Origin of the sequence: Roseibium sp. (assembly GCF_965276855.1) — a bacterium.
Taxonomy (GTDB): domain Bacteria; phylum Pseudomonadota; class Alphaproteobacteria; order Rhizobiales; family Stappiaceae; genus Roseibium.
This window is the reverse complement of sequence record NZ_OZ255700.1, coordinates 916541-1139470: the sequence shown is the minus strand read 5'-3', so window position 1 is coordinate 1139470 and position 222930 is coordinate 916541. Positions and strand designations below refer to the sequence as shown.

At 57.9% G+C, this 222930-nt stretch carries 226 protein-coding genes, 2 tRNA genes and 4 pseudogenes (2 of these 232 only partly in view); 109 read left to right on the top strand and 123 right to left on the bottom strand.

Going from position 1 to position 222930, the window contains the following annotated elements:
• Window positions 1-704: the 5' portion of a di-heme oxidoredictase family protein gene (locus ACQY4Z_RS05260; RefSeq protein WP_428527316.1), read on the bottom strand. Its footprint begins 925 nt before the window's first position; 704 of the gene's 1629 nt are visible here — the first part of the coding sequence; the start codon lies at window positions 702-704; its stop codon lies off the left edge, out of view.
• 237 nt (window positions 705-941) lie between these two features.
• Entirely contained in the window at window positions 942-2090 is a 1149-nt protein-coding gene (locus tag ACQY4Z_RS05255) for an aromatic ring-hydroxylating oxygenase subunit alpha (protein ID WP_428527314.1), read from the bottom strand.
• Between the two features lie 98 nt (window positions 2091-2188).
• Between ACQY4Z_RS05255 and ACQY4Z_RS05250 the strand changes: the two genes are divergently transcribed.
• The gene (locus tag ACQY4Z_RS05250) at window positions 2189-2773 is read left to right on the top strand and encodes a TetR/AcrR family transcriptional regulator (RefSeq protein WP_428527312.1); all 585 of its coding nucleotides are present in this window, start codon (window positions 2189-2191) and stop codon (window positions 2771-2773) included.
• A gap of 37 nt (window positions 2774-2810) precedes the next feature.
• On the opposite strand, the gene ACQY4Z_RS05245 is transcribed toward ACQY4Z_RS05250, so the two are convergent.
• From ACQY4Z_RS05245 to ACQY4Z_RS05230, 4 genes are all read right to left on the bottom strand, one after another.
• Complete coding sequence (locus tag ACQY4Z_RS05245) at window positions 2811-3956, bottom strand: ABC transporter permease (protein WP_428527310.1); 1146 nt, start codon at window positions 3954-3956, stop codon at window positions 2811-2813.
• On the bottom strand, window positions 3953-4879 hold the full coding sequence (locus tag ACQY4Z_RS05240) for an ABC transporter ATP-binding protein (RefSeq protein WP_428527308.1): 927 nt from the start codon (window positions 4877-4879) through the stop codon (window positions 3953-3955). Before ACQY4Z_RS05240 ends, ACQY4Z_RS05245 begins: the two co-directional genes overlap by 4 nt.
• Window positions 4880-4887: 8 nt before the next feature.
• Entirely contained in the window at window positions 4888-5844 is a 957-nt protein-coding gene (locus ACQY4Z_RS05235) for an HlyD family secretion protein (RefSeq protein WP_428527306.1), read from the bottom strand.
• A 146-nt stretch (window positions 5845-5990) separates the two neighbouring features.
• Window positions 5991-6695 carry a ParA family protein gene (locus ACQY4Z_RS05230; RefSeq protein WP_133952930.1) on the bottom strand — a complete coding sequence of 235 codons (705 nt, stop codon included), beginning with the start codon at window positions 6693-6695 and terminating at the stop codon, window positions 5991-5993.
• A gap of 381 nt (window positions 6696-7076) precedes the next feature.
• Here ACQY4Z_RS05230 and ACQY4Z_RS05225 point away from each other — a divergent pair, with 381 nt between their 5' ends.
• Window positions 7077-7985 carry an alpha/beta hydrolase gene (locus ACQY4Z_RS05225; protein WP_428527304.1) on the top strand — a complete coding sequence of 303 codons (909 nt, stop codon included), beginning with the start codon at window positions 7077-7079 and terminating at the stop codon, window positions 7983-7985.
• A gap of 17 nt (window positions 7986-8002) precedes the next feature.
• Here the strand turns inward: ACQY4Z_RS05225 and ACQY4Z_RS05220 are convergent, their stop codons facing one another.
• Together ACQY4Z_RS05220 and ACQY4Z_RS05215 are read right to left on the bottom strand one after the other, a co-directional pair.
• Window positions 8003-10756, bottom strand: a complete 2754-nt coding sequence (locus tag ACQY4Z_RS05220) for an EAL domain-containing protein (protein ID WP_428527302.1) — start codon at window positions 10754-10756, stop codon at window positions 8003-8005.
• Between the two features lie 121 nt (window positions 10757-10877).
• A complete protein-coding gene (locus ACQY4Z_RS05215) occupies window positions 10878-11792 on the bottom strand; it encodes a LysR family transcriptional regulator (protein WP_428527300.1) in 915 nt (304 codons plus the stop codon).
• 85 nt (window positions 11793-11877) lie between these two features.
• On the opposite strand from ACQY4Z_RS05215, the gene ACQY4Z_RS05210 reads away from it, so the two are divergent.
• The 3 genes from ACQY4Z_RS05210 to ACQY4Z_RS05200 all read left to right on the top strand — a co-directional run bounded on the left by ACQY4Z_RS05210 (window position 11878) and on the right by ACQY4Z_RS05200 (window position 13484).
• Window positions 11878-12024, top strand: coding sequence for a hypothetical protein (locus ACQY4Z_RS05210; protein WP_428527298.1), 147 nt, complete (start codon window positions 11878-11880; stop codon window positions 12022-12024).
• Window positions 12021-12746, top strand: a complete 726-nt coding sequence (locus tag ACQY4Z_RS05205; RefSeq protein ID WP_428527296.1) for a methyltransferase domain-containing protein — start codon at window positions 12021-12023, stop codon at window positions 12744-12746. The genes ACQY4Z_RS05210 and ACQY4Z_RS05205 overlap by 4 nt, the downstream gene beginning before the upstream one ends.
• A 66-nt stretch (window positions 12747-12812) precedes the next feature.
• A complete protein-coding gene (locus ACQY4Z_RS05200) occupies window positions 12813-13484 on the top strand; it encodes a class I SAM-dependent methyltransferase (RefSeq protein ID WP_428527294.1) in 672 nt (223 codons plus the stop codon).
• 39 nt (window positions 13485-13523) lie between these two features.
• On the opposite strand, the gene ACQY4Z_RS05195 is transcribed toward ACQY4Z_RS05200, so the two are convergent.
• The gene (locus ACQY4Z_RS05195) at window positions 13524-14294 is read right to left on the bottom strand and encodes an alpha/beta hydrolase family protein (RefSeq protein ID WP_428527292.1); all 771 of its coding nucleotides are present in this window, start codon (window positions 14292-14294) and stop codon (window positions 13524-13526) included.
• 82 nt (window positions 14295-14376) lie between these two features.
• On the bottom strand, window positions 14377-15270 hold the full coding sequence (locus ACQY4Z_RS05190) for a hydrogen peroxide-inducible genes activator (protein WP_428527290.1): 894 nt from the start codon (window positions 15268-15270) through the stop codon (window positions 14377-14379).
• Window positions 15271-15462: 192 nt separating this feature from the next.
• Here ACQY4Z_RS05190 and katG point away from each other — a divergent pair, with 192 nt between their 5' ends.
• The 3 genes from katG (at window position 15463) to ACQY4Z_RS05175 (ending at window position 21245) form a co-directional block, all read left to right on the top strand.
• Window positions 15463-17634: a catalase/peroxidase HPI gene (katG, locus tag ACQY4Z_RS05185; protein ID WP_428527288.1), complete on the top strand. Its 2172-nt coding sequence runs from the start codon at window positions 15463-15465 to the stop codon at window positions 17632-17634.
• A 239-nt stretch (window positions 17635-17873) separates the two neighbouring features.
• Entirely contained in the window at window positions 17874-18638 is a 765-nt protein-coding gene (gene fabI / locus ACQY4Z_RS05180; RefSeq protein WP_428527286.1) for an enoyl-ACP reductase FabI, read from the top strand.
• Window positions 18639-18647: 9 nt separating this feature from the next.
• On the top strand, window positions 18648-21245 hold the full coding sequence (locus ACQY4Z_RS05175) for a DUF3141 domain-containing protein (protein WP_428527284.1): 2598 nt from the start codon (window positions 18648-18650) through the stop codon (window positions 21243-21245).
• A gap of 65 nt (window positions 21246-21310) precedes the next feature.
• Here ACQY4Z_RS05175 and ACQY4Z_RS05170 read toward each other — a convergent pair whose 3' ends face one another.
• Together ACQY4Z_RS05170 and ACQY4Z_RS05165 are read right to left on the bottom strand one after the other, a co-directional pair.
• Complete coding sequence (locus tag ACQY4Z_RS05170) at window positions 21311-21889, bottom strand: N-acetyltransferase family protein (RefSeq protein WP_428527282.1); 579 nt, start codon at window positions 21887-21889, stop codon at window positions 21311-21313.
• A complete protein-coding gene (locus ACQY4Z_RS05165; protein WP_428527280.1) occupies window positions 21886-22437 on the bottom strand; it encodes a helix-turn-helix domain-containing protein in 552 nt (183 codons plus the stop codon). Before ACQY4Z_RS05165 ends, ACQY4Z_RS05170 begins: the two co-directional genes overlap by 4 nt.
• A gap of 567 nt (window positions 22438-23004) precedes the next feature.
• On the opposite strand from ACQY4Z_RS05165, the gene ACQY4Z_RS05160 reads away from it, so the two are divergent.
• A complete protein-coding gene (locus tag ACQY4Z_RS05160; protein WP_428527278.1) occupies window positions 23005-23193 on the top strand; it encodes a Flp family type IVb pilin in 189 nt (62 codons plus the stop codon).
• 500 nt (window positions 23194-23693) lie between these two features.
• Here ACQY4Z_RS05160 and ACQY4Z_RS05155 read toward each other — a convergent pair whose 3' ends face one another.
• From ACQY4Z_RS05155 to ACQY4Z_RS05145, 3 genes are all read right to left on the bottom strand, one after another.
• Window positions 23694-24269, bottom strand: coding sequence for a rhodanese-like domain-containing protein (locus tag ACQY4Z_RS05155; RefSeq protein WP_428527276.1), 576 nt, complete (start codon window positions 24267-24269; stop codon window positions 23694-23696).
• Between the two features lie 345 nt (window positions 24270-24614).
• A complete protein-coding gene (gene fabF / locus ACQY4Z_RS05150; RefSeq protein ID WP_428527274.1) occupies window positions 24615-25877 on the bottom strand; it encodes a beta-ketoacyl-ACP synthase II in 1263 nt (420 codons plus the stop codon).
• 89 nt (window positions 25878-25966) lie between these two features.
• A complete protein-coding gene (locus ACQY4Z_RS05145; protein WP_008196952.1) occupies window positions 25967-26386 on the bottom strand; it encodes a MarR family winged helix-turn-helix transcriptional regulator in 420 nt (139 codons plus the stop codon).
• Between the two features lie 137 nt (window positions 26387-26523).
• Here ACQY4Z_RS05145 and ACQY4Z_RS05140 point away from each other — a divergent pair, with 137 nt between their 5' ends.
• Together ACQY4Z_RS05140 and ACQY4Z_RS05135 are read left to right on the top strand one after the other, a co-directional pair.
• A complete protein-coding gene (locus ACQY4Z_RS05140; RefSeq protein ID WP_306146428.1) occupies window positions 26524-27087 on the top strand; it encodes an HdeD family acid-resistance protein in 564 nt (187 codons plus the stop codon).
• A gap of 264 nt (window positions 27088-27351) precedes the next feature.
• A complete protein-coding gene (locus ACQY4Z_RS05135; protein WP_428527271.1) occupies window positions 27352-28461 on the top strand; it encodes a TauD/TfdA family dioxygenase in 1110 nt (369 codons plus the stop codon).
• Window positions 28462-28543: 82 nt separating this feature from the next.
• Here the strand turns inward: ACQY4Z_RS05135 and ACQY4Z_RS05130 are convergent, their stop codons facing one another.
• The 4 genes from ACQY4Z_RS05130 to ACQY4Z_RS05115 are packed head-to-tail and all read right to left on the bottom strand — an operon-like array spanning window position 28544 to window position 32268.
• Window positions 28544-29242: a pseudouridine synthase gene (locus tag ACQY4Z_RS05130; protein ID WP_428527269.1), complete on the bottom strand. Its 699-nt coding sequence runs from the start codon at window positions 29240-29242 to the stop codon at window positions 28544-28546.
• A 1-nt stretch (window position 29243) separates the two neighbouring features.
• Entirely contained in the window at window positions 29244-30287 is a 1044-nt protein-coding gene (locus ACQY4Z_RS05125; RefSeq protein WP_428527267.1) for a class I SAM-dependent methyltransferase, read from the bottom strand.
• Between the two features lie 56 nt (window positions 30288-30343).
• Window positions 30344-30922: a GDYXXLXY domain-containing protein gene (locus tag ACQY4Z_RS05120; protein ID WP_428527265.1), complete on the bottom strand. Its 579-nt coding sequence runs from the start codon at window positions 30920-30922 to the stop codon at window positions 30344-30346.
• On the bottom strand, window positions 30919-32268 hold the full coding sequence (locus tag ACQY4Z_RS05115) for a DUF2157 domain-containing protein (protein WP_428527263.1): 1350 nt from the start codon (window positions 32266-32268) through the stop codon (window positions 30919-30921). Before ACQY4Z_RS05115 ends, ACQY4Z_RS05120 begins: the two co-directional genes overlap by 4 nt.
• Before the next feature lie 355 nt (window positions 32269-32623).
• On the opposite strand from ACQY4Z_RS05115, the gene ACQY4Z_RS05110 reads away from it, so the two are divergent.
• The 3 genes from ACQY4Z_RS05110 (at window position 32624) to ACQY4Z_RS05100 (ending at window position 35260) form a co-directional block, all read left to right on the top strand.
• A complete protein-coding gene (locus ACQY4Z_RS05110) occupies window positions 32624-33634 on the top strand; it encodes an ABC transporter substrate-binding protein (protein WP_166672866.1) in 1011 nt (336 codons plus the stop codon).
• Between the two features lie 73 nt (window positions 33635-33707).
• Window positions 33708-34499, top strand: a complete 792-nt coding sequence (locus ACQY4Z_RS05105; RefSeq protein WP_209177254.1) for an ABC transporter ATP-binding protein — start codon at window positions 33708-33710, stop codon at window positions 34497-34499.
• Window positions 34496-35260 carry an ABC transporter permease gene (locus tag ACQY4Z_RS05100; protein ID WP_428527260.1) on the top strand — a complete coding sequence of 255 codons (765 nt, stop codon included), beginning with the start codon at window positions 34496-34498 and terminating at the stop codon, window positions 35258-35260. The genes ACQY4Z_RS05105 and ACQY4Z_RS05100 overlap by 4 nt, the downstream gene beginning before the upstream one ends.
• 393 nt (window positions 35261-35653) lie before the next feature.
• On the opposite strand, the gene ACQY4Z_RS05095 is transcribed toward ACQY4Z_RS05100, so the two are convergent.
• On the bottom strand, window positions 35654-37495 hold the full coding sequence (locus ACQY4Z_RS05095) for an ABC-F family ATP-binding cassette domain-containing protein (protein WP_428527258.1): 1842 nt from the start codon (window positions 37493-37495) through the stop codon (window positions 35654-35656).
• Between the two features lie 247 nt (window positions 37496-37742).
• On the opposite strand from ACQY4Z_RS05095, the gene ACQY4Z_RS05090 reads away from it, so the two are divergent.
• The 6 genes from ACQY4Z_RS05090 to ACQY4Z_RS05065 all read left to right on the top strand — a co-directional run bounded on the left by ACQY4Z_RS05090 (window position 37743) and on the right by ACQY4Z_RS05065 (window position 45072).
• The gene (locus ACQY4Z_RS05090; protein ID WP_428527256.1) at window positions 37743-38225 is read left to right on the top strand and encodes a BA14K family protein; all 483 of its coding nucleotides are present in this window, start codon (window positions 37743-37745) and stop codon (window positions 38223-38225) included.
• A 284-nt stretch (window positions 38226-38509) separates the two neighbouring features.
• Window positions 38510-39283 carry a substrate-binding periplasmic protein gene (locus ACQY4Z_RS05085; protein ID WP_428527254.1) on the top strand — a complete coding sequence of 258 codons (774 nt, stop codon included), beginning with the start codon at window positions 38510-38512 and terminating at the stop codon, window positions 39281-39283.
• A 386-nt stretch (window positions 39284-39669) separates the two neighbouring features.
• Window positions 39670-41256 (top strand): peptide ABC transporter substrate-binding protein, encoded by a 1587-nt coding sequence (locus ACQY4Z_RS05080; protein WP_428527252.1) that lies wholly within the window; start codon window positions 39670-39672, stop codon window positions 41254-41256.
• Between the two features lie 119 nt (window positions 41257-41375).
• Window positions 41376-42299: an oligopeptide ABC transporter permease OppB gene (gene oppB / locus ACQY4Z_RS05075; RefSeq protein ID WP_040451699.1), complete on the top strand. Its 924-nt coding sequence runs from the start codon at window positions 41376-41378 to the stop codon at window positions 42297-42299.
• A gap of 11 nt (window positions 42300-42310) precedes the next feature.
• Window positions 42311-43438, top strand: a complete 1128-nt coding sequence (locus tag ACQY4Z_RS05070) for an ABC transporter permease subunit (RefSeq protein WP_428527250.1) — start codon at window positions 42311-42313, stop codon at window positions 43436-43438.
• A gap of 11 nt (window positions 43439-43449) precedes the next feature.
• Entirely contained in the window at window positions 43450-45072 is a 1623-nt protein-coding gene (locus ACQY4Z_RS05065; protein WP_428527248.1) for an ABC transporter ATP-binding protein, read from the top strand.
• 65 nt (window positions 45073-45137) lie between these two features.
• Here ACQY4Z_RS05065 and ACQY4Z_RS05060 read toward each other — a convergent pair whose 3' ends face one another.
• On the bottom strand, window positions 45138-45914 hold the full coding sequence (locus ACQY4Z_RS05060; RefSeq protein WP_428527246.1) for a GntR family transcriptional regulator: 777 nt from the start codon (window positions 45912-45914) through the stop codon (window positions 45138-45140).
• Between the two features lie 303 nt (window positions 45915-46217).
• Window positions 46218-47270, bottom strand: a complete 1053-nt coding sequence (locus ACQY4Z_RS05055; protein WP_428527244.1) for a dipeptidase — start codon at window positions 47268-47270, stop codon at window positions 46218-46220.
• Between the two features lie 173 nt (window positions 47271-47443).
• Between ACQY4Z_RS05055 and ACQY4Z_RS05050 the strand changes: the two genes are divergently transcribed.
• The gene (locus ACQY4Z_RS05050) at window positions 47444-48184 is read left to right on the top strand and encodes a L,D-transpeptidase (protein ID WP_133952901.1); all 741 of its coding nucleotides are present in this window, start codon (window positions 47444-47446) and stop codon (window positions 48182-48184) included.
• Between the two features lie 29 nt (window positions 48185-48213).
• Here ACQY4Z_RS05050 and trhA read toward each other — a convergent pair whose 3' ends face one another.
• Both trhA and ACQY4Z_RS05040 read right to left on the bottom strand, forming a co-directional pair.
• On the bottom strand, window positions 48214-48882 hold the full coding sequence (gene trhA, locus ACQY4Z_RS05045; RefSeq protein WP_428527241.1) for a PAQR family membrane homeostasis protein TrhA: 669 nt from the start codon (window positions 48880-48882) through the stop codon (window positions 48214-48216).
• A gap of 93 nt (window positions 48883-48975) precedes the next feature.
• Window positions 48976-50337 carry a DHA2 family efflux MFS transporter permease subunit gene (locus tag ACQY4Z_RS05040; RefSeq protein ID WP_428527239.1) on the bottom strand — a complete coding sequence of 454 codons (1362 nt, stop codon included), beginning with the start codon at window positions 50335-50337 and terminating at the stop codon, window positions 48976-48978.
• Between the two features lie 214 nt (window positions 50338-50551).
• Here ACQY4Z_RS05040 and ACQY4Z_RS05035 point away from each other — a divergent pair, with 214 nt between their 5' ends.
• Window positions 50552-51154 (top strand): nitroreductase family protein, encoded by a 603-nt coding sequence (locus ACQY4Z_RS05035; protein ID WP_428527237.1) that lies wholly within the window; start codon window positions 50552-50554, stop codon window positions 51152-51154.
• Here the strand turns inward: ACQY4Z_RS05035 and ACQY4Z_RS05030 are convergent.
• The 3 genes from ACQY4Z_RS05030 to ACQY4Z_RS05020 form a co-directional block, all read right to left on the bottom strand.
• A complete protein-coding gene (locus ACQY4Z_RS05030) occupies window positions 51151-51810 on the bottom strand; it encodes a cupin domain-containing protein (protein ID WP_428527235.1) in 660 nt (219 codons plus the stop codon). The genes ACQY4Z_RS05035 and ACQY4Z_RS05030 overlap by 4 nt on opposite strands.
• Window positions 51811-51877: 67 nt before the next feature.
• Window positions 51878-52672: a substrate-binding periplasmic protein gene (locus tag ACQY4Z_RS05025; protein WP_428527233.1), complete on the bottom strand. Its 795-nt coding sequence runs from the start codon at window positions 52670-52672 to the stop codon at window positions 51878-51880.
• 147 nt (window positions 52673-52819) lie between these two features.
• Window positions 52820-53668: a substrate-binding periplasmic protein gene (locus ACQY4Z_RS05020; RefSeq protein ID WP_428527231.1), complete on the bottom strand. Its 849-nt coding sequence runs from the start codon at window positions 53666-53668 to the stop codon at window positions 52820-52822.
• Window positions 53669-54102: 434 nt separating this feature from the next.
• Between ACQY4Z_RS05020 and ACQY4Z_RS05015 the strand changes: the two genes are divergently transcribed.
• Window positions 54103-55575 (top strand): helicase HerA domain-containing protein, encoded by a 1473-nt coding sequence (locus tag ACQY4Z_RS05015; protein ID WP_428527229.1) that lies wholly within the window; start codon window positions 54103-54105, stop codon window positions 55573-55575.
• A gap of 98 nt (window positions 55576-55673) precedes the next feature.
• Complete coding sequence (locus ACQY4Z_RS05010) at window positions 55674-56144, top strand: DM13 domain-containing protein (RefSeq protein WP_428527227.1); 471 nt, start codon at window positions 55674-55676, stop codon at window positions 56142-56144.
• Between the two features lie 53 nt (window positions 56145-56197).
• Here the strand turns inward: ACQY4Z_RS05010 and ACQY4Z_RS05005 are convergent, their stop codons facing one another.
• The 3 genes from ACQY4Z_RS05005 to ACQY4Z_RS04995 all read right to left on the bottom strand — a co-directional run bounded on the left by ACQY4Z_RS05005 (window position 56198) and on the right by ACQY4Z_RS04995 (window position 58474).
• On the bottom strand, window positions 56198-56392 hold the full coding sequence (locus ACQY4Z_RS05005) for a hypothetical protein (protein WP_133952892.1): 195 nt from the start codon (window positions 56390-56392) through the stop codon (window positions 56198-56200).
• Between the two features lie 200 nt (window positions 56393-56592).
• A complete protein-coding gene (locus ACQY4Z_RS05000) occupies window positions 56593-57744 on the bottom strand; it encodes an adenylate/guanylate cyclase domain-containing protein (RefSeq protein WP_428527225.1) in 1152 nt (383 codons plus the stop codon).
• A 388-nt stretch (window positions 57745-58132) separates the two neighbouring features.
• Window positions 58133-58474, bottom strand: coding sequence for a hypothetical protein (locus tag ACQY4Z_RS04995; RefSeq protein WP_428527223.1), 342 nt, complete (start codon window positions 58472-58474; stop codon window positions 58133-58135).
• Between the two features lie 254 nt (window positions 58475-58728).
• Between ACQY4Z_RS04995 and hmgA the strand changes: the two genes are divergently transcribed.
• From hmgA to ACQY4Z_RS04965, 6 genes are all read left to right on the top strand, one after another.
• A complete protein-coding gene (hmgA, locus tag ACQY4Z_RS04990; RefSeq protein ID WP_428529716.1) occupies window positions 58729-60105 on the top strand; it encodes a homogentisate 1,2-dioxygenase in 1377 nt (458 codons plus the stop codon).
• Between the two features lie 136 nt (window positions 60106-60241).
• Window positions 60242-61093 (top strand): MBL fold metallo-hydrolase, encoded by an 852-nt coding sequence (locus tag ACQY4Z_RS04985; RefSeq protein ID WP_428529714.1) that lies wholly within the window; start codon window positions 60242-60244, stop codon window positions 61091-61093.
• 18 nt (window positions 61094-61111) lie between these two features.
• The gene (locus ACQY4Z_RS04980) at window positions 61112-62122 is read left to right on the top strand and encodes a fumarylacetoacetate hydrolase family protein (protein ID WP_428527221.1); all 1011 of its coding nucleotides are present in this window, start codon (window positions 61112-61114) and stop codon (window positions 62120-62122) included.
• Between the two features lie 69 nt (window positions 62123-62191).
• A complete protein-coding gene (locus ACQY4Z_RS04975) occupies window positions 62192-63151 on the top strand; it encodes an MBL fold metallo-hydrolase (RefSeq protein WP_428527219.1) in 960 nt (319 codons plus the stop codon).
• Between the two features lie 175 nt (window positions 63152-63326).
• Window positions 63327-64943, top strand: a complete 1617-nt coding sequence (locus ACQY4Z_RS04970; RefSeq protein ID WP_428527217.1) for an FAD-dependent oxidoreductase — start codon at window positions 63327-63329, stop codon at window positions 64941-64943.
• On the top strand, window positions 64943-65146 hold the full coding sequence (locus tag ACQY4Z_RS04965; protein WP_428527215.1) for a DUF2783 domain-containing protein: 204 nt from the start codon (window positions 64943-64945) through the stop codon (window positions 65144-65146). The genes ACQY4Z_RS04970 and ACQY4Z_RS04965 overlap by 1 nt, the downstream gene beginning before the upstream one ends.
• A gap of 130 nt (window positions 65147-65276) precedes the next feature.
• Here ACQY4Z_RS04965 and ACQY4Z_RS04960 read toward each other — a convergent pair whose 3' ends face one another.
• Window positions 65277-66716: a helix-turn-helix domain-containing protein gene (locus ACQY4Z_RS04960; protein WP_428527213.1), complete on the bottom strand. Its 1440-nt coding sequence runs from the start codon at window positions 66714-66716 to the stop codon at window positions 65277-65279.
• A gap of 123 nt (window positions 66717-66839) precedes the next feature.
• Here ACQY4Z_RS04960 and ACQY4Z_RS04955 point away from each other — a divergent pair, with 123 nt between their 5' ends.
• Complete coding sequence (locus tag ACQY4Z_RS04955; RefSeq protein ID WP_133952884.1) at window positions 66840-67163, top strand: helix-turn-helix domain-containing protein; 324 nt, start codon at window positions 66840-66842, stop codon at window positions 67161-67163.
• A gap of 152 nt (window positions 67164-67315) precedes the next feature.
• Here ACQY4Z_RS04955 and ACQY4Z_RS04950 read toward each other — a convergent pair whose 3' ends face one another.
• From ACQY4Z_RS04950 to ACQY4Z_RS04930, 5 genes are all read right to left on the bottom strand, one after another.
• Window positions 67316-68512 carry an OmpP1/FadL family transporter gene (locus ACQY4Z_RS04950; protein WP_428527210.1) on the bottom strand — a complete coding sequence of 399 codons (1197 nt, stop codon included), beginning with the start codon at window positions 68510-68512 and terminating at the stop codon, window positions 67316-67318.
• 108 nt (window positions 68513-68620) lie between these two features.
• Window positions 68621-69421 (bottom strand): SDR family NAD(P)-dependent oxidoreductase, encoded by an 801-nt coding sequence (locus ACQY4Z_RS04945; RefSeq protein WP_428527208.1) that lies wholly within the window; start codon window positions 69419-69421, stop codon window positions 68621-68623.
• A complete protein-coding gene (locus tag ACQY4Z_RS04940; RefSeq protein WP_428527206.1) occupies window positions 69418-70347 on the bottom strand; it encodes an SDR family oxidoreductase in 930 nt (309 codons plus the stop codon). Before ACQY4Z_RS04940 ends, ACQY4Z_RS04945 begins: the two co-directional genes overlap by 4 nt.
• The gene (locus ACQY4Z_RS04935) at window positions 70344-71246 is read right to left on the bottom strand and encodes a bile acid:sodium symporter family protein (RefSeq protein WP_428527203.1); all 903 of its coding nucleotides are present in this window, start codon (window positions 71244-71246) and stop codon (window positions 70344-70346) included. The genes ACQY4Z_RS04940 and ACQY4Z_RS04935 overlap by 4 nt, the downstream gene beginning before the upstream one ends.
• Entirely contained in the window at window positions 71243-72589 is a 1347-nt protein-coding gene (locus ACQY4Z_RS04930; RefSeq protein ID WP_428527201.1) for a flavin-containing monooxygenase, read from the bottom strand. The genes ACQY4Z_RS04935 and ACQY4Z_RS04930 overlap by 4 nt, the downstream gene beginning before the upstream one ends.
• A 75-nt stretch (window positions 72590-72664) precedes the next feature.
• On the opposite strand from ACQY4Z_RS04930, the gene ACQY4Z_RS04925 reads away from it, so the two are divergent.
• Both ACQY4Z_RS04925 and ACQY4Z_RS04920 read left to right on the top strand, forming a co-directional pair.
• Window positions 72665-73333: a TetR/AcrR family transcriptional regulator gene (locus tag ACQY4Z_RS04925; protein ID WP_428527199.1), complete on the top strand. Its 669-nt coding sequence runs from the start codon at window positions 72665-72667 to the stop codon at window positions 73331-73333.
• Between the two features lie 160 nt (window positions 73334-73493).
• Window positions 73494-74567: a CNNM domain-containing protein gene (locus ACQY4Z_RS04920; RefSeq protein ID WP_428527197.1), complete on the top strand. Its 1074-nt coding sequence runs from the start codon at window positions 73494-73496 to the stop codon at window positions 74565-74567.
• Window positions 74568-74665: 98 nt separating this feature from the next.
• Here the strand turns inward: ACQY4Z_RS04920 and ACQY4Z_RS04915 are convergent.
• Window positions 74666-74742, bottom strand: a tRNA-Pro gene (locus ACQY4Z_RS04915).
• A gap of 337 nt (window positions 74743-75079) precedes the next feature.
• On the opposite strand from ACQY4Z_RS04915, the gene ACQY4Z_RS04910 reads away from it, so the two are divergent.
• Window positions 75080-75154 (top strand) — tRNA-Gln (locus tag ACQY4Z_RS04910).
• A gap of 540 nt (window positions 75155-75694) precedes the next feature.
• Window positions 75695-78883 carry an Eco57I restriction-modification methylase domain-containing protein gene (locus tag ACQY4Z_RS04905; RefSeq protein ID WP_428527194.1) on the top strand — a complete coding sequence of 1063 codons (3189 nt, stop codon included), beginning with the start codon at window positions 75695-75697 and terminating at the stop codon, window positions 78881-78883.
• Window positions 78884-79092: 209 nt separating this feature from the next.
• Here the strand turns inward: ACQY4Z_RS04905 and ACQY4Z_RS04900 are convergent, their stop codons facing one another.
• Genes ACQY4Z_RS04900 through ACQY4Z_RS04885 form a run of 4 tightly spaced genes read right to left on the bottom strand, consistent with a single transcriptional unit; the run spans window position 79093 to window position 83055 of the window.
• Window positions 79093-80079 carry a phage late control D family protein gene (locus ACQY4Z_RS04900; protein WP_428527192.1) on the bottom strand — a complete coding sequence of 329 codons (987 nt, stop codon included), beginning with the start codon at window positions 80077-80079 and terminating at the stop codon, window positions 79093-79095.
• 9 nt (window positions 80080-80088) lie between these two features.
• Window positions 80089-80313 carry a tail protein X gene (locus ACQY4Z_RS04895; protein WP_428527190.1) on the bottom strand — a complete coding sequence of 75 codons (225 nt, stop codon included), beginning with the start codon at window positions 80311-80313 and terminating at the stop codon, window positions 80089-80091.
• Window position 80314: 1 nt separating this feature from the next.
• Entirely contained in the window at window positions 80315-80773 is a 459-nt protein-coding gene (locus tag ACQY4Z_RS04890; RefSeq protein ID WP_428527188.1) for a phage tail protein, read from the bottom strand.
• A gap of 8 nt (window positions 80774-80781) precedes the next feature.
• On the bottom strand, window positions 80782-83055 hold the full coding sequence (locus tag ACQY4Z_RS04885) for a phage tail tape measure protein (protein ID WP_428527186.1): 2274 nt from the start codon (window positions 83053-83055) through the stop codon (window positions 80782-80784).
• Between ACQY4Z_RS04885 and ACQY4Z_RS04880 the strand changes: the two genes are divergently transcribed.
• Window positions 83036-83200: a hypothetical protein gene (locus ACQY4Z_RS04880; RefSeq protein WP_428527184.1), complete on the top strand. Its 165-nt coding sequence runs from the start codon at window positions 83036-83038 to the stop codon at window positions 83198-83200. The two genes, ACQY4Z_RS04885 and ACQY4Z_RS04880, sit on opposite strands and share 20 nt — an antisense overlap.
• On the opposite strand, the gene ACQY4Z_RS04875 is transcribed toward ACQY4Z_RS04880, so the two are convergent.
• From ACQY4Z_RS04875 to ACQY4Z_RS04650, 46 genes are all read right to left on the bottom strand, one after another.
• Window positions 83197-83589, bottom strand: a complete 393-nt coding sequence (locus ACQY4Z_RS04875) for a hypothetical protein (protein ID WP_428527182.1) — start codon at window positions 83587-83589, stop codon at window positions 83197-83199. The two genes, ACQY4Z_RS04880 and ACQY4Z_RS04875, sit on opposite strands and share 4 nt — an antisense overlap.
• Window positions 83590-83595: 6 nt before the next feature.
• Window positions 83596-84111 carry a hypothetical protein gene (locus ACQY4Z_RS04870; protein ID WP_428527180.1) on the bottom strand — a complete coding sequence of 172 codons (516 nt, stop codon included), beginning with the start codon at window positions 84109-84111 and terminating at the stop codon, window positions 83596-83598.
• 25 nt (window positions 84112-84136) lie between these two features.
• Window positions 84137-85330 carry a hypothetical protein gene (locus ACQY4Z_RS04865; RefSeq protein WP_428527178.1) on the bottom strand — a complete coding sequence of 398 codons (1194 nt, stop codon included), beginning with the start codon at window positions 85328-85330 and terminating at the stop codon, window positions 84137-84139.
• A 97-nt stretch (window positions 85331-85427) separates the two neighbouring features.
• A complete protein-coding gene (locus ACQY4Z_RS04860) occupies window positions 85428-86111 on the bottom strand; it encodes a hypothetical protein (RefSeq protein ID WP_428527176.1) in 684 nt (227 codons plus the stop codon).
• A gap of 71 nt (window positions 86112-86182) precedes the next feature.
• Window positions 86183-86710: a hypothetical protein gene (locus ACQY4Z_RS04855; RefSeq protein WP_428527174.1), complete on the bottom strand. Its 528-nt coding sequence runs from the start codon at window positions 86708-86710 to the stop codon at window positions 86183-86185.
• A gap of 26 nt (window positions 86711-86736) precedes the next feature.
• Window positions 86737-87960, bottom strand: a complete 1224-nt coding sequence (locus tag ACQY4Z_RS04850) for a hypothetical protein (RefSeq protein ID WP_428527172.1) — start codon at window positions 87958-87960, stop codon at window positions 86737-86739.
• A complete protein-coding gene (locus tag ACQY4Z_RS04845) occupies window positions 87960-88181 on the bottom strand; it encodes a hypothetical protein (RefSeq protein WP_428527170.1) in 222 nt (73 codons plus the stop codon). Before ACQY4Z_RS04845 ends, ACQY4Z_RS04850 begins: the two co-directional genes overlap by 1 nt.
• A 2-nt stretch (window positions 88182-88183) precedes the next feature.
• A complete protein-coding gene (locus ACQY4Z_RS04840; protein WP_428527168.1) occupies window positions 88184-91360 on the bottom strand; it encodes a DUF4815 domain-containing protein in 3177 nt (1058 codons plus the stop codon).
• A 9-nt stretch (window positions 91361-91369) separates the two neighbouring features.
• Entirely contained in the window at window positions 91370-92098 is a 729-nt protein-coding gene (locus ACQY4Z_RS04835; RefSeq protein ID WP_428527166.1) for a hypothetical protein, read from the bottom strand.
• Between the two features lie 23 nt (window positions 92099-92121).
• Window positions 92122-93642, bottom strand: a complete 1521-nt coding sequence (locus ACQY4Z_RS04830) for a phage tail protein (protein ID WP_428527164.1) — start codon at window positions 93640-93642, stop codon at window positions 92122-92124.
• Window positions 93639-94496, bottom strand: coding sequence for a baseplate J/gp47 family protein (locus ACQY4Z_RS04825; protein WP_428527162.1), 858 nt, complete (start codon window positions 94494-94496; stop codon window positions 93639-93641). The genes ACQY4Z_RS04830 and ACQY4Z_RS04825 overlap by 4 nt, the downstream gene beginning before the upstream one ends.
• Complete coding sequence (locus ACQY4Z_RS04820; protein WP_428527160.1) at window positions 94489-94872, bottom strand: hypothetical protein; 384 nt, start codon at window positions 94870-94872, stop codon at window positions 94489-94491. Before ACQY4Z_RS04820 ends, ACQY4Z_RS04825 begins: the two co-directional genes overlap by 8 nt.
• A 47-nt stretch (window positions 94873-94919) precedes the next feature.
• The gene (locus tag ACQY4Z_RS04815) at window positions 94920-95147 is read right to left on the bottom strand and encodes a hypothetical protein (RefSeq protein WP_428527158.1); all 228 of its coding nucleotides are present in this window, start codon (window positions 95145-95147) and stop codon (window positions 94920-94922) included.
• A 25-nt stretch (window positions 95148-95172) separates the two neighbouring features.
• Window positions 95173-95769, bottom strand: coding sequence for a hypothetical protein (locus ACQY4Z_RS04810; protein ID WP_428527156.1), 597 nt, complete (start codon window positions 95767-95769; stop codon window positions 95173-95175).
• Complete coding sequence (locus ACQY4Z_RS04805; RefSeq protein ID WP_428527154.1) at window positions 95766-96284, bottom strand: hypothetical protein; 519 nt, start codon at window positions 96282-96284, stop codon at window positions 95766-95768. The genes ACQY4Z_RS04810 and ACQY4Z_RS04805 overlap by 4 nt, the downstream gene beginning before the upstream one ends.
• Window positions 96281-96754, bottom strand: a complete 474-nt coding sequence (locus tag ACQY4Z_RS04800; RefSeq protein WP_428527152.1) for a phage virion morphogenesis protein — start codon at window positions 96752-96754, stop codon at window positions 96281-96283. The genes ACQY4Z_RS04805 and ACQY4Z_RS04800 overlap by 4 nt, the downstream gene beginning before the upstream one ends.
• 2 nt (window positions 96755-96756) lie before the next feature.
• Complete coding sequence (locus ACQY4Z_RS04795; protein ID WP_428527150.1) at window positions 96757-97197, bottom strand: gp436 family protein; 441 nt, start codon at window positions 97195-97197, stop codon at window positions 96757-96759.
• 4 nt (window positions 97198-97201) lie between these two features.
• On the bottom strand, window positions 97202-97522 hold the full coding sequence (locus tag ACQY4Z_RS04790) for a hypothetical protein (protein WP_428527148.1): 321 nt from the start codon (window positions 97520-97522) through the stop codon (window positions 97202-97204).
• A 118-nt stretch (window positions 97523-97640) separates the two neighbouring features.
• The gene (locus ACQY4Z_RS04785) at window positions 97641-98543 is read right to left on the bottom strand and encodes a Mu-like prophage major head subunit gpT family protein (protein WP_428527146.1); all 903 of its coding nucleotides are present in this window, start codon (window positions 98541-98543) and stop codon (window positions 97641-97643) included.
• A 55-nt stretch (window positions 98544-98598) separates the two neighbouring features.
• Entirely contained in the window at window positions 98599-99000 is a 402-nt protein-coding gene (locus tag ACQY4Z_RS04780; protein WP_428527145.1) for a hypothetical protein, read from the bottom strand.
• Between the two features lie 38 nt (window positions 99001-99038).
• On the bottom strand, window positions 99039-100031 hold the full coding sequence (locus ACQY4Z_RS04775) for a phage protease (protein ID WP_428527143.1): 993 nt from the start codon (window positions 100029-100031) through the stop codon (window positions 99039-99041).
• Between the two features lie 601 nt (window positions 100032-100632).
• The gene (locus ACQY4Z_RS04770) at window positions 100633-101205 is read right to left on the bottom strand and encodes a Panacea domain-containing protein (protein WP_428527141.1); all 573 of its coding nucleotides are present in this window, start codon (window positions 101203-101205) and stop codon (window positions 100633-100635) included.
• Window positions 101206-101528: 323 nt separating this feature from the next.
• Window positions 101529-102731, bottom strand: coding sequence for a phage minor head protein (locus ACQY4Z_RS04765; protein ID WP_428527139.1), 1203 nt, complete (start codon window positions 102729-102731; stop codon window positions 101529-101531).
• Window positions 102731-104305 (bottom strand): DUF935 domain-containing protein, encoded by a 1575-nt coding sequence (locus ACQY4Z_RS04760; RefSeq protein WP_428527137.1) that lies wholly within the window; start codon window positions 104303-104305, stop codon window positions 102731-102733. Before ACQY4Z_RS04760 ends, ACQY4Z_RS04765 begins: the two co-directional genes overlap by 1 nt.
• Window positions 104305-105927 (bottom strand): terminase large subunit domain-containing protein, encoded by a 1623-nt coding sequence (locus tag ACQY4Z_RS04755; RefSeq protein WP_428527135.1) that lies wholly within the window; start codon window positions 105925-105927, stop codon window positions 104305-104307. The genes ACQY4Z_RS04760 and ACQY4Z_RS04755 overlap by 1 nt, the downstream gene beginning before the upstream one ends.
• Window positions 105924-106532 carry a DUF3486 family protein gene (locus ACQY4Z_RS04750; protein WP_428527133.1) on the bottom strand — a complete coding sequence of 203 codons (609 nt, stop codon included), beginning with the start codon at window positions 106530-106532 and terminating at the stop codon, window positions 105924-105926. The genes ACQY4Z_RS04755 and ACQY4Z_RS04750 overlap by 4 nt, the downstream gene beginning before the upstream one ends.
• A gap of 2 nt (window positions 106533-106534) precedes the next feature.
• Window positions 106535-106831, bottom strand: coding sequence for a hypothetical protein (locus ACQY4Z_RS04745; protein WP_428527131.1), 297 nt, complete (start codon window positions 106829-106831; stop codon window positions 106535-106537).
• A 1-nt stretch (window position 106832) separates the two neighbouring features.
• Window positions 106833-107156 (bottom strand): DUF2730 family protein, encoded by a 324-nt coding sequence (locus tag ACQY4Z_RS04740; RefSeq protein WP_428527129.1) that lies wholly within the window; start codon window positions 107154-107156, stop codon window positions 106833-106835.
• A gap of 11 nt (window positions 107157-107167) precedes the next feature.
• Complete coding sequence (locus ACQY4Z_RS04735) at window positions 107168-107338, bottom strand: hypothetical protein (protein ID WP_428527128.1); 171 nt, start codon at window positions 107336-107338, stop codon at window positions 107168-107170.
• A 9-nt stretch (window positions 107339-107347) separates the two neighbouring features.
• The gene (locus ACQY4Z_RS04730; RefSeq protein WP_428527126.1) at window positions 107348-107743 is read right to left on the bottom strand and encodes a hypothetical protein; all 396 of its coding nucleotides are present in this window, start codon (window positions 107741-107743) and stop codon (window positions 107348-107350) included.
• Window positions 107740-108951, bottom strand: coding sequence for an N-acetylmuramidase domain-containing protein (locus tag ACQY4Z_RS04725; RefSeq protein ID WP_428527124.1), 1212 nt, complete (start codon window positions 108949-108951; stop codon window positions 107740-107742). The genes ACQY4Z_RS04730 and ACQY4Z_RS04725 overlap by 4 nt, the downstream gene beginning before the upstream one ends.
• A 103-nt stretch (window positions 108952-109054) precedes the next feature.
• Window positions 109055-109825, bottom strand: coding sequence for a hypothetical protein (locus ACQY4Z_RS04720; RefSeq protein ID WP_428527122.1), 771 nt, complete (start codon window positions 109823-109825; stop codon window positions 109055-109057).
• 57 nt (window positions 109826-109882) lie between these two features.
• Window positions 109883-110317: a hypothetical protein gene (locus ACQY4Z_RS04715; protein ID WP_428527120.1), complete on the bottom strand. Its 435-nt coding sequence runs from the start codon at window positions 110315-110317 to the stop codon at window positions 109883-109885.
• The gene (locus tag ACQY4Z_RS04710; RefSeq protein ID WP_428527118.1) at window positions 110314-110931 is read right to left on the bottom strand and encodes a regulatory protein GemA; all 618 of its coding nucleotides are present in this window, start codon (window positions 110929-110931) and stop codon (window positions 110314-110316) included. The genes ACQY4Z_RS04715 and ACQY4Z_RS04710 overlap by 4 nt, the downstream gene beginning before the upstream one ends.
• A gap of 7 nt (window positions 110932-110938) precedes the next feature.
• A complete protein-coding gene (locus tag ACQY4Z_RS04705) occupies window positions 110939-111184 on the bottom strand; it encodes a gas vesicle protein V (protein WP_428527116.1) in 246 nt (81 codons plus the stop codon).
• 1 nt (window position 111185) lies between these two features.
• Window positions 111186-111845 carry a DUF3164 family protein gene (locus tag ACQY4Z_RS04700; RefSeq protein WP_428527114.1) on the bottom strand — a complete coding sequence of 220 codons (660 nt, stop codon included), beginning with the start codon at window positions 111843-111845 and terminating at the stop codon, window positions 111186-111188.
• Between the two features lie 2 nt (window positions 111846-111847).
• A complete protein-coding gene (locus tag ACQY4Z_RS04695) occupies window positions 111848-112315 on the bottom strand; it encodes a hypothetical protein (RefSeq protein ID WP_428527112.1) in 468 nt (155 codons plus the stop codon).
• Window positions 112312-112578 (bottom strand): hypothetical protein, encoded by a 267-nt coding sequence (locus ACQY4Z_RS04690; protein WP_428527110.1) that lies wholly within the window; start codon window positions 112576-112578, stop codon window positions 112312-112314. The genes ACQY4Z_RS04695 and ACQY4Z_RS04690 overlap by 4 nt, the downstream gene beginning before the upstream one ends.
• The gene (locus ACQY4Z_RS04685; protein ID WP_428527108.1) at window positions 112571-112954 is read right to left on the bottom strand and encodes a transcriptional regulator; all 384 of its coding nucleotides are present in this window, start codon (window positions 112952-112954) and stop codon (window positions 112571-112573) included. The genes ACQY4Z_RS04690 and ACQY4Z_RS04685 overlap by 8 nt, the downstream gene beginning before the upstream one ends.
• The gene (locus ACQY4Z_RS04680; protein ID WP_428527106.1) at window positions 112951-113592 is read right to left on the bottom strand and encodes a hypothetical protein; all 642 of its coding nucleotides are present in this window, start codon (window positions 113590-113592) and stop codon (window positions 112951-112953) included. The genes ACQY4Z_RS04685 and ACQY4Z_RS04680 overlap by 4 nt, the downstream gene beginning before the upstream one ends.
• Window positions 113592-114347, bottom strand: a complete 756-nt coding sequence (locus ACQY4Z_RS04675) for an AAA family ATPase (RefSeq protein WP_428527104.1) — start codon at window positions 114345-114347, stop codon at window positions 113592-113594. Before ACQY4Z_RS04675 ends, ACQY4Z_RS04680 begins: the two co-directional genes overlap by 1 nt.
• A 68-nt stretch (window positions 114348-114415) precedes the next feature.
• Window positions 114416-116575, bottom strand: coding sequence for a DDE-type integrase/transposase/recombinase (locus ACQY4Z_RS04670; RefSeq protein ID WP_428527102.1), 2160 nt, complete (start codon window positions 116573-116575; stop codon window positions 114416-114418).
• A complete protein-coding gene (locus ACQY4Z_RS04665; protein WP_428527100.1) occupies window positions 116572-117039 on the bottom strand; it encodes a hypothetical protein in 468 nt (155 codons plus the stop codon). Before ACQY4Z_RS04665 ends, ACQY4Z_RS04670 begins: the two co-directional genes overlap by 4 nt.
• The gene (locus ACQY4Z_RS04660; RefSeq protein ID WP_428527098.1) at window positions 117032-117868 is read right to left on the bottom strand and encodes a ParB/RepB/Spo0J family partition protein; all 837 of its coding nucleotides are present in this window, start codon (window positions 117866-117868) and stop codon (window positions 117032-117034) included. The genes ACQY4Z_RS04665 and ACQY4Z_RS04660 overlap by 8 nt, the downstream gene beginning before the upstream one ends.
• A gap of 132 nt (window positions 117869-118000) precedes the next feature.
• A complete protein-coding gene (locus tag ACQY4Z_RS04655; protein WP_428527096.1) occupies window positions 118001-118339 on the bottom strand; it encodes a hypothetical protein in 339 nt (112 codons plus the stop codon).
• Window positions 118340-118651 (bottom strand): helix-turn-helix domain-containing protein, encoded by a 312-nt coding sequence (locus tag ACQY4Z_RS04650; RefSeq protein WP_428527094.1) that lies wholly within the window; start codon window positions 118649-118651, stop codon window positions 118340-118342.
• A 156-nt stretch (window positions 118652-118807) separates the two neighbouring features.
• Here ACQY4Z_RS04650 and ACQY4Z_RS04645 point away from each other — a divergent pair, with 156 nt between their 5' ends.
• Window positions 118808-119335 carry a helix-turn-helix domain-containing protein gene (locus ACQY4Z_RS04645; protein ID WP_428527092.1) on the top strand — a complete coding sequence of 176 codons (528 nt, stop codon included), beginning with the start codon at window positions 118808-118810 and terminating at the stop codon, window positions 119333-119335.
• 265 nt (window positions 119336-119600) lie between these two features.
• On the top strand, window positions 119601-121214 hold the full coding sequence (locus tag ACQY4Z_RS04640; protein ID WP_428527090.1) for a hypothetical protein: 1614 nt from the start codon (window positions 119601-119603) through the stop codon (window positions 121212-121214).
• Window positions 121215-121707: 493 nt separating this feature from the next.
• Here ACQY4Z_RS04640 and ACQY4Z_RS04635 read toward each other — a convergent pair whose 3' ends face one another.
• The gene (locus ACQY4Z_RS04635) at window positions 121708-121857 is read right to left on the bottom strand and encodes a hypothetical protein (RefSeq protein WP_428527088.1); all 150 of its coding nucleotides are present in this window, start codon (window positions 121855-121857) and stop codon (window positions 121708-121710) included.
• A 297-nt stretch (window positions 121858-122154) separates the two neighbouring features.
• On the opposite strand from ACQY4Z_RS04635, the pseudogene ACQY4Z_RS04630 reads away from it, so the two are divergent.
• The 3 pseudogenes from ACQY4Z_RS04630 to ACQY4Z_RS04620 all read left to right on the top strand — a co-directional run.
• A pseudogene (locus tag ACQY4Z_RS04630) lies at window positions 122155-122358 on the top strand (cyanase); the annotation flags it as partial.
• A gap of 134 nt (window positions 122359-122492) precedes the next feature.
• A pseudogene (locus ACQY4Z_RS04625) lies at window positions 122493-122900 on the top strand (DUF1348 family protein).
• A 56-nt stretch (window positions 122901-122956) separates the two neighbouring features.
• Window positions 122957-123070 (top strand): annotated as a pseudogene (locus tag ACQY4Z_RS04620) (IS481 family transposase); the annotation flags it as partial.
• A 53-nt stretch (window positions 123071-123123) separates the two neighbouring features.
• Here ACQY4Z_RS04620 and ACQY4Z_RS04615 read toward each other — a convergent pair.
• The 4 genes from ACQY4Z_RS04615 to ACQY4Z_RS04600 all read right to left on the bottom strand — a co-directional run bounded on the left by ACQY4Z_RS04615 (window position 123124) and on the right by ACQY4Z_RS04600 (window position 127214).
• Window positions 123124-123903, bottom strand: a complete 780-nt coding sequence (locus ACQY4Z_RS04615; protein WP_428527086.1) for an IclR family transcriptional regulator — start codon at window positions 123901-123903, stop codon at window positions 123124-123126.
• Window positions 123904-123912: 9 nt separating this feature from the next.
• The gene (locus ACQY4Z_RS04610; protein ID WP_428527084.1) at window positions 123913-125271 is read right to left on the bottom strand and encodes a TRAP transporter large permease; all 1359 of its coding nucleotides are present in this window, start codon (window positions 125269-125271) and stop codon (window positions 123913-123915) included.
• Entirely contained in the window at window positions 125271-125939 is a 669-nt protein-coding gene (locus ACQY4Z_RS04605) for a TRAP transporter small permease (RefSeq protein WP_428527082.1), read from the bottom strand. Before ACQY4Z_RS04605 ends, ACQY4Z_RS04610 begins: the two co-directional genes overlap by 1 nt.
• Before the next feature lie 114 nt (window positions 125940-126053).
• A complete protein-coding gene (locus ACQY4Z_RS04600; protein ID WP_428527080.1) occupies window positions 126054-127214 on the bottom strand; it encodes a TRAP transporter substrate-binding protein in 1161 nt (386 codons plus the stop codon).
• Window positions 127215-127392: 178 nt separating this feature from the next.
• Between ACQY4Z_RS04600 and ACQY4Z_RS04595 the strand changes: the two genes are divergently transcribed.
• From ACQY4Z_RS04595 to ACQY4Z_RS04585, 3 genes are all read left to right on the top strand, one after another.
• Window positions 127393-129003: a GMC family oxidoreductase gene (locus ACQY4Z_RS04595; RefSeq protein WP_428527078.1), complete on the top strand. Its 1611-nt coding sequence runs from the start codon at window positions 127393-127395 to the stop codon at window positions 129001-129003.
• 46 nt (window positions 129004-129049) lie between these two features.
• Complete coding sequence (gene xsc / locus ACQY4Z_RS04590; protein ID WP_428527076.1) at window positions 129050-130822, top strand: sulfoacetaldehyde acetyltransferase; 1773 nt, start codon at window positions 129050-129052, stop codon at window positions 130820-130822.
• A 214-nt stretch (window positions 130823-131036) separates the two neighbouring features.
• On the top strand, window positions 131037-131768 hold the full coding sequence (locus tag ACQY4Z_RS04585; RefSeq protein WP_428527074.1) for a sulfite exporter TauE/SafE family protein: 732 nt from the start codon (window positions 131037-131039) through the stop codon (window positions 131766-131768).
• A gap of 190 nt (window positions 131769-131958) precedes the next feature.
• On the opposite strand, the gene ACQY4Z_RS04580 is transcribed toward ACQY4Z_RS04585, so the two are convergent.
• From ACQY4Z_RS04580 to ACQY4Z_RS04555, 6 genes are all read right to left on the bottom strand, one after another.
• Complete coding sequence (locus ACQY4Z_RS04580; protein WP_428527072.1) at window positions 131959-132156, bottom strand: hypothetical protein; 198 nt, start codon at window positions 132154-132156, stop codon at window positions 131959-131961.
• Window positions 132157-132227: 71 nt separating this feature from the next.
• On the bottom strand, window positions 132228-133115 hold the full coding sequence (locus ACQY4Z_RS04575; RefSeq protein WP_428527070.1) for a trypsin-like peptidase domain-containing protein: 888 nt from the start codon (window positions 133113-133115) through the stop codon (window positions 132228-132230).
• Between the two features lie 24 nt (window positions 133116-133139).
• Window positions 133140-133853, bottom strand: coding sequence for a hypothetical protein (locus tag ACQY4Z_RS04570; RefSeq protein WP_428527068.1), 714 nt, complete (start codon window positions 133851-133853; stop codon window positions 133140-133142).
• A 54-nt stretch (window positions 133854-133907) separates the two neighbouring features.
• Window positions 133908-134624, bottom strand: a complete 717-nt coding sequence (locus tag ACQY4Z_RS04565; protein WP_428527066.1) for a protein rhiA — start codon at window positions 134622-134624, stop codon at window positions 133908-133910.
• A 139-nt stretch (window positions 134625-134763) separates the two neighbouring features.
• Window positions 134764-135153, bottom strand: coding sequence for a helix-turn-helix domain-containing protein (locus tag ACQY4Z_RS04560; RefSeq protein WP_428527064.1), 390 nt, complete (start codon window positions 135151-135153; stop codon window positions 134764-134766).
• Between the two features lie 507 nt (window positions 135154-135660).
• Window positions 135661-136206 (bottom strand): LuxR C-terminal-related transcriptional regulator, encoded by a 546-nt coding sequence (locus ACQY4Z_RS04555; RefSeq protein WP_428527062.1) that lies wholly within the window; start codon window positions 136204-136206, stop codon window positions 135661-135663.
• Between the two features lie 83 nt (window positions 136207-136289).
• On the opposite strand from ACQY4Z_RS04555, the gene ACQY4Z_RS04550 reads away from it, so the two are divergent.
• From ACQY4Z_RS04550 to ACQY4Z_RS04535, 4 genes are all read left to right on the top strand, one after another.
• Window positions 136290-137825 carry an AMP-binding protein gene (locus ACQY4Z_RS04550; RefSeq protein ID WP_428527060.1) on the top strand — a complete coding sequence of 512 codons (1536 nt, stop codon included), beginning with the start codon at window positions 136290-136292 and terminating at the stop codon, window positions 137823-137825.
• Window positions 137818-138621: an SDR family NAD(P)-dependent oxidoreductase gene (locus ACQY4Z_RS04545; protein WP_428527058.1), complete on the top strand. Its 804-nt coding sequence runs from the start codon at window positions 137818-137820 to the stop codon at window positions 138619-138621. Before ACQY4Z_RS04550 ends, ACQY4Z_RS04545 begins: the two co-directional genes overlap by 8 nt.
• A 182-nt stretch (window positions 138622-138803) precedes the next feature.
• The gene (locus ACQY4Z_RS04540; protein ID WP_428527056.1) at window positions 138804-139280 is read left to right on the top strand and encodes a GNAT family N-acetyltransferase; all 477 of its coding nucleotides are present in this window, start codon (window positions 138804-138806) and stop codon (window positions 139278-139280) included.
• Between the two features lie 132 nt (window positions 139281-139412).
• On the top strand, window positions 139413-140768 hold the full coding sequence (locus ACQY4Z_RS04535) for a PP2C family protein-serine/threonine phosphatase (protein ID WP_428527054.1): 1356 nt from the start codon (window positions 139413-139415) through the stop codon (window positions 140766-140768).
• Window positions 140769-140807: 39 nt separating this feature from the next.
• Here ACQY4Z_RS04535 and ACQY4Z_RS04530 read toward each other — a convergent pair whose 3' ends face one another.
• Window positions 140808-141341, bottom strand: coding sequence for a PilZ domain-containing protein (locus ACQY4Z_RS04530; RefSeq protein ID WP_428527052.1), 534 nt, complete (start codon window positions 141339-141341; stop codon window positions 140808-140810).
• Between the two features lie 398 nt (window positions 141342-141739).
• Between ACQY4Z_RS04530 and cysD the strand changes: the two genes are divergently transcribed.
• Both cysD and cysN read left to right on the top strand, forming a co-directional pair.
• Window positions 141740-142660: a sulfate adenylyltransferase subunit CysD gene (gene cysD / locus ACQY4Z_RS04525; RefSeq protein WP_428529712.1), complete on the top strand. Its 921-nt coding sequence runs from the start codon at window positions 141740-141742 to the stop codon at window positions 142658-142660.
• The gene (gene cysN / locus ACQY4Z_RS04520) at window positions 142660-144594 is read left to right on the top strand and encodes a sulfate adenylyltransferase subunit CysN (protein WP_428527050.1); all 1935 of its coding nucleotides are present in this window, start codon (window positions 142660-142662) and stop codon (window positions 144592-144594) included. The genes cysD and cysN overlap by 1 nt, the downstream gene beginning before the upstream one ends.
• A 220-nt stretch (window positions 144595-144814) precedes the next feature.
• Here the strand turns inward: cysN and ACQY4Z_RS04515 are convergent, their stop codons facing one another.
• Window positions 144815-145291, bottom strand: coding sequence for a YbaK/EbsC family protein (locus ACQY4Z_RS04515; RefSeq protein WP_428527048.1), 477 nt, complete (start codon window positions 145289-145291; stop codon window positions 144815-144817).
• A gap of 238 nt (window positions 145292-145529) precedes the next feature.
• Here ACQY4Z_RS04515 and ACQY4Z_RS04510 point away from each other — a divergent pair, with 238 nt between their 5' ends.
• Window positions 145530-145718, top strand: a complete 189-nt coding sequence (locus ACQY4Z_RS04510; protein ID WP_428527046.1) for a hypothetical protein — start codon at window positions 145530-145532, stop codon at window positions 145716-145718.
• A 97-nt stretch (window positions 145719-145815) separates the two neighbouring features.
• On the opposite strand, the gene ACQY4Z_RS04505 is transcribed toward ACQY4Z_RS04510, so the two are convergent.
• The gene (locus ACQY4Z_RS04505; RefSeq protein WP_428527044.1) at window positions 145816-146982 is read right to left on the bottom strand and encodes an NAD(P)/FAD-dependent oxidoreductase; all 1167 of its coding nucleotides are present in this window, start codon (window positions 146980-146982) and stop codon (window positions 145816-145818) included.
• A 74-nt stretch (window positions 146983-147056) separates the two neighbouring features.
• Here ACQY4Z_RS04505 and mnmD point away from each other — a divergent pair, with 74 nt between their 5' ends.
• The gene (gene mnmD, locus ACQY4Z_RS04500; RefSeq protein ID WP_428527042.1) at window positions 147057-147821 is read left to right on the top strand and encodes a tRNA (5-methylaminomethyl-2-thiouridine)(34)-methyltransferase MnmD; all 765 of its coding nucleotides are present in this window, start codon (window positions 147057-147059) and stop codon (window positions 147819-147821) included.
• A gap of 7 nt (window positions 147822-147828) precedes the next feature.
• Here mnmD and ACQY4Z_RS04495 read toward each other — a convergent pair whose 3' ends face one another.
• A complete protein-coding gene (locus ACQY4Z_RS04495) occupies window positions 147829-150897 on the bottom strand; it encodes an EAL domain-containing protein (protein WP_428527040.1) in 3069 nt (1022 codons plus the stop codon).
• 368 nt (window positions 150898-151265) lie between these two features.
• Here ACQY4Z_RS04495 and ACQY4Z_RS04490 point away from each other — a divergent pair, with 368 nt between their 5' ends.
• Entirely contained in the window at window positions 151266-151574 is a 309-nt protein-coding gene (locus ACQY4Z_RS04490) for an EthD family reductase (protein WP_040453119.1), read from the top strand.
• Here ACQY4Z_RS04490 and ACQY4Z_RS04485 read toward each other — a convergent pair.
• A complete protein-coding gene (locus tag ACQY4Z_RS04485) occupies window positions 151571-152527 on the bottom strand; it encodes a 2-hydroxyacid dehydrogenase (protein WP_428527038.1) in 957 nt (318 codons plus the stop codon). The two genes, ACQY4Z_RS04490 and ACQY4Z_RS04485, sit on opposite strands and share 4 nt — an antisense overlap.
• A 224-nt stretch (window positions 152528-152751) precedes the next feature.
• On the opposite strand from ACQY4Z_RS04485, the gene ACQY4Z_RS04480 reads away from it, so the two are divergent.
• Together ACQY4Z_RS04480 and ettA are read left to right on the top strand one after the other, a co-directional pair.
• Window positions 152752-153963, top strand: a complete 1212-nt coding sequence (locus tag ACQY4Z_RS04480; protein ID WP_428527036.1) for a sirohydrochlorin chelatase — start codon at window positions 152752-152754, stop codon at window positions 153961-153963.
• A 1138-nt stretch (window positions 153964-155101) separates the two neighbouring features.
• Entirely contained in the window at window positions 155102-156751 is a 1650-nt protein-coding gene (gene ettA / locus ACQY4Z_RS04475; protein WP_428527034.1) for an energy-dependent translational throttle protein EttA, read from the top strand.
• A 72-nt stretch (window positions 156752-156823) separates the two neighbouring features.
• Here the strand turns inward: ettA and ACQY4Z_RS04470 are convergent, their stop codons facing one another.
• The 3 genes from ACQY4Z_RS04470 to ACQY4Z_RS04460 form a co-directional block, all read right to left on the bottom strand.
• Complete coding sequence (locus ACQY4Z_RS04470) at window positions 156824-157576, bottom strand: substrate-binding periplasmic protein (protein WP_428527032.1); 753 nt, start codon at window positions 157574-157576, stop codon at window positions 156824-156826.
• A 224-nt stretch (window positions 157577-157800) separates the two neighbouring features.
• Entirely contained in the window at window positions 157801-158562 is a 762-nt protein-coding gene (locus ACQY4Z_RS04465; protein ID WP_428527030.1) for a substrate-binding periplasmic protein, read from the bottom strand.
• Window positions 158563-158773: 211 nt separating this feature from the next.
• The gene (locus tag ACQY4Z_RS04460) at window positions 158774-159340 is read right to left on the bottom strand and encodes a hypothetical protein (protein ID WP_428527028.1); all 567 of its coding nucleotides are present in this window, start codon (window positions 159338-159340) and stop codon (window positions 158774-158776) included.
• Between the two features lie 130 nt (window positions 159341-159470).
• On the opposite strand from ACQY4Z_RS04460, the gene ACQY4Z_RS04455 reads away from it, so the two are divergent.
• The 3 genes from ACQY4Z_RS04455 (at window position 159471) to ACQY4Z_RS04445 (ending at window position 161391) form a co-directional block, all read left to right on the top strand.
• Entirely contained in the window at window positions 159471-160121 is a 651-nt protein-coding gene (locus ACQY4Z_RS04455) for a DUF6338 family protein (protein WP_428527026.1), read from the top strand.
• Between the two features lie 3 nt (window positions 160122-160124).
• A complete protein-coding gene (locus ACQY4Z_RS04450) occupies window positions 160125-160340 on the top strand; it encodes a hypothetical protein (protein WP_428527024.1) in 216 nt (71 codons plus the stop codon).
• Between the two features lie 223 nt (window positions 160341-160563).
• Window positions 160564-161391: a hypothetical protein gene (locus ACQY4Z_RS04445; RefSeq protein ID WP_428527022.1), complete on the top strand. Its 828-nt coding sequence runs from the start codon at window positions 160564-160566 to the stop codon at window positions 161389-161391.
• 106 nt (window positions 161392-161497) lie between these two features.
• On the opposite strand, the gene ACQY4Z_RS04440 is transcribed toward ACQY4Z_RS04445, so the two are convergent.
• Window positions 161498-161827, bottom strand: a complete 330-nt coding sequence (locus ACQY4Z_RS04440; protein ID WP_428527020.1) for a hypothetical protein — start codon at window positions 161825-161827, stop codon at window positions 161498-161500.
• Between the two features lie 190 nt (window positions 161828-162017).
• Here ACQY4Z_RS04440 and ACQY4Z_RS04435 point away from each other — a divergent pair, with 190 nt between their 5' ends.
• Entirely contained in the window at window positions 162018-163214 is a 1197-nt protein-coding gene (locus ACQY4Z_RS04435; protein WP_428527018.1) for a hypothetical protein, read from the top strand.
• Window positions 163215-163243: 29 nt separating this feature from the next.
• On the opposite strand, the gene ACQY4Z_RS04430 is transcribed toward ACQY4Z_RS04435, so the two are convergent.
• The 3 genes from ACQY4Z_RS04430 to ACQY4Z_RS04420 form a co-directional block, all read right to left on the bottom strand.
• Window positions 163244-163954, bottom strand: a complete 711-nt coding sequence (locus tag ACQY4Z_RS04430) for a type IV pili methyl-accepting chemotaxis transducer N-terminal domain-containing protein (protein WP_428527016.1) — start codon at window positions 163952-163954, stop codon at window positions 163244-163246.
• A gap of 230 nt (window positions 163955-164184) precedes the next feature.
• On the bottom strand, window positions 164185-164979 hold the full coding sequence (locus ACQY4Z_RS04425; RefSeq protein ID WP_428527014.1) for a substrate-binding periplasmic protein: 795 nt from the start codon (window positions 164977-164979) through the stop codon (window positions 164185-164187).
• Between the two features lie 224 nt (window positions 164980-165203).
• Entirely contained in the window at window positions 165204-165893 is a 690-nt protein-coding gene (locus ACQY4Z_RS04420; protein WP_428529710.1) for a substrate-binding periplasmic protein, read from the bottom strand.
• Window positions 165894-166209: 316 nt separating this feature from the next.
• Here ACQY4Z_RS04420 and ACQY4Z_RS04415 point away from each other — a divergent pair, with 316 nt between their 5' ends.
• The 4 genes and pseudogenes from ACQY4Z_RS04415 (at window position 166210) to ACQY4Z_RS04400 (ending at window position 168906) form a co-directional block, all read left to right on the top strand.
• Window positions 166210-166830 (top strand): MOSC domain-containing protein, encoded by a 621-nt coding sequence (locus tag ACQY4Z_RS04415; RefSeq protein WP_428527012.1) that lies wholly within the window; start codon window positions 166210-166212, stop codon window positions 166828-166830.
• A 417-nt stretch (window positions 166831-167247) separates the two neighbouring features.
• Entirely contained in the window at window positions 167248-168033 is a 786-nt protein-coding gene (locus ACQY4Z_RS04410; RefSeq protein WP_428527010.1) for a YwqG family protein, read from the top strand.
• Window positions 168034-168309: 276 nt separating this feature from the next.
• Window positions 168310-168453 (top strand): annotated as a pseudogene (locus ACQY4Z_RS04405) (MOSC domain-containing protein); the annotation flags it as partial.
• Window positions 168454-168531: 78 nt separating this feature from the next.
• A complete protein-coding gene (locus ACQY4Z_RS04400; RefSeq protein ID WP_428529708.1) occupies window positions 168532-168906 on the top strand; it encodes a RidA family protein in 375 nt (124 codons plus the stop codon).
• Window positions 168907-168912: 6 nt separating this feature from the next.
• Here the strand turns inward: ACQY4Z_RS04400 and ACQY4Z_RS04395 are convergent, their stop codons facing one another.
• Window positions 168913-169695 carry a substrate-binding periplasmic protein gene (locus tag ACQY4Z_RS04395; RefSeq protein WP_428527008.1) on the bottom strand — a complete coding sequence of 261 codons (783 nt, stop codon included), beginning with the start codon at window positions 169693-169695 and terminating at the stop codon, window positions 168913-168915.
• A gap of 134 nt (window positions 169696-169829) precedes the next feature.
• Window positions 169830-171080 (bottom strand): alpha/beta hydrolase family protein, encoded by a 1251-nt coding sequence (locus ACQY4Z_RS04390; protein ID WP_428527006.1) that lies wholly within the window; start codon window positions 171078-171080, stop codon window positions 169830-169832.
• A 305-nt stretch (window positions 171081-171385) separates the two neighbouring features.
• On the opposite strand from ACQY4Z_RS04390, the gene ACQY4Z_RS04385 reads away from it, so the two are divergent.
• Complete coding sequence (locus ACQY4Z_RS04385) at window positions 171386-171628, top strand: hypothetical protein (protein WP_209177839.1); 243 nt, start codon at window positions 171386-171388, stop codon at window positions 171626-171628.
• 3 nt (window positions 171629-171631) lie between these two features.
• Here ACQY4Z_RS04385 and ACQY4Z_RS04380 read toward each other — a convergent pair whose 3' ends face one another.
• The gene (locus ACQY4Z_RS04380; protein WP_428527004.1) at window positions 171632-171949 is read right to left on the bottom strand and encodes a DUF2293 domain-containing protein; all 318 of its coding nucleotides are present in this window, start codon (window positions 171947-171949) and stop codon (window positions 171632-171634) included.
• Window positions 171950-172056: 107 nt separating this feature from the next.
• Here ACQY4Z_RS04380 and ACQY4Z_RS04375 point away from each other — a divergent pair, with 107 nt between their 5' ends.
• Window positions 172057-172683 (top strand): helix-turn-helix transcriptional regulator, encoded by a 627-nt coding sequence (locus ACQY4Z_RS04375; protein ID WP_428527002.1) that lies wholly within the window; start codon window positions 172057-172059, stop codon window positions 172681-172683.
• Between the two features lie 13 nt (window positions 172684-172696).
• On the opposite strand, the gene ACQY4Z_RS04370 is transcribed toward ACQY4Z_RS04375, so the two are convergent.
• Entirely contained in the window at window positions 172697-174763 is a 2067-nt protein-coding gene (locus ACQY4Z_RS04370; RefSeq protein ID WP_428527000.1) for a putative bifunctional diguanylate cyclase/phosphodiesterase, read from the bottom strand.
• A 328-nt stretch (window positions 174764-175091) separates the two neighbouring features.
• Between ACQY4Z_RS04370 and cyoA the strand changes: the two genes are divergently transcribed.
• From cyoA to ACQY4Z_RS04335, 7 genes are all read left to right on the top strand, one after another.
• Entirely contained in the window at window positions 175092-176030 is a 939-nt protein-coding gene (gene cyoA, locus ACQY4Z_RS04365; RefSeq protein WP_428526998.1) for a ubiquinol oxidase subunit II, read from the top strand.
• Window positions 176030-178072, top strand: a complete 2043-nt coding sequence (locus ACQY4Z_RS04360) for a cbb3-type cytochrome c oxidase subunit I (protein WP_428526996.1) — start codon at window positions 176030-176032, stop codon at window positions 178070-178072. The genes cyoA and ACQY4Z_RS04360 overlap by 1 nt, the downstream gene beginning before the upstream one ends.
• Window positions 178069-178683, top strand: a complete 615-nt coding sequence (cyoC, locus tag ACQY4Z_RS04355; protein WP_428526994.1) for a cytochrome o ubiquinol oxidase subunit III — start codon at window positions 178069-178071, stop codon at window positions 178681-178683. The genes ACQY4Z_RS04360 and cyoC overlap by 4 nt, the downstream gene beginning before the upstream one ends.
• Before the next feature lie 9 nt (window positions 178684-178692).
• Complete coding sequence (gene cyoD / locus ACQY4Z_RS04350) at window positions 178693-179007, top strand: cytochrome o ubiquinol oxidase subunit IV (RefSeq protein WP_428526992.1); 315 nt, start codon at window positions 178693-178695, stop codon at window positions 179005-179007.
• A gap of 99 nt (window positions 179008-179106) precedes the next feature.
• Window positions 179107-179952 (top strand): helix-turn-helix domain-containing protein, encoded by an 846-nt coding sequence (locus tag ACQY4Z_RS04345; protein WP_428526990.1) that lies wholly within the window; start codon window positions 179107-179109, stop codon window positions 179950-179952.
• A 69-nt stretch (window positions 179953-180021) separates the two neighbouring features.
• The gene (locus ACQY4Z_RS04340; RefSeq protein WP_428526988.1) at window positions 180022-180663 is read left to right on the top strand and encodes a 2-hydroxychromene-2-carboxylate isomerase; all 642 of its coding nucleotides are present in this window, start codon (window positions 180022-180024) and stop codon (window positions 180661-180663) included.
• A 123-nt stretch (window positions 180664-180786) separates the two neighbouring features.
• The gene (locus ACQY4Z_RS04335; protein WP_428526986.1) at window positions 180787-181599 is read left to right on the top strand and encodes a substrate-binding periplasmic protein; all 813 of its coding nucleotides are present in this window, start codon (window positions 180787-180789) and stop codon (window positions 181597-181599) included.
• A 22-nt stretch (window positions 181600-181621) separates the two neighbouring features.
• On the opposite strand, the gene ACQY4Z_RS04330 is transcribed toward ACQY4Z_RS04335, so the two are convergent.
• Both ACQY4Z_RS04330 and ACQY4Z_RS04325 read right to left on the bottom strand, forming a co-directional pair.
• Window positions 181622-182170 (bottom strand): RES family NAD+ phosphorylase, encoded by a 549-nt coding sequence (locus ACQY4Z_RS04330; protein WP_428526984.1) that lies wholly within the window; start codon window positions 182168-182170, stop codon window positions 181622-181624.
• Window positions 182127-183779, bottom strand: a complete 1653-nt coding sequence (locus ACQY4Z_RS04325; RefSeq protein ID WP_428526982.1) for an FMN-binding glutamate synthase family protein — start codon at window positions 183777-183779, stop codon at window positions 182127-182129. The genes ACQY4Z_RS04330 and ACQY4Z_RS04325 overlap by 44 nt, the downstream gene beginning before the upstream one ends.
• A gap of 296 nt (window positions 183780-184075) precedes the next feature.
• On the opposite strand from ACQY4Z_RS04325, the gene ACQY4Z_RS04320 reads away from it, so the two are divergent.
• A complete protein-coding gene (locus ACQY4Z_RS04320) occupies window positions 184076-184840 on the top strand; it encodes a substrate-binding periplasmic protein (protein ID WP_428526980.1) in 765 nt (254 codons plus the stop codon).
• A 30-nt stretch (window positions 184841-184870) separates the two neighbouring features.
• On the opposite strand, the gene ACQY4Z_RS04315 is transcribed toward ACQY4Z_RS04320, so the two are convergent.
• Entirely contained in the window at window positions 184871-186223 is a 1353-nt protein-coding gene (locus ACQY4Z_RS04315) for a glycosyltransferase (protein ID WP_428526978.1), read from the bottom strand.
• 232 nt (window positions 186224-186455) lie between these two features.
• Here ACQY4Z_RS04315 and ACQY4Z_RS04310 point away from each other — a divergent pair, with 232 nt between their 5' ends.
• Both ACQY4Z_RS04310 and ACQY4Z_RS04305 read left to right on the top strand, forming a co-directional pair.
• A complete protein-coding gene (locus tag ACQY4Z_RS04310; RefSeq protein ID WP_428526976.1) occupies window positions 186456-187211 on the top strand; it encodes a substrate-binding periplasmic protein in 756 nt (251 codons plus the stop codon).
• A gap of 51 nt (window positions 187212-187262) precedes the next feature.
• Window positions 187263-187688: a secondary thiamine-phosphate synthase enzyme YjbQ gene (locus ACQY4Z_RS04305; protein WP_428526974.1), complete on the top strand. Its 426-nt coding sequence runs from the start codon at window positions 187263-187265 to the stop codon at window positions 187686-187688.
• Between the two features lie 9 nt (window positions 187689-187697).
• On the opposite strand, the gene ACQY4Z_RS04300 is transcribed toward ACQY4Z_RS04305, so the two are convergent.
• On the bottom strand, window positions 187698-188450 hold the full coding sequence (locus ACQY4Z_RS04300; protein ID WP_428526972.1) for an SDR family NAD(P)-dependent oxidoreductase: 753 nt from the start codon (window positions 188448-188450) through the stop codon (window positions 187698-187700).
• Window positions 188451-189012: 562 nt separating this feature from the next.
• On the opposite strand from ACQY4Z_RS04300, the gene ACQY4Z_RS04295 reads away from it, so the two are divergent.
• Both ACQY4Z_RS04295 and ACQY4Z_RS04290 read left to right on the top strand, forming a co-directional pair.
• A complete protein-coding gene (locus ACQY4Z_RS04295; RefSeq protein ID WP_428526970.1) occupies window positions 189013-189597 on the top strand; it encodes a hypothetical protein in 585 nt (194 codons plus the stop codon).
• A complete protein-coding gene (locus ACQY4Z_RS04290; protein WP_428526968.1) occupies window positions 189566-190870 on the top strand; it encodes a DNA-packaging protein in 1305 nt (434 codons plus the stop codon). Before ACQY4Z_RS04295 ends, ACQY4Z_RS04290 begins: the two co-directional genes overlap by 32 nt.
• A gap of 93 nt (window positions 190871-190963) precedes the next feature.
• Here ACQY4Z_RS04290 and ACQY4Z_RS04285 read toward each other — a convergent pair whose 3' ends face one another.
• Together ACQY4Z_RS04285 and ACQY4Z_RS04280 are read right to left on the bottom strand one after the other, a co-directional pair.
• Window positions 190964-191431: an N-acetyltransferase family protein gene (locus ACQY4Z_RS04285; protein ID WP_428529706.1), complete on the bottom strand. Its 468-nt coding sequence runs from the start codon at window positions 191429-191431 to the stop codon at window positions 190964-190966.
• A 142-nt stretch (window positions 191432-191573) separates the two neighbouring features.
• Window positions 191574-192011 (bottom strand): SRPBCC family protein, encoded by a 438-nt coding sequence (locus ACQY4Z_RS04280; RefSeq protein WP_428526966.1) that lies wholly within the window; start codon window positions 192009-192011, stop codon window positions 191574-191576.
• 148 nt (window positions 192012-192159) lie between these two features.
• Here ACQY4Z_RS04280 and ACQY4Z_RS04275 point away from each other — a divergent pair, with 148 nt between their 5' ends.
• From ACQY4Z_RS04275 to ACQY4Z_RS04220, 12 genes are all read left to right on the top strand, one after another.
• Window positions 192160-193353: a phage portal protein gene (locus ACQY4Z_RS04275; protein ID WP_428526964.1), complete on the top strand. Its 1194-nt coding sequence runs from the start codon at window positions 192160-192162 to the stop codon at window positions 193351-193353.
• 13 nt (window positions 193354-193366) lie between these two features.
• Window positions 193367-193564 (top strand): hypothetical protein, encoded by a 198-nt coding sequence (locus ACQY4Z_RS04270; protein WP_133951010.1) that lies wholly within the window; start codon window positions 193367-193369, stop codon window positions 193562-193564.
• A 163-nt stretch (window positions 193565-193727) separates the two neighbouring features.
• On the top strand, window positions 193728-193937 hold the full coding sequence (locus ACQY4Z_RS04265; protein ID WP_428526962.1) for a hypothetical protein: 210 nt from the start codon (window positions 193728-193730) through the stop codon (window positions 193935-193937).
• Entirely contained in the window at window positions 193934-194425 is a 492-nt protein-coding gene (locus ACQY4Z_RS04260; RefSeq protein ID WP_428526960.1) for an HK97 family phage prohead protease, read from the top strand. Before ACQY4Z_RS04265 ends, ACQY4Z_RS04260 begins: the two co-directional genes overlap by 4 nt.
• On the top strand, window positions 194425-195747 hold the full coding sequence (locus ACQY4Z_RS04255) for a phage major capsid protein (RefSeq protein WP_428526958.1): 1323 nt from the start codon (window positions 194425-194427) through the stop codon (window positions 195745-195747). Before ACQY4Z_RS04260 ends, ACQY4Z_RS04255 begins: the two co-directional genes overlap by 1 nt.
• Before the next feature lie 147 nt (window positions 195748-195894).
• Entirely contained in the window at window positions 195895-196464 is a 570-nt protein-coding gene (locus ACQY4Z_RS04250) for a head-tail connector protein (protein WP_428526956.1), read from the top strand.
• Window positions 196465-196481: 17 nt separating this feature from the next.
• A complete protein-coding gene (locus ACQY4Z_RS04245; RefSeq protein ID WP_428526954.1) occupies window positions 196482-196781 on the top strand; it encodes a head-tail adaptor protein in 300 nt (99 codons plus the stop codon).
• On the top strand, window positions 196778-197194 hold the full coding sequence (locus ACQY4Z_RS04240) for a DUF3168 domain-containing protein (protein ID WP_428526952.1): 417 nt from the start codon (window positions 196778-196780) through the stop codon (window positions 197192-197194). The genes ACQY4Z_RS04245 and ACQY4Z_RS04240 overlap by 4 nt, the downstream gene beginning before the upstream one ends.
• Window positions 197195-197219: 25 nt before the next feature.
• Window positions 197220-197633: a phage major tail protein, TP901-1 family gene (locus ACQY4Z_RS04235; protein WP_428526950.1), complete on the top strand. Its 414-nt coding sequence runs from the start codon at window positions 197220-197222 to the stop codon at window positions 197631-197633.
• 25 nt (window positions 197634-197658) lie between these two features.
• A complete protein-coding gene (locus ACQY4Z_RS04230; protein ID WP_428526948.1) occupies window positions 197659-198006 on the top strand; it encodes a gene transfer agent family protein in 348 nt (115 codons plus the stop codon).
• The gene (locus ACQY4Z_RS04225) at window positions 198006-198230 is read left to right on the top strand and encodes a phage tail assembly chaperone (RefSeq protein WP_428526946.1); all 225 of its coding nucleotides are present in this window, start codon (window positions 198006-198008) and stop codon (window positions 198228-198230) included. The genes ACQY4Z_RS04230 and ACQY4Z_RS04225 overlap by 1 nt, the downstream gene beginning before the upstream one ends.
• The gene (locus ACQY4Z_RS04220; protein ID WP_428526944.1) at window positions 198223-198756 is read left to right on the top strand and encodes a phage tail tape measure protein; all 534 of its coding nucleotides are present in this window, start codon (window positions 198223-198225) and stop codon (window positions 198754-198756) included. Before ACQY4Z_RS04225 ends, ACQY4Z_RS04220 begins: the two co-directional genes overlap by 8 nt.
• Before the next feature lie 22 nt (window positions 198757-198778).
• On the opposite strand, the gene ACQY4Z_RS04215 is transcribed toward ACQY4Z_RS04220, so the two are convergent.
• The gene (locus ACQY4Z_RS04215; RefSeq protein WP_040451743.1) at window positions 198779-199033 is read right to left on the bottom strand and encodes a YdcH family protein; all 255 of its coding nucleotides are present in this window, start codon (window positions 199031-199033) and stop codon (window positions 198779-198781) included.
• A gap of 98 nt (window positions 199034-199131) precedes the next feature.
• On the opposite strand from ACQY4Z_RS04215, the gene ACQY4Z_RS04210 reads away from it, so the two are divergent.
• The 8 genes from ACQY4Z_RS04210 (at window position 199132) to ACQY4Z_RS04175 (ending at window position 207931) form a co-directional block, all read left to right on the top strand.
• Window positions 199132-199767: a phage distal tail protein, Rcc01695 family gene (locus ACQY4Z_RS04210; RefSeq protein WP_428526942.1), complete on the top strand. Its 636-nt coding sequence runs from the start codon at window positions 199132-199134 to the stop codon at window positions 199765-199767.
• 18 nt (window positions 199768-199785) lie between these two features.
• Complete coding sequence (locus ACQY4Z_RS04205; protein ID WP_428526940.1) at window positions 199786-200676, top strand: DUF2163 domain-containing protein; 891 nt, start codon at window positions 199786-199788, stop codon at window positions 200674-200676.
• Complete coding sequence (locus ACQY4Z_RS04200) at window positions 200654-201130, top strand: NlpC/P60 family protein (RefSeq protein ID WP_428526938.1); 477 nt, start codon at window positions 200654-200656, stop codon at window positions 201128-201130. The genes ACQY4Z_RS04205 and ACQY4Z_RS04200 overlap by 23 nt, the downstream gene beginning before the upstream one ends.
• Window positions 201130-205017, top strand: a complete 3888-nt coding sequence (locus tag ACQY4Z_RS04195; protein ID WP_428526936.1) for a baseplate multidomain protein megatron — start codon at window positions 201130-201132, stop codon at window positions 205015-205017. Before ACQY4Z_RS04200 ends, ACQY4Z_RS04195 begins: the two co-directional genes overlap by 1 nt.
• Window positions 205010-205735 carry a DUF2793 domain-containing protein gene (locus ACQY4Z_RS04190; protein ID WP_428526934.1) on the top strand — a complete coding sequence of 242 codons (726 nt, stop codon included), beginning with the start codon at window positions 205010-205012 and terminating at the stop codon, window positions 205733-205735. The genes ACQY4Z_RS04195 and ACQY4Z_RS04190 overlap by 8 nt, the downstream gene beginning before the upstream one ends.
• A 60-nt stretch (window positions 205736-205795) precedes the next feature.
• Window positions 205796-206686, top strand: coding sequence for a glycoside hydrolase family protein (locus ACQY4Z_RS04185; protein WP_428526932.1), 891 nt, complete (start codon window positions 205796-205798; stop codon window positions 206684-206686).
• Window positions 206687-206836: 150 nt separating this feature from the next.
• Window positions 206837-207217 carry a VOC family protein gene (locus tag ACQY4Z_RS04180; RefSeq protein ID WP_428526930.1) on the top strand — a complete coding sequence of 127 codons (381 nt, stop codon included), beginning with the start codon at window positions 206837-206839 and terminating at the stop codon, window positions 207215-207217.
• A gap of 12 nt (window positions 207218-207229) precedes the next feature.
• The gene (locus tag ACQY4Z_RS04175; protein ID WP_133950978.1) at window positions 207230-207931 is read left to right on the top strand and encodes a helix-turn-helix transcriptional regulator; all 702 of its coding nucleotides are present in this window, start codon (window positions 207230-207232) and stop codon (window positions 207929-207931) included.
• A 14-nt stretch (window positions 207932-207945) separates the two neighbouring features.
• On the opposite strand, the gene ACQY4Z_RS04170 is transcribed toward ACQY4Z_RS04175, so the two are convergent.
• Window positions 207946-208971, bottom strand: coding sequence for a LacI family DNA-binding transcriptional regulator (locus ACQY4Z_RS04170; protein ID WP_428526928.1), 1026 nt, complete (start codon window positions 208969-208971; stop codon window positions 207946-207948).
• 85 nt (window positions 208972-209056) lie between these two features.
• Between ACQY4Z_RS04170 and ACQY4Z_RS04165 the strand changes: the two genes are divergently transcribed.
• On the top strand, window positions 209057-210235 hold the full coding sequence (locus ACQY4Z_RS04165) for a phytanoyl-CoA dioxygenase family protein (protein WP_428526926.1): 1179 nt from the start codon (window positions 209057-209059) through the stop codon (window positions 210233-210235).
• Window positions 210236-210255: 20 nt separating this feature from the next.
• On the opposite strand, the gene ACQY4Z_RS04160 is transcribed toward ACQY4Z_RS04165, so the two are convergent.
• Complete coding sequence (locus ACQY4Z_RS04160; RefSeq protein WP_428526924.1) at window positions 210256-211029, bottom strand: DUF1194 domain-containing protein; 774 nt, start codon at window positions 211027-211029, stop codon at window positions 210256-210258.
• A 92-nt stretch (window positions 211030-211121) separates the two neighbouring features.
• Here ACQY4Z_RS04160 and ACQY4Z_RS04155 point away from each other — a divergent pair, with 92 nt between their 5' ends.
• From ACQY4Z_RS04155 to ACQY4Z_RS04105, 11 genes are all read left to right on the top strand, one after another.
• A complete protein-coding gene (locus ACQY4Z_RS04155) occupies window positions 211122-212651 on the top strand; it encodes a glycosyl hydrolase (protein ID WP_428526922.1) in 1530 nt (509 codons plus the stop codon).
• Window positions 212652-213407: an HAD-IIB family hydrolase gene (locus ACQY4Z_RS04150; RefSeq protein WP_428526920.1), complete on the top strand. Its 756-nt coding sequence runs from the start codon at window positions 212652-212654 to the stop codon at window positions 213405-213407.
• A 68-nt stretch (window positions 213408-213475) separates the two neighbouring features.
• Window positions 213476-214801 (top strand): glycosyltransferase, encoded by a 1326-nt coding sequence (locus tag ACQY4Z_RS04145; RefSeq protein ID WP_428526918.1) that lies wholly within the window; start codon window positions 213476-213478, stop codon window positions 214799-214801.
• A gap of 129 nt (window positions 214802-214930) precedes the next feature.
• Window positions 214931-215185, top strand: coding sequence for a PepSY domain-containing protein (locus ACQY4Z_RS04140; RefSeq protein WP_209177356.1), 255 nt, complete (start codon window positions 214931-214933; stop codon window positions 215183-215185).
• 59 nt (window positions 215186-215244) lie between these two features.
• Window positions 215245-215913, top strand: a complete 669-nt coding sequence (locus tag ACQY4Z_RS04135; protein ID WP_133950968.1) for a response regulator — start codon at window positions 215245-215247, stop codon at window positions 215911-215913.
• Window positions 215903-217333, top strand: a complete 1431-nt coding sequence (locus ACQY4Z_RS04130; protein ID WP_428526915.1) for an ATP-binding protein — start codon at window positions 215903-215905, stop codon at window positions 217331-217333. The genes ACQY4Z_RS04135 and ACQY4Z_RS04130 overlap by 11 nt, the downstream gene beginning before the upstream one ends.
• Window positions 217334-217499: 166 nt before the next feature.
• Window positions 217500-217937 carry an RT0821/Lpp0805 family surface protein gene (locus ACQY4Z_RS04125; protein ID WP_428526913.1) on the top strand — a complete coding sequence of 146 codons (438 nt, stop codon included), beginning with the start codon at window positions 217500-217502 and terminating at the stop codon, window positions 217935-217937.
• A gap of 169 nt (window positions 217938-218106) precedes the next feature.
• Window positions 218107-219588 (top strand): hypothetical protein, encoded by a 1482-nt coding sequence (locus tag ACQY4Z_RS04120; protein ID WP_428526911.1) that lies wholly within the window; start codon window positions 218107-218109, stop codon window positions 219586-219588.
• 112 nt (window positions 219589-219700) lie between these two features.
• Entirely contained in the window at window positions 219701-220837 is a 1137-nt protein-coding gene (ccmI, locus tag ACQY4Z_RS04115; protein ID WP_428526909.1) for a c-type cytochrome biogenesis protein CcmI, read from the top strand.
• 63 nt (window positions 220838-220900) lie between these two features.
• Window positions 220901-221350 (top strand): cytochrome c maturation protein CcmE, encoded by a 450-nt coding sequence (ccmE, locus tag ACQY4Z_RS04110; protein ID WP_209177360.1) that lies wholly within the window; start codon window positions 220901-220903, stop codon window positions 221348-221350.
• A 64-nt stretch (window positions 221351-221414) separates the two neighbouring features.
• Window positions 221415-222930, top strand: partial view of a heme lyase CcmF/NrfE family subunit gene (locus ACQY4Z_RS04105; protein WP_306146546.1) — the 5' portion only. It continues 473 nt past the right edge of the window; the window shows 1516 of its 1989 coding nt (coding positions 1-1516); its start codon is at window positions 221415-221417; the stop codon falls past the right edge of the window.

Here is a 222930-nt window from a genome sequence, read left to right as displayed (position 1 = left end):
CCAAACATGCGGACAACGAGGTCTTCGTCCACACCCTCAATGCCGGACCGGTCGTATTCCGCAACACAGATCCCGGTGAGCGGATCTTTCTCAGGCGTTGCAGAGAGTGTGCCGAAGCTGATGGTCTTTGCTGTCAGATCGACCGAGGCATCTTGGCCCAAGGTGCAGACTTCCTTTTGAAGAAGCTCTTCCTGTGCGAGGAGTTCTGCCGTCATTTCTTCTGCAATCCGCTGCACCGCGCCAAGCGCGAAGAGGTGCGGTGTGTTCCGGTGCAGATACTTGGACGGGTCGCCTGTATGCAGCGGATCAACGATCCCGTTCAGCGGGTTTGGACCAGCCCCATTGGCATAAGGTGCTGAATGACAGGAGATACAGGATTGGGCGACCGGGCCAGCTTCGCGCTCCGGCAGATGCGTGGTCCACTCGCCGAAAAGTTCCAGATCAGCCCGCGGCATCCGGGTAAACATCTTGCCGTCCTGGCTGACCTTGGCGCCGACCCCGCGTTCGGCCGTGAATGTCGCCTCGGTCAGTTCATCACCGGCTTCGAACGCCTCTATGAAAGCGGCCTTTGGATCCTTGAGGGCAGACGCGTTCAAGTCTTCCTGATTGACTTTCGGCGGCTCTTCTGCAGACGCAGCAGTAATACACAAAAGACCCGCAAGGCCGAGCGGAGCCGCTCGGCGCAAAGACTTGCGCACAGACATTGATCTTCTCCCTCTGGATCACAATGTCTTGATCTTGGCACAGCTAATTGTGGCGTGTTTGGTGATTTCTGCCACAATTACATTTATTCGAGATTTAGAACATTAAATTTTATTTACGGGAATAATCGGGTTTTTGGTGTGTTATATTTCTTCTTTGGATTTACTTTGAAGTGGTCAACCTTGATTGCCGGAGAGAGTGTCATCGGACAGCAGGGAAGGTAGTGGTGTGCGGCAGGCTCAATTTGCCAGAATCTCCTCAATCACGAGATTGAACCGGTTGAGCGCACCCTCGTAGCGGCCGAAGAGATGGCTTGGATTGCCTTTTGAGGCAAAACCGGACTGGATTTCCTCGCCGAGTTCGAAATCTTCCATGAGAGCCGTGGTTGTGATCAGCTGGTTCTTTGCCCATCGTTCGCGCATCTCTTCCGTGTCCGGGTAGGACTTCGGTGCCAGCGTTACGATCCGCACCCGGGTATGGTCGGCAGCAACCGGCTCATAGTGAAACCACATCACGTGGTCCTGCTGAACCAGCAGCTGGCAATTGGTTACAAGCGTATAGAGCAGGTTGGCATCGCGCCGGATTTCCCAGTCATCTTCCGGTGTTTGTGTGAGGTCTGGCATCGATATCCGCGGCAGGACCGATCGGATGTGCTGACCAAACATACGGTAGGTTGAGAGATTGTCCGTGAAATAGGGTCCGATCGTGTTCTTGTGCGCGACGCGAAAGTGGTAGGCTTCCAGTCCGCCTTCGACCAGCACTTTCCAATTCGCCTTGATATCAAGCGTTTCCACAACGGCGACTTTGTGATCTGCCATGCCCAACCATTTGAAGTCGGTTGCAATTTCCCCAAGCCAGGCATCGATATCCGGCATGTCCCCCGCGTCCGGATTAGCGATGATCCAGATGAACCCATGAGCTTCGGCAACGGGCAGGCGTCTCAGGCCGCGTTCTGCGCGCGGCAGATCCGGAAAGCCCTGGTCCTCGTGCGGCACACCGCGCAAGGCCCCGTCATTGCTCCAGCTCCAGGCGTGATAGGGGCAGGTGAAGATGCGCTTGCAGCCGCTCTCCTCCCGAACGAGTTTTGCGCCGCGGTGCCGGCAGACGTTCAAGAAGGCATTGACCTTGCCGTCACCGTCCCGGACCAGCAAAACCGGCAGATCGAGAAACTCCTTGGTTAAAAAGGCTTGTGGCCCTTCGAGTTCGGAGGAGTGCGCAACAATCATCGGGTGGCGGCGGAACAGGGCAGACCGCTCCCGCTCAAAGCGTTCCGGACTGGCATATCGTGAGATGGGCGAGTGGGCGATGGTTTCATCCAGATAAGCTGATTTTTGTTCCGCCAATCCGATGATTTCCTTGATCAGGCTGATCTCTGTCGTCCGATCCATCGCGCATCTCCGTTAAGTTACTTACCGATTGGTAAGTTAACTTACCACTTGGTAATTTGTCAAGCAGGCGTTATAGGAGAGAGCAAAGGACAAAGCAGATGACAAACGCAGCGCCGGCCGTTGACCGGTATCTGGAAATTGCCGAGCGCCAATTTGCCGAGACAGGTTTTCATGGCGTCAGCCTGGCGGCGCTCGCAAAAGAGGCTGGTGTCAGCAAGCAGGCGTTGCTGCACTTCTTCGGCACGAAGGAAAAGCTCTACGGCGCGGTCCTCAAGAGGCTGTCGGACAAGCTCTGCGCGGAGGTTGCAAAGGCCGAGACTGGGGATCCTGCAGCCGGCCTCGTCGCGTACTTTGAAGGTCTTGCAAAACACTCATTGGAGCGGCAGGCCGAAGCACGTCTTGTTGTCCGGGCACTCCTGGACACCGAGGAAACCGCGCGCTTCTGGCCCATGAAGCCCTATCTCGAAGCCTTGACGGAACTTGCCCGCAAAACCCCGAAGTGGCAGACCGCTCTCTTGGACGAGATCCGGGCTGGACTGTTTCAGCTGATCGGGGCAATCCAGTATCTGACGATCTCCCAAACAGCGCTCACCGGTATGTATGGCGAGGAAGACCGCCAAGCGATCGAAGAGAGGTTTGCTGACAATATCTCAGGTGCAATTCGAGTGTTTGTCGAAGCGTGAGACATCCGGGGCAGCCATTGGACCAAGTCACCTTGGATCAATCCAGGCGTTTCTTGAACCGGACGGCAGCGGCGACCATGCCTAAGACAAAGAAAGCACTCATCCAGATGACGTCGCGGTGAACATCCATCAGCGTTGCGTCCCGGAGCACGAAGCCCCGGATCATGCGCATGAAATGTGTCGCAGGCAGCGCTTCGGCAATGTACTGCGCCGCAACAGGCATGCCTTCGTAAGGGAACATGAAACCGGACAGAAGGATGGACGGTAGAAGTACGAAGACGGTCATCTGCATGGCTTGAAGCTGGGTCTGGGCGATCGTGGAAAACACCAGGCCGAGCGACAAGCTTGCCCCAATGAACAAAAGCGTCCCGACAAACAGGTCGATCATGTTGCCATCCAGCGGCACGTTGAACAGGACGTGCCCCAGACTGAGAATGATGGCCGTTTGCACAAGGCCGATGAAAATGTACGGGATGATCTTCCCGACCATCAATTCAATCGGCCGGATCGGCGTGTTGATCAGCATCTCCATGTTGCCGCGTTCCCGTTCGCGCACAATCGCAGCGGAGGTGAACATGATCATAGTCATCGTGAGGATGGTGCCGACCAGACCCGGAACAATATTGACCGCGGTGCGCTGTTCGGGATTGTAGAAGAGCGTGACTTCAAAGGTCGGCGTCGACCGGTTGGGTGCCTGCCGGTAGATCTCCGAAAGCGGCATGTTTCGAAGGCTCTTGATCGAGCTCGCGATCATCGTATCCGAGCCATCGACAATCCATTGAGCAACCGGGCGGCTGGTTTCCTGATCTGTCGAGGGTGGTGTGCCAAGACCCACAGCTGGAGACCTTGCCAGTCTCTGAGTGAGGTCGTCGGGTAGAATGAAGGCGGCGCGGACGCGGGCAGAGCGGATCGCTTCTTCGGCTTCTTCTGGTGTGGTCAGCCGCTCGGTCACCGTTACGACCCGGGTTGCCTCGACCATTTGAACGAGAATGCGGCTGATGCCGGTCTGGCTCTGGTCGACCACCGCGATCGGGATGTCGCGGACATTGGTGTTGATGGCGTAGCCGAACAGGATCAGCTGAATGAGCGGGATCATGACGACCATGCCAAAGGTCATCCGATCCCGGCGCAACTGTGCCAGTTCCTTGGAAAAGACGGCGAGAATGCGCGATATCGATCTCATTGGCGCCCCTCGCCGGTTGCGGTGACAAAGACGTCTTCCAGATTGGGCCGGACCTGTTCGACAATTGTCGCGCTTGCTGTTTGCGGGTTGGCCTTCAAGAAGCCCTCCGGGTCGGGGATGCTGTCTTTGACGAGCACCCGCAAGCGCGCTCCAAGCTGCGCAGCTGTCACGATGCCTTCTGTGCCCAGAAGATGCCGCCGGATGTCCCGCAGGTTCGGTGCTTCGATCTCCACGACATTGGCACCCATGGCGGACATCAGTGCACCTGGTGTGCCGTCAAGCCGTTTTTGACCGGCTTCCATGATCGCAATCTTGTGGCAGCGCTCGGCTTCATCCATGAAGTGGGTTGTCACAACAATGGATGTGCCCTCATCGACAAGGTCGAAGAGCTGCTCCCAGAAATGCCGCCGGGATTCCGGGTCCACTGCCGAGGTCGGTTCATCCAGAAACAGCAGTTGCGGGCCGTGCAACACGGCCGCCGCTAAGGCAAGGCGCTGACGCTGGCCGCCACTCATCTTGCCCGCGAACCGGTCACTGAGCTGCGTCAGTTCATAGCGGTCCATGACCTCCGCGATGCGTTCCTTGCGCTGGGCTCGGGTGAGGCCGTAAACGGTTCCCATGAAACTGAGGTTTTCCAGCACCGTGAGATCGCCATAAAGCGAAAAGGCCTGGGTCATGTAGCCAATCTTGTATTTCAACGCTTCTGCGTCCTTGGGCACGGACAGGCCCAGAACCTCGACGCTTCCCTCTGTCGGTGTCAGCAGGCCGGTCAGCATGCGGATGGCGGTTGTCTTGCCGCATCCATTGGGGCCGAGAAACCCATAGATCATGCCACGCTCAATGGTTAGGTCGAGGCCGTCCACCGCCCGGAAGCCCTTGAAGCTTTTCACCAGTCCTTCGGCTTGGATCACGATGTCGGACATGGGCGCGGTCACGGCAGGACAGCTTGTGCCGGAACGCCGTTCGGCAGGTTGGAAGCGCTGTCGGGCAACTGGATTTCAGCGACATACATCAGCCGTGCCCGGTCAGACTGGTTGAGCGCATAGTAGGGTGTGAAGGACGGCTCTGAACTGATCCAGCGCACTTGGCCGTCGATTGGATCGTCGAGGCCATCAACGCGAATGGAGAGTGTGTCGCCTTCGTTGATCTTCACCCGGTGGGGTTCGGGGACATAGACACGGGCATAAGGGGCATCGCCGGCCAGCATCACGGCAACCGGGCTGCCGACAGTAACGCGTTCTCCAAGGTTCCAGGGCAGGCTGTCCAGAACGCCGTCCCGGGAAGCAACAATTGTCAGGTCACTCAAGATCTTTTGCTGTGTTGCAAGACTGGCCTCGGCCGCTGCGAGTTCCGCGCGGGCCATTTCCAGGTCCTCCGGACGGGTCCCGGTGACCAGCTCAAGAAGTTGCTGCTCGGCGCTGTTCAGGCTCGCATCTGCCGCATCCCGGCTTGCCCGAGCACTGTCGAGCTGAGCCTGGCTGGTGGTGCCGCGTGTTGTGAGATCCTGGTAGCGCTCGAAGTTGTTTTCAGCCTCCACCAGTTCAGCCTTGGCCCCAGCCACAGCGGCTTCGGCCTTCGCGATCTCTTCCTGCCTTGCCCCGTTCTCAAGCTTTTCAAGATTAGCGCGCGACTTTTCGACTTCAGCGGCGGCCTGATTGACGACGGCTTGTTGCTGTGTCGCATCCAAACGAGCGAGCACCGTGCCTTTGCTGACCGGTGAGCCTTGCGGGACGGGAAGCTCGACCAGAACTTCCGCGGCCGTCGCAGTCAGTGCCACACGGTCGCGCTCCAGGGTGCCGAGGGCAACACTGCCGTCATCCTGATTGCAGGCAGACAGGGAGACGGCGAGCGCGCCGGCGATCAGAAGCCGTGTCAGGGAGAGGGGCATGAAATTCTCCAGCGGGATCAGGACGATGCCTGTAAGTCAGCTTGTTTTCCTGAAAGCTTATCCCGCCTGACCAACAACCTCCATGAGCAGGATCAAAAAAAAGCCGGGCACATGGCCCGGCGTTCAGTCAGCTGTCAATCAGGGAGCTAGCTGGCGCGTCGGAAGACGTTGTACCAGCGTTTCTTCGGAGCGCTGATTGCCCGCTCCAGAACTTCTGCCGCGTAAAGGGAGGCGTTTTCCCGGGCCTTTTCAACGCCCGAGACCATCTTCGGATCAAGGTTTGCAAGGCCGCCGCCAAACTCGAAGAGATCGCGGAAGGCTGCGCGCTCGACGATCGGGGTCATCAGAACATCGATGTTTTGCGCCGAGAGAAAGTCTTGCACCGCCTTCATGGCCCTTGTCGTTACGGCCGCGTTGGAGCGTGTCAGCACGACGCAGTGCTTGATGTCCTGACGGACAATTTTCTCCAGCTTTTTGATCAGGGTCAGAATTTTTGCACCGCCCCGGGCATCCATGGAGGATCCCTGGATCGGGATCACCACCAAATCGGACACCGAAAGGGCGTTTGCAACGATCAGGTTCTCCGTGCCTTCAAGATCGACGATCACATAATCGGATGTCTCAGAGGCTTGGGTGATTTGTTCCGTGATGGAAGCAGGGGAAATCTGGCTGACCACGGAAATCCCTTTGCAGGTCCGGGGCAGTTCATGCCATTTCGAAATCCATTTCTGCGGATCTGCATCGAAGATGGTGACACGCTTTCCGCGGGCGGCAACTTCTGTTGCCAACAGCAAGGCGGCTGTTGTTTTGCCGGCGCCGCCCTTTGCATTCGCGAAGGAAATGACTGGCATGAGAGTTCTCCTGAACATGCCGCCATGGATGGGGATGGCGGTCTTTTTCCTGCCTAAAGCTTCGCCAGTCTTGAAATTTTATGGTTACCAATTCCTTAAATTCGCAAAATGCGAGGAGGTTATTCAGCGCCTTGGGCTGATTGTGGATAAGTCTCTGAAATTCCTAGGCACAATTTCGGAGGGTATTGGCCTTCGGTTGCGCGCGAGTGTCTTAGGACCGTGTGCGTTGCTGCAGGATCACGAGTGCGCATTGATGGGGATTACTGCAGATTAATGGCAGCGGATATGAGTGAATTGACCTTGGGTGCATTGAAAGCCGGAGCGTGCCTGCGTAGGTTTTACCGGTATCGGCTCATGATTTGGCCCAGCGAAGGACACAGCATGCTGAACAGTTTTCTGAAAGCCCTTCAGGCACGGTTCGCCAAACTGCCGGTGATGGTGCTAGCCGCTGTTTTTTGCGGGGTGTCGATCAACGCACATGCTGAACCCTTAAAACCGTACAAAGACCGCTTGTTCCGCTACAAGAAGGTCACCGAAACGCTTTACGACGGTGATTTCATCGTTGTGGAGTACATCAAGCAACGCGATCTGCACGGCCGGGATCAGATCCCCGAGCGCCAGGTTTATGGCAACTACGTTTCTTACAAACCGAAACGCGGCCGCGGCAGCGGCGAACTCAAGGCAAACGGCCGGACCATCTCCTACATGGGGACGGGCAAGTGGAAGGGCGGGGCCAAGACGATCGTCATCTATATTCATGGTCAGGGCGGAAACCGCTTTCAGGGCATGAACGATGTGTCCTTTGGTGGCAACTTCAACCGGATCCAGAACCTGATGGTCCGCAACGGCGGTGCATATCTCACGGTTGATGTCACTCACTTCGACAAGCGGGGCACAGCGGATGTCGCGGCGCTCATCCAGCAGCAAAAACAGCTTTCTCCCGGCGCCAAGGTTGTCGTGGCGTGCGGATCGATGGGCGGCATCATCTGCTGGAACCTTGTAAAAAACGGGAACTATGCGCGCCTCGTAAACGGGATCATGCTGCTCGGCTCACCAAAGGATCCGAACATTTTCTCAGCCGGGGTGCTGTCTAGAAATATTCCGATCTATATGGGGCAAGGCACGCTGGACCGGGTCTATAACTGGGAAACCCAGGCGCAGTTTTTCAAGCAGATCAAATCAAAGGCGCCAAACTATCCGATCAAGTTCACGCTGTTTGACACCGGCACCCACGGGACGCCAATCCGGATGACCGATTGGCGCTTGGTGCTGAACTGGATGCTTGGCTAGGGGCCTCACAAACCGCGTCACGCCCGCTTCTCCCCCACCTTGAAGGGGACTGTATCGGTGCGGTCGAGTTTCCGGTCGAGCAACAAATTGTCGATCGTGTTCACGCAGTCTTTTGCAAGTGCCGACAGCTGGTTGGCAGCTGCAGCGGAGCACGTCTTCTGTGCGCCAAGGCTACTTCCGCAATGCCATTTCGCCTGGTTCATCAGGTTCTCACACTGGGTGAGCAGCAAGGCGTAGTGATCGCTTCCAGCAAACAGTTTCGCGCCGTCGCGGTTGAGCCAGGGCCAATAGTTCGCCGCCATATCCTCCACATTAAGGGTACAGGTCGGTCGCTCCTTGGCGTCTTTTTGACCGCTCAGCACCTTGATCCAGTTCCGGAGTTCGACCTGAAGGTAAAGCAGTCTAACGCGCCGTTTGGACAGGTGCTGCAACAGGCTCCAGTCGGGATCCGGTGAGAAGGTCTCCGTCCAGTCGAGAAAGGTGCCGTAGGGCAGGGGACGGGCAATGGAGTACCCTTGGAGGATCGTTGTGCCCAGACTGATCAACAGGTTCTGGTGTGCTTTTGTTTCCACGCCTTCGGCAATCACCTCTCTGTTGAGAGCGCCCGCAAGGCCGAGAACCGCGTCCACAATCGCAAGGTCATCGAGGGTATCGATTGCAGCCCGCACGAAGGTCTGGTCGATCTTCACGTGATCTGCCGGGAGATGGCGCAGGTGCGTGAGCGTGGAATACCCGGTGCCGAAGTCGTCGATTGAGAAACTGACACCAAGTTCCTGGCACTGTTTGATCGCAAGTGCGACCGAGGCGTTTCCGACGGCTGTCGCGTTTTCCAGCACTTCGATATCGAGCAGAGATGGCGCGATCGAGTCGTATTTTGCCAGGAGACCCTTTAGCGTGTCGTAGAGCCAGTTCGACGTGAGGTTCCGGGGGTCGATATTGACGCTGATCGGCACTTCCAGCCCAGCCTTGCGCCACGCAGACGCGGTCTCAAAGGCGGTCTCCAGCGCCCATGTGTCCAGTTTCAGGGACAGGCCGATGTTTTCCGTAGCGTCCAGGAAACTGCCCGGATACCGGATACCCACCTCCGGATGCTGCCAGCGGACGAGGGCTTCGGCACTGTGGATTCGCCCGCTGACCACATCGACCTTTGGCTGGTAGTGGAACACCAGCTCATTATTGTCGATCGCATTGGAGAGTGCGTTGATCCTGTTATTGAAGGCGGTGATCTCAATCTCGGTTTTCGGATTGAACAGCGTATAGCGGTTCTTGCCTTCCAGCTTGGACTGATACATCGCTGAATCGCTTTGGCGCAAAAGCTGGTCCGGTGTGGTGTCGCTGTCTGCGGAAAAGGCTGCGACGCCAACGCTCGTCGAAATGGCCACCGATTTGTCACCGAGATCAATCGGTTTGCTGGTCTCCGCCAGCACCCGTTCGGCGAGGGTTCTGTAAGCGTCCGGGCTTTCGTAGTCGGACACCACGGCAATGAACTCATCACCGCCGAGCCGCGCGACAGTATCGGTTGACCGGAACTGCGAGAGGAGCCGCCTGGAAACCGTGGTCAGCAGCTCATCTCCGAGCTCATGGCCGTAACGGTCGTTGATTTCCTTGAAGCCATCCAGATCGAAGAAAAAGACGGCGCCCCAGCGATTGTCGCGTTTGACGCGTTCAATCGCTTCACTCAGGCGTTCGCGCAACAACACCCTGTTGGGCAGCTCTGTCAGTGGGTCATAATGGGCAATGCGCTCCAACTCGTACTGATGGTTCTTGAGATCCGTGATGTCGGAAAAGATGGAGATGTAATTCGTAAGTGTACCGCTTTCGTCCTTGATCGCCGCAACTGACACCCGCTGCGCGTATCGCTCACCGTCGGGACGGACATTCCAGAGCTCTCCCGCCCATTCCCCGGTCTCTGCGAGCGCCCGTGACATCTGCCGCAGGATCTCGGAGCGATCCTGATCCGAGGCGATCTTCATTGGATTTTGGCCAATGATTGCGTCAAGATTTTCGCCTGATATGCGCGCGACAGCCGGGTTGGCCTGGATGACGATGCCATCTGCATCCGTCACCAGAATGCCCTCATTGGCATGGCGGAAGACCATGTCGGCAAGCATCAGGTCCTGATTGGCTTTGCGCAGGTTTTTGCGGGAATCGTGCAAACGGACCGCGTAGAAACCGACGAGGCCGAGCGCCACCGTAATTGCGATCAAGAAGCCGAAGAGCCAATGGGTCTGGGCTTCATAGGTGACTGCAAGTTTTTCGCGCTGCTCGCGGACTTCTTCTTCGAGACGGGTCTGGTAGTGCCAAAGCTTGTCCTGCCGGCTGCGCTCTCCCGTAATATCGCGAATATTGGAGTGCAGCAGGACCTGTCCACCAAAGTCGAGCGGATAGGAGCGAACCTCTACGGTCCGGATGGATCCGTCTGCGAGTTTGTGGCGGAAGATGAAGTAGTTCCGGTGCTCTTCCTTTGCGAGCCGGCGTTCTTCTGCAACCTGCTCCGCGGTCAGCTGGTTGATCTGCTGGATCCGCATGGTTGAGAGCGCACCGCTGCCATATCCGTAAAAATCATGCGCGAACGTGTTTGCAAACGCGATCCTGCCGGTCTGCGGCTCAATGATGAGAACAACATGCGGCAGCGCATTGTAATAGACTTCCAGGGGCGGTGTCAGATGGCTTTCAGCGGAGACAGCGGGTTTTGCTGGCGCAGTCCAAGCGAAGAGCATTGCAAACAGGCAAATTGCAGCAGCCCTTAAGTCCCTGTTTCTGCTCTGCATTCCCTCGTCGCTTTTCACAAATATCAAAAGTTGCAAATTGAGCCGTTGAGGATAATTCTGATTGTTTTCAAAACGATTGACGAGAAAGATTCAAAACACGCAGACGCGCGATAAACTCTGTTTACTTTTCATGCGGTTGTCGCGGCTGTTTGTGCCGCAGATGATCAACAAGGTGGTCGAACACGATCCGGATCCGCCGGCTGGTATGCAGTTCTCTGTGGGTGACCAGCCAAACCGGGAAGTAGACTTCCGTCAAATCATCAAACGCTGGAACGAGTTCCGGGCAGCAGGCGGCAATTTCGTCTGCCATGATGCCGAGCCCAAGGCCGCGGCGGACATATTCCCAGGCAACGGCGCCGCTGGGGGAACTCAGTTTTATGTTCGCTTCCGTCACCGGCAGGCCCATCGCCCGCAGATGGCCGACCAGTTGCGGATTGTCGTCAAAGCCGATGAAGTCGTGAGCACCGGCATCTTTCATCGACTGGCCGTTGCCAAACCGGCTTAGGTACGATCTTGCACCATAAACCTTGGCGGAGGCATCGTAGAGCTTGCGAGCATAAAGATCCGGATGGTCCGGTTCGACGTGGCGTATGGCAATGTCGGCTTCGCGGCGGCGCAAATCGCTCAAGGAATTGGTGCATCGGATACGGATCTCGATCCCGGGAGCTTTTGTCCTCAGATCTCTCAGGATTTCCGGCAACAGATAGATCCCGAGTACGTCCGTCGTGGAGATGGTGACCATCCCCTCGATCTGCTGGGATTGTCCGGAAGCGGACAGAGAGACCCGGCTTGCTGCCTCCCCCATCGCCCGGACATGTTCAGCAAGTTCAACACCGGCTTCGGTGAGAACGAGCGATTTGGAGACCCGCTCAAACAGTGTGACGCCCAAGGTCTCCTCAAGCGCGGCCACCTGCCGACTGAGGGTCGGTTGGGTCAGGTTGAGAGCGCGGGCCGCCGCAGACAGAGAGCCTTCCTCTGCCGTTACCAAAAAAGCGCGGGCCTGGTTCCAGTCGAAAGTGATGCTCTGCCAGTTCATGCAAATATGTATATCAACTCCCCGGATTTAGGCAATTTGTATTCATTTATCTTGGGTGTAGAGAAGCTGCAAAGGAGACGGGGCCATGAAACTTTTTTGGCTGACCGGACCGCTTCTGACTGTGGTCCTCTCGATACTGGAATTTTTCGCATCACCGACCGGCGGCCGAGACATCGGCCGAGCGATCTTGCGGCATGTCGGCCTGCGCGGTGGCAATGGAAAAACAAAATGAGTCTTGATTTCAACGATGTGAAGATCCCGGTGTTCGAACGCTGGTTCGGCTCCTGGCAGGTCTCTGTCAACCGGCGCGGCTTTGCCGCTTCTGAACTCAGCGCCGCGTATGATGCCGAAGCAGGGCTTTGGGAAGAAAAGATTGCACGGCTCGGGTTTCCCGGAGGCTACAGACGGCTTGTGCGTGCGGTTCTTCCAGCGCTTTCTGACGGAGCCGGGCAGCAATTGGACGTCCTGGATTGCGGGATCGGAACAGGTACTCTGTCCTTGGCATTTGCCGCGGAAGTCAGCCAACCCTATGCCTTATCGGCAGTTGATATCTCGCCCTGCATGTTGTCCGAAGCCTGCGGCAATCTTCGGGACAACGGTGTGAGCGTTGAGGCTTCTGTCTCAGATATTCGCGACATGCCGCACCCCGGAAACAGATTTGATTTGGTCATGTGCGCGCACGTGATCGAACACCTGCCGGACCCAAAAGCTGCCTTGCAAGAGATCCAGCGGGTTTTGAAGCCGGGCGGACACCTGTTGCTGGTTGCCACGCGTAAATCCTGGATCGGTGCGTATATCCAACTGAAATGGCGGACGCACCGGTTGAGCCAGGACAAAATCGCCGGATGGCTGGAAGACAGCGGCTTGGAAGTGCTTGAGGTGCCGGAAACCGGCCAGGGCCGCTGGATGCAGTCCTGGAGCACAGCGTTTCTCGCCCGCAAGATCATCAATTGACGGAGCAGAGGAATTGCCCGCCGGCACGCTCTGTTTTCCTGACCCAATGAACTGGATAGACTGACCATGACAACCACATGGACCAACGACATGACGCCCTCCAGCACCTTCTGGGACAAAGTCGCCCGCAAGTACGCCAAGAGCAAGATCGCAGATGAAGCGGCCTATCAGAAAACCTTGCAACGGGTGACGGAGCACCTTGGCCCAAACGACAATGTGCTTGAACTTGGCGCCGGCACGGGTTCCACGGCATTGCTTTTGGCCGGCAGCGTGAAAAGCTATCTGTCGACCGATTTTGCGCCCGGTATGATGGAAATCGCGGAGGAAAAACTGGCAGCGGCGAAATCTGAGGGAAATGCGCCCGAAGGCTTGTCGTTCCTCGCTGCGGACGGGTTCGACCCACGCTTGACCACTGCTGCCGGCGATAAGGGGTTTGATGCCGTCTTAGCGTTCAACTTCCTTCATCTGGTGGAAGGACCTGAAGCGCTTCTTGATCGTGTCAACGGGCTTTTAAAACCCGGTGGGCTTTTCATCTCAAAGACGGTCTGCCTGAAATCAAAAGCCTGGCTGTTTGGCCCGATGATCAAGGTGATGCAGCTCTTCGGCAAGGCGCCGTATGTCTCAATGCTCTCAACGGATATGGTCAACGACCTGATGACGAGAGCCGGATTCGAGATCATCGAAACCGGTCTCTACCCGGCACCGCGCAGCCACTTTGTGGTCGCCCGGAAGGTTTGATGTTACCGGAGATACGTTGCAGTTACTCCCGATATACTATCAAGGAATTTCCAGTTCGGGTCTAAATGCTCGCGCAGACTTCATGGCAAGTCCTCTGGGCAGAAAGTGTCCTGCTTCTGTCTCGACCTCTAACCGGACTCGTCTACCGGATGACGCAAGTGCATCTCGCATTTTTTCAGCTTGCGCAATTGGGGCCCGGTCATCTTGTCTGCCGTGGACCAACAAAACGTCGCTGCAAGAGTCTTGAACGAAATTAACGCCGGATCTTTCGTATAATGCTGCCGCATTGGTTCCGGCCTCGTAGTAGACGTTGGATAGAATGTTTTTAGTCAGTACTTCATCACCGCCCGGCGCATTCTCTTCGACCCATTTAACCCATGCGTTCATGTCGTAAATTCCGGACTGCAAGACGATAAGTGTAGGGCTGGCGAGAAAGCTCCCGAACGCACAAGCTGTGGCGATTGCCCCTCGGCTAACACCCCAAACGATGGTTTGATCCGGGTCCGCGCCATTTTCCAGAAGGTATGAATAGGCCGTGGTGATTGCGTTTTGTGTGCGAGGACCACAATAGTCTGGAGGGCCGGTGCTAGCTCCATATCCGGGCTGCGATACAGCTGAGGCGATCCAACCATTTCCCGCAAGGTGATCAGCCGTTTGTCCTGACATGGCGGCATGAGCGCCAACCCTCGCGCCTCCTTGGTGTCCATGGACCAATAACAAACACCCTTTGATCGGTTGATCGGGAATAGTCGAAATCAATTCGACCAATTCGCTGCCAGAGACAAGGTGATTGGTTTCAACGCGGGTCAATGCAAGTCAATCTACTAAGAGTGGAAAGATGTAAAAACTATTCTATTGATTGTATATTGGCAACGCATTGTGATGATAAGCATTATTGCAGAGTTGCAGCCTCCCGCACCAGATCGGCGATTTCGGTCAGTTGACTTGCGAGCGGGCTGGATTTGCGCCAAACCATCCCGAGGGTGCGGGCCGGTTCTGGCGGCTCAAAACGGCTGACCGCGACGTCGGCCGACCGCGTTTCGACCGGAACTGCCATTTCCGGAATGAAGGTAACGCCCATACCGGCATTGACCATCTGCACAAGTGTCGAAAGAGAACTGGCGTCGAGCACTTCCCGCGGACGTCCAGCCTGGATGTCGCAAAACGAGAGGGCCTGGTCGCGAAAGCAGTGGCCTTCTTCCAACAGCAAAAGCCGCATTTCCTTGAGGCTGTCCGCGCAAGGCACCGGAAGGTTGGCCTCACTGCCCGGCCGGACAAGCACGAAATTCTCTTCAAACAGCGGCGTTTCTGCAAGCCCCGGTTCTGACACGGGCAGGGCCAGAATGGCCGTATCAAGCCGGCCATCATTCAGTTCCTGAACAAGCTTTGGTGTCACGGTCTCACGCACATGTATATCCAAACCCGGATAGCGCGCCGTCAGGCGGCTGACGACCTGTGGCAACAAGTATGGAGCGACCGTTGGAATGACGCCAATCCGCAACCTGCCTTCCAACGTTTCCTTGGAGGCGCGGGCGAGATCTCCGAGCTCGTCCGCTGAGCGCAGGATCGCTCTTGCCCGTTCCACCGCCTCCTCACCAAATCCGGTGAGAGACACCTGGCGGGCCGAACGTTCAAACAACGGCGCGCCCAAAACCTCCTCCAATTCCTTGATCTGCATGGACAGCGCTGGCTGGGAAATGGCGCAGTCTTCGGCCGCCCGGCCGAAGTGGCCGTGGCGGGCGAGGGCTTCAAAATAGCGGAGCTGTTTGAGGGTGATGTTTATCATCAGAAAAACTTATCATCATTATTAGAAAATACAACTTCTCCTGATTGGGGTGCCTTGCTAGTTTAGAACCGTTCTGACATGGACCTCAAAAAAATTGGGCGACTTTGCAATCAGACAGCTGGAATTTCGATGCGTGACCGCCAATTTAGGTCATGCAGATATTTTGATGGCAGATGCCACAGGGAGATACTCATGGACGCAAAAGTGGACAATGGCGGCGGTTGCCCGGTCATGCACGGCAGCTTGACCGAGACCGGCAAGACCGTCACGGATTGGTGGCCGAAGACCCTTAACCTGGACATCCTTCATCAACACGATACCAAGTCCAACCCGCTGGGCGAAGACTATGACTATCAGGAAGAGTTGAAGAGCCTCGACTTCGGCGCGCTGAAAGAAGACATGAAGGCGCTCTTGGTCGACAGTCAGGACTGGTGGCCGGCCGACTTTGGCCACTACGGCGGTCTGATGATCCGCCTTGCGTGGCACTCTGCCGGGTCCTACCGGATTGCTGATGGCCGCGGTGGTGGTGCTGGCGGCAACATCCGCTTTGCGCCTTTGAACTCCTGGCCGGACAACGGCAACCTCGACAAGGCGCGCCGCCTTCTTTGGCCGCTGAAGAAAAAATACGGCAACAAGATTTCCTGGGCGGACTTGATCCTCTTTGCCGGGACCGTGGCGTATGAATCCATGGGCCTGAAAACCTACGGCTTCTCCTTCGGCCGGGAAGACATCTGGCATCCGGAAAAAGACGTTTACTGGGGTGCCGAAAAAGAGTGGCTCGCACCAAGCGAAGAGCGCTACGACAACCTGGATGATCCGTCCACGCTGGAAAACCCGCTGGCCGCGGTGCACATGGGCCTCATCTACGTCAATCCGGAAGGCGTCAACGGCCAGCCGGACCCGCTGAAAACCGCAGCGCAGGTCCGCGAGACCTTTGGCCGGATGGCGATGAACGACGAAGAAACCGCAGCGTTGACAGCAGGCGGTCATACCGTCGGCAAAGCGCACGGCAACGGCGACGCTGAAGCGCTTGGTCCGGAGCCGGAGGGCGCGGAAGTCGGCGAACAGGGTCTCGGCTGGATCAACCCGAACATGAAGGGTGTGGCTTCTCAAGCGGTGACCTCTGGAATTGAAGGCGCCTGGACTACCAACCCGACCGTCTTCGACATGGGCTATTTCGAGCTTCTCTTCGGCTACGAATGGGAACTCACCAAGAGCCCGGCAGGCGCCAACCAATGGCAGCCGGTCGATATCAAGGAAGAGCACATGCCGGTCGACGCGTCGGATCCGTCCGTGCGCCGCATGCCGATGATGACGGATGCCGACATGGCCATGAAGATGGACCCGGCCTACCGGGCCATCTGTGAAAAGTTCATGGCCGATCCGGACTACTTCAAGGAAACCTTCGCACGCGCCTGGTTCAAGCTGACCCACCGCGACATGGGCCCGAATGTCCGCTACATCGGCCCGGATGCACCGGAAGAAGAGCTGATCTGGCAGGACCCGGTTCCGTTCGGCCCGTTCAACTACGACATTGGTGGTTTGAAAGCTGCGATCGCTGCAACGGATTTGAGCGTTTCCGAACTGGTTGCAACAGCCTGGGACAGCGCCCGTACGTTCCGTCAGTCTGACCTGCGCGGCGGGGCCAACGGTGCGCGCATCCGCCTTGCTCCGCAAAAGGATTGGGAAGGCAACGAGCCGGCCCGCCTTGCAAAGGTTCTGGGTGTTCTGGAACCGCTGGCCGAGAAGTTTGGTGCCTCTGTTGCAGACACCATCGTTCTGGGCGGCAACGTCGGTATCGAGAAGGCTGCCAAGGCTGCCGGGTTCGACATCGAAGTGCCGTTCGAGCCGGGCCGCGGCGATGCCATTGACGAGATGACCGACGCGGATTCGTTTGAACCGCTCGAGCCGATCCATGATGGGTTCCGCAACTGGGTCAAAGAGAACTATGCAGTTGCTACGGAAGAACTGTTGCTTGACCGCGCCCAGCTGCTGGGTCTCACTGGACCGGAAATGACGGTTCTGGTCGGCGGCATGCGTGCGCTCGGCACCAACTATGGTGGAGCCAAGCATGGCGTCTTCACCGACCGGGAAGGCGCTCTGACGACAGACTTCTTCGTCAACCTGACCGACATGGGCAACAGCTGGATCCATACCGGTGATGGCCAGTACGACATCCGCGACCGCAAAACCGGAACCACCAAGTGGACCGCATCCCGTGTGGATCTGGTCTTCGGCTCCAACTCCATCCTGCGGGCCTACGCTGAAGTCTACGCCCAGGACGACAGCCACGAGAAGTTCGTCTTCGACTTCGTGGAAGCCTGGAACAAGGTCATGAACGCCGACCGGTTTGAGCTGTCTTAAGCCAATCGTCTGACTGAAACGAATGTGAGCGCCCCGGACCCAGTCTGGGGCGTTCTGTTTTTTGATGGGCAAGCCACCCCATCCGCACTAACCCTGATCCAAGGCGAATTTCATAGTTTCGTCACACCCTCTATGTTGCACTGCGATAAAGTGGTGTAGGTTACGCATTGCGACGCGTGATCTGCCGTGTCTGTCCGGTAAAAGTCCGGGGCAGGCCCTTTTTCAGGAGCCGTGCATTCATGTTCGATTTAACTGGTCAAAAAGCCCTCGTCGTCGGGGTCGCGAATGATCAATCCATTGCATACGGCTGCGCCAAGGCCTTCAAGGCACAGGGTGCGGATTTGGCTATCACCTATTTGAATGAAAAGGCGGAGCCGTTTGTCCGCCCGCTAGCTGAAGAGCTGGGCGCTGACATCATCATGCCGCTGGATGTGCGCAGCGAAGACCAGCAGGACGCCCTGTTCGATGAGATTTCCGAAAAGTGGGGCCAGCTCGATACGATCCTGCATTCCATTGCCTTTTCAAAAAAGGAAGATTTGCATGGCCGGGTGATTGACTGCTCTGCGGACGGGTTTGGTCTGGCGATGGATATCTCCGTTCACTCGTTTCTGCGCTTGATCCGCCGGGCAGAGCCTTTGATGCCTCATGGCGGGACGTGCATGACAGTATCTTTCATGGGGGCTCAGAAAGTCGTCGACAATTACGGCGTCATGGGCCCGGTCAAGGCTGCGTTGGAAGCCGCAGTCAGGTATGCGGCATCGGAACTCGGACCCAAAGGTATCTCCGTGCACGCGCTTTCGCCCGGCCCCTTGAAAACACGGGCAGCGTCTGGAATTGCCGAGTTTGACGAACTCTTGGACGACGCTGCCAAGCGTGCGCCGACCCATCATCTTGCGACCATCGAGGATACCGGGGCTTATGCCGCGTTCCTTGCAAGCCGCGAAGCGTTTAATGTAACCGGCGGTGTTCATCCCATCGACGGCGGTTACAGTATTATCGGATAGGAGGTTCTCATGAAGGACATTTTTGATGCGTTTGAAAAGGGCCAGAACGAGTTTCTGAACTCCTTGAACGACGCCACGGCCTGGGGACCTTCCGAGCGGTTTACGGCACTGCAGGCGCAAGGAACCGAGCTCTCCAATCTTGCAGAGCTGATGGGGCGCGGCCTTTCCAAACACTTTGAGAAGATCACAGCGGATCACAAGGGCCGCTGGCAGCTGGGCCTCGCCGATATGGGCAAGGCGGTTGAAGATCTTACCGATGCACAGCGGGACGGGACGCTGTTTGATGCCTGGCAGTCCTATTGGAAGGATGCCGCGCAACGGGCCGTGCTGACCATGGACGTGTTGCGCCAGCGCGGTGACATCTTTTTGGAACACGAAGAAGCGGGATGCCCGCCAGTCCTGATCTACGATTATGACGTGGTCATGGATGGCGCCGATCTGCCGCGGCCGTGCTGTTATCAGCTCCTCCGGATCAAAGCGCCTGAAGATGGCGAACACCGCGAAATGAAACCCTGGAAGCGGCCTTATGTGATCATCGACCCCCGGGCCGGTCACGGGGCAGGCATTGGCGGTTTCAAGCCGGACAGTCAGGTCGGTGTTGCCCTGCGCGACGGCCATCCGGTCTATTTCATTGCCTTCAAACGCATGCCGGAAAAGGGCCAGACGCTGGCCGACGTGACCCATGCCGAAGCGGCCTTCGTCCGCCGCATCATGGAAGAACACCCGGACGCGCCGAACCCGATCATCACCGGCAACTGCCAGGGTGGCTGGGCCACCTTGCTGCTTGCCGCGACCAATCCGGATTTGACAGGGCCGATCGTCTTGAACGGAGCGCCGGTTTCAACCTGGGCCGGGCGGGTCGGTGAGAACCCGATGCGGTATAACGGTGGCATTCTGGGTGGCACCTACAATGCCATGTTCTACTCAGATCTGGGGCACGGTGTCTTCGACGGCGCCGACATCGTTCAGAATTTCGAGATGTTGAACCCGGCGCGAAACTACTTCGGCAAGTATTACGACCTCTATTCCAAGGTGGACACCGAACCGCACCGGTTCCTTGAATTCGAGCGCTGGTGGGGCGGTTATTTCCTCCTCAACGAAGCGGAAATGAAATGGATCGTCGAGCAGCTTTTCGTCGGCAACAAGCTGTCCAAAAACGAGGCCCAGCTGGAACCGGGCCGCAACATTGACATCAAGCAGATCCGCGCGCCGATCATCGCCTTTGCAAGCTTTGGCGACAACATCACCCCGCCGCAACAGGCTTTGAACTGGATCATCGACACCTACTCGGACGAGCGCGAGATTGCGATCCGGGGCCAGCGCATCATTTACATGGTGCATGACCAAGTGGGTCACCTTGGCATCTTCGTGTCCTCCAAGATCGCGAAAAAGGAACACACCGAGGTCACCTCGACACTCAAGACCATCGAAGCGCTCGCACCGGGTCTTTATGAAATGAAGATCGACGACTATGAGGGCGGCCTCATGGAGCGCGAATTCACAGTGTCCTTCCACGAACGCAAGATGGACGACCTGATGAAGATAGACGATGGCCGCGACGACGAAATTCCGTTTGCAGCAGTGGCCAGAGCCTCTGAACAGCAGGCTGAATTCTATGATGTGGCAGTGCGCCCGTTCGTCCAGGCAGGAGTGACCGAGCAAAGCGCCGAATTGCGCCGAAAAACCCATCCTTTGCGGGTTCAGCGCGCGATGATGTCGAGCCTCAATCCAATGTTTGGCGGTTTACCGGGTATGGCAGAACGGGTCAAAGAGGATCGGACGCCTGCGGACGCAAACAATCCTTTCTCTGAAATGGAACGTGTCAGTGCTGCCATGGTTGAGCAGTCCCTTGACCTCTTCCGGGATCTTCGGGACACCTGGTATGAAAACCTCTTCTATACGGTGTGGGGCTCGCCCTACATGCGCTGGTTCGGCCGGACCCATCAGCCGGGCCGGACATTGAAACGCAAGGAAGATTTGCGCAGCCTGCCGCCAGTGCAAGCCGCGCTCATGCACATCGAGGAAGGCGGGTTCTGCGAGGCGGTGATCCGGATGCTGATCCTTCTGGCCGACAGCCGCGGCAATGTCCGCCGCGACCGGCTCGAACGCTCCGCACGGGTTCTAACCCAGGACGAGCCGTTCAAGTCGCTGTCACCGGATGCGCGCAGCTTCATGCTGCAGGAACAAACGCTGATTGTTGAATTTGCCCGCGAGCAAGCGATCGAAAGCCTGCCGAAACTGCTGAAGACCAAGGAAGACCGCGAAATGGCCTCCAAGGTCGTTCGTTACATCCCGGGCGCCATCGACGAGATGACGCCGCACACCCTGGAGATGGTTCAGACTTTCCAAAGTGTGCTTGGTCTGCCGCCCGTCTCTGAAGACATCACCTCCGATCCGCTGGTCTCCAGTGAAGCAGGTGCGCCGGATGCAGACGGCGACTCACCGAAGGTGACGGAGAAGGTAGCGTCCGCAAGCCCCGCACCCCAAAAGGCCTCAGCGCCCAAACGGGCTGCGCGAAAGGCTCCGGCGAAACCCGCGGCTGCACGCAAACCTGCTCCCCGGAAGCCGCGTAGCACCGCCGGTAAAAAAGAGGAGCCAGCTGAATAGTCTGGCCTTCTTCTGGCACCAGTGCTTCAAAAGCATGCTGAGGGATCGGTTTCCTACCTGATCTCTCAGCTGCCCCTCAAATCCTTGTAGAACACGGTCGTGGCATCGAGATCTCCATGACTGCCATAGGCGTAGTCCGGAATGACACCGACTTTCTGATAGCCGCAGGTCGGGTAGAGGCGTTCTGCCCGATCGCCCGTGACCGTATCAAGCACGAGCAGCCAGCGCCCCAGCGAGAGCGCCAGACCGTCAATCGCGGCCATAAGGTTTCGGGCAATGCCTTTCCTCCGATGGTCCGGGTGCACCATGAGTTTTGCAACCTCTGCCCGGTGCGGGCCGTTGTCCTGCGGGGCAAGGCAGAGCATCACCACTCCGGCAATGCTGTTTTCTTCGCGCGCAATGATCATGTACGCCGCGCCACGTGCCATATCGTCAAGGCGAGAACGCCAAAACTGATCGGCTTTCTCTGAGCTTAGTGGAAGGATGAAGCCGATCCCGGCGCCATCTTCTACACAGCTTTTCAGAAGTGCGCCGAGGTCTGAGAGAACCGCATTCGCATCTTTTGCTGTGAGTAAATGAAGGGGCGCTTCCGGTATAAACTGCGGCATGGTTTGTTCTGATCTTTTGGGCGTGTCTTCTGTCATGGGGTAATCACCGTCAGGAGATAGCGTGCCGGCTCGGAGCCGGTCGCGTGATAGGCATTGGGGGAGTTCAGCCGGAAGCGGAGACAGTCGCCGGGGGCGAGGTTAAACCGTGTGTCCCCAAAGGTAACAGTGATCGCACCGGACAGAAGTACAATGTGGTGCTCAAGATCGGGAAGGGGCGGGGCCGCATAGGAAATGATGGCACCGGCTGGAAGCGTGCCCTCAATGACGCTGCCCCTGAAACCGGAGATCGCCGGAGACACACTGCGCCGCTGAAATCCGGTTTCCGGATCCCTCCAGACCGTTTGGTCGGTGTGTGCAAGCTTTGCATCATGTGCCGCTGCGCCGAAGCCGAAAAGATCAGCAACAGATACGCCAAACGCGGTCGCCAAGCGCCCAAGTGCGGCTGCTGTCGGACTGGTGTCGCTCCGCTCAATACGGGAAAGGGTTGCCCGGCTGATGCCGGATTTTTCCGCCAACTCATTCAGTGACAATCCCTTCGCCTTCCGCAGGCCAACTAGGCGTTGTGCGAGATCCTGATCGTTCATACCGCCTCCTCAATATCGAGAATATTCTCATATATGAGAAATTCGAAGGCGCCAAGAAAAAAGCCAAGGCACCGGCGGGGCGCATCGACTACAAGTGGCTTTTAAAACCGATTGAGGCAGTCGTATCAAATCCCGGACTTTGTTGTGCTGGGAGTTCCACGCATTGTTCTGCTCTTCGGAAGGCCTGATGTAATTGGGTAAAAGGACGTCACTTACCGCTGACGTTTGCGGGCCTGACATCATCTGGTGCGGCAGCATACAAGCAACCCGGGAAAAAATCTCAGCCTTCAAGTAACGGCAGGCAGCACGTCAGTCCCTATATTGCCCTGCACAGGCATCAGCTGTCCCTTTGGAACTATCGAATTTTGAAGAAAAAACGCCGGGTTATGAGCCCGGCGTGAAGTCTGTCTGTCAACAGGGCAAGCGGTACTTGTCCCTGAGCGCTTTTATAAGCCCGGGATCTTAAACCTAAGTAAAAATATCAATGTATAATTTACCTAGTTTTTAAACTGGATTTGAACGAATGACGATTAAATTCCTCTCCATCGACAAGACATGGAGATGGGAATGACCAATCTAATCAAACGTTTCGTGGAAGATGAAAGTGGTGCAACCGCAATCGAATATGGCCTGATCGCAGGGCTCATCAGTGTTGCCATCATTGCGATCTTGACAACGATGGGCGGCTCTCTGAGCGGCATCTTCAACACCATCAACACCGAGCTGGGTAAGGTTAAGGCGCCTGCTGGTGGTTAATAAATAGATAAAATAAGTATTTATCTAATCAAATAAAAATAACCCGCCAGAATTGGCGGGTTATTTTGGTCTTTGAGGATCTAATATACATATCTTTTGTCGATGGAGGGTCTAGTAAATACATCAGTCGTATGGCGATTGGGGGGCTGTAAGTGGTTTATCTGATCCCCTACCAACCACACCAAAAGCCATGCAAACTCCCGGCTGGTGTATGGGCGGCCAGTTGCTCCTTTTTTTATTTTTGAAGGAACGCGAGTCGCTTCGGCAGGGCGTGTCGCGAAGTGCGGTGCATCGGGCAAGCGGCACGCCGCGGCCGGTGTGCCGGATATCTTCACTCGATAATGAACTGAGTGAAATTCGGTCGCAAAAACCGGAAGGGGCGATTTGGCCCTCTGGCATCGTTGGTTCACCCTTGTGGTGGGACACACCACAGTGGGCGACCCGCATCATCATCGGAAAAATCGCCCCGGTTAAACGATCCAAATTGATCGGAAACTCCTCTAGAACATGTCTTCGGCTGTTGTCAGGCCAAGAACCATCCAGTCCTGCATCCCGCCGCGGTAGTAGAAGATCTTCGCGACCGGATATCCCTCTCGGGCCATGGCCTTGATGGCAACGGGGCTTTGTGGACAGGCCGGGCCATTGCAGAAGGCGATGACGTTTTCTGCCGCCGCGCACTCCCAAGCGCCTTGTTCGCCCTCGCAGCCGAGTTCATCAAGACGCATGGCGACTTCCGTATAAGGGATATGAATGCTGCCTGGGATCGTTGCTTGCGTGCGCCACTCCATTGTCCGCATATCAACGACCTTTGCGGTGCCGGACTTCAAGGCATCAATGACTTCAAGCTCGCCGACCGGTGTCACGCCCGGAAGCGGAACCATCGGTTGCAGGACGCCGCCAATAAGGGCCGCTTCCGTTTTGGAGCGGGTGATATCGACCGCGCCCTCGTCGGTTTGGATCGTGACGACTGTAACGTCGCCGGAAATCTTCAGATCACCGTCTGCGACTGCCGGGCCGCTAGCGGTCAGTGACAGCATCAAAAACGCAGCTGACAGAGATAGAAAACCCTTGCGCATAATATCCTCCCGTTTCCGTGTCAAAGGGACTTATTTTAACATATGCGCATTTTTGAATATTTTTCTTATGGGTGCAAGCACCAAAGAAAAACCGGGCATTTTTGGCAGACGGGCCAGGCCGCGGACCAATCCGATTAGTCCTCCGCCGTCGTCCCGGCCAAGCGTAGCGCGAGCCGGGATCGGGGATATAATTGGTGATCAAGTTCAGAAGGCTGTAAACTCAAAAGCCTAAGCTCTCCGATCCCGGATCTTAGCTTCGCTGCGTCCGGGATGACCGACTCGGGCTTTCTCGGCGGTCTTACCGGGCATTTTTGGTGCCCGGCTTGGCCTTTCTCAAAGCCTGTCTCAGATGCGCGAGAAGACTGCGCTGGCATTGACCCCGCCAAAGCCGAAGCCGTTGGTCAGGACGTGGTCGACCTGCCGGCTGATGGCCTTGTCCGGTACCAATTCAAACTTGGTCATTGCTTCATCCGGATCGACCAGGTTGCGGGACGGCGGTAGCTGACCGGTTGTGAGCGCCTTTACGCAAGCAATGGCTTCAACTGCGCCCGCTGCGCCCAAAAGATGGCCGAACATCGATTTGGAGGACGACACGGCAAGATCCTTGCCGCGGCCTTCAAACACGGTGTTCAGTGAGGCGACTTCTGCGGCATCGCCAACCGGTGTCGATGTGGAATGGGCATTGACATATCCAATGTCCGAGGAGGTCAGATTGGCTGCGGCAAGAGCTTGCTGCATGGCGCGCAGTCCGCCTTCTCCATCCGGTGGTGAGGCTGTGACGTGATAGGCGTCTGCTGCGGTTCCGTAGCCTGCCAGCTCCACCAGGATGTTGGCGCCGCGGGCTTTGGCGTGCTCATAGTCCTCCAGCACCAGAATACCGGCGCCTTCTCCCATGATGAAACCATCCCGATCCTGATCGAACGGCCGGGACGCATGTTCAGGATCGTCGTTGCGCTTGGAGGACATCGCCTTGGCCGCGCAAAAACCGGCATAGGACACGCGGTCGATACAGGCTTCTGTGCCGCCTGCGATCATCACATCTGCCTCGCCGGCCCGGATGATGCGGGCTGCATCCCCAAGAGCCTGAAGACTGGCAGCGCAGGCTGTAACCGGCGCACCGATTGGTCCCTTCAAGCCATGGCGGATCGACACCTGGCCGGCCGCCAGGTTCGCCAGAAACGATGGAACGAGGAAAGGGGAGGCGCGGCGCGGGCCTTTTTCATCCACAAGGCGCGTTCCACCGGTCATGGCCGGAAATCCACCAACACCTGTTCCGATGATGATGCCCGCCCGTGTCTTTTGCAGGTCGGTTTCGGGAGCCCAGCCTGCCTGCTCAAGAGCCTCTCCGGTGGCGGCGAGGGCAAAGTGAATGAAGCGGTCTGTGCGCCGTTGTTCGCGGGCGTCCAGTGCCGCATCAACATCAAAACCGAACTCGTCTTCATCAACTGAAGGAACTTCACCGGCGATTTGACAGGCAAGATCACTGGCATCGAATTTCGTGATCCGCCGTATGCCGTTTGCGCCTTCGATTATGCGCGACCAGAATCCATCGACACCGGTTCCAATAGGGGACACGACACCCAATCCCGTTACGACCACTCGTCTCATTGTGCTCTCCTGTAGTACCAAAGGTTTGTGTAATTACACTTTTGAAGTCGGCCTGAACCAAATCCCGAGGATATTGGCAGTTGTTTCGGTTAGAGTTGTGACAGGCGTTTCATCAGCCGGACGGAAGTCAAAAAGTCTTCTTCACCAAGCAGATCCTTGACATGCTCCTGGGCATCGCGCCAAAGCGGCAGGGCATTTTCAATCAACAAGTTGCCTTGCTCTGTGATGCTGAAGGCCTTGCCCCTGGCATCGGCGGCAGGCCGTGAGATCAGAAAGCCCTTCTTTTCCAGGAGCGCCACGTTCCGAACCAGGGTCGTGCGCTCCATGGAAAGGCGTTCCGCCAGCTCTGCCGTGGTTGCGCCATCGTGCTCCCGAACGGTCACCAGCACCGAAAACTGACCCGATGTGAATCCGGCTTTCCGGGCCATCTGATCATAATAGCGGCTGACCGCGCGCGCAGCTTTGCGGGCGTTGGTCAACACGCACAGGGAAAAGTCATCGTCGGACATATATCTTTAATGTGCAATTGCACAGTTTTTGTCAAGCGCTCAAATTTCGTGATTTCGACGCCCGACGTCATCAGCGGTTTGCGAAATTGATGCAAATGGTTATCGTCGTCAGCGATGTTATTTTTAAGGAGGTTCCGATGAGCGATGCAGTTCAGTCACTTGAAGACATGAAAACCAAGATCCAGGAAAATTGGGGCTGGTTTCTGGCGTTGGGGATCGCGCTCGTTCTCGGAGGCATGATCCTGATCGCCGCTCCGCTGGCAACCTCGATTGCGGTCACCATCCTGATTGCAGCTGTTCTGTTTGTCGGTGGCCTCGTCCAGATCTATCAGGCCTTCAAGACCCAGGGCACAGCGGCATTTATCTGGAACATGATCACAGGCGTCATTGCAGTGATCGGCGGCGTTGTCATCTATGTGAACCCGCTCGCCGGGACACTTGCGCTGACGCTTGTCATTGCAGCGATTTTTGCAGCTCAGGGCATCAGCCAGATCGTCATGGCTTTCAAGCTCAAGCCGCATGATGGCTGGGTGTGGGTGTTGATTGCCGGTGTTGTGTCACTGGCGGCCGGGGTCATGATCTGGATGGATCTGCCGGGCTCGGCCGCCTGGGCGCTTGGGCTGATTGCAGGTATCTCCGTGTTGATCAATGGCTGGAGCTATATCGCCATTGCTTTGGCGGCGCGGGCCTCCAAATCCTGAAGCAACTTGCGGATATCACAGGTTAACACCTTCGCCCGGCAAAATATGTCTTGCCGGGCGAGTGCTTTGATGTAGCTTGTTGCCGATTGAAATCGCAGGCCAAGCCTGCAAGACGGCTTTGAACGATGATTGCAGTTGTTGGGCGGATGCCCGGACAGCCTCATAACAAAGCGCACTGGTGGTGGCCGCCCCCCGCCAGACCACGACGTTTGTGCGGCCGATGCCGCAGCTCTGATTTCTATACAACGTCAGTGGACAACACTCATGACATCGATCACCTTGCGCGGCGGCGACCGCGTTCTCACTGTTGCCTGGGCGGACGGCACCAGCGCCGACTTCCCCTTTCTCTGGCTCCGGGACAATTGCCCGAGCGGCTTTCACCCGCAAACTCACGAGCGGGAATTCGATCTCACCAGTATTCCGGAAACGCTTGGAATTCTCTCCGCTGAACTCGATGGCGAAGCCATCCGGATTGAATGGGACGGGGAAGAGCACCAGAGCCGGTTTGACGCTAATTGGCTGAAAGCTCACCGGCCCGGAATTGGCCTGAATGACCCGGCGAACATTCCGCCGACTTTGTGGCGCGGCGATTTCCAACCGGCCAGCCTGCCAAGGATCAGTGCCGCGGATCTGATGAACGATGATAAGGCCCTTTTGGGATTCTTGATCGAGACGAAGAAGACCGGTCTTGCCATCGTGGATGGTATGGCGGATGACCGGGAAGCTGGTATGGCTGCAGCCAAGCGGATTGGCTTTCTCAGGGAAACCAATTTCGGCGTGACGTTTGAAGTTCGGTCCATGCCGAACCCGAACAATCTTGCCTACACCTCGCACGCTTTGCCGCTGCATACCGATCTGGCAAATCAGGAGCTGCCACCAGGCTTTCAGTTTCTGCATTGCCTTGCCAACGATGCGGAAGGCGGCGGGTCCACCTTCTGCGACGGTTTTGCCATTGCCGAAGATTTGCGCCAGACCGATCCGGAGGCTTTTGAACTCTTGTCAAAAACGCCGGTCCCGTTCCGGTTTCACGACGACAGCTATGACATCCGCCGCCACCAGACAGTGATTGACCTGGATGCCTTCGGCAAACTGCAGGAGCTGCATTTCAACGCCCATTTGGCGGGAGTTTTCGATCTGCCTGCCGACACGATGGAAGCCTACTACCGGGCTTACCGGAAAATCATGCAAATGACCCGGTCAAGCGACTATGTCATCACCACGCGTCTTGAAGGCGGGGAAATGGTGATCTTCGACAATCGCCGGGTGCTTCATGGCCGCGCTGCGTTCGATCCCAACACAGGCTACCGGCATCTGCGCGGTTGCTATGTTGATCGGGGCGAGTTCGACAGCCGGATCCGCGTGTTGAGCCGGTAAGCCGACAGTTGCCGTCCCGGCCGCAGCGCCGGGACCACCTGAACAGCTGGCCCCGGATCATGTCCGGGGCCGCACCGTTGGTTCATGAGAAAATCAGTGCCTTGTCGTCTTCGGACAGGATTTTCCACTGACCTTCGTCAACACCTTCAAGGGTGAGGGCACCAATCCGGCTGCGGGCAAGGTCTGTGACATGATTGCCCGTGGCCGCAAACATGCGGCGGACCTGATGATAACGGCCCTCATGCAAGGTGAGACGTGCGTGGGTTTCGTCAAGCACGTCCAACTCGGCCGGTTTCAAAGGTTTTTGCTCGTTTTCCAGCATCATCTCGCCGGAGGCGAACAATGCGGCTTCGCTGCCGTTCATGGGCCGGTCGAGCGTGACCTCATAGACCTTTGGAACATTCGATTTCGGCGAGATCACCTGGTGTAAAAATGTGCCGTCGTCCGTGAACAGCAAGGCGCCGGATGTCTCCTTGTCCAAGCGACCGATGGTGGAAAGTACAGGTTTGCGCATCCGGAACCGGTCCGGCAGAAGATCATAGACCAGACGTCCCTGATCCTTTGTTGAGCAAACGTAGCCGAGCGGCTTGTTCATCAAAATGACGACGCCATGCGCCGGATCGAGCGGCTCATCGTCGAAGAGAATGTCTTCGTGATCCGTCTTCGCGTCGGCCTTCAGCTGGTTGCCCTTCCGGTCGGTCACCCAGCCATGGCGGATCGCCTGCTGCATTTCTTTCCGGCTGCCGTAGCCAAGGTTGGCGAGAAGCTTGACCAGTCTCATCTTACTTGCCTCCCTTGCCCTTTGTTGCCTTGATCACCTTGTAGCCGCCGGCATCGGCAAGCATTTCGACGCGGTCGAACACGTCGCCGAGCGTACGCTCGTAAGGCAGGTGCCGATTGGCCACCAGATAAAAGACTCCACCGGAGCGCAGACCCTGCGCAGCTGCCCGGATAAAGCCTTGACCGACATCCGCACGGTCAGCCTTGCCCGACTGATGGAAAGGGGGATTGGACACCAGAAAATCGTACGGCCCCTCAATGCCTTTTGTGACATCGGACCAGATTCCTGTCATCGCCTTCTTGCCCTTGAAAGGCGCAAGGTTTTGTTCCGCCAGATCCAAAGCGCGTTTCTCCGCCTCATAAAGATCGAGGGCGGCGACCTTTGGCGCCTTTTCCAGAACCTGTCGGGAGAGGTAACCAAAGCCCGCCCCGAGATCTGCGCCCCGGCCGCTCAAACTGTCGGGGAGGTTCTCGGCCAAAAGCCTGGACGCCGGATCGATGCGGTCCCAGGCAAAGACTCCCGGTCGGCTGATGTAAGCACCATCGAGAACAGGCCGCGGGGCATCCAGACCCGACCAATCTGTCATCAGCGCAGTGTCGAAGCTGCTCGCATCAACAGGGGCCCAGACAACACGGCACTTGTTCTTCGAGAGCTTGTCAGCACTGCCGAAAAGTGCCGAAAAGTCCTGCTCCAACGTTTTCGCGCCTTCCGTATTGGGCGCGCAAGTGATGACGGTGCCACCGGGCTTCGTCTTGGTGGCCGCCCGTGCGAGCAGGGCGCGTGCCTCCTGCCGCTGGCGTCCGGGCAAGACCAGCACAGCATCAAAGCTGTCTTCACCCGTTTCCGCGTCTACCTTGAACCCGGCTTTTTGAAGGGCATCACGATCCGGTGCAAAGCTTTGCTCACACACGACCTCATGTGGCTCCAGATCCTTCAGCGGGCGTCCTGCTCGGGCGCGGAGCACAAGGATCCGGGCGCGGTCCGGCAGGTCCACGTCCCCGGACGTGATTGGCAGCACCAGTGTTTCAAGAGCAGGATCGGACATAAGCGGCCTTTGCGAAGAATATCATAGCGCGCTCATACTCTCCGATAGCGGCTCCGTCAAAAGGCTGCGTCGTTTTTGAAGGGTTTTCCGTCGACCAGAAGGCGCAGCGGCAATGACCGGCCATCTTCAGTCACGGCCACCACCAGATTGACGCGCTCCGTATCCAGGTCCTCGATGATGAGGCCGTCGCCTTCGGGCAAGAAGAACGCATCTATGCCGTAGTCGATGCGAATGTCGCTGCCGCCGACGGACTGGACGGTCCCGGCCATGGCGGCAGTACCGGAAGGATCAGCTTCCTTGCCAACAGCGGTAGCACGCATAAGGCCGTCGGTTCCGGGCTCCAGACGGACATAGACCCGATCGCCCTCTTTGACCTCGCCTGCGCCGGGCAAATCAACGGACACACGGGCGATGGCCAAGTTGATGATCACATAATCGCCGCGCAGAAGGTCTCGCGGATCAACCGGGACCAGCGCCAGGGTCACCTCCTTACCACTCATCTGAACATCGAGACGGTCGATCAGAGGAAGAGAAATGAGGGTCAGCTGCACAAGCGCGATCAAGCCCCATTTCAAAAACGGAGACAGTTTGCGTGAGCGGGTGGTTGGCTGTTGCTCGAGTGCTTCGGTGGTCATGACGAAGCCTCCGCTTTGTTTGCCGGTCCGGACTTGCGTTTAAACAAACGGGCCAGCCAAAGCGCCATGCCAAGAAGGACAAGGCCGGCAATCAGGAAGAAGACCGACTGTCCCAAAAGGGAGCCGATGGTGACTTGAAGCAGCCACAGTCCGACGCCAGTCAACGCAAGATAGGCACAGAGCATCCAGAAGCGGTTGTTGAACCAGGTGCCAAGGGTGCAAAGACCGATCAAGGAAGCGAGGGCGAGGGCCGACACCAACAATACGTTTTCGACAACCAAGGGCGCCAGACAGGTCAGCAAGGCCAGCCCGACGGCGGCGAAAAGGGCAAGGGCCTTTTCCGTCTTGAACGACATCACAAGGCCAATGACACACAGCGCAACCGCTGACAGCAGGGGCAGTGCGACCGGCAGCGAGAAGACCCGCATCAGCGGAACACCGTCATCAAACTCCTGAACTGCAATCAGGCTGACGAACACAAGTGCGCACAGCATCATGAAGCCGATGTCCTGAAGGGCGCGCAGCATAAGCCAGTGCGCATGCGTCTTGACCGGTTTGTAGCTCGACCATTTCACATAAAGATCGCCGATCGGGCCAAGTTGGATCATGGTCGCGAACAGGCCGCCAAACCCTGCAAGGATCATGGCGCCAACAGCATCATCTCCACCCGGCATCCGGTCGGCCACTTCTCCAAACCAGCGTCCGTAAGTAACGAGCAAGACAGCAATCGCTGCAAACCGGCTGAGCCGGGCGGGGTGGAAGAAGGGATGCAGGAAAATCGCGGCTAGAAACACGATGCTGATCACGGCGTCCGCCCCGCCTGCGTGCTCTGTAAACACCCTCGACGACTGCCAGGTAACGGCAGCAATTGCAGCCACCGTCAGGGATGTGACGGATCCGGACAGCCAGGCAGCTGCAAGGGCGCCCATGCAAACCAGGAACGCGCCCCCGGACCAATCGGCGGGCATATGAAAAATCTGTCCGACCAGCGCCATGCCGCCGACAAACACCAAGGTGGCAAAGCCGGTCGCCAAATCCGAAAGACCTTTCTTGCCGGCCCGGGAGGCGAGGGCTGCCAAAAGGTGCGCGCCAAGGATCAAGGCGGCAATGCCGGCCAGCTTGATGGATTTCGGGATTGCACCCCAATTCGCGGCAATAAAGGCAAACAACGCCAAAGCAACGCAGACGACACCAATGCCGGCTAGGACCATGGGCAGTCTGGAGCGTCCGTCGTCCTGATCCTGGTCTTCCAGAATGGCTGCTGCGCCTTCCGGGGTCAGCCAGCCTTTGCCGACCCATGTCTCCAGATCGTCCCGCAGCCGTTTCTTGTAGGCCCAATCGAACATTGCCACTCCGCAAAATTGCCGTGTCACTTGTCTTTATCTCAGCCGGCCCGCTCCTGCCAGCCTTGCGTCATGCACCCGGATATCCGCGGGTCTTGACCGCTTGGTCTAATTATGGCGCGGATATTCTGAGCAGCTCACCACACCGCTTTGGATCTGTTTCGGCTTATCTTGAGGTCAAATGAAGGCTGGCAGCCAATGGAAAGTCTGCAAACTCAGTCACTTGTTGCCCTGGAAACCCGCAGCAAAACTATTGGGCACGCCCTGCGTAGATGATGAGCAGTCGAAAGTACTGCTTGATTTTTGAGCATATTGATTTCAACGTCATCGAAACCTTCTTCAAATGCAGGGGAAAAATATGCGTCTTCTCACAGGGGTGGCCCTCGCTCTGGCCCTAACATCTTCCACGGCTCTTGCAGCGACGGACATCAAGTTCACGCTTGATTGGAAATTCGAAGGACCGGCAGCGCCGTTCTTCATCGCGCTCGACAAAGGGTACTTCGCCGACGAAGATCTGAACGTGACGATCGACACCGGAGCGGGCTCCCGCGAGTCGATTCCGCGTGTTGCGACCGGCACGTACGATATGGGTTTTGGCGACATCAACGCCCTGATCAAGGTGCTGGACGATCAGCCGGATCTTAAGGTGAAGGCCGTCATGATGGCCTATGAAACGCCGCCTTTCGCTGTGATTGGCCGCAAAAGCCAGGGTGTCACGGAAGATCCGAAGTCCCTGGAGGGCAAAACCCTTGGCGCCCCGCCGCCGGATGCAGCCTTTGGTCAGTGGCCGGCCTTTGTGGATGTCACGGGCATCGACACCTCCGGCATCACAATTGAAAGCGTCGGTTTCCCGGTGCGTGAGCCGATGCTGGCGCAAGGCCAGGTCGATGCGATCTTCGGGTTCTCCTTCTCCTCAGTCATCAACCTGAAAGCCCAAGGGGTTCCGGAAGATGATATCTCCCTGATCCTGATGGGCGAGAATGGTCTGGGTCTTTATGGCAATGTGGTGATCACCAATACGGACTTCGCTGAAGAAAACCCGGAGGCCGTGAAAGGCTTCCTGAAAGCCCTGACCAAAGGCTATCTGGATGCAATTGCCGATCCGGCGGCTGCGATCCCTTACGTCATGAAGCGCAACGAAATTCTCGATGAAGCCGTTGAGATCGAGCGTCTGACCATGGCTGTGGAAGGTTCCATCGCAACACCGGCCGTCAAGGAAAACGGCTTTGGCGGTGTCGATATGGATAAGCTTACGAAATCCATGGAATACCTCCAGGGCTCGATGGGTGTCAGCGCGACGCCTCCGGCACCGGAGCGCGTTTTTGATGCGAGCTATCTGCCCCCCAAAGAAGAGCGCATGCTGAAGTAAGTTTGCCGCTCCACGATGCTATGGCCGCAGCCGACCCGGCTGCGGTCTCCTTCCTTTTCTAGCGGATCATTCAGTGACCGGATTTGTAGATTTAAGAGATGTCCGCCTGACCTATGGCGGCGCAGCAGATGGGACGCTTGCCCTTGATGGGCTCACGATGAGCGTCAAAAAAGGCGAATTCGCCGCAGTCGTCGGCCCATCCGGGTGCGGGAAGTCGACCTTGATGAAACTGGCCACCGGCCTGATCGCGCCGCAGAACGGCACCATCGAAGTTGCCGGGCACGAAGTGGACGGTCCGGTGTCCGTTGCCGGCATGGCTTTTCAGAACCCGTCCATGCTTCCTTGGCGCTCCACACTTGCAAACGTCATGCTGCCCCTTGAGATCGTGCAGCCGCACAGATCCAAGTTTCGTTCCGAAAAGCAGGCCTACACGGCCAAGGCGGAAGCTCTGTTGGATTTGGTCGGCCTGTCAGGCTTTGGCGACAAGTATCCCTGGCAATTGTCTGGCGGCATGCAGCAACGCGCCAATTTGTGCCGGGCACTAATTCATGACCCGGCCCTATTGATGCTGGACGAGCCCTTTGGCGCGCTCGACGCCTTTACGCGTGAAGAGCTTTGGCAGGTCATGCGCGATCTGCACGCGGAGAAAGGTTTCACGACCATTCTTGTCACTCACGACCTCCGCGAGGCGGTGTTCCTTGCAGACAAGGTCTTTGTCATGAGCGCCCGCCCGGGCACGATCATCCGTGAGCGGGAAGTGCCCTTTGACCGTCCGCGTCCGATTGAGCTGACCTATGAGAGCGCCTTTAATGACATTGTTCACGAACTGCGCGATCTGATCGCCGATGCGAGGGCCGCTGCATGACTGACTCTCGTTGGATTACCGCTGCGCCCTGGCTTTGGGCAATTGGCCTGTTTGTTCTCTGGGAAGGGTCTGTCCAGGCTCTCGATATCCCCGTGATCATTCTACCGGCGCCCTCAGATATCTGGGTGGCAACAGTCAAGTACTGGTCGCCGATCTGGAAGAACTCGGTTCAGACGCTCTATACGACCGTTGTCGGCTTCATCATGGCCGTTGTGGGCGGCATGGCGCTCGGCCTTGCGATCGGCTGGAGCCGGTCGATTTACGCGGGCCTTTACCCGATCATGATCGGTTTCAACTCGATCCCGAAGGTCGCCGTTGTTCCGATCCTCGTGATCTGGTTCGGCATCGGCACCATCCCGGCCGTCCTGACTGCGTTTTTGATCGCTTTCTTTCCAATCGTTGTGAATGTGGCAACGGGCCTGGCAACCATTGAGCCGGAGATGGAGGATGTGTTGCGGGCGTTGGGGGCCAAGAAGCACGACATCATGCTGAAGGTCGGCATTCCGCGGGCGATGCCGTATTTGTTCGGCTCCATGAAAGTGGCGATCACGTTGGCCTTCGTCGGATCAGTGATTTCTGAATCCATCGCAGCCAACTCGGGCCTTGGCTACATGATGCAGCTGGCTCAGTCCCAGTTTAACGTTCCACTCGTATGGGCAGGGCTTGTCGCTCTCGCTGTTCTGGGTATTATTATGTACGCACTAATGGCATGGCTGGAAATGCGAATGACGGGATGGGCACATCGCGGCAACCGCTCTTAAGCCGGCCAAATTGAAATACAGAGATCAGAGCCAAACCGAACCATAATCCAGGGGGGCTCTGAAGGGGCGTCCGAGAGGCCCGGGCGCCCCTTTTTCATGGGCACAAGGTCGGCTGAGCTCGCGACGTTCCACACTCGGCCAATCCATCCCGTGACCGTGCCCAAATCGCGTCTCATCGAGTGGACAGGAGGCGGAGTGGATCCCCGCTCTGGGGAGGGTATTACTTTGGGATGAGGGAGACGCTTTCCCGGACGCAGCAAAGCGGAGATCCGGGATCCACGCGTTTGCGATGGCCGGGAAGTTTCGCTGTAAGCATTGGTCCGCTGGTGGGAGCGTAGGTCCCGGCTCAGGACTGGGACGGCGACGGCTGTTCTCCGCGCCACACACCACCGCTCAGCCCTCGTTGAGCATCTCCAGCTCGAGCCACTGTTCTTCCATTTCATCTTTTTTGGTCGAAAGATCAGTGATTTGTGCGGATAACTTGGCAAATTTGTCCGGGTTCTTCGCGTAAAGCTCCGGGTCGTTCATGTCGCTTTGAAGTTTCTCAAGCTGCGCTTCAATTTTCTCGATGTCTTCCGGCAAAGATTTAAGCAGATGCTGCTGGGTGAAGCTGAGTTTCGATTTCTTCTTCGGCTTTTCCTCTGAAGGTGCCGACCCTTGGGCCTTTTCCTCTGAAGGTGCCGACCCTTGGGCCTTTTCCTTCCTGGACGGCGCTGACTTTTCCACTTTGCGTGCGCTGACGCCTGCGCCGCGTTGAGCGAGCATGTCGGTGTAGCCGCCCGCATACTCCCGCCACACCCCGTTGCCCTCAAAGACAATGACCGATGTCGCCACCCGGTCGAGGAAATCACGGTCGTGGCTGACGATCAGTGCTGTGCCCTTGTAGTCGGCAAGCAGCTCTTGCAGAAGATCGAGTGTTTCCAGATCAAGATCGTTGGTCGGCTCGTCGAGCACCATCATGTTGGACGTCGATGCCAGCGCCCGCGCAAGTAGGGCGCGCGCCCGCTCCCCGCCTGACAGCACCCCAACCGGTGTCCGGGCCTGTTCGGGCGAAAACAGGAAGTCCTTCATGTAGGACATCACGTGTTTGGTCTCGTCCCCGATGACCACCGTATCGCCGCGTCCGCCGGTCAGGACGGAGGACAGGCTGTCCTGCGGGTTGAGGTTTTCCCGCTTCTGGTCGAGCGTCACCATCTCAAGATTGGTGCCAAGGCGCACCGAGCCGGTGTCTGGGGTCAGCTCGCCCGTCAGCATCTTCAAAAGCGTTGTCTTGCCCGCGCCATTCGGGCCGACGAGGCCGATACGGTCGCCGCGCTGGATGCGGGACGAGAAGTCCTTGACGATCGACCGGTCGCCATAGGTTTTCGAAATGCCCTTGGCCTCGATCACCAGTTTGCCGGAGGTTTCGCCTTCGGCGGCAGAGAGTTTGGCGGTGCCCTGCGGGCCGCGATGCTCCCGTTTTTGCTTGCGCAGATCAGCCAGCTCGCGCACCCGGCGCATGTTTCGCTTGCGCCGCGCGGTGACCCCATAGGTCATCCAGTGTTCTTCCCGCTTGATCTTCTGCGCGAGCTTCTGCTGGTCGACCTCTTCCTGTTCAAAGACCTCATCGCGCCAGGCTTCAAAATGCGCAAAGCCCTTGTCGAGGCGGCGCGAGATGCCCCGGTCGATCCAGACCGTTGCACGCGAAAGGTTTTCCAGGAAGCGGCGATCGTGGGAGATCAGAACGATGGCGGACTTCAGGCTTCTCAGCTCTTCTTCCAGCCACTCGATGGCCGGGAGATCGAGGTGGTTGGTCGGCTCATCGAGAAGGAGAATATCCGGTTCAGGCGCGAGCGTGCGCGCAAGGGCCGCTCTGCGCGCTTCGCCGCCGGAGAGCGCTTTCGGATCTTCCTGTCCAGTAAGCCCCAGAACCTCTAGCAGATAAGCACCGCGGTACGGATCATCGCCATCCGTCAGTCCTTCGTTCACGTAGCCCAGCGTGGAGGCATAGGCAGACAGGTCCGGTTCTTGCGGCAGGTAACGGATTGTGCGGCCCGGCTGAAAAAACCGTTCGCCGGTATCCATTTCCACCATGCCCGCGGCGATCTTCAACAGGGTCGATTTGCCCGAGCCATTGCGCCCCACAAGGCACAGCCGTTCCCCTTCTGCCACGGAGAGTTCGGCGCCGGTCAGAAGCGGGGTGCCGCCGAAGGTCAGTTGAACGTCGCGAAGGGTCAAAAGCGGTGGAGGGGCCATGTGTGTCCGGTCTGGGAATTGAGGGTCTGGCGCCGGGTTTTACGGGCGCTGGGAGCGGCTTGCAAGCTCAGCCGGAAACGGCTTTGAAAGAATTGATCGTCAGGCGGACGATTTTGGCCATGAAAGCATGTATAGTGATCACTGAAGGCAGGGGCAAAGCAACCGGGCAAACGTGGAGGCGTCAACGGTGACTGGTCGCAGCTTGAATGAAATAACTGATCTGATGCGCCGGCGGTCGCGTGCAGCAATGAGACTTGCAGCTGCTTCAGTGTTCGGCCTTGCAGTGATTGTAGCCGGAGTGCTGGTAAGCGGAACGGAAACTGCGAAAGCAGATTCCATCTACATCGGCAGCGGCGGAATCGGCTTTTCCTTCGGAACTGGCGGGTATCGTGGCGGTGCCTATTACGGCGGTCGCGGCTACTATGGCGGCCGCGGGTATTATGGCGGCGGTTACTATAGACCGCACCGGCCGCATCGGCCCTATTACCGTCCGCACTATTACCGGCCGTATCCATATCGGTCCCGGGTCCGGGTAAATCCGCCCCTTTACATTGCACCGCCGCCGGTCGTGGTCTACCCGGGCGCTCCGCAGCGGGTCCCGTACACCAAGACCGGGCTCGCGCCGTTTACGCCGGAGTATTACGCGTATTGTGCCCGTAAATTTAAGTCCTTTAACCCAAATACCGGCACGTATCTGGCTTACAGCGGCAAACATCGATTCTGCCGATGAGCCCCGTTTGTTTGTGTGTGGATCCAAACTGATCGCACCGGCGCGCTGACCGCGCGTCGGTTTTCTTTGCTGTAAATTGCAGAGTGTATTTGGAGGCAAGGCCTTCGGGATCAAGAGGTATTCCCTGCGTCAATCAGCAGGTAAAGTTTTCGAAATTTCGAATTAATTTTGAATTACTTAGTAGTAATTACAGTGCGATAAATACAGCGAGCCAGATTAAGCTGTTTTTCATAGCTATCGATTTGGATGGTGTCCTAATTGGCCTCCAGACACTGGGAAAATCGATGAAAAAAACAGCCCTCTTTTCTGTCCTCCTGACAATGGCTCTGCAACCGGCAACGTCATGGGCGGACGAGATCACCGTAATGGCGGGCAACTTGCCACCCATGTTTCTTGACGGTGGCGGCGGCCGCGAGGCGGAGCTGATTACTGCGGCCCTTGAGAAATGCGGTCACACGGTCAAATTCGACATTCAGCCGTTCACACGCCACTGGGAAAGCTTCAAGAGCGGGCAGGGCGATGCCGTCGCGACCGTTCCGATGGGCATGCCGATCGATGGCACCGCGACCGGTGTCTATATCCACTATCAAAACGGTGTCTCGTTTCTGACGGACAGTGGTGCCAGCTACGACGGTTTGCCGGATCTTTCCGGCAAGAAGGTTATCGGCTTCAAAGGCGCTGAAAGCATTATTCCGGGCCTTGCCGACCACACCGGATCATTTGCGGACTACAGGGAAGTGACCGATCAGATTACTCAGAGCCGGTCGCTGTTCGGCGGGCGTGTCGACGCAATCATCGGCGACGGCATGCTGTTTGCGGAGTACAATCAGCAGCTTCGCGGCCAAAGCGATCTGCGTTTCGATCCCAATCAGTCTGTTTCCTTCAAGGCCGTGTTTGACTCCAGCCCGTACACCATGGCGTTCCGGGATGCGAAGGTTGCGGCCGACTTTGACCGGTGTTTCAAGGAAATTGAAGCTGACGGCACCGTGAAGGCGATCAACACAAAATGGGTCGACAAGTACCGCGACAGCCTCGGTTCCTCCTATCTCGGTTACTGATACTCAGAAGACTTGCTGACCAAGCCCGGCCGGCTCCGGACCGGACGTTTCGAACAGTGTACGCACATGTTCGGGCGTTCTGTTTGGGCCGGCCGGTTTTGTTTGTGACGCCAAGAAGGTGTAGCATCGCTTCTCCAAGCAGCGCCGCAATACCGCAAAAGCAACTATAGATTGTAATTTGACATCACTTGCAGAGCGCGGTTTCTTTGGTTGCGCTCGACAGTATCGGAAAAATTTTCCCTTTTAGATCTATATTTGGGAAGAATATCGCCTTTTTAGATTCTTGGTGGAAACATATTCAGGCAGCGCTTGAATGCACGTTATGGGCGTGGAATGTATATCGCCATCGTTTCTTAAATTGACAATAATCCTGAGGGGAGAACGATATGATCAAGTCCTTGCGCGTCACCGCGCTCGCTGCTGCGCTGATGGCGGCAACATCGCTCACGGCCATGGCGGAAGTGGTTTATCACCGCGGAAACACGGGCGATCCGGAAACACTGGACCAGCATAAGACATCGACTGTTTATGAAGGTCACATCCTTCGTGACCTCTATGAAGGCCTCGTCGCTTACAACGCAAGAGGGGAGATTGTCCCAGGTGTTGCCGAAAGCTGGACAGCCTCGGAAGATGGCACCGTTTACACCTTCACGCTCCGCGAAAACGCCAAGTGGTCGAATGGCGACCCGGTGGTTGCCGGCGATTTCGTTTATTCGCTGCGCCGGATCATGAACCCGGAGACTGGGGCGAAATACGCCAACATCCTTTATCCGATCCGGAACGCCGAAGCCGTCAATTCGGGCGACAAGGCAGTTGACGAATTGGCCGTCAAAGCGATTGACGACCGTACCTTGGAGATCGCGCTGGAAGCGCCGACCCCGTATTTCATTGACTTGCTGGCACACCAAACCGGCCTGCCGGTTCACCCGGCCACCGTTGAGGCCCATGGCACGGATTTCGTGAAGCCGGAAAACATCGTTTCCAACGGTGCTTACATTCTGGCCGAGTTCACGCCAAATGCGCAGCTCAAGGCCACCAAGAACGCTAATTTTCATGATGCGGACAATGTCCAGATCGATACGGTCATATATTATCCGACCGAAGATCGCGGCGCTGCCCTGCGCCGGTTCCAGGCTGGCGAGCTGCACACAAACAATGATGCCCCGACCGAACAAGTCGACTTCATGAAGGAGGAGCTGGGGCCTCAGTTCCGCGTCGCATCGTATCTCGGTAACTACTACTACGCGCTCAACCATGAGGACGAAGCGCTGTCCAATCCGGATGTCCGCCGGGCCCTGTCCATGGCGATTGACCGGGAGTTCCTTGCCGAGGAAATCTGGGGCAGCGTCATGGTTCCAGCCTATTCCTTCGTTCCGCCGGGCATCGGAAACTATGGTGAGCCAGCTTACGCCGAATTCAAGGAGATGTCCTTGATCGACCGCGAGGACAAGGCGATCGAGCTGCTGGCAGGCGCCGGGTTCTCTCCGGACAATCCGCTGCAGTTGGAGATCCGCTACAACACCTCGGAAAACCACAAGAACACGGCCGTTGCGATCGCTGACATGTGGAAGCCGCTGGGTGTTGAGGTGTCCATGCTGAACACCGATATCGCGACACATTACGCACACCTTCGGGATGGTGGCGACTTTGATGTCGCGCGTGCCGGTTGGATCGGCGATTACTCGGATCCGCAGAACTTCCTTTTCCTCGTTGAATCTGAAAACAACGGCTTCAACTACGCGCGTTATAACAATCCGGAATATGATGCGCTGATGGATGAGGCCGCAAAGACCGTGGATCTGGAAAAGCGTGCCCAAATCCTTCAGCAGGCCGAAGCTCTCTTCATGCGCGACCTGCCGTTTATTCCGATCATGTACTACGGGTCGATGAACCTTGTATCTGACAAAGTGTCCGGATACGAAGACAATCTTCAGGATGTTCACCCCACTCGCTGGATGAGCATTGCCCAATAACGGTAACGTTCGAAATTGGCAGCGGCGGATTTTCCGCTGCTGCCGGTTTTGCAAGATGGCGGCCTGAATGGCTTTGGGTCCTGACCCTAAGATCATCGTGGAATGAGAAGGGCAAGCTGATGACCCGCTACGTGTTCGGTCGATTGCTGGGCGCAATCCCGACGATTTTTCTGATTGTAACGATCTCTTTCTTTTTGATCCGGATCGCGCCGGGCGGGCCGTTCGACCTCGAACGCCCGCTTGAAGCCAAGGTGATGGAAAATCTGAACAAGATTTATCACTTGGACGAGCCGCTCTGGACACAGTATCTGCTCTATCTGAAATCCATTTCGCAGCTCGATTTTGGGCCGAGCTTTTACTTTCGCGACTTCACTATCAATGAACTCTTTGCCGCCAGTTTGCCGATCTCGATCCAACTCGGTTTGAGCGCTCTTGCCCTGGCGCTGGTGGTCGGTGGTCTGATGGGTGTTGTAGCTGCGCTCCGGCAAAATGGTCCGGCGGATTACTCTGTCATGGCCGCTGCGACCCTGGGTGTGACCATACCAAACTTTGTCGTGGCTCCAGTGCTGACGCTCTTGCTAGGTGTCTGGCTTGGCTGGCTGCCCGTAGGGGGATGGGGCGATGGGGCCTTCGTCAACAAGATCCTGCCTGTGGTGACACTTGCACTGCCGCAGATTGCCGTGATTGCCCGATTGACCCGCGGATCCATGATCGAGGCCTTGCGCTCCAACCACGTTCGAACCGCTCGGGCCTATGGTTTGACAAACTATCTGGTGATCGTGGTCCACACCTTGCGCGGCGCGATTTTGCCGGTGGTGTCTTATATGGGGCCGGCCGCGGCTGCCCTGTTGACCGGATCCGTGGTGGTGGAAACCATCTTCGGCATTCCCGGCATTGGCCGCTATTTCGTGCAAGGCGCGCTGAACCGCGACTACACGTTGGTTATGGGTACCGTGGTCGTCGTGGCGTGTTTTGTCATCATCTTCAACCTGGTCGTGGATCTGCTTTATGCGCTGCTTGATCCGCGCGTGCGCTACGACTGAGGATATCACACATGTCTGTTACGACACCCGATACCGTCGACGTTCCGCAACGCGGGCGCTCGCTCTGGGATGATGCCCGCGACCGGCTTCTGGCGAACAAGGCGGCTGTTGCCAGCATGATTGTTCTGGCCACCATCGCTTTGTTGTCGGCCTTTGGCCCGATCCTGTCGCCGCATGACTATGACACGGTTTACAGGGACTATGTGAAGGTGCCGGCAAGCCTCGGCGCCTATCCGAAACCGGATCAGGTTGAGCCTGCGTTTGAAGCCCTTGTGAAACGGGCCCGTTTAAAGCTTGAAAGTTATGAGCGGGTTGGTGATCAGGTGGTTGCGCAAGTGACCTCCCGCCGGGCCATCGATCCACGATCAACGCGGTATATCGATCGAAGCGACCTGTTCAAAGACGCCGCATTGAGCGACCTAGCAGATGATGACAAACGCGCGACGCTGACTGCGGACATCAACTACCTGCATTTCTACTTTGGCACCGATGCGAATGGCCGGGACTTGATGACCCGGACGTTTATTGCCGGCCGTGTTTCCTTGACCATCGGTCTGCTGGCGACCGTCGTTGCCATTACCATCGGTGTTCTTTACGGGGCGACGTCCGGATATCTTGGCGGACGGGCCGACCAGCTGATGATGCGGGTGGTCGACATCCTGTATTCGCTCCCCTTCATCTTCTTCGTGATCATGCTGGTGGTGTTCTTCGGCCGGAATTTCATTTTGATGTTTATCGCCGTTGGGGCGGTCGAATGGCTGGACATGGCCAGGATCGTGCGCGGTCAGACGTTGACCATAAAGCGTCAGGAATACGTGCAGGCAGCCGAGGCCATGGGCGTTGGCGACGGCGGCATCGTTCGCCGGCACATCATCCCGAATACGCTTGGCCCGGTGGTTGTCTACATGACCCTGCTCGTGCCGAAGGTAATCCTTCTTGAGAGCTTCCTGTCGTTCCTCGGTCTTGGCATCCAGGAGCCGATGACGAGCTGGGGCGTTCTGATTTCCGAAGGCGCCCGCAATTTGCAAGGGTCGGCCTGGATGCTGGTCTTCCCATCCGTCTTCCTGACATCGACACTGTTCGCGCTGAACTTTATCGGCGACGGACTGCGCGATGCGTTGGATCCCAAGGACCGATAGGAGGAAGACCCATGCAAGACCCAAAACGCCCGGTCCTGGCGATCAAGGATCTCAAGGTCGACTTCGAGACCGCCGCCGGAACCGTCAATGCCGTGCGCGGCGTCGATATCGACGTGAAGGCGGGTGAGACCGTCGCCATTGTGGGTGAAAGCGGCTCCGGCAAAAGCCAGACACTGATGGCAGCGATGGGGCTGCTCGCCTCCAATGGCCGCACACAAGGCGAAGTCCTGTACGAGGATGCCAACATCCTGGGGCTGCCAGCGCGCCAATTGAACAAGGTGCGCGGCAAGAAGATCACCATGATCTTCCAGGAGCCCATGACCTCGCTGGATCCGCTCTACACCATTGGCCGTCAGCTTGCCGAGCCGATGGTGGTGCATGGCGGCCTCAGCTGGAAACAGGCGAAGGCGAAAGCCCTGGAGCTGTTGAAGCTCGTCAACATCCCGGAGCCGGAACGCAAGATCAAGGCGTATCCATACGAGATGTCCGGAGGCCAGCGTCAGCGGGTGATGATCGCCATGGCGCTCGCCAATGATCCCGATGTCCTGATCGCAGATGAGCCGACAACGGCACTCGATGTGACCACCCAGGCGCAGATCCTGGATCTTCTGGCGGATCTGCAAAAACGTCTCGGCATGGCGGTGATCTTCATCACCCACGATCTCGGGATTGTCCGTCGGATTGCCGACCGGGTTTATGTGATGAAGACCGGCGAGGTGGTGGAAAGCGGTGGGACCGCCCGGATCTTCACCCAACCGGAACACCCCTACACCAGGATGCTGCTGGACGCCGAACCGACGGGTCATAAGCCACCTGTGCCCGACCACACACCAGTGCTTCTGGAAGCGCAGAAAGTGGATGTGGAGTTTGTTCTGGAGGCAGGGCTGTTTGGTCCGGCCCATATCCTGAGGGCTGTCGACAATATCAGCTTTTCCCTGCGCCGGGGTCAGACGCTGGGCATTGTTGGCGAAAGTGGATCCGGCAAATCCACGCTAGGTCGCGCCATTTTGAACTTGTTGCCGGCCGGTGGGCGGGTTGTCTTTCAAGGGGAGGTGGTCTCGGGCAAGGACAGGGCCGCCATGCGTGCTTTGCGCAAGGACATGCAGCTGATCTTTCAGGATCCCTTTGGGTCCTTGAGCCCGCGCATGACCGTCGGACAGATCATCTCCGAAGGCCTTTTGGTGCATGAGCCTTCCTTAAGTGCCCGGGACAGGGATCAAAGAGCCTGCCAGGCGCTGGAGGAAGTGTCGCTCGATCCTGTGATGCGCAACCGCTATCCGCACGAGTTTTCCGGCGGTCAGCGTCAGCGCATTGCAATTGCGCGGACAATGGTTCTCAAACCGCAGCTTGTTGTTCTGGACGAGCCGACATCCGCGCTCGACCGGACCATTCAAAAACAGGTGGTTGAGTTGTTGCGTGGCCTGCAGAAGGCATACGACTTGACCTATCTCTTTATCAGTCACGACCTTGCCGTGGTGCGGGCGTTGTCGGACACCGTGATGGTGATGCAGCGGGGCAAGGTGGTCGAGGCGGGGGGCGTTGAGGACATCTTCCAGGCACCACAAAACGCCTATACCAAGGAACTCATTGGCGCGGCCATGCTCACCCAGAAGCAGATGATGGAAACAGCCTGATGCTGTCGTCCGGTCATCAAAGCGATCACCGGCAGATTTGAGTCTGCCTCAGCTTCCGGTGCCGCTCAAATCTTGGCGAAGACTTCCATCCGCACTTCTTCGGTGACTTCAATTGTGTTCGTCGTCGCGTGCTGGATAGTCATTTTTCGTGCGCGATCAGGGTCTTTGGTGGCTATCGCATCGATCAAATCGTGATGAGATGCTGTGATCTTGTCTATCCACACCAAATTTCTTGTGTGTCGAGTGATAATGAATCGGTGCAAATGAAGCAGCGTGCGCAGCAGCACGGGCTCGAGCACCGGCATGTCGGCAAAACGCAACATAGTCATGTGAAAAGCGATGTCCGCCTCGGAAATGCCAATCTTGTCGCGCTTTGCTCGGATGCTATCGTACTGCTGGGCAATCTCGCGGAGAGTGTCCAACTGTTCCTGAGTTATGTTTGGCGTAATTCGGTCGACGGCCGCGGTTTCGATATTGAGGCGCAGCCGGAAGAGGATGATCGCTTCGTCGTTTGTCGTTTGAGTAACAAATGTGCCCTGATAGCCGCGCCGGATCACCAAACCGTCTTCCTGCAAGGTTAAAAGGGCTTCCCGGATGGTGCTTTGCGAGCAATTGTAGGTCTGCGCGAGCGATTGTTCAGTGATTGGGCTGGTGGGTGTAAGATCCCCCAAAAGAATCTGACGCTTCATATCAACATAGACCGCGTCAGCCTTGCGTCTCCGGCGTTCACCCTGAAATGCGGCTACCTGCGGATCTGTTGCCCCAATATCGAATACCAAGTCAGCCCCCATTACCGACGTTTCTGGCAAACTGCCACGCCAGTCCCAGACACCGTCCGCCATGGCCGGTCCTGAAGCTGATTCCCGAGATTGCCGCTCCTCAGATCAGGAGACAGCGGCCGATGGGGCGTGCCAGTTCGCACGCAGATGCGCTTGATTGTCTGGTTGCTCGATTTCCGAAACCGGTTTCGCTGATAGATTTTTGTTGTTATATCGGCGTTCCGGAAAGCCTATGCATTATTCAAGAACATCTGCAGAATTTGCAATCGAAGCATACTCATTTGGGAGCGTTGGAAAAACAATCGCTAATTTGCGAACTATGGTCACAAGTTCGAGAGAATCTTGAGGAGGTGATGTTGGATTTGCCTATTTCGCTGCTATTTTCAACGCATTGATCCAATTCTTGAAGAACACTTTCTCCAGTGTTTGCCGCGAAAACCCGCGTGCATCCAGAACTTCGGCCAGACGCGGCAGTCCGGTGACGTCGTTAAGATCTCTCGGCGGGGCGCAGCCGTCAAAATCCGAGCCCAAGGCAACGCCATCTTCGCCGAGCCGGTCCACGAGATAAGCGGCATGATCAGCCACAACATCAAGCGGCGTGTCCTGGTTGAAGTTGCCGTCAGGACGTAGAAAACCGACGAAGAAGTTGATGCCAACGAGGCCGCCGCTCTCCTTGATAGCGTCCAGCTGCTTGTCGGTCAGGTTCCGGCTGTTGGCGCATATGGCGTGGACATTCGAGTGACTGGCGATGATCGGCTTGTCTGTAATGCGTGCGACATCCCAGAAGCCTTTTTCGTTCAGATGAGACACATCCACCAGAATACCCATCTGATTGCAGGCGCGCACCAGATCGCGGCCGGCGCCGGTCAGGCCCGGGCCGATATCCGGGCTGTGGGGGTGTGCCATCGGCACGCCATAGCCGAAGGCGTTTTCCCGGCTCCAGACAAGGCCAAGTGAGCGCAGACCGCGCTTATAAAAAGCCTCAAGCTCATAGAAATTGGTGTCGATGGCCTCTGCGCCTTCAATATGCAGGCTGATGGCCAGCTGGTCCTTTTCCATGGCGCTTTCGATCGCATCCGGCGACCGGCAAATGGCAACGGCTCCGTCCGAATCCGCTTCCAGCCGTTCTGCCCGTTCCAGCATCCTTTTGGTGAAGCTGAGGGCCAACTTCTGCTCAACAGGAAGAAAGTTCCGTTTGTCGCTCGGCGAAAAGGGCTTGGAGAAATCCTGTTCGGGATTGGATGGAACGAACATGGCAAACAGGCCACCCGCAAAACCGCCTTCTTTGGCACGCGGCAAGTCAATGTGGCCGCGGTCGGACCGCTCGAAGAAATCGCGGGTCTTGCCACGGATCGCGTCGATCTCCAGCTTCAAAAGCGTGTCATTGTGTCCGTCAAAAGCCGGGATATGCGAAGTCATATGGATGGGTGCCGTTGTTTTTATTGGAAACTACAAAATGGTGGGGCAGGCGGGCTGCTTTCAAGAGGAGGCCACTTTATCCGCAAATTTTGGAAATGTAAGCGCCTGAAGGCAATGTGACTTGCGCTCCTTGCGATGCTCGACTTATGAAGAGACCGGATTTTGGAGGTCTCATGACGCGCCGGACATTTGAAAGCACCGAAGCCCCCCTTGCGCCAAGCAAAGGTCTCAGCCGAAGAAGCCTGATGGCGGGCGGGCTGGTTTTGGCGGCGGGAACACTCGCCGGATGCCAGACCTATGAACAGGTCGTCGGCTTGCCCGATCAGCCACCGTTGCCGGACGAAGAGTTCGACTATGCATCCGCCTATGCGGCGTTGCCGGATGGTGATTTCACCTGGCCTGCAATCAACTACAAGGCGTTTGACGAGAAGTATCTGCGTCAGGTCGTTGAGTACAAGACCCGCGAAAAGCCCGGCACGATCATCGTCGACCCCTACAACAACTTCCTCTACTGGGTGCTTCCGGGCGGCAAGGCGCTGCGCTATGGCATTGGTGTCGGGCGGGCAGGGTTTGCCTGGTCCGGTGAAGCCTTGGTCCGGGTCAAGCGCCCACATCCGATCTGGCGCCCTCCACGGGAAATGATTGCTCGCAAGCCGTCGCTTGAGCGGTATTGGGAGAAGGGCTTTCCGCCGGGGCTGCGCAATCCGCTTGGGGCGCGCGCCATGGATCTTTGGCAGGGCAGTGTGGACACGCTGTACCGGATCCACGGCACGAATAGGCCATCATCAATTGGCAAGAGCGTGTCTTCCGGCTGTATCCGCATGTGGCAGCAGGACGTGATCGATCTGTTTGACCGTGTGCCGCTGCGTACCAAGGTCGTTGTCCTGACTAAGGACGAGGACATCTCCACTTAAGCGCTTAGGTTCAGAAGTTCCGGTGCCGGTTAAGGCGTCGGAGCTGCCAGCGCGACATCATGCAGGACCGCCGCGAAATGGCAAACGGCTGCGGCGAGCACGAATGCATGCCAGATCGCGTTCTGGAACAGAAGGTTCTTCCAGGCGTAGAAGACGGTTCCAATCGTGTAGAGCAAACCGCCTGCCACAATCATCCAGAAACCAAAGGCCGACGCGTTCTCCATAAGTGGTTTGACAACGAAAACCACCACCCAGCCAAGGCCCAGGCAGATCGGCACGGTCAAGCGGTCCATGCCTTGCAGGTTTAAGAGTTTCACAATCGCACCGGTCAGGGCACCGCTCCAGACAACGGCCAGCAGAACACCGCCGGTCCAGCCGCCAATGATCATGGCCGCAAGTGGCGTGTAAGTGCCCGCAATCATCAGGAAGATCGCTGCATGGTCCAGCCGGCGCAGCACTCCGGCCTTGTGGTCTTTTGCAAACATGTTGTAGAGCGCTGAGCAGATCAGCATGGCCATCAGGCACGCGGCATAAATTAGCACACTGACCTGGCGGGCGAGATCACCGCTGCTCCAGAGCGTCAATGTCAGGATGATCGTTGCGGCAACACCAAGACCAATTCCAATCACATGGATCGTTCCGTCGGCGATCAACTCGCCAAGCGTCTGGTGTCTGGGTTGGGGGCGGTTTTGCGCCATGTTTTGCTCCGTTGCGGCAAGCGTTTCAGTTTGCCTCCCCGAACGGTATCACCGATCGTGGGGTCAAAATGTCAATATCCGGTTAGGGCACCGTCATGATGAGGCCTGCTGTTCCGGGTGGATGGCAAACCAGCAAAACGCTGTGCAGCCCGCAAAGATGGCTGCAACCGTCCAAAACACCGCCGGGAAGCCTGCATCGATCGCCAGGAATACGCTGCCGAGCGTGACGCCAAGCGTAGCACCGATCAACCGGAAGGTGATCAGCAAGCCGCTCACTTCGCCTTGCTTTTCAGACGGCACGGCGTTCGCGGTGATCCTCCCTGCCGGGATCATGGCAAAGGGAAGGGCGATGCCCCAAATCAGGAGGACAGGCGCGAGAACAAGGTAATTGTCCAGGAGCGTCGCAGCTCCGATGCACGCATTGGTAGCAGTCAAAACGATCAGCCCGCCAAGAACGGGATGGCGGGATCCGGATTTGTCGGCGATCGTTCCGGCCGGCGCTGACAGGAACGGGATTGGCAAGACGGCGATCACGGTCGCGGCACCGGCCCAAAGAGCCGAATAAGACAAATCGAGCTGGAGATACTGCGGCACAAGTACTGCGACAACGATCTTGCTCATTTGGGTCAGCAGGAAAACAAGAACGCCCGCCGTAAAGGCCGGGGACTGGAACAAGCGCACGTCAATAAGCGGGGCCGTCTGGCGGACTTCCCAGATCACAAAGGCGCTCAACCCGACGATGCCGGCGGCAAGGCTCAGATAGATCAGCCGTGTCCCCCAGCCTGCATCCGGTCCTTCCATCAATCCGAAGATCAGAGCTGTCAGGCCGACGAGCAGCAAAATGAGGCCAATGCGGTCGATGTCCGGCCGGGCACTTTTGGCATCCGGCGCGCGCCAGAGAAGACAGGCAAGAACACCGGCTGTCCCAACGACTGGAATGTTGATCCAAAACACCCATCGCCAGGAAAGCACGTCGGTCAGGACACCGCCAATCAACGGTCCCGCTGCCAGGAACAGGGTTGCGGTCGCGCCAAGAACACCGAGCGCGCGGCCACGCTCGTCGGATTCGAAAGTCAGAGTTGCAGCAGCGAAGGCGATTGGAAACATGATCGCGGCGCACAGTCCTTGGACAACGCGCATCGTGATCAGGAGTGCTGCATTGTCCGCGAACCCGGCGATCAGACAGGCGGCGGCGAAAAGCGAGCAGCTGGTTATCAATGCCGGACGGAGGCCGAACAGGTCGATGGCTTTGCCGCCGATCGCAGCGAAACAGGTGAACGCCAGCATGTAGGCATTCAGGATCCAGTGTGCCGTTGTTGCCGATAATCCGAGGTCTGTTTGGATCGCGGGCAGGGAAACGCCCAGAACCGTCTCATCCAGCATCACAAGCCCACCGAGACCACCCATGGCAAAGACCAGGCCGCGCCGGCGGTTGTGCTCTGAAAGGCCTGTCATGTGCGCTCATCTGATGAAATGTCCGTTGGCCTCAGCCTAGTGCGGGCATTGCGTGTCGTACAGGAGTTTTCCGATGGGGAGCCTTGTCTATAACCAACGGCAGACGTGCGAAGTCTCGAATTCAAATATCTTATTAAAAAGTATCTTGATATAAAGACAAATATCGCCTATCTGATGTGTATCGCCACAGTTTTTGGGTTTAAGGAGTTTTGAAATGACCCGTGTTGCAGACCATCCGGTTGATGATCTTTTTTTGAAGCGTTGGTCCCCGCGCGCGTTTGATGGGGCGCCGATGCCCGAAGCGGATCTGAAAACCATCCTGGAGGCCGCACGATGGGCGCCGTCAGCCTTCAACACGCAGCCCTGGCGGTTCGTCTACGCCTTGCGCGGAGATGCTGAATTTGAACGGCTTTACGCCTTGCTGGACGATTTTAACGGGAGCTGGGCCGTAGGCGCCTCAGCGCTGGTCTTTGTGATTTCAGATTCCTTGGTCGATGGCGTCAGTGAAGACGGGCCGGTTCCGGCAATTTTTCACGCGTTTGATGCCGGTGGGGCATGGGCCCAGGCCGCGCTGCAAGCCACCTTGCTCGGATACCACACGCACGCCATGGCAGGTTTGCGCAGAGATCAGGCCCACGAGGTTCTGGGCTTGCCGGAGCGGTTGAAGGTCCATGTCGCCTTTGCCATTGGCCGCCGCGGAGATGCAGAGCAGTTGACGCCAGAGCTTCAGCAGCAAGAACGCCCAAGCGGCCGGCGCCCCTTGAGCGAGATTGCCTTTCACGGCCGCTATGAGGTGTCTTTGGAGGCAGCCGCTTAGTCAGCCGCAAGGTGCCCGGTTTTTCGCCAGACCCGGGCACCGTTTTCTGTCTTGATCGTTTGACTGCTGCCTGCCGGCAAACGCAGCCAAGTGCCTTGGTCATAACGGCCGTTTTCGTCTTCAAAGGCCCCTTCGACGACAAAATACTCCGCGCCGCCGGGGAAGGATTGCTCGCCAAAACCCGTGCCGCTCTCCCAGTGAAGCATGACCACCTCTTCTTCGGGGCGCACAAAGAGAGGAAGAATATGCTCGCCCGTGCGGCCAGCCTGCCACCCCGCCGGGTCCAGCGTGTCGACCCGGACAAACGTGTCGTCGTCTGTCTGCATTTGCCGCAGTTTGACGAGGATCACCGCTCCAGGTTCGCTGGATGGTATGTGCCGTGAGCCTGGCGGGTTGCGGACATACATGCCTTTCGGAAAGTCTCCGGTCTCATCGGTAAAGACGCCGTCGAGCACCAGAAATTCTTCGCCGAGATCATGAGAATGGGCTGAGAATGAGGAGCCTGGAGCGTACCGGACAAGACTGGTTGCCCGGGCGACCTCTTCGCCGTCGCGTTCCAGCATACGCCGCTCCACACCTGCCATGGGGGAGGCGATCCAATCGAGGGTCGCGCTATCGACTTGGGCCCGTTTCGACAAATCGGCGTGGATCTTCATCCAGTCAGCTCCTGCTCCTAATCACTTGCTTATTGATGTGGTGCTTCACCGGGCAAAGGGAAGAGCCTCAATCCATAAGAGGGGCTGACGGATCGTGCAGATCCGGAAGGGGAAGGGCAAGGTGCCCGAACGCCACCTTGTAGTCCTCCGTCCGTCTGACCTCCCTGATTGCGGCGCTTACCGCTTCGACAAGCCGGACCGGCACAGTCTGTTGGCTGAACATGAAATGCACAGGCTCCTCCCACACCGGAAAGGGGTGCACTTCAAAGGCCCCCTCCAGGCCCATCCGGTTTGCAACGCCCATAACTGCGCTGGGCATTTCGACCAGGGCATCAATCCGGCCAGTTTCCAGCATCCGGATGCCTTCCGTGGTGGTCGTCGTATGGAAGACATGATGCTGCCCGGCGTCGCTTCTCATGAAACTGTCAAAAAGTATTCCGCGATAGGACGAGCGCTCGTGACCGACGACCAGCTTATGGTGGATGATGTGGTTGATGTCTGAGATGGGATGGTTTTCGGCCTCACCCTTTCGAAAGATCAGCCGGGCGAGTTCGTTCCGGTAAGGGGCGGAATAGTGGGCGAACTTGGACCGGTGCTCCGTGATCGAGGCAAAGGGGACCATGTCGATGTTGCCTTGCGACAATTCCACGATGGCGCGTTTGAAGGGCATGATTTCCAGTTCGATCGGGCAATCGATGAGGTCAAAGACGGTTCGAACCAGCTCGACATCTGTGCCGATGAGCCTGCCGCCAGGTGCTTTGTGGCTGAATGGGAAGTAGTCGCCCGATACCCTTACGCGCAGCGGCTCTGGACACAAGGCGTTCTGCGTTGCAGCGGCAGCAATTGGAGCAACAGGATCCACAAAGACGAGGCATAGAAGCAGCGCGCAAAGACACTTGCTACACTTTTCGAGGCTACTTCGGTGTATGCCCGCAAATCGGAAATGAAAGCGGGGCCTGAAGATCTGAAGGTGTGGCGCTGGCGGCATTGACGCTCCTTTTAAGTATCCTCAATTGGTCTCGGAACCCGCATGTGCAGGGCTGCCGACGCTCATGGAGCCGAACTGTGAGGTGTACTCGGGTGTCTGCACCGCTTCGGCCAGTAAGGCATCGATTTGGGCGACGAACTCTGGAGAAACGGTCTTCCGGCTGAACATGAAATGGACTGGTTCGCTCCAGAGTTTGAACGGATGTTCGGCAATCTGGTCCCGCACCCCAACTGTTTCTGCAAGGGCGAAAACGGCAGCAGGCGCTTCAACGATGGCGTTGATGCGCCCTTTAACCAGCATGTTCAGGCTTTGGCGTGAGCTGCTGACTTGAATTATGTTTTTCTTGGCCTCCGGGTTGGCCAAGAACGTTTCAAATAAATCGCCGCGATAGGTTCCAACGTCATGGGCCAAAAGGAGGTTGAGCTTGAGAAGATCCCAAACCTCTGTGATTGGATACCTGCCTTGATCATGGGCCCGGATGATCAATCCAGCTGTTTCGTTTCGATAGGGAGCGGAAAACAAAGCAAAATTCTGGCGTTCTGCTGTGACGGACGCGAACATCATCATGTCAATCCGCCCGGCGGCCAGCTCCACCATAGCGCGAGGGAATGGCAAATCCAGGAATTGTGGGGTGCACCCTGCCTCTCCAAGGATCTGCTCAACAAACATGAGGTCAAGACCCGTCAGTTTGCCGTCTGAACCGATATAGCTGAATGGTTCGTAATCATCGGAAGCACCAACGCGGAAATTGTCTGGACAGTCTTCCGCATAGACGTACGCAGAGGGGAAAATTGTCCAAAGGACAGCCAGAACGCCAAATGCAGGTCGTAGGAGGGCAGTGAACAGTCTTCTGAGTGACACTACAATCATTTCGCTGCTGCTCCTCAAGTGTGATGCCGACCATTGTCGGGGATCAAACGGCGTATCTTACTTCAAAATTATCTCGGCTGAATCCTGCTGTACTTAAGGTCGATAAAGTAGTTATCTAAGAAGTTATATAATTTCTGATTGTGTATTTTGTACACTGCACCTCCTTTATTGGATGTTATCTGATAACTGCATGAGAAAAAACTTAATTCCCGCGACTTGGTAAAACGTTGTGGGAGTTTGCTGTTTTCTTGGTCTTGAACAAATCGGTTCTTAGTGGTCGGCATGTGTGCCTGAAACCCGCGGTCCAGGGTGGATTTCAGGGATAACCTCTGCTAATCGCAACAGCCGCTTTTCATGATCCGAGGAATCGTTTTCACTCGCGTCTTATAGACAGCTGAGAAAGGGTGGTGGCGCAGGTTTGCGCCCGGTTGTGCATGACCGTTCAAATCGACATTGGTGACATGGCTGGAGGCAAACGTGCCGGGCTCGATTTGGAAGAGCTTCTGGCAACCCGTTTGCTCGTTCAGGGCAACTCCGGGTCCGGTAAATCGCACCTCTTGCGCCGGATTCTGGAGCAGTCCGCCCAATGGGTGCAGCAGGCCATCATCGACCCGGAAGGGGACTTCGTGACCCTTGCCGACAAATACGGTCATGTGGTTGTCGATGCGGTGGGCACTGAGAAAGACCTCAAAATGATTGCCGGGCGCGTGCGTCAGCACCGCGTGTCTGTCGTGCTCAATCTGGAGGGGCTGGATGCGGACCGTCAGATGAAAGCGGCAGCCACCTTCCTGGATGGTCTTTTTGATGCGGACCGGGACCTTTGGTATCCAATGCTCGTTGTGGTGGACGAAGCGCAGCTCTTTGCACCGGCCGCCGCAGGCGAAGTCACCGAAGAAGCCCGCCGCAGATCGCTCGGTGCAATGACGGATCTGATGTGCCGGGGCCGCAAACGCGGGCTTGCCGGGATCATCGCCACCCAGCGTCTTGCAAAGCTTGCCAAGAACGTCGCCGCAGAAGCGTCCAACTTCCTGATGGGCCGGACATTCCTCGATATCGACATGGCCCGCGCGGCGGACTTGCTCGGCATGGAGCGGCGGCAGGCGGAAAGCTTCCGCAATCTGGACCGGGGCCATTTCATCGCGCTCGGCCCGGCGGTTTCCCGCCGTCCGATTCCGGTCAAGATCGGCCCGGTTGAAACGGCTGGCCGCGGCGGCGGACCGAAGCTGATGCCTTTGCCTGAGCAGCCGAAGGAAGAAGCCAAAGATCTGATTTTTACCCGCTCTCCCGACGAGATCCCGGTCCGGCTGAGGATCGCCGAGCCGGTCGCCTCGACAGATGATGTTCTGAACCAATTGACCAGCGCCGGGGATGCGGCAGAAGCCGAAATCCCGCAAGCCGACAATTTGTTTGAACACGGCGAGCGCGAGGAGAAGATCGATCAGATCATCTCCGAAATTCTCGATGAGGATGAGGCAGCGTTTCAACCCATCGCCTCGCTCTACCAGGACTTTCAGGTCCGCTGCCGGATCGCCAAACTCACCGGCGGGACGCCCGATCTCCAGACTTTCCGGGAAAAACTGTCGGTCGCCCGCGCCGGTGTCGAAAAGGGGGAGGTGGATGACAGTGCCTGGCAGCAGGCCGAACTGATCGCAGCCGAACTTCCGGAAGACATGCGGGGGGTTTATTTGCTGCTTGCGAAAGCGGCCCTCGCGAAGGCGCCGTGCCCGGGCAACATCGAGATTGCAACAGCTTATGGTACCCGGTCCCCGGGTCGGGCCCGCTGGCTCTTGTCCCACATGGAAGAGCGCGGGTTTTTGGTCTGTGCGACCGATCTGCGCGGCAACAGGATTGTGACGCTGACGGATCTTGGCTGGCGCACCGAGCCGGGGGACGAAGCCGCCGCCTGACGGGCCGGCCACAAAACTGTCAAGTGGACTTGATTGCAGGCGTGCATTTGCTGCCTATCTCTTCGGAACCGGAGCGAAAAGTCTTTAGGAGATGAACCATGATACGTTGGCTTGTGCTGCTGGTTTCCCATGGCGGAATGCTGGCCATCGGATTTGCACTCGGGGTCTATTTCCTGCCCATTCTGACAGCACCCAAAGGACCCGATGCGGCGCTTCTTGCAGAAGCCAGCCAGTCCGCAGAATACCAGGCTGCGCTCACCCGTGATCTAAAGGGAAGCGACTTTCTGCATTGGGGCGAAGGCTCGATCAGCCTGTCTCAGGACAAGATTGTGCATACTGGTGCGCTCTCTCCCGGCCCGGACTACAAGCTGTACTTGGTCAAGGAGTTCGTCGAAGACGAAGCGGGGTTTGAAGCTGTTCGGGAAAGCGCTGTTCAAATCGCCGACATCAACACTTTCGACGGTTTCATTGCCGATGTTCCGGATGGGGTGAATATTGAGGATTACACCACCGTCCTTGTGTGGTGCGAGGCCTTCAGCGAGTTCATTACCGCCGCGAAATACCGGTGAGCAAATACGCGTATACCAATGTCGAGTGAACTCGACCCGGCTATTTTTCGAGATCAATCTTTGTCTTTGCGTGCGTTTTCAAACAAGACATAGGCAAGGTTCAATACAACGATCACCAGAATGGCGCCAAAGACGAAGGCTCCAAATCGTTTGGGAGAGATGCCAACCGGCACGTCAAACATCATCACGATCATGCCGAACAAGGCGGTCAGCATGATCAGGGGCATCACCGAATTCTGAAATTTCATGCGTATGCTCCCCTGCTGCTGCCAAAGTACATCGTGACCGTCCAATTCGAAACAAACTGGCACCGAAGACCCTCAACGATCAACCTACCGTCTCACCGCTGAACACCTGAGCCTGACAGTCCTTGCAGAACGACTCGGTGGTCGTAGTTTGAACACCCCTGGTGGCTGATTACCAGAGGTGTCGAACCTAAACCGTATACTCAAACCTTGAGAGCAAAAACTTCGAAAGGATCAGTTACTCCTTTCAGGAGATGTTTGCCGCGGGAATGCCAGGGCTTGGCGGACATGCTGGCGAGATCGGCAGATGCGAGAATGGGGGTGTCGAGACTGGAGCACAGCCCTTCGATGCGGCTGGCAACGTTCACCGAGTTGCCGATAACGGTGAAATCGAGCCGGTTGCCACCGCCGACATTGCCGTAGAACACGGATCCGGTGTGCAGGCCGATTCCGAATTTGATGTCATCTTGAAATGCGTCAGAGCTAACAACTTTGAGAGCCGCAGCTTCGGCCCGCGCGATTGCGTGGTGGACATCGCCCTCGTATGGAAAAATGGCCAGAATCGCATCGCCGATGAATTTCAGAACTTCGCCGGACTGATCCTCGATTGCCTCTGTCAGTGTCCCGAAATAGCTGTTCAGGATGTTCAGAACGTCGCTTTCGCTGCGGGATTGCGCAAGGGCGGTGAACCCGCGCAGATCGGAGAACCAGATCACGGCATCGATGGAGCTCCCGTCACCACGTGCAATTTCCCCGTCAAGCACCCGCAGACCGGCCCGCTGTCCGACATAAGTTTCCATCAGCGTTCGTGCGGTGTTGCGCGCAATGAAGCCTTCAAACACAAGCGTAATAGCCGGTACAGTGGTCTCGATCAGCCTTTGATCCGGTTCCGAAAAGCCATCGGATGATTTCGTTGCGAGCGTCAGGACCTTATAGGTGTCATCCGAGAACTTGAGTGGCAACGCCTCGTACTGATAGTAGCCTTCTGCCCAGAGATCTGCGCCGATTGGATAAAGGTCCCGCTGATGTTGCTGGTCGAGCCGCAGGGAAGACGGCTCACCCCGGGTGTAGATCTTGTGAATTGGGCTCGCCTTCAGCATTTCCAGCTGATCCGGCGCATATGTAAACCACCGCTCGTGTGTGCCCGTCTCGCTGTCCCAGAATACGAAGGACGATTTGGCGACCGGGTGCAGGATCGGGGCACCCAGGGTGGACCGGTCGACGCGAACACCGGCTTCGCGCATTTTCAGACAGAAACTGTGAAGCAGGCCGGATGGAGAGCGTTGGCGCGGTCCCTCGGTCATGATCCAGTTGATCAGTCGCGCATGCGTTTTCTGATCGTCTGTCGCCGCCAAACCGCAAGCCCCCGAAGTTATGAACGCCCCAAATGAAATGGGGTATTTTCTGAATGTTTCCCAGCTAGCTCATCACAAGTTTCCAGAAAAGACCAACACTCGTTTTGGAATTTCAATGTTCTAGGCCGTGTGGACGAATTGGAGACGTATTTCGTAAGACAAGTGCCAAGATATGGCGGGAACGGTCCTGCAGAGCCTATTGATATAAGGTCAAGGGATCGGCGGCGCCAGATCGCCGGCACTTGTCTCACCCTTTGGGCCGTGTTTGCATTGCTCAATTCCAGCGCAAATCCGTCTTGATGATGCGCAAGCATCACCTTCACCGGATTTCCTTGATCTTGAACGCTGCAAATCCCGGCGAAATGCATCTCCAATTCGTCCACACGGCCTAGATCGCCGGGCGCATACGGGTCGGCGATGACTTCGGCAGATCGCTTTTGGCGAGCAGGTATTTGAGTTGGGTCAGCTCTTGATCAATGCCGAGGATCGTTCGGTGCAGAACGCTCTCCAGATAGCTTCCAGCCGGCGCATTTTCTCGGATGACGACCGCTCTGTCGCGGGCGCGCCGCAGAAACAGCATCATGGTTTCCAGCTCGCCGGCCGTCGGTTTGGCGAGCTGTGGAGGTGTTTTGGGAGGCACCGTGTCCTCCAGGTCCTGCGGCTCATGCCCATCTGCTGCCAAAGGTGGCGCGGCCTTTTTCAGCTCAAAATACGTGTCCTGATATGGCATCAGAATCCTCAATGTTCCTATTTTGTTCCAATTTAATTCAACGCCTCAACAGATGCAAGACATTCAAATTCGCAGTTATCGAATGCTGGGGCTGGGGCTGGGGCAGGGGCGCGGGGCAGCAAGCCTCAGAATTGACACTCCGGCCAAGTGGACCGGCGAATTTTTCCCGGCCTGTCCGGAAGTCACTTGACCGCACTTGCCTAGATAGTTACAAGTGCAACTAATTTGACAGGGCATGATCCCGGGAGGATGCGATTATGAACAAGGTCGATCACAAGCAAGTTGCCGGCGACGGCGGCAAGTCGTTGTCCAACGAGCTCCAGTATATGCCGGGTTTCGGCAATGATTTTGAGACCGAAGTCCTGCCGGGCGCGCTGCCGCAAGGCATGAACAGCCCGCAGAAATGCGCCTATGGGCTTTATGGCGAGCAGTTGTCCGGTACCGCCTTCACAGCGCCAAGCCATCAAAACGAGCGGACCTGGTGTTACCGCATCCGGCCGTCGGTCAAGCATACCAGCCGGTTTCAGAAAATCGACCTTCCTTATTGGAAAAGCGCGCCAAACGTCTGCGAAGATGTCATTTCTCTCGGCCAATACCGCTGGGATCCGGTTCCGCACGCCGATGAGGGCCTGAATTGGCTGACCGGCATGCGCACGATGACGACGGCCGGTGATGTGAACACCCAGGTCGGCATGGCAACGCATATCTATCTTGCGACCCAGTCGATGGAAAATGAGTACTTCTTCTCTGCTGACAGTGAACTCCTGGTCGTTCCCCAGGAAGGCATTCTTCGCTTCTACACCGAGCTTGGCATTATCGAGCTGGAGCCAAAAGAAATCGCCATTCTGCCGCGCGGTCTGGTCTATCGGGTCGAGGTGGTGGAAGGTCCTGCACGCGGGTTCGTCTGCGAGAACTATGGCCAGAAATTTGAGCTTCCGGGCCGTGGCCCGATCGGCGCCAACTGCATGGCCAACCGCCGGGACTTCAAGACGCCGGTCGCCTGGTATGAAGACAAGGAAGTGCCGAGCAAGGTCACTGTGAAATGGTGCGGCCAGTTCCACGAGACCAAGATCGGCCATTCGCCGCTCGATGTGGTGGCCTGGCACGGCAATTACGCACCGGTGAAATATGACCTTAGGACCTATTGCCCGGTCGGGGCGATCCTGTTTGACCATCCGGACCCGTCGATCTTCACCGTCTTGACCGCACCGTCCGGCGTGCCAGGAACGGCCAACATCGACTTCGTTTTGTTCCGGGAGCGCTGGATGGTGGCCGAAAACACCTTCCGCCCGCCCTGGTATCACAAGAACATCATGTCCGAGCTGATGGGCAACATCTACGGTCAGTACGATGCCAAGCCACAGGGCTTCGTGCCGGGCGGCATGAGCCTTCACAACATGATGCTGCCGCATGGACCGGACAACGATGCCTTTGAAGGGGCATCCAATGCGGACCTGAAGGCCGAAAAGCTCGACAATACGATGTCCTTCATGTTCGAGACCCGCTTCCCGCAACACCTGACCGAATATGCCGCGAAGGACGCACCGTTGCAGGACAATTACATCGACTGCTGGGACAGCCTGGAGAAGAAATTCGACGGCACGCCGGAAGGCACCTGGGATAAGAAGTAACTGGCACTGTTTGCCGCCCCGGACTTGATCCGGGGCCTTCAGGGTTGGTCACGGATCACGTCCGGGATTGCTTTTTTTGACAAAAGCGCAGTTGTGGATGCTGGCAAGGAGTGTGTGGGTGCAGGGCAAAGCGGATATGGATGACCGTCTCGTCATTTTGGGCTCTAAGGGCGGGCCTGCGATCCGGCCGGGCGGGCCGTCGCCGACGAGTTCGTTGATCGAGATCGGCGGCCGGCGCTGTGTCATTGACTGTGGTCTCGGGGTGACCCGTGGCTTGGTCGATGCCGGGGTCTCCTTGAAAGAGCTGGACCTCATCTTCATCACGCACATGCACTCCGATCATGTTCTGGAGCTCGGGCCCTTGTTGCATACGGCCTGGACCAGCGGGCTGGCGCATAAGGTCAAGGTGTTCGGACCGGCCGACCTGATGGAGTATTGGGACGGTTTCCTGGCCTCCATGCGCTACGACATCGATCTGCGGATTGATGATGAAGGCCGCCCGGACCTGCGGGATCTGGTCGAAATCCACCTGCTGGCCGAAGGCGATGTGCCGCTTGACGACAGCGGTTTGGCGCTAAAAGCGCTGCGGGTTGATCACCCGCCGGTGGTCGATTGTTTTGCCTTGCGGTTAGATACGGAGGATTGGTCGGTGGTCTTTTCCGCTGACACGGCTTTCTTCCCGCCGCTCGCCGTCTTTGCCAAGGACTGCGATGTTCTGGTGCACGAGGCCATGCTTCAACGCGGGGTCGACAAAATCGTCGAGATCACGGGCAATGGCGACCGGCTGCGCGAACATTTGTGGGCAAGCCACACGATGGCGCCGGATGCTGCCAAGATTGCTGAAATGGCCCTGGCCAAGACCCTTCTCCTCAACCATTTGATCCCGGCGGATTTGCCCGGTTTCGAAGAGCAGGAGTGGTTGGAGGCAACAGAAACCTTTTCCGGGCAGACAATTGTCGGTCATGATGGATTGGTCATAACAAAATAGGCTTGGGGAGACGGATCCATGAAACTGGCAAGTTTGAAAGATGGTAGCCGGGACGGAAAACTGGTGGTGGTCAACGAACGGCTGACCTATTGCACGGATGCCAGTCACATTGCACCGACCCTGCAGGCCGCGCTCGACAATTGGGGCCATGTTGCGCCCAAGCTGCAGGTTCTTGCCGAAAGCCTCTCCCATGACGCCGTCCCAACCTTGCGCTTTCACGAACACGATGCCTTGTCGCCGTTGCCGCGCGCCTATCAGTGGGCCGACGGATCCGCTTATGTGAACCACGTCGAGCTGGTTCGCAAAGCCCGCGGCGCCAAGATGCCGGAGAGCTTCTGGACGGATCCACTGATGTATCAGGGCGGCTCCGATACGTTTATCGCGCCGCGCGATCCGATCAGAATGCGTGACGAAGCCTATGGCATCGACATGGAAGGCGAGATCGCCGTCATCACCGGTGATGTGCCGATGGGTGTGAGTGCTGAAGAGGCCCTGTCCCATGTCAAGCTGGTGCTGCTCGTCAACGATGTCTCTTTGCGGGGGCTGATCCCGGGCGAACTGGGCAAAGGCTTTGGCTTCTTCCAGTCAAAACCGTCCTCGGCCTTTTCGCCTGTTGCTGTGACGCCGGATGAATTGGGCGAGGCCTGGAAAGACGGCAAGCTGCATCTGCCGCTGCATGTCGACCTCAACGGTCAGCCCTTTGGCCGGGCGGAAGGAGGCATCGACATGACCTTTGATTTCGGCCAGTTGATCGCCCATGCGGCCAAGACACGGGCGCTCAGCGCGGGCACGATCATCGGGTCCGGCACGGTCTCCAACAAACTGAACGGTGGTCCGGGCAAATCGCTCTCCGATGGTGGGGCAGGTTACTCCTGCATTGCGGAACTGCGCATGATCGAGACCATCGAAGATGGTGAGGCGAAAACACCGTTCCTCAAATTCGGTGACACCATCCGCATCGAGATGCTGGACGGGGACGGGCACACCATTTTCGGCGCTATTGAACAGACAGTGGAACAGGCTGGCTAGCGCGCCACCAAGTAGCCGGGCCACCTCCGGCAATGACGGACAAACAAACCGCAGCGACGGGTAAACAGCATGAGCAAGCAATTCGCCTCTGTCGGCGACATGGAAGAAAAGAAAATCACGTTTGAAGAGATCGGCAAGGATCTTTGGGCGTTTACCGCCGAGGGTGACCCGAACACCGGCGTGATCATTGGCGATGACAGCGTCATGATCATCGAGGCGCAGGCGACACCGGCGCTGGCGGGCAAGGTCATCGAAAAGGTCCGCTCCGTCACCGACAAGCCGATCAGTCATCTGGTCTTGACCCACTATCATGCCGTCCGGGTTCTGGGAGCTGCGGCCTATCAGGCACCGAACATCATCATGAGCCAGAAGGCGCGGTCCATGGTTGTGGAGCGTGGTGCGGAAGACCGGGAATCGGAATTCATGCGCTTCCCGCGCCTGTTCATGGGCTATGAAAATGTCGCCGACATTCCGCCGCTCACCTGGCCGACGACCACATTCAACGACCGCATGACCGTTTATCTGGGCAAACGCCGGGTGGATCTCAGCTTCCTGGGCCGGGCGCATACGGCTGGTGACATCGTCATTCATGTGCCGGACGAAAACGTCATGTTCACCGGCGATATCGTTGAGTATCACTCGGCGTGTTATTGCGGCGACGGTCATTTCAACGACTGGCCGAAAACACTGGAAGCGATCCGCGCCTATGACGTTGAAGCGATTGCACCGGGCCGCGGCGATGCATTGGTCGGCAAGGAAATGGTCGGCAAAGCACTGACGAACACCGCCGACTTTGTAACCTCCACCTACAAGCCGGTCGCCCGGATTGCGCAGGGCGGTGGAACCTTGAAAGAGGCTTGGGACGCCTGCCGCGCCGAATGCGATCCGAAGTTCAAGGACTATGCGATCTACGAACACTGCCTGCCGTTCAACGTGGCGCGCGCTTACGACGAGGCGCTGGGCATCGACACGCCGCGCATCTGGACCGCAGAACGCGACGCAAAGATGTGGGCGGACCTGCAGGGATAATTAACCCAGCCAAACATTTCTGCTGTCCCGGCCTTGAGCCGGGACCAGACGCATCAAGACCCCGGCTCAGGGCCGGGGAGGCCTTTTCGAGAACTGAGTTTCTGTAACCATTCCTTGGCCAGACATGGCTCTAGAGGGCCACGAAAATTAGAAATCGCAGCAGGGAGGAGAACCTGTGACCAAATTGTTCGAAGTGCCGCTTTATCCCTATAAGTGGTCCCCCGATCAGGAAACGTCTGCGCCAGTGCGCCATCCGGTGGTGATCATTGGCGCAGGCCCGGTCGGCCTTGCGATGGCCATTGATCTGGCCCAGCAGGACATTCCGGTTGTCATCCTCGACGACAATGACAAGGTCAGCGTCGGCTCTCGCGCGATTTGTTTTTCGAAACGATCTCTTGAGATCCTTGACCGCTACGGTTGCGGCGATCAGATGGTCGACAAGGGCGTGGTCTGGAGCCATGGCCGGGTCTTTTTTGGTGACCGTCAGGTCTACAATTTCGACCTCTTGCCAGAGGAAGGGCACAAACGCCCGGCCTTCATCAATCTTCAGCAATACTACTGCGAACTTTATCTGGTGGAGCGTCTGCGCGCCCTTCAGCAGGAAGGCAAGCCGGTCGACATTCGCGGCGGCAACAAGGTCGCCTCCATCGATCAGATGGACGATCACGCCTCGCTGATCATCGACACCCAGGATGGTGCCTACCGGATCGAGGCGGATTGGCTGATCGCCTGTGATGGCGCGGGTTCCCCGTCGCGCCGGATGCTGGATCTGGACTTTGTCGGCCGGGTGTTTGAGGACAACTTCCTGATTGCCGACGTGATCATGAAGGCGGACTTCCCGACCGAGCGCTGGTTCTGGTTCGACCCGCCGTTCAACAAGGACCAGTCCGCGCTCTTGCACAAACAGCCGGACGGCGTTTGGCGGATCGACCTGCAGCTCGGCTGGGACATCGACAAGGAAGAAGAAAAGAAGCCGGAAAACGTCATCCCGCGTCTCAAGCAGATGCTCGGCGAAGACGTGGAGTTCGATCTGGAATGGGTGTCGATCTACACCTTCCAGTGCCGCCGCATGGAAAAATTCCGCCATGGCCGGGTGATCTTTGCCGGCGATGCCGCGCACCAAGTATCACCGTTCGGGGCGCGCGGCGCAAACTCCGGCTTTCAAGATACCGACAATCTCGGCTGGAAACTGAAACTTGTTCTGGAAGGCAAGGCGCCCGAAAGCCTTCTGGACAGCTATGGGCTGGAACGCGAATGGGCTGCGGATGAAAACATCTTGCAAAGCTCCCGTTCAACCGACTTCATCACGCCGAAATCGGAAATGAGCCGGATCTTCCGCGATGCGGTTCTGGATCTGTCCGAAAGTTATGAATTCGCCCGCCCTCTGGTGAATTCCGGACGCCTGTCAGTGCCGTGCGTCTATGAAACGTCACCATTGAACAGCCACGATGTCGACGGCTTGCCGGCCCGCACACGGCCCGGCAGTCCAGCGGCGGACGCGCCGGTTGGCGAGGAGTGGCTGTCGGACCGGCTGGGCGATGGGTTCAAGTTGTTCGCGTTGGGCCTCGAGATCCCGCAGAACTCCGACATTGCCGGACTTTCCGTTGAGGGGATTTTTGTTGCGGACGGCGACATCGGTGCAGAGCTTCGGTCCCGGTATCTGGGCGATGCCGGCACCGCGATTTATCTGATGCGGCCGGATCAGCATGTGGCTGCGCGCTGGACAACGCTGGATTGGGCACAGATTGAAACAGCCTTGAACCGGGCGATCGGAAAAGGGGAGTCGGCCTGATGACAGCGCATATCACCAAGGCACAACTGCGCCACCCGGACGACTTTTACGCAGACCTTTTGGAGGCCCACGAGGGGCTCTCAAAGGCCGAAAGCGATGCCTTCAATGCCCGGCTTATTCTCTTGATGGCCAACCGCATCGGCGATCCGGACGAGCTGAAAACCCTTCTGAAGGCCGCTGCCAGAACCAAACATCCAGAATAGCCGGATTTGTGATGGCCTGGCCTTACTACCGCCCCGGCCCGGAGCCGGGGCCATTGCCACCGTGGTCCCGGATCAGGTCCGGGACGGCACCGCGAGTATGGTTCCGCGATACTCATTTCAAAAAGAAGTTTTACCGCGCCGCCTTCGCGCGGTAGGGAACAATGCCGCGTTCGCGGCTGTCGATGAACGGGGTCGTGTTGATCGCCGGGAAGGCGCGTTGATCGCAGTTGTCGCGCGGGCAAATCCGGCAGTTGACGCCGAGAGGCTCCGGCTCCGCGCGATCGTCAAGCGCCAACCCGTCCGCATAAACAATTGCATCGGCATATTGAGCTTCGCAGCCGAAACCGAGCGCGTAGCGCCGGGCCTGGGTCTTATAGTCCGTGGTAAGTTTCGTGACGCTGGTGGCGACACACAGGTATTTCACGCCATCCGGCATCTGGGCGATCTGCGAGATGAATTTGTCGGTCGTTTGCTCAAACGCCTGATGCACATTCCAGCGCGGGCAGGAGCCGCCAAAACGGGCAAATTGAAACCGGGTGGCGCTGTGGCGTTTGACGACATTGCCGGCCCGGTCGATCTTGACGAAGTAAAACGGAATGCCCTTGGAGCCGGCCCGCTGCAGGGTTGAAAGCCGGTGGCAAATCTGCTCGATGCTGGCGTCCATCTGGTGTGACAGCCGCTGAATGTCATGACGGCTTGCAGCGGCGGCCTCAAGGAAGGCCTCGTAGGGTAAGAGCAGCGATCCGGCGAAAAAATTTCGGAGAGCCAGCCGGGCGATGCTTTCCGCCGATTGGGTGCGGAAACGGGCATCCGCCACTTCTGACGTTAGGATGTCCTTGGCATAGAGCTCCGCAATGACGGAGCCAAGCAGGAAGGATTTTGAGCTGTCCGGTACGGACCGGTGGATGGAAATTCGGCGCTCGAACTCATTGTGCCGGATGAGCGCTGCGTCCTCGGCACCATGCTGTTCCACGGTGATGCTGTAGGTGTCATAGAGCCAGTCGGTGAGGGCGGTGAGCTTCGGCGTGTCCGCAAGAAGATTGATCTTGATTGCGAGCTGTTCTGCAGCCCGGTCGATCGCATCGACATAATTGTCCTGATAGTGGAAGTAGTCTCGGACCTCCTCGTAGGCCGATTTGCTGATGCTGCTGGTTCCATCGTCCGATGCATTCATCTGGAGAAGATCATCCTCGCCAGCATCTTTTTCATGATAGGCGCGCATGGTGCCGTACATGTCCATGATCGCGCGGGCGGCTTCCGGGGCCCGGGTTGCCAATTCATGCAGGTCCTGTTTGCTGATGCGCGTGCCATGAAACCGGGTGTCTGCAAAAATTTCTTCCAGGTCCTGCGTCATCCGGTCGAGGTCGTTTTCCTCAAACGCAGCAAGGTCGGTGCCAAACACCCGGTAGATGGCCAGAAGCATAGAGGCCGTGACTGGCCGGTTGTTGTTTTCGATCTGGTTGATGTAGGGCGTTGAAAGCCCGAGCTTTTTTGCGAACTCCACTTGCGACAGGCCCGTGTCCGCACGGACCTGGCGCAGGGTGTGGCCGGAGTAGAGGTTCTTCTGCAAAACACGCTTCCTCAAATTGCAAATAATTAGCTATTAGCAATACTCAAGTTAACATTTTACAATTCGCTTGTCCTGCACAAAACTGCGTACAACCTCTTAGCCAGAGAAGAAGTGGACCCAGACATGACAGCCCATTTTGCGCTCCATTCGACCCGGGACCTGTTGCGGCGCGCACGGCCGCTCCCGAGCACTCTCGAGCCGACAGAAAACATCCTGGACGGCGTCACGCCGCGCCAGCTGGAAATCATGATGAAGCTCTGCGAGGGCAAGGTGAATAAGCAGATCGCTTATGAGCTGGGTGTCACCACCGCGACGGTCAAGGCGCATATCCGCTTTGCCATCAAGCGTCTGGGCGCCAAGAACCGGGTCCATGCCGTGGCCATGGTCGCCGCCAACGCGGCGCTGCACCGCCCGCAGCAAGCCGCCGAAATGGGCCTCTGCGCTTAATAAGAGGCGCTATCCCGGACGATGCATAGCGAAGATCTGGGATTCTCTCGTTCCCAGAGCACTTCGGAAAGAAAAGCGACGGCTGCGGCCAGTTGCCATGAGTGCAGATCCCCGCATAAAGCGGGGATGACCGTCGAGGTGAATGCGCGCGTCTAGAACGAGAATTTGAGCTTTGTCTGGAGCGTGTAGTTCCAGGAATCCCCATACTTGTACTGCGTGGTCGCGCCGGAAGTGGACGCGAGGTTTGTGAGATCGCCGGTGCCGGAGGTCTTGTAGGTCGCAGCCGTACCGATGGTAAGTTCGGCATGTTTGTCGAGCTGAATGGCCGTTCCGATCCCAAAGGAATAGGTGTCGGAATAGGATTGGCCGATGCCCCGGTCCCATTGGACCGTTGAGCCCACTTTCAGCCAGTCATTGACCTTGTGAGCAAGCCCGGCACGTATCGTCCAGCCGTCGTCATAGCCAAGGAAACGGTTGACCACCGTGCTGCCCGCCGGGTTCTGAACCGTTAGATCCTGCAGTTTGGACCAGTCCACCCACTTCACACCGAAGGTTGCCAGCCAGTCCGGCGCGATCCCTGTTTGCAAATTGAACTCCAGCGACTGCGGCATGGTCACGGAGGCAAAGCTGTCGAAGCTGGTCACTCCTGTGACCTCTGTTCCCCCGGCCAGGTCCACATCAATGGCGGAATCGTAGATCAGGCTCGCCCGGACAGCATATTGCGGGATCTCGTAAGAGGCTCCGACCCGCCAGCCGACGCCGGGATCGTCCGAGCGGACATCCAGCCGGGTCGGAAAATCGACATAGGTGGACGGGGGGATAAAAGCGCCATAGGACAGATTGTCGGTCCGGTATCGCAGATATAGCAGGTTCGCTCCGGCAATCGCCCGAACATAATGACCGTCGCCGACCTGAAACTTATAGGCACAGGTTCCATTAAATGCCTTGCCGGAGGCCGAGGTCCTGGTCAGCGAGAACCGGCCCTGCCATTCCTGATTAAGGTCTTCCTCAATCTGGTACGGGTCATTGGTCCGCGCCATGCAGTCAAGTTGATCGGTCAGCCGGAATTTTGCGGCAAACTGGTAGTTCCAGATGTTGGGTGTCGCCCGGCTTTTGACCGGTCCCCCCACCACCGGGCGGCCTGCTACTTCTGCGTTGGTCACTTCATAGTCGACGTTGCGGTCGACCGCCTTGGTGGTGGCCTCGAATGCAAACCGGCTGTTGTCAAACAACAGCTCGTTCGAGCCGACGCCAAGCGTGTCCCAGCCGCCGGCATATGCTGGCGAAAGACAACAGAAAACCGTTCCGCCAATCATGAGATTGGCGGTCCATACTTTGAGAGTGCCCATTATTTCCCCTCCACGAGTGATGCACACGCCCGGTTTGGCTGTTGTTTGCGGGCGCTGCCTTGTGCGCCGCGCATCTGCGGCGGTGGTTTTGCTGCGGTCACAAACCGTTCAGTGTGGCGCGCCTCCCTCAGCTTTTGCCGCAGGCGGCAGGATCGTGCGTTCCATCAGGTGGCGGTAAAGCTGCGGCGACAGACGGTTGATCAGGTGTGACAGGCGCGCCACACGGCCGATCGGAATGAAGGTTTTCCGCCGCACAAGTCCGCGGTAAAGAATGCGCGCTGCGTCCTCCGGCGCGAGCGCATCGACCTGATCCGCGGCTGAACCCGGGCGCGCGAGGCCACCTTGGGGTTCGCTGCGCGCACCGGTGTTGGTGGCAATGAAACTTGGCGCGGCGATCAGGCACGCAACCCCATGCACTGCTTCCTCAGAGCGCAGCGATTTGAAGAAGCCCTCCAGCGCATGTTTGCTGCCGGCATAGGCTGTGCGCAGCGCCAGCGGGCAAAACCCGGCGACAGATGAAATCGCCAAATGCGTTCCGGTAGAGCGGCGCAAATCCGGGCCGAACTCCTTGGCCATGGCAACGGCCCCGAAATAGTTCACCTCGAAAACCCTGCGGTGATCCTCAAGCGCCTGTGTGGTGAAGGGGCCGATATGGGTAACCCCGGCGTTGTAAACGACCAGATCGATGGACGGGCGTTCGGACCGGATCTGCCGGGCGGCGTCAGCCAGTTGACCGGCATCGGTGATGTCACAGGACAGTGCAAGCGTGTCTGGAACCGCTGACAACGCGTCCAGGTCCGGTCCGGGCAGGTTGAGCATGACCGTGAACCAGCCATGCTGGCGCAGAACGGTGCCAAAGGCTTGGCCCAGTCCCCCGGCGCCTCCCGATATGACCGCTGTCGGCCTCATAACCCGGCCTCCCGGCTCCAATAGTCAAACACCTCGGCGCTGGTCATCTGCGGCGTGTAGCCGAATTCGGTTTTCAGCGCGGTGTTGTCGAGAACCGGTCGGAATTGCAGAAACCGGACCTGTTCCGCGCCAAACCGGGAAAGGCCCAGTGGCTGCGCTATTGCCAGTGCGGATTTGACCAGGGATGCGGGAATCCGGATCAGCGGTTTTTTCAGGCGGGCAGCCAGATCGCTCATGGAGAGGGTACCATCGCCCGCCACGTTGTAGATGCCCGGCGGACCGACGGTTGCTGCCCGTTCCAGGATGCGCGCAAGATCCTCGGTCCAGATGAAAACAAACGGACTGTCACTGCCGCAAAGACCCATCAGCCGCGGTTTGCGGAACAGCGAGGTAATTTGGTTTTCTACACCGGCTCCAAGAACCGTGCAGACCCTCAAAATCACCTGTTCCAGATACGGCGCCTGTCTGCGGGCCTCGGCCAGCACCTGCTCGGCCTGACGCTTGTGGTCGGAATAGGCAAATTCCGGATTGCCGCGCAGCGGATCCGTTTCTGTCAACCAGTCCGGATTGTCCGCATGATAGCCATAGGCCGCGCCGGAGGACGTGACGACCAGCCGCCTGACCTTCGCCGCAATGCAGGCATCGACCACATTGCGTGTGCCAATGACATCTACCTCATAGGCGAGTTGCCGGTCCTTCGGTTCCAGAATCGATGCGAGGTGAATGACGGCATCGGGTCTGTCTTCTGTGATGATCTCTAACGGGTCGCGGCCGCGCACATCCATTTTACGCCAGAGGGTTCCAGTCGGCAGCGACGGCCTTGACCCGATGTCCGTCGCAATCACGTCGTGTCCGCTGCGCACGAGCATTTCGACCAGCCTTTGACCGATCATGCCCGCAGCGCCCGTGATCAGGATCCGGCTCATCTTGCGGCCACCGTGCGGGAAAACCACTTGGCGAGCGCCAGCCCTGAGACCGCATGCCAGATGCCCCAGAAGGCGGCAACAACCGCCATGCCGCCGAGCCCGTGGAAAAAGCCGAAGATCAGGATCAGGCCGAGGCCGGAGTTTTGGATGCCTGTTTCGATGGATATCGCCCGCCGGTCATAGGGGGATAGCCCAGCAAGGGTGGCAACCATGTACCCTCCAAGAAGGGCAATGCCATTGTGGGCTATGACCAGCGGGACGATATCCGGCCCGAATGCGCCCAGGAATTCCCAGTTTCCATAAAGCGCAATACAGATGAACGACATGAAGATCGTCATGGACAGCATCTGCAACGGTTTGCGCAAATGCCAGGCGAGCTGCGGCAGATTGCGGTTGACCAGCATGCCGAGCGCGAGCGGTAAAACCAGCATTAGGCTGACGGTCGCGGCCACCTGCACGGGGTCGATGGCAACGGAGGTCATGAAGGCGCGGCTTGGGCCGTACAGACTGCCCCAGAAGGCGATGTTGAGCGGTGTGAAGAGCACCGTCCCAATGGTGGTGAAGGCGGTCAGTGACACCGCGAGCGCCGCGTTGCCGCCCGCCCTGTGCGTGATGTAATTGGAGATGTTGCCACCCGGGCAAGCCGCCACCAGGATCAGCCCCAGCGCGACTGACCCTTGGGGGCGGGCGGCCAGTACCAGCAAAAAGGTGAGGGCGGGAAGAACGACGAACTGTGACAGGATCCCGGTTACGAACGGCTTTGGGGTGCGCAAAAGCGCCCGGAAATCGTTGGGCGTGATGTCGAGGGCGACCGCAAACATCACGATCGCGAGCACGCCATTCAGGATCAGCATGCTGTCCGGGGAAAAGTTCAGAACAGCTGCGTCGATGTTGGTCATCGGGCAGCCTCTTTCAGGGCCGCGATCCTCTGCGTGACAGAGGTCCGGTAAGTTTTCTTGTCGACGTAATAGGCCATCCGGGCGAGCTTCAGGTAATTGACCCCGCCGGTTTCCCGCTGGAAGCCGTTGGCCTTGTAGCGTTTGATGTTGTCCGCTTCCCGGTTCCCGGTCTGAAGCCCTGCGATGTAACGCGCAACCAGTTCGGCCTGTTCATGCCGCCCTTGCCACCCAAGGCCCGTCGCCTCGACCATGCCGAGCACGAAGAGATCATCGCGCTGCGGGTGCATGCAGTTGAGATAAAGGCTCGGCGCGGCCCCGGTCCAGTTGAGCAAGTCTTTTGAAATGAACGGATAGTCGAGCACATAGCCGGTCGCGGTGACGATCATGTCGTAATCCGCAGCGCTGCCGTCGGCAAAATGCACCGTGTTGCCGTCCAACCGGTCGATATCGGGGCGGATTTTCAAGTCGCCATGTCCGGCGTGGAACAGGATCAGCGAATTGACCACCGGATGGCTTTCATAAAGCTTGTAGTCCGGCTTCGGGAACCCGTAGCGCTGCGGGTTTCCGGCAAACCAGTTGAGCACCACGCCGTCGATCTTGCGGCGGAGCCACATCGGCAGGCTGGTTGTGCGCCCAAGCGTGTCGGCCGGTTTGCCGAAGACGTATTTCGGCACGAAGTAATAGCCCCGGCGCATGGAGAGGTCCGTGCTTTTTGCATGATGGATGGCATCGACGGCGATGTCGCAGCCGGAGTTCCCGGCACCGACGATCAGGACCCGCTTGCCATCGAACTGGGTGGCGGACTTGTATTTCGCCGCGTGGATGAGCTCGCCGGAAAAGTTGCCCTTGAATTTGGGCATGTTGGGGGTCGAGAGTGTGCCGTTCGCAATCAGAAGGCCCTTGAAGACGGCTTCTTCTTGCCGGCCGTCCGGACCGCGCCAGGCAATACGCCAGCCCTTGCCCGACGGCCCGAGCGGCTCGGCTTTCACAACTTCGGTTTGGAAACGGTAGGATCCATAAAGATCGAAGTGGCGGGCAAAGGCCTGGAAATACTGCCGCATGTCGCGATGAGAGGGATAATCCGGTGTGTCCGGCGGCATTGGAAAATCGGCAAATTCCGTCATGGTCTTGGACGAAATCAGATGCGCGCTTTGATACATGGTCGAGCGCGGGCCGGTCATGTCCCAGACGCCGCCGACATCTGAATGCAGCTCAAACCCTTGAAAGGGAATTCCCTGTTCGCGCAAGACCTTGGCCATGGCAAGGCCCATAGGGCCCGCGCCGATCAGGGCATAGCTTTCCTGTGTGCTGGCGCATGGCGCCGCACCTGCTACTTGTGGCATGTTTCCTCCCAACCACGACAGTGGTATCGTTATATTGAACAAATGTTCAAAATAAGCAAGAGGCTCCTGTAAAAAATGACAGACGTGTCTGCGCCCCGGAAGCGGGCACCCAGTAAAAAGTCTTTAGAAACAAAGGCCCGGATCCTGGATGCGGCAGAAGATCTGTTTTCCAAACGCGGTTTTGACGGCACGTCGATTCGCGACATTGCCAAGCAGGCGGGTGCCCAAGTGGCGCTGGTGCATCATCACGGCGGTCCGAAGGAAGAGCTGTTTCATATGGTGGTTGCCCGCCGGGCAAAGCCGCTCGCCGAACTTCGCCTCAAGGCGCTGGACGGCAAAAAGGCCGCGGCCGAACGGGACGGGCGCAACAAGCTGACCTTACGCGAGATCCTGGCCAGTTTCGTTCAGCCGTTTCTTGAGATGACCTTGTCAGAAGACGCGCCGTGGCCCGCCTATGGCCGGCTGATCGCGCTGGTGTCGGCGGATGAGCGCTGGCGGGAGATTGCTGCGGAGTGTTTTGATCCGACCGCAGCCGTCTTTGTGGATGAGATCGCTGACCTGCTGCCGGGCGCCTCCCGGACAGCGCTCAGCGCGGCCTTCGTCTTCACCGTGTCCGGCATGCTGGCGCTCACCGCCAGCAGCTGGCGCATCGGCGCTGTGGCACGCGAACAGGAGCAAGCGGATCTTGCCGAAACCTTGCTCGACTACAGCGAAGCCGGGTTTCTGAGGCTGTGTAAAGCGTGAGAATACCGGCAGATGAGGTCATTCCTTGCTGCAAAAGCAGCTAACGAAAGAATTGTGCAACCAGGAAACGCGTGAAGCGGAAAAGTCATGGACCCGTGTTTATGCAGCGGGCACTCTAACACTTGTTTCCATGTGAACCGGGCATGCGACGGAGAAGAATTTGACCCTATTGATCCTATTCGTGGTGCTTGCCATCGGAGTGTCGTTTCTCTGCTCGATACTCGAGGCCGTTTTGTTGTCGATCACGCCGTCCTTTGTGGAATCTGCGAATGAGGATCGGCCCAAGCTCGCCGAAAGCCTGAGAAAACTCCGGTCGGACATTGAACGGCCGCTTGCCGCCATTTTGTCTCTCAACACGATTGCGCACACCGTCGGGGCAACGGGTGCCGGGGCTCAAGCCGCCCTTGTTTTTGATGATGCCGGAGTGGGTGTGTTTTCAGCCGTGTTGACGCTTGCCATCCTGGTTCTGTCGGAAATCATTCCAAAGACCTTGGGCGCGACCTATTGGCGGGCACTGGTCCCCTTTGCGGTTCGGGTGCTGCCGTGGCTGATCGCTGCCCAATTGCCGCTGGTCTGGATGAGCCAGGGGATTACAAAGTTTCTCACCAAAGGTGATCCCAAGCATGAGGTATCCCGGGAGGAGATCTCGGCTTTGGCAACCGTCGGCAACCGTTTGGGGATCGTGGAGGAAGACGAGACACGCGTGGTCACGAACCTGTTTCGGCTTCCGGAAATCTCTGCGCGGGAGGTGATGACGCCCCGAACGGTCATTGAGCATGTCGCAGAAGCGATGAGCGTCGGAGAGGTGGTCAAATCGCGGGAAAGCTATCCGTTTTCCCGTATGCTTGTGACAGGGGGCTCAATCGATGACGTGTCCGGCTTCCTGCTGACGCGGGATCTTCTTCTCACAGCGGTCAACGGGCACAACGATGCCAGTGTCTCGACGCTGCGCCGGGATATTCTTCGGATTTCCGAAAACGAAGATCTCGATTCCCTGCTCGAAAAGCTGATGGGAAATGACGCGCACATCGCGCTGGTTCAAGACGAGTATGGCGGCACGGCCGGCTTGATCACCATGGAGGATGTCCTGGAAACCCTTCTGGGCGCTGAAATCGTGGACGAACACGATGAAGTCGAGGACCTTCAAAAACTTGCTCTGCAACGCAGCGGCCAGCAATCTGCAGACGGCATCAAGAATGCAGAAGACCGCGGTGAACAGTCGAAGGCCAAATAGAAGCGGTGAGGGAGGCTGAGGCCGTGGGATCCGGCATTTCCGCCGTCCGCTTAACTTAAAAGCGGCTGCGATCCAATAAGCACTGCAGGAAAGAAAAATGGTCGGAGTGAGAGGATTCGAACCTCCGACCCCCTCGTCCCGAACGAGGTGCGCTACCAGGCTGCGCTACACTCCGACTAGAATTTGGATTTCATTTAAATCCATCGGGAACAGCGGGGCAAGCCCGCGCTGCGTGGACGGTCATTTAGCAAAGCTTCTCCGTCCTCGCAAGGACTTTGCCTGTGACCGGCCCACTTTTTTAAAACTGTGAACAATTCCAGCTGGTTCGCGGAGGTTCTGAGAAAATCACCGGTGCTGAGGCAGGTGCTGGGAGGGCGGGCCGAGGCAGAAATCCATGGTGTTTGACCACTGTTTTACCGAGTTGGGGAAAACTATCCTTACCAATCAAAAGAAACGCACTTGGGAGGCTTGCGCTTGTCCGGCGAGATGGGTATACACCCTTCCCACGGCATTGGGGTGTAGCCAAGCGGTAAGGCACCGGTTTTTGGTACCGGCATGCGAAGGTTCGAATCCTTCCACCCCAGCCACTCTTCCTCTGGAAAAAGCGAATACGTTTGGTTCTGAGCGACCGAAGATCTCGTCAGCACAGCAGCAATGCCATGTGTAGCTGTTGTAGCGCGCAATTTCGTTTGGCCAATCGCGCAACTTCATTTGGCCACCATTTTGAGCTTCGTTTGAAGGCCGTTTAACGCGCCTGTAAACCCCGGCCGATGCGATCAGGTTGGCGGGTGCAAGGTGATGGTGCCGCCGCTATTCGCTGAGTGTGTGGCGCACAACTTCTTTCTGCTTATTTTTTACATTTGTTTGATGACTTTCGGCTTGGAACACTCGTTCGTACAATGCGAGGCAGCTGACCGCTCAAGCCCAAGGCAAAACCAAGTAGCTGCTGCACATCATAGAAAAACGGATGTTCGCCGTTCGAAGCGACAGCTGGCTTGAAAGACAACTAGGGTGAAAGGGGACTTTCGTCCTATATTCCTAATCCTGAGAAAATACGTACTGACATTCCAGCTGCTTTGGGATGTAATAAGTGCCAGTATTGTAAGGGAAATAAAGACTTTTTCAGAATGAACCTATTTAACAAGAAAACTCTTTCGCGCCATATTAAATCAGGACCGATCCCAGCAGAACACTTGGCTGCATTGGAGGCTTGGGCAAAGTTGATTAGCTCGGGTCGTATCAAGAACCTGAAGGAAACTTCCCTGCACGGGCAATTCGCTTCCAATATTGTTGAAAACGTTCTCGGTTATCACGGTCCAGCTGCTGGGGCAGAATACACTGTTTCGACAGAACAAGCGATCTTAAGAGGCAGCGTTGATTTGGCGCTTGGCCGCTTTGGAGGAAAGACACCTGACATCGTTGCTCCGTTTGAGTTGAAAGGCGCGGATACCAACGACCTCGATGCGATTATGCCGGGCCGCAACAAGAGCCCTGTTCAACAGGCTTGGGAATACGCCATGAACGCGCGCGGCGTAAAGTGGGTTCTGGTTTCGAACCTGATCGAATTACGCTTGTATGGTTTTGGCGAAGGGACCTCGGCCTACGAGGAGTTCCGTCTCGACCAGCTGACGGATCCGGAAGAATACGCGCGTTTCATGCTGCTCTTGTCGGCGGAAAACCTATTGTCTGGTCGCACCCTTGACTTGCTGAAGGAAAGCCGCAAAGAAGACAAAGATATCACGGATAGCCTTTATCAGGACTACAAGAATTTACGCCTGAAACTCCTGAGCGCAGTCCAGAAAGCGGATACGGCGATTGACCCGCTCGTTGCGATCGCCTTCGCGCAGAAGATCCTTGATCGGGTACTGTTCATAGCCTTTGCCGAAGACACCGGGCTTCTGCCAGGCAACACCCTCGAAAATGCCTTTGTTAATCGTGATCCTTACAATCCCCGCCCGGTCTGGGACAACTTCACAGGCTTGTTCCGTGCGATCGATGAGGGCAACAGCGATCTGAAAATCCCCCGCTACAACGGTGGGCTGTTCCGCCAAGATGACATGTTCAACGAAATAAGCCTGCCGGATGAAATCTGCGAAGGCTTTAAGGCGCTTGGTGAGTACGACTTTGCCTCTGAAGTCTCCGTCACCGTTCTGGGCCACATTTTTGAACAATCCATTGCGGACGTCGAGCGCCTGCAAGCGATAGCGCGCGGGGAAGAGGAAGAGCCCGAAAAGACCACCGGTACAAGCGGGCGGCGCAAGCGCGACGGTGTGGTCTATACTCCCGACTACATCGCGCGCTTCATTGTGGCCGAAACCCTTGGTAAGCATCTCAAAGAGATATTGGAAAGTGTGTTGCGTAACCATGCCAAGAAGGGCGTGGACGTCTCCGACTACGAAAACATCAAATGGCGGAGAAAGTCCGCCGAGTTGGAAGCCTGGCAAGCCTATCGTGATCGTCTGAAAACGCTACGCATAATCGATCCCGCCTGCGGCTCTGGTGTGTTTCTAATTATGGCTTTCGATTTCATGAAAGCCGAACTGACCCGCGTGAACGATAAGATCAGAGACCTTCTACCCAAGGAGGAACACTTTGGCGACTTGCTAGAGTACGCACCTGATAGCGAAATTTTGACTGACAATCTTTTCGGTGTGGACGTAAACGAGGAAAGCGTTGAGATCACCAAACTATCACTTTGGATCAAGACAGCGCGGCGCGGCAAGGTATTGGACAGCCTCTCGGGCAGTATCCGCGTCGGAGATAGCCTGATAGAAGATAGCAACTTCGCCTATCTTGATCATGCATTCACCTGGGAAACCGCCTTCCCTGACGTTTTTGCTGAAGGGGGGTTCGATGTTGTACTGGGCAACCCGCCATATGTGCGGATGGAACATCTGAAGGCAATGAAGCCTTACCTGGAAACCCGCTACCAAGTCGTGTCAGACCGTGCAGACCTCTACTGCTATTTCTACGAGCGCGGCTTGCGGTTACTGAAACCAGGCGGGCGCCTAGGTTACATTTCCTCGAACACCTTCTTCAAGACCGGTGCTGGTAGACCTCTGCGCGATTACCTAACGCGTGAGTCAACAATAGAAAGCGTCGTAAATTTTGGGGACCTCCAAATCTTCGAAGGTGTCACGACTTACCCCGCAATCTTGATTTTGCAAAACAGTGCGCCCCCAAATGATCACGAAATACGTTTTTGGAATGTAGAATCGCTGCCAGAGAATAATTTCCAGGCAACTTGGGAAGCTGCCGGTGGCCCATATCTACAATTCGGACTTGGAGTAGGATCATGGGAGTTGGAAAATCCATCTCTCCGTGCGCTTCGTGACAAGCTTATCAACGGTCGCAAGACCCTGAGGGAGGTTTATGGGCCACCATTGATGGGGGTGAAGACAGGCCTGAAGCCCGCCTTCGTAATTGACACCGCCACCAAAGAACGCATGTGTTTACAAGATCCGAGATCAGCCGAACTGCTAAAGCCATTGATAGAGGGCAAGAACCTGCAACGCTGGCATGCCGATCACCATGGTCATTGGCTAATCTATATCCCAAAGAAACGCGTCGACATCGAGCAATACACCGCTATCCGCGATTGGCTATTACCGATGAGAGACAAACTTGAAAAACGGGCAACCAATCAAGAATGGTTTGAACTTCAGCAGGCGCAAGAAGCCTACGTACCATATTTTGAGGCGCCAAAAATAATGTGGAGTGATGTTGCCTCTGAAGCCCGATGCCACCTCGACGCATCAGGTTTATTCGGCGAAAACACCTGCTACTTTCTGCCATGCGATAAACCCAGTGTTGTTGGATACCTGAATTCAAAGCTCGCTTGGTTTGTAATCAAGGCGCTCACGCCCAAAGCTCAGGGTGGCTATGCACGTTTCCAAACTCAGTACGTAGAGCAGTTGCCTCTTCTTAACGCCATCTTGAGCAGCAGAGACCTCGAAGCTTCGTCAAAGCGCTGTCATGCGTTAACTGAGCAAAGACTAAAGCTTCAGAATGCCTTCATACGTCGCATTCCTGACCTCTGTCCGCCAACGCGAGAACCAAAGCTGAGTACAAAGCTCAAGGAGTGGTGGGCCCTGCCAGATTTTTCCGCCTTTCGTGCCGAGGTGAAAAAGGCCTTCAAGGCTGATATCCCGCTGTCCGATCGCTCGGATTGGGAAGACTGGATCAACCGAGACCGCGCCGAGATTGCCCGCTTGACCGCCGAAATCGCGCAGGCCGAAGCTCAAATCGACAGCATCGTCTATGATTTGTTCGATCTAACCAGAGACGAAATCGCGCTACTGGAAAGTGTGGTTTAGAAACTGTTTTTGCGGCACGGTGACGGGCCTTCATTTGCCCGAAAGAGCTACCACCGAAAGGTGTTTGGGGCCAAATCCATCGTTAAGATAATTGTCAGCTTTTGTGTATCATTCCAACTTTGCATGGGCCACTGTCTAGTATAGCCGTACTGGGTGCAAATTGCCGCTGTCAGTCCCTGCGGAAAAGTCCTTAGGAGCTGCCAACCCAGTCACCCCTTCATCTCAGCCGTGCCGCTGGTGTTGTAGGCCTCCGCGTCGGCGTCAAACTCGTGGACAGCCTGGGTGACGATCCAAGATCCGGCCAGCTCCGGTGACACACCGGGAAAGCTCATCACCACCTGCTCCAGGACATCCGGATCGCCGCACTTGCAGGTGAAATCAATCTGGCGTTCGGCGCGGGTGAGCTGCTTGGCCTTTGAGGCGGCGGCCGTCTCCGCCAACGCCTCCGTTGGGAACTCCTTGCGGATCTCGTACCAGGCGTCTCCCTTGCTGAGCGGTGCCTTTTTCACCTTACGCTTGCCCTTGTCGTGGTCGCGCGCAGAGGCTTTGACACCGGCATAGGTGTTGCGGAAATTCCGGGTCCAGTTCCACGCCTTCAAGGCGTCCCGGCCGAGCGAATGTGACAACAGATTTCCGGCCAAATCCAGCCCGGCCGCACGGGCCAGGAAATAGACCGCACCGTCCTTGTATTTCTCTATCGCATCGTGGACCTCGGCCAGCTCCTGGACCATCTGCATGACGCTTTTTTCGCCGCGCATGAAGTGCGGGTAGGGAAAGCTTGCAAGCGCCGGGCTGACGATGGCGCTGAGGCCCTCGGCGCCCGCCTCCTTCTGCAGGATCTCGCCCAAGGTGGTGTCCTTGTGGCTTTGGGTCGACCGGTTCTTGGCACCGCTCCTGAAATCAACACTTGTGCCGGTGATCGTCAGATATTCGCCGTCGTCCTCTTCAAAACTGCCGCCATATTGATCGACTGTAAACGGGCCATGGGTGCGCTGGTTGCCGCCCTTATAGCCAATTGTGCACAGGATCTTTGCGCCCTCGCGAGGGCGGGGCAGTTTCGCGCCCGGATCGGCAAGCTTAGCCTCCACCTTGTCCGGCTCCCCGCCGCTTTCCAAGGTCACAGTGGCGGTGATCAGATGGCTGGTCACCAAGCCACTGTCGGCGCCGTCAAAGGTAAGGGTGCAAAAGGGTATCATGCTGTCACCTCATGTACCGCCGGTGATGCCATCGCGCACCGGGCTTAAGGCCGGTTCCAGCTCCGGCGGTGTCCAATCCGGCAAGACAATTTCAAGCCCGGCCGGGAGGACCGGGCCATGATCGGCAAGGCCCGGATTGGCGTCCCAAATGGCACCGCTCGCGGCCTCTGTTCCATACTCCCGGAAGGCAATCAGGTCGCACATGTCGCCTTGGATGGTGAGGGTCTTGCGCATGTCAGAAAAGCGTCCTTATGCGGTTGGCAGCTAGTGCCAGGAACCCGCCGCCACCCATCAACGGGTTGCGGTCCGCGCCTTGGCCATAGCGGGAAACCTTCAGGTCGTAGCTGGCCTTCATCACCCGCGCATCGACCCCGATCACCTCGTGGCTTAGGCGCAGGCTCAACACCTTCACATTGCCAAAGGATTTGCCCGCCAAGGAGTACATGGCCAGCGGCTGGCCTTTGGTCGTTTCCGCACCGAGCGCCTCGGCTTCGTTGAGGCCGCCATGGCTTTCTGGAAACAGGATCCCGGACAAGGTCACCGATTGCGGGGCGGGGCCGAGGAAGTGATCCACATGACCGCCCCCGGCGGTGAAATGCTCCTTCCAGCGGGCCTCGTATTCGGTGGCGAACTTCTGATAGTTCAGATCGTCAATCGTGAACTGGTGGTCGCCAATGCGCATCAGGACAGTCATGTCACCCCCTAGTCACTGTCCGACAGCGCCCGGCGGCTGGCCCCGGCGACTGCCCCGCCGACCGCCTGCCCCGCGCTTGCCGGACCGCCGATCACCCGGATGTTGAAGGTGTTGGTCTGGTGGACCGTCTTGGATTGATCGACCTGCTGCGGGACTTCCACCACCTCCGGCGCGTCTACGTTCTGGTTGGCCGCCAAGCGCTCCAGCGCAGCCGTCAAGGCGCTGTTCTGATTGGCGGCGGCCGACTGATACTCGGCAGGCGAGGGCAGGCGTTCATACCGGCTCGCCGGTTCCGGCCGTTTCTTCGTGCGGCCCGGCCGCGCGGCCTCTGGCACCTCATAATCGTCCGTCGGTACCGGCCGGGGTTTCCGGCGGCCTTCTTTCGGGGCCGCTGGCTCATCGGTTTCGGATGTTTCGCCGCCGCCAAACGCGCTGGAGAAAAGGCTAGTCAGGCCGTTCCACTTTTCTTCGATCCAGCCAAAGGCCTCGTTAAACAGGCTTTTAAGCGTCTCCAGATTGAGGAACTCGTCCCATTTGAGCGGCTTGATCAACAGGTCCCAAGCCAGCATGCCTATTTCGGCCGCGAGGATCGCCCAGCCGATCCCCGGAATGAACCGGCCAAACCACTTGAGGGGGGTGATCAACAAGGACCACTTGAGCTTGGAACCCGCCAGCAACGTTGCCCAGCCGACCTTTGGAATGAATGCGGTCCATCGCAAAGGCTTCAACAGCGCGGCCCACGCCACGCGGGGCACGAAGGATGCCCACCGCAAGACAGACACCACGCTGCGCCAGGCAAGCTTGGGCACAAAGGCCGCCCATTTGAGCGGGGTGAGAATGGCGCCCCAACTGAACTTTGCCATCGACGTAATGGCCTGGCCGAGGCCGCCAACCGCGCCCTTGGCACGGGCCAAGAACCGGACAAATCCGGCAAGCCCTTTGGCCGTGCCGATCACAGAACTGGCGAGCAACCAGAACCCGTAAGACACCAGCCGTCCGGCAATGCCGAAGGCCAGCAAGGCGGCGGTGCCCTTGATGATCCAACCGGTCAGCTGGGGGTGCGCGGTCGCAAAGTCATTGACCGCCCGCACAAGGCCGGTCAGATCGGTTAGTAGGGATTTGATGACACCGGCCAGACCGTTGCCTTTTGCGGAGGCATTGTCGAACTCAATGACCAAGGCTTTCCAGCGCTCGACCATGGTGTCCATGACCCGATCATAGTCCTTGTCGATGACCCCGTCGGCGGTAAGCGTTTCATCGCGGATCCGCGCGTATTCTTCCAGATTGGCTATGATGGGCTTCAGAAAATTCTGGACCTGCATGTCACCGAAGACATCGCCGATGACATAGGGGTTTGTCTCTGCCAAATCGTGCAGGCGAACCAACATGTATTCCATGGGGTCTAGCCCCTTCGCGGTGGCGTTTTCCAACTCCGACCGGATGTCGATGCCGAGTTTCTTGAACTTGGTCACCGTTTCAGGGCTGACGATTTTTGCCAGGAAGTTTTTGAAGTTGTTCGCCGCCTCGTCCGGGTCACCCGCGCCCTTAACCGCGATCTGCAGAGCGGCTCCCAAGCGCGCGGCGGCGTCGGTGCCTTCAATGCCCAGCATCTTGGCGGCCGCAGTGAGGCCGGGCATATGCTTGGCCATATCCCTCAGCTCAAACCCGCCCTCCTTGCCCGACTTGGCCAGCATGTCCAAAAGGGTCGTGATTTTCGCGACCGGAATGCCGAGGTTGTCGATCCCGGCGTAGGCCGCAAAGGCCAGGTGGTCGATCTGCGCCCCCGTTGCGGTGGCGGCCTTGCCGATGGCTTCAATTGCACCGGTGCTGTCTTCCTCCGACAGGCCCTTGCCCAACAAGACATCAAGGCCGCCCAGCAAATCGCTGGCGGACTGGTTCACTTTGGCTGCGGTGACGCGCAATTGCGCCTCCACACCGGCCAGCTGATCTTTGGTCATGTCGGCAACATTGCCGAAGTGGGCGAGGGAGTGTTCAAAGCGGCCGATCTTGAGCACGGGCGCCACCATGACCGCGCCCATCGCCACCGCATCCATGAGCCGGGTGCGGGCGCGGTCCAGCCGGTTGGCGACCCGGTTGGTCGCCGCGTCCAGAACCGCCGGGTCAAAGGCCTTGGTCATTGCGGCGCCGACCCGGCCGGACATGCCTCCAACCGCGCTTTGAACCCGGCCCGCCATGCGCTGCGCGTTGTTGGCGATCCGGTTCATTCGGCTCGAGGCCTGGTCGACCAGGCGCAGCACCATCTTGAAAGACAGGTTACTCATCAAGGCCTCCGGCTTTGGGCAAGCGCTCGCGCAAGAGATCGTGGAAGGTCACGGCCTGGATGAAATCCATGTCACCCCAAGCCGCCGGGCCGCCGCCATAGTGCAACATCAGGTCGGCGGCCAAGGCTTCGGCGTTGAGCGCTAGTCCTCGGAACCGATCAGCTCGGAGACCATCCCCGCAATTTCGGTAAAAAAACCGGCGACCTCCTGACCGATCTTGACCAGATCCGGCAGGGAGAGCTGTTCGACTTCGGACTTGGAAATGCCCAGGTAAAGCGCCAATGCCTCGTTGAACATGTCCATGCGTTCGCTGGTGATGACGGCCTTCAACAGCGCCTTCACCGTTTCAGGGGCAAGGGTGTCGTCCTCGCCCCCTTGGGCGTTGCCTCGGTTCATGAGGGCGGCCAGCGTGTCCGCGCCAAAGGCAAGAACGAACTTTTGAACGTGGATCAGGCGGGGCCTGCGGACCTCGACAGAAGCCCGCTGTTTGCCATTGCCGAGGTCGATTTCGTCTGTCAGGGAAACCGTGGTCATAGCCGCTTACCCCAGCTGCAAGATGCGGCGGCGGTTCGGCCACAGCCGCTTGCCGTTCAGCATCGGGTTGTTGGTTTTCAGGTCCAGCTCGTCCTGGAGCTTGTCCTGTTCATAGCGGCGGTAAACGCGGGTGTTCATCGCCTGGTAGTCCCAATTGACCAACTCACCGGACTTGTTTTCCGTTTCCTCCGGCGGGTCGAGTTCGCACTCGTAGAAGTGCCGGACACCGAACTCGTTCTCGGGGTTCTCTTCATCCAGCGCATACTGTGTCCAGCTCAAGGTGATTGGTTCGCCAATCGGCAAGCTGGTGAGCCCGCGCGGGTAGGCAACCACCTTGAACTTGAACGGGCGGAACTTCAGCCCGAGGATCGGGTGGCGGTCCCCCATCAGCCCGCCGGGCTTGTATTCTCCGCGCTCGACTTCCACCCCGCCGGGCGTGGTGGCGATCAGCTTTCCATAGAGGTTTTCGGTTTCGTTCACGACCAGGTTGAAGTCGCGAACAATCAAGCTTTCTTTGGGCATAACCGGCTCCTAGTGGCGGCCGCGATCAGGCGGCGGCCGCGAAATTGGTCTGGGCGAGGATTTCGGCGACGGTCACCTCGAGATAGCGCGGCTGGCGCTGGTGCTCGATGTCGATCAGGGTGATCGGCGGCGGCGAGAAGCTGTCGTAGCTGAGGACGATCTTGCCCAACTCCAGGGCGCCGATGCTGTTGCGGTCGCCGTAGAAAAAGGCCTCTCCGCCAATCAGCTTGCCGTCTTCGACCATGGCCCCAAAGAACTGGTTCATGCGGTCCAGAACGGCCGTCACCTTGTCGGCAACCAACGGATCGGAAACCACCCGCCAAATGGTGCGGGCAAGCGCTTCGTTGACGATGTCATCAACACGCAGCTGGCAATAGAACCGAAGCGACGTGTCGGTGGTGGCGGCATAGTCGCCCCAGGTGCGCCAACCGCCCTGATGATTGATGATGCAATTGACCTGGTTGGACATCAGGTAGTTGGCCCGGCTGTCGCTGTCGGTCATGTGATAAGGAACGGCACGGTTGACGCCGAGCACGTTCAAGACCTTGTTGCCCCAAGAGGCGTGATAGCCGACCTCCTTGTCGGTCTGAATGCCAACGGCGGCAACATGGCCCTCCGGGGTCATCAGGCCGTCTTTGGTTTTGACCATCTGATCGAAGAGGATCAAACGCGGATCGTCCACATCGCCTCGGAACTCAACCGCCGCCTCTTCGGTGGTGGCGGGTGTGCCCGAGATATGAACCGCGCCCATGCGCTTGGCGATCAAACCCTGATCGTTCAGAACCGGGTTTTTCGCGCCGCCGACGCGGAAGTGGGTGTAGCCCGGCGTTGCCAGGATCTTTGGCTTGATACCGAGATAGCCCTCGGCGGTCTCCAAGGCGAAGAGGCCGGATTGCGCGGTCTGGTCGCCGATTGCGTTGGCCAAGGTCGCGTCCTGGTCGCCGCCTTCCTCAAAAATATTGGCAACAATCATGGCGCCATCGACCCGGTCGAAAACCGCGTCCGTGTATTTGCGCGCGGTGCCGGTGGCGCCGAGCTTGTCGCGCAGCTCCAGATCGTCCTTGGTCATCAAGAACGGCTCGTTGCGCTTGACGCTTGGATCCGCGTCCGGCGCGGTTAGATTGTAGCCGAGTGTGGTGCTGTCATAGACTTCAATCGGCCCGACGCGGGTGAGACGTTTGAACCGAAGCCCATGGTGAAATTCGTCTGTTCCGGCCATCCGGCCCTCCGTTCCATAGGTGTTTGCAAAGATGCTTTGCAGCCTTGGAACAGAGTAAAAAAACACCGGGCGCGGCGGCCCGGTGACAGTTGGCAAGTCAGTAAACGAAAATACCGGGCTCAAGCCCGCGCGGACCTGCGATCTCGTAGATCAGGTTTTTCGCCTCGGTATTCAGGTTACGATAGGCGGCTGCCGTTTCTTCAATGCCTTCCTTTGAAAGGCTTTCGACATGCTCCCGCACGTCCGGCGGAGGGCCCACTCTTTTTCGGGCCCATTTCTTGTATGGCTGTATGGCTAAGCCTAACCGTAGAGGCCGAACTTTAAAATGCTCGTGGCCGTCTTCGTCAGTTTCAAGATAAATGCCAACATCGATAGCGTCGTGACTAAGTCTATTCCTCGCGGGTTTTAGAGCCCGGTGCGCTTTGATCCATTCGCCGAGTCGCTGTTCCAACTCCGGGTCGGAAATTAGCCCGGCGCTGGCAACCAAGTTTATCAAAGCGTCTGCGTCCCAAAATTGGCCCTTGTCCTCGCAGTCACACATATGTTCGTTGAAGAAACGCTCTGCGGCTTCGAACTTTTCGACGTGCTCTCCGTTAGGGAAATCCTCAAGGGTTGGGTCCGGATCAACGGTCAGTGTTTTGACAGCCTCAATTCTGTTGTCAGGGCACGTGGCAATAAACAATAGGTTACGAAGTCTGTTGTCCGTTAGCCCCGAGTAATACGTCATGATGCCCAGCGGCTCCATCAATGGCCGCAGCTCGGGTTGGATGTCGTCGATCATTCTCGCGTTTCACCTTAGTGTCATCGCCGACATCCTGCCGCAGCTGGCCCACAAAACAACACTCTTTCTGATCAGGGCCAGGTAATCCCCAGGGCGGCGTCCAGGTCTTCCACAGATCCGGCGGCTTCAATGGCCGCATTGGCGGTGACCGTGAGGGCCTCGATTTGCGCCGCCGCTGTCACCCAGCCGTTGGACGCGTCCAGGACGATCTGGACCATGTCGGCAAGCGGGATCCCGCGCGCCGCCGCTTCAACCGACAGCATCGGGCATTCAGCTGTCGCGTCTGCCTGGTAGGCCTTCGCCTCGGCATATTTCTCCCGGTAGACCATCGCCTTGCCATCGCCCGGCGTGATCCATTTGCCCCGTGCGGTTTCGGCCAAAACGATGAGCCGGCCCTTTGCTTCCGTCTTCAAGGCCGCCAATTGTTCGGCCTCTAAGGCGGCGCCCGAAACTTCGGAAATGGAGCCGCTCTGGCGTTCATAGGTCTTGGCGGGATCAAACCCGGATGGGGCCACATAGAACTCTGAGGACGGTTTGGACGGCGCCAGCGTTGTTTCCACCTGGCGGCCGTTCTCATCAAAACGAAGATAGTGTTTCATCGGTCAAAGGTCCTTTTAACGGCCGTTTAAGCCGCGTTTTTCCAGGGGGCGAAATCGGAGACGTTGTTTTTCAAGAACGCCTGCTGGGCAGTCCTGCCGTCGATCTCGAGGCCGGACGCGCGCAGGGTCGGCAAGTTGAAGAAGCTGCACTCCTTCACGAACTGATAGCCGCTCGAAGAGGTCCAGTAGTGTTCCGAACACGCCAAGACAAAAGCCGCCGTTGTTTTGGCAGGCACCGAAATGGACTGGGCGCGGCTTGTCACGGTGCTGTTGGTTACGTTCCAAAGCTGGCTGTAGGTCAAGTCGCTGATAGCCGCCCGGTTGTCATCGTTCGCATTTGGCAACACCCGGAACAGCTGCGCACCCTCGTGGCCCGAGCCCCAATGGGTCGAGTAGCAGTAGTTCAGCGACGTGCTGATTTCGGCATCCGTTGGGTTCTTCAAGAAGATCGCCGCGATGTTGAAGGTCGGGTAATTCTGTTGGTTTCCGCTCTGCGCATATTCAGTGTACTGCTGCGCAACCCCAACTGCGTTGGCATCATCTGAAAACGGCAATAGCTGGCGGGGAACGCGGTTGTGTCGAACCCGTTCGCTGTCGTGCCCCATGCCCAAGAGCAGCTTAAACAGCTTGTCCATCTGGTTGCTGTGGTAGGTCTGCGGCAGTTGCGATGTGTAGCTAAACGGGCCTTGCCCAATAAACCGGGTAAAGTCGGCAATCAGAATGCCTTGGTCCATAGCCTCGCGGCCACCACCAACGTTGGCAATGGCGGTTGCCTCTGCCGCAGATATTTCACTCAACGCAGCAAGCTTGGCGGTGTCGATGATCCCGGTCAGCTCATTGGTTTTGTCACTGGTGAGCGTTTCCATCATTGCCGCTTTGGCGGTGTAGAGATCGTTGATCGCAGTCTCGGATGTTGCCCGCAGCTGATTGATTGCCGCCCGAACTGAGGCGTCCAGGTTGTTGATGTCTTGGCTGATCCCGGCATGCAGCGTGTTCATCTGCGCTTGCAGGTCCGTGGACAAAAGGTTGATGGCCTCGTCCGTTGCAGCCGCCAAGATGGTCAGGGCCTCAAACTTGGCGCTGCCGATGGCGACGATGTCGGCGGCCGTCATGTTGGGCATGACCGTCCGGGCCAAGATCGACAGCTCCCGGATCCGGTCAATCCCGACCGAGCCGGGGTTGGCGTTCTCCTGGGCAAAGACTGCGGCAATGGCGTCCATAATCGCCTGGTAGTGCGGTGTGTCTGACATCAGTCAACTCCTAGATCGTGAACGCCAAGGAACCGGTAGGCTTCTTCGGTGCGTAGTTCCCGGCGGAGGGTGGCGTCCCGCGACGCCATTTCGGTTTCATGAGCGGTGAGGCTGGCGTCGATCCCGGTGACCGCCTGGTTCAACCGGTTGACGCCCGATTTTTGAACGCTCTCAGGGTCGGCAAGCGGCAGGCCGCGCGGTGTTTTGGGACCGTTCGCCATGATCAGACCGCCAAGCTCAGCGCTTTCAACTTGCGCACACGCGGCCGGTGCAGGGCGGTCCCCGCCGCTGTGAGCTTCACCGCCGTGGTCGGCGCGGTGAAACCCGACAAGCGGTAGGTGTGCTCGTACCAGCCGTCCCCGGCCTCAACGTGGGCCTCGCGGGACACCGCCGTGTAGTCGCCGTTTTCCTCGCGGACCTCGACCGTCACCGTCGAGTTGCCGGGCAAGAACGCCTCAAAGCGCACCAACACGTCCACGTTTGTGCCGCCCGTAAAGGCGCGGGTTACATAGTCGCCTTCATCGGCCAATGTTCCCAACACGACCTGGACGTTTGGAAACAGGATCGGCGACGCGTTTCCGGTTTCCGGCCCTTTCAGAACCGCGTGAACCTGCAGGTCCTCGGTGATCTTTTCCGACAGCGATACCACCGAATTGGGGGCAACGCGGATGGCGGAGCCGTCGGTCCGGGTAAAGGTCAGCTCGATTTCGGTACCGGCGGCCGGTGTGTCCACCCCGGCGTTTGCCAGAAGATCGGTCAGCTGCTCGGCCGCAATGGTTCCAAGCGGAACGGTGCGGGACGCCTCGGTAAAGGTGGCCTCCAAGATGTCACAGGTGAGGTCCATGTTCTGGTGCGCCGTCCAGGTCCGGGCGTTGGAAGACGACAGCAAGACCATGTTGGTGTTCGCCTGCGCCGTCACCCAGCCATGGTTCGGATCGTATTTGCCGGTTTCGGCGATCCCGAGCGCATGGTCCGCGTCGTCTGTCAGGAAGACAAACGCGCGCTCGGCCCCCTCCGGCCACCAAGGCGGCAAATCGAACAGGACATCCACCGTCTCGCCAACGGATACAGAGGTCATGTCGATGATGGCATCGGCGATAACGGTTTGGTTCGGCAAGCCGGTGGTCGTTTCGCGCAGCTGCATGATGATCGGCTTTTCAGGATCGCCAATCGCCATGATGGTGACGCGGATCCCGGCGCAATGGAAACCGCGCGGGGTCAGTAATGTGGTGGCCAACGGGTCGCGGCCCGCCCACCAGAACGTGGTGGTCCGGGTTGTCACCTGGCGCAACTCGCGCAAGGTGATCGTGCCGCGCCCAATGTACTCGGCGCCGCCAAAAGACCCTTGAGCACCGAGGGCCTCGACCATCTTGGCGCCAACCGGGATATCCGGCGGCACTTGGAACGTGCCGGACATTGCGCCGTTTTCGTCAGCGACCGGGGCAGGGTCCGGCAGAACGCTCACCCCGTCAAAGGTGAGGCTTGCCAGCACTTCGTTTGCATCGAAGCCGGACACCGTGAACGCCACGTCGCGTTGGCGGAGCGTGGTGCTTTCCGTGGTTTCCTCGCGCAGCACTTCGACCGACGTGCTGGTGGACGTGGAAGATGCATTGCCGGATCCACGGGTCAGGCTCCGGGTGACCGCGCTTTGCCAGGTCTCATTGACCGTGGTCCATTGATCGACCGCCGGGTCCAGCGTGACAATCGCGGGCAATGGGTCGAAGGCCATGTAGGGGTTGACCTTCATGGAACCGGTTTGAAGCGGCTGGGACACGAAGGCGCTGACCTCGTAATTCAAGGACCAGGCTTCCGGCGACAAGGCCCCGTCCAGAACGGTGGCCGCAATCGGCAGGGTCAGCTCGCCATCAATGATGGCCAGCGTCTGCGGGATGCCCTGGTCGCGCAAATCATCGTCCACGAAGTTGTCAACGAAGATGCCATTCTTGGCGGCCGGGTCCATCCGGTCCGCGTCCTGGCGCAACTCAACACGGGCAAGCTGATCAAAGGCGGTGACCAGCAGTTTCCGCATATCCTGAATATCGTCATAGGGAACCGACCGTGTGGCAACGTTGCGCACTTCCGGCGGTGTTCCAGTTGCGAAAGTGTTGGCAATGGTGGCCAGCGGCAACAGGTCGTCCGGCACCTGCGGCGGGACCGGATTGTAGGCGGTTGAAACGCCTTTAACGCGGACGATCTCGCCGAGCGTGTTGACCGCAAGGATATCGGTGCGGGGCCTGCGCCATTTGTAATCGATATCAACTTCACTGTCTGTCACCGCGCCGGATACGGTCACGGTATTGTCGTCCCAAGCTTCGGGGTCGATGGATTTCTTGTAGCGGTAGGTTACGGAGTAGGTGGACCCCGGCGCGGGCTCCACACCCCCGGCCGACCAATCCACCTCATCGCCGATCAGCGTGAAATCTGACCCGACCGCATAGGTGGTCGCGCCCTGCTTGATCTCAATGATGGTGGCGATCTGCGCGTGGGGGAGCGGATCCCGGCCGCCGGAGGTCTGCCCGCGCAAGACGTTTTCTGTCACTTGGGTGAGCACCGACACGTCAAGGATCTCATCGATCGGGGTGCGGTTCAGCGTGAAAATCATGGTGCCGTTGCCGCCATCGGCGAAATAATGTGGCTCGGCGTTGATGGTTTCCAGATCCGGATCGTCGGCATAGGCAACGCGCAAGGCGGCCGCACGGTCGATCTTGAGGCCGCGCACGTTGGCGACGCCCTCTTCAATGGAATAGGTTCGCTCGTTGTTGATGAGGCCAAGATAGGTGACCTTGAAACCACTGGCGACATAGTTGCCGTTGGCGTCCCGGTCATAGCGGGCGATTTCCGCATTAAGGCCCGTGATTTGCGGCGGCGGCGAGTTGTCCACCACCACGCCGTTGACGATCCGGTAGACCGGGAAGAACCGGTAAGAGACCACCGGTGTATCGGCCAGGGCCTCGGTGGACGCCCCCCAACGGCACTTTTCTTGAAGGCGGGCCGCGCGCGGCTGACCGTGGGTCTTGAAGCGTTGATCGTTGAACTTCAAGGACGGGTCTTCCAACATTGTGATGACCCGTGTTTCGATGATGACGCCCACCGAAACCTCACCCGTCACGGGCAAGGTCATGTCGGCCGGGGCAAGATCGCGGACGTGGCCCTGAAGGTAGACCGATCCGGCTTCCAAAGAGGTTGCGCCGGTCGTGCCGTTGACCACGATCTGCCCGCCGGAGGCGACATCGCCATCACGGAACAGGGCGTCGCCGTTGGCTTTCATCTGATGGCGGATCTGGCTTTGGGTTTCGCTCAAATCCTGCGCGAAGAAATAGCCGTCCTCGGTAAAGACGCTTTCGACATATTCCTTGGCCGGATCGAACTCGTTTTTGTGGAACTGTGGGTAAATCGGCATGGGCCGCTCCTAGATCTCGAACACGAGGGAAAGATCAAGGCCGCTTTCCCCGGAGTGCGGGACGGCGGCAATGTGGGTGGCAAGCGCCAAAACCCCGGTTTCCGTTACTTGATCAGGTTCATAGAACTGCTGGCCCGGTGGCAGTTGCGCGTCGACCGCGCAGCCCATGAACAAGCCATAGGCGCGGATCGGATCACCCGTGCCGTCATTCGGCAAAAGGTGGGCGCGGGCGAGCAGCATGCGGGTCGGCCGCTGCACAATCGCGTAAAGGTCGGAGCCGATGTAGACGGTCACCGCGTTGTCGCTGTCCAGCACCTCAGCGACCGGCAAACAGAAATCGAGTGCGGTTGGTGCTAACCGGCCAACCTCGGCCTGAAGCACCGTTTGTTCCAGCGCGGCGGGCGGTGTCGATGCCTTGTAAGTGAACTGGACCTGGGCACCGGGTGGAATGGCACCGGTGGCAAGCCGGGTCACAGTGCCGGTTTGGCTGTCCACGGTGTAGTCGGTGTTCAACACGTAAAGCGTATCCCCGGCGGCGTTGGACAGCTGCGGGTCTTCCAGAGGCGCCAGATCGCTGGAAAACGTATCTGCGTCAAAGGTCTTCAGCTCGGCCTGATTTTCCCCCCACCAGTCCTCGCCATTTGCCACGGCAATCAGGAAGGTTTTGGGGTCGGCGATGAACAGATCGCGCAGCACCTTGGCAACTTCGGCGCGGCCTGCATTGGTCAAGACAGCCATTTTGGTGGGCTCCTATGTTTCGGTCATGGCGTTTCGGTATGGGCAAACAGGCCGACCGGGTTGGGTGGTGAGAAATTGAGGTCCGGGGACCAAGGCAGGCCGGAGACCGGCGCATCCTTGGACACAGCGGCGGCGCCGCCGGTCGACACGGTCTGGCCTGCATCTGCGGCGCTGGTCGCGGCCGCAGTTCTTTCCAGCGTGATATCGACACCGTTGTTCACGGCACCGGTGGTGGCCAGCGCCAACGAGACCCGGATCGGGTCCGGGACTTTGGCAAGGTGAAGCCAATGGGGTTTGGAGACCTGGTCGAGGAACCGGGTGGTTGCAAAGCGGGCGTGGCTTGCCTGAACCGGTACCAGATAGGCAAAGCGTGATTGCCAATCGGCAAACCGGGTCTGTGCACCCCGGACACTGGCGGCCAGGTGGCGGTCCGCTTCAGCGGAGGGAACCAGCCCCGTGCCCGCAATGTGTTCGCCCGGTGAAACGGCCTGACCGTGTGGGCTTTTACGGGCCTTGTGGGCTGCAAACCGTGGGGGCGGGCTGGTGGCCAAGGCCCCTACGGTCTGCGCGGGGCCAGTGTTTAAAGCCCCTTTAACGGCCGCTTTAAGCACCCGTTCAATGGGGTCCGGGATCCGGTAGACCCGTTCCCACCCCGGCGCATCGACTTTGGAGCCGAACGGGAAGCCCATCTGAAGCCCACCGCCCTCCACAGGCCTCAAGCCGATGAACGCTGATTGCCAATCTGCAAAGCGGCCATGGCCTGCCCAAGCACTGGCAATGGGTCGAAGCACGTCCATCTGACCGCGTTGACGCGCGCCCGCGCGGGCCTTAAGGCCAATGGACGGCAAGGCCTGGTCCGGCGGGGCGAACTCTTGCCGTGACCCGGCCTTGTCCACGCCAAAGACGATTTTCATGTGCCGCCGCGCGACCGACCCCAGCAGCACGTCGAGGCCGCCCCGCAGTTCCGGGACCGCTGCGGCGTGTGCCAACCGGTAATCGACAAAGGATAGGATTGGCCCGTCCGGGGTCATGCGGTGGCCGCTGTCTGCGCCAAAGATGGACAACGCCATTTTGGACCGGCCGCCGCCTCTGACCGCGCGGATGTCGTAGTTGTAGGTGAGCCGGTAGAGCTTGGAGCGCAAGGAGTTGGACAGGCGGGACAAGTTGATGACCGCCTCAAGCCGGTCGCCAATGACAAGCTCGGTGAGGTGGAGGTGATAGTTCTTGTTTGCCTCTGCCTCGAATTCCGCGGAAACGTCGATCCAGCCGCGCGCTATGTGGCCCGCCGGGATCGTGCCACGCACCTTGTGCCAGGGGCGGCCCTCAGCCAGCGCCCGGCGCGGGTCGGTCAGGTAAGGCATGACCGGCTGCAAGCCCCATTCCCAAATCAGAAAGGGCAGCTCTTCATCGGCCGGGCGTTCAAACCGGTCCTCCAAGCGGGCGGGGATCGCGGCGATATCCTCCGGCACGGCCATGGCTTCTGCCAAGGCGCGTTCCAGCGCGCTGTCATTGGGCGGCAGGATGAGGCGGCGGGGCAGGGTCAATAGGCCCTCCCGCTCGCCAATTCAAGCACGAGGCTGTCCAGTGTTGCGACCTGGTAGGGGTGAACGTCCGGGGGCGGAGCGCCCAACTCTTCCACCGAATAGACACCGGGAACCTGAAGCCGCGCGGAAGACCAGGACCACGGCATGTCGCGGCCGAGCGCCCGGCGCGCCGCAAAGCCGTCCCGGTAGTGCCTGTCGAGCGCATTGAAGACCGCCGGGTCGGTGTCCGGCTCCAACACAATCCGGGCACGGACGGTGACCGGGACCGGTTCGGCGCCCATAACGATGATTTCGATATGATCTTCCGGGTGGACCGCTTCGGATGTCAGCTTTGCCCCAACACGGGCAACCAGGTCTTGCGGGGGAATGCCGTCCACCGTCTTGGCGAGGATCGCGACGCGGACCGTGCTGGCATCGGGGAAATCAACCGCAATGGCTTCGATCTCATTGGGGGCAACGGCAATGGCGTGGCGCTGGTACCACTCCGGCGGACCGGCGGCCGAGGATCCGGTCCGGCCAAGGATGATGCGCTCTTGGCGTCGTTCCTTGGTTTCCCCGTCGACCGGCTCCAGGCCTTCATCGCGCATCAGGTGGACCAGGTTGTCACCGCTTGCGAAATAGACAAAGCGGCTGCGGTAACGCTCGTTGTGGCGCTGGCGGGCGTTGGCCTCGTCCTCAGCGTCCGCGCGCAATAACCGGACCACGATATTGCTTTCGGTCAAGCTCGTGTAGTCGTTGCCGGTTGCCGCCTTGTAGGACGCTAGGAACACGCCAAGCTTGCGTTGAAAAATCGCCTCGGCGGAAAACTCGTCAATGATCGACGGCGGGGTCAGAAGATGGAGGGCGTCAGACACGGAGCGCCTCCGGATTTGTCTCTGGGGTCAACTCCGGATCATCCGGATCATAGACGCGGGTGAACACTTCACCGGTCGGCAGAAAGACGAAACTGTAGGCGAGCGCGACCCGTCCGGTTTCTGAAATGTCTTGCAGTTGAAACGTGCGGATGTCCGCTTCCGGCTCCCAATCGAACGCATCGATCAAAGCGCCGTAAAGATCCATGACGGCCGCCTCTCCGGCGGGCTTGGAAATCATCTCGGGGAGTTTGCTGCCGAAGGCCCGCTGGCCCGGCTGCGAGAAAAATGGCGTGGACAGGGTGGTTTCCACATCCTGCACAACCCGGTCGGGGCCGGACAAGGGTTCGCCTGTAAACCGGTTGGCGCCCAAAAGCATCACCGCGCTCCTTCTCGTATAGCGCGGTGATGGTGCGTCAGCTGGTCTTAGTAAGGCCCGGTGACATTTGAGCGGTCGAGAAGCTCGGCCGTGCTGGGTTCGATCACCATGATGTCGGGGCTGGCGTTGAACTCTGGCAGCTCTTCATCTGAGATCAAAACCAAGGCGCCTTCCTTGTAGTGGCGGCCATTGTGAAAATTGAGCTGAAGGATCCGCGCTTTTTCCGCGTCCCAGCCTTCGGGCAAGTCCGGCTTTTTGGTCGTGTCTTTTGTCATTCTCTCAGTCCTTTCACTTTCAGGGTTAAACCGCGTGGGTTTTGCTGGCGCCGGTCACAATGGACCAGAGCCCGGCAGACGAGCCGATGGCCACCAGGACCTTGTCCCCGACGCGGGCAACCTTTGGGCCGCCTTCCGCGCCCAGATGCACCGTGGCGTTCACTGTGGTGGTGTCGGCATTGCAAGTGATTGTCCCGCTGGTGAGGTCGTAGGTTTCCTCGCGCGCCTGGATCTTCGTGCCGCCGATGATGGTCAGATCTTCCGCGCCATGATCGGATGGCGACGGGTTTTCCTCGTTCGGCCCGAGCGGCAGGATCAAGGAAGTTTCACCGAGGTTGCCATTCGGATTGATGACCACGACCTGCTCGCCTTTGGTCAGTGTGGTGCGCTTTTTGACACCACCGGCCTGGCCGAGCACCCGCGCGGGCGGCGTGGTCGCCTTGCCGCCGCCCTCGTCGCCCTCGGTTTCATCGGAGACAATCGCCCGGTCGGTTTTCGGGTCGTATTCATCCACGGTTGCCGTGCGGATGAGATCCCGGATCATGCCCTCCAGACGGATGATCTGCCCCTCCAGGTCGCGGATCCGGCTTTGCATGTTGCGCTGCCAAAGGTCTTGCCTCATGCCTCGGGCTCCCTCTTGTAGACCGTGTGGCCTTTGGTGGAGACCACCTCCTCCAGGGTGCGCGAACGATCCGGCGGATCGGCAAGCCGCATGTTCTGGCGCCAGGTCACGGCGGTGAGCGATTGGCTCTTGTTCCGCTCCTGCGATGTGAGCACCGGGATAACGTCAAACCCGGTCGGCTGGCGCAGGTGTTTGAAACCGAAGGTGTTGCGGTGAACCAGCCGGACCACCTCGGTGGCTGTTTGCCATGGATCCTCGCGGTGGGACCCGGTCTTGTTGACGATCATCACCGCCGCCTGAAATTCCAGGCGCATGCTCCCATCGTGTTCGATCTCCGGTTTTCCGTAGGCAATGGACACGAACGCGGCCGGGGTTCTGAAAGACATCTTGTCGAGGTCTTCTATGCGGAATTTACCGTGCAAGACTTCCACGGAGGTGAAGAGCCGGCACTCCTTCAATGCCGTTTCAACGGCTTCCAAAAACGTCGTCGGGGTGGGCGCGGGGTGGTTTGTCACTGCACCAGGCTCCTGATGATGGTGTCGACCAGGTTTTCAATTTCCATCCGGTTCACCGGGGAGAGGCCGAGATAGGGGCGCGGCGGAATTGTCACCTTCTGGGCAAAGACCGTTTTGCCACCAACAGTAAAGACCAGCGCCTTCGCTTCCTTTGAAACAATCGTTGCGCCCATCTGGTGAACCGCCGCGTAGATCAGCGGCGAGCCGACCTCAACAGCCATGCCGGTGACCTCATAATCGATGGTGTCGCGCAAGGCGCCGCTCTCGACCAGAGTTTCCGAGCCCTCCCGATTGGGCTCCCAGGGGGCCCCGTCTGGCGATGATTTTTCCACGTCAATCCGGCGTTGGGTCTGGCTTGTCACCAGCGCGCCGATGGGGTCCAGCAGCATGTCGGGGTTCAAGTTGGTGAACCGGCCGAGCGCCGCATTGATTTCCTCTTCCGGCGTTTCGACCTCGAACCGGACCGACATGGCTACATGCCCTTCAGGCTGTCGCGGGTCATGATCAGATCATCCGGGCCGTCAAACAAAACGTTGTCTGACCCGTCCGCACCGTCCGGGGTGGACGCGGCCGGTTCGGCAAGGCCGAGGCCGATTTGGCCCTTTGACACCTTGTCCAGAAACTTCTCCGCGCCCTCATAGCGCGCCCGAATGTCGTCGGTCAGGGCCGAATGCGACCCCGCCAGATAGTAGACCGCAATGTCGATGGCGATCCGCCGCAACACATCGGGAGCATGGACCAAGGGCAGTTGGTATTTGTGGGTGAGATACCCGTCAATGAACCGGCTGGCGTCTTCCAAGGCGCGCTCAGCAACGGCCCGGACCGGGGCGCCGGTGTTCTCCCGGTCGGTCAGGACCGCGAGTTCCTCAGAGCCGATGGCCTCAAGGGTTTTCTCATAAGTGGCGTAAAGCACCCGCTTACTCCGCAGACTTTGTGGGCTGTTTTGCCGGGGCCGCTTTCTTGACCGCTGGTTTTGCAGACTTTTTGACAGGCGGTTTTACTGAGGCGGGCGGGGTGGCGGCGCCTTGGGTTGCGGTGTCCGGGTCTTCTTCCACCTGGTCCAGCCCGCCGTCGTTTTCAACGAGCTTGAGCACCGGGTCGGCTTGCAGGGTTTCGAACAGCGCCTTGGCTTCGTTCTCATCTTCCGGCAGCTCGACCGGCTTCGGCTGGCCCTTTCTAAACGCGATCCCGGCGCGGCGGCGGTCGCGGGCGGCAATGAATGTGGCAATCCGGGTCATGGATCCAGTCCTTAAGGTTCGGCAAGAAAAAAAGCCGGACCGATGAGGCAAAGGCATCGGTCCGGCCACTCAGCCCATCAAGGGGCTTCAATCGGGGGTGACGTCGGCCCCGATCCGGTTAGCCGGTGGACAGCCAGGGGCAGACCACGACCTTGCACTTGTTCCGGTGCGGGTTCGGCTTGTTGTTTTCAAATTTCTCAACGCTCATGAGGATGTTGGCCGTATCTTCCAGCGTGTTTGGAACGAGCAGAACGTTGGGTTTGAGCGCGAGTTTACGGCCGTAGTCGCCTTCCTGGCTGGTCATCGCCGTGTAGGCTTCGGCGAAGTTGTCCGGGGTCAGCTCCTTCTTGGAGGCAAAGGCCATCTGCCAGAAGCCGTAGCCCGCATTTTCGCGAGACTTGGCTCCGTAGATGACCTCGTCCAGCATGAAGACCCGCTCAGAGCTGGTGTCGGTCAGGGCGTTGAACTCGGGCGCCTGACGCACCTGGCGGACGAGCGGCTTGAGAGCGCGGCTTGTATCCATGAGATACCAGGCGGGCCCGGCGCCATCGAAGAAATTGGATTTGGACTGTTCTTCCCCTTCCTTGTCCAGAACCGGGTGGTCGGTGTCGAAGAAGTTCTGGCCGTCGTAACACGCGCTTTCAAAGCCAAGTTCCAACGTTTCGAAGATCAGCTCATCCGGGTGGCGGGCCACCGCTTCACCCATGCCGGTCATGCGCGGGGCATAGATGCCAAGGTTGTCATCGGCTAGGTCATCCAGCTTGAAGCCCACCGTCAATTCGAATTTGCGGTTCTTGATCCGGTAGTCATGGGTGCCGAGCTGGCGGATCACCCGTTCACCGATCCACTCGCGCATGCCGGGAAACTCGCCGAGCCAGCCGTATTCATTGGAGCCGGTGGTGCTTGGCACCTCTGAGGCAACCTGGCCCCACATGGCCGCAAAGCTGTTAAAGCCCTGCTGGTAGTTCTTTTTGAAGCCGACCCCGGCCGTCTTCAGGTTCTCAAGAGTAAAGTCTGCCATCGTCGGCTCCTAAAAGAGATTGGGTTAGAGGGGGGGGGGCTCCGGCCGTGCGGGCCTATTCGAACTCGACCCAGATGCGGGTGCCCTCAACGTCGCGGATCATGCCCGCAGCCGAGCGGTTGCCGCCGTCATCGGTGCGCGACACCGTCTCATCGTCTTCGATGAAACAACGGGCGTTGATGTCGGCGCGGGTGATCGGGTCCGCGACGGAGTTTTCAAAGTGGAAGAGGCCGTCCCGGCGGCAGTCGACCATGACGGCGCCATCTGCACCGCCGGTGTTGTCTGCAAGGTTCTCTGCGACACCGGCCACGGTCAGCCCGGCTTTGATCAGGCCGGGTTTTGCCAGGCTGCCGTCCAGAACGATCAAAGCGCCTTTAAACGCCTTAGCACTGGCGGCCAGAGGATGAGTAAAGCGGTCGCCGGACCGGCGGCGCACTTCACGGGATTTCGTCAACATGGGGTTCTCCTGAAGTTCGACAGGCTTGGGTCAGCCGGTCAGATGACGCCTTCTGCCTTCAGGTCCTTGACCAGGTCCGCGTCGTCCGGATCGTGGCCAAGACCTTGGAGGATCTTGCGCTGGTCTTTGTTGAGGGCGATCTGGCCGCCATCTGGGTTTGCAGTGGTGTCCTTGCCGCCGTCATTGATTGACGGGCTGGCGGCGACCATGGCTTTGAAGGCCTCAAGGCCGCCGTCCTGTTTGCAGGCGGCAAGGTGATAGTCTTTGGACGATGGGGCCACCTTGCCGTCCTTGATCGCCTGATCGATCACCGCCTCGGCCTTCTGGCCTTCGATGGTGTCGATCTTGTTTTGGGCGGTTTCCAGGTTGCCTTTCAGCTGGTCGTAATCCGCGCGCGGCACAAACAGGGTTGCATCCGGCGTTTCCGCCTTGTTGAGGGCGATTTTTTTGTCGTCCTGCAATTGGGTGACGGCGGCCAAAATGGCCTGGTCGGATGCCTCATCCGTTAGCCCAAGTGATTTGCAAAGGGCAATACGAGCTGCCTTGTCCATAACGGTCTCCATACCGATGTCGGGGGTGGTTTGGGATTGGTCGGCCTTGTTCAGCGCCTGCATGATCAAGTTGGGCTGATTGGTCAGCCCGGCGCTTTTGATCGCCAGGATGTTCAGCGCCTTGTCGTGGTAGAAAACGGGCGACAGGAACCGGTATTCGCGGCCGGAGATCATCTGGGCCGCCCGGTCGGTCCACTCGACCTTGCCCCAGATCTCGCCGTCCCGGTCTTCCATTGCGGTGATCCAGCCAGCGGCCGGGATCTCTTCGCCCTGTTTGATTTCGCTGGCGTGTTCATAGTCGATGGCCATCGGGCCGCCGTACCGTTGGAACGCGGCCAAGATGCCAGCCGGATCTGAGTTGTTAAACTCCCGCCCGTCGCGCCCGCGCATGTGTCCAGCCGGGAGCAGCTGGATCTCCAGTGGGGCCTGGCCTTCGGAATTCACGGCCAGCAGGTAACAATTTCGGGCGGTGTGTTTCATGGTCCGGACAGTGCCGGAACGCCGCTTAAGGCGGCCCGGTGACAAGTGCGGACCTCGTCACCGGATCAGTTTTGCCGTTAAAGGGGGTTTAAACGGGGTAGGGGCGCTGTTTTCAATTTTTGCGCCCTTTGATGCGCGAAAGGCACTCAGGAGGCCTCTGTGGCGGTTTTTGACCTCAGTTTTTCCTGCAACGCCGGTTTAGAAACAACTAGCTGCTATTTACAGCCGAGATGGGTTTTGATTTTCCGGGGCGTGTGGGGCGACCGGCAAAGCCCGTTGTAAATTCGCAGCATCACCTGAGCATTGCAGCGAGCTTGAGGCGAAAGCTCCCCCGAATCTAAGCCTCTTTGCAATGCCTCAACATCGTGCAAATCGGCCCAACGATAACAAACCCAAGACTTTTCTTTGCTAAGCCATTCATGCTCATGAGAGAGCAATATGCAGGTGTCATCACACAAATTGTTGGTCCAAGTTGCTACGGAAACCAACACCACTTGATTGTTTTCATCAGGGTTTGTGCAAACAATATGTAAGTGTTTACGGTTTGGATCGTTACTCGGACCGGACGGCACCAAAAGAGTTCCGGCTTTGACAATCAATGCTAAAGGCTCTTCAAAAAACTATGGGCTGAGTTAATGCTATCTATCTCGGCTGCGTGATCCTGATATTCAGGAACGCCAATCGCTGCCATCATCTCCTCTAGAGTGATGGTTTTAGAATTTATTCCGGTGTCCGTTGGATCTTGCCACTCTGGAACATTCTGTGTGTCATGAGTGAATTTTACGAGATCCCACTGGCTCATATCGCCAAATGATTCCCAAACACTTTCCAGCGTATTCAACTCGGCATCGCTGAGCTCGTCCAAATTATCTACACTTAACGAGCTACTGCGAATTCCAACGTTATGATTTTCTCTGTCAGTCAGAAACTCAGACCAACCACCATCATAATCGGGGTGGATTTCTCCCTGAATATGGCTGTAAGTCCGAGAGTTGACCGGTCCATTTCTCATGCTTACTCGGCGTTCATCCAAAATTGGAAAGCCGAAACGCCTAATGTTCTCTCTGTCAGCCAAAAAGACGAGCTTAACTGCTTTCAAGACATTGATGGCGTCACCGCCCGTCTTGAGTGCAAAAAAGGCTATTGCCTGAGCTGCTTTGCGTGGGTTGTACATGATTTGATCCTTAGCACTTCAATTAGTGCAGAATTGGCCAACGCGCAAGATATAGGCGAAAATGGTGAACTTATTGTGCCTCCGGAGTTTTAGATTTTTGATCGACAAAATTGGAAGCCTAGATACCGAATGTACCAATGCCCACCAAATGTTCCGGTCTGAAATGGCCGTGCAATTGACCGGCCGGTTTTGGTTGCAGACAGAGCGGTTTTGCGGCATATTCTGGGTTCCGGTGCCCATGCAGGAGAACCTCCGCTTATGCGGAGCGGCGGCCACCACCGCCTGGAGGCATTTCCGGCCTTCAGGGCACCGGGCAGCTCCCCCTAATTCGACAGTTGCTCACCGCGTTTCCGGTAGCTTTCGATTTGGTTTTCGCTCGACCGGCGAAACGACTTGAGGAAAATCTCGTCTCCGGCCTTTGTGACCCGGAAGACCACCCGCCACCAGGCGCCGCCGATCAGACCCGCAGCTGCAAAGTCGGTGCTGTCTTTGCGGGACCGGTCGGCGCGGATCTCGCCGCTGTCCAGCAGCGCTTGAACGTTGGTGTAAAACTCAGGCCCGAACGCCCGGCCTTTGCCCAGCTGTTTCGCAGCGTCTGCGGTGGATAGAAACGCAACGCGGGTGGTGCTGCCCATGGCCGTTGCGACGCTTTCGGGAACCACGGCGGCCGGGGCAAAAACCGTGTGGCCAGCCAGCTCGCCATTTGCGACCCGCCGGAAAGCCTGAGAGCCGACCAGGTCCGTCATTGCCGCCCGGCGGATATGATCCGGGGCCGCGTCCAAGTGCCCGGCCAAGTGTTTGGCCAGCGTCCGGTGCCGTTCCTTGCCGGGGTTGGAGTCCCAGCCCGGATCAATGCCAACCGGGATATCGCGGGTTTCCCCCGTGCGTTTGTTGGTCCAAGGCGTGGTTGCAATCTCGGGCGGATCTGTCACTCCGCCGAGGCTCTCCGCTTCTGCCTGCGTGATCTGGCGCACCCAACACACGCAGCCCCATCCATTGGGCGGATACCAGGTCGTCCAGAACGGATGGTCGACGGGCAGGATGATGTTTTCCTTGTCCGCATGGTGCGGGCGATGTTCGCGCGCCGAGCCAAGCCGGTAAATAAGATAAGGCAATGCGGCTTTGGTGCGCTGGATCCGGGTCCATTTGCCCGCGCCATAGGCTGTCCGGGTGTTGGCCCAATAGATGGTCTTTAAACGCCGGTTGGACCCGAGCTGGCTGATCACCGTTTCTCCGGTCTTAGGGTCGATCTCCGCGCGCTTGCCCCACCAGCCGAGTTTCTTCAGTTTGGGCGCCAACGATTTCCTGAAGGCATCAAATGGAAGACCCTCACGGATCGCCCGCTGCACCTCGTCGTGGATCCCGGACAAGACCTCAACTTGCGTGGCCTTGGCCACCGTAAAGGCGTAGGCGTGATCCGCGCCGTAGTTGTCGCGCCAATCGAAACTCTGGCTTAGGCCCCGGCCGTCCAAATAGGCCAAGACCTCGGGCGCTGGCCCCGCCCCAAATCGGAAACCGTCTGCCATCAGTCTTGTTCCGTTTCCCCAACCGCACGGGCGAGAAGATTGGCGCCCGCCAACGCATCGGTGAGCGGCCCCATGTCTTGGGTTTCCATCAAGCCGGTGAGGCCTTCGCTGAACTCTTCAAGCGTGTTTGATGCGGCGAGCAGGTCTTCAATGGGCTGAAGCATCGGGTCGCCCTGTGCCTGCCACTCGGCCAGCCCGAGCGCGATGATCTCTTGCAATGTCTCATCGGCCAGGTGGTTGTGCCCATGACCGCTGTGATCCGTGTTCAGAGCCAATTGCCGGTTCGCCGCGCCTTCGGCCGGTTGTTTGGTCTCGGCCGGTTCATCCTCTTTCGATTTCACCCGGCCGCCCAAGACTTCCTCGCCGGTCTCCGGTTTCCGGTATCCGAATTTTTCCCGCACCTCATCGGCCGCGATCTTCAGTCCGACTCTGTGCAGCCGTTCCAACACCTGGCTTTCAAGGTCCAGATCCTCTGGCTCATCAATCTGCAAGGTCAGCTTTGGATATTGTTCCAAGGACCCGAAGTTGAGCTTGCAGTAGGGCTCGATCAAACCGGTGTTGAGCGTGTGCTGGAGCGCGGCTGTATCCGCCTGGGCAATATCCATCCGCACATCGTTGTGGACCTCGGCTTGCGATTGCGAAGAGCCGTCGTCGGTTGTCATGGTCTGGCCGAGCACCGCCTTGGACACTTGGCCGTCCAGAAACTCGGCGAAACCTTCAAACACCGCGCCGCCGTTCGCCTTGGATTGGATCAACTCCATATCCATGGATTGCGGAATAATCGCCGCCGCATCTCGGGCAATGGAGCGCACCGCCCGCAACAAGGCGCGCTTGTCACGGTCGCTGGCGCCCGGTCCATATTTGCCGAGGCGAAGCGGCTGCCCGAAGATCTCGCAGAAGGCGGCCCAATCCTTGACGGTGTAACTCTTCAAGAGCCAAGACCAAACCGCAAGGCGGGCAAGACCGCCCCGGATGGGCAGGCCAGATTTGATGCGCGGAAAATGCGCAACGTATTTGAAATCCGGCAACGGCAGACCGTCTTCGTGTTCTTTGTCCTTGAGCCGGATTTCCCGCCGGGTCTTTTTGTCGAACGTGATCCAGCGAGGGTCGGTCCACTCATAGCTCGCAGGTTTCCAGCGGGCGCCGGAGGTGTCCCAAAAGACCTGCACCAGCGAGACGCCCTTGCCCAAGGCGTCTAGCAGATCGTGCCGCATGAAGCCGAACTCCGGATTGGCAAGGATATCCTCGCGCACCATTTCGGCGATCTCTTCATCGCGGGCGTCTTCGGACGCGGCCTCAATCTCCGGCCGAACACCCAAAACCGTCAGCTTGCGCGTGGACAGGACGGCCCCGTAGTGGCCGTCGCGTTCTTCCATCTCCTGGGCAAGTTCGAAGAATTCGGCCGGGTCGCCCTCGACCGCTTCTTTCAAGTTCCGGGCAAGCTTGTCCGGGCGCAAGTTGTTGGCGACCGGATCCGCGACAACCGTGCGCGGCCCGCTTTCCTCCGCCTCGGCAAAAGGCTTGGCCAGGCGCCTGCCGCTGATCGCGGTTTTAAGGGTCTTTAAAAGGTCCATTAGAACAGCCCTTCGCGTCTGGAATTGTAGAGGGTGGCGCCGCCGATATCGTCGTCGTCATCATCAAAGCCATTGTCGTCCGGATCCGGGTCGTTGATGGACGTGTAGGCGTACTCGGCCGGGTCGGCCTCGGAAGCGGCATTGGCAAGGACCGCAGCAATGGCCGTATCGCCGTGGCGCTGGCCGCCATCGGTTCCTTTTGTCACCGCATCGTCGGGCACCTTTGGGATGCCCCGGATCAATTTGATCTGGCGCATGTCAGAGGTCACATCCGCATCGGCGGGCAAGAGAAAGGTGCGCTCTTCAATCCGGGTTTTGAGACGCGGCGTGTTTTCCAGATACCAGCCTTGGCTGAGCATGACGGCCTCGACCCGTTCGCCATAGCGCTGGCAAGCGACCTCGGCCAAGTATTGGCCGTTGCCCCGTGCGTCGTGCTTGCCCGCGTGGAAATTCGGCAAGCGGTCAACGATGTAGAAAAGGATTTGTTCCTGCTGCCTGAATGGCACGTTGCGCATTTCCAGCGAGAACGGCACCCGGCGGACCAGGTCATACCATTCTGTCACTGGCAACATGACCGAAAGGTCGCCCGAGCGGGCAAAGTCAAAACCATAGGAATGGCGCAAATTGTGCGGCAGGGTTTCAAGGACCGGATCCGCATGCTCGGCCAGCCAATCTTCGACATAAGCCTCCCGGATTGCATCGGGCTGAAGTTCAAACCCGGCCGGACAGGTGAACCGCAGCACCGGCGCCGCGTGGGTGGAAGCTTCAATCTGTGCGGTTGTCAGATAAACGCCGGAGCCCATGGACGGAATACAATCCAGCTCTTCATCGGCGGCCGTGCCATAGGCTTTGCGGATCCCGTCGCGCCATTCCGCCTCGCCTTCGGGTGACCACTCTTTGCCGTTGACCAGGCAGATGCGTTGGTAGAGCCCCTGCTCAAGGGCCTCATCGAAAGTGACGCGGACGACCTTGCCCGGCTTCTTGCCGGACCGGATTTCGTTGAGGAGTTCGTTGAACGGATTGTCGACCCCGTTGTGGGTGGAAATCACCAACACCTTGCCGCCCCACATCAAAAGCGCCATGGCGGCTTTGAGAAGCTCGCGAGCGTCATCGTGAAAGGCGAACTCGTCCAAGATCACGAAGCCCTGACGGCCGCGCAAAGAACGCGGCTTGGAAGAGAGCGCAACGATTTCGAAGCCGCTGGCAAAGGAAATCCGAAAGGCCTGAATGCTCCGGTCTTCGCCCTTTTCGCCCTGTTCCTTGAACAAGAATTCGCCGACCTCGGTGCAGGCCTGGTTGAACGCCCGCGCCCACATGGCGCACGTGTCGATGAACTCGCGGGCCATGTCGAGGTTATAACCGAGATAGAGCGTGTCCATGCCGCCTGCCGGTTTCTCCGCCCCGCTGATCAAGACCGCTGCGGCCCCAATGCCCCAGGTGGCGCCGACGCGGCGGCTTTTGTCGGTGGCGGTAACGTTGTGGGTTGTCACCGCCTCGAAAAGCTCGCGCTGATACGACAGCAAGATGCCGTCTTGCGGGAGCTTGTCGAGATTGTCCGGCAGGGCTTGGCGGGAGGCCCGGCGGATCTTCTCCCATTCCTCGCGGGACAGAGGTGCGCTCATGATTTCACCCCGAGGATCTTGGCCTTGATCTCATCCACGGTTTCAGATGTGAGGCCTTTGACTGTGGCGACCGATTTGAGAGCGGCGTCAGTCTTCTTGGCAAAGTCCGCCTCGACCTGGGCGCGGCGCTTGGTGGAAATGTTTTGCGCGGTCGAGGCCGACCGCAAGGCGTTGGCGAGATCCATGGCCGATTTTGGATCCAGCCCGCTTTCCCCGGCATCGGTCAGCAACTCAAAGATCAGGGTCTTGATCGCCTCAGCCGCGATCAACGTCAGATCGTCCGAGGCCTCCGCGTCAAAGCTTTCGGAAATGCTGGCCGCAATCGCGCGGGTATCCTCCAGGCGCCGGGTGAGGTGCGCTTGTTTCAAGGCGTAGCGGTTGAACGACGACGGCGAGGGGATCGTAAACTCCAGCTCGCCATGTGCGGCCTTCTGGATCTCCTCCAGTTTGAGATAGAACTCCTCATAGATTTCGACCTGTGTCCTGTCGCGGCTGCGCAGTTCGTTGGCCGCCCAGGCGATGACCTGGTCGCACTCCGGCGGCAACTGCTCAATGGACGACAGGCGTCCGCGCCCTTTTTTTGAACCGGTCTTGCGGCGGGCCATGATCAGCCCTCCAGCGAAGGACGGCCAACGCCCTCGATAAAGGCCCTGCGCTGGACGTGGTCGAGGCCCGCCTGAAGCAATTGGGGCACAAGAACAGACCCGGCCACGGCGACCTTGACCGCGCCAAGCTCCTCCAGTTTCCGGATTTGTGTCCGGACATACTCGCGGCTTTTCAAATGGCCGAACTGTTCCAGGACCCGCGTCAAAACGGTTTCGTTGAGCCGGTGGTCCGGCTCTTTGGCGAGGGCCTTCAAGATCACCAATCGGCAATCTTCGGCAACGATGTCTTGGTAGCTCATGTCAGTGGCCCCCATTTGTTAGGTGTTCCTCAACGCGCCGCACCGTGCGCGATACGCCGGACAGGCTTTCATCCAACCGGCCGACCGTTCCGCGCAGCTCCGCCAACGCCAGTTTGAGGTCGTGGACATCGTCCTTGTCCGGCATGTGCTTAAGTTCGCTCTCGACCGATTGAATGCGCCGGTCGTGCTCAATGAGCTTGTTGTCGACCTTTTGCAGGTGCTCCGAATTGCCCTTGGCGCGGGCGGTCAGCCACCCATAGACCCCCAGGACAATCAGGCCTGCAGTGTTGAAGACGGCCAGCCAGTTCTTGATGTCTTCGATCATTCCGGGGGCTCCTAGCTCAGCCATGCAACAAGGAAGGCCATCAAGGCGGTGAGCCCCCCGGTTTTCACGACCCAAAGGCCGCGTCCGGTTTCTGCCACCAGAACAGCTCCGAACGCGGCCGTTGAAAGGCCGCCAACCGTTGCCGTGACCAGGAGTGAAAAAATGAGATCAGTGCTTGTCACCGGCCGCTCCTATCTCAGAGCCTTCAAGGCCATTGCCGCCCCGCCGGTGTAGAACAGCCAACGGATCATCTCGCCGCCCCAGTCTTCCAAGATTGGCACTGTGTCGACGCCCCAGCCCAACAGGAAAACGCTGTCCAAAATGACAGCGGTCCACCACAACCCCAGGGGCACAACAAACAGACCGGCGAAGATCCAATAGGGGGCATGGTCGAACTTGGCTTTGTTCAAGTCGGCCATGATTTGGGTCTGCGCCACGCCCGCCTGGATCTGGGCAATCGTGATCTCTGACTTGATCTTCGCCTCGCCAGTTTGGCGGGCGGCATCAGCCTTGAGATAGGCCAAGACCTTCTCGACGGACTTGGCGCTCAAAACCTTCAGAACCCACCCGAAAATCAAACCGGTCATCCGACGTGCCTCCACTCTTTGGCATCCGACAAGCGGCGGAGTTTGATCTTGCGGGCAAGGAGGAAGACGGCGGCGCCAATGGCCGCCAATGCGAGCCACTTGTTGTCACCGATGAGGCCCAGAACCGGTTTGATCAGCCCCGAGACCTCTTGGATAAGACCGGAGAAGTTACGGAGTGTTTCGATGTCAGCCATGGAGCCGACCCCGCCCACGGCCTCGGCAATGGTGCCGGTGACCACGGCACCGACACCAAGGCCAGTCAGGCGGTCTGCCTGCTTGATCGTCTGGGATCCGCTTTGGCGCAGGTCTTTGACGGTCAAGCTGTCCCGGCTTCCGCCGGGCTGGCTGTTGATTGGAACGGCGGCCTCCAGGGCAGCGTTGGTTTTGTCACCAACAATGCCATCCGGCTTGAGACCGTGATCGACCTGAAACGCGACCACCTGGCGCCGGGTTGCCGGGCCAAAGTCGCCATCGGCCTTAAGGTGATAGCCGAGACGGACCAGCTGTTCCTGCAGGAAACGGACGCGGTCCCCTTCAGACCCGAGGCGAAGGATCTTGGCGTCCTCGGGTTTGAGAGCTGCCTTGCCGTTATTGGCCGCGAGCCGGTCATAGGCCGCCCGCATCAGCCCGGAATAGCGGGTGACCTGGCCGGACCCGTTGTAGCGGCGGGCGATCTGGCGGAAGTCCCTATCCCGCAGGGCCTGGGCGAGGCCGACACCTTCCAGAAACTTGATGAAGGCCTCTTGTTGCGCGGCTTCGGACCGGGCAAAGGCAAGCACGAAATCGCGGACATTGTCATAACCGCAGATCCCGTGATTGAACCCCATGATTTGTTTGGAGCCGTAGGAGGCGGAGCGTAGCCCTGCGACCTCGTGGAGATCGACCATCTTCTCCAGCCGGGCCCAACGGGCATCGGACCCGGTTCCGCCAAGGCCCTTGTAGTTGCCCCGGCTCCACTTAGGAACGGCAAGCCCTAGACGTTTGGCGCGGGCGCGCAAGGCCTTCGGCAGTTCGCGCCAGAACACATGCTTTTCGGGCAAAATGATGAGCCGGCCCTTTTTGTCATAGGCCGAGCCGTTGCTTTCCACCTCGTCAATCGCTTTGAGGACGAGGACGTCGCACCCTATGCGGCGGGCGGCAAGTTCCAGGGCTTCATCGTTGGCCGGTTGGCCGCCGCCCTCGCGTAGTTTTGCAATGATGTCGGACATGTTCCGCGCCTCTCAAGAGGAAATTCGGCAGATTGCCGATGACGCGGAAAAGGTAGGGTAAGGGCGGGGCCGCTAGAGCGGTGACAGGTGCCGGGGTTAGGCTCTAGGACCTTCGACCCGCAGCTCGCTGAGCGTGAGCAAAAACCATAAGACGGTCGGCCGACTGCTGAATTTGGCTATGCAGCGATCCCATCAGTTGTAGACACGGGCCGAGACTGTTTAGTTCTTGAAGTGCCTCTTGGACATGACGGTCGGTTGATGGAAACCTAGTTGTCCAATTTGCATCATCCATGCGGCTGTACCATTGTGTGCAGCCCATTGCGTTTGGGTGGGAGAGCTCGCTTAGATAGCGGTACCTTTTCAGCATTCCTTTTGCTGACTTGTCCAAATCTCTTACGAGTTCGGTTACTCCTTTCGGCTTGAGGCTCTTTGGATCCTCATCGGGAAGAAACTCACCTGCAGCGCTGGGGTGCATTCCGCAGATAAACTTGTCTACAAAAGCCTTAACTTCCTCCCAATCGCAGGAAGCGCCTATGCCGTGGGACATGCGATGAAGCTCTTTTTCAACGTAAAACAAAAAGGCAAGGTTCTCTAGCTGGACGCGAGACAGCACCATCATTGGAAGAATCTGGCGTTGATGGAAAAGAGTTAGCATTGCATCGCAAAGCTCTAAAGCCCTCCGAATGAATGACTGACCAAACCGGTTGATAAACAATTTCGGGTCATAGATGTGCGCTGGGAGTTCTTCCAGCACCACATCTTGTTTTTGACCAGAAAGCCGCTCATAGCTCTTGTTAGCAGCCGCCCAGTCATAGCGTTTAACGTCATACTCTTTTGATAAGCGACTGAGCAGGATTTCATCGAAAATCGGCATTAAAAACTCTTTTACTGTAAGCGTTAAACCAACAACCTCAGATAGGTTTTTGGATACTTACTTCGCAACGTGCTGTCTAGGCCTAGGGTGGTGATCTAAAAACATGTCCGCTTGGTCTGCGTTTTTAGGACGGTTTGAAGTGCCTTTAACGTGGCGGATAACCGTGCGCCGGTCGACGCCAACGCGGAGGGCGATTTGCCCGTAGGAAAGGCCTTCGCGGTCCAAGCGGCGCATTTGTTCCCGGCGCTGGATCGCGGTAGCATTTGGGCCAAGGGGCACTTCTATTTCCTCGCGGCCGTAGTACGCGCAGAGCTTGTCCGCGTTGTCCCGGCCGATCAGATGAACCAGCCAGTGCCCATCCGGTGCCTTTGCTGGAACGTTGAGTTTTGTGCCGCCGCGTTCGCGGGTGAGCACCAAGACCGCGTCCGGTGTTAGCCCCGCGATCTCGACCATTTCGTTCATCTTGACGGTGAAAGCAGCGCGATCAGTCATGGCGTTGGCTTTCGATAGAAGCGGCCCAAATGGTTCATTGCCTTAATCCAGTCGCCATCGCTCAACAGATCGGCGCCCTCCTTGCCGCTGACGCAACGCAGCAGCTGATCCAACGAACCGGAGGGGTGCCGGTTCTGTTTGAAAAGCTCGGTCCAGATATGAAGGCAAACTTGAAACCGGAGGTCATTTAGAAGGCGGTGGCGCGCCTTGTCGTGGGTAAACAGATCCCGGTTGCCGGTATCGCGCCGGATCCAGATTTTAAGGGCGTCTATTGCCCGCGCGGCGTCGTCTGCATGGGACAAGAACCTGTGATGATCCAAACCGGTCTGGCGCTTCAGCCAAGCCATCATGGCTTGGTCTGATTTGTTCTCGACAACACCAAGGTTATACCCGGCGATCCATAGCGCCTGGAGTTTCTTTGCAAACCGGCCGGTGGCCCTTTTTCCGTCCTGCGGCGCCAACTTCTTAAGCTCGGAAATCACCGCCCCGTGCTGGCGGCTGGTCATGCCCTTTGAGGACCGGGACCCCGTGTGCTTTTCAAGAAAATCCCGATAGGTGTCATCGTCAAACCCGATCCGGTTTTTGAGGGTATGGATTGTGCGAATGGCGGTCATTTTTGCCTCAGTCTTTGTAAGGGAGCCTGCCTTGCGCTTGCCCGCCCACGGCCCCGGCGTCACCGAGCGGTGTGGGCTTTGGCGGCGTAGATAGTTCCCGCCTCAGAAGTTCGTTTGTTACGGCCTTCAACTCGGCCTGTTCGGCCAGCAGTCCGGGCCGCCAACGGACCCTGCGCGACAGTTTGGTCCGCCGGTCGCGCAGGGTTTGCGTCTCACTCAACTCGTACTGCGACGGTTTCGTGAGGCGGGGCATGTCATGCGGCCTTGGCGAGGTCGATTGTGATTGGGACCCACGCGGCCTCGGTGCTTTTGCGCTCGTAGAAGCGGACGTAGGCCTTAGATCCTGTCACCCTCATTGCGTCGCGCAGGGCATCCATGGCCCGTTGCCAGCGTTCGTCCTGAATTTCCAATCGGAGCAACATGAAGATTTCGGACTTGTTGATCTGGCCCTCTTTGTCGGTGTTGAAGGCACGGGTCACGATTGACTGGATCTCTGGGCGGCTGTCGGCCGCCCATTCAATCAGGCACTCGTCAATCAGCGATTTGGCGATATGAAGCTCCGGCCCGAAGTCGATGAAATCGGCCATGTGGACCTGCACCTTTTTCAGGCCGTCGAAGGTCTGGTAGGTCCGGTTGCCTTTTCGGCCGCCTTTGGTGACGCCGTATTGCTGCTCCAAGAGTGCGTCCAGCTCGCCCAGGTCCGTGAAAGTGTGGCCCCGGAAACGCTTGACCTGATCGGAGAGCGGTTGCGCAAATCCGATGATCTTGCGCACCATTTCGTCTTCAAGCTGGTGTTGCGGTTTGATGTTGTCGACCGCCACCAGGTCACCCTTGCCGTTGCGCATGTAGGGTTTCCCGCCAACCAACTCGATACCGTTTTCGGGCGTTTCAATTTGTGTGGTGCATTCTTCCATTGTCAGCTCCATTTCGCGGGGTGCTTGGCGTCTCTCTTGGTTGCGGGCCTGGCGAGCGATCTTTCGTAAGCGGCGGCGGATGGATCGCCCATCAGTGCGGCGGTCACGTCGCGGGTGCCGCGTTGGGCTTGCCTGACCGCGCTCGGAAGTGTTCGAAACCGGCGCGGTTGCCATTTTGCCGGGTGGCTCGTTGTTTCCCCGGCAGACCGCTCATAGGCGGCTCGTGTTTCGGATGATGCGGCGGCGACCGGCGGCGTTGTTTTTGGCCTATGGTCGTCAGAAACGGGTTTCACTGGCGGGACATGATCAACACCCTGAAGGGTCGCAAGGATGTCCTTGTAGGCAAGTTCAGTAGCCAGCGCTGACCGGCCAAGCTCGGCGGCAATGAAATCCATGCCTTCACCAAGAAATGTGTAGCCGACCAACAGGGCCTGGTCCCGGTAGGTGAGGGGGGCTGTGGTCTTGGTCATGCCGCGCCCCCATCATTGGTCGGAACGGCCCGAAGCCTTGCCTTTGGAAACGGGATGATTTTGTCATCGCACAAATCAATGACCACGTGGCCCGATGGAGCCGGGATGATTGCCGGAAGGCTTTCCATGCCCTGCGCCCGTTCTGCGGCTTCGATGAGTTGGCTGCCGATGCGCTTTGTAAACTCCTGCAACCGGTCCAGTTCGTCCGTCTGGGCGGCCGTCTTGCACATGTAGCCAAGTTGGATCAAATCGGTGCTAAGCATCTTTGCCTCCTTTCAGGCGGGAGTGCGGGCACCCACCCCTGCAAGCGTTGTAAAGCCGGGTGCGGACGGAGTTGGTGAAAGCGCGGTCAGCGGCTTGATGTTTCAGACACTGGTCGCGGCCGATCTCGCCGACGATTGGGCAGTCAACGGTCTCGTGCATGAGCGCACCTCGAACAGTTGCCTCGATCTTCTCCAAATCGCCGGGGTACTTGTTGCTGATCGTCTGGCTTAAGACGGCGGTCGAATAGCTCAGGCGTTTTGCACAGGCAGATAGGCTGGTGCTGTCGGCGATGAGCGCCAGCTCCTTGACCCAATCCGGTGGGGCGCCGTTCCAGGCCTGGTCGGTCTTTTCAGCAAAAGAAACATGCTGGTTCATGCCGCGCACTCCTCGGCCAGAGGGGCGCCCATGACGCGACCTTTGTTAACATCATAGACCAACTTGGTTTTGAGGATCTTTGGCGCTTCCGGGCCAGTGTTCATTGACGGCTTTAGGCGCCAGACCGCAGGGACACGCGATTTGTTGGGGCGCATGACCAGAAGGTATCCTGCCTTGAACAGATGTTGGATGTACGTGGCTGCCGAGTTGACGCTGACCGGCAGCTCATCGGTCGCCGCCGAGATTGCGAGGTCGTGTTTGGTGAATTGGCTTAAGCAGCGCATCGCCGTCCACATATTGGCGTTCTTCTCGCCCTGCTGTCCGACAGATCCATCCCGGTTGACGACTGGCGTTTTCGTTGGACGCGACATCAGGCGATAGACGTTATGTTTGACGGACCCGCCGCGCGCCGTCGGCTCGTTATATGATCGGCTCACCGCCACGATTTCCGCTTTGATCAACCGTTGCAGGAAATCGCCAATTGACTTGTCCCTTGGATCATTCGAGCGGCTGGCGATCTCGGCAAGGGTGAACTCAGCGCCGTTTTTGCCGAGATCCCGCATCACGCTCCAGTAGTGGTCATGGCCGCGATAAACAGGGACGCCGGGTGTGACCCGCAGTTCCAATTGAATAGACATCAAGCGGCCCTCCGAACCCGGTGGCGCCGGGCTTGACCGGTCGCAAAGAAGCCATCGTCAAAGTGTGCCGCTGTTAGGACTTTTTCGCCGGTGTTCTGAGCGTGGGCCAAGATCTGATTGAAGTTCACGACCAGGAGGCGGGCCTTGCCTTTCGCCCGGTCCAGCGTGAGATCAATGAGGTCATCGGAAAGCTCCAGGCCAGGGCAATACAGGTCGGCAAGCTTGCGGGCGTCATCATGATCGCACGTTTCGGCCTGTACCCAGCTCAAGACCCGATTATGGAAACGTTCGACCTTCTCCAGCTTCTCAGGCAGCAGCTCTTCGCCGATCATCATGATTGGCACTTGGCTGTGTTCGTAGATTTCCCGAACAAGCTCCAGCATGCCCTTGTCGGCGAGCTTGTCCGCCTCATCGATAAAAAGCGGCCTGTGGGGGTCGTCGGCGAGGATGGCTATCGCTTCCTCGGTGAGGTCAGCAATCGTGCGCTGGCGGGGTTCTACCCCGGCTTCCCGCAAAAGCATCTGCAGGAATTTTTTCTTCGTCCAGCTATCCCCGATCTCTAACCGTAGCGCCCGCGTCTTGTTCTGCGCGTAGATGGAGGCCTGAGTTTTTCCAAGGCCGGAATGGCCATGAAAAACACCGATACCAGGTAGCCCAAGGGGGCGGTGAATGAGCGTGTTTGCGAGCGTCAAAAACCGTGCGACGTTTCTGAGGCTCGCTAAACCGCCATTGACACTTTGGCTTGTATTGGTCATCTTTGTTTCCGTTAGTTCGACTAATTTCAGCCTCGGAAGTGGCAGCTTCCGGGGTTGTTTTTTGCCCATTAAGACGCGGGCGGTACTTGCTCCGAACGATCAAAATCCTCGTAGATCATGTTGAATGCCCGGTACTCAGGACCGGCTTGATAACCGGTCAGCCAAAGCGCATCGGCGTCCGCCAGATGCTCGCCATCGGCTATTCTTTTTTCCAACCGTTTGGCCCGTTTGAACCGGTCCTCTGGCGTATGGTTGGTCTTCAACGGTTGAACTTTCTGCGTGGCTGAGGGCGCTGCGCTCATCTCATCCATGATCTTTTGTTCAGCGTCCGACAGCGGCCTTGGAGCCCGCTTTGCGGCCACGGCTGCCGCAGCCTCGATTTGCCGGGTCTCATGCTTTTCGGTGGGCTTCGGAAAACTCAGAACATGCGCATTGGTTTGGTGAGCCAACCGCTGCGCGTCTGCGATGGTGCGGGGCTTAATCCGCCGCTTTTCACGGCGGATATCTGCCAAGCGTTCTTCTTCAATAGCCTTCTGTTTGGCACGGATTTTCTGAATGGTTTCCGCTGGGTCCATACCAGCGAGATCCGGGTTCACCGCTTCACCGAGATAGGTTTCACCATCGGGGTCAAATAGCCAAAGGCGGCCCAAGTCGTCCGGGTCATGCCGTGCGAGGATTTCAGCACCTGGCAAAACGTCCCCGGTGTAGAAGTACTCTCCGTCGACGCGGATGCCCTGTTTTGTCACCTTGCGGAGGCCGTCTTGCCCAGCAATGGGTGCAAGTAGAACGTTAAGCGCTGATTGATCCCGGATGGCTCGAACGTTACCGGTGTACGCCCGCGCTACATCGAACGGTGTTTTGCGCTTCAGGCCTTCGTGCGGTGTGTGGGCGTAGCGATCTTCCGCCCATTGGTCCGCTTGCTTCTGGAACTCCAAAGCCGACAATTCGACATTAAAAAGCTTGGCGTCATCAGTTCCCAGACGCGTCGAGAACGCTTTGCGGCCTTCAATGACTTTGCGGTCTGCAACCGAGTGCCCAATGAAGCCTGGTTGCACGGCCGCGAAGTCGCGTTGGAAGGTCCCGATCACGCGTTCAACGGTGCCCTTTTGCTCGGGGCTATAGGGAGTGGAAAGCTCGTGTTCGATCCCGAGCGCGCCAAGCAGCCGAACAATGGACTTGGCTGTGAAATCCGAGCCGTTATCGCTTTTGATCGTTTCAGGAACACCCCAGGCAAGGATGCATTTGCGGATCAGAAGGCCGACAGCGTCAGCGCGCGGCGTTTTTGTCACTAGAATGATGACCCGCCGGGAATAGAGATCGATGGCCGCGTAAATGTTCATGCGCCCGTCAAGCGTCATGACATCGGATGGGGAGGCGTCGATTTCCCATTTCTGATTGAGCCGGTCCATCCGGTTTGCGCCGGATGCCACAAACCGGACCTTGGACTTGTAGGCGTCAGGATCGGTGATTTTGAGAAGGACGTTCTTCTCCGTTTCCAGCCAGTTTTTTAGGGTGTTTTGAAACGTCCTTAAAGGCGGCATAGAGACCCGCTTTTGGCCGGATTTTCCGGTGACCAATACGGTCTCACCGAACTCTGCGACCGCCGCCTCCCGGATGTGCTTGGCGCTGAGGAACTGATTGGAGGCATAAGCGGCAAGGCAATAGGCGCGCACACGGCCATCCTCCGCACGGTCAAGGACACCCGTTCCTTTTCGGGCAAGCGCAGGATCGTGTGCCAGGCGATTGACATTGGTAAGTGCATCTTTGCGCCAGCGGTTCATCGTGCGCACGGAGATCCGTTTGACGTGCTCTAGAACCCACTCGGGTAATGGAACCTTGCCGTCCTCGAACAGCTGACAGAACAGGTGGTCCGAGCCGGTCCCGCCCAGGCCACTCGTCTTGCGGAACCGCTCGGCAACCTTCAGGACGATTAATCGGGCATCACGGGTGCTGAGTTCCCGGCGGTTGAGCTCGTTTGCGGTCTCTGTGAGGTAATCGTCTCGCTCTACGCGAATGAAGGATCCGGCATATTCCAGCCGCTGGGGAAGCGGGAGCAGGTCAATGTGGTATTCAAGCCCGCCGCCGCCCTCGCGTCCTTGCCGCTTGTGCGCCAATGAGCTGTGCGCCCAGCCCTCCCGTTCGGCGATCTTTTGAATGCCGCGCTTGGATGTCGGAAACCCATTCAGTTTGAGGTCGGCGATTTCCTGTGCCGTCATCCAGAGTTTCATCGCGGCCCCCATGCTTTAACCTGGAGGGATTTCTTAAAATTGGAGACTTGTTTTTCATGGTCTTCGATCAGGGCGAGGGTGATGACGTTTTCGTATTTCGCCGGAACGACTTTCAGGTCGAAATCATCTGCGAGGAAACCAAGCAGTTCGGTTTTGCCAGTGGCCCGAATGAGCGCGATGAACCGTTCGACTGTGATGTTGTTGTCGAGTTTGGCTTCGCTCGCATAAGCGTCCAGGGTTGCGACCGTGATCTTGTGGCCGAGACGGTCACTCATGGTGGCCGCGATCTCTTCGCGGCTTCGGTCGCATTCTTTGAGGGCCTTGGCGACGGCGCGGCTGATCCGGGAGGCAAGCCGTGTGCCCTGGATTGCGTTCGGCTCAAAACCGACAGCCACTTTTGGCGGTGTCCAATCGAGGAACATGTCCGGGGTGAGAGTGTCTTTTGGGGGGCGGCCTCTACGCATCGAGCCAGCCCTCTTTTTTCACAAGAGTGATGATGTCTTTCTTGTGGTTGCGGAAGACGGCGAACCGTGCGGCACGGGGCAAACTCGGCAAGATGTCGCCGACCCGCTTCATGAGTTTTTCGGTGTCCTTCTCCGGCGGTCTTCCGGATAAAAGCAGTTTCGCGTCGGCGATCGATCCAGCTTTCGGCAGCTCGCCCAGAACAAGCTCCAGGATCTTGGCCTGGGTTTCGTGGTCCAGATCCGCCAGCGCTTTCAGATCAGACTGTTTTTCGGCTAAGGCTGTGCCTTTCAACCGTTCGCGGGTGGCGGCGGACAGACCCTTGTAGATCTGTACTGCGAGGGCAATTGAGCGCCATGAAAGGCCGGTGCTGTCTTGGGCTTTCTGGCAAAATGCAAAAATTGCAACTTGCCTCTTTTCGCCGCCCGTATGCTGGTTTCCGCGCTTGCCGCCATGCTTTGTCTGCGGATTCATAACCTCATAGATGCGTTTCAATTCAAAAAGAGCTTCGCAGCGCTCCAGGGCGTTGAAATCCTTTCGGCCAAGGTTTTCCAAGATCTCGTGCAGCCGCAGTTCTTCTGCAGGCTGATCGGTAGTTGGGGTGAGAACCCGGCAAGCAATCTCTCTACGCTTCAAAAGCTTGAACGCTTCGAGGCGGTGTTCACCGGCGACCAGCCGGAAGCGCTCGCCTTCTTCGACAACTTCGATAGGTGTCTTATGCCCGGCCTCCTGGATCATGTCGGCGAGCGTTGCTGCCCAATCCGGATCCACCGGGCGAAGCCGGGTCTCGGGAACATCAATAAGTGAAATTTTGATTGTTGTGTCGGCCATCGAACATACCCCTTGAAAGCCGTTCAAAAAGACCGGGCGGCAGGAGCGACCTGGTGGTCCGCCCGGTAAGTTGGGGAGGAACGCAGCATCCTGGTTAGACACCGCGCAAAGCGGCAGCGCCGCATCCCACCACTAAGCCGCAGGTGGCGCGGGTTCCCTGACGCCCGGATGTGCGATGGGCGCAAAGGGAATTTCAAATGGAGTGGAAGCTGGAACTGCATGCCAGTGTGAGCCGATGCCAGCGCGATTGAGCTGGTTGGCAATCCGCTGCGCAGTCAGTCGACTTTCATAGAGGAAGGCGTCGCCGGGAAAGAGGCCGGTTTCTCCTACGAGGAGATCCCCGGTCTCGGTGTTGACGGTGGTGAACACGCCCGTGAAGAAATAGAAAATACCGGATTTGGCAGTCTTGGCGAGAATGTAGCCAGAAGCCAGTGTCTGGACAGGCGAGCTTTGGTGACAGGAACTGGCCATTTATGCAGCCTCCCTGTCCGCAGATGCAATCTGTTTTGGCCTAGCGGCATAAGTTGCATATTTGCTATCAAGGATTCGGGCGGTCGTCTTTGGATAGCGGCCTGGGAACAATTTCTCTTTGGGAGTTTCGAGAAAGTCCGCAATGGCTTCCTCAGCCCATGCGAGAGGTCGTTTCCAGACGTGGGACATGGACTTGGGATCCTTGCCGTTCGCCTCGGCGAGTTTGGCCATCGTCATGTGCTGGCGATGCAACTCGGCTTTTATGGACAACGGATCCCAGCCACCTTTGGGAACCTGTTTAGGCTTAGCCATAGCGGGTGCCTTTCGTGAAAATGGTTTGTTGCAGCAAGCCGTTTTCTTTGGATTTTGTGTGTAACCAGTCGGGCCGATCAGTCGGGCCGATAAGAATAGGAATAATCCACGTTTGTAGAAAAATCAAATACAAACGTAGACTATTTGTTGTGCTGAGTGGCTAGACCAGAAAGCGAACCTGAGAGTGAGATCGGTAAACGCTTGCGTTTATTAAGGAAAACGCTTGGTGGGCACGATGTGAAGGCGTTTGCTGATAAGCTGGGTATTGGGAAGGCAACTCTTTACAACTATGAGAAAGGTGATCGAGAGCCGACCTCGCGTGTACTCACTGCGTTGTCCGAAGTGTTTGGAGCTAATGTGCATTGGATCTTGACCGGGGCAGGGGAGATGTTCGCTGATGCCTCTGTTGTTCCGTCGGGATCGAGCTTTCATACGATTAAGCCAGACGTGTTCCGCGCGGTCGGACGCCTAGTAACCAAACTCCACAAAACTGAAGGCATAACCCTGCCGTCAGATGCGCTCTACGACGAGCAATCCAGTGCTTACAATGCTTTGATTGAGAGGGCTGAAGATCCGTCAGACGAGGGTGAGCTCACCAGTCTCCTACCCTGGCTTGAAACACGGCTGAAACGTCAGCTTGCTGCGGCCAAAGCATCGCCCGGCACTGGTAAACGCGAGGCTTAGTACTTATACAATTATCGATTGTGGCATATGACCACCAACGTCAGGCAAATGCAATTTTAATTTGCGTCATTATATTTATCAATTAATGCGATACGGAGTTCTTGAAAGAAATTGTAATTTGACGCGTAATGAAGCGAATAGCTGTTACGGTACATGGAAGTTCATGACCCGTTTTTCGCTTAAAAATCAGTTTGCACCTCATGTTGTTCATAAGTGATTGTGCGATATTTTTAGCACGTGAGCGAAGCAAGTAACGATATCTGCTATGGAAATGTTGTCGACTTTTGACACGGATGACGATGAGCCGCTGCCGCAAGAGCGGTCTATGGCTTGGCTTAGGCGGCGACGGCAGATCGCCTATAAGCGGTTGAAAAAAGCCCTTGGACGGATTGATGACACAGAAGACTTTCTGCGTATGCTCTGGTGCACCGACCGGATTGGTGACAAACAGTTCGAGGCCTTAAATTTCTTCACTATTCAACCGAAAGAGACTGTTGAGTTCATACAGCAGCCGTATCGTATTAATAAGTGGACCTTAGAAACTCTGGTCAACTTCTTTCTTCGAAGCAAACCGCTGCGGAAGAGGGGTGAAAAGCGAAATAAAACGCTGAATGTTCGGCATCTTAATTCGCCACTTCACTTGATAAAGCTTACCAATGAACTTGAAAATGCAGACGATGGCTTAGCCTTAAAGCGAGTAGACGTTACTGGTGAAATAGCGCGTCTTGCTCAGCGGCAGTTCCCTTGGCAGCGTGGAAAGATGAATAGGGAAGCATTTTTTAAGAGTGCATATCTCTTCACTTTCCCAGAGGCTGATGATTATTTCACTAAGAAATACGGCATTTCAGTGCACGATTTCTGCTTCGCGGGTTTCGCTATTTATGCAATGTTGAAAAAACAACCGGCCTGCCAAGCCACTCCGTCGGTTGAAGATTTTCGCATCAGCGCAGAACTCCTTGCAAAAGGTATGGCTATGTATGCGAAGCCAGAACAAGATCTACGTAAATTGGCTGGTTCTCTAATTCAGGTGACAAGTCATTCAGCTTACCAGTCATCTGTGTTGCGAACTTGGCCATGCATTCTTATTCCCAACAAAAACATCATGTTAAGCCCTATCCCTGATCTCGTGATCGAGCGTTTTACAAATGGCCTCTACTACGACTTCGTGGGTCCTGATGGTCGTATTCGCGATCTGATCGGTAAACGGTTTGAAAGCTACACAACGCTAATGCTGGAGTCATTTGTCCAAAATCTGTCTGTTAAGCCTGAATTCAAATACGGTAAAAAAAACCAACCCAGCCCCGACATTTTCCTTCTCGACCAGGGAGAGACTGCGGTTATCATCGAATGTAAGGCCAAAAAGGCAACGATTGCAGCGAAGTTTGGCGAGGAACCTGATGTACTGAAAGATGCCGCACTGGACGAACTTGCAAAGGGCGCTTTTCAGGTGTGGCGCTTTTGTTCTCATGTCCGCCGAGGCATCGTCGCTCCACCAGGTGATAAGTTTGCTGCAGGTATCTCTGGTCTCGTGGTGTCCATGGATACATGGATGGAGACGTCAAAAAAGCAGCACGAGGAGGTCTTAAGAAGGGCTAAAAAAAGGTGCGCGGACGAAGATCCTGAAATAATCGTTGAAGATCAGATACCTGTCGCCTACTGCAACATCGATGACTTATCTTGGGTGCTAAGATCCTGCAGCGATTCCGATTTGCTTAAAACAATCGCAGAAGCCGCGAAACCAGATCGGGTCGGGTGGCTTCTGGCAAACATATACAATGAGATTGCGTCGGACGAAAACGTCGACAAAGGCGATCCGCTCAGGAAATATATTGCCGATATCGTTAAGTGGTGGCCTGAAGACGGAGTTCAACACCTTTAGGAACGGCTGATTGCCCACGCTGCTATAAGCTTCATTCTCATGATGTGTGTTGTGGAGAGTTTCGTTCCATGAGTTCCCACCTCTGCCGGTGAGTGTGGAAGCTCCTACAGCGAAACCTGCAGAAATCCGCTGAAAACACTAAGGTGCGAACTCTCACGATAGATTGCGCATTGGTTCCCATCTTGAATTTGCGCGGTCTCTGTTTTCATTAGGTAATTTCTAACGGCACAAACTGCCCAACAGGCGTTCCTTTGATTTTGTGCCAAAGGAAGTTGCGCGGCGGCGCTCAGAAAATGCCTGCGTGATTGGCAGAATTCCGCCAAATACCGCTCAATCCCACTTAATCCCGGTTGAAGCCTAAGTGCCAAGTGTTATTGCGCGTTACAGCTGTAGCGCGCAATTTCGTTTGGCCAATCGCGCAATTTTATTTGGCCACTATTTTAAGTTGCGTTTGAAGGCTGTTTATTGGGCCGGTGAAGCCCGGCCGATGTGATCAGGTCGGCGGGTGCAGGGTGATGGTACAGCCACGCTGGCCGCGCTGGGCGTGTTCGCATTGCGGGCTTTGGCAGAGAAAGTTCCGGGTGATCCGCGTCTCGCTGATGACCTCATAGTCAGGTCCCAGGCGTTCAATCAGCTCATCCATATTGAGTTTACGGCCGACACGGCAACAGGGGCCTTGCAGTGGCCATAGATTCTGTGTTTTGCGGCCTTCAGATCGGCTAGCATTTCAAGGCTGATGGGGTTTTCCGACATATGGAAAGTAGATTTCAATCCTGCCAATAACGCGTTATTTTACCATGATACTTTAGTTATCTGCTTTTGGGGTTTGCCGGAATGGAAGAAATCAAGCTGGTTCTAAACAATGTCATGACGGGGAACACCGTCGGAAGTGATCGAGGTTCTTGTCGACAGCCCCACAAAGGTCTGGGAGCAAACGGTACCGACCGACCCGTGCATCTATCGGCTTTATGAAATGGTCGGTGTGTATGGCCCGACCATCAAGGCGCTGATTCATGAAGAGTTTGGTGATGGCATCATATCGGCAATTGACTTTGACATGAGCATCACCCGTGTCGCCAACCCAAAGGGCGACAGAGTGAAAGTCGAGATGTCCGGCAAGTTCCTCGGCTACAACAGCTGGTGAGAGCACCGGAATTGTTTTGGCGGCCCGGCGCAATGTCCGGCCGGCAGCTGTATTCATGATCAGATTGAACAATTGCAGTGACCAGACCCCCTGTGCCGCCTTTCACATAAGACGACGCGGTCCTAAAGGTTCGCATGGCGGAAAACGCCTGGCACCTCTAAGATCCAGCCAAGGTAGCATTGGCCTACACGCCGGATGCGACATGGCGTAATCGCTCCGAGTTTGTTCACGGTCGTGCAGAAATCGAGGCCTTCCTGACGCGCAAATGGGAAAGAGAACTCGACCATAGTCTGATCAAGGAAATCTGGGCCCACAGTGAGGATACAATTGCTGTGCGCTTTGTCTACGAATGCCATGATGCTGCAGACAATTGGTATCGATCTCACGGCAATGAAAACTGGCGCTTTGATCCGCAAGTATTGATGGCTGAGCGCCATGCTTCGATCAATGATGTCAAAATCCTAGAGAGCGACAGGCTTTTTCGGTGGCCAAGTGGCATGCGTCCGAATGACCATCCAGGCCTGACGGAATTGGGTTTGTGACCCTGATATTAGCTCGATACTAATCGAAGGTGGTCAGCATTGGTGTTGCTTGCGGACTGAAGCCCCTGAAGTGCCTAACACCCTATGAATACATCTGCAAAACCTGGACTTCAGAGCCAAACAGGTTCACTCACGGTCCAATCCATCTAATGCCGGGACTAAACATCTAGCCGTACAGACTCTACTTCGACCTCGCAGAGACCATCGTTTGAGGTGGCTTGGATCAGTTTAACGCAAGTTCCTCGATCTTGCTGGCAGCCTCCCGCAAAGCCGGCAACACCGATACAAGATTGTCAAAGGACAAACGTTGTACGGGTGCGTGTATGGAAAGCGTTGTAAGCAAACGTCCTTCGCTATCCTTCAGGGGCACTGCAATCGCTGCCATGCCTTCCAGCAATTCTTCATTGTCGGTCGAATAGCCCCTTGCCCGGGTCGTTGCGAGTTCCTCACGAAGAAGATTTTTATCGGTGATTGTCTTTGGCGTGTGTTTCTCGAACTCCATCCAGGACAGCAAGCGGTCCAGTTTCTCCGTTCGCAATGACGACAAGTACATCTTGCCGCTTGCCGTACAATGAAACGGGACATGAGACCCAATGCGCAGCTGAATGCGCAACGGCCAATGCGTTTCGACCCGGTCAAGATAAACCATTCCAAACCGGCCTGGCGCAGCGAGGTTGCACGTCTCGCCCACTTCTTCAGCCAAGGCTTTCATCACGATCAATCGCTCGGTCCTCATCCGTTGCGATGACAGTGTGTTGCCCGCAAGGTGGCGGAGCCTGCGTCCAGGCCCAAAGGACTTACCGTCGACGTCACGCTGCAGAAACCCTTCTTCTTCGGCTGTTGTCAAAAGCCTGTAAACAGTGGGTTTGGGCAGGTTCAGTGTCTCGGCCAATGTGGCGCCAGTAACCGGAACCCCAGAGCGTGCGACCTCTTCGAAGATCAGCAAAAGCCTCAGGTTCGTCGGAATTTGTCCCTTTGTATCCGCTTCTGCGTCTGCCGACATTCAGTTTCCCTACCTGTCTGGAAGCAAGAATAGCGCGACCTCTGGTGTGAGCGAAACAAATATCCATACTCCGATCAGCGCTACCAGATAAGGCACCGTATAACGCAAGAGCCGGAAATATGGCACTCCTGTTACACCAGATGCCACATAAAGGTTTAGCCCATAAGGCGGTGTAATAAACCCAATAGAAGCGCCAACGAGAAAGATTACCGAGAAGTGGATCGGATCGACACCCACACTTGCAGCGATCGGGGCAAGGATAGGCGCAAGAATGATCGTGACCGGAAGGGATTCCAACACCATGCCGGAGAAAAACACGATGATCATCGCGGTAAACAAAACCGCATAGTAACCGCCCATGGAGGTTACGAAATCGCCGATAACCTGCTGCGCTCCGAGTAGTGACAGGATCTGCTGCATCACCACAGAAATTGCGATTAACGGAGCAAGGATGCCGGTGATCTCGGCCGACCGCATCGTGATCCCCGGTACTTGCCAGAGCGTGAAACCCTCGACGACCAGCATTTCCGCATAGTTCTTTTCTTGCCACGTGCGATCGCGGTCCTGTCGCGTCAGGCGGCTGACGAGCCAGGATAGAAGCCCCGCGATGATGCAGAAACCAACTGTGACGCCAGCTGCTTCGGTCGGCGAAAACTTTCCGGTGTAGATGCCCCAAAGGACAAGACCTATTGCAAAGAAGCCAAGCCATGCACCGAATGCGGTTTTAAGCACGCGGTTTAACTGGAGTGGGATCAAAAAGCCCCAGCCGTTGAGGCGGCAAATAATCCAGCAGGCGAATTGCATTCCGATGACCATGAGCGCGCCGGGCACGATACCCGCAACGAACAGGTCCGAAATCGGCAAATTCATGAGAAACCCATAGACGATGAAAATAATCGACGGCGGGATGATGATACCGACAGTGCCACCGGCTGCTGCTGTTGCGGCGGAGAAGCGCTCATCATAGCCGCCCTTGACCATCTCGGGATGCAACATCGAACCGATCGTTGCGGTGGTGGCGGAGTTTGAACCTGAAATTGCGGCAAACAGACCGCAAGCACCGAGTGAGGCCATGGCCAGCCCGCCTCGGAGCCATCCAAGACAAGCATAAGCGAAGTCCGACAATCGCCGGGCTATCCCGGATTTGTTGATCAGATCCCCAGTTAGAATGAAGAGGGGCATCGCAAGAAGGGCGAAGCCCTTGTTGAAGACGTTAAGGATCTCGGCGCCCATGTTGTCGAGGGTCAGCCCAAGAACGAATGAGCAGCCAACCACCCAATAGGCAATCACCAAAAACACCGGGACGCCCAGCATGAAGAGTATCGTAACTCCGACGGAGATCAGCGTGACAAGTGTTCCATCCGTCATCAGGTATCTCCTCCAATAACCGCCTGCCGGAGGAGGGGTTTGCCAGCGCGCATGTTTTTTATGTCATCTTCTATGTTTTCAACCGCACGCGCCGCCATGAGCGTCGCGGCGATGGGAGCCGACAACAGGAACCACCATTGCATGGTATTGTCTGTCCCCAGAACGATTTGAAAGTTCGAAGCGGACAGCGCAACAACGCGCAGGGTCGTCACGAGAAGAATAAGCGCGAAGCCAAACCAAAGAACGAAATCGAGAAGCAGACAGGCGAACTGTGCCGTCCGCGGCATGATCATTCGGAATTCAGAGAAGCTGAGATGCGTCCGCATCCGGATATTGTAGGCCCCTCCGAAGAGCGCCATGATCATGAAAAGAAACGGGGGAATGGTGGTTGACCAAGGTTGCTGATTTGAGAAGACGAAACGGTCAATTACACCCCAGAAGATGATCGCCGCCGTTAGGAGATAGCAAGTCACCATGACGGTCCGTTCGAAGTAGCGTTCAATGACGGGGACATGGTGGTAGATCCAGGCAAGCAGCATACCTGAGAGCGCGAGGAACACAGCACCGAAAATGTAGACCGTATTAGGTGAAAGCGCCTGCCGGATCGTCCAAGAATCTTGACTTCCAAGCGCGCTGATGAGCGCTGCCAAATCGGACCAGAGCTCCATCGGCCGTCCTCCCTGTTTCCTATTGTCGCCGGGATTATCCGGTCATTTGTAGTTTGCCGGAGGACCTCACACACTCTTTGCGGAGGCCCTCCGGCGATAGGCATTGGGACTATATCAGCCTTTCCACCAACGGCGCGGTTCGACATTTTCAGCGAGGGTGTGCGGGTTGTTGCGCACCTCGTTGTAAATATCCTGGTAGGTGTCGATGCCACCGGCCCAGCCATTGATCCGTTCGCGCCACTGCTCCCAGAGCTGCGGTTGGAACTCCGGCGAGCACATTTCTTCGGCCTTACGAATTTCAGCATCCGACAGAGACGCAACCCGAACATTGTTCTGGGCGAAAATCGTGTCCGGCAACTGAGGGTTTGAGAAACCGACGGTATTGACCAGAGCGGCCTCGTTTGCTGCCTGCACGTGAACTTGGGTGAGGTATGAGGATTCCATAACGGCATCCTGCAACTCGCCACTCAGGCTGTCGAAGGTTGATACGGTCATCGCCGTGTGTTCGGTGCCGCAGAAGAACCGCAGGTCAACACATTGGCTCACAACCGGCGACATGTTGGCATAGGCCACGGCCGAAGCCCATGTCTCAGCGCCATCGATCAACCCTTGCTTGAGGCCGTCAAGTGTTTCTTCCCACGCGACAGGCACGGGGTTTAGGTTGAGTGCGTTCATGGCGATCCGGCCAAGCTGCGTTCCCGTTACGCGGTTCTTGGTGCCTGCCAGTTGGTCAATCGAGGTGACCGTTTCCTTGTCTTGCCAGGACAGACCGAGCTGGATGCCGCGAAGTTCAGCGTGTGTGAACAGGAACTTCAGTCCGTGACGCTTCTCGAACGGCTCACGTAGGATCCGCTGCGATTCCGGTGAGTACATGAAGTAGTACTGATCAGCGCGGCTGCGGAACATATACGCATAGTCAAGGACGTTAAGGTAGGGCGCGCCACCGGCTGAATTCTGGGTCGACGCGGCATAGAGATCGATGATCCCCTGCTGTGCTTTCTCGACGCACGAGAGCTGGCCGCAAATCTGGTTATTGCCGATGAATTCGATGCGGATTTCTCCGTCCGTACGCTCCTCCAGGTCACGGGCGAACTCAAGACAACCGGCCCGCTCGATCAAAAGGTTTTGCGGGTTAAATCCGGCCGCGCCGAACTTCAGAGTGTGCTTTGCGTCCTTTGCGAAGCGCTTGTTGTAGGTGGACTCCGCCGCTCTGGCGAGGTTCGCCGCCGTCATTACACCGCCGAACGCGCCTGCGGCAAAGAGCGTCGAACTCATGCCGTAAGTTCCTGCAATTTTAAAGAAATCTCGACGCGAGACACCCTTTATGCGATCATAAATTCCCATCTTTTCCTCCCATATTGTCAATTAATGATACTGAAATTATCAAAAAAAGCTAGATTAGTATTGATAACTTGCATAGAGATAATTGCATCTGATGGAGGGTTTTTTGAAAATGGACGCAGATTTTGTGATCGTGGGCGCCGGTTCGGCGGGATGCGTGATCGCAAATCGGCTGAGTGCGAATCCGGACACCAAGGTCATCCTTTTGGAAGCAGGCGGCGCGGATCGAAACCCGTGGATCCATATTCCGGTCGGTTACTTCAAGACCATGCACAACCCCAGTGTCGACTGGTGTTACAAGACAGAACCGGACCCAGGATTGAATGGCCGGCAACTTGACTGGCCACGCGGGAAAGTGCTCGGTGGGTCTTCGTCTCTCAACGGCCTTCTCTATGTTCGCGGGCAACCGCAGGATTATGACCGCTGGCGTCAAATGGGGAACACAGGCTGGGGGTGGGATGACGTCCTGCCGCTTTTCAAGCGCTCGGAAGATCAGGAGCGTGGCGCTGATGCATACCACGGGCAGGGCGGTCCGTTGTCGGTATCGGACATGCGCCTGCGAAGGCCTATCTGCGATGCCTGGGTGGAGGCAGCCCAGGCTGCGGGTTACCCTCTCAATCCCGATTACAATGGCGCTGAACAGGAAGGCGTCGGGTATTTTCAACTCACGACGCGGAATGGACGGCGATGCTCCTCTGCCGTTGCTTTCCTGAAACCGGTTCGGTCGCGTTCGAACCTTCAGATTGTGACCCGGGCAGCAACGACACGCATCCTTTTTGAAGGGCGCCGCGCAACAGGTGTCGTCTATCGCGACACTGAAGGGCGCGAGCACACTGTGAAAGCACGCGCGGAAGTCATTCTTTCGGCGGGCGCAATCGGCTCACCGCAGCTTTTGATGGAGTCGGGCATCGGAGAGGCCCAACACGTGAAAGAGCAAGGTATTGATATTGTTGCTGACCTGCCGGGCGTCGGTAAGAATTTGCAGGACCATCTACAGGCGCGCCTCGTCTTCAAGTGTAATGAGCCTACACTGAACGACGAAGTTCGCAGTTTACTCAACCAGGCACGTATCGCGTTGAAGTACGCGCTGTTCCGGGCCGGCCCGATGACGATGGCCGCAAGCTTGGCGACGGGGTTCCTGCGCACAGGTGATCACGTTGATACGCCGGACATCCAGTTCCACGTCCAGCCTTGGTCAGCCGACAGTCCTGGAGAAGGCGTTCATCCGTTTTCGGCATTTACGATGTCGGTTTGTCAACTTCGCCCGGAAAGCCGCGGTGAAATCCGCCTCGCGTCGCCGGATGCCAGCGTTTATCCGAAAATACATCCAAATTATCTCTCAACCGAGACCGATCGCCGGACGATCGTGGCCGGTATCAACATTGCCCGGCGCATCGCTCAGCATGCTCCGCTGAAGCATAAGATTTCAGAAGAATTCCGGCCGGACGCCTCGCTTGATATCGACGACTACGAAGCCACGCTCGACTGGGCGCGGAATAACTCCACGACAATCTATCATCCAACCGGCACCTGCAAGATGGGCAAAGGCGAAGGCTCAGTTGTCGACGAGCGTCTGCGCGTTCACGGCATTGAGGGGCTGCGTGTCGCTGACTGCTCGATCATGCCCGAAATCGTCTCGGGCAATACCAACGCTCCAGCAATCATGATCGGTGAGAAAGTGTCCGACTTGATCCTGGAAGACCAGAAAGTTGGCGCAATGTAGCGCCCCGAATTCCAATTCCAATGTACATCTCCAAGGGAGTAACGGCATGAAAATGACGACTGAAGAGGCCTTCGTCAAAGTTCTCCAACGCCACGGAATCAAAAATGCATTCGGCATAATCGGGTCTGCCATGATGCCGATCTCCGACCTGTTTCCGACTGCGGGCATCACCTTCTGGGACTGCGCGCACGAAGGCAGCGCTGGGATGATGGCTGACGGCTACACGCGCGCTACCGGCAAAATGTCGATGATGATCGCGCAAAACGGCCCGGGCATTACCAACTTCGTAACTGCAGTGAAAACCGCCTACTGGAACCACACACCGCTCTTGCTGGTCACTCCGCAAGCAGCGAACAAGACCATAGGGCAAGGCGGCTTCCAGGAAGTCGAGCAGATGAAGCTTTTCGAAGATATGGTGGCATATCAAGAAGAGGTTCGTGACCCGACGCGTGTCGCCGAGGTTCTGACGCGTGTGATCTCGCAAGCCCGCCGCCTGAGTGGCCCGGCACAGATCAATCTGCCGCGGGATTTCTGGACACAGGTCGTCGACATTGAGATCCCCGATCCGATCGTTTTCGAAGCTTCGCCGGGCGGTGAAAACTCTGTTGCCGCGGCTGCCGAGCTTCTGAGTTCCGCCAAAAATCCTGTCATTTTGAATGGTGCGGGGGTGGTCCTTTCGGGCGCAATTCCTGCATCTGTTTCGCTGGCTGAGCGTCTTTCGGCGCCCGTTTGTGTGGGGTATCAGCACAACGACGCCTTCCCGGGTTCGCACCCGCTTTTTGCCGGGCCGCTGGGATACAACGGGTCGAAGGCCGGTATGGAACTGATCAAGGAGGCCGATGTCGTTCTCTGTCTCGGTACGCGATTGAACCCGTTCTCAACACTCCCCGGCTACGGCATGGAGTATTGGCCAACGGATGCGAAAATCATTCAGGTCGATATCAATCCGGACCGGATCGGTCTGACCAAGAAGGTCTCGGTCGGCATTGTCGGTGACGCGAAAAAGGTTGCGGAGGGTATCCTGGCGAACCTGTCGGATACTGCGGGCAATGATGGGCGCGATGAACGGTTGGCGCGTGTTTCGCTCGTCAAGTCCCGTTGGGCGCAGCAACTGTCTTCGATGGATCATGAGGATGACGATCCAGGAACAACATGGAATGAACGCGCACGTGCGGCTAAGCCGGATTGGATGAGCCCGCGTATGGCATGGCGCGCAATCCAGGCAGCGCTGCCGAAAGAGGCGATTATCTCGTCCGACATTGGCAACAATTGCGCAATTGGCAATGCCTACCCGTCCTTCGAAGAGGGACGCAAATACCTCGCACCAGGGCTCTTCGGGCCGTGCGGTTACGGTTTGCCATCAATTGTCGGGGCCAAGATCGGTTGCCCGGATGTGCCCGTCGTGGGCTTTGCCGGCGACGGTGCTTTTGGCATCGCTGTCAACGAACTGACCGCGATCGGACGCGGCGAATGGCCGGCAATTACTCAGATCGTTTTCCGCAATTACCAGTGGGGCGCGGAAAAACGAAACTCGACGCTCTGGTTTGACGACAACTTTGTCGGCACGGAACTTGATGAAGGCGTCTCTTACGCAGGGATTGCCCAGTCCTGCGGGTTGAAGGGCGTTGTTGCCCGCACCATGCAAGAACTGACCGACGCTCTTAACCAGGCGCTTGAAGATCAAAAGGCCGGAAAGACCACGTTGATCGAGGCCATGATCAATCAGGAATTGGGCGAACCCTTCCGCCGTGACGCAATGAAAAAACCGGTTGGCGTCGCCGGCATCGATCCTGCGGATATGATGGAGCAGGCGGTCTAACCCGTCGCGAATAAGTGGCAGAAAAGGCGCGCGCTCACAGGATGTTGGCGCGCGCCGCCATTTTAAGGTTCACAACTCCCAGCTCGGATTTTGAAAGCGCGCAAACCGTTATGTCTGGGTGATTGTGCCCCAATCAAATCAACGGGACTGGTCCGTTGGCGGCGGAACGAGCGCCTGGAACCAAGAGGTTGAAGACAGGATAGGGAGCCTTTTCGTGGAAGTGAGTCACGCACTGGACGCATTCTTGTTGGCAAATTGCGCCGTCGTGATCGCCGCTTTGGTCCAGACTTCCACCGGCATGGGGTTCGCGATGATTGCCGCGCCGTTGCTGGCGCTTGTGAGCATCAGTTTCGTGCCGGGGCCGATGTTGTTCATCAATCTCTTTTTGTCTGTCTTCATGCTTGGGGATGGACGTGCTCATGTCGTTCGCCGCGAGATCCTGGCGCTTGGGCCGGCCATTCTGGTCGGCACACTCATCGGTGCTGCTATCCTGAGCCGCATTCCTGGGGACAGGCTGGCCGTCGTGTTCGCAAGTTTGATACTGCTGGCCGTTGCAATTTCGATTTTTGCAAAGGCGCCGCCATTCACAACTCGAAACCTCTCGATTTGCGGCGTTGCCGTCGGCGTTATGGGATCAACATCAGGCATTCCGGGTGCCCCGCTTGTTATCATGTACCAAAACGAGCCATTGGAAAAAACGCGCCCGACCATGGCTTTGGTTTTCACGTTTTCCTACATCACCTCTCTTTGTGCGCTTGCTTATGTGGGGGTGTTCAATGTCCGGCTGGCATTGGATGGCCTGATGCTATTTCCGGGGCTGCTGATCGGGTATGGTTTTGGGCGTTGGGCACGAAGGTTTATGACGCAGGCGGTGGGCCGCATTCTGATGCTCTCCATCGCCACCACCGGATCGGTGCTGCTAATTGCCAAGTCGGTGTTGGGCTGACTTTGGAAGCAGAGTTTTTCTGCGAAAATGACCGGTAACTGGTGTGCACTTCGCACCCAGGCGAAGGGCGCAGATCTCCGCATAACTGTTTGCATTGTATCTTGAATATCAAGAGCCAGAGTGCCTCCACAGGCGCCCTTCCAGACGCTGTTTTGAACCATCGGATCCATTCACAGACCGCGCTCGATCTTCACCTGTCGTCAAGTACTTTCAACACCCGCGTTCGTGAGGTTTCCTTGGCTTCGTGCGAGGCGAGCCCGGTTTTTAGGCACACGAAAGATAACAGGTAATCATCGCCGATTTTCTGGAGTGGAACAGTGACCTCCATGTAGCGCGCACCTTCATTTGGCACCCAGTTTAGAGCCTGCTTCCGGCCCACTGCGGTCATTCGATCACGCTGCAGCAAAGGTATTAAATGGGCCCGCGGCCTGGCCCAAAACCAAGACCGCGGACGTCGTTTTAGCCGAAGACGTTGGCGCCGAATGCCTCCATCACACGCTCGATCTTGTTGGCGAAAGTGTCAGTCGGCCCACCGGCGAACAGGAGCCCGATGACCCGGCCCTTATCATCCAGCACCACGGAACCGGAGTCGCCCGGTTGTGACATGGCGGTGGCCTGGATTTGGTCTTGGAAGATCCGTGAACCTCCCGGATACCCGGAAACCCGGACCGTTGCATTGGTCGAACGCACCGTGCCGGTGGTGGCTTCCGTGGTGCGCCCGCATTTACGCACGCCCATGCCGACCGTTGCGGCCGCGATCCCGGTGATCGCGCCGTGACAGCGTGTGCCTTCCCCGACCAGCTGATCGACCGGTTTGTCGACTGTCGCCAGCGCAGCATCGACATACGCATCAAGCACGCCAGACAGGTTGTGGGCGACTGTGTCGCCCGGCGCCGCACCACCGTCACCGCTGGCCGGCTGGACGATAGGGTCGCCATTGGCCGCGACACCGCCGTAAAGGACATGCCAGTTTGACAAGATGCAGTAGGTGCCCTGATACTCGATACGGGCACCAAGGGTGCCTGACCAATCGGCAGCGGCCGGTCCGCAGCTATTGCCACCTAGCGCTGGCCGGCGTTTGTCAGTGAAACTCTGCGCCACGATCCGACCAATTACCCGCTTCCGTACTGGAACGCTCACCGGTCCCGTTGCATTTGCGGTGTCGGGGATCTCCAGTTCGTTGGGCGTTGCTAGCAACGCACTGGTCTCGGCCTCAACCAGGCCGATCTCGATAATGCTCTCCCCTGTATCAAGCTCGATCACACTGATGGAGGAGACGTTGTCGTTTTCCATGATCGCATCCGCATGAAACGCCAGGGTGCGATCGGCATCTGCTCTGTTTGCCATGGTCTTTCCTTCCCTTTACCAAGATCAATCATGGATGTCCGGAATCCAAGCCTTTAGGCCGGGATCATGGGGTGCGGCCCGGAGGGTTTCGGACAAGTCCGACCGGGTCATCTGCCGCAGCACATTGCTGCTATCGAGGATCAGGCCGGCCGTAGCGCCGGTGCTGAAATCGATCTCCAACGGGGTCTGTGTCGACAGGCCCTTTGGAGCGAATTCCGACTGGACGACGCTGCCGAAGCCGGCAAAGTAGGTTTCGCCCGCGGACCAGCGACGGCTGACATTGGGCTCTGCTTGGACGACGCTGCTACCGTTGCCGGGTTGCCCGAAGCCGCTGATGATCCGCAGATTGATGCCAATCGTCACTTGGTCCTGCGGCACGTTGCCATCGGTTTCGATTAGGAAATCGCCCGGTGGCAAGGTCGGCGATGGCGTGAATGGGACCAGACGGTAATGTGTATTCTGCTTTTCCAAACGCACGGCCGGAACGCGGTCGCTAACCGGTACCCGCTGAGCTGCGGCAACAGTTTTGCCGGGCGTTAGGCGTCCGGTATTCGCCCATAAATACTGGTAGGCGGTTTCCCATGCGAATGTCGTGTAGCCATTGACCTGCAGGTTGGCACAAATCCAAGCAATTGGCTCGGAAGTCGGCGCGGACTGCATCTTGGCCCAGACGGCAATGCTTGTGGCAGCCGTGCCGGCATTTACCAGCACCAGCCCGCGCCGGATGATCGACCCCATCACGTTGGATCCTCGTTCTGGATCCGGCGGTCAAAGCCGCCGGATCCGCACCGGTCACGCCAGCAGCTTCGTGTCGGTCAAAAGGGCGTGGGCTGCATCCCCTCCTGACGCGATATATGCCGCATTCAACGCCTGTTGGGTGGTAACGGTCCACTTGTTGTCCGCGCCGAGGATCGCATACATGTCGTAGACGTTGACAGGGAACGCCACCTGGGCTTTTTGGGTGATCTGCTGGATGTCCAGCACCTGACCTGGTGTATACTGGCCAAAGGTGACCCAGTAGGTCGGGTGCGGCGTGAAGGCCGCCGTGATGTTCGGCTGGGCCGGCACAACGAAGGTGCCTGTACCCGCGCCCGGAGGGGCGCCCTCAATGCCCATATTGATACCAACTGCAGCCGTGTTGGACGGAATTGTATCATCCTGGTTGATGTATAAGGTGCCCGGGTCGCCGAATGGAGCTTGGTTCTCGAAAGTGAATGCCTGGTTCGGTTTACGGGTGAAGTCGACGCCATTGTTTCCGGTCAGAGATGCATCCCATTTCTGGCTGGCACTGAATTTGACACCGGCACCCAACTTCCCGGTCTGGCTCCACACAAACTGGTAGTTGATCGTCCAGCTGAAGCTGACCGATGTGGTGGGGGCCACCGGAAAGGCAAACCAGGCCAAGGACATAACGTCCTGGGTGCTGATATTCGGATCCTCCTGGTAACAGCAAAAATCCCAGTTGTTGTTGGAGTTATTGATGAATGTAAGCGTATAGACGTTGCCCATCTGGATAACCTCCTTGCATATATCTTCAGGCTGGGTCCCCGCGTGAGTTGAATTGAGTTGAGGACGCTCGAATTAAGAAACTTTAGCGAGAAATATACAATCAGAAGTGGTTTACTGATCGTTTTTCTGCCACGGCAAATTAACCATCAGTTGATTTGGTCGCCGGGCCAGTAGGCGATGCAGGTAGCGGCGGGATGGTCGCGAGGAGTTCGATAAACAATCGACCGAGGTGGCGTGGACGCACCCGCAGGTTTTCGATTAAGTCGATCTCCGTTGCGGCAAGCTGTTCCCGTTGTAGCCATTCTGGTGCGTTTCGGCCCATCAATAACCAATCGAGGGATATGTCGAGGGCTACCGCGATCCTGCAGGCATTGTCTACGGACATCGGATGGCCCCGACGCCACTTGGAAACGGCCGCGGGCGAAATATTCAGTTCTGCGGCGAGAGCCATGGCCTTACGCTGTCCACGTTGGCGAAGCGCAATGCCAAGCCTTTGGCCGCGGCGGGTATCGATGATGTTTCCTGTCATGGTTTGCTCCCCGTTCCATTTATGGGAGCAAGTGTTCAGGGACTCACGCTAAGAGGGAAATCATAACGCTGCGGATACGATTACTTGCATCAACTCCGCGCCTTCAAAGAAGCGCTCGTGAGTATGCCTGGTTCGCGCATATTGCGACCGGTTAAACGGCGGATAATCCCGCATAACGGCAATCCGGTCCAAGGTAACAACAATCCAGTTCCATCTAACTGCAATTGTCTTGCGCCCTACGGCACGGTCTGCGTCGGCTTACCTCGCTGAACAACGAGTGTCGGGTGGCCCCGTATGCCCATCTACCCGCATTCCCAAAACAAGCAACACGTACCATGCCGGTCAAATTGTTGAATACTAGCGCTTTTTGAAGATTAGGAACGGGCGGTTCTCACCTGGTATCCTGATCTTCAGCGCGCAATAACCAGGACCAGCTCGCCATAAAACAAATGCACAGCCACTTTCCTTCCGAAGGAATATTGATCCTGAGAAGTAGAAATCCCCGCCTCACACCGGCACACCGGCGATGTGGGCGATCAGCTCCAGGCTGTTGCGGGCGTTGAATTTTTTCATCAAACGGGCCCGGTGAACCTCTACCGTGCGGTGGGAGATGTCGAGCGCGCGGGCGATCTCCTTGGACGTCAGACCCTCGGCCAGCATGGTTGCCACCTGACGCTCGCGCACGCTCATGTCGGCGAGCGGCCGGTCTTCTGAAATATCGGAAAAACTCCAAACGGCCTTGGCGAAGGGGTGATCAGGGTCCAGCGACTGCCCGCGTACCCGGCACCAGAACAGAGCACCGGATTTCCGGCGCATGATCCGCTCGTCCTGATAGGTGCCGCTGCCCAGCATCTTGCTGACCCCGATCTTGCCGATGCGCAAGAACTCTTCCGAAGAGGGATAAAGCACCGACAGGGAGACACCGGTCAGCGCGGCGGTGTCATATTCAAACATCGCCGCAAACCGCGGATTGCATTTCCGGATGGTCCGGTCTTCTGAGTAAACCAGTCCGATCGGCGCATGCTCAAAGGCAAGGGCAGCCAGCTCCTCCATGCGATCTCCATTACGTGTTTTGCCGGAATATCCAGATAAAGCGCGCAAATAGTATCCGGAAGGGAGAAAAGGGAGGCAAGGGCATGAACCCGGCAGAATGGCTGAAACGCACAGCGGCAAAATCACCCGGCACACCGGCGCTCTTCACCGGTGTGCGCCAGGTGGCTGATTATGCGGCATTTGCGGAAACAGTCGGGGCGATTGCACACGCGCTTCAAGGTCGCGGCGTTGCCAAGGGCGACCGGGTCGCGGTCTTCATGGCAAACAACACAGCCTATCTTGAAGCGCTCTATGGCATTTGGTGGGCCGGCGCGGCTGCTGTGCCGATCAACGCCAAGCTGCACGGGCGGGAAGCAGCCTGGATGGTGGACGATGCCGGCGCAAAACTGGTGTTCTGCGATGAGAAATCCGCAAACGCCCTGTCTGGTCTTTTGTCTGGCGATGCACAGATTGTCATAACCGGCAGCGAGGCATTTGACGCTATGCGATCGGAAGCCCCGCTCTCAGAGCCCGTGCCGCTGGAAGAGGACGATCTCGCCTGGCTGTTCTACACCTCCGGCACCACAGGGCGGCCGAAGGGTGTCATGATCACCTGCGGCAACATCGCCTCGATGACATACAACTTCTTTGTCGATGTGGACGAGGTCAAGTCGGGCGGGGCCATTTTGTATGCTGCTCCCATGAGCCATGGCGCCGGGCTTTACAACTTCATGCATGTCTTGCGCGGTGCACGGCACGTTGTTCCGGAAAGCGGCGGATTTGACGCTGAAGAAGTTCTCCGGATCGCGCCAACCCTAAAATGTGTCAGCATGTTCGCAGCGCCCACCATGGTGCGCCGGATGGTGGATGTCGCCAAGGCCCAGGGGCTCAACGGCATGGGGCTGCGCACCATCGTTTACGCCGGAGGGCCGATGTATGAGGCCGACATTCTGGAGGCGGTGGAGGTGATGGGAACCCGGTTCGTTCAGATCTACGGCCAGGGGGAATGCCCGATGGGGATCACTGCGCTCTCCAGGGCCGATGTGTCCGACCGCAGCCATCCAAGATGGCGGGACCGGCTGAATTCCGTTGGAACGGCACAATCTTCCGTGCGGGTGCGTGTTGTTGATGAAAGCGGCGAAGATGTTCCAGCTGGTGAGGTGGGGGAGATCGTCGTGCGCGGAGCAACGGTGATGAAAGGCTATTGGCAAAACCCGGCCGCGACCGAAGAAACCCTTCGAAACGGCTGGCTGTGGACCGGAGACATGGGGCGGCTCGATCAGGACGGCTATCTGACGCTTCAGGACCGTTCCAAGGATGTGATCATTTCCGGCGGAACAAACATCTACCCGAGGGAGGTGGAGGAAGTGCTGCTCAGCCATCCGGCGGTCCATGAGGTCTCCGTGATTGGCCAGAAAGACCCGGAGTGGGGGGAGGTCGTCGTTGCCTTTGTCGTGCGTCTCAACGGGCAAAACGTTGAAGCAGCAGAGCTTGATGCCTTGTGCCTGGAGCAGATTGCCCGGTTCAAACGGCCGAAAACCTACCACTTCGTCGAGGCGCTGCCGAAGAACAATTACGGCAAGGTCTTGAAGACCGAATTGAGACAACAGCTGATGGCAGGAGGGAACGAACATGAGTGATTTGACGAGAAAAACCGCCCTGGTGACCGGGTCTGTTCAAGGCATCGGTTTGGCGATCGCAAAGAGCCTTGCAGGTGCCGGCGCCCGGGTGGGTGTTCATGGTCTTGCGTCAGCGGAGCAGGCCGCGGAGGCCGTAGCCGCCGTTAAGGCGGCCGGAGCGCCGGAGGCCCGGTTTTTTGATGCCAATATGCGGGATGTGACGGCCATCGAAGCGATGATGCAGAATGTGTCTGACTGGGGCGGCGCGGACATTCTGGTCAACAATGCGGGTATCCAAAAAACCGCCAGCTACGCCGAGCTCGATGCGGCGACCTGGGAAGCCATCATCGATGTCAATCTGTCCGGCGCTTTTCACACGATGCGAAAGGCGCTGCCGGTCATGGCTGAAAAGGGGTATGGCCGGGTGATCAACATTGCCTCGGTCCATGGCCTCGTCGCATCGGTGAACAAGGCGCCTTATGTGGCCTCGAAGTTCGGCCTGGTTGGCATGAGCAAGGTCGCTGCGCTGGAATATGCCGCCGCCGGCACCAAGGCCAAAGGCGGTGTCACCGTCAACTGCATCGCGCCAGGTTGGACCGAAACCGCGATCATCGAGCCGCAGGTTGCCGCCCGCGCCGCCCTTCATGGCGGCGACAGGGATCTTGGGATTGCCGATCTTCTGGCCGAAAAACAACCGACCCGCCGGACCTCCGATCCATCGGAAATCGGTGCCTTGGCGCTGTGGCTGTGTCATCCGGTTGCCCACAATGTCACCGGCACGACCATCCCGGTCGACGGCGGCTGGACAGCGCAATAGATGGGGACCTCAGGCCGTCTCAAGAGTGGTGGAGCTCTTGCCAAAACAGCGATACTTGTAAGGGTGCAAAGCAGGCACACGCACAGTTGATCGCTTTGGAGCCCGCCGGCCTTGACCCGGCATGAGGTTATCTCGATCTAACCCCCAAGAACGACCAAGAGAACCATGGAACACGGCATACAATGTCTCCCGCCAAAATCAGCTTTGTGCGCCTGACATCAATTTCGCTTGCGGAGTTGACCGCGCATATGAACGACCCGCGTCTTGCAGCGCATATGCCGCTTCTGACAAAGGCGTGGGATGACGATACGGCTGCTCAGTTCATCGCAGCCAAAGAAGCGTGCTGGCAGCGCGATGGGCTGGGGCATTGGGCATTTCTCGATCATGGCCGATATGCCGGCTGGGGCGGCTTTCAGAAAGAGGGAGACGAGTGGGACTTCGGTCTTGTTTTAAAGCCCGACTGCTTCGGCCTCGGGATCTCCATTACCCGAAAGGCACTTGCCTTCGCTCGGGCAGATGACCGGATCCCGTTTGTGACCTTTCTTTTGCCGCCGTCCCGAAAGAAACTGGGGGCTCTCAAGCGAATGGGGGCACGTTTCATCGGCGATGTCGACTATGGCGGCGAGATCTTCGGCAAATACAAATTGGCGACAGACTAAAGCGCCTGACGTTTGCGCTAGTGGCCTGTTTCCGGGGGCGGGCGGCATGTGAGTTACCCCTTGTGCTCTTGCCTTCGGAATGGTTCAACTCAAAAGCAACGTGGGCTTAAGCAACAACCTGAAAGGCATCTAATGGATCCGTCCGGTGAACGGTTCTCAAGCGCAAGTGCTGACCTTGAAACGTTGGTCGCGCTTTTAAAGACGCACGACATCTTTGCTTCCATGGAAGAGCGGCACCTGCAAAACATTGCTGCGGCATGTCCCATCGAAGATGTTGCCACTGATAAGGTCCTGTTTCGGCAGGGTGATCCAGGAAATTTTGCCTATCTTCTGGTTTCCGGCGAGCTGTCAGTTGATGTCGCCACGCCACATGGTGATGTCACCTTGGCGGTGCTGAATGCACCGGACATGGTTGGTGAGATTTCCGTCTTCGCCCGCAAACCCCGGACCGCGACTGTCCGTACACGCAGTGCGGCGCAGCTTTTGAGATTGGACAGGGACGTCGTCCGGGGGCTGCTGATTGATCATCCGGACGCCATCTTGACCATCATCGGCGCTCTTGGAAGCCGCCTTCAGGGGATGAACGGTGCTATAGCGACCTTGACCCAGGCCGCAGAAGCGCTCAGCAACGACGCGTTTCAACCCGGCATGCTGGAAACCCTGAAAGCGGAGGCAGGCCGGTTCGGGCAGTTCGCCCATGTCTTCGAAAAGATGGCGGGCGAGATCCGGGAAAAAAGCACGCAGCGCGAAGAAATGCGCATTGCGGCCAAGGTGCAGGGCTCCTTCCTGCCGTCCGGCATCGATCCGGGCGCATTTGGAGAAACATTCGACATCGCCGCATCCATGATCCCGGCAAAAGACGTTGGCGGGGACTTTTATGACTACTTCATGGTCGGAGACGGCAAACTTGGCTTTGCCATTGGCGATGTCTGCGGGAAGGGCATGCCGGCTGCCATGTTCATGAGCGTCTCGCGGATGATCCTGAAAACGCTTGCCCGGGAAGGGCATCCACCAGGCGCCGTGATCAGTCGCTTGAATGATGTGCTTGCCGACGACAATCCGGAATGCATGTTCGTGACACTGTTTTACGGATGCCTTGATCTGGAAACCGGCACACTTTCCTATTCCAGCGCCGGACACGAAGACGTTTATTGGCTCGGCAATTGCGGTAACTGTGAGCGGGTCGAAAGCCTCGGACCGATCGCGGGTGTTTTTGAAAATACGGACTATCCAACCCGAACGCGCCAGATCGCGCCCGGCGATGGTGTGCTGCTGGTGACCGACGGTGTAACGGAAGCCCTCGATCCGAACGGTGAGCTATACGGTCACGACCGGTTGAAGCGCCTTCTTGAGACCTCAAAAAACGCGAGCGCAACAGGTTGGATCGAGACGCTAAACGCGGAAGTTTCAAAATTTGCCGCTGAGGCAGCCCAATCCGACGACATCACCTGTCTCGCGATGATCTTTCAAGGATCTGAACCTGGGTGATCGTTAAGTGGGGAGCGCGAGCGACTGCTTGCGCTCCGGTCAGCGCCGCTTGCCGAAGGCCGGTTTGCCGGAGCCAGCCGGACGCGCGCGCCGGACGGGCTGCTGCTGGGCGCGTTTGGCATCATCCATCATATGCTGACGGGTGAAGAAATTGTCCGGGCTGTCGTGCAGGAGATCAATTTCGGACTTTAGCGCTTCTTCTGAAGTTTTGAGAGATTGGGCCCGCTGTGCGCCGACAATGCGTTTTTCGCTGATGAACTGAACACCCATCTTCAGCCCGTCTTCCCAGCGCTTTTCGCAAGTGACTTCGAAGTTCTCCAGATCAATCTGCAGCTCGAATTGTGGCGGCGCCATAAAGGCGGTCTCGAACTGCAGCATCGCTCCGCCATCGGAGAGATTGCGCACGATGCAGGGGAAAGACCTCAGGCCGCCCTGGAATATGATCTTGCCTTTTTTCAAGACACGGGTTCGCCGCGGGCGGTCTTCTGCCGTCCGGGTTTCCTGGCCGCTCACTGGCGCCTGTTCCTGTTTGTCTTCGGACATGACTGTTTGAACCGGTACTACAAGGATCATATGCACATCGCCGGACATACTATTAATGAAAGCTTTCCAATCGGTGAATCAGCCGAATGCTGCCAAGAGGATTGCACTGAAGCCGCTGAAATCCGCTGGAGCGGCACCGCTGAAAAAAGAGACAGATTTTATCATTTGCCGGAATCGTGGAATGCCATTCCTTGAATTGATTACTGCCTATTCTCTATCTCTTACGCATCGCGAACGGGCATGAATCGAAAAGTTTCAATGAGTTGCCTGACACGGCTTGCAGGGTTGAGCATGTCCGAAATGGAGGATTGATCCACTCAATTTCGCGTGTCGGTCAGTTTAATGGCATGTCCGGAAAATCGTCTGGACTGAGCCATCAGACAGAGTCACGGTAAACCGGTTTTGGGAAAACAACGGTTATGAACATAATGTCGGCAGATCTGACGCCAGACCGCCTGAGCAATTTGCGGCGGTTGGAAGCGGAAAGCATCCACATCATCCGGGAGGTTGCGGCGGAGTTTTCCAACCCGGTAATGCTCTATTCCATCGGCAAGGACAGTGGCGTCATGCTGCACTTGGCGATGAAGGCGTTTTATCCGTCGAAACCGCCGTTTCCGCTGCTTCACGTGGACACCACCTGGAAGTTCCGCGACATGATCACCTTCCGGGATGAGACAGCCAAGCAGCTCGGTCTGGAGCTTCTGGTGCACACGAACCAGGAAGGCGTTGAGAAGGGCATCAACCCGTTCGATCACGGCTCGTCGGTGCACACGCACATCATGAAGACCGAGGCGCTCAAACAGGCACTCGACAAATATGGATTTGACGCAGCCTTTGGCGGTGCGCGGCGCGATGAGGAAAAGTCCCGTGCCAAGGAACGAGTGTTCTCCTTCCGCAATTCCTCCCACGGCTGGGACCCGAAGAACCAGCGGCCGGAACTCTGGAACTTGTACAATGCCCGGGTTGCCAAGGGCGAGAGCATTCGCGCCTTTCCGCTCTCCAACTGGACCGAGCTCGACATCTGGCAATACATCCTGACGGAAAACATCCCGATGGTGCCGCTCTACCTGGCCGCCAAGCGCCCAGTCGTTGAACGCGACGGCATGCTGATCATGGTCGACGATGAGCGGATGACCTTGCAGCCTGGCGAGGTTGTTCAGGAAAAGATGATCCGCTTCCGCACCCTCGGTTGTTACCCACTGACGGGCGCGATCGAATCGGATGCCACGACCTTGCCCGACATCGTCAAGGAAATGCTGATTGCCCGCACGTCCGAGCGCCAGGGCCGCCTGATCGATAAGGACGAAAGCGCCTCCATGGAAAAGAAAAAGCGTGAGGGGTATTTCTGATGAGCGTTCTTGAAGACACCCTGACCAGTTCCGAAGCTGTTGCCGCCTATGTGGCTGCCCAGGAGCAAAAGGACCAGCTGCGGTTCCTAACCTGCGGTTCGGTGGATGACGGCAAATCGACGCTCATCGGCCGCCTGCTCTACGACACCAAGCTGATCTTCGAGGATCAGCTGGCAGCCCTTGAGCGGGACTCGAAGAAACACGGCACGGTCGGCGAGGACATTGATCTGGCGCTTCTGGTCGACGGGCTGGAAGCAGAACGCGAGCAGGGCATCACGATTGATGTGGCCTACCGCTTCTTTGCCACCGACAAGCGCAAGTTCATCGTCGCCGACACACCGGGCCACGAGCAATACACCCGCAACATGGCAACGGGCGCCTCGACCGCCGATCTGGCCGTTCTGCTGGTGGATGCCCGCCATGGCCTGCAGGTGCAGACCCGCAGGCACGCCTTCATTGCCTCGCTGCTCGGCATCCGCCATGTGGTGCTGGCGGTGAACAAGATCGATCTCGTGGATTTTTCGCAAGACCGCTTTGACGAAATCCGGACGGACTTCGAAACGTTTGCCAGCGGCTTTGACTTCGAAAGCCTCGTGGCGATCCCGATGTCCGCCCGCTTTGGTGACAATGTCACCGCCAGGGGCGACAACATGGACTGGTTCACCGGTCCAACGCTTCTGGAGCATCTGGAGACGATCGAGGTCGGCGAGCACGAGCTGGACGCTCCGTTCCGCTTCCCCGTGCAATGGGTGAACCGGCCGAACCTCGACTTCCGGGGGTATTCGGGAACGATCGCCAGCGGCCGGGTCGCCGTCGGGGACGAAATCGTCGTGGCAGGCCCCGCAAAAACCAGCCGGGTCAAGCAGATCATCGCGCCGGCCGGTGAGGTGGACGAGGCGCGCGCGGGCGAAGCCGTCACACTGACCCTTCAGGACGAGATCGATATCTCGCGCGGCGATCTTCTCAGCGCACCGTCTGCCCGTCCGGATGTGGCGGACCAGATGGCGGCGCACCTCATCTGGATGTCGGATGACGCGCTGCTGCCGGGCCGCTCGTATCTCCTGAAGATCGGTGCGAAGACGGTCAACGCGACGGTCACGGAGATCAAGCACAAGATCAACGTCAACACGTTCGAGCATGTGGCCGGCAAAACGCTGGATCTGAATGAGATTGCCTTCTGCAACTTGAGCCTCTCCTCTGATGTTGCCTTTGACCCCTACGAGGCCAACCGGACGACCGGGTCGTTCATCCTGATCGACCGGATGACCAACCAGACGGTTGGGGCGGGCATGGTGTGGTTCGCGCTGCGCCGGGCAACCAACATCCACTGGCAGGCGCTCGATGTCGACCGCAAGGCGCGGGCCGACAAGATGGGCCAGCAGCCCGCGGTGTTGTGGTTCACCGGGCTCTCCGGTTCGGGCAAGTCGACCATTGCCTCACTGGTTGAAAAGCGCCTGCATGCGGAAGGCCGGCACACCTACACGCTCGACGGCGACAACGTGCGTCACGGGCTCAACCGGGATCTCGGCTTTACCGATGCCGACCGGGTGGAGAACATCCGCCGGGTGGGCGAGGTGGCCAAGCTCATGGCCGACGCCGGGCTGATCACGCTGGTGTCCTTCATCTCGCCGTTCCGCTCCGAGCGGCAGATGGCACGGGACCTGATGGGCGAGGGCGAGTTCATCGAGGTATTTGTCGACACGCCGATCGAGGAATGCAAGAAGCGCGATCCAAAGGGGCTTTATGCCAAGGCGGAACGCGGCGAGATCAAGAACTTCACCGGCATCGACAGCCCCTATGAAGCCCCGGAAAACCCGGAGCTCCGTATCCACAACGTTGGCCGTCCGCCGGAAGAGGTGGCGGATGAGATCGTTGCGTACTTGCGCGCGCGCGGGTTCCTGAGTGTTCTCGGTATGGACGGTGACGGGATTTAGAGGGGTCTTGCTCACTGTTCTGTCCATCACCATAGGCCCCGGATCACGTCCGGGGCGGCGCGGAGAAATACAGCGCTTTATTTAATGCCGTCCCGGACGTGATCCGGGACCAACCTCCCCACAGTAAAGAACTCAGCAGTCCCGGCCACCGTGCCGGGACCTGCAATTCAATTAAAATCTGCCGACGGCCATCAAGCCGGGACCTGCATTTTAATTGAAATTATCCGATGGCCACAGGCGGCTGACACACGTCCACCCATTCGGCGCCGGTGATCTCCGCCATCCGGTCCGGTGCGATGCGGACGGCCGCATTGGTCGCGCCTGCGGCCGGAATGACAATGTCATAAGCCTTCAGAGAGACATCGCAGTAAACCTTCAGCGGGGAGGGCAGGCCGAACGGGCAGACCCCGCCGACCGGGTGGCTGGTGAGTGCGACCACGTCCTCGGCACCGAGCATTTTCGCCTTGCCGCCGAAGGCCGCCTTGGCTTTCTTGTTGTCCAGCCGCGCATCGCCGCGGGCAACCAGCAAGAACACCTCATCCTTGACCCTGAACGAGAGCGTTTTTGCGATCTGACCCGGCTCTACGTCATGCGCAGCTGCCGCCAGATCAACTGTCGCGCTGCTGTCCTCCGTGACCAAAACCTCAAGATCCGGGGCGGCCTCAGCCAAATGGGCACGGACAGATTCAAGCGACATGCGAAGCCTTTCTCAAGAAGGTGCGAAAATACAAACGAAGATCAAAACTTTCCAATGTTGACATCAGTCCTACATTGTCTGTGTGTAAAGCTTCCAATCTTGTGGAGATTGTAAACAAAACGTTCACTATGTTTCCATAATTTGGACAGCGTCCTGTGGGAAGAAGGTTATCGTGACTGGTGGTTGTTATCCCGTGGCTATTAAGTGCCGGATGACTCTGAACAAATAGGATAAGCAAATGGCAAAAGCCATGCCTGCTGCAACTGACGAGCGTAGCCGCCGACAAGGTCCAGGCGCCGAACGCGGGCCTAATCTAGCCAGCGTGCCGGACAGCATCGGCTTTCTTGTTGTCAAGAACGGTCTCTTTTGGGGCTCGATCGCCCTCTCTGGTGCCGTTCTTTACGGTGCAGCCTCGATTTTTTTCTAACCGCAGCGCTGGACGGCGGCATCGCTAAATATTTTTGGACAGACAACGGTCTGCTGTGTGGCGTGTCGCCAGTGTAATCTCGACTTTCCGAGCTTTTTTATCGGCGGACAGCCAGGTCCGCATCCAGCCGGTTCAAGCCAAAATGATGATCCGGGCGGAACGTCTCCGGCAACGGGATTCGGGGCGAGTTCCCGGAAATCTCGGCAATCAGCCCTTCGGCGATCAAGTGCGCTATTCCATAGGAAATCTTGAAGCCACCTGTAGCCGCAAAAGTCCGCTCCCGGCCGGGCAGGGCGCCGACCAACGGGTCGCGCTTGTTGCATCGTGGCCGGATGCCGGCCCATTCGGTCAGCACCTCGCGCCCGTTCAAAGACGGACAGAAGGCGGTGGCCCGCCGGATCAGATCGGCGGAGCGATCCGGGTCGACCTCGGTATCCTGCGCAGTCCGATCTGACGTGCTGCCAATTGCGAGGGTGCCATCGTCATGCGGAACCACATAGAGCCCGTCGCAATAGATGGCCGGCCGGTTTTCCAGGCCGCGGCCGTCCATCAAGAGGGCCTGTCCCTTTTCCCCTCGTCCGATTGCCTCACCTGTGAGGGTTTCGATGAGATCAAAAGCACCATGCCCTCCCGCAATGACGAAATTCGTCGCATTGATCGTCTGCCCATCGCTTAGATGAACCGCATCCTTTGCCTCATCGAACCCGGTGACCCCTGTTTCTTCCAACAAGAGGCCCTGTTTGACCACGAAACTTGCCAATGCTTTTAAGTAAAGCCGTGGAGCAACCCGGGCTGCCAGCGTTTCAAAGACGATACCGTGAGGGGCTGCGTCCGCGCTCAGCCAATTCGAACGGCTGCCCTGCGGTTCAACAACATAGGAAAAACCGGTTTCCTCCGGATGCCAGCGCTGCTTGCTCTCCTCGGCGCGCTCCAGATGGTGGTCCAGTTTGTCCTGTGTTGTCAGCGGCAGGATCCGGCCCAGGCGCTTGTAGCCGCAGGTGACGCTAGAGAGCTGTTCCAGTTCTGCGATATGGCCGGAAAGGCTTGAGAGCGCCTGAAACTGGAACTCTTTCTTCGGGTTCCAGCGGGCTGGCATGTGCGGCATCAATGCGCCAAGCAATCCGCCGCTGGCCCCCGCGCCAACATGACGGGTTTCCACGACAGCAACCTTCAATCCAGCCTTGAGCCCTGCATAGGCTATCGACAGGCCGAAAATACCGGCACCGGCAATTGCCAAGTCATATCGCTCAGAAGTGCTTGCCACGTTGGTCCCCGCGCTTGATCGGCTCTCTGGGCTCCCGTATGAGGAGCTGACAATTAGAGGCTTGGTTTAGTGGCGTGACGGACGAAGAGCAAAGAAAAACCGCTGCGGCGTTTGGCCCGCCGGATCTGGAGTGGCTGGATGGGGACGTGCCGCGGGCCGAAGGGTTTGGGGATACCTATTTCTCAAAAGCCGGCGGGCTTGCGGAAACCCGGCACGTGTTCCTGTCCGGCAATGGCCTGCCAGAGCGTTTTGAGGGGCGCGAGAGCTTCACAATTGCCGAGTTCGGTTTTGGCACCGGCCTTAACTTGCTGGCGGCGGTTCAAGCGCTGGAGAGTGTCGCAAGTCCGCCGGAGCTGACGTTCATCTCGTTTGAACTTCATCCCCTGACCAGCGAGCAGCTCAGCAGGGCGCTAAACGCGTTCCCCGAGTTGACCGATTGGGCAGAAAAACTGACCGCTGTTTGGTCTCCGCAGCCCGGCTGGAACATCCTGGAGCTGGGGCGAGTGAGGTTGGCGCTTGGCGTGGGAGATGCGCGGGTGTTGATTGGGGATCTTCATAACGTGCCCGAAGTGCTGGAACACACCGGCATAGGTGCCTTGAAAATCGATGCCTGGTTTTTGGATGGGTTCAGTCCCGCAAAGAACCCGGAACTCTGGGACGAAGAGCTTCTGAAGGCTGCAGCTGATTTGACGGCTGAAAACGGAACGCTCGCGACTTATACATCAGCCGGATGGGTGCGGCGGAACCTGCAAGGGGCGGGTTTCGACATTGAAAAGCTCAAGGGCTATGCCGGCAAGCGCGAAATGGTGATTGGCCGGAAGGCGGCATTTTTGGGATGAACCGGCCTCAGCTGCCGGTCAGGGCGCGCGGCATGGCAGATTGTGTCAACCGGTGCTCAACCCAGTTGCGGTGCCAGTCCAAAACATCGTCTGCCGGCATCGGACGCGCAAAAGCATAACCCTGCGCGAATTTGCATCCAAAACTCTGCAGAAGTTCCGCATGCGCCAAGGTTTCCACGCCCTCGGCAAGGACGTCCAATTGATACACCCTGCCCAGCGAGATGATGAGTTTGAGTAGTTCCTGGTCCTGCGCATTGTTTAGACTATCATGCACGAAACCTTGATCGATCTTCAAGGTGTCGACCGGCAGTTTCTTCAGGTATGCAAGGGACGAATAGCCGGTACCAAAATCATCCAGCGCAAATCCGACAGCAGATAAACGGCAATTCCGAATGATTTCGGAAACTCGGTCAATATCGCTGAGGGCATCGGTTTCGAGCAGTTCTATTTCCAACTGTTGCGGTTCAACTTTTGGATGGGCCGCCAGATGGCTTTTCAAGGTTTCCTCAAAATCATCGGATGTGAGTTGGAGAGCACTGACATTGACGCTGACGGTCGTGTCGAGGCCTACCTCATTCCACCGCTCAATCTGTTCAAGGGCATTGTCCAACACCCAGTTGCCAAGTTCGATGGCCACATCAGGGTGCCGTTCGATTGGCGGCAGGAACGCGCCTGGCATCAAAAGACCCTTTTCGGGATGTTGCCAGCGTATCAGCGCTTCGTAGCCAATGACTTCTTTCGTGGCGAGCCGGATTTTGGGTTGATAGTGCAGGCGGAAAGCATCCGTTTTTAGGGCCTTTTTGGCATCCGCCACCTGAGCATAATACTCTGTCAGCCTGCGGTCCTGTTCCGGGTCGAAGAACTTGTACTGATTTCTGCCGGCGATCTTGGCCTCATACATCGCCTGATCGGCCTGACGTTCCAGCTGGTCACCGTCAATCTCTTCCGTTTGCGGGTAGAAGGTGACGCCAATGCTGGCAGAAACCGATGCTGTTGCCGCGCCGAGCTTGAACTCCTTGGACGCAGCTTCAAGGATCCGGTTCAGCGTGCTGACGCAGCTCTTCTCATCTGGCAGATCGGTGATGATGGCAACAAATTCGTCGCCCCCGATGCGTGCAAGGGTATCTTCCGTGCGCAGCACTTTGGTGAGACGGTGGGCGACCGAGACAAGCAACTCGTCGCCGGCAGCGTGGCCATAAGTGTCGTTGACGGCCTTGAAGCCGTCAAGATCAATGAAGGCGATTGCAAGCGTATGCCCATGCCGGCGCGCGCGCGCCATGGCCTGCTGCATGTTGTCTGCAAGAAGCACACGGTTGGGTAGGCCCGTCAGGCGATCGTATCGGGCCAAATGCTCCAGCTGCCGCTCATGAGCCTTCATTTTGGTAATATCGACGAACAGGCCGACGTAGTTGGTGGGCACGCCAGCTTCGTCTTCAATGGCGCTGATGGTCAGCCGTTCGGCATAAACATCACCGTTCTTCCGTTTGTTCCAAATCTCGCCTTGCCAGACGCCATCCTTTCTAAGCGTGGCCCACAAGTCTTTGTAGAAGCCGGCATCGTGTTTTCCCGAGCTCAGGAAGTTCGGGTTTCTTCCGATGATCTCATCGCGGTCGTAACCCGTTATCTCGGAAAAGGCCTCATTGACATCAACAATCGTGCCTTTCGTATCGGTGATGATGATGCCTTCATCTGAGTGTGTGAACACCTGAGCGCTCAGCTTGAGGGCGTTCTCCGCATGTTTCTGGTCTGTCATATTTTGCGCGACGGCATAAACCAGCTGGCGGTCGACATCTGACCGCGCGGACCAACGCAAGTGTTTCGCCTCGCCGGAGGCACAGACATATCTGTTTTCAAACCTGTCGATTCCCTCTCCTGCAACAAGGGCTGCAAAGGTTTCCTCGGTGGTTGCCCGGTCCTCCGGATGTACAAACTCGATAAAGGGGCGTTCACAGAACTCTTGAAGGGTGTAACCCAGAAAGTCTTCCCAGGAATCATTGAGGCGCAGGATGGTGCCATCAAAATCCAGGATGAGATTTAAGGACTGTGACTGATTGAAGAACTGCTCCAGATCCCGTTGGCTGCGTTTGCGCTCTTCGACCTCTTCTGACAGCTCACGCGTCCGGTTGCGGACCCGTGTCTCAAGTGTTTCGTTCAGATTGATGAGCTGAAGTTTTGAAAGGCGGAGCCGGGTGTTGAAGCTGCTCACCATGACATAGCGCCAGATGACGAAAGCGCCGACCAGAATGGCCACAATGACAAGCATGCCTTCAAACACGCGTGTTGAGGTCCAAAACGGCTCGGGGGCACCATACCAGCGTTTATAGATAGTCTTGTATTCCGGTGAGTTGACGAATGCGGTGACCGCTGCACTGAACAAAGCTTGCAGATCGGATCGGTCCTTTCGAAAACGCAGTCCGCGCGGAATTTCCTTCATGGCCGAACCGGTGATGCGGATTTGGTCTTCAACGCCAATATTACGGGCAAGCGCTTGAAACACCGTGTCGGGGTAGACAACGGCATCGACAGCTCCGGAAAGAAGCCCAAACAGAGCCTGCTCAGCGGTTGGATAAATCTCAAGATCAACATCTGTGCGATTGCGCAAGATGAACAGGCCGGCATTCCGTTCGACAACGCCGACCTTCTTGTGATGCAGGGCGCTGATGAGCGTTGGGGCGACACTTCCCTCGCGGACGAACACAACAATCTGGAAGGTTTCGACGGGAGGGGTGAACAAGTTGTTGGCTTTCCGCTCGGACACAATCCCGCTATTTGGAATAAGGTCGGCTTCGCCGTCCTCCAGCATTTTGATCGCGTCAACAAAACTCGGAGCAACCTTGTATTGAACCCTAAGGTCCAGCTCTTGGGCGAGATGGTTCAAAACGTCGATTGCAAACCCGGTCGGGTTGCCATCTTCGTCCAGGCTGTAGTGTGGTGGCCAATTGGCCGGGACGGCTGCAATAATTTCGGTGCTGGTTGTCTGCGCACCGAGATGGCCTTTGCCCGGAGGCGCAGCTTCCGTAACAGTTGAAAACACCAGAGCGCAGGCAAATGCCAAGAGAAAGAACAGCACTCTCATATGTTCGATTGCCCCACCGTTGCACCCGTCGCCCGAAGGCCGCAGCCAGAAATACTTGCTGGCATTCTGTCCCATGGATCAACATGTTTGAAGCAAACAAGCGATCCATGTTCAAACGTCTGCAAAGGCTATATTTGAACAAGTGAATATTCGGATAAAATACTCGCACATATGTAGAAATACGATCAAAAAACGTTGCAGAATTGCTCTGATATATTCGTATTTTTATCAGTATTTAGGATTGTCTGCTGCCGGGGCGGCCGGTAAGCTTTCTCGCGGATTGTTCGTTGCCATTCTGAACACTCCCGAGTTGGCAGGTGTCACTGCCGATGACAGTTTTGAACGGCACAGCGGCCAGGGAGGTTTTTATGGCGTTTTCACTTCAGGTTCTTTATCCGGTCCGCCCGGATACGACATTCGATTATGGGTATTATGCTGAAAAGCACATGGCGCTTGTGGCCGAGCACATGGGCCCGCACGCCAGCCAGGTTCAGGCCACAAAAGGCATGGCTGGCGGACCGGATGCACCGCCGGAGTTTTATGCGGTCGCGACCATGGTGTTCGAGACCAAAGGCCAACTGGAGGCCGCCCTCGCAGCGGCAGGGCCGGTGACGGCGGACATCCCGAACTATACAAACACCCGGCCGCAATTGCTGATCGGTGAAGTGATCGGCTAAGTTCCCATTTCCGGAACCGGTGTGATTGCTGCCCCGGTTTCGAACCAGCTCTTGATGTTGTCGGCAACCAGCATCGCCATTGCATTGCGGGTTGCCTGGCTGGCCGAGCCCACATGCGGCAGCACGGTCACTTTCGGCAGCGCGAGCAAGGCCTCCGGCACGTTCGGTTCATCTTCAAAGACATCGAGCCCGGCACCGTAGATCGTGCCGTCTTCCAGCGCTGTGATGAGCGCGGCCTCGTCAATCACCGACCCGCGGCCGACATTGATCACAACCCCGTCCGGACCAAGGGCGTTGAGCACTTCGGCATTGACCGCGTGATGGGTCGAAGGGCCACCCGGCGCGACCACCATCAGCGTGTCGCAGGCCTCGGCAAGGCCGGTCAGCGTTGGGTGATACGGATAAGATACGCCGTCCTGTTTTGTGCGGCCGTGATAATGGACCTCAAGTCCGAAGGCTTCGGCCCGTTTGGCAATCGCCTTGCCGATCCGGCCGAGCCCGAAGATGCCGAGCGTGCGGCCGCGCAAGGTTGCTGCGGTGGTGGGATACGGCTTTTTCGCTGCCCAATGCCCATCGCGCACCCACTGTTCGGCCTGGCCGAGTTCACGGATTGCCATGATCATCAGGCCGATGGCGGTATCCGCGACCTCTTCATTCAAGACATCCGGGGTGTGTGTGACCATGACCTTGGCCGCAAGGCACGCAGGCACATCGATGTGGTCATAGCCAACGCCAAAGCCTGCAACGATTTCCAGGTTCGGCAGCTGATCCAGAAGCGCCTGATTGAACGGCCCGAAGCCAAGCGCAACTCCGCGCACTTTTGGACCGACCTCGGCCAGAACCTTCCCCCGGTCCTCCGCTTCATGGAGCTTGTGAACGGTAAAGCGCTTTTGAAGCTCTTCTTCTGCGATCGGAAGCAGGCGGTAAGGCATCAGGATGTCGGGCTTGGTCATGATGTGATCCGGATTAGGGCAGGGGCATTGAGCGGTTCTTGTTAGAAGAATTCTCCTGCGCCGTCGAGGCCGGTTTAGGCCGGACGCCGCCCCTTGGTCTTCGTTTTTTGACCGGAAAACTTCGGCATTTCGACACAACTTTGGGCAAATTGCCGCCAAACCATTTTCTGCATTCACCTGGCCGGTTTAGGCGCTATCTACAGCGCAACAAGGAGAGGCCGCATATGTCAAAAACGGGCATCATGATTTGCGGGCACGGCAGCCGCGCCAAAATTGCCGAAGAAGAATTTGCACTCCTCGCCAAGGGCTTGCGGGACCGCTATCCGGATATGCCGGTGGAATACGGTTTTCTGGAGTATTCCGCGCCGAACATTCACATGGGGCTCGATTCCCTGCGCGATCAGGGCGTGACGCATATTCTTGCGGTGCCGGGCATGCTGTTTGCCGCGACCCACGCCAAGAACGACATCCCGTCGGTGCTGACCACCTATCAAGAAAAGAACCCGGGCCTCACCGTCAGCTATGGCCGGGAACTCGGTCTGCATCCGCAGATGATCGCCGCCTTCGAGGCGCGGATCCTTGAAGCGTTGGGCCTGACCCATGTCCATGATGGCGATCTCTACGACACCATGCTGGTGGTTGTCGGACGCGGCACCTCCGACACGCTGGCCAATGCGGAAGCGGCCCGTCTGACCCGGATTGTCACTGAAAACCTCGGCTTCGGCTGGTCGGAGACCGTCTATTCCGGCGTCACCTTCCCGTCGGTCGGCCGCGGGCTCGAGATGGCCCTGAAGCTCGGCTACAAGAAGATCGTGGTTGCGCCGTATTTCCTGTTCTCAGGCCGCCTGATCGACCGGATCTACAACTATGTTGACAAGGTCGCGGAAACCGAGCCGGACGTCACCTTCTACAAGGCGCACTACCTGGCCGATCAGGCCCATGTGATCGACACCTTCGTGGAGCGGATCACGGAAGCCGCCGAAGGCTCCCTCGTTGAAACAACCGACCTGATGGCGTCCTTCAAGGAGCGTCTTGCGCGCGGCGAGGTCGAGGTGCATCACCACCACGCCGAATACCGCGATCCGCTGGACGATGAGGCCGGTGGCAGCGGGCACACGCACGGCCATGATCACGCGCATGACCACAGCCATGATCACGGGCATCACCACCACGATCACAGTCACGGCCATGGCCATCACCACCATCACGGGCACTCGCATGATCACGGCCATGGCCACAGCCACGGCGTCTACAAGCACATTGCCCACCCGAACGGCCCGCGCACCATGATCGATCAGGGCGTCTGCTGCTGCTTCATGGGCCAGTTCCCGCAAGAGGTGATCGACGAGGAACGCGAGTTGCGCAAAGGTCTCGGCATCGCGCCGACCGTCCCCGAGAAACTCCCCGCCTGCGCCCCAAAGCGCAAAACCGCCTAAACGCGGGGCGCCGGTCGCGGTTCAGCCTCAATACGTTTCCCAGCCGTCCCGGACAAGCAAAGCGCAGATCCGGGACCGGAGCGCTGGAAATACCGGTTTTGGCTTCAGCGGCTTCCCGATCCCGGATAATCCTTCCGGATGTCCGGGATGACATATGAGGCCAGGTCTTCTCTGTCACGAGTGCCATCCCCGCGTCCTGCGGGGATCCACTCGTTTCCAGGGCCTGTATTCCGGGGCTTCATTCGTGCCAAACCCACCGTCGTCATCCTCGGGCGTGACCCGAGGATCCATTCCGTTTCGCGTCCACTCGATCAGCAATGCTTTGGGCAAGATCTCGGCATGGAGTGCCGGGTCTGGCCCGGCAATGACGACGGGAGGAGATTACCGTGGCAGGGGAAGCAAGAACAGACGAGATGGGGCCAGCCCACACTTCCAACTAGCGGATAATCTTCATCTCACACTTTTTGCGGGAGCCGCTCTCCCTGCTTCCAGCGGCTCCCCTAGTGTGCTGCGCACGAACGCTCTGCAAATGATTGATCCCGGATCTCCGCTTTTGCTGCGTCCGGGACGGCAGCGGATGAGGGTTGGTTGGCGCGTGACGGTAAGCGCTTGACGTCGCTGAGAGACAGCGTGGATCCCCGCACAGGGGCGGGGATGACATCAGAACATTTGGTTGGCGACACGCAAGGAAATACCGGGCAATCGGCAGACGCGTTCAAAGCGGTCGCAGTCCCCTACCACCCAATCTCCGGGCCGCCGCGACCATAGCCCGCCACGGTCATCCCCGCCCTGCGCGGGGATCCACTCGTTTCCAGAGCCGGTTTTCGTTGGCCGGAGGGCCGCCGCAGCCACCACCGTCACCCCGGCCTTGAGCCGGGATCTATGCCGTTCTGTTTCCACCCGATCAGCCGTGCTTTTGGGGCACATTCACGGCAAGGATTTCCTTGCGATCGAGCCGGGCGCAGTCGCCTCACGCCCGGCAATGGCGGATGACGGTCGGAGCAAGCGGAAAACTGTCCGGTGAAGGGCGGCACATTGCCAAAATCCCCCCATTGCCCCGGTGCGCCCTTTGGCGTAAAAGAGCGCCAGATTTTAGATAAGATTCCCGACATTCCAACCTGCGGAGACGACGAGCCCCATGGCGCGCCAGTTCATCTATCACATGCATGGCCTGTCCAAGGCCTACAACGACAAGAAAGTTCTCGACAACATCCACCTGTCGTTCTACCCGGACGCCAAGATCGGTATCTTAGGCCCGAACGGGGCTGGTAAGTCGACGCTTTTGAAGATCATGGCCGGGCTCGACACAGAGTATTCCGGTGAGGCCTGGGCCGCGGAAGGCGCCAAGGTCGGTTACCTGCCGCAGGAGCCGAAGCTCGACGAGACCAAGACGGTCCTGGAAAACGTCATGGAAGGCGTTGCCCACAAGCAGGCCAAGCTCGACCGCTACAACGAGCTGATGATGAATTACTCTGAGGAGACCGCCGACGAGGGCGCAGCTCTTCAGGACGAGATCGACGCGCAGGATCTGTGGAACCTGGAAAGCCAGGTGGAAATGGCGATGGAAGCGCTGCGCTGCCCGCCGTCCGACGCTTCCGTTGAAAATCTCTCCGGTGGTGAGCGCCGCCGGGTGGCGCTCTGCAAGCTGCTCTTGTCCGAGCCGGACCTTCTGCTGCTCGACGAGCCGACCAACCACTTGGACGCGGAAACCGTTCACTGGCTGGAGCGGCACTTGCGCGAGTTCAAGGGGTCCGTCCTGATCATCACCCACGACCGCTACTTCCTCGACAACGTCACCGGCTGGATCCTGGAGCTCGACCGCGGTCAGGGCATCCCGTACGAGGGCAACTACTCCGTTTATCTGGAGAAGAAAGCCAAGCGCATGCAGCAGGAGGGGCGTGAAAACATGGCCCGCTCCAAGGCGATCGACCGCGAGCGCGAGTGGATGGGCATGTCCCCGAAAGGCCGCCAGACCAAATCGAAAGCCCGTATCAAGGCCTATGAAGATCTGGTCGCGATGCAGGAAGAGCGTCTTCCGACCATCGAGCAGATCCTCATTCCGGTCGGCGAGCGCCTTGGCGCCAACGTCATCGAGCTGGATGGCGTTTCCAAAGGCTTTGAAGACCGCCTTCTGATCGACGATCTGTCCTTCAAGCTGCCGCGCGGCGGCATTGTCGGCGTTATCGGTCCGAATGGTGCCGGCAAGTCGACCCTGTTCAAGATGCTGACCGGTCAGGAAACCCCGGACAACGGCAAGATCACCGTTGGTGAGAGCGTGCATCTTGGGTATGTCGACCAGTCCCGCGACAAGCTGGACCCGAACAAGACCGTCTGGGAAGAGATTTCCGACGGCAACGAGATCATTTATCTCGACGGCAAGGAGATCAACTCTCGCGCCTACTGCTCGTCCTTCAACTTCAAGGGCCCGGCTCAGCAAGCGAAGGTCGGTGATCTCTCCGGTGGTCAGCGCAACCGCGTCCACCTTGCCAAGGTCTTGAAGCAGGGCGCCAACGTTCTCCTGCTCGATGAGCCGACCAACGATCTCGACACCGAGACGCTGGCAGCTCTTGAAGACGCGCTGGAAAACTACGCCGGCTGCGCCGTCGTGATCTCGCACGATCGTATGTTCCTCGACCGTCTGGCAACGCACATGCTCGCCTTTGAAGGCGACAGCCATGTTGAGTGGTTCGAAGGCAACTTCGAAGACTACGAGAAGGACAAGGTCCGCCGCCTCGGTGCCCACGCCGCCGACCCGCGCCGCATCAAGTACAAGCCGCTGACGCGCTGATGCTGTGACCGTATGAAGTTAAAAACCCCGGAACTATATTCCGGGGTTTTTGTTTACGTGCTTTCATGTCGGTCAGCTGCCGGTATGACCGGAAATGATCTTTTCTATTGTGCCGTCTTGTCTCATCTCAATGATGGTGGCGTCAAAGGCCTCGATGAAAGCCTTCGCTCCCGGGCCTTCCCAGGCTTTTGGATAGGCAACCATTGATCGTTCTTCACTGGCGATACCGATGAAGTCCACATTGTCCAGCTGGCTGTCTCTAATGACCTTTTCGGCAACCAGACGTTCTTGTACATAGCAGTCAACCCGTCCGAGATTGACCTTCATCAGGTTTTGTTCGGTTGTCAGTGCCTCTTCCAGCGTGATGTCACCAGCTTCCACCATTTTAAAAAACTGGTAGCCGGGTGTTTCAAAGCTGAAATTGTTTCCGAAAATCAGACCCTTGTAGTCAGTCGGGTACGCCCAGTCAGGGTTTGCGATCCCTTTTCTGCAGTAGATGCCGACCTGCTCTATCAACAAGGGTTCGGAGTAGGTTTGAACCCAAGGGCGTGCTTCGGGCTGGTAATATGCACCTACTAGACCCTGTGCCCTGCCGACTTCGGTCAACTTAACCGCCCTCGGCCAGGGCAGGGCCTCAAGCCGCAGATATTTGTTGGCATCCATGCGCGCTGCTGCGGCACGTATGATATCTGTCAGGATACCTGCAGGTTTTCCGTCGGATTTCATCATGTAGGGCGGGTAGGCTTCGTCCAGCACGAACCGGACATCGGCAAACACCGAAGATGAAGTCAGTAGAAGACTGGCTGCAAGCAATACCTGTCTCACGAATAATCCTCGTGCTTGTGCCGAGATCACACGATGGTCGTTTCAAAAACTTAAGGAACGATTGCAAGAGGATTATGACGCAGTGTTTTGCTTGCGGGCTTTGAAATCGCCACAGTAGAAATTGGCATTAAGCCGAACATAGAACGCGCTTGCGGTTTTGTGGGACTCGACATCGAGGCTGCCCCATGAGCGGTGCTCAAGGGGCAGACATCTTTTGGCCGGAGTTAACTCCCGACGTGGCTGGCAATGATCTTGTCTATTGTTCCATCTTCTCTCAAGGACACGATGGCAGCATCCATGGCCTTTATGAATGCGTCGGCCTCTGGTCCGCTCCAGGACTTCCGGAACCCGATAAAGGATTTCTCTTCGCTCGCGTTCGCCACAAAATCGATGTTATCGAGCTTGTGTTCATTGATGGCGATTTCCGTCGTTAGCCGCTCTTGTACATAACAATCGATACGGCCGGATGACAGTTTCTTTAGGTTCTGCTCTGTAGTTTGAGCTTCTTCGAGCTTTATGTCACCGGCTTCAACTAGGGCAAAAAACGCAGCGCCAGGCGATTGAAAGCCGGTGTTGTTGCCGAATGTGAGGCCCTTGTAGTCATCGGGATAGGTCCAGCCAGCGTTTGCGACACCTGGCTTGCAGTAGATGCCAACTTCTTCGGTCATCAATGGTTCTGAATAGGTGCCGATCCAGGGACGTGCCTCTGGCTTGTAATATGTTCCAACCAACCCATGGGCCCGGTCGCCCTCCACAAGCTTCACAGCACGGGACCAGGGGACGGTGTCCAGTTTGAAGGTTCCCTGATTTGCCATCCGGGTTGCGGCGGCCTGGATGATGTCTGCGAGGATCCCAGCCGGTTTGCCATCCTGTTTTTCCATAAACGGGGGGTAGGCTTCGTCCTGAACCAGCATGACTTCCTCAGAAGATGCAGAGATCGGCAAAAATGCAAGTGAAAGGCTTGCGATGAAAAGACAGTGTTTCATCTGGTTGTCCTCCAAAGATTGGGAGCTATCCCAGATGGTCTGTTCTGGTTATTAAAAATGTATTGGACCTAACATGGGAACTGCTGGCTATTCGGCAGAAAATTTATAGGAAATCGATAGATATCAGTCTGAACCAGGTTTTCATTGTTTTTACTTCCAGCGAGAGTTTTGCGACTTGAAACAACTGCCAGTGTTAGAAACCGTTGTTTTTTTACTCCCATTCACATTCCGGTGGCCCCATGTCTGCGCGCCAATTGTCGACGGGCACTGACCTGAAACTGGTGCGGATTGGCCGGCCGTCCTTGAAACCCTTGCCGGTCAGAAGATTGACGTCGCACTCTCCGGTCAAGACATCGCCATTCGCGTCAACAGCCAGCGTGTCATAGAAGGAGTAGGTGTAGCCGCCGACCACATACCGACCGTCGCGGTGAACAATGGTGAGCGTCTGCTGCCACCGGTGGCGGCCAATGGCAATGTTTTCGGATTGAAGCCGGAGCGCTCCATTTTCCGCCGTGGATAAGGACGCGTCACTGCCCCCAATTCCGGTCACTGCGATCCCGGGGGCATACGCTTCAAGAGTGAAATCCCAACCATCCCGGCTGAAGAGATACAGATCTGCATCTTCTTCTCCCTTCACCAGCACAGCCCTGTAGTAGTTGCTGTCTTGGTACCCGCTGACCGCGGACAGGACGCTCGCAACGCTCACTGTTGGCTCGTCTGCAGAAGCCCCGAAGGTGAGGAGTAATGTCAAAAGGATAGCCGCTGATAGCTTGGCCATGGTGTTTCTCCGATTGAGGCTGCACAAGTCTAATCGGCAAAACTCAAAAGCGAAGCGTCGATTTACAGTGTTCAAAAATCCTTAAAATTGTTAATATGACCATCAATCTCCCCTGGGTTGCGGGGTTGGCATGATCGACAGTTTCGAGACGTTTTCCGTTCTGCTCCTGATCCTTCCGGGCATTTTGGGGTTTTTCGTCTACAATCAGGTGTCTGATTTCAAGGTGAAGGACACGTTGCCGTCCGTGTCCTGGGTGATCTTCTTTTTGCTCGCAACGCAGATCACATCCATTGGATTGTTCGGCCAGAGCTTCTTTCCCGATCTTGCGTCAGAAACCAAGCCCGGCGCACAGCAGAAGATTGCCGCCTATCTCGGCGACATCTCGGCAACGCCGCTGATCGTTGCCGCCGGGTATGGCGCCCTGTTCGGGTTCTTGAAAAACTACTCCGTCAGCCACCGCATCCTCAAAACCTTGAAATTCTCAAAGCGGATCAGCAGCCGGCAGCCTTGGAATGAGGTGTTTCACGAAAGGCGGGGTGTTTGGGTTGTGGTGCGCTTCAAGGACGGCACGGCGCTCTCCGGCTGGCCGCATTATTACGCCGACGACCAGGGCGGGGAGACACAGCAGCTCTTTTTGAAGCAAGCCGTCTGGTTTGTGCCGGTGGGCGAAAGCAAGACCTTCGTCCCCTCAGCCGGCACGCAAGTTCAGCAAGTCCCGGCTGGTGAAGTTCTGTTGCCGGACATGTCGAATGTCGTCGCGATCGAGTTGGAGGAGGACTAAACCATGGTGGATCGCAAGAAACCGAAGGATGATCAAAAGAGGGTCGTGAACGAGCCATTTCCGGGTGGTGTTTTACCTGGGCTCGGTGGCGGGCATGGGCCGTCGCATGACGATGTGGCGCCCTTGAGTGTCAGTCAGGGAGATGCGCCGAAGGGACCCAGAAAGGTGCCCGGCGGCGGGACGCCCTATACGCCGCCATCCGGTACATCGACCGAATAAGGCATGTAAAATCCGGTCTCCAAGGCCTGGCCAGGACATGAGGGCGGGCGCGGTCTATTGCGCGTCCGGTTGAATGGCGCCTGGGGCCAGCCTTACGAAATCTTCATCGCAGCGCCGTCTTTTCGGTGCAATTGGCGCAAAGAGTGTTCTCCATCACATGTACGCCAAAGGACATTTGCCACTCTGCTGGCAGGAACCAAAGGTGTTTCGATAGGAGGGTTTCATGAAATTTGCTTTGCCCGTATCTGCCATGGTGGCGGGAAGTCTCATTTGCGGTGTGGCCTTTGCCCAATCCCAGAATGTGGCCCAAACACAGCCGCAGACCGCAGCGCCGGTTCAAGGCGATCCGGCGCCGCCGCCAGCTTATGATTATGTCCAGCAGGCCGGAGCCATGACCTTTGACGGGTCAACGCTAACCCTGAACGATGCGAACACAGGGGTCCTGTTCTTTTCCGAACGCCCCTACCGCCTCGGCGGTCAGGTCAGCAACGCCGATTTTTCTGAATACTGGAATGCGGGCAACACGTTCTCCAAAGTGCCACCGAATGCGGTTGTCAGCGTCTTAAGCCAAACCGGCACGGCACCGGCGCTTGTCGAACTGACTTCGGCAAAGACCGAAGGCTCGAGCGTTGTTTATGACGTCAAGGTGCTGCGCGGCGACTTGCCGGAAAGCGCGACCGGTGTGGCGCTCTTTATCGATCACGGACCGCGGCCGCATCACCATGGCGCGACTGCAACGGCACCGGGCGCTGCGCCGGGCAGCGTCGGCTTCGAGCCCTATGGCCCTTATTGCTATCACGCACCGCAAGATCCGCGCTGCCGGGCCTGGCATCACCCGGTTCACCCGTACCATCCGTATTATCCGCCCTACGGCCCGTACTATCACCCGGGCGCTGCTTATGCGGCCGGTGTTGCAACAGGGGCCGCGATCGCGAACGCCAACAAGCAGCCGGCTTACTACTATTACCCGATCCCGACAGGTGCCTTGCCGCCCAACTGCTGGATCAATTCGCAGCACACGCAAATGGTGTGCACGGTTCCGATCCAGTAAGTGAAACTGTGTGATTTGGCTTCGAAGGTTAAAGCCTTTGATCTAGAACTTGAGAGGCGGTGGTGAACCGCCTCTTTGGTCCTTCTCCATGTTCACCTCTACAGCATCAGCGCCAGATGGTCGCGCCGTTACTGTTCTTGTATCCACTTTTTGTTTTTGTGAAACTGAAGCAGTCCTCCTTGCCCTTACGGAGTTGCTTGTAAGCTGTACAGATTTGTTTGCCTTTGATCCGAAGGGTGCCATTGTAAGTTTTTCCGCCAAATTGAGCTTTCACTTTGGACGTTTTATAGGTCACTTTGCCGGTAATTTTCCCTTGCTTGAAGTTCCATGTTTTTCCGAGAAGCTCTTGCGGATCAACAGTTTGAGCTTGAGCTGTTCCGAGCCCAAATGCGATGACCAAAACAGATAGTGCTGTTGCATAAAAATTTACTTTCATTACCGTCTCCTAATTCATAGGTAACTGTCTAAATATGACAGGTGTAGAATAGTTTTATGGTTACCTTAAGTAAACATGAGTCTTCACCCTTATTGATGTGTGCGTCGCAAAAAAATTGTGCACTGCCGTTGCGCGAGGGTCCCCTTCCTGTTAGTGTTCAATTCCTGATTGAGTTCGTCAGGAGGATACAATGCGGAAGTCCGTCTGCCGGTTCAAATTCCATGCACTGTCTTTGCCGATCGTTCTCGCCTTCGGGTCAGCGGCGTTTGTAACGCCGTTCATGAGTTCGGCGGCAATTGCAGACCCACTTCCCAAACTGACCCTGGCTGTGCAGGAGACGACAGTTTCAGGGCTGTCCAGCGGCGCATTCATGAGTGTACAGCTGCAAACGGCCTTTTCCAGCAACATATCCGGTGCAGGCGTTGTCGCGGGCGGACCTTATGGCTGCGCTGTTGTCCAGTCCTGGTGGAATGCGTTTGTCTATTATCGCGCGTTGAAGGCGGTTGGCGTTTGCATGGCGAATACCCCATCAACTCCCGACCCGGTCGAGTCCCTGGAGGTGATGCGCGCCAATTCAGGGAAAATTGATCCGATTGCCGGCATTGCCGATGACCGCATTTATCTGTTTCACGGCGACGCTGACGACACGGTACATGGCCCGACGATGGATGCCTTGAGACAGGTCTACGCGGATCTCAATGTGCCGACAGAAAGCATTCGCTACGTCGATGATATCAATGCAGGGCATGGCTTTCTGACAGCTGCCGATGCCGAAAACACCTGTCCGGCCGACCCTGACGCTGCAAAGGCGGACCTGACCTGCGGTGTGGTGGCCTGTTCCACCACCGCACCCGATTACTTAAACAGTTGCGACGCGCCCCAGGGAGCAACGGAGAAGATCGAGCAGGCGCGGGATATTCTCAACTGGCTATACGGCCCGCTCGCCCCGGCAACCGCGCCCGTCGACGCCAACTTCAAGACATTCGATCAGTCGCTATATACCAACGGCGCGGCCGGGATGGGGAACACCGGATTTGCCTATATTCCAACGGCCTGTTCTGAGGGAGAAAGCTGCCGGCTGCATATCGCGCTGCATGGCTGTGAGCAGACCAGCGGCCAGATCGGTGAGAAATACGCCCGGCTCACACAGTTCAACCGCTGGGCCGAGAGCAACCGCATTGTTGTCCTTTATCCGCAGGCAGAGGTCATTCCGGGCAATTTTTTCAACGGGTACGGTCTTGCGGGTGGCAACCCAAAGGGATGCTGGGATTGGTGGGGCTACAGCAGTTCTGATTTCTTGAGCAAAGAGGCACCCCAAATAGCTGCAATCGCAAAGATGGCGGAGGCACTTGGGGCGCCGATTGCCGAGACCTCACCGCTCAATTGACGATGCGTCAGTTTGGTCCGCGATTGCTGTCAGGCGATGTTGAGGAACCGGATGATGTCTTCCGAGCTTTGTGTGATGTCGTCCGAGATCTTTTTAATTTCGTCGGTCAATGCCCGGAATTCTGTGCCGTGAGATCCTGCCCTTGTGGCCGAGATCTTTGCGTTCAGCGCGATCATGCGGGATATCTTTGAGGCACGTTGGATGTCTTCAACCGCGGTGCGGACCCGGTCAATCTCAAGTGTACGTTGTTCATCGCGTGTGGCTGTGGCTGCCTGGAAATCCGCTTCGAGCGCCCCGACGATCTTTTGCAAGACCGCGAGGGTGTCGGTCAGGACAAAAGTGGAAAAGTCTTCAAGCTCCTTCTGCCGCCGTGTTTTGCCAGCTTCCAACGTGGCTATGGTGTGCCGGGTCTCACTGACAAACCGGTTGATGACCGCGTGCCCTTTGATGCCGTCACGGCCATTCAGTATCGCGGCAACCTCCGCGCATTCCCAATGGGGCAAACCGAGGTCTTCGTCACCCTCGCACAGGATCTTGAAACCGGTTTCAAAGTCATCGGCGGCGGCCTTCAGCATATCCAGGTGATGATCAGAAGTGGTGAGCCTGTCCGAAGGGTTACCTGTGTGCCGTGCGTTCAAAACAACAGACAGGAAACCAACCCGCTGTGACAACATCCGTTGGCGTCCAGCAATGTTGATCAGTCGTGCGTAGGTGTTTTCGTTAAAATCCGCCTGTGCCATAAAGGTTGCTCAGCTTTGTATACGTTGACAAAGCGTACCGTCCTGAGTTGTGCAGTGCGAAGAGGAAATCTTGTGCAGGTTGCATAAATGTTGGCAGTCAGCCAATAGTGTCAATCTGTTGGCATTGTCAAAACCGCGTAGATAGCGAGATTGCGGGATCTGGTTTCCGTATCAGCCCAGTTCGCTGAAAAACCGGGCAGTCGAACAAGATCGGGAACAGTACGGCGGTGCTATATTGTGCCGTCAGTCCAGTTCATGATGATCTTCCGGATCGTGCCATCGGCGGTCATTTGTTTCAGGACACTGTCCATGTCGGCAATGAAGGTATCGCCGTCTTCCGCGCTCCAATGCTGGCTGTAGCCGATATGGGCGGTTTCCGTGTGGACTTCCCGGATCGGTTTGATCTTGTCGAAGTTGTTGGACTGGATGGAGAGTTCGACAGCCTCTTGCTGTTGCACATAACAATCGGCGCGGCCAATTTGCAAAAGACGCAAATTGGCATCAGTCGTCTGTTCTTCAATGAGCTGGATTTTGCCATTTAAAACCATCTCAAAAAACTCCGTGCCCGGAGTTGAGAAACCGGCATTGTTGCTAAACAGCAGCCCCGCATAATCCTTCGGGTATTCCCAGTGGTCCTGGGCAACGCCTTCCCGGCAATAAACATGGATGGTCTCTGTCGCCATGGGCGTTGAAAAATGGCGGATCCACGGCCTGCGTATTGGCTTGTGATAGGTACCGACCAGCCCGTTCACCTTGCCGCTTTGCACGAGGAACTTGGCCCGTGTCCAAGGGGCAGACGTCAGCTCGATCGTGTAGCCCGGCAGCCGTTTGTCCGCTTCTTTGATAATTTCCGCATAGATCCCGGCAGGCCCATCCTCTTCGGCCGTCATGAAGGGGGCATAGTCCGCATCTTGAACGAGCGTGACGAGCCGTACTTGATCATCGGCATCAGCCAGCGCGGCGTTTGCGCATATCGCCGTGACAGCGGCACAAATCGTTAGAAGGCTTTGTCGTACGGTTTTCATAGGTCTTTTTTGACCTGTGGTGCGTACGCAGGTGTCATTCTGGAGGTTCTCACTGGCTTCTTGTTGTTTTGACGTTCCAAAATTGCCGAGCCTGTCCCGTATGTCGATCAGTGTGATTACGTAACGATAGTTTTGAGGTCCAGTAATTACGAAACATCGAAAGTGTCAATTATCCATAAACACGAGCGTATAAATGGGATGACATTGCGGTGATGCCGGTGGTTTCAACTTCCAATGAATTTCGCGATGATCTGGTCAATCGTGCCGTCAACCTTCATAGCCGTCAGAGTTTCATCCATGGCCTTGATAAAGGCATCTGCGTTCGGCCCGGTCCACTTGTCGGAATACCCGATATAGGCAGCTTCCAAAGATGCCGTGCCGACAATCCGCACATTTTTGATGTTCTTTTCCCGGATCAGGACTTCTGTGGCGATGCGCTCCACGACGTAGCAATCAATCCGGCCGAGGGCGAGTTTGTCCAGGTTCTGCTCGGTCGTTTGCGCTTCTTCCAGTTTGATCACGCCCTGCGCGACGAGCTCAAAGAACCGGTCTCCGGGCGCCTTGTAGCCGGCGACATTGCCGAACAAGAGGCCTTTATAATCGTCCGGATAGATCCACCCGGGCTGCGCGATCCCGGATCGGCAAAAGATGCTGACTTCTTCGAAGAAGATGGGCACGGACCAATGACGGATCCACGGCCTGTCGGTCGGCTTGTAGTAGCTGCCAACAAGACCTTGCGCAGATCCGTTTTCGACAAGAACCGTCGCGCGCGTCCAGGGAACTGCCTGAACCGAAAGGTTGCTCGCGTCCATCCGGCGTTGCGCTTCGAAAAGGATCTCGGCATAGAGCCCCGCCGGCATACCGTTTTCGACAGTCATGTAAGGGGCGTAGGCATTGTCCTGCAAAAAAAGCACCTGATCCGCGGCGAACGCAGGCGGTAAAGCAGCCAACAGGAAGCCCAACCCGCCCATGATAGCGCGGAGGAGGTTTCTGCCGGATCGGCGGCACTGCAAGACGAGCAACAACAGCGGTTCCTTTCTGTTCGTCTCAGAAAACCACGGCGGTCTTATTTGTTCGTTACTATCGCAAGTAGATCAAAAAATTGTCCCTGCGCAAGGCTGACCACCGGCTTCCATCAACGATTTGCATGAACTCATCACAGGCTTTTGCTGGCGGTCAACGTTCCATTCCAGTACGTAGCTGGCAACAAATAATCTAAGGACTGACACCATGGCCGACCGAGATACCTGCCTTGCCGATACGCTGGACGTTACCCGCAAATTCAAGATTGCCGGGCAAGTGGAAGGTGTATTCGGTACACCGGTGACGGAAGACTTTCAGACCGAACCGGTCGAACGTCTGGCCCTGACATTCGAAGGGGTGCCGGGGGATCGTCATGCCGGGTTCACCCGCAAATCCGGAGGGCGCGAGCCATGGTATCCGCGCGGAACCGAAATGTGCAACGAACGGCAGATCTCCATCCTGTCTATGGAAGAACTGGCAATCATTGCTGACCGCATGGAAATCCCCGAACTCCGGTCCGAATGGATTGGCGGCAACATCACGCTCTCCGGCATTCCCAGTCTTTCTCTGATCCCGCCGCGCACACGTCTTGAATTTGAGGGCGGTGTGGTGATCCGGGTTGATGGCGACAACGCCCCGTGCCGGTTTGCCGGATCCGCAATCGATCGCCAATTCCCGGACCGCAGTGGGCTCGATCTTCTGTTTCCGCAAAAAGCCCGGCGTCTGCGCGGTCTGGTCGGGTACGTTGAAAAACCGGGCACGATCAAACCTGGCGAAAGGGTGACGGCCCATATTCCAGAGCAGTGGGTCTATCCGAACAAACAATAGCCGATACGGTCAGTGCCATTCGCATAGGACTTCAAATAACGGGCCTGTTGCGGTGCTGTCCAGAAGCCCGGTCCATAAAGTGCGGTCGGGCTTTTCCGTGCCGTCTGGTGTACCTGAAGTTTGATCGCGATTCTCCGCCGTGTCAGCGTTTTGTGTGAAATACAAATGGAGGAAAACGGTCGAAAAGTGCCGGAGGATTCTATGCGTCGGGACAACATCTCAAACGGTGTCCGCATACTGTGACAACGGCGTCCTCCCGAGCTCTATTGATGTTTGAATAGCGTTGCTGCCACATCGATCCTTGTGACTGGGCAGGAGCGCTACAACACGGACCTTTCTGATTGGGCGGAGTTGTGAGATGTAAGATCTTCGCGACCGGAACCGGACAATATTCCTTCGGAAAAGAGAAGGCGGAACATGGAAGATCTGATCCTGCTTATGGACAAGCACCGGGGGGCCGTCGAAGAGACCCTCAAGCCTTTTATTCATATTGAAATCACGCCGTCTGATACTCTGAAGCCATGGAACAGCAAGTTCCAGGGCAAGCCCTATCTACCCGAAGGCAGTGCAGTCCCGCGTGGAAAGGACGGCAAGGAGCTGTTTCTGGCCGCGCAATTTAACTTTGAGGAAATGCCGGTCTTCGATCCGCTTCCGTCTGAAGGCATTCTTCAGTTCTGGGTTGATGCGGATGATCCGCACGAAAGGGATAACTTCAAGGTCATTTTCCATCCGGAGGTCCGGAAGACCGATCTACGGTCTGATGTTTCGATGGCCCTGCCGGCGAACAACCCGGTTTTCCGCAAACCATCGCTCGAATACCGCCTGACGTTCGATCTCCGCAAGATGCCGATGACTAACTACATCACAGGCTTCGATACAGTCTTTGAAGCCGCGTCCGACGAGCTGGAAAGCGCAGGTTATGAGTTCACCGATGCTTATGAAGAGTATGTCCATGCGCGGTTTCGTTATGACGACGGGGAATTCTACAGCGACAACGGGCACCGGATTGGCGGTTATCCTGCCTGGATCCATGCCGATTACGGCCCGAAGGACAAGGACTTCCTTCTGTTCCAGATGGATGCAGACTACGACACGGAAAACATAGTTTGGGGGGATTGGGGCGTTGCGTTCTGGTTCATCAGTACAGACGCTCTCCGGCGGCGGGATTTTTCCGATGTCCACTTCACCTATGATACATCGTGAAGACTGCCGGTGAAGTCCGGTCCGCGCCGGTCCATCAAACGGCTGTGAACTGATTAGCTCATTTCTCGGGTTCCGGCACAGCCAGCGCGATTCGTCCATTAAAACCCCTGAATGAGACCGGTGTGGCCGAACAGTTGGCGTAATTGAACAGGGCCCTCGGGGCCGCCCTGCAATCGACCGGACTGGCCTAGAAGGGCCTTTCAGATCACGGAACAGGAGCGACTTTGCAACCGGGGCTATTGAGGCGCTTGTGTTTGGCTTTGACCGCAATTCGGGCGCAGTGGGCTCGATCTTCTGTTTCCGCAAAAAGCCCGTCGGCTGCGCGGCCTGGTCGGGTTTGTCGAAAAGCCGGGTACGATTGCAGCGGGCGAAACGGTAACCGCGCACATTCCGGAGCAGTGGATTTATCCGAAGGCTTGAGTCTCAGCCTGTAATCAGCTTGTCTTCCTCTCATCTATTTGACTTGAAGGAAGATAAGCCGTGCTGCCAATTCACCACATGATCGATCAAGGACCGCGCCCGGTGGCGCCGTTTTCGCACGCCGTCGAAGCCGACGGCTGGGTCTTTGTGACCGGTCAGATGCCAACCGATCCAGATGCCCCGGATGCGCCCTTGCCGGCTGGCATTGAGGCGCAGACTGACCGGGTGATGGACAATCTGAAGATCGTGTTGGAGGGGCTCGGACTGGGATTGGAAAATGTGACCTTCGCCCGGGTCTATCTGACCGAATTCGAACGCGATTATGCGCAGATGAACGAAACGTACCGCTCCTACTTCGAGGCGGGCAAGCTGCCGGGACGGACCTGCATCGGTGTAACCGCGCTTGCTGTCGGCGCGTTGGTGGAGATCGACCTGGTCGTGCGTCGTCCGTGAGTCTTGTCAGGAGTTGATGTCGCCGGAGGCCGCTTCAGCATCGCGGCAGTCCGGCACCGCCGCATCGAACTTGGCCAGGAAACCCGGGTTGAGTTGAAGAAAGTCGTTCGAAAAATAGACCGAAAGCGGTTTGTCCTGCTGCACCTCTGAGCGGATTTCGCTCAAAACTCCGCGGGTGTCCAATATGCTCTCCATAACCAGGTTGTTGGCGAGCGCAGCGTCCACACGGCCAGCCAGCAGCATTTCCAGAAGGGCATTCGTGTCTCTGGGCGGAAAATCCGTTGTGCGATAGCCGTTCCGGCGGAGCCATGTTTGCATGTTCGCGCCGAGAAAGCTGGACGTCAGCATGGACAAGCGATTGGCTGGATCTTTCGGACTGAGGATTTGATCCTTGAGGAGATACCACGTCCATGTCTGCCGGGCGATGATCGCGCTGGCCGTTGCATAGGCATCGCGCCGCGCATTTTGGGACGCCGCAAAAAAGCCGTCCGCATATCCGTTTTGAACTTCGAGCTGCGCGCGTTTCCAAGGCAGCACATGGATTTCAAACGCGCGATCAATTGCATCGAGAGCGCAGGAAACGACACGAACCGCAATCCCGTCAAAGCTCCCGTCGGCCTGAACTGATCCGTAAGGCGGAAGGTCGTGCGTCGTTAAAATCACCGGTCCGGTTTCGGCTGCCGATGGCCGCGTCATGACGCTGAGAGCCACCGCGCTGGTCAGTGAAAGCACCAAGGCCGAAAGGCAAGCCCAGTAGATTTTGGCCCAAGTCCGGTAAGATCGGAACACAAAGTTCCCCAACGTTCGAATCTTCAAAAACCAAAGGATTTTTATCCTGATTGAACGTCAGAGTAAAAGGAGCGTTTGCATGTCAGGTTAACAAGCGGCGGCCTGTTCCGCACGCCGCCTGTCAAAATCCGACGTTATTCACCTTTTGAGCGGGTTTCGAACATCAGGCCCTTTGCGGACCTGTCCGGGAAGCCGTGCCAATAGGTGTGCTCCGGTTTGTCCGTGCCATCGTCATTGCGGGCAAAAACGCCATCTTCCGCCGTCTCGATCAGGTCCAGATAGGCGGCCTTGTCTGTGTCGTTCTTCAGGTGGAGATCCATGAAGGCCGTCGCGAAGTGCTGCATGATGTTGTTCATCCGCACCGTGTCCCAAACCGCATCTGCATAGTGTTCAAACGGCGCCCAGCCGAGTTCGTCGCTGAAGGGATAGGATTCCATCGGCGCGGGCATGGGAGCTGCCGCATTGTGATTGGCGCTGATGAAGGTCAGAAGATGCCGGTCGGTTCCACTGCTTTCCTCCCAGATCTTGCGGATGCCGGTTTCATACTGGGAAACATCGTCCACGCTGCCGGCCACGTAAAGCGCAGGGACGCGCACACCGGAAAGGCCCTCAGCGTCCCAAAAATCCCGGTTTCTCCCCCATGGACCGATGGCGACAATCGCCTTGAGACGCGGATCAATCAGCGCTTCATGCTCCGCGCTGCCGGCCTTGTGCATGCCCAAAAGCCCGTCCGGGGCGCCCCACTCATAACCGATGGATATATCGGTTACACCGCCGCCAGCAGAGATGATCGCGCCATAGCCGCCCATGGAGTAGCCGATGAGACCGGTCCGGCTGGTATCGATCAGACCGGCGAGCGGTGAGCTGCCGTCGTTGCTGAGCCGGTCCATTTCATTCAGGACAAACATCTGATCAAGCGGCCGGTTCACTAGCGTGGAACCGAAGGCTGCCTTGTCGTGATACATGCTATCGGTATGGTCGATAGAAACAGCGACATAACCCTTGCTGGCCAGATTTTCCGCCAGATGGCTCATCAGGAACCGGTTGCCCGGATAGCCGTGTGAAATCAGTACAAGCGGGTAGGGGGCAGAGGTCTCGGCAGGTGTAGCATCCGGTTTTGAGAGCCCGTGAATGTCGGCCTCGCGCTGTCCGTCCCGCAAGATGACCCGCATCGCTTCAGGCGCATCATGCGGCTCCGCCGGATAAAAGACTTCCACCGTCAACGGGCGGTCATACCGTTCCGGCGTTTCATCGGCCGCAATCCGGACGATGTCATACTGGTCCGGATTGGTGAGCTGCAGCGTCATCCGCCCGACCTCATACGCGCCGTGAGCTGCAAGCTCCGGTGCATCAGGGCGGATAAGGTCGATTCTGTTTTCAGACATGGCTTCAGCCGAAACAAGACTTGAGAGAGTGGCGGCAACCAAAAGGGATTTTGGGGACAATCGGGGCACGGCGTTGGGTCTCCGGAGCATCGTAATAACTTACAATTCGCAACTTATAGCCCACACCATGAATGGCAAGGGTCGTCAGTGTACGTATAGTTCGCAGGCGATAAAAATCGGTGACAAGGGTGGATCCTCGAAACAGCCAGAATGCCGCAGCCAACGGGCGTTTTGTCACAGTGCGGGGCCGGCGCACTGTGCTTACGTGAAACCACGTACATATAGCAAGGGAAAGGCCTGATCGCGTGTCTGCAAAAACTGCCGAACAAGAATTGCTTATCATCCGCCTGCTGCTGATCATTCCGGTGCTGAACTGGTTCGTGAAGGACGCGATGTATGGTGAAGACGATGCCAAATACTGGTTCGTCGGAAACCTGGCGATGGTCTGGGCCGTCTGTATTTTTCTGTTCGGCTATCCGGCGATCATCCTTCCAGCACTGGCGATGGTTCCGATGGCGTTCCTCTGGATCCTCGACGTCTGCCGCTAGGAGCTACACCTCGTCGTCCGCTTCCGCAGAGACCCGCTTCTGACTTCCCCAAGTCTCAAGCATGTCGTTCATGGCATCCAGTACGAAAAATCGGGCGGAGTCCCGGTCATATCCGTCATCGAGCAGGGCATCATAGTCCGTGTGCGCGTGCCGAATGCGGCTGGTGGCCGCTTGCCACACGGCAATGGACGGCGGCAAGTGGCGCAGATGACCGGCAAGGGCGCCCTCAAGAATCGCTTCCGCATCCGCCATCGGCACACGTGGCAGTAATAAGCGCAGTGCCTTGCGCATGTCTTTCTGTCGTTTTGTCCCGGCCACCATGCATGCCCGGTAGCACGTTTGGCCAAATACGAAAACGTGCGGTCCGGTTCGAAAGTTAGATAAGAGATCCTTTTCTTTATCTGAGTGCTGACTATATTCATGCCATCATGTCAGACCGCACCCGCATAAGACTGCTGAATGCATTGAAAGCTGCCGGACCCCAAACGGCAGCAGAGCTAGCCGAGGAACTCAACGTCACATCCGTTGCAGTCCGCCAGCATCTAGACGGCTTGCTGGAGGCGGAACTTGTTGAATTTGAGGACCTGAAAGGCTCGGTCGGCCGCCCAAAACGGGTTTGGTCCTTGAGCGCAAAAGGCCACGGCCAGTTCCCCGACAATCACGCGGCGCTTGTTTCGGGGCTCCTGTCCGGGGTGACCGACATCTATGGCCCGGATGGTCTAGAAAAGCTCATCGCCCACCGCGAAGATCAAAGCCGCAAACTCTATTCCGAGGTTCTCGGCGAGGAACAGGAGCTTCGGGGAAAAGTTGCCGCACTTGCCGATTTGCGAAGCAAGGAAGGCTACATGGCCGAGGTGCAGCGGGATGGCGATGCGTTTCTGTTGATCGAAAACCATTGCTCGATCTGTGCAGCGGCCACAGCCTGCCAGGAATTCTGCCGTTCGGAGCTCAACCTGTTCCAATCGCTCCTTGGAGAGAGCGTACTGGTCGAGCGCCAGGAACATCTTCTCTCCGGCGGCCGCCGCTGCGTCTACCGGATTGCGGCTGCGTCCTAAAGTTTTGCCAAGGCTAATTTGCGCTGGAGCGCAGCAGGTCGTTGTGTTCGGCGCTGATTATTGGAAGGCCGGCGATCGTGCCGGTCTCGTCAATGCTTTGCTTGATGTCGGCAAAGGGCTTCGGCGGGCAGAAATGATAGCCTTGAGCGAACCGGCACTGTAGTTGTTGAAGCGCTTCGGCCTGTCCCGCATCCTCAACACCCTCGGCAACGCAGGTGATCTGCATGGACCGGCAGAGGTTCAGGATGGATGCCACGACACCGCCTGTCATGGGATCATCAAGACACGCGACGAAGCTCCGATCGATCTTGACACAATCGATCGGCAAGCGGTGCAGATACCCAAGGCTTGAATATCCGGTGCCGAAGTCGTCCAAAGCCAACCGGCACCCGGCATCCCGCAAACGCTTCAAGCACGCTTCCGCCGCCTCGTAACTTCCAATGACCGATGTCTCGGTGATCTCGAACGTGATCCGTGTCGGATCTACTTTGCGCTCCGCGATGATATCCAGCAGTTTAGATACCGTTTCATGGGACGTGATGTCATGCGCTGACAAATTGAAGGACATGCGCAGCGTGTCGGGCAGCGCTTCGATCTGCCTGATTGCCATACAAAACAGCTGGATGGTCAGCCTTTGGATCTGACCGGTTCGCTCGGCCACCTGAATGAAGACGTCCGGCGGAATGCGGCCAAGTTCGGGGCTGTTCCAGCGTGCCAGGGCCTCAAAGCCGATGATGGTCTGTTTCGAAAGCGCTACGAAGGGCTGGAAGTGGACCTCAAACTCGGCTGCAATATCGGCACATTGCAGGGCACTTTCGATGGCCCGTTCCGACCGGATGCGGGCTTCGTGATCAGCAGAATAGACGGTGACCGAACCGCGGGCCGTTGTTTTGGAATTGTAAAGTGCGTAGTCGGAGCGGTCGAACAGCATATGGGTCGTTGTGCCGGCATCCGGATAAAACGCGATGCCGCAAGAGGCGCCAATTGCAACGGAAATCTCGCCAATCTTGAACGGCTGTTGCAGGCTCTCACAGAGCGCTTTTGCAACATCTGCGGCGGTTTCCGGCGGTCCGAGATATAGAAGACCGAATTCATCCCCGCCCAGCCGGCTGATCTCCAGATCCTGTACCCCAAGCGCTTCCATGCGGTCGCCGACGGCCATGAGCAGCTGGTCGCCGACCTGGTGTCCGTAAGTGTCGTTGACCGGCTTGAACTGATCCAGGTCGATCACGCCGACGGCAAAGACGGCATCGGTTCCGGCAACGCTCTCGATCTGGCGGTCTAGCCGGTTAAAGAAATACCGGCGGTTGGGCAAGTTGGTCAGGAAATCGGTCTGCGAGAGCCGCTCGTTCTCCGCATTCAGACGTTCCGTTTCCTGATGTTTGGCTGCCAGTTCGGAGCGGGACTTGATCAGATTCGAGAAGGCCTCGTAACCGTTAAGCAGCACCTTTAGAATAACCAGGCACACCAGAAAAATGTTCATGGCAATCGCCGAATAAACATCCTGACCTTTGCTCAGGTAGTAGACCAGATAAGGCGCCGTCACGATCAGCATCACCATGATGGCTGCTTGCGGCAAATGCATCAGACAGAAAATGCAGCCGATCACAGTGATCGCGATGAAAAGGGCTACGTGACCCTGCTCGATCGCAGTGCCGTAGCTTTCAAGGCTCAAGGACCAGGTGATGTAGACAACGGCGACCAAACTGCCGAGAAGGACAGTTTGACGCAACTTGCGCACCGCCTGTTGCGGCCCGAGCTCAAGACCGCGGGACCGGACCCAGGAAACCAGCCGGATCGTCGTGAAGATCAGCATCGGCGCAAGGACACCGATGGTCATATAACCAGGTGCAACGTCGCGGTGCGTGTACGCAACGGCGATCGCGTTGACCATGAGCAAAAGATAGAGAAGCGGGATTTGGGAGTTCAGTTCCCGGCACTGGGCCTGCGCAAGTTCGGTGTCCCTGGGATCAATGATCATCCAACGGGCAAAGTCTTGAAGTTTTTTCGCTATCGCCCGCAATGCATCGAAATCCTTGTACCTGAAAAACAGCTCAAAACGGTCTCTTAGTAAAAACACAGAGGACCACCGTTATTCAGAAATGATTGATATAACGTAACGGTATTGATTCGATTATGCTTGATGAAACTGGAAGTTCAACGTCAAAGGTTCGTTTGGGAAGAAAAACTGTAAAAAGTACTTATAATGACACAGATTTGAGTTTGTCAGGTTCTTAAGATTTTGTTGACCTTGTCGGCATGGTGTTTCCCAAATACCGAAAAGGAACCTTCGCTTGCGTCAACGCCTTGCGCTGAAAAATTCTGCGGCATAGTCTTTTTAAATCAAATCGCTTTGCCTCAAGTCGTTGGTGCGGCATTCATTCATCAACCCGCCCAAGGACCCGGCAATGCCTGCGGGGGATGTTGGTGTGAGTGGATCTGGAACGCCTCTGCATTGGGCTCGGAATATAGGAGCCGCGGCCGCTATCGCTTTCCTTGTTTCCGGTTGTGCGCTCTCTGAGGCCCCGATCCTTTACCCGCAAGGACCGATCGCTCTCGCGCAGCGAGATCTTTTGTTCACGGCCTTTTGGTTGATGATGATCGTGGCGATCCCGGCCATCCTCCTCACGCTCTTATTTGTATACCGGTACCGGTCGCGGCATCACAGCACCGCGGCCTACACGCCGGAGTGGGAGGGATCTTGGAAAATCGAGGCCGTTGTCTGGCTTGTTCCGGCCGCGATCATCATTGTTCTTGGCACACTGGTCTGGCGCGACACGCACAAGCTTGATCCTTACAAGGAGCTTGCCTCGGACAAGCCGCCATTTGAAGTTCAGGCAATCGCGCTCGATTGGAAATGGCTCTTTGTCTATCCGGAGTTGGGTGTTGCCAGTGTCAATGAGTTGGCCTTTCCGGCCGATCGGCCTCTGTCCATCAGAATCACCTCCGACACCGTGATGAACTCACTGATGATCCCGGCGCTGGGGGGGCAGATCTATGCAATGGCGGGCATGCGGACGGAAATGAACCTGCTTGCCGATGGTCCTGGCACGTTCAAGGGTCGCAACACGATGTATTCCGGCGACGGTTTCTCAGACCAGCACTTTCTGGCGCATGCCCTGACAGAGGCGGACTTCACGGCCTGGAAAGACAAGGTGACCGGTTCGCCGGATGCCCTGGATGCCAAGACCTATTTGGAAGTCGCCAAACAGAGCGTTGCCAATCCGGTCGCCTATTATTCAAGTGTTGAGCCGAACCTATTCGGCCTGATCCTGCGCAAATACGCGCCGATTGTCGGCCCGCTGGAAAGCGAAGCTGCGGAACTGATTTGCCGGGGGGCTGCCTGATGCTGGGACGTTTGACGATTGACGCGCTGCCCTTTTACAGCTGGGTGGCCATGGGCGGGGCGGCCGTGACCGTTGGCGGCGGGATCGCAGCCTTTCTGTTGATCACGTACCTGCGCGCCTGGAAGGTTCTGTGGACCGACTGGCTGACAAGTGTCGATCACAAGAAGATCGGCATCATGTACGTCGTGCTCGCATTGATCATGCTGGTGCGCGGCTTTGTCGATGCGCTGATGATGCGCGCCCAGCAGGCGATCTCGCTCAACAACGAAGGCTATCTGCCGCCCGAGCATTTTGAGCAGATCTTCTCCTCGCACGGCACCATCATGATCTTCTTCGTGGCAATGCCGTTTCTGACCGGTTTGATCAATCTGATCGTTCCGCAGCAGATTGGCGCCAGGGATGTGTCCTTTCCCTTCCTGAATTCTGTCAGTCTCTGGTTGACGGCGGCAGGAGCGGCTCTGGTACTGATCTCCCTTGTGGTGGGCAAATTTTCCCAGGCCGGCTGGACGGGGTATCCACCGTACTCCGGCATTGAATACAGTCCCGGTGTTGGCGTCGACTATTGGATCTGGGCGCTGACTTTAAGTGGTGCCGGCACCACTATGTCCGGGATCAACTTCATCGTCACGATTGTGAAGAACCGCTGTCCTGGCATGACCTATATGCGTATGCCCATGTTCACCTGGACAGCACTCTGCATCTCGATCCTGATTGTGTTTGCTTTCCCGGCGCTGACCGTGGTTGCCCTGCAGCTCTGGCTGGACCGGACCCTGGGCTTTCATTTCTTCACAAATGGGGACGGCGGCAACATGATGATGTTCGCCAACCTGCTTTGGATCTGGGGGCACCCGGAAGTCTACATCCTGATCCTGCCGGCCTTTGGAATTTTCTCCGAAGTGGTGGCGACCTTCTCCAGAAAAAGGCTCTTCGGCTACACATCGCTGGTCTATGCGACTGCCTGTATCGCCTTGCTCTCCTTCACGGTCTGGCTGCACCACTTCTTCACGATGGGGGCGTCGGCCAATGTGAATGCCATCTTCGGTATAGCCACGATGATCATTGCCGTGCCCACAGGCGTGAAGATCTTCGACTGGATGTTCACGATGTACCGGGGGCGGATCGAGTTCCATCCCGCAATGGTGTTCACCATCGGTTTCATGGTGACCTTCGTCATCGGCGGTGTGACAGGCGTGCTGCTGGCTTTGCCGCCCGCCGATTACCTGATGCACAATTCCACGTTCCTGGTGGCGCATTTCCATAACATGCTCATTCCCGGCGCTCTGTTTGGGTATTTTGCTGGGCTGAACTACTGGTTTCCAAAGGCCTTCGGCTTCAAGCTGGACGCCAAATGGGGCATCCGGTCTTTCTGGTTCTGGTTTATCGGGTTTTATCTCGCCTTCATGCCGCTTTATGCCCTTGGGTTCATGGGCATGTCCCGGCGTATGGAGCATTACGTGGATCCAACCTGGCAACCCTTCCTGGTGGTAGCCGCGCTGGGCGCCGTCTTTGTGCTTTGCGGCATCATCTGCATCGGCATTCAGCTCTATGTTTCCGCGCGCCAGTGGGGATCATCCCGCGACATCACCGGGGATCCCTGGAACGGCCGGACCTTGGAATGGGCAACGTCGTCTCCGGTCGCGCCTTACAATTTCGCGGTCGTTCCAACAGTCACCGACATTGATGCATTCCATGAAATGAAGATGCGTGGCACGGCTTACCAGCGGCCGGAGCGTTACGAGCCTATTGTCATGCCGAAAAGCACGGGCCTCGGCGTTGTCTTGGGCGGGCTTTCCTTCGTGATGGGTTTTGCTGCTGTCTGGTACATCTGGTGGCTGGCGGTGCTGATGCTGGTCTTGTGTCTGGTGTGCATCGGGATCCGGGCCTGCGACGACACCAGCGAGTATGTGATGTCAGCGGCCGAGGTTGAGGCAATTGAGACCGCCTGGCTCTCCGGGATCACTCCTGCTGACATGCATGACATGCGCGAATTTGAACCGCGCGGGGCTGCGTCCGGAATGGCGCTTTCCGGGAGAGCGTTATGAGTGAGATGCTGACCATCCGAAACGATGCAGACCTCTTGGAGGAGGAAGAGCATCATTCGCTTCGCGGACGGGAGTTCGGCTTCTGGCTGTTCCTGATGGGCGATGCCGTCATTTTCGCGCTGCTGTTTGCGACCTACGTGGTGTTGTCCGGCAACTCGGCGGCCGGCCCGACCTCGCAACAGGTCTTCGACCTCAGCCACACGGCCATCGAGACCGCGTTGCTTTTGGTCTCCAGCCTGACCTTCGGCATTGCCAGTCTGGCCATGGACAAGGGGCATGGGCGCGCCGTCATTCTCTGGCTTCTGATTACACTTGGACTTGGTCTGGGCTTCCTCGCGATGGAGGTTCTTGAATTCCGCGGCATGATCCTGCAAGGAGCGGGACCGGATGTCAGCGGGTTCCTCTCGGCATTTTTCACGCTCGTCGGGATGCATGGCGCGCATGTTGCCATGGGATCGATCGGCATCCTTGTGATGATCGGTCAGGTTATGACCAAGGGCCTGACGATGCCGGTCCGCTCGCGGCTCAATCGCTTGGGGCTGTTCTGGCATTTTCTTGATATCGTCTGGATCGGGATCTTCTCGGTCGTCTATTTACCCGGTGTGATGTAGGAGGCTGACATGGACCACACGGACCACACAGAACATCGCAGCCTTGGCAGCTATCTGACCGGCTTTGCACTCGCGATTGTGCTGACTGCGATCCCTTTCGGTCTGGTCTGGACGGGTGCGCTCACCGGGCCGGCCGTCTACGGTGTGATTGCAGCGGCCGCTGTCATCCAGGTGCTGGTTCACCTGGTGTTTTTCCTGCACCTGAATTTCAAGTCGACCCCGGGTGAAAACCTCTTCTTTTTGGCCTTCGCAGCCGTTCTGATCTGCATCATGGTCGGCGGCAGTCTCTGGATCATGTTCGACCTGCATCACCGGATGATGTGACGGTCTGAATTACGTGTTTGACGCCTGAGTTCGAACGACACTCTGTTGGTTTTTGCAACCGATGTGGTTTTGCCTCAACAGCTGTGGTACTCACACCACATGGATAAAAGAGACCGGGCCGAACTGTTTCGCGAGCGTTTGAGCGCGGCGCTCAGAGAGCGGGAACTGAATCGCTCAGACCTCGCGCGCGCAGCAGAGCTCGACCGGTCCACGGTTTCCCAGCTTTTGTCCGAAGAGAGCCCACGCCTGCCCAACGGTCAGGCGCTTGCGGCCATCGCTTCCGCCCTTAGTGTGTCCGCCGATTGGCTTCTGGGCTTGTCGGCGCACAAGGGCGCGGCCGCGGAAATCCTCGATCAAGCCGTTCAAGTGGCCGAAACCGAACGTCACCCGGTCGATGTGCATTTGCTCGCCTGGTACCGGGACGCGGTGGGCGCCAAGATCCGGCATGTTCCGGCGAACCTGCCGGATGTCTTGAAGACAGAGGCCGTTCTGGCGCACGAATATGCTGGCGAAACCTTTCGGACACCCGGACAGGCCATCACCGGTACACGCGATCAGCAGGCGTTGTTGAACCGCGCAGAATCGGACATGGAAATCTGTGTTTCGAAAGAGGCCTTGGAGGCATTTGCCCGGGGCGAGGGCATGTGGTCGGATTTGCCGGATGCTGTGCGCCGGGAGCAGCTGCAGGTCATGGGCGAAACCCTGGACAGATATTACCCCTCTCTCAGGTTGCATCTTTTTGGTGCCAGCGACCGGTTTTCCGCCCCGTTTACGGTGTTTGGCCAAAAATGGGCTGCGCTGTATCTGGGTCAGCGCTATCTCACCTTTTCCAACACACGTCACGTGCAGCTGTTTTCCCGGCATTTCGATGATCTGGTCCGCCATGCTCTGGTGCGCTCTCACGAGGCCAGTGACTTTGCAACGAAATTGTCTCTCGGGATTTGAACCGGATTTTAAACACCAAAGCTAAATCCAGATTTTGAACCGCCTTTCGCGAAAGAAAGACCCTACGGTATGGCAACCATCGAATACGTCTATTCCGCGCATTCCGCATTTGCGTATCTCGGCTCCTCGGAGATTATGCGGATTTGCGCTGATCACAACGCGGTTTTGGTCCATCGGCCGGTGCTTTTGTCGCCTGTCGTCGAGGCGCAAAGAAGTCAGTCCTTCCGCCAGCGGACACAGGCGCATGTCGACTATTTCTTCGGGCGTGAAATCGAACGTTGGGCGGAGTATCGGTCCGTGCCGATCATACGCAAGCGCCCGACCTTTCATGATGCAGACTACAGCCTGGCCTCGGGCATGATCATCGCGCTGGGCGAAACGGGCCCAGACACCGATCGGATGGCTCACGGACTTCTGGAGGCGCACTGGAATGAGGATTTGGACCTTTCAGACCGGGAGTCCCTTGAGGCTGTGGCGGTGAAACTGGGGTTCGCCGCCAAGGAGTTGCTGGAAGAAGCTGCAAGCCCGAGCGTTCAAAACAAACTCATGGAAAACTCCGAATGGGCCAAGGAGAAGCAGGTTTTCGGATCTCCAACTTACATCGTCGATGGTGATTCATTTTACGGTCAGGACCATCTTCCACTGGTGGAACGTGCCCTTCAAAAACCCTTTGCGCCATCGGACTGGGTCAATCCGCCTGTTGATAGGTAAGGCATCGGTCAGACGAAAACTCTTTCGTAAATTTGCGCCGTGTTAAGTGTTTTGCCGTTACGTGAATTGTTTCAGGTCGTCTGTTGTGCGCTTGTACAGGCGTCCTTCACGTCGGAGACTGTCATGGTATCGGTCCGCCTCGGGCTGGTTTTATTCTTCGCAAGCATCTCCAGTGCATTGGCATCTGATCCAAGCTGCACACGCGTAACCGCGTCCGCACATCCCGATTATCCACCCTACCATTGGCGGGAGGGCGGTCGGATCGTTGGGGCAAGCGTTGATCTCAACAAAATTGTGTTTCAGGAACTTGGCGTCTCATTTGATGCAGTTTTCACAGGCCCTTGGAAACGCGTATTGAAGACCGCTGAAAGCGGCGAGATCGACTTTCTTATGTCGCTCAAGAAAACGGGTGAACGCCAAAGGTTTCTAGACTTTACCGACACGCCCGCTTTCGAAAATCCATTTACGGTCTTCACGTTGGAAGACCGCCGTTTTCCCTTGGCGGTCTGGAACGATCTAAGGGGCAGGTATGGCGCCAAGAATGCTGGTGACCGGTATGGCGAGCCTTTTGACTCCTATGTCGCGAATGTTCTGGAGTTGTCCGACAATTTCTCTTTCCAGGACAATGTGAACCAGCTGCTGGTTGGCCGGATCGACTACATCATCCATGGCCGCTATGTCGGGCAGGCGCAATTTGGGGCCATTGAAGGGGGCAAGGCAATTGTCCCGCTGGACTGGAACGTGATGAACGGCTTCGTGCACAGCGGCTTCACGCTCAATTCTGCGTGTCGGCACCTTAAGGACAAGGTGAGTCAACGGTACGATGAATTGTTGGCCGACGGAACCGCGGAGCGCATTCTTTCCGACAACGTTGGCCGATGGATTCTCAGAAGCCGGAATTACGAGCTGAAAAAGAAGGTCGTCGATGTAGACTAGTGGGAACGACCGTTGATCTTCATCAGCGGAAGTCTGGCTCAAGACGAATTGGCTGTTCTTCACCGTTCGTCCGCACGTTAGGTGCGTCGGGAGTATTCCACCTAAACAAAGTGATGTGCCAAAGGCCTGGCCTGCGGCGGGAGGGGTCGATTAGGCCGTGATAGCCCATTGCTCGGATCAGGTCGGCCGCGATCCATGATGGCGGCTCAAGGCCGCTTTTCAGCGGAGCAAGCCAGGGTTGGCGTGCAAGTGCGTAAAGCTCTGAATGTTCCACATCGCGCAGATCCAGCAACCGACAGGCGCTGACCTCCAGCGAAATCAACACCCGGTCCCGATTGTCGCAAGTGATGTATTGACCGATTGCAACACGCGCGCTTGTCTCATCCGGGCTCAGATATAGCGCATCTTGGCCTGGGCGATTGAACCGCGCAGGCGGTCTGGACGCGTGCCCCCTTTCAAGGATAAGGGCACCTTCTCCAGGATTGATGATCTTGACGAAACTCCTCGAAGCAAGCTCAACCACCGGATCAGTGGTGACCCAAGTGATGGTGATACTGCGCCTTGGCGACATCCAGCGATTTCGCGGGTTCGAAACTGCCGGCATCGGCCATGGCCCAATAGGTTGAATAGCCAGCAACATCGTGAGTCGGGTCGAGCAATGCCCCCGGTTTCAGCCAGGTCAGGGCAGCGCTGGCCGGCAGGATTTCCCGCAAACCAGCTCGAAGATAGAAATGCTCCGGCTTGAAGTCCCTTGGATGAGACAGTCCCGCTGCAGCTGTGAACTCAACGAGCGACTTGATGGTGTTGCGGTGAAAGTTCGCGACCCGGGTGGCCTTGTCCGGCACATCCAAAGCTTGCTGCCGCTTTGGATCCTGGGTTGCGACGCCTGTCGGACACTTGTTGGTATGGCAGCTCTGCGATTGGATGCAGCCAACCGCGAACATGAAGCCGCGCGCCGAATTTACCCAGTCCGCGCCAAGGGCCATCGTCCCGGCGATGTCAAAGGCGCTGATCAGTTTGCCGCTCGCGCCAATGCGGATGTCATCGCGCAATCCCGCGCCGACAAGGCTGTTATGAACGAACGCCAACCCCTGGCGCAGTGGCGTACCAAGCCGGTTGGCAAACTCGACAGGGGCCGCGCCCGTGCCACCTTCAGCGCCGTCCACGACGATGAAATCCGGTTTGATCCCGGATTTGAGCATTGCCTTGACGATCGCCATGAATTCCCAGCGGTGGCCGATGCACAGCTTGAAGCCGACCGGTTTGCCGCCGGAAAGCTCGCGCAAGGTCTTGATGAAGTCCAGCAGCTCCATCGGCGTTGAAAATGCGGAATGGCTTGCCGGTGATATACACTCCTTGCCGATCGGTATGCCGCGCGCTTCCGCAATTTCCTCGGTCACCTTGGCGCCGGGCAGAACGCCGCCGTGGCCGGGTTTTGCGCCCTGACTCATCTTGATTTCGATCATCTTGATCTGTGGGTCGGCCGCCTGTTTCTTGAACTTTTCCGGATCAAAGCCGCCATCGTCGGCGCGGCAACCAAAATAGCCGCTGCCCAGCTCCCAAACCAGATCGCCACCGCCTTCGCGGTGGTAGCGCGAAACGCTGCCCTCGCCGGTGTCATGGTAGAAGCCGCCCGCCTTGGCACCTTTGTTCAGCGCCAAGATGGCGTTGCCGGAAAGTGACCCAAAGCTCATGGCGGAGATATTGAAAATCGACGCGGAGTAAGGCTGTTTGCACTCCGGCCCGCCGATCTCGACGCGCAGTTCTTCGACCTTCCCATGGGATTGCGGACAGACCGAATGGTTCACCCAGCCGTAGTTGATATCATAAACGTCAAGCTCGGTGCCGAAGGGGAGCACGCCTTCGATGTCCTTTGCCCGGTCGTAGACCATGGTGCGGCGCTCGCGGGAGAACGGCCGGCCATCCTGATTGCTTTCAAAGAAGTACTGCCGGAGCTCAGGGCGGATGGCTTCGAACATGAAGCGGAAATGGCCGGCAACCGGATAGTTTCTCAAAATCGCATGTTTCGTCTGGGTGACGTCCAGTATGCCGACAATGGTCAAGACGGCAAAGACCGCAAAGGCCCAAAGAAAATGAGGGGTGACTGCAAAACTCAAAATGAAGGTGACGACTGCGGCAGCGATGCAAAGCGCAAACACCGTATAGCGGGCTGGAAACAAGAGACATTCTCCCTCTGGCAATCTTGGACGTCAGTCTAGCCAGGCTCCACGTCAAAAGGAAAGGGGGAACCATAAATGCTTCAGAACAAGTCCAGCTCGGTCCAAAGGGTCTCGTCGAAGAAACACACAGAGAGTTTCAGCGTTTGTTGATCGCCTTCAAGTATTTTGAGTGTAACGATTTGAAGGTGATTGTATTCAGGTCGCCTGATTTTATGGAGCGCCATTAATGTTGGATTTAGACCAACGGGATATCAATAAAATGAGTTCTAGGTTTTCATGTATTCAGGGTGACCTGCATGCAGTTATTCAAACGTATTTGCGCCGCAGGTCTCCTGTTTTCATTGCCGGTGTCAGCTGCTGCTGGTGAGCTGGTTATCGCTCGGGAGGACACACTCAATTTTCCCTGGCAACTGCAGGAAGGTGTTGGTGCAGACACCTTTCTGATTGAGCGTGCAGCACGCAATCTCGGTTATTCGGTCCAATTCAGAAAAGTACCGTGGAAACGGTGTCTAAACCAGATCGCCAACAACACTTTTGATGGGTGTTTCTCCGCGAGTTTCAAACCGGATCGTCTGAAATATGGTGTCTATCCGATGATCAATGGGCAGCCCGACCCCGACAAGCGGACACACACCGAGAGCTATTCCTTATATGTGCTCAACGCGTCACCTGTGGGTTGGAGCGGGGATCGTTTTGAGAACCTGACCGGCGATATTGGATCCATCTATGGATATTCGATCATTGAACAGTTGCGGGCCGAAGGCGCCGGTGTTTTTGAGGCAGATTCCAACGAGCAATTGTTCGCAATGTTGCTGGCCGGACGGCTTGCCGCAGTGGCCCTGCTAACGTCGCAGGCTGACCATCTGGTTCAACAGAACCCTGATTTTCGTGCTGCAATCCGAAAAATCGAAACGCCTTTGGTTGCAAAGCATTATTATCTGATGCTGTCCCATGAGATGGTGCAGACCAATCCGGATCTTGTTGCTGCTCTTTATGGTGAAATCGCGGAAATACGCGAGTCAGCGGCCTATCAGGACCACTATGATAGCCTTTTCGACTAGCAGCCTGTCCAGTACTCCCAAAGTGGCGATCTAATGTCCGGCTCTGCGTCGCGCGACGTGCTCATTCTTTGTCACATGCGCCGCAAGTGAGGTGAACTTCGCGGTCGCCAATCGCGCCATGATTTCCTCTGCAGCGCCTTCGGCTCCGGGCTCCAGTGCCATGATGTCGGCGGCGGCCCTAGCACCGATGGCATAGGATGGCGCATCGAGCGCATAAAGAGCTTTTACCAGCGTGTCCGTGGTCAGCTTTGTTTGCTGGATCGGTGCCGGGCCGGCCCCAATCGCATGGACCCGCTGCCCCCAAAACGGCTGATCGGCAAAAACCGGACAGACGAGGGAAGGTTTGCCCCAGCGCAGCGCTTCATGGGTTGTCCCGGCGCCGCCATGGTGAATTATGCTGCTGCATCTCGGGAACAACCAGCTGTGCGGTGCCTTGTCGATCACAAACACCTTGTCTTTGAGAACGTCAGGAAGGGTATCGCCGCTCAGCCCGCCCCAGCCGCGCGCCAGAACGGCGCGAAGTCCGGTTTGGCTGAGCGACTGGATAATCAGACGAGTCAGCTCCTCCGGGTTCCGGCTGGGCATGGAGCCGAAACCGATATAGACCGGTGCGGGACCGGTCTCCAGAAACTGCAGGAGATCAGGAGGAGGGGTATACTTCGTGTCGGGCCGCATGAACCAGTAACCGCTGAGCCAGGACGTTTCCGGCCAGTCTTTCGGCCTTGGCACCAGCGCAGATGAAAACCCATGCAGGCACAGCGCTCTGGAGCCATCCGGCATATGGCCGTCGATCATCTCGCCCGGGTGTTCGAACTCCGCGCCCGCGTCTGCCTGCAAGGGTTTCAAAACGGGAGCCATGCCAAGCGCCATCAGCTTTCGAGCGGCGAGATAGCTGAAACGGTTTGCCGTTTTTCCAAACGCGGGCAGACCGAAGAGCGGGACAGGAAAGTCAGTTGTTGGTGTTATGACCGGCTGAAGCGCAGTTGGTAAAGCTGGAACCTTCAACCGCCTTGCAACCAGTGTCATTACGGTTGCCTTGAGATTGAAGAGGATCAGGTCCGGCTGTTCTTCCAGGCCGATCTTCCACAAACACCGGACGACCTTTTTCTGATCCTCCATGGTCGTGCGGGCGACCTTGATCTTGCCGCGGAAGGTGAACATGGCTTCACGGGTAACGGGATCACCTAAGAGGGCTTCGAAATCGATTGGAACCGCGCGGGGCTGCGCGCCGACCTTGCCGATCATCGTGTCAAAGCCGCGGCCGGTCGCCACCACCACATCCGCACCAAGACGCACCAGTTCAGCGGCGAGCGCCACATAGGGCTGCACGTCACCGCGGGTTCCGAGCGTGGCAATCAGGATTTTCGGTTTTGAAGCGGTCACTGGTGAAATTCCCAATAGGAAGGCACCTCTTTTGGATGTTTTTGGGCCGTTCTGCAATCAGGAAGAGGTGTTATATCTGCAAAATATCTGGAAAGTGCCAGCTGTCGTTGGGGCATGATCGAATCAATGACATCTTGAGGAATGAATTTCCGGTTTTGTTAAGGGCAGGGGATTTAGGGATTCTCTGAAGGACGAACGCAAAAGGCAATGCATGGCCGGTAAACTGAGTTGGATGACAGTATTGCGATTGGCCCGATGGGCTGTGGTTGCCGTTGCGGCCGCAGGCAGTGTTGCTTTTGCTGTGTCCAGTTCGGTACAAGCCACCCCGCGCATTGACATCGTCACTGAGGATTACCCGCCTTTCGAGATGGCAGAACCACAGGATGGTCTGCGCGGCTTCGACTATGAAGTGGCCACCGAAGCCTTCCGCCGTATGGGCTATGAGGCAAACATCCTGTTCTTGCCCTGGAAGCGGGCGCTGAATGAAGCGGAAACGGGCCGGGCCGTGGGCATCCTGACCTGCGCGCATCATCCGGACCGGGAGCGGTTCATTCTCTTCTCGGACCCGATCAGTGTCTTCACCAATGGTTTTTTCGTAAGAAAAGCGCATGAAGGGCCGGACATTCAGACCGTTGAGGATGTGGTTGGTCAACGGGTCTCATCGATGGCTGGCTATGAAAGCCTGAAGGTTCTGCAAAACCTGGGGGCCAACCCGATCGAGGCGCAAACGACCGAACTGGGCCTCAAGATGCTGGCAGCCGGCCGGTTTGATTATCTGATGGGCGCGCGCGAACCGACGGAGTACATCATTCGCCGCGAGGAGATGAGCGGTCAGTTTGAATTCATCGCGCTGACCACCCGGGATTTCCACTTTTGTTTTTCAAAGAGTTATGAGGGCGTTGAGGATCTGATCGGCCCGTTTAATGAAGCCTTGGCAGGAATGCGCGCAGATGGCACCTATGACGCCATCCACGACAAGTACCGGTAGGTCCGGTCAACGGCTCCGGCCATGCCTCAATTGAAGACATGGAAGACTGAAATGCAAACGCTGTTCTCCCTGAAAACCTCCGGCCAGGGGCTTTATGAGTTCACCCGTTCCGTCAGCAGCTGGCTTGCCGGGGAAGGCGCGGGCGACGGGCTACTGACCCTCTTTGTCCGCCATACGTCCTGTTCGCTCCTCATTCAGGAAAACGCCGATCCGGATGTTCAGGTCGACCTGAAGGCCTACTTCAGCCGTCTTGTACCGCCGACGAGCGATCCTTCGATGCGCTACCTCACGCACACGCTGGAAGGGCCGGACGACATGCCGGCGCATATCAAGGCCGCGGTTTTGCCCGTCAGCCTGTCGATCCCGGTCTCGGGCGGCGAAATGCTGCTTGGCACCTGGCAGGGGATCTATCTGTTTGAGCACCGCGACCGGCCGCACCAACGCCAAGTGGCGGCGCATTTTCTGAGCGACCGATAACCGGATGCCCTATGTCCGCAGGGCGGGCAGGCCGACGCCGGTGCTGTCGAAGCCGCCATCGGAGGCAATCACCTGACCGGTGACATAGCTCGCCTCGTCCGAGCACAAGAAGGCGATGACAGAGGCGATTTCGGCCTCAGAGCCGTACCGGTTGAGCGGGATCGCATCGTGATAGGCGTCGATGATTTCCTGGCTGTGCACGGCCATGGCGAGCTTAGTGCGGACCGGGCCTGGGCAGACGCAATTGGCGCGGATGCCGTACTCGCCGAGTTCGGCCGCCTGCTGCTTGGTCAGGTGAATGACCGCCGCCTTCGACGTCCCATAGGCCACCCGCAAGGTGGAGGCGCGGAGGCCGGAAATCGAGCCGATATTGACGATCGCTCCACGCGTTTTTTTCAGGTGCGGAACGGCGGCCTGCGAGACCATGAAGACCCCGTCCAGATTGGTCGCCATCACCGTGCGCCACAGGCTCAAATCCGCCTCTTCGATCGGCCCGAAATTGGCGACACCTGCATTGTTGACCGCCGCATCCAGCCGCCCAAAGTGTTCGATGATCTTGGTCATCATCTCATCGACGTCATCGGGGATAGAAACATCATAGATGAAGGCCGACCCCGCGTTGATCCCGGCGGACGCCGTTTTCAGCTCCGCCCCGTCCCGGTCGACCATCGCCACCTTCCAGCCCTTCTCGATCAGGAGCTTCGTGGTCGCCAAACCAATCCCGCGCGCCGCGCCGGTCACAAGGGCAATCTTCTCGGTCATTTGATGGCTCTGAATTTAGATGAGAGGTAAGGAAGCTCAACGCTAGCAGGCAGGGGCGACCCGAGCAATCGGGAGATCGCCAATCCAGATCTTTGAAAGCTGAGAGAGAAAATAGGAAAATATTCCTTGACACCGTAACGGTGATGTGGCATGGTTTTGTCATGATCCCAAAGTTGGGGATCGATTGAGGCTTCCGGCGATTGCTTGGGGCCTTTTTTGTTGGGCGCATCGGTCGAATGGGTTGACGTGGCCAAACGAGCGGAGAGGGTCAGAGGATGGCAGATTGTTCAAGTCCCGCTGCCGCAAGGCCGGTTTCAGCCTCATGGGCCTCAGTATCTCACAGGCGCGCCGGGCGTGGATAAGTTTTTGAGAGCGGCCCCGCTCGCTGCCGTCCCGGCCCGTGAGCTGGGACCGGTGCCGGGACCGGAGCATTGACGGCAGGCCCCGGATCAAGTCCGGGGCGGCCCAGTGATCGCAGCGAGACGGGTGCCCTGACAGCAAACCGATCTTTGACTTTATCAACCGGCGGCCGCCGGTTTTTTTATGCCTGGAGGGAACCGGAGTGAGCGAGTGCGGGGGATCGAACGTGAAGGCGCGGTTCCAGGGGCAGGGCCTTGCCGATACGCTGAGACGGGAAAAGGCGCTGCACCGGAAACGGCAGAAGCAGTCGAAGCAGCAGGTGTGCACCGTCCCGGCAGTCTCCGGCGAAGGGGGCGGACCCGCAGGCGCCGAAGGGTTGGAAATGCCCCGGCTCCCCGATCCCGGTTCTTCACGCTGTTCCGTCCGGGATGGCGAAGGGGGCGGGGTGGTGCTGGACCGAGACGTGGGGCAGCAGGCAACACCCGAAAGCCCGAAGGAGATGGCCGCACGGCTCTACCGGGCCTTTGCCGGGCAGATGGATCAGTTGGAAGCGCGGCTCGCTGATCTGTTTGAGGAGACTGGCGCGGGGCCGCCAACTGGCGGGATCCAGGAAATCGACAAGACGGTGAAGACCCTGGCAAGCCTTGCCAAGACCTTGACCGCCCTGATGGACCTGAAAACGGATGTGAAACCGGACGGGGAGGGCGACAAGCTTGACGACCGGGAGGAGTTGCGCGCGGCACTTGCGCGCCGTCTTGAGCGATTGTGCGAAGCTGGGGCGGATTGAGGCGGTCCTTGCCGCCTTGAGCCCGGAGGATCTGAAATTCCTGACCTACGATTGGCCGGTCTTTGCGCATATCCACCAGTTGCCGCCGGAAACGGACTGGGCGGTCTGGCTGTTGATGGGCGGGCGCGGGGCTGGAAAGACACGGGGCGGAGCCGAATGGATCCGGGCGCGGGCGCTCGGGCACGGCTGGTGCGAACCGGGCTTTGCGGGGCGGATCGCGCTTGTCGGTGAGACCTATGCGGATGTCCGCGAGGTGATGGTGGAAGGGGTCTCCGGGCTTTTGGCCGTGCACCCCGGCGAGGAGCGGCCGCTATGGACGCCGAGCCGCCGCCGTCTGGAGTGGCCGAACGGCGCGGTGGCGCAGGCCTTTTCCGCCGAAGACCCGGAGGCCTTGCGGGGGCCGCAATTCGACATCGCCTGGTGCGATGAACTTGCCAAATGGACCTATGCCGAGGAGACCTTCGACATGTTGCAGTTCGGGCTGAGGCTGGGCCGCAAACCCCGCCAGCTGATCACGACGACGCCGCGGCCGGTGCCGCTTTTAAAACGCCTGATGAAACAGGCAGGGACCGCCATCACCCATGCCCCGACCAAGGCCAATGCGCTGTTTCTGGCGCCGGGCTTTCTGGAGGCGGTGGTCGGCCGGTATGGCGGCACGCGCCTTGGACGGCAGGAACTGGACGGCGAACTGATCGAGGACCGGCCGGACGCGCTCTGGTCGCGGGATGGACTGGAGGCCGCAAGGGTCGTAGCCGCACCGGAGGATCTGACGCGCATCGTCATTGCGATCGATCCGCCGGTGACGGCAACGGCCAAGTCGGACGCTTGCGGCATTGTCGCCGCGGGGCTCGGCAGTGACGGCAAGGCCTATGTTCTCGCCGACCGCAGCCGCCGTCCGGCCAAACCCGCCGACTGGGCAGAAGTCGCCATTGGCCTCTGGCACGGATTGAAGGCCGATTGCCTGATCGCCGAGGTCAACCAGGGCGGCGACATGGTCGCGCAAGTGATTGCGAGTGCCGATCCATCGGTGCCGGTGAAACAAGTGCGGGCCAGCCGGGGCAAGTTCTCCCGGGCCGAACCGGTCGCCATGCTCTATGATCAAGGCAAGGTGCACCATGCAGGCACGTTTCCGGAGCTTGAAGACGAGATGGCCGACTTCGGTCCCGGCGGGCTGTCCTGCAAACGCTCTCCCGACCGGCTCGACGCCCTCGTCTGGGCGGTCTCGGACCTGATGCTCGGCCCCAAGGCGGAACCAAAGGTGCGCGGGCTCTAGACCAACCCACTCAGCCGCCCCGGGCCTGATCCGGGGCCTAAGTTGCTTCGGATATGGTCCCGGATCAAGTTCGGGACAGCGGAGAGGCAGAGGTTATCCGGAAAACCTGGACGTCTCCGCGCCGAAGATGATGTTCGGGGCGGATTGGTCTTCGAAGTGGAAGATAAACCGGCCTTCGCGCTCAAGGCCAAGCGCGTCGTAGAATTTGAGCGCTGTCTGATTGTGCTCAAAAACAGTGAGAAATACATGGTCATGACCGTGGGCACTGAGGGTTTTCATTGATCTATGGAACAGGGCCGCGCCGATCCCCTGCCGTTTGTGGTGGCGGCGGACATAGAGCGTTTCGAGTTCCGCCGTGCCTGTGGCTCCAGGCGGTATCTCCGGGGAGAGCGACAGCTTGGCGTAGGCGAGAAGAAAGCCGCTGTGTTCGCAGACCAGAAAGATCCGGTCGGGGCTTTCGAGTTCCTGAGCGAGAGTCTCAACGGAATAGGCGCTCAAGACATGATCCGCAAACGGCCGGGTGATGCCATTGGGCGCATAAGTATCGAGCCAGACTTCGATCGAAAGGGCAGAGAGGGCTGCAAGGTCAGCAGCCGTTGCGAGTCGGATGGAACGGGATAAATCAGACAGCGGGAAATCTCGGAAAATCAGGTGAGGGTCAAAACGGCTACTTGAATAGTGGTATGCACTTTGATCTGCAACCTCACTTGCCGAGCAGCGTCAGGCAATAGCGTTCCAGGTTGGCCAGGTGCATGGTCCATCCGGCGGCGTGGGCGTCGCGCAAGGAACCGGACGCGTTTTCGGCAAGATCGCGCCAGCCGCTGTGGATGAGGGTGAGACGCGCGCCGTTGCGCTCAGCGAGGATCGACAGTGTCAGGAGCGTTGTCCCTGTCCAGTCCTCATCCGCCCAAGTCCAGGCGACGGTTTTGGGCGGATCGAACGTGACAATGGTGCCGGAGGTGATCGTCTGGCGGCCTTCGTTGGTCCAGACTTCGCGGAACGCACCGCCCGCACGTGGCTCCAAAGAGATGTGAGGTCCGAACCAGGCGGATAGATGCTGAGCCTCGGTCCACAGTGACCAGAGAACAGCGGGGGCGACCGGAAAACCGCGTTCGATCTGAATCACGTTCTGATTGGTCATCTCACGTTCTGCCTCCTGGAGGCGCAAAGAATAGCAGCATTGGCGTCCGTGCGAAGCGGCGCGTTTGAATCAGTTTTCCAAGTCCCTGAATCGGTTTCTCAAAGCCTTGACTCAGCGCTTTAACAAGCGCGGAAAGGATCGTTATTTCATGCGCTTAAGAAAGGCACTTGAATCACTCTGGGGTGCAGATCCCGCAGCGGCACTTGAAGAAAAAGCCTCCCGCACCGGGCCTCTGCTTGCGATCCAGGGGACAGCGCAGCCGGTCTGGAGCCCGCGCGATTATGCGGCTCTGGCGCGGGAGGGGTTTGCAAAAAATCCTGTGGTGCACCGCGCTGTCCGGCTTTTGTCGGAGACGGCCGCCGCCGTGCCGCTGCTGCTCTTTGAAGGGGATAAGGAGCTGTCGGAGCATCCGTTGCTGGCACTTCTCACCCGGCCCAATGCCCATGAAACCGGCGCTGATTTTCTGGAGGCGCTGTACGGCTATCTGCTGGTCTCCGGCAATGCCTATCTGGAGCAGGTGCCGGTCGATGGTGTCCCGCGCGAACTTTATGCGCTCCGGCCGGACCGGGTGAAGGTGGTGCCGGGATCCCATGGCTGGCCGGAGGCCTTCGACTACACCGCCGCGGGCCGCACCGTGCGCTTGCCGGCAGAAGCGGACGACGGAGAAGAGGCAGCCCCGGTTCGGCATCTGAAGCTGTTTCATCCGCTGAATGATCATTATGGGTTTGCGCCAGTTGAAGCTGCGCAGATGGCGCTCGACATTCACAATGCGGCGGCAAGCTGGAACAAGGCACTGCTCGACAATGCCGCCCGGCCCTCCGGCGCCCTGATCTATGGGGCGGGCGATGCACTCAATCTGACAAGCGATCAGTTCGACCGGCTCAAGGCGGAGTTGGAAGACGGCTATCAAGGCGCGCGCAACGCAGGACGGCCTTTGCTGCTGGAAGGGGGCCTCGACTGGAAGCCGATGGGACTGACCCCAAAGGACATGGATTTCATCGAGGCGAAGAACCAGGCCGCCCGGGAGATCGCGCTCGCCTTTGGGGTGCCGCCCATGCTGCTCGGCATTCCGGGCGACAACACTTACGCCAACTATCAGGAGGCCGGCCGGGCGTTGTGGCGCGGGGCGGTCCTGCCGCTGGTGCGGCGGACGGCGGGCCATCTTGGCAGCTGGCTGGGACCAGCCTTTGGCCAAGGGTTGCGCCTGGAGCCGGATCTCGATGCGATCGAGGCCTTGTCGTCGGAGCGGGAGGCCTTGTGGCGGCGCGTCGGCGCGGCCGCGTTCCTGTCGGACGACGAAAAACGCCAGGCCGTCGGCTACGGCGCGCGAGCCGGCACATAAGGGGAGGCGCAGGATGATTGAAGATTTGACCGCTCACGTTATGGCGCGCGGGGATTTGGCCCATCTCGCGCTGTTTTTGTGGGCTGCGACGGCCACATTGATCGGCCTCGTGCTCGTCCGCGAGCTTGCCCTGTCCAATCAGCGCTTTTCCGACTTCGTCAGCGAGGTCGCCCGGCTGAACCGCTATCTCGCCGAGCTCGGAACGCTTTAAACCCAAGGATTTCGACTGCCGCCGTCCCGGTCTTGAACCGGGACCAAGCCCGAACCGGCCCCGGATCATGTCCGGGGCGGCACGTTCTGAAATCCGCGGCTTGGAGGCTGCAGACGCCCTTTGTCAACGAGGGCGAAGTTCAATTCTTATCAAGGAGGGCGGAATGAGCCTTCAAAGTAACTCCCTCGCCAGCGGGAGGCCGCAGTGCCGTGCCCGCAGCTCAAAAACAACGCTGCTGCAGCGGTTTGGCGCCAAGGCACCCGGTCACCGAACCGAGCATTTGCCGGTCTTCCGGGATTTTTCGGGCCGTTTGTTTCATCTGACCATTCAGGTGAGGGAAAACACCAAACCCTCTCGTGGAGGCGGTGCTTGATCGCCGGAACGGCAGCTGCCCCGGTTAGGATTGCCGGTTATGCCAGCGTCTTCGGCAAGCCGGATGGCGCTGGCGACACGGTTCTGCCCGGAGCGTTCCGGAGGAGCCTCCGGCAGCGTCCGCCGGCACGCGTCGCGCTGTTGTGGCAGCACGATCCGGCCCGCCCGCTCGGCCGTTGGACGCGGCTGATAGAAACACAACACGGGCTATGGGCTGAAGGGGACCTTGCCCCGGGCGTTGTTGCAGCCTTTGAGGCGGCCTGCCTTATCCGGGCAGGGGCCCTTTCCGGGCTGTCCATCGGTTTCAAGGCGCGCACCGCCCGCAGACCGCACCGCGGATCTGGCCGGATCCTGCAAGACATTGATCTTTGGGAAATTTCCCTCGTCACCTTTCCGCAAGTCGACGAGGCACGGGTCCGGCTTTTGACACCACCTTCGAACACGCCAACCCCACGCACACCAAACATTGGATCAAGGGAGTATTTGTGATGACAGGACCTTCAGACTGGGTGCCAGATGACCTGCCTCTGGAAACCAAGGCGGACATGCCTGGTGGAATGCCCCCGGTACCGGCTGCTCCAACCCCCGATTCCTCAGGCGGTAATGACGTTGCCCGGACCTTCGACGCGTTCTTCCGGACTTTCGAGAGCTACCTGGCGGTCAACGATGCGCGCCTTGCGGAAATTGAAAGCCGGGGCAGTGCGGACGTGATCTCGCTGGAAAAACTCGACCGGCTGGATGCGGCCCTCGACGCCACACAAAGACGTCTCGACGATCTGACCCTGAAAAGCCGCCGTCCTCAGATCGGCAGGCAGGGCCCGCGTCAGATGACATCGGCAGCCTTGGAACACAAGGCGGCTTTTGAGGCCTATGTGCGCTCGGGCCGGGAACAACCTTTGCGTCCGCTGGAAGTCAAAGCCCTGTTGGCCGGATCTGATCCGGATGGCGGCTATCTGGTGCCGGAGGAAACGGAAACCGGGATCATGCGCCGCTTGTCGCAGGTTTCCCCCATCCGGGCGATTTCCGGCAACCGGCAGGTCTCGTCCTCGACCTATAAGAAACCGTTCGCTGTAACCGGCCCGCAATCCGGGTGGGTTGGTGAAACCGCCGCCCGGCCACAGACGAACAGCCCGCAACTGGCTGAGCTGACATTCCCGGCGATGGAACTCTATGCCATGCCCGCTGCGACATCGACCCTTCTGGATGATGCGGCGGTTGACATGGATCAGTGGATTGCCGAGGAAGTCGAAGCCGCATTTGCCGAACAGGAAGGAGCAGCCTTTGTCAACGGCGATGGTGTTAACAAGCCGCTTGGTTTCCTCCAGGCACCGCGTGTTGCGGAGAGCAGCTGGGCCTGGGGCTCGCTCGGCACGATGACCACCGGCGCTGCCGGAGCGTTCCCGGCAGCCGATGCCGGAGATACGCTCATAGATCTCATCTATTCGCTGAAAAGCGGATATCGCCAGAATGGCCGGTTCGTCATGAACCGCAAGACCCAGAGCGAAATCCGGAAGCTGAAGGACGGCGACGGGACCTACCTGTGGCAGCCGCCTGCCGGTGTGGACGGGGCGGCGACCTTGCTGAATTTCCCGATCACGGAAGCTGAAGACATGCCGGACATTGCCAATGATGCCCCCGCAATTGCCTTTGGCGACTTCCGGCGCGGCTATCTGGTGGTCGACCGGATGGGCGTACGCCTGCTGCGGGACCCTTATTCCGCAAAACCCTATGTGCTGTTTTACACCACAAAACGGGTCGGCGGCGGCGTTCAGGATTATGACGCGATCAAGCTCTTGATGTTCTCCGCATAATACCGGTCACGCAGGGCTCACGTTTTCTTGCCTTGTAAGTCTTACCTAGCAGACCCACATCTTCCAATGAACGATGAGGGTCGTTCCTCCCCAGACTGGCGCCGCACTCCTTTGGACCTGCGGCGCCTTCTTTTTTGGGAAACGCCCATGACATCGATCCGTTTGAATGATCCGGCCACAGAACCTGTGGCGGTCGAAGAAATGCGCGCGCATCTCCGGCTGAGTGGTGGCGAAGAGGACAGCAGCCTTTCAGGCTTTCTCAAGGCTGCCCGCACGCACATCGAACAGGCCACCCGGCGCGCCCTGATTTCCCAGTCCTGGCGCCTTTACCTGGATGGTTGGCCGGTTGGCCGTATTGTCCGGCTGCCCGTGTCGCCGGTGCAGTCCGTTGATCAGATCACGGTCTATGATCGCGATGGCAATGCGGCCCAACTTCAGCCTTCTGATTGGCAACTCGACCGCTCCGCGCAGCCTGAACGGGTAAAGATCAAGCTCGGGGTTGGGCTTCCCGCCTCCGACATGATGGCGGCTGAAATTGATTTCACAGCCGGATATGGCGCGACCGCGTCAGATGTTCCGGAAAACTTCAGGCAGGCCGTGCGCCTTCTGGCCGGTCATTGGTTCGAACACCGGGAGGCCGGAACGGACCTCGCGATTGCCAGCCTGCCGCAAGGGCTCGACCGGCTTTTGTCCACCGTCCGGGTGCCACTGTTATGAGGGCCGGGGCCTACCGTGTGCCAGTTGTCCTGCAGCGGCCTTTGGAGACCCGGTCAGCTTCGGGGGACATTACGACCACCTATGAAGCCGCCGGATCCGCGTTCGCCGCTCTTCGCCTGAAAAGTCAGAGCGAGCGCTTCGCGGACAGCCGGACGGCAAGTTCCAAAACCTGGGAGATCCGCTTGCGGCCCTTTTCCGGATTGGCTGGCGGCTGGCGGATCCTCTCTGGTACCCGCGTTTTCCGGGTTTTGTCGGTCTGCGATCCAACCGGCCAGAGACGGGAACTTCTATGTGAGACAGAGGAGGAAAGCCCATGAGCCTTTCTGACGTTCAAACGGCGCTGCGCGCCGGTTTGTTTTCTCTGCTCAACGCTGATGGCGTCCTGTCCGGTTTGCTGGGGCCGGACCGGATTTTTGAAACTCCGCCGCGGGCAGATGCCTTTCCCTTCCTCGTGCTGGAAAGCGTTGAGACCAGGCCGCTGCTTACGGAGATTGGCGAGGGTATGGTGCACTCACTGGCCCTAAGCGTGTTCTCCCGCAAGCTCAGCCGGGACGAAGCAGCCCAGGCTGCAGGCCGTGCGGCAGAGGTCCTGATGACAGGGCCGGTATCCTTGAACGGACACAGGCTTGTGAACCTCACCATTACGAACGTGCTCAGCCGCAAGCTGCGCGACGGACGGGGCTATCGGGCATCGAGTTCGTTAAGAGCGGTCACCGAGCCGCTTACCTGAGATGACCTTCTGACAGGAGGACGCCATGGGCGCACAGCGCGGACGCGATCTGCTCTTGAAACTGGATGCTGAAGCGAACGGCACGTTTGTCACCGTGGCGGGCCTTCGGGCGCGGCAAGTGGCGCTCAATGCCACCACGGTCGACATCACCACATCCGACAGCGCGGGCCGCTGGCGCGAGCTACTGGAAGGGGCCGGAACCCGAGCGGCAAGCCTGTCCGGCTCGGGTCTATTTAGGGATGCGCAAAGTGATTCCGCCGTTCGCCAGCTCTTTTTCGACGGGACCATCCGCCCCTGGCAGGTTGTCGTTCCGGATTTCGGAACGCTGGAGGGCCGGTTTCAAATCACCAGCCTGGAGTATGCAGGCCGCCACGATGGCGAAGTGACCTTCGAGTTGGCCCTGTCATCGGCAGGGCAGGTGAGTTTCACCGCCATCTGAGGGATGCAATTCGGGGAGAAAACAGATGCCAAACAGATACCGTGGAGAGATTTCTGCTCAACTTGATGGCCGGACATGGACGTTGGTTCTGACACTTGGCGCGCTGGCCGAGCTGGAGGCGGCTTACAAATGCGAGAGCCTTCCAGCCCTGCTTCAGAGGTTTTCACCGGACAGCTTGTCGGCATCCGACATGATCATTTTGCTGGGGGCCGGCTTGAGAGGTGCAGGCCACGATGTCACCAATGATCAGGTGGCGATGATGCAAGCCGCTGGCGGTGTCGCCGGATTCGCCGCGATCACGGCCGACCTCCTGACGGCCGCGTTTGGTGCCCCCTCTACGGAAGATGACGAACCGCTGGCGGAAGCATCTTAATGCTGCCCTGGGCAGATCTTTTGCGGATAACTGCAACGCGCTGGGCTTGGACACCGGCCGAGTTTTGGGCGGCGACGCCGCGGGAACTTGAGGCTGTTTTGGGTCTTGGCCACGCGGCGGATGGCCTAAAACGATCCGAATTGAACCAGCTGATCAGAACCCATCCGGACACAGCAACATGCGGCCGTGCCGAAGACCAGAAGGAAGAAAGACCTCATGACTGATCGTGATCTGGATCTTGATGTCCCGCTGGCGGACCTCGAGGAGTTCCGGACGAAGATGATGGAGATCGACCGCAGCGCTCAAAACATTTCCCGCAGTCTTGTCGGCGGCCTCAAGTCGGCCCTTGTGGATGGCAAATCGCTCGAAAGCGTCTTCAAGAAGATCGCGTTGTCCGCGTCCTCCCGGGTGCTGAATTCAGCGCTCGCGCCTCTGGAAAAGGCCGCAGGCAGCCTCTTCGACACAATTATCCCTTTTGCCAAGGGCGGAGTGGTCGGCGCTCCGGCGCTATTCAATATGGGAAATGGTGTTTCCGGTTTGATGGGCGAAGCCGGTCCGGAGGCGATTCTGCCCCTTGCCAGAGGAGCGGATGGGCGCTTGGGGGTCAGGTCCGCGGAGGGCGGCCGGTCCCCCATTCCAGCAGTGCAGTTAAATGTGACTGCGCAGGATGCCGAAAGTTTCCGGCGGTCAGAAGCTCAGGTCTCGGCGATGGTGGCCCGCGCCGTCGGACGGGGACGACGCGGGCTCTAACACCGGCCTGAAAAGGAGGGGCTCAGGAACCGGCGTTTGCCGCAGCCGCAAGCATGGCGGCAATCTGGTCTTTCAGGTGAAGGCGCTTCTTCTTCAGGTCTTCAAGAACTTCATCGGATGCAGGTGTCACATCGGTTTCGATGCGGTGCACTTCGCGGTTGATGGTGTGATACTCTTCGGCCAGGCGGGCGAAATGGGCATCGGTGGTCTTCAATGTGTGGAGCGCGTCTGCCGCGTCCGGGAATTCTTCATGCAGTTCGTGAGGAACGTGACTCATTCTATTTTGCCTCCTTTAGAGGCCCCCAAAGTGCCGCCGCCAGCTTCCAAACACCTTGAGACAGATCAATCAAAGTCCGATTTGCGACGGAGATTTTCATGGACGCCTTTCTGAATGAGTGTTTTCCGGGAAGTATTGCCTTTGGAGCACTCGGCGGGCCGGAGCGCCGGACAGAAATTGTTCCGTTGGCGACCGGCTACGAGACCCGGAATGCGCGCTGGGCCGACAGCCGCCGCCATTACGATGCGGCAACCGGAGTTCGGTCGCTTGAAGACTTGAGGGCTGTGCTCGCGTTGTTTGAGAAAGCGCGCGGCCGTCTCTACGGCTTTCGTCTGCGGGACCCCTTTGATCATGCGAGTTCGATGGCAGGCAACCTGCCTCAAGCCGTGGATCAGTCCATCGGGGAAGGAGACGGCAGCACGGTCCGGTTTCCCTTGACCAAGACATACGGGAGCGGTGATCTGGCCTATCGCCGGGCCATCCGGTTGCCGGTTGCAAGCAGTGTGCGGGTAGCAGTGGCCGGGGTAGAACAAACCGTCGGGATGGACTTTGAGGTCGATGCGTCGATGGGAGACATCGTGTTTTCCGCAGCGCCGTCCGTAGGGAGTTCCGTTACAGCCGGGTTCCTGTTCGACGTGCCGGTCCGGTTCGACACCGACCGCCTGGACCTCAGCCTGACTCATTTTGAAGCCGGCGACATTCCCTCGATCCCACTGGTCGAGATCCGGCTCTAAGAGCACAGCAGGTAATTCATGAAAACTCTGCCGCCAGAACTGGCCGCGCATCTTGGCGGCCGGATTACCACCCTTGCGACCTGCTGGATCGTCACGCGCGCAGATGGCGTCCGGCTCGGGTTTACCGATCACGACCGGGCCTTGAGCGTGGAAGGGGTTGTGTGCCAGCCGCAAAACGGCCTTTCACCATCGGCGATGACCGACGGGCCGGATCTTGCCACCGGCGGCGGGGATGTCTCCGGAACGCTAGAAAGCACGGCGCTTTTGGAGACCGATCTGGAAGCAGGTCTGTGGGACAATGCGGAGGTCCGGGTCTTTCTGGTCAATTGGCAATCGCCTTCTGATCATGTCCTTCTCAGGCGTGCGCACATCGGCGAGGTCGGCCGTGCAGGGGCGGTGTTTCGGGCGGAGCTTCGGGGGCTGGCGCATTTGCTGGAGAGCCGGCAGGGGCGGGTGTTTGCCCGGATCTGCGATGCGGATCTCGGCGACAGCCGGTGCAAGGTTGATCTGACCAACCCGGCGTATCAGGCGGTGGCCACGGTGACAGTCGCACAACGCGAATGGCTTCGCGTCACCGGGCTGGATGGCTTTGCAAATGGCTGGTTCAGCCGGGGCAGAGTGACGGTGTTGACCGGACCACTTGCCGGATTTGCATCCGAAGTTGCCAGTCACCGGCAGGAAGATGCCGTGTCTGTTCTGTCCCTGTTCCAGCCTGCACCCGAGCTACTTGCGCCGGGAACGGAAATCGAGGTCCGGGCGGGCTGTTCCAAGGACCTTCAAACCTGCCGGTCAAAGTTTGCCAATCATCTGAATTATCAGGGGTTTCCGCATATGCCCGGAAGCGATTTTGCCTTGTCCTATCCAAGCCGCAATACGGGGCTTAACGATGGCAGCGCCCGTGTCGAGTGATCCGATGGACACCCGCCGGGGGGCGGTTCTTGACGAAACGCGCCGCTGGATCGGAACGCCCTACCGTCATCAGGCAAGTTGCCGGGGCGCGGGCAGCGATTGCCTGGGTCTCCTGCGCGGCATCTGGCGCGCGCTCTATGGCGCCGAACCTGAGGCCTTACCTGCCTATTCGGCAGATTGGGCGGAAACTGGCGGACGCGAAACACTGATTGAGGCTGGACGGCGCTGGCTTTTTGAGATCTCGCCGGAGACAGCAAAACCCGGCGACGTTTTGGTGTTCCGCTGGCGCAATGGTGTGCCGGCCAAACATGTCGGCATCCTGAGTGCATCGCTTCAAAACGCACCCCGCCTCATCCATGCCTATGAGCGGGTCGGGGTGATCGAAAGTCCGTTGGTGCCAAGCTGGCAGCGGCGGATCGCAGCAAGTTTCACCTTTCCGAAGGAACATGACTAATGGCAACGCTCGTGTTGGCAGCGGCCGGAAAGGCCGCCGGGGCCGCCTTTGGTCTGGGCGGGTTTGGCGGGGTCATCGGCAAGGCGGCGGGCTCGCTTGCCGGAAATCTGATCGATCAGTCCGTGTTTGGCGGCGGAGCCTCCCGGGACATTGAAGGCAGCCGCCTGGCGGATCTTTCCGTGCAATCGTCCAGCGAGGGCGCGTCCATCCCGAAGGTCTATGGCCGGGTGCGCCTTGCAGGGCAGCTGATCTGGGCGACCAACTTCGAGGAAGTCGTCACCACGGAGGAACAGGGCGGCAAGGCGGGCGGCAGCCGCAGCACCGCGACCGTCACCACCTACAGTTATTTCGCCAATTTCGCCGTCGGCCTGTGCGAAGGAAAAATCGCCCGGGTCGGCCGGATCTGGGCGGACGGCAAGGAGCTCGACACACGGCAAATCACATTTCGGCTCTATTACGGGTCGGATGATCAGATGCCCGACCCGCTGATTACAGCGCTTCAGGAGACGGCGCCTGCTTACCGGGGCACGGCCTATGTCGTCTTTGAACGGCTGGATCTGGAACCTTTCGGCAACCGCTTGCCGCAATTGAGTTTTGAGGTGATCCGGCCGGTCGAACCGCTGGAAAACCAGGTCCGGGCGATCACGATCATTCCAGGCGCCGGGGAGTTCGCCTACGCGCCGGGTGTGGTCTCCGAGGTGTTGGGCCCCGGCGAGCAGCGGCCCATCAACCGGCATATGGTTGCGAGCACCTCTGACTGGACCGAATCCATCGAGGAACTTCTGGCGCTGTGCCCCAATCTCAAGCGCGTTGCGCTGGTAGTCGCGTGGTTCGGCGATGATCTGCGCGCCGGATCCTGCACCGTCCGGCCGAAGGTGGAAGCCAATGGTACGGTCACGGTGGGCGATGTCTGGCGTGTGGCCGGGCTTGAACGTGACGAGGCCGACGAAGTGTCACGTATCGACGGGCGGCCTGCCTATGGCGGCACGCCGTCGGACAGCAGCGTGATTTCTGCCATTCAGGATCTGAAGGCGCACGGTCTGGAGGTCCTGCTTTATCCGTTCATCATGATGGACGTGCCACCTGGCAACGGTCTGCCGGACCCATATGGAAGTGCGGAGCAGGCACCTTACCCCTGGCGGGGGCGCATCGTTCCGGTGGGCCCGGTTGCGGCGGACGTTTCAAGTTTCGTCGGGACGGCCTCGGCGGCGCATTTTTCCGTCAGCGGCGGCACGGTTACCTACAATGGGCCGGATGAATGGTCGTTCCGCCGGCATATCCTGCATTGCGCGGCGCTCGCAAAGGCGGCAGGCGGGGTGGAAAGCGTTCTGGTCGGCACGGAAATGCGTGGCATGTCCCGCGCGCATGCCGGTGGGGGCAGTTATCCGTTCGCCGACCAGCTGCGCTTGCTTGCGTCGGACGTCCGGGCGCTTGTCGGCAGCGGCGTCAAAATCTCCTATGCGGCGGACTGGTCTGAATATGGGGCGCATCAGGTCTCTGATACCGAACTGCGCTTTCCCCTCGATACAGTTTGGGCGTCGCCAGAGATCGACTACATCGGCATCGACAATTATTTGCCCTTGAGCGATCTGCGCGACGACGGCGATCCGGGCGGTGGATTCAGCGGCTATGACCTTGCCAATCTGCGCGCCGGGATCAAGGGCGGGGAATACTACGACTGGTATTATGCCAACAACGCGGACCGGACCACAGGCACCCGCACCGCCATCACGGACGGCGCCTACAACAAGCCTTGGGTTTTTCGGACCAAGGACATCTGGAGTTTTTGGCAAGAACTGCATTACGAGCGGGTGGGCGGTGTTGAGGACGCAGCCCCGACCGGCTGGGTGCCGCAATCCAAGCCTGTCCGGTTTACCGAGCTTGGCTTTCCGGCCATCGACCGGAGCGCCAACCAGCCGAATGTGTTCGTCGACCCGAAGTCATCGGAAAGTGCGTTCCCTTACTTCTCGCGCGGCTTTCGTGATGATGTCAGCCAGCGCCGGGCGCTGGAAGCTTCGCTCAGCTGGTGGTCGAACAGCCATCCGGAATTTGATGCGGGCGACAATCCCGTGTCTCAAGTCTATGGCGGGCGGATGGTCGATCCGGACGGGATCTATCTCTGGACCTGGGACGCGCGCCCGTTTCCGGCCTTTCCGATGTTTTCCAACGTCTGGGCCGATGGGGGCAACTGGCGGCTCGGGCACTGGCTCTCCGGCCGGCTCGGCGGCATCTCTATTCAAGGCCTGTGCAAGGCGGTGCTCGCCGACTACGGCATATCAGATGAAGATGTAAAGGTCTTCCGTCTTGCGGGAGGTCTCGACGGATACACGTTGAGCGGCCCTGTCAGCGCGCGCGATGTGCTGGAGCCCGTGCTGACCGCGTTCTCCGGTCAGGCCTCGGACCGGGGCACGCATATCGAGCTCTCGACTGTTCTGCCGGAAACAGTGTCCACCCTTCAGGCGGAAGATTTGGCCGATCCGGGCTCGGACGAGCCGCTGCTCTCGCGGACACGGGCACAGGCGAGCGAACTCTCCGCTGAAATCCGCTTCGGGGCGGATGATCCGGTCAGTGATTTCCGCCGCCGGGTCTCCGCGTCCCGCAGACTGGAAGGCGGCAGCCGCCAGGTGGAAACGCAGCTGCTGCCGGCAAGTTCCATGCCCGAACCCTTGAGCATAGCGGCAGACCGGCGTCTTCACCGGATCTGGTCGGAACGCGAACGGCTGTCGTTTGCCGTTGGCCCTGACCGGATTGATCTGGAGCCGGGCGACGTCATTGCCTTGAGCGGCACACCGACCGCCACATTTGACCCGCCGCTCACCGTGCGCGTGACTTCGATTGAAGATACCGGGATCCGCCGGATCGAGGCGGTGCGGATTACGGCAGAGCTGTCCGCGGCAGCTGGCGGTCCGGATGCCCCCGGCGGCGGGTATCAGAATTCCGACCTGAGCCCGCCTTATGTCGTGTTTCTGGACCTGCCAAAACTTAACGCCAGCGATCCGGATGATGCCGTGCGCATTGCGGCCTACGCCAAACCCTGGCCGGGCGGACTGACTGTGATGCGCAGCGCCTCGGAGGCCGGTTTTGCAGCCATCATGAGCATTCCTGCGCCAGCAAGTATTGGAACCCTGGCCGTGCCGTTGGCTCCGGGGCCGATGTGGGTGTTTGACCGCGCAAACACTCTGGAGGTCACGCTCCTTGACGGCCAGCTGCAAAGCCGGACTGAAGCCGACGTCTTGGCAGGCGCGAACGCGATGGCCGTGCGTTGCCAGTCCGGAGGCTGGGAGATCCTGCAATTTGTCACCGCGGAACTTATTGCGCCGAAAACCTACCGGCTCAGCACCTTGTTGCGGGGGCAAAGGGGTACGGAAACCGACATGCTGAGCGGTGCGGCTTTGGGGGCCGATGTGGTGTTGCTCGCAGAAGACAGGACACCGCTGGTGCCGGTCTCCAGCGATCAATCCGGCCTCAGCCTCAACTACCGAATTGTGCCGGAGGGGCGGGCGCTGGACGATCCGGCTGCGGTGGCAGTGAGCCACGCGAGTACCCAGCGGGCGGCCAGGCCCCTGGCCCCGGTTCACCTCAAGGCCCGGCGGTCGGGGGGAGGCATTGTCCTTAGCTGGATCCGCCAGACGCGGGACAGCGGTCTCAGCTGGGAACAGGCCGAAGTGCCGCTTGGCGAGGAGTTTGAAGCCTATGAGATCGACATCCTGACAGACCAGGGCGCGGTTCTGCGCACGCTGACCTCCGACAACTCAACTGTCCTTTACCCAGGCGCTGAGGAACTTGCCGACTTCGGCGGAACACTCGGCGAAATCCATTTTGCCGTTGCCCAGCTCTCCCAACGCACGGGGCGCGGTTATGAGCGAAAGGCTGTCCGTCATGTCTGAGACCTTACGTCTTGCCCTCCCGTTGCTGGCGGCCGCCCAGGCTCAGAAACATGTCACCCACAACGAGGCGCTCCTGATCCTCGACGCGCTTAGCCAACCGGTCGTGCAGACCCGTGATTTGACCGCACCGCCCGCCGCCAATGAGGGGGATCTCTTTCTTATTGCAACGGGCGCAACGGGTGACTGGGCGGGCCGGGACGGCGAGCTGGCCGAGTGGCGCAACGGGGCCTGGGCGTTTCATGCGCCCTTTGACGGGCTGACCATCCATATATTGGCGGAGGGGCTGGACCTGAAGTTTCTCTCCGGGACCTGGCGGGACATGGATGGTCCGCTGTCCGAAACGCGCGTTCTGGCACGCGGCAGCTTCGGGGCGCAAAGCGAGCAACGGGTGATCGAGGCAGAGCTGTCCGCGCTGTCCGGCACTTTTGCCGAGACAGGTTTGATCATCCCGAGCCGGGCGATTGTCTTTTGCGTTTCCACCCGCACGGTGGCTGCAGTCACCGGGGCATCGTCCTACGGCTGCGGATTATCAGGCGAGCCGACCAAATTCGGCGGGGCCTTAGGGATAGCTGCGGGCAGCAGCAATCTTGGCGTGATCGGACCAACGGCGTTTTACACCGATACCGCTGTCCGGCTCACAGCGAACGGTGGTGCGTTCAGCGGCGGCACCGTGCGTCTTGCGGTGCACTGCTTCTTTCCCGTTGCGCCTGCCGTGTGAGCGATCACAGCCACCACCTCACAGCGTCTTTGTTTTGAACATCCAATCTTGGAGAAACGCATGAAAGTCAGCGATCAGGGGCTCGCCTTTCTGGCGGCACATGAAGGCTATGTTTCGCGGGGCTATCTGGACCCCGCCGGTGTGGTCACCATCGGCTACGGCTTCACCATGCGCAGCCGGATCTTTGCCGGGTGGTGGCGCAAGCGGCATGGCCGCGGGCTGGCGGTCGGGGACAGGATCTCGCGGGATCAGGCCAACAAGTTGCTCCTGACACTTCTGGATGAGGAATACGCACCGCCCGTGCGCAAAGGTCTTCCCGGCCTGCCACAGACCCAGTTCGATGCCTGCGTCTCGGTGGTCTACAATCTCGGCAGCCGGGCGCTCTCCTGGCGCTGGGCCCAGCAGCTGAAGGCGGGCAAGGTCTCTGAGGCCGCCCGCATCCTGACACAAACGGGCCTGACGGCCGGCGGCCAGCGCCTGAAAGGGCTGGTCAAACGCCGAACGGCGGAAGCACGGCTCCTGGAACACGGCGATTATGGACTGGCCGCAGCTGCAGCACCACCAGCGCCGGGCAGCGATATCATGGAGCTGCAGCGCTCCTTGAAGATGCTCGGCTTTGATCCGGGCCCGATTGATGGGTTTTTTGGGGCTCAGACCAAGGCAGCGGTCAAAGACTTTCAAAAGGCGTATCCGCCTCTTGCCGTTGATGGCACCCCCGGGCCTGCGACGCGTTCGGCACTGGAGCGGGCCATCGCCCTTCGAAACGGCACTGGCCTCGTCGGCATCCTGACACTTCTCACCGGCAGCGGGCTTCTTCTGGAAGATCTGTCTGGCGCACTAGCCGCGCTCATCCTCACTGGTGTCCCCAGCCTCAGCGCTATTCTCCTGTGGCTTTGGCAACGCCGCGGCGCGATTTTTCTATGGCTCAAGGAAAACCTGAGCAGTCTTTGAACGCAGTCTGAGCAAATTCAAACGGCCGCCACCAAATTCGGGTGGTGGCCCTCTAAGAGATGAGCAAAAATTCCTGAAACCTCCTGACAGGAAGCTGTCAGGAGGGGGCTGATAGGGTGCTTCCTGTTACCGCAATTCAGGAGCATTCCGATGACTTTCAAACCTCAGCATTTCAATGTCTGGATGGAAATTCCCGTTTCTGATCTGGACAAGGCGATTGTCTTCTACAACAACGTCTTCCAGACAGAATTGAACCTTGTCACTGATATGGGGCCAAATCCTTTTGCCATGTTCCCGACCAGCGAGGAAAACGGAGTTGCCGGGCATCTTTACCCGGGCACACCGGCTGAAAGGGGCACAGGTCCGACCATCCACATTGCCTGCCCGGACACGCTGGAGGAGACAATGGAGCGGTTTGCCAAGGCAGGCGGTGAGGTCATCTCCGATCCGATCCCGATCCCGGCCGGCCGGTTTGCCTACGGCATTGATCCGGATGGCAATTCCATCGGCATGTTCGCCGTCAACAGCTAAGGCGGCACCCGCATGAGACGCGCCGACCGCCTGTTTCAGATTGTTCAATATCTGCGCGGCGGCCGCCTCGTTCGGGCGCGCCAGCTGTCCGAATGGCTGGAAGTCTCTGAGCGGACCATCTACCGCGACATCGCCGACCTTCAGGCCTCGGGCGTGCCCATCGAGGGCGCGGCCGGGGTCGGCTATATTCTGCGCGATGGCTATGATCTGCCACCTCTCATGTTCACCCGCGATGAAATCGTAGCGCTTTTGGCCGGGGCCCGGATTATCCGGGCCTGGGGCGGGGCAGCGATGGCCCGCGCCGCCGAAGAGGCGATGGTCAAGATCGACGCTGTCATTCCGGAGCGGATGCGCGTGCGCCAGAACGAGATCGAAATCCACGCTTTTGCCCCGGAAATGACCGAGGACGTGCGCGCCTTGATCGACTTTCTGGAGCTTGCCGCCGACAACCGGAAACGCCTGTCGATTTCCTATTCGGACGCCAAGGGGCAGACCTCGGACCGTGTGCTCCGCCCGCTCGGCCTCTGGTTTTGGGGCAAAGTCTGGACGCTGGTGGCCTGGTGTGAATTGCGCAATGATTTCCGCATGTTCCGCCTGGACCGCATGGCGGACGTCAAGGACACAGGCGAAAAGTTCCGGCCGGAACCGGGCACGACCCTCAAGGATTTTTATCGCCTCATGGAGGCGGAAGGCCACGGCAAACCGGATCCATAGAAAAAGCGCGTTGCTTACGCATAGTCTGCCGGCAGGTTCATCGGGGTGACAATCTGGATGTCACTTTCCAGCTGGGATGGCGCCTCCGCGAGCCCGTGGAAGGCGAGACACTGCCGGAACGCCGCCCGCATGTCGCATTTCAAATCATGATAGAGCACGACTGACAGTCTGTTTTGGGCCAGAAGCTCAAGATTGTCTTCATCCAGATCATGCGCGATAAAAGTGGTTGGCTGGAGCCCCATGTCTTCCAGAGCGGCGAGGATGGCCCGGTTTCCGCCGCCCATGGAATAGACGCCATCAACCCGTTTCTGATTGAAAACCTGCCCGGTTACTTCCTTGCCGGTCGCCGGATTGTGTCCGCCGCCGCCGCTGGCATCCAGCAGCTGAATTGAGGGACGCAATGCGCGCATCTGGTTGCTGAACCCTTCATATCGGTGTTCTTCTCCTTGGAAACTGTGCTGGCTCAGTGTGGTGAGCACAGTGGCTGCGTCGGCCGGCAGCCACTTGTGCATAAGATAGGCGGCGGTTTGACCGGCGCGAATGTTGTTCAGACCGGCATAGGCCAGACGACCGGAGCCCGGATTGTCAGTGAAAACGGTAACCACCGGAATACCTCTGTCCGTCAGGGCGTTGATCGCCGCGCGAACGAGGTCGGTGTCGCGGGCTTTCAGGCACACACCCTGGCTTCCCCGCCGGGCGATCCGCTCCAGTTCCAAAGCGCAGTCTTCTGGTGTCATCGTCTCAAACAGCTTGAACCTTGGCCGGATTGCGATGGGTTTGAATTCGCTCAACACCGCTTCGCTGGCTCTTTGGATCTCGCGACTGAAACGCGTCGGTGCTTCCACCAGAACATCCAGAAAAACGCGTCTTCCACGGGCCGCAAGCTGTCCTTCCTGACGGCTGAGCTCCTCAATCGCATCCTGCACCCGGCGTCGGGTCTGCGGACTGACATGAGCCCGATTGTTGAGGACACGGTCAACGGTCGCCGTGCTCAAACCGGACTGAAGTGCAATCTCCTTAACTGGAAAGCGATGTGTCATTTGATGGATTCTTGATGGATTTTTTGTCCAACCGCAAGTCTGATGACTGGTAAGCTTCTCAAAAGATCCAGTCAGGGAGGACACCATGGATCAGCAGATAACCCCCACCGGTTACTTCGACGAGACAAGCTGTGACTTGGACGCCTTCATCGCCTTGATCGGCCGTCAGCTGGACATGGCCGATGCTCCACATGCGGACCGTGTTCTGAAGAATGTTCCCGTTTATCGGATCAATGACCTGCAGAATTCACTGCAGGGTGAGAGCAGCCGGCGCCGGCTCATGGCCGAGTGGGCGACAGTGCTCAAGGATCTCTCCGGTGTTCTTGTTCTGGAAGGGGCCTTTCCCGACACGGCTCCGATTGACCGAGCAACAGACGTTTACAATCAAATCATTGAGGAAGAAAAAGCCCGAAGTGGCGGAGGTGCTGACCATTTTGCCGCCGCCGGATCGAATGACCGGATCTGGAACTCGCTACAAAAACTGTGTGTGGCGGCTCCAGATGTCTTTGCGGATTACTTTGCAAATCCGGCGATTGATGCCGTGTGTGAAGCCTGGCTCGGTCCGAACTATCAAATGACAGCACAGGTTAATCTGGTTCGCCCTGGTGGCGCTGCGCAACAAGCCCACCGGGATTACCATCTCGGATTTCAGACCGCTGCGGAGTGTGCCCGCTATCCGGCTCATGTGCATGATCTCTCGCCGGTCATGACGTTGCAAGGGGCTGTTGCACATACGGAAATGCCGGTCGAAAGCGGGCCGACCAAACTCCTGCCGTTCTCACAGCTCTACCGCCCGGGATATGCCGCTTACCGTCTGGAGGCGTTCAAGGACTACTTCGAAGGCGCCCATATTCAGCTCCCCCTGTCGAAGGGGGACGCGGTGTTTTTCAACCCGGCGCTGTTTCATGCCGCTGGTGCCAACACGAGTTCAAACATCCAACGCATGGCAAATCTTCTGCAAATTTCCTCCGCGTTTGGCCGAGCCATGGAAAGCGTGGACCGTATGGCAATGTGCCGCGCGCTATATCCGGTGCTGCTGGATATGGTTCTGTCGGGAACGGCTGACATCCGGGCATTGGAAGCAACGGTTTCGGCCTGTGCGGAGGGGTATTCGTTTCCCACCAACCTCGATCGTGATCCTCCCGTTGGCGGGCTGGCACCAGAAACCCAGAAACAATTGATGCTTCGCGCATTGGCGGAAAAATGGTCCGGCAACAAATTCGAGACCGCGCTGACCGGACAAGCAGGACGCCGCCAAACTTAGCTCTGGTCTGAGGTCCTGGCCTAATCAGCCGATGCCAGACCGCTGCCGATGATTTCGCGGATGAGCTTGCGTTTCATCGCCTCGGCATAGTCATCATAGGTGCCGGCGACCTCGACAAATGCACCAGGGCCGCGGATCACCTCGGCGTAGTAGTAGTCGACCGGTACGGAGTCTGGTCCGGCGATCACCAGGCCGTTGACCGTGATGCCGTTGAAGTCAAACGCCTTGTAGGCGCTGTCGGGGCCAAACCCGTCATTGTTGATGCCATCCCCGGCAACATCAATCACCTTCCTGCGGCAATGGGCGGGGGCCTGTTTCATCAAAACGGCCGCGTGCCCCAGCGCATAGCCTAGCGCGGTCGGAAACTCTGTATAGCCGCGGCCGGCTTGCCGAAGTGTGCTGGAAGCTGCAGCTGCGCTGGCGCCGTCATTGAGGAGCCGCCAGCTCAGTTGCTCGACTTGTTGATAGCGGCCGCTCCACTCAAAAGCGGTGACATATATTCCGCCAACCACTTCGATGGCGTTGACCACATCCGGGTCCAAAAACGCATCGGCGAGCCCTTTGATCTGGAGTTGATGCTCCCGTGCGTCAACGCTAGCGGAGCTGTCCATCGCCAGAACAAGCGCCACGGAACATGCCTGCGCCACGCTGCCAGCCGTCATTTGCAGGACGCCTGCGAGGCCGCAAACAATTCCGGCCTTTAGGACGGCTTTCAAACGGTGGCGCGTTTGTCCGAGTGGCAATGTGTTTTTGAGATGAAGTTGGGCCATGGTTGCAGGGTAACTGGTTTTCATGTTGCAAAGAACAAGCATTGTTTCATGTTGCGTTGCAAAATAAGTTCCGGCTACACTTGAAGAAATCAAAACAGCCGGGGTACGCTCGGGGCATGTATGCATCCCATGGTTTCTTGAGATCCGACATCGGCGATGTCGATGTGGTCTATCACGACGGCCTATTTCATCTTTTTCATCTCGTTCTGCCCAATCACGACTTTATTGCACACGCCGTGAGCCCGGACGGGATGACCTGGCGGCGTGTCAAAAATGCGCTGTTCGTCGGGGAACCGGGCGATTGGGACGATGACATGCTGTGGACCATGCATGTGACCCCGGATCCCGAACGGCCCGGCAGCTGGCGGATGTTCTACACTGGTCTTGCGCGGTCGGAATTCGGCCGGGTGCAGCGGGTTGGCCTTGCGCGGTCCAAGGACCTTTATCACTGGGAGCGCTCGACCTCGAAAACCTATCCGATCGAGGTGCCGGGACCACATTACGAAAGCTCGATCGATGAAGGCCGGCAATGGGTCAGCTTCCGCGATCCATTCTATTTTCAGGATCCCGATACAAGAGAGCGCCTGCTACTTGCCTCAGCCCGGATCAAGGACGGGCCGATCATCCGGCGGGGCTGTGTGTCGCTCGCCGTTGAGGAAGCGCCCGATCAGTTCGTTTTTGAAGCACCGCTTCACCGGCCCGGTTTGTATGATGATGTGGAGGTGCCGAACCTCTTCAAGCTGGACGGCCGGTATTACCTGATGGGCTCGATCCGCGAGGACATCAAAATCCATTATTGGTATGCCGATCAGCTGCGCGGACCCTATGAAAACTTCTTCGACAATGTCTTGATGCCGTCGGGAAACTATGCGGGGCGCATCTGTAATAACGGTGGCGATTTGCTGCTGTTCAACTTCTTCTCAAAGACGGAAGTCGTTTACGGCCGGGAGAGCGTCAAAAAGCTGCTGCCCCCGCCGAAGGAACTGGTGACGGATGCCGCGGGCCGGCTGAAAGCTAAGTCTTTTTCAGGCTTCAACGATCTGGTGACGCGCAGCGAGAGTGTAACCGCCTCCTATCAATGCAAAAAGCTCTACGCCAATCCGCATGCTTCGGTGATTGACCGCGAAGACGGCCTGCATCTGTCTTGCAAGAGCGGGTACGAGGCTTTTCTTATGCCCGGCCTTCACCAGGATTTCCGGTTACGTGCCGAACTGACCCTTGAGGGTTTGGGCAAGACCGGTCTTGTCTTGCGCATGAATGATGAGGGGGACGGGTATTATCTGTCGCTCGATCTGGTCAACGGAATTGCTCAAATGCGGGCCTGGGGCGCCAATCCGACGCCGGAATTTGAGCACGCTTTCCGATATGCACCGCTGCAAGAAGCCCATTTCCGGGGCAACGCGCATGGGCCTTGGCAGGTCGAGGTGGTCGCTCACGGGATGTATATCGAGTTTTCGGTCGATGGGTATGTGGTGTTGTCGCTGGTTGATGACAGTTTCGCCGAGGGCGGGGTCGGGTTTTACACCGAGAGCGCAGCGGTTTGCCTCAGCCATTTGACGATAGAGACGTTAAGCCGGCCCGTCACGGAAGCTGCGGCAGAGCAGGTTTACACCGCCACATATTTTGCCCCTGAAGAGGAGGCCTGAGTGCGCGCGGAAAACGACAATGCGAAACCGCTTCTACTGGTCTCGGACATTGATGACACGCTTACCGGGGACCCCGCCGCGCTTCGCAGGCTGTGGCAGGTTCTGGAGCGGCACCGCGGTCGGCTCAAGATTGCTTTGAATTCCAGCCGGCCGGCGCCCAGTGTCGATGAAACGCTCCGGTCCTATTTCCCAAATACTTTCGCGCCAGATGCTGTGATCACCGGTTTAGGAACAGAAATCCAGCTACAGGGCACATTGTTATCCTCCTGGTCGCAGCAGTTCGATGCCTGGCCGGATGTTCAGATCCGCGAAGCGGTGCTCAAGATGGGCCATACGCCGCACGACGCGGTGTTTCAAACGCCGGGCAAGGCAAGTTTCGCGGTGCCCGGCCAGGAGCAGGTGGACTTGGTTGTCCAGCGCCTCAATGACGCCGGGTTTTCCTTCAAACATATCTTTTCCGGCAAGAGTGATCTCGACATTCTGGCACCAGAGGCGGGCAAGGACGCTGCCATGCGCTATCTGGCAGATCATCTCGGGATCGCCTTGCAAGACACGATTGCAGCCGGAGATTCCGGCAACGATCTGGCTTTGTTTGAAGCCGCAGGCAAAGCCATTGCGGTCGGCAACGCCCGCCCGGAACTGTTGGCTGCAATGCCGAAAGACAAGACTTATCACGCCGCAGCCCATCATGCGGCCGGCGTCCTGGAAGGATTGGCGGCGTTCAACGCCATTCCACGGTCAGACGTTGAAAATTAGTTCGAGCCTTACACTTACAGAAACAAACACGGCACAATCAAAAAGAACTGCCTGGGAAAGACGGAGACTTGAAACACAACAAAGGTTGGTACGACATGAACAAGCAGAACGTTGGTTCGCTTTTGATGATTTCCCTGCATGGCTATGTGGCCGGAACGCCGGAACTCGGCAAGCCGGATACGGGCGGGCAAGTGGTTTTCGTCCTCGAGCTGGCCAAAAGGTTCGCGCGGCTTGGCTACCACGTTGATGTGATGACCCGGCAATTTGAAGATCAGCCGGCCGAAGACATCATCAATGAAAACCTGCGCGTGGTTCGAATTCCCTTCGGCGGCAAAGACTTCATCCGCAAAGAGGACATGCACGACTGGTACGGTGACTTCGTCACCAACGCGCTTGCCATGATCCGGCACCGCGGATTGCAGTATGACGTGATCAATTCGCACTATTGGGATGCCGGTGTTTCCGGTCAGAAGATTGCCGAAGAACTCCAGATCCCGCACATCCACACGCCGCATTCGCTTGGCTGGTGGAAACAGCACGACATGGAAGGCGCAGATGCCGCCGAAATGGCTGGATACCGGTTTGATGAGCGGATCCAGAAGGAGTTTGTGCTCTATCGCAATTGCGACCATGTGATCGCGACGACCGAACAGCAGGTCGATCTGATTGCCGAACACTATCAACTGCCCAAGGATCATATCTCGATGATCCCGCCGGGTATTGATGAGGCCCGCTTCACACCGGCCACGCCGTCGCGCGTGGCTTCGGTCCGGCAGAAGCATGATATCCGCGATACCGATATTTACGTTGTTGGGCGTGCTGCGGAGAACAAGGGTTATGATCTCGCTATCGAGGCACTTCCCAGCCTCCTGAAGCTTCAGCCGGAAGCCCGGCTTGTGCTGGCAGCGGGCGCAAATTCCGACAGCGACAATGCGCTTTTGGGGCAGTGGAAACAACGGGCATCCGAGCTTGGCGTATCGGACAGGATCAGCTGGCGCGGCTATGTCGCCGACGAGGACCTGGCCGACTTTTACCGGGCACCCGGCATTTTTGCCCTGCCGTCCCGCTACGAACCCTTTGGTATGACCGCTGTGGAAGCCATGGCCTGCGGAACACCGACGGTGGTGACCATTCATGGGGGGCTGTTTGAGCAGCTGGAATTCGGCCGTCACGCCCTTGTAGCAGACCCCAAACGCCCGGAAGAATTTGCGACCATGTTGAACATGCCCATGCAGTATCCGTGGGTGCGGGAGACCTTGTCGGTGGAAGGGGCGCGGTTTGCCCGCCGTGTCTTCGGTTGGACCGGGATCGCCCGGCGAACACTGCAGGTGTTTGACCATTTCAAGGGGCGTTACGACGATCTGCAGACCGACGAACTCACCTTGGCGAACTGACCGCGGAGTGGTTTGAGGGCCGCGCAAGCTGAACCGATTCCCGGTGATCTGGAAAACGGTTCAGCTTGCGTTCAGCTTGGTTTGGTTACACCTTGCGCATCAACTGCTGATGTCTTGAGGATTCGACTTGTGAAAGTCTTTCTAACCGCCCTGTTTTTGTTGTTGGCCGTAACTGGCGCCGCAAGCGCAAACTGCCTGTCGCAGGCCGAAGCACGTGCCGTGGTCGCAAGCGGTCAGGCGCAGCCGCTCGGCGCGGTAGCCGGACAAGCCGGCGGCGAAATCATCAAGGCGCAGTTGTGCCGCCAGGGTGGTGGATATGTGTATGTCTTGTCTGTTTTAAAGAACGGACAGGTGACCAATGTCACAGTCAATGCGAACCGTTGACCGGTATACCCAGCGCTTATCAAACACCCGACACTCCCCCAGCCAGCAAATGAAGTCCCATGCGCCTGCTAATTGTTGAAGACGACAAAGACCTGAACCGCCAACTTATGACCGCCCTGGAAGAGGCCGGCTATGTGGTGGACAGCGCATTCGACGGCGAAGAAGGACATTTCCTTGGAGACACCGAACCCTATGATGCGGTTGTCCTCGATCTTGGGCTTCCGACGCTGGACGGCTTGTCAGTCCTGGAAAAATGGCGGCGCGACGGGAAGACAATGCCCGTTCTGATCCTCACCGCCCGTGATCGCTGGTCAGACAAGGTGGCCGGAATTGATGCCGGTGCGGATGATTACGTCGCAAAACCCTTTCATATGGAAGAGGTTCTGGCGCGCGTTCGGGCCTTGGTGCGCCGGGCTGCCGGTCATGCCTCCAACGAGCTTACCTGCGGCAACGTCCGGCTGGACTTGAGAGCTGGCCGGGTCACGGTGGATGGTTCTCCGATCAAGCTCACTTCCCATGAATACCGGCTCTTGTCCTACCTCCTGCACCATCAGGGGAAGGTGATTTCCCGGACGGAGTTGACCGAGCACCTCTACGATCAGGATTTCGACCGTGATTCCAATACGGTCGAGGTCTTCGTGGGCCGCCTTCGCAAGAAGATCGGGGCCGACATGATCGAAACCATCCGCGGCCTCGGGTACCGTCTGGGAGAGGCCCGTGACGACTGAGAACGCGGAAGGTGCCGGTGAGCCGGCTCCGGAGCCCGTAAAGCCGCAGCGATCCCTTGCGGGCCGTCTGGTTCTGGTGGCGGCCGTATGGTCGACGCTTGCACTTGCGATTGCCGGTGTGTTTCTTGTCAGCCTTTATCAACGGGCCAGCGAGCGCTCGTTTGATGCCCAACTTGAAATTCACATCAAGGCCCTTGTTTCGGAAATGCTGGAGACGAGCGACGAGACCGTTTTGCGCGTAACGCCTCAGGTGCAACAGCCGACCTATCTGGGCGACCCTCGGTTTTCCCTGCCTCTGTCCGGCTGGTACTGGACCGTCCGCCAGGCAGATACAGGCACGGTTCTTTACGCCTCTGAATCTCTTGTTGGAGATCCACTTGCAGTGCCTGCATTGGGGGAGGCGGAGGCTGGAGCCGGTTTTGTTGCCGGACCGACAGGCGATGAAATCCGTGTTTTGCAACAGCGCATCGCCGTAGGGGAGACGCCGTACGTCATCGCTGTTGGAGCTGCGACTGCCGGCTTTTGGGCCGATATTCGCGAGTTCGCGCGCCTTGCCGCACTGACGCTTCTCATCGTCGGGCTTGGACTGGTTTTAGCCACGTTCCTCCAGGTCCGTGTCGGACTGCGGCCGCTCGTTCGATTACGGTCTTCCCTAAGCGCCGTACGCCAAGGGGAGGCAGAGCGGATCGACGAAGCTTTGCCACGTGAGATCGCTCCGCTTGCTGTGGAGCTGAACTCGCTCATCGGCTCCAACAAGGAAATCGTTGAGCGTGCCCGAACCCATGTGGGCAACCTGGCTCACGGTCTCAAGACACCCCTTTCGGTAATCTCCAATGAAGCCCGCGCATCGGAAGGCCCGCTGGCGGATAAGGTCATCGAACAGACGGAGGTGATGTCGACCCAGATCCAGCATCATCTGGAACGTGCCCGGATGGCCGCACAACGTCGGGTAATTGGCGTGTCATGCGAAGTGCAGCCGGTCTTGGACAGGCTCGTGCGGGCGATGAATAAAATTTATCGGGAGCGGGATGTTCGCCTTGATGGCCTTGAAGATGCCACGTTGCGGTTTCGTGGAGAGGGGCAGGACCTTGAGGAAATGTCCGGCAACCTCATCGACAATGCCTGCAAATGGGCAAAATCTGCGGTGCTGGTGACCGCAACACCTATCGCGGACGCATCCAGCGCGCGCGGGATGGTCGAAATCCGTGTCGAGGATGATGGCCCGGGCTTATCTGAGGAGCAATGTGCTGAAGCCGTCAAGCGTGGCCGCCGCCTGGACGAGACTGTCCCTGGAACTGGGCTCGGCCTCTCGATTGTGGCAGATTTGGCAGCGCTTTATGGAGGTCGGCTGGAACTTGGGCGGTCTTCGTTGGGGGGATTGAGGGCGCGGTTGATCCTGCCCTTGCTTGGCGACAGCTGATGCCCTAACGGAATGGTTTGCAGATTTTTAAATCGCCTGTGATCAGATGTGATGCAGGTCACAGGCAATGTTTCTATATCGTGGCCAAGTTCGGCCACAAAGTCACGTTACCACTGAGTCGCTATCCGGTGACTTGGTCCACAAAGCCGATTTGGAGACTAGGTGCATGAAATTGCGCAGCGCCCTTTGTTTGCTCACAGCCACTCTTTTGGGAGGATGCTCCATCGCATCCGGCGCAAATGGCGTGGGCGGATGGGGCTCGTCGTTCGGCGATCCGAGGGGCAACGTCTCGGGCACGGAAGCAAGTGCCGCGATCTCCGTATTGGTGAACAATGAATTCGGTGAAGCGCTGGAGCCTTCTGACAGGCGGGCTGCGGAACAGGCACAGGACCGGGCTCTGCGTGCACGCGGTGTTGGGGTGTCGGTTGCCTGGCAAAATGACCGGACCGGCCGCAGTGGCCGTGTTCTCCCCGGGCCTGTCTATTCCGTGAATGAAACCGAATGCCGCGAATTCACCCATGAAATGGTTCTCCAGGGCCGGGTGCTTCAGGCGCGCGGCACTGCATGTGAGATTGATCGCGGGGATTGGAAAGTCATCGGTTGATAGCCGGATACCCGTCCAGATCCACATATCTGATATCTTTCAATAATCCTGAAATACCGGGCGTCGGGACCAAAGCGTGCCGCGCGGCGGCATAGTGTTTTCTACATACTTGTTTAAGGTTCGCCGTTTACCATGGATAAAGAAACATTGGCTGCCGTAGAACTCGTGAATGACACAGCTGGACCAGCTACAGGCTAAAATCAGGATCTATCTTAGCAGCCTCAGTCCAAAGGCGATTGAGGCGCTTGTGCGTAATCTTGAGCGCGCGAAGGCCCAGGCCGATGCAGATCCGCACATTGAGCTGGTGCTCAATTCAGCCCTTGCCATTCTGCGCAAACCAACAACGCATCCTCTTGATTCAGAAGGTAATGAACATCGCCGCGGTCAAATCCAGCGCATGTTCTTTACGTCCCTTGACGGGTTCCTGATCGACGAGTTCCTGCCGAACCGTCAGGAAGGACGGATCCATCGCGGCATGTTGAACAAGGTCTGGAAATGGCTCGGCCGTGACCTTATGCCAACCGATGTTCAACTTGTTCTCGAGCAGGCCGGAAACGCAGCCGTGAGCGGTGAGCGGATCGATGGTTTGGTGCAAGCACTCAGAACCCGGTCGGCAGACGCGATCGGTGAAGCATTAAACCGCGGAGAAATCGACGAACGCGAACGCCGCCGCATGGGGATCGAGCTTGGCGGTGAGCGTGGTATCTCCGAGCTGCGTGACATTCATAAGGTTTTCTCATCCGAACGCTGGCTCATGCCGTTTCTGGAAGCCATGCCCGACCGGATCAACGAACGGCGCTTAAAGCAGGACCACGACGTACTGCGTATGGTCGACAAGTGCTACGAGCGGTTTCCGGACCATCTGCCGCTGGTCGCTGCGGCTCTTGTTGACCGTGCCGACAAGCCTTCGGCCTTATGTGCTTTTGCTGGACGGCTGGCCGGAGATGATGATCCGAAGGTGATCGCGGGGTCGCAATTTGCGCCGTTTGTTGATGTGGTCATGAGCGAGGCCGAACGGCTGAACATCCTGGCGGTGGATCACCGCAACAACAATCCGGATCCTGTGGCTTTTTCAAATGCCTTGTCGGACTATAACTCCCTGGTCCGGGGAATTGAACGCGATGTCGATCTAACCGTCACAGGAAAGTGGCATCGCAGACTGGCTGATACAAAGCGCAGCATTTCTGATGTCGTCACGCGGGAACTCCACAATGCCCATACGGCAGTACGTCGGGCCCTTCAGGTTCCAAAACTGGACAATGAGGGCAAGTTGATTGTCGACCAAACGGCAATCAATGATGCCGTTCGCGCGGTGCGGGTCGTCAATATGGTGCGCAATGGATCTGAGACATTCGCGGTCAATGATATCAGCAAACGCACCCGCCAGACCGTCGAGCAGACGCTGGAAATTGTTACAAGGTCTTTGATCACCGATCTTGGCAAGGCAAAGAGCCCGCAACTGGAAGCGCATCAGGCCGCCGCCGATGTTGCGATCATGTTGTCGGAAATCTATTTCGGTGCGGAGTATGCTGGCCAATTGCGGCGCAGCCGCCATGCGGCCCTTGCAAAGGCCAAAACGCGCGCAGGCGATGAAGCCGCTGCCGCGTCGCCGGAACGCCGGTTGATCAACAAGGCCCTGAAACGGGCTTGATTCTGAAGCTCCGGATGGTGCGTTAAGTGCTGTTCGCAGGTTTTAAACCGCGACCGCCAGTCACACACGCATTTGCTTGCATTTCGACACATTCGGTTGTCTATATGCATCCATGATTTTTTGGATCCTGATCTCAGTTTTGACCGCACTGGCGGCCCTTTCTGTTCTTGTGCCGCTGACGCGGGCGCGGTCTTCTGTTGAGGAAGCTGCGGCGCAAGCTGATGCAGCTGTTTACAAGGAACAATTGGCAGCAATTGATCGAGACTTGTCGGACGGCCTGATCGACGCAGAGGCCGCTGAAGCAGCTCGTACCGAAACAGCGCGCCGCTTGCTCTCCGTGCATGACCGGAAGGACGAGCCGCGCCCGGTCACTATCTCAAAACTCCGGATCCGATCCGTTCAGGTCATTGCGCTTGTTGCGTTGCCAGCTGCAGCCCTTGGAACATATCTCGCTCTCGGATCGCCTGATCTGCAAGACCAGCCGCTTGCAGCCCGCTTGTCGGCTCCGGCTGATGAGCAACCGGTCGAACTGCTGGTTGCCCGGGTGGAACGCCACTTGGCGGAAGATCCTGAAGACGGTCAGGGCTGGGCAGTAATCGCACCGGTCTACATGCGGATGGGCCAGCCGGATTCTGCAGCACGTGCCTACTCCAACGCGATCCGGATCCTTGGTCCAAGGCCAGACTGGCTGACGGACATGGGTGAAGCCATGACCGTGTCTAATGAGGGTGTCATCACCGAGCTGGCACGAACGGCTTTTCAGCAGGCCGTGGATCTGGAGCCGACAGCAGTGAAGCCCCGGTTTTTTCTCGCTCTGGCACTGACCCAGGAAGGGAAAACGGATGAGGCCGTTAACGCTTGGCAGAGCCTTCTGGAAGGAGCTGATCCTCAGGCAGCATGGGTGCCGGTTGCGCGGCGGGAATTGGCTGGTTTGACCGGAGAGACACCAGAACTTCTTCCAGCTCTGCGAGGTCCAAGCCAGGCTGATGTCGAGGCCGCCGGTGAGATGAGTGATGATGATCGCCAGAAGATGATCACAACCATGGTCCAGGGTCTTGCTGCACGGATTGATGCCAATGGCGGAACTGTTGCAGAATGGGGCCAGTTGATGCGCGCTTACATGGTCCTAGGTAAACGGGACGAAGCGTTTGACACCTATCGGCGCGCTGAAAAAGTTTTCGCGGAAAGACCGGCCGAATTGGCCAGGATCAAAGACGCAGCAGTCACTCTGGGGTTGAGTGGGTCATAAAGACAGCGGCAAGGTCCTATAGGGGCAGGATCTTGCGGGCAGGCAACGTTAGACGGAACTAAAATGACTCGGAAACAACGGCGTTTGACACTGATCGGATCCGCGGGGGCCGTTCTGGCAGTCGCACTTGGATTGATCCTGTTTGCGCTGAATGATCAAATTGTTTTCTTTCAAAGCCCAAGCGATATCGCGAGCCAGCAAATTCCTGAAGGACAGAGAATTCGTCTTGGCGGACTGGTCGAAGACGGTTCTGTTGAGCGCTCTGATGACGCAAATGTGAAGTTCCGCGTGACCGATACCGCGCATTCTGTGGCGGTGACTTATCAGGGCATTCTTCCGGATCTCTTCCGTGAAGGGCAGGGCGTCGTAACCGAAGGCGTTTTGACGCCGGGCGGGATTTTCGTTGCAGACAGCGTGCTGGCCAAGCACGATGAGAATTATATGCCCAAGGAAGTGGCGGAAGCTCTGAAGGATCAGGGCCATTGGCAGGGCGGAGAGGGCGCTGCCAACTAACGCTGTCAGGCGCGAAGCCTATGACGCAGCCAAAGACATAACCTGAGGGACGGGACGCAGGACAATGTTGGTCGAACTCGGACACTACGCTCTGGTATTGGCGTTTGCTTTGACACTGGTAGTGTCAGTGGTGCCGTTATGGGGTGCCTTGAAAGGCGATGGCCGGCTGATGGCGGTCGCGACACCGGTCTCCGTGACCGTCTTCTTTCTCGTGCTTGTTTCGTTTGCGGTTCTGACCGTGGCTTATGTTGCTTCGGATTTTTCCGTCGTAAACGTTTATGAGAACTCGCACTCGGCAAAACCGCTTCTCTTCAAGATCACCGGTGTCTGGGGCAATCATGAAGGCTCCATGCTGCTCTGGGTGCTGATCCTGGTCTTCTTCGGAGCTCTGGTCGGAGTGTTTGGCAGCAATCTTCCGGATGACCTCAGAGCCACCACGTTGGCTGTTCAGGGCTGGATTTCCGCCGGGTTCCTGCTGTTCATGCTGGCAACGTCCAACCCGTTCAACCGGTATGAAAATCCGCCGATCGAAGGCAATGACCTCAACCCGATCCTGCAGGACATTGGATTGGCGATCCACCCGCCGTTGCTCTACGTCGGCTATGTCGGTTTCTCGATCACATTCTCCTTCGCAGTTGCCGCACTCATTCTGGGGCGCACAGACGCGGCCTGGGCCCGCTGGGTCCGGCCGTGGACACTTCTGGCTTGGAGCTTCCTCACCCTCGGCATCGCCATGGGCTCCTACTGGGCTTACTACGAGCTCGGCTGGGGTGGCTGGTGGTTCTGGGATCCGGTTGAAAACGCATCCTTCATGCCATGGCTTGCCGGAACAGCGCTGCTCCACTCCGCGATAGTTATGGAAAAACGGGAAGCGTTGAAGGTCTGGACGGTGCTCCTGGCGATCTTCACCTTCTCGCTGTCCCTGCTTGGGGCCTTCCTGGTCCGCTCGGGCGTTCTGACTTCGGTGCACGCGTTCGCCACCGATCCGTCGCGCGGCGTCTTTATTCTCGGGCTTCTGTGCCTTTTCATCGGCGGCTCGCTGTCTCTCTTTGCCTGGCGTGCGCCGATGCTGAAACAGGGCGGCTTGTTTGCCCCGATCAGCCGGGAGGGCGGGCTGGTTCTCAACAATCTCTTCCTGACAGCGGCCACCGCCGCAGTTCTGGTCGGGACGCTCTATCCGCTGGTGCTGGACGCAATCACCGGCGAAATGATTTCGGTCGGTGAACCGTTCTTCAATCTGACCTTCGGACCGTTGATGGTGCCGCTCTTGATGGCTGTTCCGTTCGGGCCAATCCTGGCCTGGAAACGGGGAGACCTTCTGGCAGCGTCCCAGCGGCTGTATGCAGCGTTCGGACTTGCGTTGCTGATGACGCTCTTCACCTTCTGGCTCTGGGGCATGGAGCGGGTCCTTGCCCCTCTCGGTGTGGGACTGGCGGTCTGGGTGATGGCCGGGGCAATTTCCGAAATCGTCACACGGGTCAAGTTCTTCGAAATTGGTCCGAAGCGCGGGTTTGCACGTCTTTACGGTCTTCCGGGCTCTGCCTGGGGAACCGCGACCGCGCACTTTGGCATCGGCGTCA

Excerpts from the sequence above, each read along its gene's own strand:
- ACQY4Z_RS05220 (WP_428527302.1), bottom strand. The coding sequence starts at position 10,756 with ATGCAGAGCAGAAACAGGGACTTAAGGGCTGCTGCAATTTGCCTGTTT.
- ACQY4Z_RS04940 (WP_428527206.1), bottom strand. The coding sequence starts at position 70,347 with ATGAGCCGGATCCTGATCACGGGCGCTGCGGGCATGATCGGTCAAAGG.
- fabI (WP_428527286.1), top strand. The coding sequence starts at position 17,874 with ATGTTCGATTTAACTGGTCAAAAAGCCCTCGTCGTCGGGGTCGCGAAT.
- ACQY4Z_RS04680 (WP_428527106.1), bottom strand. The coding sequence starts at position 113,592 with ATGTCTATTCAATTGGAACTGCGGGTCACACCCGGCGTCCCTGTTTAT.
- ACQY4Z_RS05205 (WP_428527296.1), top strand. The coding sequence starts at position 12,021 with ATGAGTCTTGATTTCAACGATGTGAAGATCCCGGTGTTCGAACGCTGG.
- ACQY4Z_RS04425 (WP_428527014.1), bottom strand. The coding sequence starts at position 164,979 with ATGAAAACCGTACGACAAAGCCTTCTAACGATTTGTGCCGCTGTCACG.
- ACQY4Z_RS05210 (WP_428527298.1), top strand. The coding sequence starts at position 11,878 with ATGAAACTTTTTTGGCTGACCGGACCGCTTCTGACTGTGGTCCTCTCG.
- ACQY4Z_RS04135 (WP_133950968.1), top strand. The coding sequence starts at position 215,245 with ATGCGCCTGCTAATTGTTGAAGACGACAAAGACCTGAACCGCCAACTT.
- ACQY4Z_RS04665 (WP_428527100.1), bottom strand. The coding sequence starts at position 117,039 with ATGCGTAGAGGCCGCCCCCCAAAAGACACTCTCACCCCGGACATGTTC.
- ACQY4Z_RS04450 (WP_428527024.1), top strand. The coding sequence starts at position 160,125 with ATGGTGGATCGCAAGAAACCGAAGGATGATCAAAAGAGGGTCGTGAAC.
- ACQY4Z_RS04965 (WP_428527215.1), top strand. The coding sequence starts at position 64,943 with ATGACAGCGCATATCACCAAGGCACAACTGCGCCACCCGGACGACTTT.
- ACQY4Z_RS04995 (WP_428527223.1), bottom strand. The coding sequence starts at position 58,474 with ATGCCATATCAGGACACGTATTTTGAGCTGAAAAAGGCCGCGCCACCT.
- ACQY4Z_RS04820 (WP_428527160.1), bottom strand. The coding sequence starts at position 94,872 with ATGCTTTTGGGCGCCAACCGGTTTACAGGCGAACCCTTGTCCGGCCCC.
- ACQY4Z_RS04155 (WP_428526922.1), top strand. The coding sequence starts at position 211,122 with ATGTATGCATCCCATGGTTTCTTGAGATCCGACATCGGCGATGTCGAT.
- ACQY4Z_RS04985 (WP_428529714.1), top strand. The coding sequence starts at position 60,242 with ATGGATGACCGTCTCGTCATTTTGGGCTCTAAGGGCGGGCCTGCGATC.
- ACQY4Z_RS04675 (WP_428527104.1), bottom strand. The coding sequence starts at position 114,347 with ATGACCAATACAAGCCAAAGTGTCAATGGCGGTTTAGCGAGCCTCAGA.
- ACQY4Z_RS04480 (WP_428527036.1), top strand. The coding sequence starts at position 152,752 with ATGTCAAAAACGGGCATCATGATTTGCGGGCACGGCAGCCGCGCCAAA.
- ACQY4Z_RS04250 (WP_428526956.1), top strand. The coding sequence starts at position 195,895 with ATGACATCGATCCGTTTGAATGATCCGGCCACAGAACCTGTGGCGGTC.
- ACQY4Z_RS04800 (WP_428527152.1), bottom strand. The coding sequence starts at position 96,754 with ATGTCGGTCCGGTTCGAGGTCGAAACGCCGGAAGAGGAAATCAATGCG.
- ACQY4Z_RS05115 (WP_428527263.1), bottom strand. The coding sequence starts at position 32,268 with ATGTTCGATTGGGCCTACAAGAAACGGCTGCGGGACGATCTGGAGACA.
- ACQY4Z_RS04730 (WP_428527126.1), bottom strand. The coding sequence starts at position 107,743 with ATGACCGGTTTGATTTTCGGGTGGGTTCTGAAGGTTTTGAGCGCCAAG.
- ACQY4Z_RS04215 (WP_040451743.1), bottom strand. The coding sequence starts at position 199,033 with ATGAGTCACGTTCCTCACGAACTGCATGAAGAATTCCCGGACGCGGCA.
- ACQY4Z_RS04580 (WP_428527072.1), bottom strand. The coding sequence starts at position 132,156 with ATGACCGCAGTGGGCCGGAAGCAGGCTCTAAACTGGGTGCCAAATGAA.
- ACQY4Z_RS04465 (WP_428527030.1), bottom strand. The coding sequence starts at position 158,562 with ATGAAACACTGTCTTTTCATCGCAAGCCTTTCACTTGCATTTTTGCCG.
- ACQY4Z_RS05255 (WP_428527314.1), bottom strand. The coding sequence starts at position 2,090 with ATGGATCGGACGACAGAGATCAGCCTGATCAAGGAAATCATCGGATTG.
- ACQY4Z_RS05175 (WP_428527284.1), top strand. The coding sequence starts at position 18,648 with ATGAAGGACATTTTTGATGCGTTTGAAAAGGGCCAGAACGAGTTTCTG.
- ACQY4Z_RS04950 (WP_428527210.1), bottom strand. The coding sequence starts at position 68,512 with ATGGGCACTCTCAAAGTATGGACCGCCAATCTCATGATTGGCGGAACG.
- ACQY4Z_RS05095 (WP_428527258.1), bottom strand. The coding sequence starts at position 37,495 with ATGGCCCCTCCACCGCTTTTGACCCTTCGCGACGTTCAACTGACCTTC.
- ACQY4Z_RS05160 (WP_428527278.1), top strand. The coding sequence starts at position 23,005 with ATGACCAATCTAATCAAACGTTTCGTGGAAGATGAAAGTGGTGCAACC.
- ACQY4Z_RS05080 (WP_428527252.1), top strand. The coding sequence starts at position 39,670 with ATGATCAAGTCCTTGCGCGTCACCGCGCTCGCTGCTGCGCTGATGGCG.
- ACQY4Z_RS04765 (WP_428527139.1), bottom strand. The coding sequence starts at position 102,731 with ATGGCAGACGGTTTCCGATTTGGGGCGGGGCCAGCGCCCGAGGTCTTG.
- ACQY4Z_RS05090 (WP_428527256.1), top strand. The coding sequence starts at position 37,743 with ATGAGACTTGCAGCTGCTTCAGTGTTCGGCCTTGCAGTGATTGTAGCC.
- ACQY4Z_RS05155 (WP_428527276.1), bottom strand. The coding sequence starts at position 24,269 with ATGCGCAAGGGTTTTCTATCTCTGTCAGCTGCGTTTTTGATGCTGTCA.
- ACQY4Z_RS05140 (WP_306146428.1), top strand. The coding sequence starts at position 26,524 with ATGAGCGATGCAGTTCAGTCACTTGAAGACATGAAAACCAAGATCCAG.
- ACQY4Z_RS05035 (WP_428527237.1), top strand. The coding sequence starts at position 50,552 with ATGACCCGTGTTGCAGACCATCCGGTTGATGATCTTTTTTTGAAGCGT.
- ACQY4Z_RS04720 (WP_428527122.1), bottom strand. The coding sequence starts at position 109,825 with ATGCCGATTTTCGATGAAATCCTGCTCAGTCGCTTATCAAAAGAGTAT.
- ACQY4Z_RS05135 (WP_428527271.1), top strand. The coding sequence starts at position 27,352 with ATGACATCGATCACCTTGCGCGGCGGCGACCGCGTTCTCACTGTTGCC.
- ACQY4Z_RS05020 (WP_428527231.1), bottom strand. The coding sequence starts at position 53,668 with ATGATTGTAGTGTCACTCAGAAGACTGTTCACTGCCCTCCTACGACCT.
- ACQY4Z_RS04705 (WP_428527116.1), bottom strand. The coding sequence starts at position 111,184 with ATGCCCCGCCTCACGAAACCGTCGCAGTACGAGTTGAGTGAGACGCAA.
- ACQY4Z_RS04740 (WP_428527129.1), bottom strand. The coding sequence starts at position 107,156 with ATGATCGAAGACATCAAGAACTGGCTGGCCGTCTTCAACACTGCAGGC.
- ACQY4Z_RS04455 (WP_428527026.1), top strand. The coding sequence starts at position 159,471 with ATGATCGACAGTTTCGAGACGTTTTCCGTTCTGCTCCTGATCCTTCCG.
- ACQY4Z_RS05125 (WP_428527267.1), bottom strand. The coding sequence starts at position 30,287 with ATGTCCGATCCTGCTCTTGAAACACTGGTGCTGCCAATCACGTCCGGG.
- ACQY4Z_RS04160 (WP_428526924.1), bottom strand. The coding sequence starts at position 211,029 with ATGAAAACCAGTTACCCTGCAACCATGGCCCAACTTCATCTCAAAAAC.
- ACQY4Z_RS04360 (WP_428526996.1), top strand. The coding sequence starts at position 176,030 with ATGCTGGGACGTTTGACGATTGACGCGCTGCCCTTTTACAGCTGGGTG.
- ACQY4Z_RS04545 (WP_428527058.1), top strand. The coding sequence starts at position 137,818 with ATGAGTGATTTGACGAGAAAAACCGCCCTGGTGACCGGGTCTGTTCAA.
- ACQY4Z_RS04265 (WP_428526962.1), top strand. The coding sequence starts at position 193,728 with ATGAGCCTTCAAAGTAACTCCCTCGCCAGCGGGAGGCCGCAGTGCCGT.
- ACQY4Z_RS04305 (WP_428526974.1), top strand. The coding sequence starts at position 187,263 with ATGCAAACGCTGTTCTCCCTGAAAACCTCCGGCCAGGGGCTTTATGAG.
- ACQY4Z_RS04885 (WP_428527186.1), bottom strand. The coding sequence starts at position 83,055 with ATGAGTAACCTGTCTTTCAAGATGGTGCTGCGCCTGGTCGACCAGGCC.
- ACQY4Z_RS04335 (WP_428526986.1), top strand. The coding sequence starts at position 180,787 with ATGGTATCGGTCCGCCTCGGGCTGGTTTTATTCTTCGCAAGCATCTCC.
- ACQY4Z_RS05225 (WP_428527304.1), top strand. The coding sequence starts at position 7,077 with ATGCTGAACAGTTTTCTGAAAGCCCTTCAGGCACGGTTCGCCAAACTG.
- ACQY4Z_RS04895 (WP_428527190.1), bottom strand. The coding sequence starts at position 80,313 with ATGCGCAAGACCCTCACCATCCAAGGCGACATGTGCGACCTGATTGCC.
- ACQY4Z_RS04390 (WP_428527006.1), bottom strand. The coding sequence starts at position 171,080 with ATGTCTGAAAACAGAATCGACCTTATCCGCCCTGATGCACCGGAGCTT.
- ACQY4Z_RS04270 (WP_133951010.1), top strand. The coding sequence starts at position 193,367 with ATGATTGAAGATTTGACCGCTCACGTTATGGCGCGCGGGGATTTGGCC.
- ACQY4Z_RS04905 (WP_428527194.1), top strand. The coding sequence starts at position 75,695 with ATGAACCTATTTAACAAGAAAACTCTTTCGCGCCATATTAAATCAGGA.
- ACQY4Z_RS04380 (WP_428527004.1), bottom strand. The coding sequence starts at position 171,949 with ATGGTGGCCGGGACAAAACGACAGAAAGACATGCGCAAGGCACTGCGC.
- ACQY4Z_RS04700 (WP_428527114.1), bottom strand. The coding sequence starts at position 111,845 with ATGGAAGAATGCACCACACAAATTGAAACGCCCGAAAACGGTATCGAG.
- ACQY4Z_RS05145 (WP_008196952.1), bottom strand. The coding sequence starts at position 26,386 with ATGTCCGACGATGACTTTTCCCTGTGCGTGTTGACCAACGCCCGCAAA.
- ACQY4Z_RS04855 (WP_428527174.1), bottom strand. The coding sequence starts at position 86,710 with ATGAAACACTATCTTCGTTTTGATGAGAACGGCCGCCAGGTGGAAACA.
- ccmI (WP_428526909.1), top strand. The coding sequence starts at position 219,701 with ATGATTTTTTGGATCCTGATCTCAGTTTTGACCGCACTGGCGGCCCTT.
- ACQY4Z_RS04770 (WP_428527141.1), bottom strand. The coding sequence starts at position 101,205 with ATGTACAACCCACGCAAAGCAGCTCAGGCAATAGCCTTTTTTGCACTC.
- ACQY4Z_RS04415 (WP_428527012.1), top strand. The coding sequence starts at position 166,210 with ATGGCCGACCGAGATACCTGCCTTGCCGATACGCTGGACGTTACCCGC.
- ACQY4Z_RS04375 (WP_428527002.1), top strand. The coding sequence starts at position 172,057 with ATGTCAGACCGCACCCGCATAAGACTGCTGAATGCATTGAAAGCTGCC.
- ACQY4Z_RS04120 (WP_428526911.1), top strand. The coding sequence starts at position 218,107 with ATGACACAGCTGGACCAGCTACAGGCTAAAATCAGGATCTATCTTAGC.
- ACQY4Z_RS04190 (WP_428526934.1), top strand. The coding sequence starts at position 205,010 with ATGTCTGAGACCTTACGTCTTGCCCTCCCGTTGCTGGCGGCCGCCCAG.
- ccmE (WP_209177360.1), top strand. The coding sequence starts at position 220,901 with ATGACTCGGAAACAACGGCGTTTGACACTGATCGGATCCGCGGGGGCC.
- cyoD (WP_428526992.1), top strand. The coding sequence starts at position 178,693 with ATGGACCACACGGACCACACAGAACATCGCAGCCTTGGCAGCTATCTG.
- ACQY4Z_RS04575 (WP_428527070.1), bottom strand. The coding sequence starts at position 133,115 with ATGGCAAACAGAGCAGATGCCGATCGCACCCTGGCGTTTCATGCGGAT.
- ACQY4Z_RS04280 (WP_428526966.1), bottom strand. The coding sequence starts at position 192,011 with ATGACCAATCAGAACGTGATTCAGATCGAACGCGGTTTTCCGGTCGCC.
- cyoA (WP_428526998.1), top strand. The coding sequence starts at position 175,092 with ATGCCTGCGGGGGATGTTGGTGTGAGTGGATCTGGAACGCCTCTGCAT.
- ACQY4Z_RS04930 (WP_428527201.1), bottom strand. The coding sequence starts at position 72,589 with ATGCCACAAGTAGCAGGTGCGGCGCCATGCGCCAGCACACAGGAAAGC.
- ACQY4Z_RS04485 (WP_428527038.1), bottom strand. The coding sequence starts at position 152,527 with ATGACCAAGCCCGACATCCTGATGCCTTACCGCCTGCTTCCGATCGCA.
- ACQY4Z_RS05030 (WP_428527235.1), bottom strand. The coding sequence starts at position 51,810 with ATGAAGATCCACGCCGATTTGTCGAAACGGGCCCAAGTCGATAGCGCG.
- ACQY4Z_RS04540 (WP_428527056.1), top strand. The coding sequence starts at position 138,804 with ATGTCTCCCGCCAAAATCAGCTTTGTGCGCCTGACATCAATTTCGCTT.
- ACQY4Z_RS04790 (WP_428527148.1), bottom strand. The coding sequence starts at position 97,522 with ATGACCCGGATTGCCACATTCATTGCCGCCCGCGACCGCCGCCGCGCC.
- oppB (WP_040451699.1), top strand. The coding sequence starts at position 41,376 with ATGACCCGCTACGTGTTCGGTCGATTGCTGGGCGCAATCCCGACGATT.
- ACQY4Z_RS05050 (WP_133952901.1), top strand. The coding sequence starts at position 47,444 with ATGACGCGCCGGACATTTGAAAGCACCGAAGCCCCCCTTGCGCCAAGC.
- ACQY4Z_RS04185 (WP_428526932.1), top strand. The coding sequence starts at position 205,796 with ATGAAAGTCAGCGATCAGGGGCTCGCCTTTCTGGCGGCACATGAAGGC.
- ACQY4Z_RS04225 (WP_428526946.1), top strand. The coding sequence starts at position 198,006 with ATGCTGCCCTGGGCAGATCTTTTGCGGATAACTGCAACGCGCTGGGCT.
- ACQY4Z_RS05245 (WP_428527310.1), bottom strand. The coding sequence starts at position 3,956 with ATGAGATCGATATCGCGCATTCTCGCCGTCTTTTCCAAGGAACTGGCA.
- ACQY4Z_RS04200 (WP_428526938.1), top strand. The coding sequence starts at position 200,654 with ATGGCAGCGCCCGTGTCGAGTGATCCGATGGACACCCGCCGGGGGGCG.
- ACQY4Z_RS04980 (WP_428527221.1), top strand. The coding sequence starts at position 61,112 with ATGAAACTGGCAAGTTTGAAAGATGGTAGCCGGGACGGAAAACTGGTG.
- ACQY4Z_RS04220 (WP_428526944.1), top strand. The coding sequence starts at position 198,223 with ATGACTGATCGTGATCTGGATCTTGATGTCCCGCTGGCGGACCTCGAG.
- ACQY4Z_RS05010 (WP_428527227.1), top strand. The coding sequence starts at position 55,674 with ATGATACGTTGGCTTGTGCTGCTGGTTTCCCATGGCGGAATGCTGGCC.
- ACQY4Z_RS04900 (WP_428527192.1), bottom strand. The coding sequence starts at position 80,079 with ATGATACCCTTTTGCACCCTTACCTTTGACGGCGCCGACAGTGGCTTG.
- ACQY4Z_RS04595 (WP_428527078.1), top strand. The coding sequence starts at position 127,393 with ATGGACGCAGATTTTGTGATCGTGGGCGCCGGTTCGGCGGGATGCGTG.
- ACQY4Z_RS04445 (WP_428527022.1), top strand. The coding sequence starts at position 160,564 with ATGAAATTTGCTTTGCCCGTATCTGCCATGGTGGCGGGAAGTCTCATT.
- ACQY4Z_RS04850 (WP_428527172.1), bottom strand. The coding sequence starts at position 87,960 with ATGTCAGACACACCGCACTACCAGGCGATTATGGACGCCATTGCCGCA.
- ACQY4Z_RS04510 (WP_428527046.1), top strand. The coding sequence starts at position 145,530 with ATGGCAAAAGCCATGCCTGCTGCAACTGACGAGCGTAGCCGCCGACAA.
- cysD (WP_428529712.1), top strand. The coding sequence starts at position 141,740 with ATGTCGGCAGATCTGACGCCAGACCGCCTGAGCAATTTGCGGCGGTTG.
- ACQY4Z_RS05200 (WP_428527294.1), top strand. The coding sequence starts at position 12,813 with ATGACAACCACATGGACCAACGACATGACGCCCTCCAGCACCTTCTGG.
- ACQY4Z_RS04760 (WP_428527137.1), bottom strand. The coding sequence starts at position 104,305 with ATGGACCTTTTAAAGACCCTTAAAACCGCGATCAGCGGCAGGCGCCTG.
- ACQY4Z_RS04655 (WP_428527096.1), bottom strand. The coding sequence starts at position 118,339 with ATGGCCAGTTCCTGTCACCAAAGCTCGCCTGTCCAGACACTGGCTTCT.
- ACQY4Z_RS04175 (WP_133950978.1), top strand. The coding sequence starts at position 207,230 with ATGAGACGCGCCGACCGCCTGTTTCAGATTGTTCAATATCTGCGCGGC.
- ACQY4Z_RS04640 (WP_428527090.1), top strand. The coding sequence starts at position 119,601 with ATGGAAATGTTGTCGACTTTTGACACGGATGACGATGAGCCGCTGCCG.
- ACQY4Z_RS04165 (WP_428526926.1), top strand. The coding sequence starts at position 209,057 with ATGGATCAGCAGATAACCCCCACCGGTTACTTCGACGAGACAAGCTGT.
- ACQY4Z_RS05085 (WP_428527254.1), top strand. The coding sequence starts at position 38,510 with ATGAAAAAAACAGCCCTCTTTTCTGTCCTCCTGACAATGGCTCTGCAA.
- ACQY4Z_RS04780 (WP_428527145.1), bottom strand. The coding sequence starts at position 99,000 with ATGTTGACGAAATCCCGTGAAGTGCGCCGCCGGTCCGGCGACCGCTTT.
- ACQY4Z_RS05015 (WP_428527229.1), top strand. The coding sequence starts at position 54,103 with ATGACCGTTCAAATCGACATTGGTGACATGGCTGGAGGCAAACGTGCC.
- ACQY4Z_RS04515 (WP_428527048.1), bottom strand. The coding sequence starts at position 145,291 with ATGTCGCTTGAATCTGTCCGTGCCCATTTGGCTGAGGCCGCCCCGGAT.
- ACQY4Z_RS05100 (WP_428527260.1), top strand. The coding sequence starts at position 34,496 with ATGACTGACTCTCGTTGGATTACCGCTGCGCCCTGGCTTTGGGCAATT.
- xsc (WP_428527076.1), top strand. The coding sequence starts at position 129,050 with ATGAAAATGACGACTGAAGAGGCCTTCGTCAAAGTTCTCCAACGCCAC.
- ACQY4Z_RS04565 (WP_428527066.1), bottom strand. The coding sequence starts at position 134,624 with ATGGGCAACGTCTATACGCTTACATTCATCAATAACTCCAACAACAAC.
- ACQY4Z_RS04235 (WP_428526950.1), top strand. The coding sequence starts at position 197,220 with ATGGGCGCACAGCGCGGACGCGATCTGCTCTTGAAACTGGATGCTGAA.
- ACQY4Z_RS04490 (WP_040453119.1), top strand. The coding sequence starts at position 151,266 with ATGGCGTTTTCACTTCAGGTTCTTTATCCGGTCCGCCCGGATACGACA.
- ACQY4Z_RS05250 (WP_428527312.1), top strand. The coding sequence starts at position 2,189 with ATGACAAACGCAGCGCCGGCCGTTGACCGGTATCTGGAAATTGCCGAG.
- ACQY4Z_RS04535 (WP_428527054.1), top strand. The coding sequence starts at position 139,413 with ATGGATCCGTCCGGTGAACGGTTCTCAAGCGCAAGTGCTGACCTTGAA.
- ACQY4Z_RS04125 (WP_428526913.1), top strand. The coding sequence starts at position 217,500 with ATGAAATTGCGCAGCGCCCTTTGTTTGCTCACAGCCACTCTTTTGGGA.
- ACQY4Z_RS04275 (WP_428526964.1), top strand. The coding sequence starts at position 192,160 with ATGCGCTTAAGAAAGGCACTTGAATCACTCTGGGGTGCAGATCCCGCA.
- ACQY4Z_RS04310 (WP_428526976.1), top strand. The coding sequence starts at position 186,456 with ATGACAGTATTGCGATTGGCCCGATGGGCTGTGGTTGCCGTTGCGGCC.
- ACQY4Z_RS04725 (WP_428527124.1), bottom strand. The coding sequence starts at position 108,951 with ATGTCCGACATCATTGCAAAACTACGCGAGGGCGGCGGCCAACCGGCC.
- ACQY4Z_RS05240 (WP_428527308.1), bottom strand. The coding sequence starts at position 4,879 with ATGTCCGACATCGTGATCCAAGCCGAAGGACTGGTGAAAAGCTTCAAG.
- ACQY4Z_RS05130 (WP_428527269.1), bottom strand. The coding sequence starts at position 29,242 with ATGAGACTGGTCAAGCTTCTCGCCAACCTTGGCTACGGCAGCCGGAAA.
- ACQY4Z_RS04785 (WP_428527146.1), bottom strand. The coding sequence starts at position 98,543 with ATGGCAGACTTTACTCTTGAGAACCTGAAGACGGCCGGGGTCGGCTTC.
- ACQY4Z_RS04180 (WP_428526930.1), top strand. The coding sequence starts at position 206,837 with ATGACTTTCAAACCTCAGCATTTCAATGTCTGGATGGAAATTCCCGTT.
- ACQY4Z_RS05040 (WP_428527239.1), bottom strand. The coding sequence starts at position 50,337 with ATGACAGGCCTTTCAGAGCACAACCGCCGGCGCGGCCTGGTCTTTGCC.
- ACQY4Z_RS04815 (WP_428527158.1), bottom strand. The coding sequence starts at position 95,147 with ATGACAAAAGACACGACCAAAAAGCCGGACTTGCCCGAAGGCTGGGAC.
- ACQY4Z_RS04210 (WP_428526942.1), top strand. The coding sequence starts at position 199,132 with ATGGACGCCTTTCTGAATGAGTGTTTTCCGGGAAGTATTGCCTTTGGA.
- ACQY4Z_RS04635 (WP_428527088.1), bottom strand. The coding sequence starts at position 121,857 with ATGGATGAGCTGATTGAACGCCTGGGACCTGACTATGAGGTCATCAGC.
- ACQY4Z_RS04745 (WP_428527131.1), bottom strand. The coding sequence starts at position 106,831 with ATGAGCTACCAAGACATCGTTGCCGAAGATTGCCGATTGGTGATCTTG.
- ACQY4Z_RS04695 (WP_428527112.1), bottom strand. The coding sequence starts at position 112,315 with ATGACCAAGACCACAGCCCCCCTCACCTACCGGGACCAGGCCCTGTTG.
- ACQY4Z_RS04835 (WP_428527166.1), bottom strand. The coding sequence starts at position 92,098 with ATGGCTGTCTTGACCAATGCAGGCCGCGCCGAAGTTGCCAAGGTGCTG.
- ACQY4Z_RS04555 (WP_428527062.1), bottom strand. The coding sequence starts at position 136,206 with ATGGAGGAGCTGGCTGCCCTTGCCTTTGAGCATGCGCCGATCGGACTG.
- ACQY4Z_RS04240 (WP_428526952.1), top strand. The coding sequence starts at position 196,778 with ATGAGCCTTTCTGACGTTCAAACGGCGCTGCGCGCCGGTTTGTTTTCT.
- ACQY4Z_RS04810 (WP_428527156.1), bottom strand. The coding sequence starts at position 95,769 with ATGAGGCAAGACCTTTGGCAGCGCAACATGCAAAGCCGGATCCGCGAC.
- ACQY4Z_RS04610 (WP_428527084.1), bottom strand. The coding sequence starts at position 125,271 with ATGACGGATGGAACACTTGTCACGCTGATCTCCGTCGGAGTTACGATA.
- ACQY4Z_RS04430 (WP_428527016.1), bottom strand. The coding sequence starts at position 163,954 with ATGGCACAGGCGGATTTTAACGAAAACACCTACGCACGACTGATCAAC.
- cyoC (WP_428526994.1), top strand. The coding sequence starts at position 178,069 with ATGAGTGAGATGCTGACCATCCGAAACGATGCAGACCTCTTGGAGGAG.
- ACQY4Z_RS04925 (WP_428527199.1), top strand. The coding sequence starts at position 72,665 with ATGACAGACGTGTCTGCGCCCCGGAAGCGGGCACCCAGTAAAAAGTCT.
- ACQY4Z_RS04935 (WP_428527203.1), bottom strand. The coding sequence starts at position 71,246 with ATGACCAACATCGACGCAGCTGTTCTGAACTTTTCCCCGGACAGCATG.
- ACQY4Z_RS04440 (WP_428527020.1), bottom strand. The coding sequence starts at position 161,827 with ATGAAAGTAAATTTTTATGCAACAGCACTATCTGTTTTGGTCATCGCA.
- ACQY4Z_RS04615 (WP_428527086.1), bottom strand. The coding sequence starts at position 123,903 with ATGTCGGCAGACGCAGAAGCGGATACAAAGGGACAAATTCCGACGAAC.
- ACQY4Z_RS05055 (WP_428527244.1), bottom strand. The coding sequence starts at position 47,270 with ATGACTTCGCATATCCCGGCTTTTGACGGACACAATGACACGCTTTTG.
- ACQY4Z_RS05005 (WP_133952892.1), bottom strand. The coding sequence starts at position 56,392 with ATGAAATTTCAGAATTCGGTGATGCCCCTGATCATGCTGACCGCCTTG.
- ACQY4Z_RS04320 (WP_428526980.1), top strand. The coding sequence starts at position 184,076 with ATGCAGTTATTCAAACGTATTTGCGCCGCAGGTCTCCTGTTTTCATTG.
- ACQY4Z_RS04340 (WP_428526988.1), top strand. The coding sequence starts at position 180,022 with ATGGCAACCATCGAATACGTCTATTCCGCGCATTCCGCATTTGCGTAT.
- ACQY4Z_RS04410 (WP_428527010.1), top strand. The coding sequence starts at position 167,248 with ATGGAAGATCTGATCCTGCTTATGGACAAGCACCGGGGGGCCGTCGAA.
- ACQY4Z_RS04710 (WP_428527118.1), bottom strand. The coding sequence starts at position 110,931 with ATGACCGCCATTCGCACAATCCATACCCTCAAAAACCGGATCGGGTTT.
- katG (WP_428527288.1), top strand. The coding sequence starts at position 15,463 with ATGGACGCAAAAGTGGACAATGGCGGCGGTTGCCCGGTCATGCACGGC.
- ACQY4Z_RS05230 (WP_133952930.1), bottom strand. The coding sequence starts at position 6,695 with ATGCCAGTCATTTCCTTCGCGAATGCAAAGGGCGGCGCCGGCAAAACA.
- ACQY4Z_RS04435 (WP_428527018.1), top strand. The coding sequence starts at position 162,018 with ATGCGGAAGTCCGTCTGCCGGTTCAAATTCCATGCACTGTCTTTGCCG.
- ACQY4Z_RS05065 (WP_428527248.1), top strand. The coding sequence starts at position 43,450 with ATGCAAGACCCAAAACGCCCGGTCCTGGCGATCAAGGATCTCAAGGTC.
- ACQY4Z_RS04670 (WP_428527102.1), bottom strand. The coding sequence starts at position 116,575 with ATGAAACTCTGGATGACGGCACAGGAAATCGCCGACCTCAAACTGAAT.
- trhA (WP_428527241.1), bottom strand. The coding sequence starts at position 48,882 with ATGGCGCAAAACCGCCCCCAACCCAGACACCAGACGCTTGGCGAGTTG.
- ACQY4Z_RS04755 (WP_428527135.1), bottom strand. The coding sequence starts at position 105,927 with ATGAGCGCACCTCTGTCCCGCGAGGAATGGGAGAAGATCCGCCGGGCC.
- ACQY4Z_RS04460 (WP_428527028.1), bottom strand. The coding sequence starts at position 159,340 with ATGGCCAAGCTATCAGCGGCTATCCTTTTGACATTACTCCTCACCTTC.
- ACQY4Z_RS04495 (WP_428527040.1), bottom strand. The coding sequence starts at position 150,897 with ATGAGAGTGCTGTTCTTTCTCTTGGCATTTGCCTGCGCTCTGGTGTTT.
- ACQY4Z_RS04560 (WP_428527064.1), bottom strand. The coding sequence starts at position 135,153 with ATGACAGGAAACATCATCGATACCCGCCGCGGCCAAAGGCTTGGCATT.
- ACQY4Z_RS05170 (WP_428527282.1), bottom strand. The coding sequence starts at position 21,889 with ATGACAGAAGACACGCCCAAAAGATCAGAACAAACCATGCCGCAGTTT.
- ACQY4Z_RS04300 (WP_428526972.1), bottom strand. The coding sequence starts at position 188,450 with ATGACCGAGAAGATTGCCCTTGTGACCGGCGCGGCGCGCGGGATTGGT.
- ACQY4Z_RS04840 (WP_428527168.1), bottom strand. The coding sequence starts at position 91,360 with ATGCCGATTTACCCACAGTTCCACAAAAACGAGTTCGATCCGGCCAAG.
- ACQY4Z_RS04685 (WP_428527108.1), bottom strand. The coding sequence starts at position 112,954 with ATGAACCAGCATGTTTCTTTTGCTGAAAAGACCGACCAGGCCTGGAAC.
- ACQY4Z_RS04945 (WP_428527208.1), bottom strand. The coding sequence starts at position 69,421 with ATGAGGCCGACAGCGGTCATATCGGGAGGCGCCGGGGGACTGGGCCAA.
- ACQY4Z_RS04400 (WP_428529708.1), top strand. The coding sequence starts at position 168,532 with ATGATCGATCAAGGACCGCGCCCGGTGGCGCCGTTTTCGCACGCCGTC.
- ACQY4Z_RS04600 (WP_428527080.1), bottom strand. The coding sequence starts at position 127,214 with ATGAGTTCGACGCTCTTTGCCGCAGGCGCGTTCGGCGGTGTAATGACG.
- ACQY4Z_RS04775 (WP_428527143.1), bottom strand. The coding sequence starts at position 100,031 with ATGAAACACACCGCCCGAAATTGTTACCTGCTGGCCGTGAATTCCGAA.
- ACQY4Z_RS04195 (WP_428526936.1), top strand. The coding sequence starts at position 201,130 with ATGGCAACGCTCGTGTTGGCAGCGGCCGGAAAGGCCGCCGGGGCCGCC.
- cysN (WP_428527050.1), top strand. The coding sequence starts at position 142,660 with ATGAGCGTTCTTGAAGACACCCTGACCAGTTCCGAAGCTGTTGCCGCC.
- ACQY4Z_RS04650 (WP_428527094.1), bottom strand. The coding sequence starts at position 118,651 with ATGGCTAAGCCTAAACAGGTTCCCAAAGGTGGCTGGGATCCGTTGTCC.
- ACQY4Z_RS05235 (WP_428527306.1), bottom strand. The coding sequence starts at position 5,844 with ATGCCCCTCTCCCTGACACGGCTTCTGATCGCCGGCGCGCTCGCCGTC.
- ACQY4Z_RS04750 (WP_428527133.1), bottom strand. The coding sequence starts at position 106,532 with ATGGCCCGCCGCAAGACCGGTTCAAAAAAAGGGCGCGGACGCCTGTCG.
- ACQY4Z_RS04605 (WP_428527082.1), bottom strand. The coding sequence starts at position 125,939 with ATGGAGCTCTGGTCCGATTTGGCAGCGCTCATCAGCGCGCTTGGAAGT.
- ACQY4Z_RS05060 (WP_428527246.1), bottom strand. The coding sequence starts at position 45,914 with ATGGCGGACGGTGTCTGGGACTGGCGTGGCAGTTTGCCAGAAACGTCG.
- ACQY4Z_RS04875 (WP_428527182.1), bottom strand. The coding sequence starts at position 83,589 with ATGACCACGGTTTCCCTGACAGACGAAATCGACCTCGGCAATGGCAAA.
- ACQY4Z_RS04345 (WP_428526990.1), top strand. The coding sequence starts at position 179,107 with ATGGATAAAAGAGACCGGGCCGAACTGTTTCGCGAGCGTTTGAGCGCG.
- ACQY4Z_RS04955 (WP_133952884.1), top strand. The coding sequence starts at position 66,840 with ATGACAGCCCATTTTGCGCTCCATTCGACCCGGGACCTGTTGCGGCGC.
- ACQY4Z_RS04205 (WP_428526940.1), top strand. The coding sequence starts at position 199,786 with ATGAAAACTCTGCCGCCAGAACTGGCCGCGCATCTTGGCGGCCGGATT.
- ACQY4Z_RS05190 (WP_428527290.1), bottom strand. The coding sequence starts at position 15,270 with ATGATAAACATCACCCTCAAACAGCTCCGCTATTTTGAAGCCCTCGCC.
- ACQY4Z_RS04690 (WP_428527110.1), bottom strand. The coding sequence starts at position 112,578 with ATGCTTAGCACCGATTTGATCCAACTTGGCTACATGTGCAAGACGGCC.
- ACQY4Z_RS04890 (WP_428527188.1), bottom strand. The coding sequence starts at position 80,773 with ATGACTGTCCTGATGCGCATTGGCGACCACCAGTTCACGATTGACGAT.
- ACQY4Z_RS04550 (WP_428527060.1), top strand. The coding sequence starts at position 136,290 with ATGAACCCGGCAGAATGGCTGAAACGCACAGCGGCAAAATCACCCGGC.
- ettA (WP_428527034.1), top strand. The coding sequence starts at position 155,102 with ATGGCGCGCCAGTTCATCTATCACATGCATGGCCTGTCCAAGGCCTAC.
- ACQY4Z_RS04230 (WP_428526948.1), top strand. The coding sequence starts at position 197,659 with ATGCCAAACAGATACCGTGGAGAGATTTCTGCTCAACTTGATGGCCGG.
- ACQY4Z_RS05110 (WP_166672866.1), top strand. The coding sequence starts at position 32,624 with ATGCGTCTTCTCACAGGGGTGGCCCTCGCTCTGGCCCTAACATCTTCC.
- ACQY4Z_RS04530 (WP_428527052.1), bottom strand. The coding sequence starts at position 141,341 with ATGATCCTTGTAGTACCGGTTCAAACAGTCATGTCCGAAGACAAACAG.
- ACQY4Z_RS04860 (WP_428527176.1), bottom strand. The coding sequence starts at position 86,111 with ATGATCGACGACATCCAACCCGAGCTGCGGCCATTGATGGAGCCGCTG.
- ACQY4Z_RS05120 (WP_428527265.1), bottom strand. The coding sequence starts at position 30,922 with ATGACCACCGAAGCACTCGAGCAACAGCCAACCACCCGCTCACGCAAA.
- ACQY4Z_RS05070 (WP_428527250.1), top strand. The coding sequence starts at position 42,311 with ATGTCTGTTACGACACCCGATACCGTCGACGTTCCGCAACGCGGGCGC.
- fabF (WP_428527274.1), bottom strand. The coding sequence starts at position 25,877 with ATGAGACGAGTGGTCGTAACGGGATTGGGTGTCGTGTCCCCTATTGGA.
- ACQY4Z_RS04330 (WP_428526984.1), bottom strand. The coding sequence starts at position 182,170 with ATGTCGCCAAGGCGCAGTATCACCATCACTTGGGTCACCACTGATCCG.
- ACQY4Z_RS04870 (WP_428527180.1), bottom strand. The coding sequence starts at position 84,111 with ATGCCCAAAGAAAGCTTGATTGTTCGCGACTTCAACCTGGTCGTGAAC.
- ACQY4Z_RS05165 (WP_428527280.1), bottom strand. The coding sequence starts at position 22,437 with ATGAACGATCAGGATCTCGCACAACGCCTAGTTGGCCTGCGGAAGGCG.
- ACQY4Z_RS04865 (WP_428527178.1), bottom strand. The coding sequence starts at position 85,330 with ATGGCCGGAACAGACGAATTTCACCATGGGCTTCGGTTCAAACGTCTC.
- ACQY4Z_RS04255 (WP_428526958.1), top strand. The coding sequence starts at position 194,425 with ATGACAGGACCTTCAGACTGGGTGCCAGATGACCTGCCTCTGGAAACC.
- ACQY4Z_RS04845 (WP_428527170.1), bottom strand. The coding sequence starts at position 88,181 with ATGGCGAACGGTCCCAAAACACCGCGCGGCCTGCCGCTTGCCGACCCT.
- ACQY4Z_RS05215 (WP_428527300.1), bottom strand. The coding sequence starts at position 11,792 with ATGAACTGGCAGAGCATCACTTTCGACTGGAACCAGGCCCGCGCTTTT.
- ACQY4Z_RS04570 (WP_428527068.1), bottom strand. The coding sequence starts at position 133,853 with ATGGGGTCGATCATCCGGCGCGGGCTGGTGCTGGTAAATGCCGGCACG.
- ACQY4Z_RS04660 (WP_428527098.1), bottom strand. The coding sequence starts at position 117,868 with ATGGCCGACACAACAATCAAAATTTCACTTATTGATGTTCCCGAGACC.
- ACQY4Z_RS04170 (WP_428526928.1), bottom strand. The coding sequence starts at position 208,971 with ATGACACATCGCTTTCCAGTTAAGGAGATTGCACTTCAGTCCGGTTTG.
- ACQY4Z_RS04715 (WP_428527120.1), bottom strand. The coding sequence starts at position 110,317 with ATGACTGATCGCGCTGCTTTCACCGTCAAGATGAACGAAATGGTCGAG.
- ACQY4Z_RS04975 (WP_428527219.1), top strand. The coding sequence starts at position 62,192 with ATGAGCAAGCAATTCGCCTCTGTCGGCGACATGGAAGAAAAGAAAATC.